Annotated in this window: 218 protein-coding genes, 2 pseudogenes and 1 riboswitch (2 of these 221 running past the window's edge); of the genes and pseudogenes, 67 read left to right on the top strand and 153 right to left on the bottom strand. The window is 61.2% G+C overall.

Annotated features, from left to right (window positions below; genetic code table 11):
* From AC1RMF_RS05330 to nirK, 12 genes are all read right to left on the bottom strand, one after another.
* Window positions 1-414 carry the 5' portion of a cytochrome c oxidase subunit 3 gene (locus tag AC1RMF_RS05330; RefSeq protein WP_493140196.1) on the bottom strand. 195 nt of this gene lie to the left of the window's left edge, so only the first 414 of its 609 coding nucleotides appear in the window; its start codon is at window positions 412-414; the stop codon falls past the left edge of the window.
* A 32-nt stretch (window positions 415-446) separates the two neighbouring features.
* Entirely contained in the window at window positions 447-1,844 is a 1,398-nt protein-coding gene (locus tag AC1RMF_RS05335) for a cbb3-type cytochrome c oxidase subunit I (protein WP_342616253.1), read from the bottom strand.
* Between the two features lie 55 nt (window positions 1,845-1,899).
* Window positions 1,900-2,325, bottom strand: a complete 426-nt coding sequence (locus AC1RMF_RS05340; RefSeq protein WP_342616252.1) for a c-type cytochrome — start codon at window positions 2,323-2,325, stop codon at window positions 1,900-1,902.
* Between the two features lie 237 nt (window positions 2,326-2,562).
* A complete protein-coding gene (gene ubiD, locus AC1RMF_RS05345) occupies window positions 2,563-4,047 on the bottom strand; it encodes a 4-hydroxy-3-polyprenylbenzoate decarboxylase (protein WP_493140199.1) in 1,485 nt (494 codons plus the stop codon).
* A 6-nt stretch (window positions 4,048-4,053) separates the two neighbouring features.
* Entirely contained in the window at window positions 4,054-4,641 is a 588-nt protein-coding gene (locus AC1RMF_RS05350; protein WP_342616250.1) for a UbiX family flavin prenyltransferase, read from the bottom strand.
* Window positions 4,642-4,669: 28 nt separating this feature from the next.
* On the bottom strand, window positions 4,670-5,152 hold the full coding sequence (gene ubiT / locus AC1RMF_RS05355; RefSeq protein WP_493140201.1) for a ubiquinone anaerobic biosynthesis accessory factor UbiT: 483 nt from the start codon (window positions 5,150-5,152) through the stop codon (window positions 4,670-4,672).
* A gap of 15 nt (window positions 5,153-5,167) precedes the next feature.
* Window positions 5,168-6,088, bottom strand: a complete 921-nt coding sequence (locus AC1RMF_RS05360) for a U32 family peptidase (protein ID WP_493140203.1) — start codon at window positions 6,086-6,088, stop codon at window positions 5,168-5,170.
* Window positions 6,089-6,116: 28 nt separating this feature from the next.
* Entirely contained in the window at window positions 6,117-7,157 is a 1,041-nt protein-coding gene (ubiU, locus tag AC1RMF_RS05365) for a ubiquinone anaerobic biosynthesis protein UbiU (protein WP_493140205.1), read from the bottom strand.
* Window positions 7,154-7,429 (bottom strand): copper-binding protein, encoded by a 276-nt coding sequence (locus AC1RMF_RS05370; protein WP_342616246.1) that lies wholly within the window; start codon window positions 7,427-7,429, stop codon window positions 7,154-7,156. Before AC1RMF_RS05370 ends, ubiU begins: the two co-directional genes overlap by 4 nt.
* Window positions 7,426-8,061 carry an SCO family protein gene (locus AC1RMF_RS05375; RefSeq protein ID WP_493140207.1) on the bottom strand — a complete coding sequence of 212 codons (636 nt, stop codon included), beginning with the start codon at window positions 8,059-8,061 and terminating at the stop codon, window positions 7,426-7,428. The genes AC1RMF_RS05370 and AC1RMF_RS05375 overlap by 4 nt, the downstream gene beginning before the upstream one ends.
* Before the next feature lie 5 nt (window positions 8,062-8,066).
* Window positions 8,067-8,858, bottom strand: coding sequence for a formylglycine-generating enzyme family protein (locus AC1RMF_RS05380; protein WP_493140209.1), 792 nt, complete (start codon window positions 8,856-8,858; stop codon window positions 8,067-8,069).
* A gap of 20 nt (window positions 8,859-8,878) precedes the next feature.
* Complete coding sequence (nirK, locus tag AC1RMF_RS05385) at window positions 8,879-10,369, bottom strand: copper-containing nitrite reductase (protein ID WP_342616242.1); 1,491 nt, start codon at window positions 10,367-10,369, stop codon at window positions 8,879-8,881.
* Between the two features lie 205 nt (window positions 10,370-10,574).
* On the opposite strand from nirK, the gene norR reads away from it, so the two are divergent.
* Complete coding sequence (norR, locus tag AC1RMF_RS05390) at window positions 10,575-12,104, top strand: nitric oxide reductase transcriptional regulator NorR (RefSeq protein WP_493140212.1); 1,530 nt, start codon at window positions 10,575-10,577, stop codon at window positions 12,102-12,104.
* Between the two features lie 58 nt (window positions 12,105-12,162).
* Here the strand turns inward: norR and hemN are convergent, their stop codons facing one another.
* The 12 genes from hemN to AC1RMF_RS05450 all read right to left on the bottom strand — a co-directional run bounded on the left by hemN (window position 12,163) and on the right by AC1RMF_RS05450 (window position 23,265).
* Window positions 12,163-13,614, bottom strand: a complete 1,452-nt coding sequence (gene hemN / locus AC1RMF_RS05395; protein ID WP_493140214.1) for an oxygen-independent coproporphyrinogen III oxidase — start codon at window positions 13,612-13,614, stop codon at window positions 12,163-12,165.
* 19 nt (window positions 13,615-13,633) lie between these two features.
* Complete coding sequence (locus tag AC1RMF_RS05400; protein ID WP_493140217.1) at window positions 13,634-14,044, bottom strand: hemerythrin domain-containing protein; 411 nt, start codon at window positions 14,042-14,044, stop codon at window positions 13,634-13,636.
* 150 nt (window positions 14,045-14,194) lie between these two features.
* Entirely contained in the window at window positions 14,195-15,109 is a 915-nt protein-coding gene (locus AC1RMF_RS05405; RefSeq protein WP_493140219.1) for an acyltransferase domain-containing protein, read from the bottom strand.
* Window positions 15,106-16,020 carry a triphosphoribosyl-dephospho-CoA synthase MdcB gene (gene mdcB, locus AC1RMF_RS05410; RefSeq protein ID WP_493140221.1) on the bottom strand — a complete coding sequence of 305 codons (915 nt, stop codon included), beginning with the start codon at window positions 16,018-16,020 and terminating at the stop codon, window positions 15,106-15,108. Before mdcB ends, AC1RMF_RS05405 begins: the two co-directional genes overlap by 4 nt.
* Entirely contained in the window at window positions 16,017-16,679 is a 663-nt protein-coding gene (mdcG, locus tag AC1RMF_RS05415; protein WP_493140223.1) for a malonate decarboxylase holo-[acyl-carrier-protein] synthase, read from the bottom strand. Before mdcG ends, mdcB begins: the two co-directional genes overlap by 4 nt.
* Before the next feature lie 25 nt (window positions 16,680-16,704).
* Window positions 16,705-17,415 carry a biotin-independent malonate decarboxylase subunit gamma gene (gene mdcE, locus AC1RMF_RS05420; RefSeq protein ID WP_493140225.1) on the bottom strand — a complete coding sequence of 237 codons (711 nt, stop codon included), beginning with the start codon at window positions 17,413-17,415 and terminating at the stop codon, window positions 16,705-16,707.
* Window positions 17,412-18,317: a biotin-independent malonate decarboxylase subunit beta gene (locus tag AC1RMF_RS05425; protein WP_493140227.1), complete on the bottom strand. Its 906-nt coding sequence runs from the start codon at window positions 18,315-18,317 to the stop codon at window positions 17,412-17,414. The genes mdcE and AC1RMF_RS05425 overlap by 4 nt, the downstream gene beginning before the upstream one ends.
* Window positions 18,314-18,637, bottom strand: coding sequence for a malonate decarboxylase acyl carrier protein (mdcC, locus tag AC1RMF_RS05430; protein ID WP_342616233.1), 324 nt, complete (start codon window positions 18,635-18,637; stop codon window positions 18,314-18,316). The genes AC1RMF_RS05425 and mdcC overlap by 4 nt, the downstream gene beginning before the upstream one ends.
* A 12-nt stretch (window positions 18,638-18,649) precedes the next feature.
* Window positions 18,650-20,326: a malonate decarboxylase subunit alpha gene (gene mdcA / locus AC1RMF_RS05435; protein WP_493140229.1), complete on the bottom strand. Its 1,677-nt coding sequence runs from the start codon at window positions 20,324-20,326 to the stop codon at window positions 18,650-18,652.
* 1 nt (window position 20,327) lies between these two features.
* Window positions 20,328-21,677 (bottom strand): TRAP transporter large permease, encoded by a 1,350-nt coding sequence (locus tag AC1RMF_RS05440; protein ID WP_493140231.1) that lies wholly within the window; start codon window positions 21,675-21,677, stop codon window positions 20,328-20,330.
* On the bottom strand, window positions 21,674-22,243 hold the full coding sequence (locus AC1RMF_RS05445; RefSeq protein WP_493140232.1) for a TRAP transporter small permease: 570 nt from the start codon (window positions 22,241-22,243) through the stop codon (window positions 21,674-21,676). The genes AC1RMF_RS05440 and AC1RMF_RS05445 overlap by 4 nt, the downstream gene beginning before the upstream one ends.
* Entirely contained in the window at window positions 22,240-23,265 is a 1,026-nt protein-coding gene (locus tag AC1RMF_RS05450) for a TRAP transporter substrate-binding protein (RefSeq protein ID WP_493140234.1), read from the bottom strand. The genes AC1RMF_RS05445 and AC1RMF_RS05450 overlap by 4 nt, the downstream gene beginning before the upstream one ends.
* A gap of 137 nt (window positions 23,266-23,402) precedes the next feature.
* Here AC1RMF_RS05450 and AC1RMF_RS05455 point away from each other — a divergent pair, with 137 nt between their 5' ends.
* Window positions 23,403-24,068: a GntR family transcriptional regulator gene (locus tag AC1RMF_RS05455; protein WP_493140236.1), complete on the top strand. Its 666-nt coding sequence runs from the start codon at window positions 23,403-23,405 to the stop codon at window positions 24,066-24,068.
* 25 nt (window positions 24,069-24,093) lie between these two features.
* Here AC1RMF_RS05455 and AC1RMF_RS05460 read toward each other — a convergent pair whose 3' ends face one another.
* Together AC1RMF_RS05460 and AC1RMF_RS05465 are read right to left on the bottom strand one after the other, a co-directional pair.
* Complete coding sequence (locus AC1RMF_RS05460) at window positions 24,094-25,284, bottom strand: DUF5666 domain-containing protein (protein ID WP_493140237.1); 1,191 nt, start codon at window positions 25,282-25,284, stop codon at window positions 24,094-24,096.
* Complete coding sequence (locus AC1RMF_RS05465) at window positions 25,281-26,099, bottom strand: DUF6502 family protein (protein WP_493140239.1); 819 nt, start codon at window positions 26,097-26,099, stop codon at window positions 25,281-25,283. Before AC1RMF_RS05465 ends, AC1RMF_RS05460 begins: the two co-directional genes overlap by 4 nt.
* Window positions 26,100-26,422: 323 nt before the next feature.
* Here AC1RMF_RS05465 and AC1RMF_RS05470 point away from each other — a divergent pair, with 323 nt between their 5' ends.
* From AC1RMF_RS05470 to AC1RMF_RS05480, 3 genes are all read left to right on the top strand, one after another.
* On the top strand, window positions 26,423-27,037 hold the full coding sequence (locus AC1RMF_RS05470) for a hypothetical protein (RefSeq protein ID WP_342616225.1): 615 nt from the start codon (window positions 26,423-26,425) through the stop codon (window positions 27,035-27,037).
* A gap of 328 nt (window positions 27,038-27,365) precedes the next feature.
* Window positions 27,366-28,241 carry an HprK-related kinase A gene (locus tag AC1RMF_RS05475; RefSeq protein ID WP_342621090.1) on the top strand — a complete coding sequence of 292 codons (876 nt, stop codon included), beginning with the start codon at window positions 27,366-27,368 and terminating at the stop codon, window positions 28,239-28,241.
* Window positions 28,238-29,314, top strand: a complete 1,077-nt coding sequence (locus AC1RMF_RS05480) for a nucleotidyltransferase family protein (protein ID WP_493140241.1) — start codon at window positions 28,238-28,240, stop codon at window positions 29,312-29,314. The genes AC1RMF_RS05475 and AC1RMF_RS05480 overlap by 4 nt, the downstream gene beginning before the upstream one ends.
* 40 nt (window positions 29,315-29,354) lie before the next feature.
* On the opposite strand, the gene AC1RMF_RS05485 is transcribed toward AC1RMF_RS05480, so the two are convergent.
* The 6 genes from AC1RMF_RS05485 to AC1RMF_RS05510 are packed head-to-tail and all read right to left on the bottom strand — an operon-like array spanning window position 29,355 to window position 35,976.
* On the bottom strand, window positions 29,355-32,768 hold the full coding sequence (locus tag AC1RMF_RS05485; RefSeq protein WP_493140243.1) for a pilus assembly protein: 3,414 nt from the start codon (window positions 32,766-32,768) through the stop codon (window positions 29,355-29,357).
* Window positions 32,769-32,789: 21 nt separating this feature from the next.
* Window positions 32,790-33,398, bottom strand: coding sequence for a hypothetical protein (locus AC1RMF_RS05490; RefSeq protein WP_493140245.1), 609 nt, complete (start codon window positions 33,396-33,398; stop codon window positions 32,790-32,792).
* Complete coding sequence (locus AC1RMF_RS05495) at window positions 33,395-34,447, bottom strand: PilW family protein (RefSeq protein ID WP_493140247.1); 1,053 nt, start codon at window positions 34,445-34,447, stop codon at window positions 33,395-33,397. The genes AC1RMF_RS05490 and AC1RMF_RS05495 overlap by 4 nt, the downstream gene beginning before the upstream one ends.
* Window positions 34,448-34,458: 11 nt before the next feature.
* Window positions 34,459-35,022 carry a type IV pilus modification protein PilV gene (gene pilV, locus AC1RMF_RS05500; RefSeq protein ID WP_493140249.1) on the bottom strand — a complete coding sequence of 188 codons (564 nt, stop codon included), beginning with the start codon at window positions 35,020-35,022 and terminating at the stop codon, window positions 34,459-34,461.
* Window positions 35,006-35,488 carry a GspH/FimT family pseudopilin gene (locus AC1RMF_RS05505; RefSeq protein ID WP_493140251.1) on the bottom strand — a complete coding sequence of 161 codons (483 nt, stop codon included), beginning with the start codon at window positions 35,486-35,488 and terminating at the stop codon, window positions 35,006-35,008. Before AC1RMF_RS05505 ends, pilV begins: the two co-directional genes overlap by 17 nt.
* Window positions 35,479-35,976 carry a type IV pilin protein gene (locus AC1RMF_RS05510; protein ID WP_493140253.1) on the bottom strand — a complete coding sequence of 166 codons (498 nt, stop codon included), beginning with the start codon at window positions 35,974-35,976 and terminating at the stop codon, window positions 35,479-35,481. The genes AC1RMF_RS05505 and AC1RMF_RS05510 overlap by 10 nt, the downstream gene beginning before the upstream one ends.
* 362 nt (window positions 35,977-36,338) lie before the next feature.
* Here AC1RMF_RS05510 and AC1RMF_RS05515 point away from each other — a divergent pair, with 362 nt between their 5' ends.
* The 7 genes from AC1RMF_RS05515 (at window position 36,339) to AC1RMF_RS05545 (ending at window position 44,010) form a co-directional block, all read left to right on the top strand.
* Window positions 36,339-37,490 carry a PEP-CTERM sorting domain-containing protein gene (locus AC1RMF_RS05515; protein ID WP_493140255.1) on the top strand — a complete coding sequence of 384 codons (1,152 nt, stop codon included), beginning with the start codon at window positions 36,339-36,341 and terminating at the stop codon, window positions 37,488-37,490.
* Between the two features lie 84 nt (window positions 37,491-37,574).
* Window positions 37,575-37,835, top strand: a complete 261-nt coding sequence (locus tag AC1RMF_RS05520; protein WP_342616216.1) for an SWIB/MDM2 domain-containing protein — start codon at window positions 37,575-37,577, stop codon at window positions 37,833-37,835.
* A 175-nt stretch (window positions 37,836-38,010) separates the two neighbouring features.
* Window positions 38,011-39,087 (top strand): YncE family protein, encoded by a 1,077-nt coding sequence (locus AC1RMF_RS05525; RefSeq protein ID WP_493140258.1) that lies wholly within the window; start codon window positions 38,011-38,013, stop codon window positions 39,085-39,087.
* 32 nt (window positions 39,088-39,119) lie between these two features.
* Window positions 39,120-40,721 carry a methyl-accepting chemotaxis protein gene (locus tag AC1RMF_RS05530; protein ID WP_493140261.1) on the top strand — a complete coding sequence of 534 codons (1,602 nt, stop codon included), beginning with the start codon at window positions 39,120-39,122 and terminating at the stop codon, window positions 40,719-40,721.
* A gap of 146 nt (window positions 40,722-40,867) precedes the next feature.
* Window positions 40,868-41,896 carry a transglutaminase domain-containing protein gene (locus AC1RMF_RS05535; protein WP_493140263.1) on the top strand — a complete coding sequence of 343 codons (1,029 nt, stop codon included), beginning with the start codon at window positions 40,868-40,870 and terminating at the stop codon, window positions 41,894-41,896.
* 66 nt (window positions 41,897-41,962) lie between these two features.
* Window positions 41,963-42,724 (top strand): MgtC/SapB family protein, encoded by a 762-nt coding sequence (locus AC1RMF_RS05540; protein WP_342616212.1) that lies wholly within the window; start codon window positions 41,963-41,965, stop codon window positions 42,722-42,724.
* 164 nt (window positions 42,725-42,888) lie between these two features.
* A complete protein-coding gene (locus AC1RMF_RS05545) occupies window positions 42,889-44,010 on the top strand; it encodes an MFS transporter (protein ID WP_493140266.1) in 1,122 nt (373 codons plus the stop codon).
* A 10-nt stretch (window positions 44,011-44,020) separates the two neighbouring features.
* Here the strand turns inward: AC1RMF_RS05545 and AC1RMF_RS05550 are convergent, their stop codons facing one another.
* The 4 genes from AC1RMF_RS05550 to pal form a co-directional block, all read right to left on the bottom strand.
* The gene (locus tag AC1RMF_RS05550; RefSeq protein WP_493140268.1) at window positions 44,021-45,265 is read right to left on the bottom strand and encodes an MgtC/SapB family protein; all 1,245 of its coding nucleotides are present in this window, start codon (window positions 45,263-45,265) and stop codon (window positions 44,021-44,023) included.
* A gap of 34 nt (window positions 45,266-45,299) precedes the next feature.
* The gene (gene arsA / locus AC1RMF_RS05555; RefSeq protein ID WP_493140270.1) at window positions 45,300-47,063 is read right to left on the bottom strand and encodes an arsenical pump-driving ATPase; all 1,764 of its coding nucleotides are present in this window, start codon (window positions 47,061-47,063) and stop codon (window positions 45,300-45,302) included.
* Between the two features lie 170 nt (window positions 47,064-47,233).
* Window positions 47,234-49,093 carry a dihydroxy-acid dehydratase gene (gene ilvD / locus AC1RMF_RS05560; protein WP_493140272.1) on the bottom strand — a complete coding sequence of 620 codons (1,860 nt, stop codon included), beginning with the start codon at window positions 49,091-49,093 and terminating at the stop codon, window positions 47,234-47,236.
* 159 nt (window positions 49,094-49,252) lie between these two features.
* Window positions 49,253-49,804 carry a peptidoglycan-associated lipoprotein Pal gene (pal, locus tag AC1RMF_RS05565; protein WP_342616207.1) on the bottom strand — a complete coding sequence of 184 codons (552 nt, stop codon included), beginning with the start codon at window positions 49,802-49,804 and terminating at the stop codon, window positions 49,253-49,255.
* Between the two features lie 238 nt (window positions 49,805-50,042).
* Here pal and AC1RMF_RS05570 point away from each other — a divergent pair, with 238 nt between their 5' ends.
* Genes AC1RMF_RS05570 through AC1RMF_RS05585 form a run of 4 tightly spaced genes read left to right on the top strand, consistent with a single transcriptional unit; the run spans window position 50,043 to window position 53,525 of the window.
* Entirely contained in the window at window positions 50,043-50,873 is an 831-nt protein-coding gene (locus AC1RMF_RS05570) for a serine hydrolase (protein ID WP_342616206.1), read from the top strand.
* Window positions 50,874-50,924: 51 nt separating this feature from the next.
* Window positions 50,925-51,443 carry an OmpH/Skp family outer membrane protein gene (locus tag AC1RMF_RS05575; protein WP_493140275.1) on the top strand — a complete coding sequence of 173 codons (519 nt, stop codon included), beginning with the start codon at window positions 50,925-50,927 and terminating at the stop codon, window positions 51,441-51,443.
* Window positions 51,444-51,459: 16 nt separating this feature from the next.
* Window positions 51,460-52,125 carry a response regulator gene (locus tag AC1RMF_RS05580; RefSeq protein WP_493140277.1) on the top strand — a complete coding sequence of 222 codons (666 nt, stop codon included), beginning with the start codon at window positions 51,460-51,462 and terminating at the stop codon, window positions 52,123-52,125.
* A complete protein-coding gene (locus tag AC1RMF_RS05585; protein ID WP_342616203.1) occupies window positions 52,122-53,525 on the top strand; it encodes an ATP-binding protein in 1,404 nt (467 codons plus the stop codon). Before AC1RMF_RS05580 ends, AC1RMF_RS05585 begins: the two co-directional genes overlap by 4 nt.
* On the opposite strand, the gene AC1RMF_RS05590 is transcribed toward AC1RMF_RS05585, so the two are convergent.
* From AC1RMF_RS05590 to ytfE, 3 genes are read right to left on the bottom strand one after another with little or no spacing between them, the layout of a single operon-like run.
* Window positions 53,512-54,681: an NnrS family protein gene (locus AC1RMF_RS05590; RefSeq protein ID WP_493140279.1), complete on the bottom strand. Its 1,170-nt coding sequence runs from the start codon at window positions 54,679-54,681 to the stop codon at window positions 53,512-53,514. The genes AC1RMF_RS05585 and AC1RMF_RS05590 overlap by 14 nt on opposite strands.
* Window positions 54,682-54,714: 33 nt before the next feature.
* Window positions 54,715-56,172, bottom strand: a complete 1,458-nt coding sequence (gene ccoG, locus AC1RMF_RS05595) for a cytochrome c oxidase accessory protein CcoG (RefSeq protein WP_493140281.1) — start codon at window positions 56,170-56,172, stop codon at window positions 54,715-54,717.
* A gap of 28 nt (window positions 56,173-56,200) precedes the next feature.
* Complete coding sequence (gene ytfE / locus AC1RMF_RS05600) at window positions 56,201-56,935, bottom strand: iron-sulfur cluster repair protein YtfE (protein WP_493140283.1); 735 nt, start codon at window positions 56,933-56,935, stop codon at window positions 56,201-56,203.
* Window positions 56,936-57,028: 93 nt separating this feature from the next.
* Between ytfE and AC1RMF_RS05605 the strand changes: the two genes are divergently transcribed.
* The gene (locus AC1RMF_RS05605) at window positions 57,029-57,499 is read left to right on the top strand and encodes an RrF2 family transcriptional regulator (RefSeq protein WP_493140285.1); all 471 of its coding nucleotides are present in this window, start codon (window positions 57,029-57,031) and stop codon (window positions 57,497-57,499) included.
* Between the two features lie 13 nt (window positions 57,500-57,512).
* On the opposite strand, the gene AC1RMF_RS05610 is transcribed toward AC1RMF_RS05605, so the two are convergent.
* Entirely contained in the window at window positions 57,513-58,664 is a 1,152-nt protein-coding gene (locus tag AC1RMF_RS05610; RefSeq protein ID WP_342616198.1) for an HPP family protein, read from the bottom strand.
* A gap of 53 nt (window positions 58,665-58,717) precedes the next feature.
* Between AC1RMF_RS05610 and AC1RMF_RS05615 the strand changes: the two genes are divergently transcribed.
* Complete coding sequence (locus tag AC1RMF_RS05615; RefSeq protein ID WP_493140287.1) at window positions 58,718-59,122, top strand: SirB2 family protein; 405 nt, start codon at window positions 58,718-58,720, stop codon at window positions 59,120-59,122.
* A gap of 6 nt (window positions 59,123-59,128) precedes the next feature.
* Here AC1RMF_RS05615 and AC1RMF_RS05620 read toward each other — a convergent pair whose 3' ends face one another.
* The 12 genes from AC1RMF_RS05620 to AC1RMF_RS05675 form a co-directional block, all read right to left on the bottom strand.
* The gene (locus tag AC1RMF_RS05620) at window positions 59,129-59,533 is read right to left on the bottom strand and encodes a ribonucleotide reductase subunit alpha (protein WP_342616196.1); all 405 of its coding nucleotides are present in this window, start codon (window positions 59,531-59,533) and stop codon (window positions 59,129-59,131) included.
* Complete coding sequence (locus AC1RMF_RS05625; RefSeq protein WP_342616195.1) at window positions 59,530-60,123, bottom strand: nitroreductase family protein; 594 nt, start codon at window positions 60,121-60,123, stop codon at window positions 59,530-59,532. The genes AC1RMF_RS05620 and AC1RMF_RS05625 overlap by 4 nt, the downstream gene beginning before the upstream one ends.
* A 36-nt stretch (window positions 60,124-60,159) precedes the next feature.
* Window positions 60,160-61,026, bottom strand: a complete 867-nt coding sequence (locus tag AC1RMF_RS05630; RefSeq protein ID WP_493140290.1) for a peptidylprolyl isomerase — start codon at window positions 61,024-61,026, stop codon at window positions 60,160-60,162.
* 356 nt (window positions 61,027-61,382) lie between these two features.
* A complete protein-coding gene (gene narI / locus AC1RMF_RS05635; RefSeq protein WP_342616193.1) occupies window positions 61,383-62,108 on the bottom strand; it encodes a respiratory nitrate reductase subunit gamma in 726 nt (241 codons plus the stop codon).
* On the bottom strand, window positions 62,105-62,788 hold the full coding sequence (gene narJ / locus AC1RMF_RS05640; RefSeq protein WP_493140292.1) for a nitrate reductase molybdenum cofactor assembly chaperone: 684 nt from the start codon (window positions 62,786-62,788) through the stop codon (window positions 62,105-62,107). Before narJ ends, narI begins: the two co-directional genes overlap by 4 nt.
* A gap of 10 nt (window positions 62,789-62,798) precedes the next feature.
* Entirely contained in the window at window positions 62,799-64,331 is a 1,533-nt protein-coding gene (gene narH, locus AC1RMF_RS05645) for a nitrate reductase subunit beta (protein WP_493140294.1), read from the bottom strand.
* Window positions 64,332-64,343: 12 nt separating this feature from the next.
* Window positions 64,344-68,138, bottom strand: coding sequence for a nitrate reductase subunit alpha (locus tag AC1RMF_RS05650; RefSeq protein ID WP_493140296.1), 3,795 nt, complete (start codon window positions 68,136-68,138; stop codon window positions 64,344-64,346).
* A gap of 397 nt (window positions 68,139-68,535) precedes the next feature.
* Entirely contained in the window at window positions 68,536-70,164 is a 1,629-nt protein-coding gene (locus AC1RMF_RS05655) for an MFS transporter (RefSeq protein WP_493140298.1), read from the bottom strand.
* A 22-nt stretch (window positions 70,165-70,186) separates the two neighbouring features.
* Window positions 70,187-71,455 carry an MFS transporter gene (locus AC1RMF_RS05660; protein WP_493140300.1) on the bottom strand — a complete coding sequence of 423 codons (1,269 nt, stop codon included), beginning with the start codon at window positions 71,453-71,455 and terminating at the stop codon, window positions 70,187-70,189.
* 158 nt (window positions 71,456-71,613) lie between these two features.
* Window positions 71,614-72,300: a LuxR C-terminal-related transcriptional regulator gene (locus tag AC1RMF_RS05665; protein WP_493140302.1), complete on the bottom strand. Its 687-nt coding sequence runs from the start codon at window positions 72,298-72,300 to the stop codon at window positions 71,614-71,616.
* Window positions 72,269-72,499, bottom strand: a complete 231-nt coding sequence (locus AC1RMF_RS05670; RefSeq protein WP_493140785.1) for a DUF3079 domain-containing protein — start codon at window positions 72,497-72,499, stop codon at window positions 72,269-72,271. Before AC1RMF_RS05670 ends, AC1RMF_RS05665 begins: the two co-directional genes overlap by 32 nt.
* A gap of 42 nt (window positions 72,500-72,541) precedes the next feature.
* Window positions 72,542-74,485 carry an ATP-binding protein gene (locus AC1RMF_RS05675; RefSeq protein ID WP_493140304.1) on the bottom strand — a complete coding sequence of 648 codons (1,944 nt, stop codon included), beginning with the start codon at window positions 74,483-74,485 and terminating at the stop codon, window positions 72,542-72,544.
* A gap of 179 nt (window positions 74,486-74,664) precedes the next feature.
* Between AC1RMF_RS05675 and AC1RMF_RS05680 the strand changes: the two genes are divergently transcribed.
* On the top strand, window positions 74,665-76,248 hold the full coding sequence (locus tag AC1RMF_RS05680) for a methyl-accepting chemotaxis protein (RefSeq protein ID WP_493140306.1): 1,584 nt from the start codon (window positions 74,665-74,667) through the stop codon (window positions 76,246-76,248).
* A gap of 14 nt (window positions 76,249-76,262) precedes the next feature.
* On the opposite strand, the gene AC1RMF_RS05685 is transcribed toward AC1RMF_RS05680, so the two are convergent.
* From AC1RMF_RS05685 to adh, 3 genes are all read right to left on the bottom strand, one after another.
* The gene (locus AC1RMF_RS05685; RefSeq protein WP_493140308.1) at window positions 76,263-77,282 is read right to left on the bottom strand and encodes a substrate-binding domain-containing protein; all 1,020 of its coding nucleotides are present in this window, start codon (window positions 77,280-77,282) and stop codon (window positions 76,263-76,265) included.
* 244 nt (window positions 77,283-77,526) lie between these two features.
* A complete protein-coding gene (locus AC1RMF_RS05690) occupies window positions 77,527-77,928 on the bottom strand; it encodes a DUF779 domain-containing protein (protein ID WP_493140310.1) in 402 nt (133 codons plus the stop codon).
* A 243-nt stretch (window positions 77,929-78,171) separates the two neighbouring features.
* Entirely contained in the window at window positions 78,172-79,692 is a 1,521-nt protein-coding gene (gene adh / locus AC1RMF_RS05695; RefSeq protein ID WP_493140312.1) for an aldehyde dehydrogenase, read from the bottom strand.
* Window positions 79,693-79,991: 299 nt separating this feature from the next.
* On the opposite strand from adh, the gene AC1RMF_RS05700 reads away from it, so the two are divergent.
* The 7 genes from AC1RMF_RS05700 to AC1RMF_RS05730 all read left to right on the top strand — a co-directional run bounded on the left by AC1RMF_RS05700 (window position 79,992) and on the right by AC1RMF_RS05730 (window position 89,069).
* Complete coding sequence (locus AC1RMF_RS05700) at window positions 79,992-81,911, top strand: sigma-54-dependent Fis family transcriptional regulator (RefSeq protein WP_493140314.1); 1,920 nt, start codon at window positions 79,992-79,994, stop codon at window positions 81,909-81,911.
* Between the two features lie 30 nt (window positions 81,912-81,941).
* Window positions 81,942-82,883: a LysR family transcriptional regulator gene (locus AC1RMF_RS05705; RefSeq protein ID WP_493140316.1), complete on the top strand. Its 942-nt coding sequence runs from the start codon at window positions 81,942-81,944 to the stop codon at window positions 82,881-82,883.
* Between the two features lie 140 nt (window positions 82,884-83,023).
* Window positions 83,024-83,536, top strand: coding sequence for a formate dehydrogenase subunit gamma (locus tag AC1RMF_RS05710; RefSeq protein WP_493140318.1), 513 nt, complete (start codon window positions 83,024-83,026; stop codon window positions 83,534-83,536).
* On the top strand, window positions 83,533-85,089 hold the full coding sequence (locus tag AC1RMF_RS05715; protein ID WP_493140320.1) for a formate dehydrogenase beta subunit: 1,557 nt from the start codon (window positions 83,533-83,535) through the stop codon (window positions 85,087-85,089). Before AC1RMF_RS05710 ends, AC1RMF_RS05715 begins: the two co-directional genes overlap by 4 nt.
* Before the next feature lie 23 nt (window positions 85,090-85,112).
* Window positions 85,113-88,004 (top strand): formate dehydrogenase subunit alpha, encoded by a 2,892-nt coding sequence (gene fdhF, locus AC1RMF_RS05720; protein ID WP_493140322.1) that lies wholly within the window; start codon window positions 85,113-85,115, stop codon window positions 88,002-88,004.
* A 7-nt stretch (window positions 88,005-88,011) separates the two neighbouring features.
* The gene (fdhD, locus tag AC1RMF_RS05725; RefSeq protein WP_493140324.1) at window positions 88,012-88,842 is read left to right on the top strand and encodes a formate dehydrogenase accessory sulfurtransferase FdhD; all 831 of its coding nucleotides are present in this window, start codon (window positions 88,012-88,014) and stop codon (window positions 88,840-88,842) included.
* A gap of 2 nt (window positions 88,843-88,844) precedes the next feature.
* Window positions 88,845-89,069 (top strand): formate dehydrogenase subunit delta, encoded by a 225-nt coding sequence (locus AC1RMF_RS05730; protein ID WP_493140326.1) that lies wholly within the window; start codon window positions 88,845-88,847, stop codon window positions 89,067-89,069.
* An 11-nt stretch (window positions 89,070-89,080) separates the two neighbouring features.
* On the opposite strand, the gene AC1RMF_RS05735 is transcribed toward AC1RMF_RS05730, so the two are convergent.
* The gene (locus AC1RMF_RS05735) at window positions 89,081-90,115 is read right to left on the bottom strand and encodes a TraB/GumN family protein (protein ID WP_493140328.1); all 1,035 of its coding nucleotides are present in this window, start codon (window positions 90,113-90,115) and stop codon (window positions 89,081-89,083) included.
* An 8-nt stretch (window positions 90,116-90,123) separates the two neighbouring features.
* Here AC1RMF_RS05735 and AC1RMF_RS05740 point away from each other — a divergent pair, with 8 nt between their 5' ends.
* Window positions 90,124-91,134 (top strand): hypothetical protein, encoded by a 1,011-nt coding sequence (locus AC1RMF_RS05740; RefSeq protein ID WP_493140330.1) that lies wholly within the window; start codon window positions 90,124-90,126, stop codon window positions 91,132-91,134.
* A 35-nt stretch (window positions 91,135-91,169) separates the two neighbouring features.
* On the opposite strand, the gene AC1RMF_RS05745 is transcribed toward AC1RMF_RS05740, so the two are convergent.
* The 7 genes and pseudogenes from AC1RMF_RS05745 to AC1RMF_RS05775 form a co-directional block, all read right to left on the bottom strand.
* Complete coding sequence (locus AC1RMF_RS05745; protein WP_493140332.1) at window positions 91,170-91,925, bottom strand: substrate-binding periplasmic protein; 756 nt, start codon at window positions 91,923-91,925, stop codon at window positions 91,170-91,172.
* Window positions 91,926-91,932: 7 nt separating this feature from the next.
* Complete coding sequence (locus AC1RMF_RS05750; RefSeq protein WP_493140334.1) at window positions 91,933-95,094, bottom strand: EAL domain-containing protein; 3,162 nt, start codon at window positions 95,092-95,094, stop codon at window positions 91,933-91,935.
* Between the two features lie 28 nt (window positions 95,095-95,122).
* A complete protein-coding gene (locus AC1RMF_RS05755) occupies window positions 95,123-95,938 on the bottom strand; it encodes a substrate-binding periplasmic protein (RefSeq protein WP_493140336.1) in 816 nt (271 codons plus the stop codon).
* Window positions 95,923-97,683, bottom strand: a complete 1,761-nt coding sequence (locus AC1RMF_RS05760; protein WP_493140338.1) for a methyl-accepting chemotaxis protein — start codon at window positions 97,681-97,683, stop codon at window positions 95,923-95,925. The genes AC1RMF_RS05755 and AC1RMF_RS05760 overlap by 16 nt, the downstream gene beginning before the upstream one ends.
* Window positions 97,684-97,904: 221 nt before the next feature.
* Window positions 97,905-99,221 carry a c-type cytochrome gene (locus AC1RMF_RS05765; protein WP_493140340.1) on the bottom strand — a complete coding sequence of 439 codons (1,317 nt, stop codon included), beginning with the start codon at window positions 99,219-99,221 and terminating at the stop codon, window positions 97,905-97,907.
* Window positions 99,218-100,998, bottom strand: a pseudogene (locus AC1RMF_RS05770) (GMC family oxidoreductase). Before AC1RMF_RS05770 ends, AC1RMF_RS05765 begins: the two are co-directional and overlap by 4 nt.
* Window positions 100,999-101,003: 5 nt before the next feature.
* Window positions 101,004-101,738 carry a gluconate 2-dehydrogenase subunit 3 family protein gene (locus tag AC1RMF_RS05775; protein ID WP_493140342.1) on the bottom strand — a complete coding sequence of 245 codons (735 nt, stop codon included), beginning with the start codon at window positions 101,736-101,738 and terminating at the stop codon, window positions 101,004-101,006.
* A gap of 106 nt (window positions 101,739-101,844) precedes the next feature.
* On the opposite strand from AC1RMF_RS05775, the gene AC1RMF_RS05780 reads away from it, so the two are divergent.
* On the top strand, window positions 101,845-102,288 hold the full coding sequence (locus AC1RMF_RS05780; RefSeq protein ID WP_493140344.1) for an OsmC family protein: 444 nt from the start codon (window positions 101,845-101,847) through the stop codon (window positions 102,286-102,288).
* A 21-nt stretch (window positions 102,289-102,309) separates the two neighbouring features.
* Here the strand turns inward: AC1RMF_RS05780 and AC1RMF_RS05785 are convergent, their stop codons facing one another.
* The 10 genes from AC1RMF_RS05785 to AC1RMF_RS05830 all read right to left on the bottom strand — a co-directional run bounded on the left by AC1RMF_RS05785 (window position 102,310) and on the right by AC1RMF_RS05830 (window position 117,664).
* Window positions 102,310-103,305 carry an HD domain-containing phosphohydrolase gene (locus AC1RMF_RS05785; RefSeq protein ID WP_493140346.1) on the bottom strand — a complete coding sequence of 332 codons (996 nt, stop codon included), beginning with the start codon at window positions 103,303-103,305 and terminating at the stop codon, window positions 102,310-102,312.
* Window positions 103,306-103,309: 4 nt separating this feature from the next.
* The gene (locus AC1RMF_RS05790; protein WP_493140348.1) at window positions 103,310-107,488 is read right to left on the bottom strand and encodes a response regulator; all 4,179 of its coding nucleotides are present in this window, start codon (window positions 107,486-107,488) and stop codon (window positions 103,310-103,312) included.
* A 125-nt stretch (window positions 107,489-107,613) separates the two neighbouring features.
* A complete protein-coding gene (locus tag AC1RMF_RS05795) occupies window positions 107,614-109,056 on the bottom strand; it encodes an FGGY-family carbohydrate kinase (protein ID WP_493140350.1) in 1,443 nt (480 codons plus the stop codon).
* A gap of 6 nt (window positions 109,057-109,062) precedes the next feature.
* Window positions 109,063-109,383, bottom strand: coding sequence for an L-rhamnose mutarotase (locus tag AC1RMF_RS05800; RefSeq protein ID WP_493140352.1), 321 nt, complete (start codon window positions 109,381-109,383; stop codon window positions 109,063-109,065).
* Window positions 109,380-110,351 (bottom strand): ABC transporter permease, encoded by a 972-nt coding sequence (locus tag AC1RMF_RS05805; protein WP_493140354.1) that lies wholly within the window; start codon window positions 110,349-110,351, stop codon window positions 109,380-109,382. The genes AC1RMF_RS05800 and AC1RMF_RS05805 overlap by 4 nt, the downstream gene beginning before the upstream one ends.
* Window positions 110,348-111,331: an ABC transporter permease gene (locus tag AC1RMF_RS05810; RefSeq protein ID WP_493140356.1), complete on the bottom strand. Its 984-nt coding sequence runs from the start codon at window positions 111,329-111,331 to the stop codon at window positions 110,348-110,350. Before AC1RMF_RS05810 ends, AC1RMF_RS05805 begins: the two co-directional genes overlap by 4 nt.
* A complete protein-coding gene (locus AC1RMF_RS05815; protein ID WP_493140358.1) occupies window positions 111,328-112,863 on the bottom strand; it encodes a sugar ABC transporter ATP-binding protein in 1,536 nt (511 codons plus the stop codon). Before AC1RMF_RS05815 ends, AC1RMF_RS05810 begins: the two co-directional genes overlap by 4 nt.
* A 264-nt stretch (window positions 112,864-113,127) precedes the next feature.
* Window positions 113,128-114,120, bottom strand: a complete 993-nt coding sequence (gene rhaS / locus AC1RMF_RS05820; protein ID WP_493140360.1) for a rhamnose ABC transporter substrate-binding protein — start codon at window positions 114,118-114,120, stop codon at window positions 113,128-113,130.
* A 120-nt stretch (window positions 114,121-114,240) separates the two neighbouring features.
* Window positions 114,241-115,530 carry an L-rhamnose catabolism isomerase gene (rhaI, locus tag AC1RMF_RS05825; RefSeq protein WP_493140362.1) on the bottom strand — a complete coding sequence of 430 codons (1,290 nt, stop codon included), beginning with the start codon at window positions 115,528-115,530 and terminating at the stop codon, window positions 114,241-114,243.
* 25 nt (window positions 115,531-115,555) lie between these two features.
* Entirely contained in the window at window positions 115,556-117,664 is a 2,109-nt protein-coding gene (locus AC1RMF_RS05830) for a bifunctional rhamnulose-1-phosphate aldolase/short-chain dehydrogenase (RefSeq protein ID WP_493140364.1), read from the bottom strand.
* Between the two features lie 188 nt (window positions 117,665-117,852).
* Here AC1RMF_RS05830 and AC1RMF_RS05835 point away from each other — a divergent pair, with 188 nt between their 5' ends.
* Both AC1RMF_RS05835 and AC1RMF_RS05840 read left to right on the top strand, forming a co-directional pair.
* On the top strand, window positions 117,853-118,881 hold the full coding sequence (locus AC1RMF_RS05835) for a LysR family transcriptional regulator (protein WP_342616153.1): 1,029 nt from the start codon (window positions 117,853-117,855) through the stop codon (window positions 118,879-118,881).
* Between the two features lie 59 nt (window positions 118,882-118,940).
* Entirely contained in the window at window positions 118,941-119,525 is a 585-nt protein-coding gene (locus tag AC1RMF_RS05840) for a cyclic nucleotide-binding domain-containing protein (protein ID WP_342616152.1), read from the top strand.
* Here the strand turns inward: AC1RMF_RS05840 and AC1RMF_RS05845 are convergent.
* The 6 genes from AC1RMF_RS05845 to AC1RMF_RS05870 form a co-directional block, all read right to left on the bottom strand.
* Window positions 119,510-120,223 carry an ABC transporter ATP-binding protein gene (locus tag AC1RMF_RS05845; RefSeq protein ID WP_493140366.1) on the bottom strand — a complete coding sequence of 238 codons (714 nt, stop codon included), beginning with the start codon at window positions 120,221-120,223 and terminating at the stop codon, window positions 119,510-119,512. The genes AC1RMF_RS05840 and AC1RMF_RS05845 overlap by 16 nt on opposite strands.
* Window positions 120,220-120,993, bottom strand: a complete 774-nt coding sequence (locus AC1RMF_RS05850; protein ID WP_493140368.1) for an ABC transporter ATP-binding protein — start codon at window positions 120,991-120,993, stop codon at window positions 120,220-120,222. The genes AC1RMF_RS05845 and AC1RMF_RS05850 overlap by 4 nt, the downstream gene beginning before the upstream one ends.
* Entirely contained in the window at window positions 120,990-121,868 is an 879-nt protein-coding gene (locus AC1RMF_RS05855) for a branched-chain amino acid ABC transporter permease (protein WP_342621087.1), read from the bottom strand. Before AC1RMF_RS05855 ends, AC1RMF_RS05850 begins: the two co-directional genes overlap by 4 nt.
* Entirely contained in the window at window positions 121,868-122,749 is an 882-nt protein-coding gene (locus AC1RMF_RS05860; RefSeq protein ID WP_342616150.1) for a branched-chain amino acid ABC transporter permease, read from the bottom strand. The genes AC1RMF_RS05855 and AC1RMF_RS05860 overlap by 1 nt, the downstream gene beginning before the upstream one ends.
* 85 nt (window positions 122,750-122,834) lie before the next feature.
* Window positions 122,835-123,989, bottom strand: coding sequence for an ABC transporter substrate-binding protein (locus tag AC1RMF_RS05865; protein ID WP_493140370.1), 1,155 nt, complete (start codon window positions 123,987-123,989; stop codon window positions 122,835-122,837).
* Window positions 123,990-124,182: 193 nt separating this feature from the next.
* Window positions 124,183-125,097 (bottom strand): LysR family transcriptional regulator, encoded by a 915-nt coding sequence (locus AC1RMF_RS05870; RefSeq protein ID WP_493140372.1) that lies wholly within the window; start codon window positions 125,095-125,097, stop codon window positions 124,183-124,185.
* A 10-nt stretch (window positions 125,098-125,107) separates the two neighbouring features.
* On the opposite strand from AC1RMF_RS05870, the gene AC1RMF_RS05875 reads away from it, so the two are divergent.
* From AC1RMF_RS05875 to AC1RMF_RS05905, 7 genes are all read left to right on the top strand, one after another.
* On the top strand, window positions 125,108-125,599 hold the full coding sequence (locus AC1RMF_RS05875) for a DoxX family protein (protein ID WP_493140374.1): 492 nt from the start codon (window positions 125,108-125,110) through the stop codon (window positions 125,597-125,599).
* Window positions 125,600-125,628: 29 nt separating this feature from the next.
* Window positions 125,629-126,579 (top strand): glutathione S-transferase family protein, encoded by a 951-nt coding sequence (locus tag AC1RMF_RS05880; protein WP_493140376.1) that lies wholly within the window; start codon window positions 125,629-125,631, stop codon window positions 126,577-126,579.
* Window positions 126,580-126,609: 30 nt separating this feature from the next.
* Window positions 126,610-127,494, top strand: a complete 885-nt coding sequence (locus AC1RMF_RS05885) for a pirin family protein (protein ID WP_493140378.1) — start codon at window positions 126,610-126,612, stop codon at window positions 127,492-127,494.
* A 30-nt stretch (window positions 127,495-127,524) separates the two neighbouring features.
* On the top strand, window positions 127,525-127,926 hold the full coding sequence (locus AC1RMF_RS05890; RefSeq protein ID WP_493140380.1) for an OsmC family protein: 402 nt from the start codon (window positions 127,525-127,527) through the stop codon (window positions 127,924-127,926).
* Between the two features lie 117 nt (window positions 127,927-128,043).
* Complete coding sequence (locus AC1RMF_RS05895; RefSeq protein WP_342616143.1) at window positions 128,044-128,427, top strand: methylglyoxal synthase; 384 nt, start codon at window positions 128,044-128,046, stop codon at window positions 128,425-128,427.
* 77 nt (window positions 128,428-128,504) lie between these two features.
* On the top strand, window positions 128,505-129,086 hold the full coding sequence (locus AC1RMF_RS05900) for a TetR/AcrR family transcriptional regulator (protein ID WP_493140383.1): 582 nt from the start codon (window positions 128,505-128,507) through the stop codon (window positions 129,084-129,086).
* Window positions 129,087-129,172: 86 nt separating this feature from the next.
* Complete coding sequence (locus tag AC1RMF_RS05905) at window positions 129,173-129,880, top strand: SDR family oxidoreductase (protein WP_342616141.1); 708 nt, start codon at window positions 129,173-129,175, stop codon at window positions 129,878-129,880.
* A gap of 27 nt (window positions 129,881-129,907) precedes the next feature.
* Here the strand turns inward: AC1RMF_RS05905 and AC1RMF_RS05910 are convergent, their stop codons facing one another.
* From AC1RMF_RS05910 to chvE, 7 genes are all read right to left on the bottom strand, one after another.
* Window positions 129,908-130,537, bottom strand: a complete 630-nt coding sequence (locus AC1RMF_RS05910; RefSeq protein WP_493140385.1) for a 2-dehydro-3-deoxy-6-phosphogalactonate aldolase — start codon at window positions 130,535-130,537, stop codon at window positions 129,908-129,910.
* On the bottom strand, window positions 130,534-131,469 hold the full coding sequence (locus AC1RMF_RS05915) for a 2-dehydro-3-deoxygalactonokinase (RefSeq protein WP_493140387.1): 936 nt from the start codon (window positions 131,467-131,469) through the stop codon (window positions 130,534-130,536). The genes AC1RMF_RS05910 and AC1RMF_RS05915 overlap by 4 nt, the downstream gene beginning before the upstream one ends.
* 2 nt (window positions 131,470-131,471) lie before the next feature.
* Complete coding sequence (locus AC1RMF_RS05920) at window positions 131,472-132,908, bottom strand: aldehyde dehydrogenase family protein (protein WP_493140389.1); 1,437 nt, start codon at window positions 132,906-132,908, stop codon at window positions 131,472-131,474.
* An 8-nt stretch (window positions 132,909-132,916) separates the two neighbouring features.
* Entirely contained in the window at window positions 132,917-133,846 is a 930-nt protein-coding gene (locus AC1RMF_RS05925; protein WP_493140391.1) for a dihydrodipicolinate synthase family protein, read from the bottom strand.
* A 10-nt stretch (window positions 133,847-133,856) separates the two neighbouring features.
* Window positions 133,857-135,050 (bottom strand): multiple monosaccharide ABC transporter permease, encoded by a 1,194-nt coding sequence (mmsB, locus tag AC1RMF_RS05930; protein WP_493140393.1) that lies wholly within the window; start codon window positions 135,048-135,050, stop codon window positions 133,857-133,859.
* 2 nt (window positions 135,051-135,052) lie between these two features.
* On the bottom strand, window positions 135,053-136,564 hold the full coding sequence (gene mmsA / locus AC1RMF_RS05935) for a multiple monosaccharide ABC transporter ATP-binding protein (protein WP_493140395.1): 1,512 nt from the start codon (window positions 136,562-136,564) through the stop codon (window positions 135,053-135,055).
* Between the two features lie 105 nt (window positions 136,565-136,669).
* A complete protein-coding gene (gene chvE / locus AC1RMF_RS05940) occupies window positions 136,670-137,716 on the bottom strand; it encodes a multiple monosaccharide ABC transporter substrate-binding protein (protein WP_446738041.1) in 1,047 nt (348 codons plus the stop codon).
* A 177-nt stretch (window positions 137,717-137,893) separates the two neighbouring features.
* Here chvE and AC1RMF_RS05945 point away from each other — a divergent pair, with 177 nt between their 5' ends.
* Complete coding sequence (locus AC1RMF_RS05945; protein ID WP_342621012.1) at window positions 137,894-138,862, top strand: LysR family transcriptional regulator; 969 nt, start codon at window positions 137,894-137,896, stop codon at window positions 138,860-138,862.
* A gap of 18 nt (window positions 138,863-138,880) precedes the next feature.
* On the opposite strand, the gene AC1RMF_RS05950 is transcribed toward AC1RMF_RS05945, so the two are convergent.
* Window positions 138,881-139,654, bottom strand: a complete 774-nt coding sequence (locus AC1RMF_RS05950) for an SDR family NAD(P)-dependent oxidoreductase (protein WP_342621011.1) — start codon at window positions 139,652-139,654, stop codon at window positions 138,881-138,883.
* Window positions 139,655-139,794: 140 nt separating this feature from the next.
* On the opposite strand from AC1RMF_RS05950, the gene AC1RMF_RS05955 reads away from it, so the two are divergent.
* From AC1RMF_RS05955 to AC1RMF_RS05970, 4 genes are all read left to right on the top strand, one after another.
* Window positions 139,795-141,519, top strand: a complete 1,725-nt coding sequence (locus AC1RMF_RS05955) for an IlvD/Edd family dehydratase (protein WP_342621010.1) — start codon at window positions 139,795-139,797, stop codon at window positions 141,517-141,519.
* A gap of 5 nt (window positions 141,520-141,524) precedes the next feature.
* A complete protein-coding gene (locus AC1RMF_RS05960) occupies window positions 141,525-142,430 on the top strand; it encodes an SMP-30/gluconolactonase/LRE family protein (protein ID WP_493140398.1) in 906 nt (301 codons plus the stop codon).
* Between the two features lie 137 nt (window positions 142,431-142,567).
* A complete protein-coding gene (locus tag AC1RMF_RS05965) occupies window positions 142,568-143,149 on the top strand; it encodes a DJ-1/PfpI family protein (RefSeq protein ID WP_342621008.1) in 582 nt (193 codons plus the stop codon).
* A gap of 62 nt (window positions 143,150-143,211) precedes the next feature.
* The gene (locus AC1RMF_RS05970; RefSeq protein WP_342621007.1) at window positions 143,212-143,580 is read left to right on the top strand and encodes a ribbon-helix-helix domain-containing protein; all 369 of its coding nucleotides are present in this window, start codon (window positions 143,212-143,214) and stop codon (window positions 143,578-143,580) included.
* A gap of 7 nt (window positions 143,581-143,587) precedes the next feature.
* On the opposite strand, the gene AC1RMF_RS05975 is transcribed toward AC1RMF_RS05970, so the two are convergent.
* The 9 genes from AC1RMF_RS05975 to AC1RMF_RS06015 all read right to left on the bottom strand — a co-directional run bounded on the left by AC1RMF_RS05975 (window position 143,588) and on the right by AC1RMF_RS06015 (window position 151,981).
* Window positions 143,588-143,944: a hypothetical protein gene (locus AC1RMF_RS05975; RefSeq protein ID WP_342621006.1), complete on the bottom strand. Its 357-nt coding sequence runs from the start codon at window positions 143,942-143,944 to the stop codon at window positions 143,588-143,590.
* Window positions 143,945-144,106: 162 nt separating this feature from the next.
* Complete coding sequence (locus AC1RMF_RS05980) at window positions 144,107-145,000, bottom strand: 2-hydroxy-3-oxopropionate reductase (protein ID WP_342621005.1); 894 nt, start codon at window positions 144,998-145,000, stop codon at window positions 144,107-144,109.
* A gap of 29 nt (window positions 145,001-145,029) precedes the next feature.
* On the bottom strand, window positions 145,030-145,812 hold the full coding sequence (gene garL, locus AC1RMF_RS05985) for a 2-dehydro-3-deoxyglucarate aldolase (RefSeq protein ID WP_493140401.1): 783 nt from the start codon (window positions 145,810-145,812) through the stop codon (window positions 145,030-145,032).
* A gap of 11 nt (window positions 145,813-145,823) precedes the next feature.
* Window positions 145,824-147,374: a galactarate dehydratase gene (gene garD, locus AC1RMF_RS05990; protein WP_493140403.1), complete on the bottom strand. Its 1,551-nt coding sequence runs from the start codon at window positions 147,372-147,374 to the stop codon at window positions 145,824-145,826.
* Window positions 147,371-148,723 (bottom strand): TRAP transporter large permease, encoded by a 1,353-nt coding sequence (locus tag AC1RMF_RS05995; protein ID WP_342621002.1) that lies wholly within the window; start codon window positions 148,721-148,723, stop codon window positions 147,371-147,373. Before AC1RMF_RS05995 ends, garD begins: the two co-directional genes overlap by 4 nt.
* Window positions 148,714-149,208, bottom strand: coding sequence for a TRAP transporter small permease (locus AC1RMF_RS06000; RefSeq protein WP_493140405.1), 495 nt, complete (start codon window positions 149,206-149,208; stop codon window positions 148,714-148,716). The genes AC1RMF_RS05995 and AC1RMF_RS06000 overlap by 10 nt, the downstream gene beginning before the upstream one ends.
* A 2-nt stretch (window positions 149,209-149,210) precedes the next feature.
* Complete coding sequence (locus tag AC1RMF_RS06005) at window positions 149,211-150,197, bottom strand: TRAP transporter substrate-binding protein (RefSeq protein WP_493140407.1); 987 nt, start codon at window positions 150,195-150,197, stop codon at window positions 149,211-149,213.
* 46 nt (window positions 150,198-150,243) lie between these two features.
* Window positions 150,244-151,149, bottom strand: coding sequence for an SMP-30/gluconolactonase/LRE family protein (locus AC1RMF_RS06010; RefSeq protein WP_493140409.1), 906 nt, complete (start codon window positions 151,147-151,149; stop codon window positions 150,244-150,246).
* Between the two features lie 4 nt (window positions 151,150-151,153).
* Window positions 151,154-151,981 carry an NAD-dependent epimerase/dehydratase family protein gene (locus AC1RMF_RS06015; RefSeq protein ID WP_493140411.1) on the bottom strand — a complete coding sequence of 276 codons (828 nt, stop codon included), beginning with the start codon at window positions 151,979-151,981 and terminating at the stop codon, window positions 151,154-151,156.
* A gap of 83 nt (window positions 151,982-152,064) precedes the next feature.
* Between AC1RMF_RS06015 and AC1RMF_RS06020 the strand changes: the two genes are divergently transcribed.
* From AC1RMF_RS06020 to ahpF, 4 genes are all read left to right on the top strand, one after another.
* On the top strand, window positions 152,065-152,838 hold the full coding sequence (locus AC1RMF_RS06020) for a FadR/GntR family transcriptional regulator (RefSeq protein ID WP_493140413.1): 774 nt from the start codon (window positions 152,065-152,067) through the stop codon (window positions 152,836-152,838).
* 9 nt (window positions 152,839-152,847) lie between these two features.
* Entirely contained in the window at window positions 152,848-154,179 is a 1,332-nt protein-coding gene (locus tag AC1RMF_RS06025; RefSeq protein WP_493140415.1) for a glycerate kinase type-2 family protein, read from the top strand.
* Window positions 154,180-154,471: 292 nt separating this feature from the next.
* Complete coding sequence (gene ahpC / locus AC1RMF_RS06030; RefSeq protein WP_493140417.1) at window positions 154,472-155,035, top strand: alkyl hydroperoxide reductase subunit C; 564 nt, start codon at window positions 154,472-154,474, stop codon at window positions 155,033-155,035.
* A 117-nt stretch (window positions 155,036-155,152) separates the two neighbouring features.
* A complete protein-coding gene (gene ahpF / locus AC1RMF_RS06035; RefSeq protein WP_493140419.1) occupies window positions 155,153-156,751 on the top strand; it encodes an alkyl hydroperoxide reductase subunit F in 1,599 nt (532 codons plus the stop codon).
* A 4-nt stretch (window positions 156,752-156,755) separates the two neighbouring features.
* Here the strand turns inward: ahpF and AC1RMF_RS06040 are convergent, their stop codons facing one another.
* From AC1RMF_RS06040 to AC1RMF_RS06100, 13 genes are all read right to left on the bottom strand, one after another.
* Window positions 156,756-158,288 (bottom strand): diguanylate cyclase, encoded by a 1,533-nt coding sequence (locus tag AC1RMF_RS06040; RefSeq protein ID WP_493140421.1) that lies wholly within the window; start codon window positions 158,286-158,288, stop codon window positions 156,756-156,758.
* Window positions 158,289-158,470: 182 nt separating this feature from the next.
* Window positions 158,471-159,196 (bottom strand): GntR family transcriptional regulator, encoded by a 726-nt coding sequence (locus tag AC1RMF_RS06045; RefSeq protein WP_493140423.1) that lies wholly within the window; start codon window positions 159,194-159,196, stop codon window positions 158,471-158,473.
* A gap of 34 nt (window positions 159,197-159,230) precedes the next feature.
* Window positions 159,231-159,905 carry a cysteine hydrolase family protein gene (locus tag AC1RMF_RS06050; protein WP_493140425.1) on the bottom strand — a complete coding sequence of 225 codons (675 nt, stop codon included), beginning with the start codon at window positions 159,903-159,905 and terminating at the stop codon, window positions 159,231-159,233.
* A 48-nt stretch (window positions 159,906-159,953) separates the two neighbouring features.
* Entirely contained in the window at window positions 159,954-161,546 is a 1,593-nt protein-coding gene (locus AC1RMF_RS06055; RefSeq protein ID WP_493140427.1) for an ABC transporter ATP-binding protein, read from the bottom strand.
* Complete coding sequence (biuH, locus tag AC1RMF_RS06060) at window positions 161,543-162,232, bottom strand: biuret amidohydrolase (protein WP_493140429.1); 690 nt, start codon at window positions 162,230-162,232, stop codon at window positions 161,543-161,545. Before biuH ends, AC1RMF_RS06055 begins: the two co-directional genes overlap by 4 nt.
* Window positions 162,233-162,243: 11 nt before the next feature.
* Complete coding sequence (locus tag AC1RMF_RS06065; RefSeq protein WP_493140431.1) at window positions 162,244-163,164, bottom strand: ABC transporter permease; 921 nt, start codon at window positions 163,162-163,164, stop codon at window positions 162,244-162,246.
* Window positions 163,161-164,264: an ABC transporter permease gene (locus tag AC1RMF_RS06070; RefSeq protein WP_493140433.1), complete on the bottom strand. Its 1,104-nt coding sequence runs from the start codon at window positions 164,262-164,264 to the stop codon at window positions 163,161-163,163. Before AC1RMF_RS06070 ends, AC1RMF_RS06065 begins: the two co-directional genes overlap by 4 nt.
* 31 nt (window positions 164,265-164,295) lie before the next feature.
* Window positions 164,296-165,414 carry a BMP family ABC transporter substrate-binding protein gene (locus tag AC1RMF_RS06075; protein ID WP_493140435.1) on the bottom strand — a complete coding sequence of 373 codons (1,119 nt, stop codon included), beginning with the start codon at window positions 165,412-165,414 and terminating at the stop codon, window positions 164,296-164,298.
* 104 nt (window positions 165,415-165,518) lie between these two features.
* Complete coding sequence (gene hpxZ, locus AC1RMF_RS06080) at window positions 165,519-165,896, bottom strand: oxalurate catabolism protein HpxZ (protein WP_493140437.1); 378 nt, start codon at window positions 165,894-165,896, stop codon at window positions 165,519-165,521.
* 1 nt (window position 165,897) lies between these two features.
* Window positions 165,898-167,295, bottom strand: coding sequence for an AtzE family amidohydrolase (locus tag AC1RMF_RS06085; RefSeq protein WP_493140439.1), 1,398 nt, complete (start codon window positions 167,293-167,295; stop codon window positions 165,898-165,900).
* Window positions 167,292-167,519 carry a DUF4089 domain-containing protein gene (locus tag AC1RMF_RS06090; protein WP_493140441.1) on the bottom strand — a complete coding sequence of 76 codons (228 nt, stop codon included), beginning with the start codon at window positions 167,517-167,519 and terminating at the stop codon, window positions 167,292-167,294. Before AC1RMF_RS06090 ends, AC1RMF_RS06085 begins: the two co-directional genes overlap by 4 nt.
* A 12-nt stretch (window positions 167,520-167,531) precedes the next feature.
* On the bottom strand, window positions 167,532-169,211 hold the full coding sequence (gene atzF, locus AC1RMF_RS06095) for an allophanate hydrolase (RefSeq protein WP_493140442.1): 1,680 nt from the start codon (window positions 169,209-169,211) through the stop codon (window positions 167,532-167,534).
* Window positions 169,212-169,304: 93 nt separating this feature from the next.
* A complete protein-coding gene (locus tag AC1RMF_RS06100; RefSeq protein WP_342620981.1) occupies window positions 169,305-169,946 on the bottom strand; it encodes an NAD(P)-dependent oxidoreductase in 642 nt (213 codons plus the stop codon).
* 112 nt (window positions 169,947-170,058) lie between these two features.
* Between AC1RMF_RS06100 and AC1RMF_RS06105 the strand changes: the two genes are divergently transcribed.
* Complete coding sequence (locus tag AC1RMF_RS06105) at window positions 170,059-170,964, top strand: LysR family transcriptional regulator (RefSeq protein ID WP_493140444.1); 906 nt, start codon at window positions 170,059-170,061, stop codon at window positions 170,962-170,964.
* A gap of 14 nt (window positions 170,965-170,978) precedes the next feature.
* On the opposite strand, the gene AC1RMF_RS06110 is transcribed toward AC1RMF_RS06105, so the two are convergent.
* The gene (locus AC1RMF_RS06110) at window positions 170,979-171,206 is read right to left on the bottom strand and encodes a DUF2789 domain-containing protein (RefSeq protein WP_493140446.1); all 228 of its coding nucleotides are present in this window, start codon (window positions 171,204-171,206) and stop codon (window positions 170,979-170,981) included.
* Between the two features lie 104 nt (window positions 171,207-171,310).
* On the opposite strand from AC1RMF_RS06110, the gene AC1RMF_RS06115 reads away from it, so the two are divergent.
* The 5 genes from AC1RMF_RS06115 to AC1RMF_RS06135 are packed head-to-tail and all read left to right on the top strand — an operon-like array spanning window position 171,311 to window position 175,861.
* Entirely contained in the window at window positions 171,311-172,075 is a 765-nt protein-coding gene (locus AC1RMF_RS06115; RefSeq protein ID WP_493140448.1) for an energy-coupling factor ABC transporter ATP-binding protein, read from the top strand.
* An 11-nt stretch (window positions 172,076-172,086) separates the two neighbouring features.
* Window positions 172,087-172,680, top strand: coding sequence for a CbiQ family ECF transporter T component (locus AC1RMF_RS06120; protein ID WP_493140450.1), 594 nt, complete (start codon window positions 172,087-172,089; stop codon window positions 172,678-172,680).
* A 36-nt stretch (window positions 172,681-172,716) separates the two neighbouring features.
* Complete coding sequence (locus AC1RMF_RS06125) at window positions 172,717-173,286, top strand: biotin transporter BioY (protein ID WP_493140452.1); 570 nt, start codon at window positions 172,717-172,719, stop codon at window positions 173,284-173,286.
* A complete protein-coding gene (locus AC1RMF_RS06130) occupies window positions 173,283-174,728 on the top strand; it encodes an AMP-binding protein (protein ID WP_493140454.1) in 1,446 nt (481 codons plus the stop codon). Before AC1RMF_RS06125 ends, AC1RMF_RS06130 begins: the two co-directional genes overlap by 4 nt.
* Entirely contained in the window at window positions 174,707-175,861 is a 1,155-nt protein-coding gene (locus AC1RMF_RS06135; RefSeq protein ID WP_493140456.1) for a thiolase family protein, read from the top strand. The genes AC1RMF_RS06130 and AC1RMF_RS06135 overlap by 22 nt, the downstream gene beginning before the upstream one ends.
* Window positions 175,862-175,937: 76 nt before the next feature.
* Here AC1RMF_RS06135 and AC1RMF_RS06140 read toward each other — a convergent pair whose 3' ends face one another.
* The 10 genes and pseudogenes from AC1RMF_RS06140 to AC1RMF_RS06185 all read right to left on the bottom strand — a co-directional run bounded on the left by AC1RMF_RS06140 (window position 175,938) and on the right by AC1RMF_RS06185 (window position 186,320).
* Complete coding sequence (locus tag AC1RMF_RS06140) at window positions 175,938-177,341, bottom strand: PepSY-associated TM helix domain-containing protein (protein WP_493140458.1); 1,404 nt, start codon at window positions 177,339-177,341, stop codon at window positions 175,938-175,940.
* A gap of 12 nt (window positions 177,342-177,353) precedes the next feature.
* Window positions 177,354-178,163: a Crp/Fnr family transcriptional regulator gene (locus tag AC1RMF_RS06145; RefSeq protein ID WP_493140460.1), complete on the bottom strand. Its 810-nt coding sequence runs from the start codon at window positions 178,161-178,163 to the stop codon at window positions 177,354-177,356.
* A 2-nt stretch (window positions 178,164-178,165) separates the two neighbouring features.
* Entirely contained in the window at window positions 178,166-178,798 is a 633-nt protein-coding gene (locus tag AC1RMF_RS06150) for a helix-turn-helix domain-containing protein (protein WP_493140462.1), read from the bottom strand.
* 124 nt (window positions 178,799-178,922) lie between these two features.
* The gene (locus AC1RMF_RS06155) at window positions 178,923-179,342 is read right to left on the bottom strand and encodes a DUF2946 domain-containing protein (protein ID WP_493140464.1); all 420 of its coding nucleotides are present in this window, start codon (window positions 179,340-179,342) and stop codon (window positions 178,923-178,925) included.
* 116 nt (window positions 179,343-179,458) lie between these two features.
* Window positions 179,459-180,136 carry a nitroreductase gene (locus tag AC1RMF_RS06160; RefSeq protein ID WP_493140466.1) on the bottom strand — a complete coding sequence of 226 codons (678 nt, stop codon included), beginning with the start codon at window positions 180,134-180,136 and terminating at the stop codon, window positions 179,459-179,461.
* Between the two features lie 54 nt (window positions 180,137-180,190).
* Window positions 180,191-181,330 (bottom strand): type VI secretion system protein TssA, encoded by a 1,140-nt coding sequence (locus tag AC1RMF_RS06165; RefSeq protein WP_493140469.1) that lies wholly within the window; start codon window positions 181,328-181,330, stop codon window positions 180,191-180,193.
* Window positions 181,327-182,379 carry a type VI secretion system baseplate subunit TssG gene (gene tssG / locus AC1RMF_RS06170; RefSeq protein ID WP_493140471.1) on the bottom strand — a complete coding sequence of 351 codons (1,053 nt, stop codon included), beginning with the start codon at window positions 182,377-182,379 and terminating at the stop codon, window positions 181,327-181,329. Before tssG ends, AC1RMF_RS06165 begins: the two co-directional genes overlap by 4 nt.
* Window positions 182,379-184,682, bottom strand: a complete 2,304-nt coding sequence (gene tssF / locus AC1RMF_RS06175) for a type VI secretion system baseplate subunit TssF (RefSeq protein ID WP_493140788.1) — start codon at window positions 184,680-184,682, stop codon at window positions 182,379-182,381. The genes tssG and tssF overlap by 1 nt, the downstream gene beginning before the upstream one ends.
* Window positions 184,683-184,979: 297 nt before the next feature.
* A pseudogene (locus AC1RMF_RS06180) lies at window positions 184,980-185,339 on the bottom strand (Clp protease N-terminal domain-containing protein); the annotation flags it as partial.
* Between the two features lie 519 nt (window positions 185,340-185,858).
* Window positions 185,859-186,320, bottom strand: a complete 462-nt coding sequence (locus tag AC1RMF_RS06185) for a MarR family winged helix-turn-helix transcriptional regulator (protein ID WP_493140473.1) — start codon at window positions 186,318-186,320, stop codon at window positions 185,859-185,861.
* Between the two features lie 72 nt (window positions 186,321-186,392).
* Here AC1RMF_RS06185 and AC1RMF_RS06190 point away from each other — a divergent pair, with 72 nt between their 5' ends.
* Entirely contained in the window at window positions 186,393-186,944 is a 552-nt protein-coding gene (locus tag AC1RMF_RS06190; protein WP_493140474.1) for a PaaI family thioesterase, read from the top strand.
* Between the two features lie 13 nt (window positions 186,945-186,957).
* Here the strand turns inward: AC1RMF_RS06190 and AC1RMF_RS06195 are convergent, their stop codons facing one another.
* On the bottom strand, window positions 186,958-188,106 hold the full coding sequence (locus AC1RMF_RS06195) for an HD-GYP domain-containing protein (protein WP_493140476.1): 1,149 nt from the start codon (window positions 188,104-188,106) through the stop codon (window positions 186,958-186,960).
* A 135-nt stretch (window positions 188,107-188,241) separates the two neighbouring features.
* Entirely contained in the window at window positions 188,242-188,589 is a 348-nt protein-coding gene (locus tag AC1RMF_RS06200; protein WP_493140479.1) for a collagen-like protein, read from the bottom strand.
* 196 nt (window positions 188,590-188,785) lie between these two features.
* Here AC1RMF_RS06200 and AC1RMF_RS06205 point away from each other — a divergent pair, with 196 nt between their 5' ends.
* On the top strand, window positions 188,786-189,427 hold the full coding sequence (locus AC1RMF_RS06205) for an MBL fold metallo-hydrolase (protein ID WP_493140481.1): 642 nt from the start codon (window positions 188,786-188,788) through the stop codon (window positions 189,425-189,427).
* Here AC1RMF_RS06205 and AC1RMF_RS06210 read toward each other — a convergent pair.
* Together AC1RMF_RS06210 and ruvB are read right to left on the bottom strand one after the other, a co-directional pair.
* Window positions 189,406-189,996 (bottom strand): 5-formyltetrahydrofolate cyclo-ligase, encoded by a 591-nt coding sequence (locus tag AC1RMF_RS06210; RefSeq protein ID WP_493140483.1) that lies wholly within the window; start codon window positions 189,994-189,996, stop codon window positions 189,406-189,408. The two genes, AC1RMF_RS06205 and AC1RMF_RS06210, sit on opposite strands and share 22 nt — an antisense overlap.
* 2 nt (window positions 189,997-189,998) lie before the next feature.
* A complete protein-coding gene (gene ruvB, locus AC1RMF_RS06215; protein ID WP_342618842.1) occupies window positions 189,999-191,057 on the bottom strand; it encodes a Holliday junction branch migration DNA helicase RuvB in 1,059 nt (352 codons plus the stop codon).
* Between the two features lie 168 nt (window positions 191,058-191,225).
* Here ruvB and AC1RMF_RS06220 point away from each other — a divergent pair, with 168 nt between their 5' ends.
* Window positions 191,226-192,446 carry a carbonic anhydrase gene (locus tag AC1RMF_RS06220; protein WP_342618843.1) on the top strand — a complete coding sequence of 407 codons (1,221 nt, stop codon included), beginning with the start codon at window positions 191,226-191,228 and terminating at the stop codon, window positions 192,444-192,446.
* 1 nt (window position 192,447) lies between these two features.
* Here the strand turns inward: AC1RMF_RS06220 and ruvA are convergent, their stop codons facing one another.
* Window positions 192,448-193,020: a Holliday junction branch migration protein RuvA gene (ruvA, locus tag AC1RMF_RS06225; protein WP_493140486.1), complete on the bottom strand. Its 573-nt coding sequence runs from the start codon at window positions 193,018-193,020 to the stop codon at window positions 192,448-192,450.
* 52 nt (window positions 193,021-193,072) lie between these two features.
* Here ruvA and AC1RMF_RS06230 point away from each other — a divergent pair, with 52 nt between their 5' ends.
* From AC1RMF_RS06230 to AC1RMF_RS06240, 3 genes are read left to right on the top strand one after another with little or no spacing between them, the layout of a single operon-like run.
* A complete protein-coding gene (locus AC1RMF_RS06230) occupies window positions 193,073-194,086 on the top strand; it encodes a PhoH family protein (protein WP_493140488.1) in 1,014 nt (337 codons plus the stop codon).
* On the top strand, window positions 194,083-194,535 hold the full coding sequence (gene ybeY, locus AC1RMF_RS06235) for an rRNA maturation RNase YbeY (RefSeq protein WP_342618846.1): 453 nt from the start codon (window positions 194,083-194,085) through the stop codon (window positions 194,533-194,535). Before AC1RMF_RS06230 ends, ybeY begins: the two co-directional genes overlap by 4 nt.
* 4 nt (window positions 194,536-194,539) lie before the next feature.
* The gene (locus AC1RMF_RS06240) at window positions 194,540-195,463 is read left to right on the top strand and encodes a transglycosylase SLT domain-containing protein (RefSeq protein WP_493140491.1); all 924 of its coding nucleotides are present in this window, start codon (window positions 194,540-194,542) and stop codon (window positions 195,461-195,463) included.
* Here the strand turns inward: AC1RMF_RS06240 and dtd are convergent.
* Both dtd and tyrS read right to left on the bottom strand, forming a co-directional pair.
* Window positions 195,457-195,930 (bottom strand): D-aminoacyl-tRNA deacylase, encoded by a 474-nt coding sequence (gene dtd / locus AC1RMF_RS06245; RefSeq protein WP_493140493.1) that lies wholly within the window; start codon window positions 195,928-195,930, stop codon window positions 195,457-195,459. The two genes, AC1RMF_RS06240 and dtd, sit on opposite strands and share 7 nt — an antisense overlap.
* 8 nt (window positions 195,931-195,938) lie before the next feature.
* Window positions 195,939-197,183 carry a tyrosine--tRNA ligase gene (tyrS, locus tag AC1RMF_RS06250; protein ID WP_493140495.1) on the bottom strand — a complete coding sequence of 415 codons (1,245 nt, stop codon included), beginning with the start codon at window positions 197,181-197,183 and terminating at the stop codon, window positions 195,939-195,941.
* Window positions 197,184-197,305: 122 nt separating this feature from the next.
* On the opposite strand from tyrS, the gene AC1RMF_RS06255 reads away from it, so the two are divergent.
* Window positions 197,306-198,676, top strand: coding sequence for a M23 family metallopeptidase (locus AC1RMF_RS06255; RefSeq protein WP_493140497.1), 1,371 nt, complete (start codon window positions 197,306-197,308; stop codon window positions 198,674-198,676).
* Window positions 198,677-198,699: 23 nt separating this feature from the next.
* Window positions 198,700-199,815, top strand: coding sequence for an anhydro-N-acetylmuramic acid kinase (locus tag AC1RMF_RS06260; protein ID WP_493140499.1), 1,116 nt, complete (start codon window positions 198,700-198,702; stop codon window positions 199,813-199,815).
* 17 nt (window positions 199,816-199,832) lie between these two features.
* Here the strand turns inward: AC1RMF_RS06260 and erpA are convergent, their stop codons facing one another.
* The 5 genes from erpA to rplM form a co-directional block, all read right to left on the bottom strand.
* Window positions 199,833-200,198 carry an iron-sulfur cluster insertion protein ErpA gene (erpA, locus tag AC1RMF_RS06265; protein ID WP_342618852.1) on the bottom strand — a complete coding sequence of 122 codons (366 nt, stop codon included), beginning with the start codon at window positions 200,196-200,198 and terminating at the stop codon, window positions 199,833-199,835.
* 60 nt (window positions 200,199-200,258) lie between these two features.
* On the bottom strand, window positions 200,259-200,654 hold the full coding sequence (locus tag AC1RMF_RS06270) for a bactofilin family protein (RefSeq protein WP_493140501.1): 396 nt from the start codon (window positions 200,652-200,654) through the stop codon (window positions 200,259-200,261).
* A 19-nt stretch (window positions 200,655-200,673) separates the two neighbouring features.
* Entirely contained in the window at window positions 200,674-201,402 is a 729-nt protein-coding gene (locus AC1RMF_RS06275) for a DUF6776 family protein (RefSeq protein ID WP_493140503.1), read from the bottom strand.
* Between the two features lie 88 nt (window positions 201,403-201,490).
* Window positions 201,491-201,883, bottom strand: a complete 393-nt coding sequence (gene rpsI, locus AC1RMF_RS06280) for a 30S ribosomal protein S9 (protein WP_094477218.1) — start codon at window positions 201,881-201,883, stop codon at window positions 201,491-201,493.
* On the bottom strand, window positions 201,880-202,350 hold the full coding sequence (gene rplM, locus AC1RMF_RS06285) for a 50S ribosomal protein L13 (RefSeq protein WP_342618855.1): 471 nt from the start codon (window positions 202,348-202,350) through the stop codon (window positions 201,880-201,882). The genes rpsI and rplM overlap by 4 nt, the downstream gene beginning before the upstream one ends.
* A 241-nt stretch (window positions 202,351-202,591) precedes the next feature.
* On the opposite strand from rplM, the gene AC1RMF_RS06290 reads away from it, so the two are divergent.
* Window positions 202,592-203,482, top strand: a complete 891-nt coding sequence (locus AC1RMF_RS06290; RefSeq protein WP_493140506.1) for a 23S rRNA (adenine(2030)-N(6))-methyltransferase RlmJ — start codon at window positions 202,592-202,594, stop codon at window positions 203,480-203,482.
* Between the two features lie 9 nt (window positions 203,483-203,491).
* Here AC1RMF_RS06290 and AC1RMF_RS06295 read toward each other — a convergent pair whose 3' ends face one another.
* The 5 genes from AC1RMF_RS06295 to AC1RMF_RS06315 form a co-directional block, all read right to left on the bottom strand.
* Complete coding sequence (locus AC1RMF_RS06295) at window positions 203,492-204,367, bottom strand: methylenetetrahydrofolate reductase (RefSeq protein ID WP_493140508.1); 876 nt, start codon at window positions 204,365-204,367, stop codon at window positions 203,492-203,494.
* A gap of 46 nt (window positions 204,368-204,413) precedes the next feature.
* Window positions 204,414-205,247, bottom strand: coding sequence for a TlyA family RNA methyltransferase (locus AC1RMF_RS06300; protein ID WP_493140510.1), 834 nt, complete (start codon window positions 205,245-205,247; stop codon window positions 204,414-204,416).
* Between the two features lie 24 nt (window positions 205,248-205,271).
* Entirely contained in the window at window positions 205,272-206,726 is a 1,455-nt protein-coding gene (gene ahcY, locus AC1RMF_RS06305; protein ID WP_493140512.1) for an adenosylhomocysteinase, read from the bottom strand.
* A gap of 75 nt (window positions 206,727-206,801) precedes the next feature.
* A riboswitch (S-adenosyl-L-homocysteine riboswitch) is annotated at window positions 206,802-206,891 on the bottom strand.
* Window positions 206,892-206,937: 46 nt separating this feature from the next.
* Window positions 206,938-207,951: a substrate-binding domain-containing protein gene (locus AC1RMF_RS06310; protein ID WP_493140514.1), complete on the bottom strand. Its 1,014-nt coding sequence runs from the start codon at window positions 207,949-207,951 to the stop codon at window positions 206,938-206,940.
* Window positions 207,952-207,975: 24 nt separating this feature from the next.
* Window positions 207,976-209,631, bottom strand: a complete 1,656-nt coding sequence (locus AC1RMF_RS06315; RefSeq protein WP_493140516.1) for an alpha-glucosidase family protein — start codon at window positions 209,629-209,631, stop codon at window positions 207,976-207,978.
* Window positions 209,632-209,714: 83 nt separating this feature from the next.
* Between AC1RMF_RS06315 and AC1RMF_RS06320 the strand changes: the two genes are divergently transcribed.
* Entirely contained in the window at window positions 209,715-211,046 is a 1,332-nt protein-coding gene (locus AC1RMF_RS06320; RefSeq protein WP_493140518.1) for a GH1 family beta-glucosidase, read from the top strand.
* Between the two features lie 22 nt (window positions 211,047-211,068).
* On the opposite strand, the gene AC1RMF_RS06325 is transcribed toward AC1RMF_RS06320, so the two are convergent.
* The 5 genes from AC1RMF_RS06325 to malQ all read right to left on the bottom strand — a co-directional run bounded on the left by AC1RMF_RS06325 (window position 211,069) and on the right by malQ (window position 217,282).
* Window positions 211,069-212,247, bottom strand: coding sequence for a carbohydrate ABC transporter permease (locus AC1RMF_RS06325; RefSeq protein ID WP_493140520.1), 1,179 nt, complete (start codon window positions 212,245-212,247; stop codon window positions 211,069-211,071).
* Window positions 212,244-213,248 (bottom strand): carbohydrate ABC transporter permease, encoded by a 1,005-nt coding sequence (locus tag AC1RMF_RS06330; RefSeq protein ID WP_493140522.1) that lies wholly within the window; start codon window positions 213,246-213,248, stop codon window positions 212,244-212,246. The genes AC1RMF_RS06325 and AC1RMF_RS06330 overlap by 4 nt, the downstream gene beginning before the upstream one ends.
* 27 nt (window positions 213,249-213,275) lie before the next feature.
* Window positions 213,276-214,580, bottom strand: a complete 1,305-nt coding sequence (locus AC1RMF_RS06335; protein ID WP_342618865.1) for an ABC transporter substrate-binding protein — start codon at window positions 214,578-214,580, stop codon at window positions 213,276-213,278.
* Window positions 214,581-214,630: 50 nt separating this feature from the next.
* Window positions 214,631-215,632, bottom strand: a complete 1,002-nt coding sequence (locus AC1RMF_RS06340; protein ID WP_493140524.1) for an ABC transporter ATP-binding protein — start codon at window positions 215,630-215,632, stop codon at window positions 214,631-214,633.
* A 129-nt stretch (window positions 215,633-215,761) separates the two neighbouring features.
* Window positions 215,762-217,282, bottom strand: a complete 1,521-nt coding sequence (gene malQ, locus AC1RMF_RS06345; protein WP_493140527.1) for a 4-alpha-glucanotransferase — start codon at window positions 217,280-217,282, stop codon at window positions 215,762-215,764.
* A gap of 106 nt (window positions 217,283-217,388) precedes the next feature.
* Between malQ and AC1RMF_RS06350 the strand changes: the two genes are divergently transcribed.
* Genes AC1RMF_RS06350 through AC1RMF_RS06360 form a run of 3 tightly spaced genes read left to right on the top strand, consistent with a single transcriptional unit; the run spans window position 217,389 to window position 221,016 of the window.
* On the top strand, window positions 217,389-219,020 hold the full coding sequence (locus AC1RMF_RS06350; RefSeq protein WP_493140529.1) for a peptide chain release factor 3: 1,632 nt from the start codon (window positions 217,389-217,391) through the stop codon (window positions 219,018-219,020).
* A gap of 8 nt (window positions 219,021-219,028) precedes the next feature.
* Window positions 219,029-219,844, top strand: coding sequence for an HAD family hydrolase (locus AC1RMF_RS06355; RefSeq protein ID WP_493140532.1), 816 nt, complete (start codon window positions 219,029-219,031; stop codon window positions 219,842-219,844).
* A complete protein-coding gene (locus tag AC1RMF_RS06360) occupies window positions 219,841-221,016 on the top strand; it encodes an MFS transporter (protein WP_493140534.1) in 1,176 nt (391 codons plus the stop codon). The genes AC1RMF_RS06355 and AC1RMF_RS06360 overlap by 4 nt, the downstream gene beginning before the upstream one ends.
* A gap of 29 nt (window positions 221,017-221,045) precedes the next feature.
* Here AC1RMF_RS06360 and AC1RMF_RS06365 read toward each other — a convergent pair whose 3' ends face one another.
* Genes AC1RMF_RS06365 through AC1RMF_RS06380 form a run of 4 tightly spaced genes read right to left on the bottom strand, consistent with a single transcriptional unit; the run spans window position 221,046 to window position 222,528 of the window.
* Window positions 221,046-221,258 (bottom strand): hypothetical protein, encoded by a 213-nt coding sequence (locus AC1RMF_RS06365; RefSeq protein WP_493140537.1) that lies wholly within the window; start codon window positions 221,256-221,258, stop codon window positions 221,046-221,048.
* Between the two features lie 3 nt (window positions 221,259-221,261).
* A complete protein-coding gene (gloA2, locus tag AC1RMF_RS06370; protein WP_342618872.1) occupies window positions 221,262-221,645 on the bottom strand; it encodes an SMU1112c/YaeR family gloxylase I-like metalloprotein in 384 nt (127 codons plus the stop codon).
* 35 nt (window positions 221,646-221,680) lie between these two features.
* On the bottom strand, window positions 221,681-222,175 hold the full coding sequence (locus AC1RMF_RS06375; protein WP_493140540.1) for a GNAT family N-acetyltransferase: 495 nt from the start codon (window positions 222,173-222,175) through the stop codon (window positions 221,681-221,683).
* Window positions 222,175-222,528 (bottom strand): DUF1304 domain-containing protein, encoded by a 354-nt coding sequence (locus tag AC1RMF_RS06380; RefSeq protein WP_342618874.1) that lies wholly within the window; start codon window positions 222,526-222,528, stop codon window positions 222,175-222,177. The genes AC1RMF_RS06375 and AC1RMF_RS06380 overlap by 1 nt, the downstream gene beginning before the upstream one ends.
* Window positions 222,529-222,658: 130 nt before the next feature.
* Between AC1RMF_RS06380 and AC1RMF_RS06385 the strand changes: the two genes are divergently transcribed.
* Window positions 222,659-223,030, top strand: a complete 372-nt coding sequence (locus tag AC1RMF_RS06385; RefSeq protein WP_342618875.1) for an ArsR/SmtB family transcription factor — start codon at window positions 222,659-222,661, stop codon at window positions 223,028-223,030.
* The gene (locus AC1RMF_RS06390; protein WP_493140543.1) at window positions 223,027-223,560 is read left to right on the top strand and encodes an SRPBCC family protein; all 534 of its coding nucleotides are present in this window, start codon (window positions 223,027-223,029) and stop codon (window positions 223,558-223,560) included. The genes AC1RMF_RS06385 and AC1RMF_RS06390 overlap by 4 nt, the downstream gene beginning before the upstream one ends.
* Window positions 223,561-223,593: 33 nt before the next feature.
* On the opposite strand, the gene AC1RMF_RS06395 is transcribed toward AC1RMF_RS06390, so the two are convergent.
* The 7 genes from AC1RMF_RS06395 to AC1RMF_RS06425 form a co-directional block, all read right to left on the bottom strand.
* On the bottom strand, window positions 223,594-224,214 hold the full coding sequence (locus tag AC1RMF_RS06395; RefSeq protein ID WP_493140545.1) for a LysE family translocator: 621 nt from the start codon (window positions 224,212-224,214) through the stop codon (window positions 223,594-223,596).
* Between the two features lie 11 nt (window positions 224,215-224,225).
* Window positions 224,226-224,633, bottom strand: coding sequence for an SRPBCC family protein (locus AC1RMF_RS06400; RefSeq protein ID WP_493140547.1), 408 nt, complete (start codon window positions 224,631-224,633; stop codon window positions 224,226-224,228).
* Between the two features lie 40 nt (window positions 224,634-224,673).
* On the bottom strand, window positions 224,674-224,949 hold the full coding sequence (locus AC1RMF_RS06405) for a cupin domain-containing protein (RefSeq protein WP_342618879.1): 276 nt from the start codon (window positions 224,947-224,949) through the stop codon (window positions 224,674-224,676).
* A gap of 77 nt (window positions 224,950-225,026) precedes the next feature.
* Window positions 225,027-225,467 carry a YiiD C-terminal domain-containing protein gene (locus tag AC1RMF_RS06410; protein WP_493140549.1) on the bottom strand — a complete coding sequence of 147 codons (441 nt, stop codon included), beginning with the start codon at window positions 225,465-225,467 and terminating at the stop codon, window positions 225,027-225,029.
* 123 nt (window positions 225,468-225,590) lie between these two features.
* Window positions 225,591-225,932 carry a zinc ribbon domain-containing protein YjdM gene (locus AC1RMF_RS06415; RefSeq protein ID WP_342618881.1) on the bottom strand — a complete coding sequence of 114 codons (342 nt, stop codon included), beginning with the start codon at window positions 225,930-225,932 and terminating at the stop codon, window positions 225,591-225,593.
* 319 nt (window positions 225,933-226,251) lie between these two features.
* Window positions 226,252-226,662, bottom strand: a complete 411-nt coding sequence (locus tag AC1RMF_RS06420) for a hypothetical protein (protein ID WP_493140552.1) — start codon at window positions 226,660-226,662, stop codon at window positions 226,252-226,254.
* Window positions 226,622-226,999 carry the 3' portion of a DUF1993 domain-containing protein gene (locus AC1RMF_RS06425; RefSeq protein WP_493140554.1) on the bottom strand. The gene runs 156 nt beyond the window's last position, so the window shows 378 of its 534 coding nt (coding positions 157-534); its start codon lies beyond the right edge, outside the window; it ends in the stop codon at window positions 226,622-226,624. Before AC1RMF_RS06425 ends, AC1RMF_RS06420 begins: the two co-directional genes overlap by 41 nt.

Here is a 226,999-nt window from a genome sequence, read left to right on the forward strand (position 1 = left end):
AAACATGTCGAAGAGGTTGCGCGAGAGCTGCATGCCAATCGCTGCGTCGTGACTGAACTCCATGGCTTTGAGGGTCAGGAATACCGCACCCAGCGCCCAGGCGCCACATAGCCAGAGCATGCAGGCGCGCACCCGGTTGACCCGAATGGCGGCGCCGGCACAAGCCACCGCATAGCTGCTGCTGATCAGCACCAGGGTGTTGATCAAGCCGCCCTGGCGGTCCAGCAGTGCCTGCTCGCTGTTGAACAGGTCTATGTGCGACCGCCGTGCCAGCGCATAGGCCAGGAACAGCACGGCAAATACCAGCAGCTCGGCAAAGATGAAGATCCAGACTGCCAGATCACCGGGAAGGGCTGTGCGCGCTCCCCGGCTGCTGCTGCCCGCAGTGCGGGCACTCAATGTGATGCTGTTCATGGCGTCTGGTGGCAGCGGGTGAATGGATGCCTTCAGGCAACCGCACGCTTCACTTCGGCGGCATAGGCGTACTCACCTGGAATGAAGAAGCTGGTCAGGTAGGACAGCAGGCCCAGCAGGAATCCGACGCCAGCGATTTCGCGAATCCAGAAGAATGCCTTGGATGAATCCGCCACTTCCATGAAGCTGGAGGGATTGGCACCCATGCGCTGGGTAAACATGGTCACCAGGCCGGCACCGGTCAGGGCCAGGGTGATGCCCATCATGCTGATCACCATGGTCCAGAAGCCCGTCATTTCCCAGCGCTGCGAGCGCACGCTGTTGGCGGTGCGCCCGCGCAGCAGTGGCATGGCGTACGAGATGATGGCCATGGACACCATGGCATAGGCGCCAAAGAACGCCAGATGGCCGTGGGCTGCGGTGAGGTTCGTGCCGTGGGCGTAGAACTGTACCGGTGCCAGCGTGATCATGAAGCCCCACAGGCCAGCGCCCAGAAAGGCGACGATGGGTGTCCCCATGGCCCACAACATGGCGGCCTTGTTGGGGTGCTCACGACGGCGTTGAAACAGGGTCTTGAAGGCAAACGCGATCAGCATGATGAAGGGAATCGGTTCAATGGCGCTGAAGATGGAGCCCAGCCAGATCCAGTACTCGGGCGCACCGGTGTAGTAGTAGTGGTGGCCGATGCCGATGATGCCGGAGACCAGGGTCATGGCAATGATCACGTACAGCCACTTTTCGATGATTTCACGGTCCACGCCGGTCATCTTGATCAGGATGAAGCCCAGCAGTGAGCTCAGGATCAACTCCCAGTCGCCTTCCACCCATCCGTGCACCACCCACCACCAGCCGTAGCTGGCCTTGACTGTGTCGTCAGGGAAGTAGAACGCAGGCAGGAACAGCAAGGCCAGGCCCCACAGCGCCACCACCAGAATGACATTGAGCGAAGTCTTGCGACCCTTGATCAGCGTCATGGTGATGTTGAACAGCAACGACAGGGCCACCAGCACGATGCCTATCTTGGTGGGCAGCGGTTGCTCCAGGTAGCCGCGACCCATGGTGGGCACCACCGCGTTGCCGGTTGCGGCCGCCAGCTGGTCATACGGCACGAACAGGTAACCCAGAATGGTTGCCGCCCCTGCAATCAGGAAGATCCAGAAAGTAGCCAGGGCCAGTTTGGGACTGAAGAGCGGCGTCTGCGCTTCTTCGGGCACGATGAAATAGGCTGCCCCCATGTAGGCCATCAGCAGCCAGACAATCAGAAGATTGGTGTGCACCATGCGGCTGGTGCTGAAGGGAATGGCAGGAAACAGGAAGCTGCCATCCAGGTATTGCATGCCGGCCACCAGGCCGAAAAGGATCTGCCCCAAAAACAGTGCCAACGCGGCAATGAAATAGGGTTTCGCCACACTTTGAGACGAGTTGTTCATGGTGATTAGGTGTTTCTCATTGGTTGGGTTGTGTGAAGTCCGCGGGGCACTGTGATCAGCCCTGGGTGTTCGGTGGCCAATGGTTGGTGTCTATGTTGGACAGCCACTTGAAGTAGGCGATCAGATCTTCATACTGGGCATCTGTGAACTGGAAGTGCGGCATCTGGCGGCGACCGGCTATGCCGGTGGGCTGCGTTTGAATCCAGGCCTTGATGAACTCGGGGCCACGGCGCGTGTACACATTGCCCAGCTCGGGTGCAAAGTAGGCGCCCTCCCCGTTGACCGTGTGGCAGCCGATGCAGTTGTTGCTGTCCATCAGGTACTTGCCGCGCTTGACGGCATCGGTCAGCTGATCCGCGTGGTCGCGCACAGGAATCTGTCGCCAGGTATCCACGCTGAGCGCGATGTAGATCACCAGAAAGATGGCGGCGCTGCCCAAAAAGATATTGCGCGCCATTGCCTTGGTGAAGATTTGCTGCATATGTATTCCTCTTCAAGTTGTGTCACATCGACTGACCGGGTTGGTCATCGACAGGCGAATAGATTCAATCCACTACGCATATCGCAAGCGATGTGCCAGCTAATTTATTCATATAAATCAACAAGTTGCAGAATTAATGGTAATTAAAACCCCAATCAGATAGGGTACTTAATACCATTTAATGGGTATTAACAACCCATTTGCAGAAGAAGATCAGCGGTGCCCGCGACCAGGGGCTCAGGAATGGAGGGACTGCCAGACCGCTTCCATGCGGCGGCTGACTGCGGCGTCCATGGTCATGGGGCGACCCCATTCGCGGCTGGTCTCGCCGGGCCATTTGTTGGTGGCATCCAGACCCATCTTGCTGCCCAGCCCCACCACCGGTGACGCAAAGTCCAGATAGTCGATGGGCGTGTTGTCGGCCAGGAACGTGTCGCGCGTCGGGTCCACACGCGTTGTGATGGCCCAGATCACTTCAGCCCAGTCGCGGATGTTGATGTCTTCGTCGACCACCACAATGAACTTGGTGTACATGAACTGGCGCAGAAAACTCCATATGCCAAACATCACCCGACGTGCATGGCCGGGATAGGACTTGCGTATCTGCACAACTGCCATCCGGTAACTGCAGCCCTCCGGCGGCAGATAGAAGTCAGTGATTTCAGGGTACTGGCGCTGCAACAGCGGCACGAACAGTTCGTTCATGGCCAGGGCAAGCATGGCTGGTTCGTCCGGCGGCCTGCCGGTGTATGTGGAGTGGTAGATGGGCTGGTGTTTGCGCGTGATGCGGTCCACCGTGAACACCGGAAAACTGGCTTGCTCGTTGTAGTAACCCGTGTGATCGCCATACGGGCCTTCCAGCGCATGTTGATAGCCGCTGCCATGGGTTGGGTCCGGATAGATGTGCCCCTCGAGCACGATCTCGCTCGAAGCCGGTACCCGCAGATCGCTGCCCAGGGCCTTGACCAACTCGGTACGGCAGCCGCGCAGCAGTCCGGCAAACTGGTACTCGGACAGGCTGTCAGGCACAGGCGTGACGGCACCCAGAATGGTGGCGGGGTCAGCCCCCAGGGCGACGCAGACCGGATACGGCTCGCCGGGGCGGGCCAGTCCATGCTCGCGAAAGTCCAGTGCGCCACCACGCTGGGGCAACCAGCGCATGATGAGCTGGTTGCGCGCGAGCACTTGCTGGCGGTAGATGCCCAGGTTTTGCCGCGGCTTGTTGGGCCCCTTGGTAATCACCAGCCCCCAGGTGATGAGCGGTGCAACGTCGCCGGGCCAACAGTGCTGTATCGGCAGGCTGCCCAGATCCACGTCACTGGCTTCCAGCACTACGTCCTGGCAGGGAGCGCTGCGCTGCTCCTTGGGCGTCATGCTCCACAGCGTCTTGACCAGGGCACCCAGGCCCATGAACTCCTTCAGGCCGCGCGGCGCCTGCGGCTCCTTCAGGCTGGCCAGCACCTGGCCGAACTTGCGCAATTCGCCCATGTCGTTCACGCCCATGCCCAGTGCCACGCGGCGCGTGCTGCCAAACAGATTGCCCAACACCGGGATGCTGTGGCCCGTGGGATTTTCGAACAGCAGGGCCGGACCATCCGCACGCAAGCTGCGGTCGCACAGCGCCGTCATTTCCAGATGCGGCGATACCGGCTGCTTCACGCGCTTGAGCTCGCCGATCTGTTCCAGCTGGGCAATGAACTCCCGCAGATCACGGTACGCCATGGCAACTCAGTCCACTGCGGTGGCGACTTGCGGCAACCCGGCCCAGCGTGGCGTATGAACCAGCGGCAGACCCAACAAGTCCAGCACGCGACCCACGCTTTGATTGACCATGTCGTCCACGGATGCAGGCCGGTGATAGAAGCTGGGCACGGGCGGGAAGATGATGCCGCCCATCTCGGTGACCAGCGTCATGTTGCGCAGATGCGCCAGGTTCAGCGGAGTTTCGCGCGCCATCAGTACCAGGCGGCGGCGCTCCTTTAGCATCACATCGGCCGCGCGGGTCACCAGGTTGTCGGACAGACCCTGTGCCACGGCGCCCAGGGTGCGCATGGAGCACGGCGCAATCACCATGGCGTCACACTGAAAAGAGCCGCTGGCAATCTGCGCCCCCACGTCATGCGATGCGTGCACCACATCGGCCAACGCATCCAGTTGGGAGCGGTTCATGTCCAACTCATGGCGCAGGGTCAATAGCCCGGAGGGCGACACGGTGAGGTGGGTCTGCACGCCCGGGGTGGCCTTGAGCAACTGCAGAAGGCGCACGCCGTAGATGGCGCCACTGGCACCGGTGATGGCAACAATGATTTTTTTCATGCGTGGGGGTTGACGTGGAATGCGGACTTCAGCGCGCTGCAAACCTGGCCGCGAGACCGGACAGAACGCGCCTTGGATGGAAGGACTCCAGAGTGAACGGCGGCATGTCCATCGCGTCCAGCGTGTTCTTCACCAGCAGCCCGAGCTCGGTGTCGCCCTCCATGGCCAGCCGCCGGCAGAAGAACAGGGTGTCCGGATCTTCCTGACGGCGCGCCAGCAGCAGGAAGTCATAGGCGCTGGCGCTGATGGTGAGGTCGGCATCCACCCACTGCGCACCAGGTTGCCTGGCAACAAAGCGCCCCTGGCACCATTCGAAGTCAAAGACCCAATGGGTGTCGGTCACGCGCAGACGCAGCTTCCTGCCTGCCAGCAGGGGTGCTACATCACCGCCAAGATGCCGGGCCAGCGCCAGATTCAGAGCCGCAACAAACAGCAGGGAACCAGGGTACACCGGCAGGCGCGACAGCACATCTCCCAATGGCTTGGGTATGAGATAGGTGGGAGAGGTCATGGTGGTCCTTGTGAATCAATCCAGCGCAACGGATGCAGCAGGCGCTGCGGCTTCCATCCGATCGAGTCCGGGCTTGCCATACCAGTAGCCGTTGCAGGCCTCGCCCGGCAGGTACGCAGCAATGGCCTGCTTCGCCTGGGCCGCCGATTGCCGCCCCCGTAGCACCGCGTCAAAGGCCTGCAGGATGTCTGGCGTATGCCGTGCTTGCGGGCTGACGCGTACCACGTCAACGCCCAGGGCGCGCATGTCCTCCAACTCATCCAGCAGCAGTTGCACGCGGGCCGACTGCGTCTGCACGCCATTGAGTATCAGGAAGCTCGCGTCCTCACGCGTACGCATCAGGAGGCCGTCGGGATAGTCCATGCAGCTGAAGCGGCAGTCATCCTTTGGCACGTTGTGGTGGCGCGCGGTGAAGCAGCGCGCCGAAAAGGCCAGCGGCATGCGACCATAGACAAACACTTCCGTCTGCAGATCGGCCGGACGCCCCCGCAACATGAGGGCAAGGTCTTCACGCCCCATCTCCAGCGGAACCACCCAGCGCTGGGCGCCCAGAGTGGCCAGCCATTGCAGTGTGGGCAGGTTGTAGATGTTGAGGTGGGGACCGGCCACAAAAGGCGATTGGGGCGTCAGGCAATGCACGGCGCCCATGTCATTGGCCTCCACCTGGTAGTCGGTGTTGCGTGCGATCTTGTGCAGCACCGTGACGTCGGCACCAGACTCGATCAGCACCTGCGTGGACAGTACGACCTGCTTGCCGACAGACCGCAGGCGCGCGGCAATCTCCAGCCAGTCATTCAGACGCAGCTCATGGCGGCGCGAACACACGGTTTCGCCCAGGTAGACGATGTCCACCGGCGCGCTTTCAACCATGTCATAGAAGGCCAGTGTGGTTGCACGCGGCCAGTAGTAGAGCAAGGGACCAAGGGCGAGCTTCATGCCTGCGTTCCTCAAACAAGGGATAGGGCTATTTCCAGGGCCGGTGATAAGCGCCCAGGGTGTGCTGCTGGCCTTCGGCCACCTTGTCCAGAGCGCTCATCCAGACTGGCTTGGCACAGTACCGGTGCGGGTTGTCGCGGCAGCTGTCTATGGCCTCGCGCCACACCTTGGTGACCTGCGCCACATACGCTGGACTGCGCTGGCGCCCTTCTATCTTGATGGCGCGCACACCCATGGCCAACAGCTGCGGCAACAGCTCCAGGGTGTTGAGGCTGGTGGGCTCCTCGACGGCGTAGTAGTTCCTGTCCTCGCCCACGTCAAAGCGCCCCTTGCACAGCGTGGGGTAGCCGGCGTTCTCACCGGGTGCGTAGCGGTCTATCAGCACGCCGTTCAGGCGCGACTCGCGTCCCTGCGGCGTTTCCTGCCAACGCACCGCCTTGGGTGGCGAGCACACGCCATGGGTGTTGGGTGCCTCGCCGGTGACGTAGGAGGACAACGCACAGCGCCCTTCCACCATCACGCACAGGCTGCCAAAACCGAATACCTCGATCTCCACCGGCGTCTTCTGCAGCACCTGCTCGACCTGTGCCATGGACAGCACGCGCGGCAGCACGGCGCGGGAAATGCCGAAGTGCTGATGGTAGAAATTGATGGCCTCGTAGTTGGTGGCCGAGCCCTGCACCGACAAATGCAGCCGCAAGCCGGGGTGGTGCTTTTGCGCAAAGCCCATCAGTCCAGGATCGGCCAATATGACGGCGTCCACGCCATTGGCGGCTGCGCGGTCTATGGCACTGTGCCAGGTCTGTACGCTACCGACCTGCGGATAGGTGTTGAGTGCCACCAGCACCTTGGTACCGTGCGCATGGGCATAGGCAATGCCGGTTTGTATGGCCGCTTCATCAAAATTGAGACCGGCGAAATTGCGTGCGTTGGTTGCATCCCTGAAACCCAGGTAGACGCAATCTGCGCCGGCATCCACCGCCGCCTTGAGCGCGGGCAGGCTACCGGCCGGACACACCAGTTCCATGGTACCGGCAGGTGCACCAGTCTTCGGGGTATGGCTGCTCATGGGGTGTGCACCAAGGCGTCAATGCGGAGAAAGTCCCCGTCCGCATGCACGCGGAATCGGACCTTGTCTCCTACCTTGAAGCCCTTCAGCGACACGCGTTCATCAACCTGGAAAGGCATGGTCATCGCCCCCATGCCCAGGCTTTTGATGGCCTCGTGCTTGAGGGTGATCTGGTGCAATTCCGGCCCGTCGACGATTTGGGCGCGCACCCATTCGGCAGCGTTGCACGATATGGCGGAGCCAATCAGCGCCAGAGTCAGCAAAATCTTCATGGCCGCTCCTGCTGATGAATGGTTTTCTGCACCAACTGAATGAAGTCAGGATCGGGAACGCCCATCTTTTTGCTGCGGCCAACGATGCGACCCTGGCTATCGAGCAGCACCATCACAGTGGTGTGGTTGAATTCGCCGTCTGGCAGTTGCCGGTACTGAATGCCAAATGTTGCGGCGAGTTTTCGTGAGCCCATGCTGTCTGCGCGCGCCAAGGTCCACGGGCCACCGTCCACTTGCCGCGCTACCGCAACGGACTTCAATTTCTTGACATCGTCACGCTCCGGATCAAAGGTGATGAGCAACAGATCCAGCCGGGACCGTTCGGGTAATGAGAGGCCCTGCTGGGTCAGCACCATGCTGTCGATCAGCATGGGACAGACAAATTTGCACGAGGTGTAGAACATGCTGACCAGCACTGGTTTACCCAGATGTTCTTTCAACAGGAATGAACGGCCATTCTGGTCACTCAGGGGAACGCCCAGCTGGTAAACCGAGTCGGCTGGCAAGACGTGTTCCTGCACCGCGTTTGGAGCGACCGTCTGGGCTGTGGCCAGGTGCGCCAGCGATAGCCCGACCATCAGACAAAGACTCGGGACGAGACGGACTAAACAGGTATGCAAGATGGATGGCATGGTGTTCATTTCAAAGGGCTGCGGGCACACCGGAAACCCAGGTCATTGGTGGAATCGGAACCACCCAGTGAGGAGAGCAGAGCCACGCGCATCAGGATGGCGAAGTTCTCGCGGTCTTGCAGGCTGATGGCACCGGCGCCGCAATATTGCAGCTGATCGGGGTCACCCTGGTTGCGGCTGTCGGCGCTCACCAGCAGGGCGTTGAAGTCTTCCACCCATTCCCAGATCAGGCCGTGCATGTTCTGCACACCGTAATAGTTCGGTGTGCTGCCAACCTGCAGTTGACGGTGGCTGGCCGGTTGGGAGTACCAGCCCAGAATCCGGGCCCGCCAGGCCGGGTCCTTTCTGGCATCCGCGTGGCTTTCGTCGGCGGCGGCAACGTACTCCCACTCGTACCAGGTCGGCAGGCGGGCCTGCTCACTCTCGCAAAAGGCCTGGGCGGCAAACCAGCTGACATTGGTGATCGCCTGTTGCGGCAGCTGACCGGCAGCGGCGTCGTGCGGATGCAGGTAGTTGCCGTCGGCAAACACTGCAGGCACCTGGGCTCGGCTCCATTCCGGATGGGTTTCCAGGAAATGCTGGAACTGCGCCACCGTAACCGGCTGAGCACGCATGGCAAACGCGGCAACGGGCGTAGGCCCGTTGTCGCTGCTGCCGCCCGAAAGCACGCTGACAATCGATCCCGCCGGCACGTCCAGGTAGGGCACGTCCACCGGTTCGGCCAGGCCGTATTGCGTAGACATGCACACCAGGCTGACCACACAGGTCAGGTGCCGGGCAAAGGTCAGTGCCAACATGACGGACTCTGCTCGGTTGCTCAGTGTTCTGCCACGCTCTTGGCGGCTGCCTTGGCACGCTCGGCCTTGACGTCGCTGGTCTTGACCTGACCGCCCATGTTGTCAAAGGCATTGAGCACATAGGTCAGGATGTTGGCAACCTCGTCATCGTTGAGCTGGTTCATGGGAGGCATCACCGAGTCGTACTCCTTGCCATTGACCGTGACCTTGCCGCTCAGACCGCGCACCACAATGCCCACCGCGCGCTTGGGATCGCTATTGAGAAAGTCCGACTTGGCCAGCGGCGGGAACACGCCGGGCAGGCCGGCGCCATTGACCTGGTGGCAGACCGAGCAGGTGCCGTTGAACAGCGACTTGCCGGCGGCAATCTGGTCCTGCACCGTGAGTGTGCCGCTGGCGGCATTGGCGGTGGCCGTGGTGACCGAGGTCATGTTGGGTGCGGCGCGATCGCCTAAGTAGACAGAGTCCACTTCCTTGCCGGAATAGATGCTCTTGTCTTCAGGGCCATCGACCTTCATGATGGCCAGTGCGCCCTTGTTGAAGGCACGAAAGATGGAGTGATCCACCATCACGTAACTGCCGGGCACCTTGGTCTTGTACTCCACCACGGCGGCACCACCGGAGGGAATCAGCGTGGTCTGCACATTGGTCTGCACGTTGGAGCCCCCCTCAAAGCGTACTTTGTCGAAGATTGCGCCGATCACGTGAAAACTGGAGACCAGATTGGGTCCGCCATTGCCTACAAACAGACGGATTTTTTCATTGGTCTTGGCCTTGAGAGCCTTGTCGCCGGTGAGCGCACCTTCGGCACCGTTGAACAGCACGTAAGTGGGCTTTTCGTCAATGGCCTTTTCCATGTCAAATGGTTGGCTGCCTTTTTCGCGGTACTTGCCGGTGGTGTAGAAATCGCCCTGCATCACGTAGTACTCGTGGTCCACCGGAGTCAGGCCTTCGGGCGGCTCGACCAGTATCAGGCCGTACATGCCATTGGCCACGTGCATGCCCACGGGCGCGGTAGCGCAGTGATAGACGTACAGACCCTCGTTGAGCGCCTTGAATGTGAACTGCGACTCATGGCCGGGGGCGGTGAAGCTGGAGGCGGCACCGCCTCCTGGACCGGTTACGCCGTGCAGGTCAATGTTGTGCGGCATCTTGTTGCCGGGATGGTTCTTCAGGTGGAACTCCACCGTGTCGCCTTGGCGCACGCGGATGAAGCTGCCAGGCACCGAGCCGCCGAAGGTCCAGAACGTGTAGGAAACACCTTCTGAAATCTGCATCTCCTTCTCCACCACTTCCAGCTCCACGATCACCTTGGCAGGAACCTTGCGGTTCGTGGGTGGCGGAACATTGGGCGGGCTGGTCAGGACGGCGTGGATGGGAGCGCCTTGGGGCGGCCCGAAGTCACCGCTGGACTTGGCAACTGCACGTGTGGCCGCCGCAGCGCCAATGGCACCCAGCGCCGCCATTGCAAAGGCTGCACTGCACAAAATCGATTTCACCTGTCTGTTCATTTTGGACTCCTTGGTTTCGACAACGCCAAGTCCGCACAAACGTCTTCTGCTGTAGAAGCCCGCGGACTGCATATGCCTCGGGCCTGCTCACCGCAAGCTGTGTGCCACAAGATTTCTTCATTTAAATCAACAACTTGAGAAATAAGTTGTCATAAGTACCCTGCTTATTTAGGTTATTAGTACCCTATTAAAGGTACTATTAACCATGCTTGATTCCACACTTCTCAGAAATCTTTCCGTTTCCCACGCCGGCCCGGAGCGTATGCAGCGTCTGGTCAGCGCACTGCGAAAGCACTTCCACAGCGATGCCGTGGCAGTCCTTCGGCTGCACGAAGACGCGCTGATCCCGGAGGCGGTGGATGGCCTTGTTCACGAGGCGCTGGGGCGGCGCTTTCAGGTAGCGGCACATCCACGGTTGGCGGCCATTCTGGAAAGCAGCCAGCCAGTCCGCTTCCAGGCCGACTGTGCGCTGCCTGACCCGTATGACGGTTTGCTACAGGTGCATGCCGGTGAGCCACTCCCGGTTCACGACTGCATGGGAATGAGCCTGACGGTGGACGGTGCGTTGTGGGGCGTGCTGACGGTGGACGCCTTGGGCGTTGACACGTTTGGCGAGCAGCGCGTTGCCGAATTGCGCAGCCACGCCTTGCTGATCGAGGTGGCCGTGCGCATGAACCGGCTGGAAGATGAAACTGCCAGCCTGCGTCAGGGGCGCAACGGAACCAGTTCGGCGCCACTGGTGGATACGCCGGTGGACGAGGAAATCGTGGGGCAAAGCCCGGGCATGTTGAGCCTGCTGCATGAAATTGACGTGGTGGCCAACTCCGATCTGCCCGTTCTGCTACTGGGTGAAACCGGTGTGGGCAAGGAGCTGTTTGCCAGACGCATCCACCGGCACTCTTCTCGTTCCAAGCCGCTGGTGCAGGTGAACTGCGCGGCCTTGCCCGAAACCCTGGCTGAGAGCGAGCTGTTCGGCCATGTGCGCGGCGCCTTCTCCGGCGCCAGCACCGACCGTGCCGGCCGTTTCGAAGTGGCCGACGGCGGCACCATCTTTCTCGATGAAATCGGCGAACTGCCGCTCATCATCCAGGCCAAGCTCCTGCGCACCCTGCAAAACGGTGAGATCCAGCGACTGGGCGAAGACCGGCCGCGCCGTGTCAATGTGCGGGTCATCGTCGCCACCAACCGCGACTTGAAGGTGGGCGTCAAGGACGGCGTGTTCAGGGCCGACCTGTACCACCGGCTCTCGGTCTATCCGGTCCACATCCCGCCGCTGCGCGAGCGCGGCAACGACGCGCTGCTGCTGGCGGGCCGCTTCCTGGAACTCAACCGGGTGCGCCTGGGCATACGCAGTCTGCGCCTGTCTTCGGCCGCCGAGGCGGAGATCCTGCGCTACCAATGGCCTGGCAATGTCCGTGAGCTGGAGCATGTGATCAGCCGTGCTGCCATCAAGGCGCTCAGCCGGGGCGCGCGCGCATCGGACATTGTGACCCTGGCACCCGATCTTCTGGATCTGGATACCAGTCTGCCCAAGTCGCCGACACCGCAATCGGATCCCTTGCCCGCGGTGGACACGATTCCGGTAAGCCTGAATGAAGCCGTGGCTCAACGCCAGCGCGAAATGATCCAGCAGGCGCTGGCATTGACCGGGTCCAACTGGGCACTCGCAGCACGCCGCCTGGGTCTGGACGCCAGCAATCTGCACAAACTGGCGCGGCGACTCGGGCTCAAATAGCTCCGCAGGCAACGCTGTCCACGCGTTGCCGCGATGCCTGGGTCACCGGCTTGGTGCCTCAGATCAGCTTGGAAAACTTGGCGGTCGATTGGGCAAGATGCTTGTCAAACACCATGCCCACGGCGCGCACGAACATGCGCCCCTTGGGTGTGATTGAAATGCCATGCGCATCCACCTCGATCAGGCCTGCTTCTTCGTAGGGCGCCAGCTGCTTCAGTTCCTCGGCAAAGTAGCTCGTGAAGTCGATGCCATGCGCCTGGTTGATGGCAGCAAAACTGACGGGGCCGCTGCACATCAACTCCATGATGACCTGGCGACGCAGCACGTCATCCGCCGTAAGCGCAAAGCCCTTCTCCACCGGCAGTCGGCCGACGTCCAGGTGCTCGTAATAGGCCTTGAGGGTGCGCACCGACTGGCTGTAGGAATGCCCCACCTTGCCTATGGCCGACACGCCAAAACCTATGAGATCGCAGTCAGCCCGCGTGGTGTAACCCTGGAAGTTGCGATGCAGGCTCTTGTCCAGACGGGCCTTGTTCAGTTCATCCTCGGGCTTGGAGAAATGGTCCAGGCCGATGTAGATGTAGCCAGCGTCCAGCAGGCGGCGCACGGACATCAGAAAGATCTGCAGGCGCTCCTCGGCGCTTGGCAGTTCGGCCTCCACGATCAGGCGTTGGGCCTTGAAGCGACTGGGCAGATGGGCATAGTTGTAGAGCGCGATGCGCTCCGGGGTGAGCGCAATCACGCGGTCCAGCGTGCGATCAAAGCTCTGCAGCGACTGCTTGGGCAAACCATAGATCAGATCGGCATTGATGGACTCAAAGCCAGCGCTGCGACTGGCTGTGACGGCCTTCTCGACCATCTCGTACGGCTGGATGCGGTTCACCGCTTGCTGCACCGCCGGGTCGAAGTCCTGCACACCGAAGCTGGTGCGATTGAAGCCGAGTTCCGCCAGCAACGCCATGGTGTCCTCGTTGACGGTGCGTGGATCGATCTCGATACCGAGCTCTGCATCCGGTAGGAAGTTGAAGTGACTGCGCAGCATGGCCATCAGTTCGCGCAGCTCCTGCGGCGTCAGGAAGGTGGGCGTGCCACCGCCAAAATGCAGCTGCGCCGTGCGCCGGTCCGGCCCTATGTGCGCAGCCACCAACGCCATTTCGGTGGCGAGGTAGCGCAGGTATTCGGTGGTGCGGCCACGGTCCTTGGTGATGATCTTGTTGCAGGCACAGAAGTAGCACAGCGACTCGCAAAATGGCAGGTGCACATAGATCGACAGGGGCGGATTGACGCGGCTGGCACCGTCACGCTGCGACAGGTAGTCGATGTAACTTGCCTCGGTGAAATCGGCTCCGAAACGGTCAGCCGTCGGATAGGAGGTGTAACGCGGCCCCAATTTGTCAAAGCGGCGGATCAACTCCTCGGAAAATTCGATGTCGGGCAGAGTGTTCATGAAATGAGGCGGTAGAGAAGTGGGGCGACGGTTTTCAACGACGTCACAGGAAGCGCGTTGCATTCCAGCATACGCGAGAACGTCAAAGTGCCTCGATTGCCGGATAGAAGACCGTGTTTTCCTTTTGCATTCTTGCGTGCACTGTCTTCAGTACCGTGTTTGCATCCGCACGAAAACCTTCCGGATCGGCCGAGACCCTGCTCGCCTGGTTCCATCGCTCGGCAAAACCCATGTAGGCCGAAGCGATGGCGCCCATTTCATCCTGAAACTTCTTGCCCATTTGCGCCAGCGCGCCGTTGTTGCCATTGCGCAGTGCCGGATAAAGCACCTGGTCTTCCACGGCCAGGTGCAGCTTGATGGTTGAGCTCATGGAAATGATGAGCCGGGCAATTTCTGCCGCGTTCTCGCGAACCCCGGCCTGACTGGCTTTGCGCAGCGCAGCGATGTTGCCGATGATGTCCTGGTGCTGGTGTTTGAATTTGTCGATGTTCATGGCGTTTCCTTCTCAAGTAGACTGCCTTTTAAAGATTCATAATACATGAATCTATTTGAACATCTGGCACCGGTAAACGCAAGAAAACTGCGCAATCTCCGTTTTGGGTGAATGGGTAAATTTGCGGCTTGCAGCCTGTAGGGAAATGCGTCAGTCCAGACTACGCGCGACCCAAAGTGCTGCGCCACGTGGATTCTGGAAATCTTCCAGTGCCCTCGCAGGCAGTGCGGGATGTCGTCGGTTCCACATGGCAGACAGGGCATGGCCCGGGCCGATTTCCAGAACGCAGCGGACGCCGGTTTCGGCCAATGCATCCATGCAGGACGCCCAGTCCACCGTGTTGCTGATCTGCGTACTCAATGCACCGCGCAAATCATCCACGCGTCGGCACACCCTGGCATGTGCGTTCACCACGATGGGAAAGCCCGGTGGCTGCAGGGCTACGCTGTCCAGTCGCCGTGAAAAGCCCTGTGATGCAGCTGCCATCAAAGGGGTATGCGAAGCAACGGAAATATCCAGGCGCTTGCAGCTCGCCCCCGCATCTTCCAGCACGCCCTGGGCCTTGTCCAGATGCTCGGTCAATGCGCCAAAAATGGCATGGTCCCAGTCGATCGCAATGGCGCAGTGCAAGTCTGGGTGGTTGCGCAGAACCTTCTCCATGGCAATGCCCGAGACAGACATCAACCCCGAAGGTTTTCCAGCTGCTGCCAGATCCATGAGGTCGGCGCGCAACACGGATAGTTGTACGGCCTCTGAAGTCGTCAGCACACCCGCGCAGGCGTAGGCGGCCATCTCGCCCACGCTGTAGCCGGCCACGGCCGCAGGCAAGGCAGACAGATGGGGCTTGAGCATATCCCACGATGCCAGCGACGTGGCTGTGATCAGGGGTTGCGCAATGTGATTTGCATTGCGCAAGGATGCATTGGCCACCACAGAGCGCCAGGGCGCCTGCAGCACCTGCTCCAACGCGCGCAATGCCTCTGACCCGGACGCATCCGTGGGAAGCCACGGCAGCATGTCCGCATGCTGGTTGCCCTGCCCACCGAAAAGCAAGGCGTAGCTCACCCGTAAACCCGCTCTCTGCCCGTGGCAACCAGGACACTGTTCCCCTGTTCCACGGCCTGTATGGCATCGACCCAACACGCACAGGCGATGAGGTCAGCGGCCCCGCCAGGCGACAGCCGTCGTGCGACAAGCTCTTCATGGATGCGCCGGGCCTGCGCCAACCAGTCTGCCTGTGCCACGCTGCCGCGCGCAAGAAACTGCGTGGCGCGTGTCTTCACCAACTGCATTCCCTCCAACCCACCGCGATGGACCACATTGGTGTCGTCGAGATGCGCCATCGTGCAAAACAGGCTATGCACTTTTGCCGATCGCATCGGGTGGCCCTGCGCAATGGCCAATTGAAGCGCAGGCAGTGTGACTTCAAACAGTGTGGGAAATCCCTCGGCGGCCTCGTCGTTGGCGCTGCGCAGTGCAAAGCTCTGGGCAGCACGCTGTCCATTTGACGTGGGCGTCTTCTGCCGGGCCGCCAGCGCGCGCTGGCGCAATGCATCACCCCATTGCAGCAGCAAAGCCGCGCGCAGGTTGACGGCAGAAACTGGCATGGCCCGCGCCTGCAACTGTCCGGCGGCGGCACACAGAAGCCCGAGAGAAAAGATGGCGCCCCGGTGGGTGTTCACGCCACTGGTCGCACGCAGCATGCGCGCTTCCGCGTCCAGCCCCAAGCTCTGCAGCGTCTCAAACGGCGCGCCCTGCTGGCCGGCAATGGCAATCGCGCCAAAGTAGTGGCGCAGCGCAAACAGGCTTTTGAAGAACGTGTGGGCCGACATGTCGGTGTGGCTTCCGTTGTCTCTGAAGGACACCAGGCCGGGCTTGGGCTCCAGCGCCACTTCCGCATACAGCGCACGCACTGCACGGCGCGCAGTCTTGTACGCCAGTGGCCGTAGACCCCGAGTGGTGCTGGCGACCTTCATACCATGCAACCTGGATCCAGCGCGGCCAGCATGTCCGCATCCATCAATTGCACACCGCTGCGGCGCTTGACCAGTACACGGTCCACGGCACCGCGCATCCATTGCCCGTATTCGCGCCATGCAATGGCACTGCCATCGGGGAACACCAACTCGCCATCCAGGCGCAGTGGCAGGTGCAGGTCCGCCAGAGCCTGGGTAAGTGTTGCTGCGGCTGCATGGTCCGGCACCGGCACACTGATGTCCAGATCCGAAGTCGGTCGCACATAGTCCAGCCCTGTCAGGAATTGCCAGCCAAAGGAACCGTAGACCGCAGCGGTCCGATGCAAGTCCTCCAGCAAGTCGATCAGCGGTTGCCACCCTGGCTGCACGCATTGCCGTGCGACCTGCGCCACGGTTGGGAACACGCCGGCACGCAGCAGTGCATGGTATGGCACTTCAAGCGCCAGCTTGCGCCGATTCCATGGGTTCGGTGCGGGCAGCCCCAGGCTCACCGTGGCGGCAGTGTTTTGCACGCGCTGCGTACAAACCACCAGCGGCAATTGCCCGGCGTGCCAGTGCCGCAGAATCGACTGTGCCTGCGCATCCCAATGGCGTGCGAGCACCCGTTGCCAGGCGTCGTCTGTCAGCCACACCAACTGGTTGCGTTGCAGTGTCTGCACGGTTGGCTCTTGGAAGGCCGCGGATTCAGGCTGTTTCCACCTGTTGCGCCACACGCGCAGCCAGGGCACGCCCACCGCGCTCGGCGCCCAACGTGGCGCGCTGGTCCACGGTGTTGGTGTCATTCAGCGCCGCGATCAGGCTTTGCCGCAAGTCGGCACTCCACAGCGACTGGATACCGCCCATGGCCACATAGTTGGCCACGCCGGGCGCAAACACCGGATTGGTCTGCGACAGGGCTTGCAGCACTTCTTCACTGATCTTGGTGACGCGGCTCATAGCCGGCAGGCGCATTACGCGAATCTCGGCTTCCGGCAAGGCGTAACAGGCGTCTGCCATCAGCCCGGAGGTGATGAACCCACCCGACAGGGCCTGGTCGTACACCAGGCCGATGACGCGGTGACCTCTGCGCCGGGCCAGGTCCACGCAGCAACCCAGATGCGCCATGTAGCGGTTGATGCACAGCAGCTCGTCGCGATGGCGCAGCCGTTGGCCTTGGGTGTCCACCAGCAGCAGGATGGCGCGGCCCGGATGGTTCTGCATGGTTTCCAGCACGACCTTGGCCTGGGCCAGAGCGGTATCCACGCCAATGGCGGCATGGTCGGTGGTCCCGACAACCACGATGCTCTGGTGCTCCGGTCCGACAGCAAGCTGCGCCGTGCCCGTGATCACATCGCCGGTGCGGGTGATGTGGTGATCATCTCCAAACAGGGCGTTCACCAGGTCTTGCCAATTCATAGGGCCTCCGTTGTGTGGGCATGGGCTCCAGACGCAGCCAATGCCCTGAGCTGTTCCGCCTCCATGTCGGCCACCTGTTCCGGATGGGCCACGCCTAGCCGCTGCCAGATGTCGACAGCGTCTGCGCAATCGCCCACGGTGTTGAGGCGCTGGGTCAACACGCGGTGCTCTTCCAGAAGGCCTTCCAGCGTGAGTGCGCGGCTCTGCCCCAGCAGGGTAATGGCCGCAGCGCGGAACTCTTGCACGTCGTCTTCCACCAGCTGGTCGCAGTCGCCCATCAGGAAGCGGTGCTTGCCGCCCGTGGTGCGCCACACCAGCGCCCGGTCGCGAGAGTCGAACTCTTCCACGCCGTGCGACGACTCGATGACCTCGGGGCCAGACATGGACATGCGGGCTTGGTCACTCATCACCACATGGTCGGCACAGCGTGCGATCAGGCCCATGCCACCAAAGCAGCCGTTGGCGCCACCGATCAGCATGACCACCGGTATGCCAGCGGCGCGCACATCCAGCAAGGCACGCATGACTTCCGACACCGCGATCAGTCCGGCATTGGCCTCATGCAGCCGGACGCCGCCGGACTCGGCCAGCACCAGCACCGCAGCCGGACGCGTCTGCAGCGCGCGCCGAAACAGGCCCACCAGCTTGGCGCCATGCACCTCACCTACGCCGCCGCCCATGAATTCGCCCTCTTGTGCCGCGATCAGCACCGGCTGGCCTTGCAGCATGCCGCTGCCAATCACTACGCCGTCGTCAAACGCATAGGGCACACCCAGCAGCGCCAGGTGCGGACTCACCACCCGCTGGGCCGGGCCCAGGATTTCGGCAAAGGAGCCGGCATCCAGCAGATGGGCAACGCGCTGGCGCGCGCTCAGCTCGGCAAAACTCAGGGACGTGCTCATGGTGTGTTGCCTTGTGCAATGGGCAGCGATGCCGCCGCCTGATCGAGCCGCAGGCTGACCACCGCGGGCGTGGCGCCCATGTCGTTGATGGAGACTGCCACACCGCGGAGGTGGTGGCGCGCCTGGAAACTCTGCACCACCGCTTCCCAGATGGGCGCAAACCCATGCGCCGAGGTGTTGATGCAAAACGTGCAATGACCTGGTGCTTTGCCCGGCTCCATCAGCACTTCCAGATTGCCCGACCCGACGACGCCCACCAATATGGCGTCGAACGTCGAAGGACTGCGGTCGCCCTGCAATGCGTATTCCAGCTTTTCCATGATGTGTTCTGCCTACCAGTTGCGAAAGCGCTTGGGCGGGCTGTACAAGCCGCCGGATGCGCGCACCAGATCTCGCATGCTGCGCGCGGCCAGCAGGCTGCGGCTGGCATCGCGCTTGTCAATGCCAAGGTCCTCGGCACGGCGAATCACGCCACGGTCGCGCAGGTTCTCCACCATGCGCACGTCGCGCCCCAGCCCCACCGGCGTGAAGCCGGCCACGCCACGTATGGCTTGCTCGCGCTCTTCGTCGCTGCGGCACAGCAGCAGGTTGGCAATGCCTTCTTCGGTCAGGATGTGGGTGACGTCGTCGCCATAGATCATGACCGGTGGTATCTCCATGTGGGCCTGTTCGGCCAGCTTCCAGGCGTCCAGCGTTTCCACAAATGCGGGCTGCATGTGTTCGCGGAAGGTCTCCACCATCTGCACCACCAGTTTCTGTCCCCGTGGCATGGCATGCACGCCACCGCGCCCCTGCCGGGCCTCGGCACCAGCCTTGAGCCAGGCTGGGGATGCGTGGCGGCGTCCGCGTGCGTCGGCCCCCATGTTGGGCGCGCCGCCAAAACCGGCAATGCGTCCGGCCGTGGCGGTGGAGCTATGGCCGTTCAAGTCGATCTGCAGGGTGGAGCCAATGAACATGTCACAGGCGTAGTGGCCGGCGGCCTGGCACATGGCGCGGTTGCTGCGCAGGCTGCCATCGGCGCCGGTAAAGAAGACGTCGGGGCGCGCGCGCACATAGGCTTCCATGCCCAGCTCGGAGCCAAAGGAGTGGATGGACTCGACCCAGCCCGCCTCGATCGCGGGTATCAGCGCGGGGTGCGGATTGAGTGCCCAGTGCTTGCAGATCTTGCCCTTGAGGCCCAGCGATTCGGCATAGGTGGGCAGCAGCAGCTCAATGGCGGCGGTGTCGAAGCCGATGCCGTGGTTCAGGCGCTGCACACCGTATTCGGCATACAGGCCCTTGATGGCCATCATGGCCATCAGCACCTGGATCTCGGAGATCTGCGCCGGATCACGGGTGAAAAGCGGCTCGATCACATTCGGGTTGGGTGCCAGGATGACAAAGTCCACCCAGTCGCCCGGAATGTCCACACGCGGCAGCGTGTCCAGCATCTCGTTGACCTGGGCGATGACGATGCCGCCCTTGAAAGCGGTGGCCTCGACGATGGCCGGCGTGTCTTCGGTATTCGGACCGGTAAACAGATTGCCATGGGCATCTGCCGCCTGCGCACACACCAGCGAGACGCGCGGGGTCAGGTCCACGAAGTAGCGGCTGAAGAGCTCCAGGTAGGTGTGGATGGCACCGATCTGTATCAGCCCGGCCGACACCATCTTGGCCAGGCGCCCGGCCTGCGGCCCAGAGAAGGAAAAGTCCAGCCGGGATGCGATGCCGTTGTCGAACACATCCAGATGTTCGGGCAAGGCTAGCACCGACTGCACCATGTGCAGGTCGTGCACGGCACGCGGGTCCAGCTGGGTCAGCGTGCGCGCCAGAAAGTCCGCCTGCTTCTGGTTGTTGCCTTCCAGGCAGACACGGTCACCCGACTCGATGACGGCACCCAGCAACTGAACCGCCAGGGCCGTATCCACCTGCTTGCCGCGCAGTCCTGTACCCAGCGCTGTGGCCGCACGCGCCAGCCTGGCGGCGCGCCCCTGCGCCTGCCGGTTCCAGATTGCATCGGGTGCGTTCATTTCACTTGGCTCCCATCACCAGGGTCGGCAAGCCGGTGGCGATGCCGGGAAACGCGCACAGCAGGAACACTGCAACAAACATCAGCGCGACAAACGGCATCACACCCCATATGACATCCTTCAAAGGGATGTCCGGCGCCACGTTCTTGATGACAAAGATGTTCAGCCCCACAGGGGGATGGATCAGCCCCATTTCCATCACGATGGTCATCACCACGCCAAACCAGATCAGATCAAACCCAGCTGCCTTGAGCGGCGGCAGGATGATGGGCGCTGTCATCAGGATGATGGACACCGGCGGCAGGAAGAAGCCCAGCACGATGACCATCAGCAACACTACCGCCAGCAACACCCATTTGGAGAGCTGCATGCCCACGATCCACTGCGCGGCACTCTGGCTGATGTGCAGATGGCTCATCACGTAGCTGTAGAGCAGCGACATGCCGATGATGAGCATGAGCATGGTGGACTCCTTGAGCGTGGCGCCCAGGATGGGTGCGAGGTCTTTGGGACGCCACAGCCCGTAGACCACGGCCACCAGACCCAGCGCCAGCAGACCGCCCAGACCGGCGGTTTCCGACGGCGTGGCCAGGCCACCGTAGAGTGCAACCATCACACCCAGCAGCAGGACCAGAAAGGGAAGCACCCGCGGCAGCATCTCTACCTTCTGCGCCATGGTGAAGTGCTCTTCCTCCAGGTAAGCAGACTTGGGGCCGCCTTGCTGGTAGATCACCAAGGCCTGCTTGTACTCCTTGCGGGCACGCACCACAGCATAGCCGGCAAACAGGGCCACCATCAAGAGGCCCGGGCCAATGCCCGCCAGGAACAGGCGGCCCAGCGATTGCTCTGCCGCCACGGCGTACAGAATCATCACGATGGACGGCGGCAGCAGAATGCCCAAGGTGCCACCGGCCGCGATGATGCCAGCGGCAAAGCCGGGTGAATAGCCGCGCCTGCGCATCTCGGGGATGCCAGCCGAGCCAATGGCCGAGCAGGTGGCAGGGCTGGAGCCTGCCATGGCGGCAAACAGCGCACAGGCAAATACATTGGCAATGCCCAGACCGCCGGGCACCTTGTGCAGCCAGGCATGGATGGCCGAGTACAGGTCCTTGCCGGCACGGGAGCGGCCAATGGCTGCACCCTTCAGGATGAATAGCGGAATGGACAGCAGGGTGATGGACGCCATCTCCTCATACACGTTCTGCGTCACTGTATCCAGCGAGGAGGCGGGCATGAAGAAGTACATGAACCCCACCGCCACGGTGCCCAAGGCAAACGCAATGGGCATGCCGGAGAACATGACAACCAGGGTTGCCACGCCGTAGGACAGGCCAATACCTAACTCACTCATTTCTTGCCTTTCGCGACTTCACCACCAGTCAGATGCACCAGGGTCTGCAGAATCAGCTGCAGCGTGAGCAGGCTCATGCCCACGGACATGAAGGAATAGGGAATCCACAAGGGCGGCGCAAAGCTGCTGGAAGTAGTCTGCCCTTCGGTCCAGGCTTCATGGAACAGCGTCCACGACTTCCACGAGAAAAACATGCAGAACGCAGCAGACACAAAATCCACCAGCACGGCGCGTATACGGTTGACCTGCGCTGGCAGCATGCTGATGACCGCCTCGATGCCCACATGGCCGCGCAGGGACTGCACGTGGGCGGTCGTCATGAAGGTAGCCCCCACCAGCATGAAGACAGCCACTTCGTCCTGCCAGTCTGTGGCGCTCTTGAGCAAGTAGCGCGTCACCACCGAATAGGTCAGCACACCGGAAGTCAATACCAATGCCAACATGGAGACACGCAACACCAAGGCGTTGACCCCATTGACCAGACGCTGCAACAAGGCAACCGCCGCGTTCCTGGGTTGCAGGGTGCCTGGAGCCAGGGACGGCTCCAACTCGAACCCGTGGCTCACAGGGTCTGCTCCGCCAGGGCCAGCAATTTGGCGCAGCCTTCATTCTTCGCTGCGTAGTCCTTCCACGCGGTCTGGCGCGCAATGGCCTGCCACTTCTTGATGGAAGCGGCCGACAGGTCCACCACCTTGGCACCGGCCTTCTGGTAGACATTGGCAACTTCCACGTCATCCTTCTTGGCCGCCTCCATGGCGAACTTTTCCATGTCGGCTCCAATGGCCAGGATGGCGTCGCGCTGATCCTTGGGCAGGCCGTCGAAGATCTGCTTGGACATCATCAGGGGTTCGAACATGAACCAGTAGGCGCCGGTGCGCCCGGTGGTGAGGGCCTTGGCGACCTCTTCCAGGCGGAAGGAGATGAACGAGGTGCTGGAAGTCATGGCCGCATCCATCGCGCCGGTCTGCATCGCAGCGTAGATTTCATTGGACGGCAGGCTGACCACGGCCGCGCCGGCTTCCTTCAGGATCATGTCCACCTCGCGCGAGCCGCCACGGACCTTCATGCCCTTGGCGTCTTCCGGATCAACAATGGGCTTGCTGCGCGAAGCTACGCCGCCGGCCTGCCAAATCCAGCTCACCAGCTGGATGCCCTTGGCCTGCAGCAGCCGATCCAGCTCCTGTCCCACGGGCTTGGTCTTCCAGCCGTAGGCCTGCTCGTAGGACACCACCAGGCCAGGCATCAAGCCGATGTTGACTTCGGGAATTTCTCCGCCGGCATAGGACAAGGGAATCAATGCCATGTCGAGCGCGCCCTTGCGCATGGAGGAGAACTGCGCGTTGGTCTTCATCAGGGAAGAGCCGGGGTAGATCTCGAACTTCAATGCGCCCTTGGTGCGCTTTTCCACTTCGGCGGCAAAGGTGCGCACCAGACGGTCGCGGAAGTCACCCTCCTTGAGGGTGCCGCCGGGAAACTGGTGGGAAATCTTGAGCGTGGCGCTCTGGGCCCACGCGCTACTGGCATATGCAAAGGGAAGCGATCCCAGTGTCAGGCCGCCAATGGATTGAAGTAGGTGTCTGCGCTGCATGCTAGCTGTCTCCTCGGGTGTGGGTGATTCGGGCTATGTATACATTAATGTAGTTGTTTGTATTTTTATGAGTTACTAGGAAATACCCTTAGGCATCTTCTGAATCCATAAAACTCAAAAAATGGCAGAATGACACTATGAAAATTTCCGACCAACTGCGTGAAAAGATCGAGGAACAGATCGCCACCGGAGAGCTTCAACCCGGCAGCTCCCTGGACGAGGCGACGCTGGTGGAACAACATGGCGTATCCCGCACCCCCGTGCGGGAGGCACTGATTCAGCTGGCTGCCGAAGGCCTGATCGAGATCCGGCCGCGCCGGGGCGCTGTGGTCACCAGCATAGGCCCGACCCGCCTGATGGAAATGTTTGAAGTCATGGCCGAGCTGGAGGCCATGTGCGGGCGCCTGGCGGCGCGGCGCATGTCTGATGCCCAGCGCAAAGCGCTGCTGGAAGCACACCACGCCTGCGAAGAGGCTCGCGACCGGGATGATTCCGATGCCTATTTCTATTGCAACGAGCAGTTCCACTCTGCCATTTATGCGGGGAGTCAGAACCAGTTCCTGATCGAGCAGACTTCGCAGCTACAGCGGCGCCTTCGGCCCTACCGTCGTCTGCAATTGCGTGTGCGCAACCGCCTGGGTGCGTCCTTCAAGGAGCATTTGAGTGTCGTGGAAGCCATCACTGCCGGAGATGCCGAAGCCTCGGAGAAAGCGCTGCGCAGTCACGTGGTGGTCCAAGGCGAACGCTTTGCCGATCTGTTGGCTTCCCTGAACGCCCTGTCTCAGACCGCCCAAGCCGCCTGACTCGCGGCGGGAAATGCCTCGGCGATTACGGATTGAAGGTCACAGTGTCGGCGATCAGGACACCGTTCACCACATGGGACCCTACCACCGTGACTTTCACCTGGTTGGCCAACTGGGCCTGGGTTCCACCGCTATACGTCACACTGCCGCTGGCATCAATGGCCTGTCCCTGTACCTTGAAGCTGGCAGCGGAAACAAACTGCACGATGGGGCCGGTGGCGGTATAGCGCGCAGGCCCCGGCACATTAGGAACCTGACGGATCACCACACTGCTGGCCACCAGAATGCCGTTGTGGACCAGACCCGTCACTTCCACCTTCACACCGTTGGCAAGCGTGCTGACGGTTCCCCCGGAAACTGTCGCACTCGACGCGTCCACAGAATACCCCAGCACTTTGAATGAATTGGGAGCGGCATAAGCGCCGATCACCCCATCCACGCTGAGTGGTGCGTTATCTACGAGTGTCAACGGGTACCAGAGCTTGATGCTGCTGGCAGTCAGTACACCGGCAACGGGGGCCGTGCTTGAACGTACGCGCACCACCATGCCATTGCTGATGGAATTCGCATCGATGGCGCCAGTGAATGCGGCCGAGGCGTAATTGATGGTGAGACTTCCCAGAGTGAACTGCTGATGGGTCTTGTCAAGTTGGCTGATCGCACCGCTCACGACCAAGCCACTGGGCGCGCTGGACAGCTTTTCAATGCGGCTCGCACGCAACGGGTCGCTGCCGGAGACCTGCCCGTACACCTTCACCCAGTCGCCGTTGACCAGGCTCCCCAGTCCAGCAACGCCGTCGTACACGGTTTCCGAATCGGTGGCGATATTCAGCCCCTGCACCTGCATGCTTCCTACGGAAGTGCTGAGATTGCTTACCTGGCCACGTGCGTCTACCTCCGACTCCACGCTGCTGGCAACGCCGGTTGAAAAATCTGCTGAAACAGTGCCGGTCACCTTGACCGACATGCCCAGCCGAAGTTCAGTGTCGTCTGCCAAGGCAGGAGTGACGCCACTGATGTCGTAGCGGGTGCCGTTGACGTAGATACTGCCAAAGCCCGCCACATAGCCAACACTTCCTCCGGATATTCCGGTTCCGCCCGAGCCCACACCTCCGTCGCCACCGGACGCCAGATTGCCAAGCCCGCCGGCGCCACCTCCGCAGGCAACAAGTACCAGGCCTGCCAGGACGAAAATCGTAGCCAGCCATTTTTTCATTGGGTATCCCTCTGCGGTGCTTGAGCTTCTGACTTAGGGCCCTCATACCAGGTGTAAATGCCGACCTTGATGCGCTGATCTCCATCGGGGGAACGCGCCACGGCCAGCTTCATCTCCTTGACCATCTCCTGATGCAGGCCGGCCCAGCGCTTACGCGCCAATTGATGGATGCGTTCGCATTCTTTCTGCGAAATGCCATCGGCATACACCGCCTGTTCCAACAGCTTCGGGGGATCTGCCAGCACGTTGTGGACAGCCGCTTGCAGATGGTCTCCCGTATGGTCTGCCAGGAAATTGAGCATGTACTGCAGATCATTGGCGGGAATGAACTGATCGGACTTCAGCTCAACGTACCCACGATCTTCGGTCGCCATGCCCAGGCGCAACAAATCGTCCAGCATGGCGCGGTGATGCACGTTGCCACGACTGCCCTGCGCTGCCAGTTTGTCAAAGGACGGCGTTTCGTCGGAACTGGTCAACGCCAGGCGTCTCATGGAGGGATCCTGCGACACCAGATCCATCCAGGCAGTGAGCACCATGGCGGAGGGGGGCAAAGGCGGTGCCGGAGGCTCGGAGGCCATGGCCTCCAGGCGCGCGGTCACATCCTTGCGGTTGATACCGGTGGCAATCGACAACTGACTTACGTTGGAGCGGCCAATGCCGGAGGTCAGCATCAGTTGCGCTTCCTCCAACAAAACTGTACGTACAGCCAGGTCAATCTGCTTGTATTTCATGCCCATGCGCAGTCCCAGCCGCACGAGCGGCTTCAGCACCTTGATGAAGGCGTGTGTGGTCCAACTGATCTGGTCATGCATGAAGTGGGGGATCCGCGAATTGCCTCAGATTATCAACAATTTGAAAATGCGAGCCCTCGCAACCCCGTTGCACAGGCAATCTGAAGCATCAAAGGGAGCCATCTCCTACAGCTTTTCCATCCATTCATCGGCCGAATCGGGCGAACCGCCAACGGGTCTTGAAGAACTATGTTCACCGTCTATAAAATGTAACATATTCCCATGCAATCGGAGGCCGGGGCAAACAACCGGGAAGCCTCACAAAATAAATGTGCAAAAATCACACGCATCAACTATATTAGGTACCAAATCAAATAGTCGCAGGTAATGCGTGGAGTCCCGATATGAACGATCTCGAAGAAAACGATACAACCGTCACATCGTCAGAAGCGTCTGTCGCCAAGGTCAATCAAGGCCGTCGGCGATTGGGCACTGCTGGAACTGCCGTACTGTTGACGTTGCCAGGCCGCTCTGCGGTGGCGGGCTGGGGTACCTGTACCGGTTCTGAGCTGGCCTCCGGCAATCTTTCCCGTACCGGTACGGTCAACCCTTGTGGTTGCAGCCCAGGCTTCTGGTGGAACAACAATGGGGTCGGCCTATGGACTTCCTCACCTACGCTGTATATCAACTATCCCAGGACCGCCAAATTCAACGACGTGTTCGGCGTGAATTTCTATAACGATCCTAATGTGAAGCTGCAGGATGTCGGCCCCGCGTCCAAGAATCCCAACAAGTTTGGCGCCGCTGACAACACCGGGATGCAAGCGGTTGCCGCGCTGCTCAATGCACAGTTTTACGGTGCGCGCTACCCTGTGCTGGGCATGCAGACGGCCTCGGCGGTCATTTCCGCATTCCAGGCAGCCTGTGTGGACAAGAACTCACTGGCAGCGTTTGTAAACAGGGTCGACATCTACGGAAGAACCGCAGACCTCTGGTGCAATGGCAGCCCTGAGAACTAGATTTGATTGATTCGCTCTCGACGCCCGTCTGTGCATTGAAGCTATGTCCCGGAGTGCTTTGGAGAGGCTACTCCGACGGCGTAGCCGTCTTCGTGCCACAAACCAGTGAAAGCCATATTCTTCCCCCCGTGTTTCAGGGGTTGCTGTACGCGCCCCAACGCGTTCAAATCGTTGAACAGGACGACATCATCGAGAATCTGCCAGACCATTTCGATGGCCAGCCGGGGACTCGAGTCTCGCGCTCATTTGTCGAGGAATTGGTAGAGCTCAAAATCTTTGACAGGTTGAATTGAGAGTTTCGGATTTCACACCTGACGGATTGCAACGGGTGCTTTCCGAGACGGGCCTGCTGATTCCCTGCGGCCCGTTCTGCGTCCGTATCCGCTCCAGACTGCCTGGATTGGCCAAGGAGCTGCGGTTGCTCTACCGGGACTTCCCCGTCCTTGGCGAAGACACGTTCGTTGACTTTGAAGTGCAGCTTCGAAGCCCCAATCTGTTGCGAAAGTTCTTCAGACCGCAGATCAGTCTGGATTGCGACGGTAGGATCCCCTTCAAGCCTCTGCCGCTGACGCAAGCCTTCCCGATGCTCGAGTGGGGATTGAACTGGGTGATCTCCTCACACGCGCACGATCATCTGGCCATTCACGGCGCAGTGGTAGAACGCAATGGTCAATGCCTCATCCTCGCCGCCGATCCGGGATCGGGCAAAAGTACCTTGTGTGCCGCACTGGTTCACGACGGCTGGAGACTTCTATCCGACGAACTGACACTGGTACGCCTGGAGGATGGTCTGGTTCAACCCATTGTGCGCCCCATCAGCCTCAAGAACCAGTCAATTGGTGTCGTCCGGGCGCTGGGGAACGAGATTGTGCTGGGCAAGGTTTGCCACGATACGGCAAAGGGCTCCATCGCCCACGTGCGGCCGCCTCTGCAGAGCGTTCTATCCATGGAGCAACGGGCTCTTCCGACATTGTTGGTATTCCCCCGCTATCGCAATGGTGCTTCATTGCATAGCGTGCCAGAAGGCAAGGCCCAGGCGCTGCTCGAGATGACGCGACACACCTTCAATTTCCCGGTGCTGGCGGGTGCAGGATTCGAAGCCCTTGGTCGCCTGATTGACCAGGTGAGGGCCTATCGCATCGAATATTCGTCTTTCGATCAGGTAATTCCTGAAATTGACCGCCTCTGGCTGAATTCACCATGAAGCCACGGGCCACAACGCATCTGCTGGTCGACACTTTGCGAGTCCCCGAAATCGCCTTTTCGTATGGCGTCCGGGAATGGGAGGCGCTCGTCTGGCAAAGTCGATCTGCTGAGCTCATGGCGCAGCTCTATGTGGCGCTGGACAAAGCGGATGTACTGGCTGCGGCGCCTGCAGCGGCGCGACGCCATCTGACCATTGCTAAAACCATTGCAGACAAACACACCGCTGCGATTGAAAGCGAGTTGATTGCACTGCGGGAGGCACTGGAGCCTCTGGGAATGCCCGTTGTCTTGCTCAAGGGTGCTGCCTACTGTGGACTGCAGCACCATGCCTCATTGGGGCGACTCTTCAATGACATCGACATCATGGTTCCCAAGCACGCGTTGGCGGCGGCCGAAGAGCGGCTCCTGTGGGCGGGCTGGCTGCCCTCGCACACCAGCGCTTACGACCAGCGTTATTACAGGAACTGGATGCACGAAATCCCGCCCCTGGAACACAAGCATCGCGCGACAGTGCTGGACGTGCACCACACCATATTGCCCCCCACTTCCGGAATCAAGCCCGACCCCAAAGATCTGTTTGAAGCATCCATACCTCTGTCGGGAAATTTGTCATTCTTCAGGGTATTGGGTCGGGCGGACATGGTCATTCACTCGGCATGCCACTTGTTCTTTGGCGAGTTCCACAAAGGCTTGCGCGATCTTCACGATCTGCACCTGTTGCTTTCTGATTTCGGAGCTGAAGAGCAGTTCTGGCGCGATCTCGTGGCTCGCGCGAACGCATTGAATCTGGCTTTGCCCTTGCTGGATGCGCTCACACAATGCAACCGGCTCTACCACACCCAGGTACCCGCGCGGGTGTTTGCAGATCTGGGGCGCCTGGGTACCAGCCCCTATCCGACCTTCCTGCGCAACTGGCTGTTCGAGCATGCCCTCAGGCCCGTGCACACCAGCGCGTTCGGGTGGACAACCTGGCTTGCACACCGCGCCGTGTTTGTACGCAGCCACTGGTTGCGCATGCCGCTACCTCTTTTGCTGTATCACCTGACGTACAAGTCAATAGCATCAAAGTAAAGGTTCGGCACGCGCACTGTTGCGAGCAACAAGTCAAAATTCAGCGATTGGAATCGTCGATTCTCCAGTACAGACGTGACCGCCGCGCACTGATGGAAGGATCCGGTTGCTTGGGTGAAAAGTTGGAGTTGTTTGTCCCGGCGCCGATCAGGAAGTTAACCTTCTGGGTCGAATTATCAGCATTTGTAATCAAAACCACTCCTCCAACTGGGTTCGGTGCAAGTCCGCCTCCCGTAATATTTGTTGGCGTACCTGGCGCCACGCAAAACAAAGGGAGCTGATAAGTCAGCGCTTGCCCTAAGTCAGCAGTGCATTGGTTCGTATTCTTGGGTGTAGGGCGATTGGTACTGAAGTAGGTTACTCCACTGGCAGTGAGGGGCGCATTAATGACTTTTTCCCCGACAGTGGTTAGCGTCAAATAGCAACCGTTGGTGTAAGACTGGCCCGCAGTAGCTACTGGCGTAGGAATTCCAGTGGAGGAATCCACAGGATCTGTCATTTTTGCAATTTCACCCAGATCACCAATAGACAAAGCACTGGAACGTGGTGCGCCAACATTGTCTTTGATTAGGAAGAAATGATCAGCGGTGGTATTTTGCAAAGGTTTTTCGCGATCACCTGTTCCCAACAATACGGCAACGAAATTGCTTGTTACTACCACGTCAGGCGGAAAGAAAACCTTGCCACCCAGGCTCGCAATCTTTGTTATGGATGCACTGTCCCACGTAGCACTTAATGACAGATCAGCATTGGTATCTGAAGGAAGGTCAATCCGATACAGATTGCCACGCACGTCGGCAAAGTATGCCCGATCAATGATTCCGTCGCGATTGGTATCAACTAGGGTTAGATCGGATGGCACGGAGTAATCCGTGTCAAATCGCTTGATGAGTGCGCCCGTTCGACCATTTATTACAAATACCGCATTTCCAGAACTGGGAGTGGAATTTACTGGAGACGTTGGACAGGAAATGGAGGAACTTCCATAGCAAGTATCTTCATTATCATCATATCCTCCGCCCATAAGAAGAACCACGGTCGGCTTGGTGGAACCACTGCTTCGCACCAACGGTTTGGGCAAAGACCAGGTTTGAGCAAGCTTTGAATACCCGGACGTGCCACTGCTTCCGCCAGTAATCTTCCACAAATATTTGGGATTGGTCTTAGACGTCACATCCAAAGCGTAAACTGTTCGCCCTCCCCGACGCATAGTCGGGTAAATAATCGCCTCGCCAAGCGTCGTACCTGCAGAGTCGTAAGAAGCGTATACCCCGATTCCCCCATCCATTCCGTAGGGCTTCGGCTCGGTGGAACCAGTTCCACTGGCAACGTACTTACCTGTTGAATCATTTTCAGGCAGATTCATCAATGGGGAAGCATCGTGCAATCTGTCCGGCAATATCTTGTCAGTGGTGGAATTTTGCGGTGAATTGTAAAGATTCAGACTTGGTGCGATCCTGATACTGGAGTCATAGAACTCTGGCGGAATAAAGGACCATAGCTCTGATCCACCAGTAGTTGCCGTCTGGCTTCCATCAATTGCGTGCAAATATCCATCGTTAGTTCCGTAATACACCACTACTCCACCACTCGAGCTGGATGCACCATAATTCAGCGCAAAGGGCCGTGAGTGGAGTACATCCGCATGCATGCTCGGGCGAGCACCACCGGAGGGCAGAGTCGTCGTCGTTCCATTGACGGAATATGAACCCGCATAATCCTCAGCGCCTGTCGCAGTGTTGGCCTGATTATTTTCACCTCGTACCCAATTTACCCAATTCGAATCAATGGTAGTGCCGGTAATTCGGGATGAAACATTGGCGTAGCTGAAAGGGACAGAGCTAAGTGAAGTATTAGTTGCCGGAGATGATACCGTCGTGTAGACCTTGCGGCTTGCACTGTTAAGCAAGTTGGAATTTCGCAAAACCTCAGCAGCGCCGCCTTTCTCGACAACTTTCCCGTCTGGACTATCACTAGGGGTACCCAATTGCGCGTTGGCAAAAAATACACTATCCGTGGTCCAATAACTTATTGCCGTTGTACTGAAAAATCCATTTGATATGGCAGATTTATTTTGATCATCCAACAAATCAAGTGTATTGTTGGTGAAACCAAGCTTGTACTGTTTTAGATTTCCGTACCAGCGCGGATTCCCAGCACTGGAGGGTTTGAACATTCCGACAAATATCTGGTTGAGGTATGTGCCTTGAGTCGTTGTGGAAACTGGCAACGTAGTCGCCGTAAATACACTGTCAACAGAAGCGATCTTGATGAAAGTAGAACGGAGATTGCTGACCAGAGCATACAAATCTCCACCCACAGCCAGATAGGCAGAAGGCCCGAGACCTCCTTGATTCGCCATAGATAACAGTAATTTGGATTGACTCGAATCCTCTTTGTCCTTGAAAACATTGACCGCAAATGTCTTTACCACCTGCTGTCCCGACAATGAACTTACATCGCCATTGGCAAGAAAATACGCCCATTCATCCGCGTACCGACTAGTATCTGAAGTGGCAGCCGGCAAGGTGGGAGGAGTGTAGCCAAGGTTGGAGAATGATGCAGGACTTCCGCTGGGTTCTGCATTTGGGTAGGTATTGCCAATCAGAATTAAATAGTTGTTTGCGCAGCTGTTGCTAGCTACTATCGGACTGTTGTAAACAGCTTTGGTGCTATCTGTAAATGCATTGGCGTCATCCAGTGAATTTACCTTGGAAAAGCGTGTCGGACCGTAGCCCTGTGCACCGGTTGGTGAGCTTCCCTTGCCTTTAGCGGCATCAGTGGGATTGGCATAGCCACCAAAATACTTGAATGCCTCGTACAGAGCCGCTCCATAATTCGCGTTTGAAGGTGCTTTATAAGTGGGACTAGTGATATTGCTATCGATGGCGTTTAGCGTTGTAAATAAATTGGCGCAGCTGGAGGGGTTTGAATTCGGGCTCGTGGCACTGAGATTTTGAACTGCAAAATTGATTACTCCGACCGAGTCTCCATTGCTGTTTACTGATTGCGAGGCCAGCAGCTCCAGACCTACATTTATTGAAAGTGGGGTTGTAGCCTGACATACGAGGCTATTCAGAACCAGCTTTAGCGAACGCAGTTCAACCTGACCTTGTGTTAGCGATATATTGTCCTTGTTTGCACTGAATCCGGTTTCCCAAGGCTTTTTGTTGTTGCTTCCCACATAGAAAATTTGTGTTATCAACATCTGACAGTCGGCAACTGAAGAACTCCCCCCATTGACGCACAGCTGATAAGTACTACTTGCATCCCACGCCTGATTGGAAGCCGACCAGTTTGACGTATTGTCGAGCAGCACGAGTACGTTTGGGGCGACACCGCTACCCGCCCCTCCGCTGAATATATCTATATCTGCAGCCGACGCATATCCCTGATAGGTCAAACCTAGCAGGACCATCAAAGCGACGAGTATCCGTTTATAAAGACAGATCATGATTGGACCTCTTAATTTCTCTTAATTGCAGGTTGGCACTGCGGTGGTTGCCACCCGTACCCCTACTCCCTGCACAACGTCGACAACGGTTCCTGTTACGTTGTCCGTAGCCTCAAGATTCAGCGAATACTCCACTTGAGAGCAGATTGACGCGGCTTGCGCGATTCCGGTAGTTGCCCCACTAGCGCTGGTAGTCACTAAGCCAGAATTGACATTTGAATCTGTGCCCATGCAGGAAATATCAGCCTGCTTTGTGGCATCCAGTTGCGACGCCGGGATGGGTACCGCACGCACACACTTCGGACCTTTATTTCCTGAAGCATCTGGCTTGAATTGCACAACAATGTTCGCACCATTGCTCTCACCAGTCACACTGAAATTGAATTTGCTGTTGGCAACTGTTTGTGGCTGGCTGAATGTGTGGCTATCACTTATCAACAAGTCGATGGCATCATTTGCCGCGTTAACACCTTCATTACGCCATTGCATATTTCCCAAAGCCTGCACGCTCGACAATGAACCTCTAAACACCATAGTTGCCATGAGTGCAAAGAGAGCAATGAAGACCAACGCGACTATCAGGACGGAGCCATTTTGTCGCCGCTGAGCTGCATAAGTTTTGTAATTCACTCCAGCCTCCCGGCTACGTTATTAAGTCGAACTGTCGTTGCAATCAAAGTGCGCTTGTAACCGTCTGACGGCGTTGTTAATGTTACCGGCCCCAGTTTGTAGGTTCTGGAATCTGCGTATCCGCTTGTGCTGGTTAAATCTCTGCCGAGCAGATTGACTTTGATTGCAGTGATTTGCGACCAGGCTGCAGGCAGGGCACTTGATATGGTTGAAGTGTCGGAAAAGTATGCGTCTGGAACGCCATCACCGTTAGTATCTTGGCCGTATTCAAATTGCATATTTTCGATTCCTTCTGCTATGGAAAGAATCTGTGCTGTTCCGTTTATGTATTCCAGGCGTTTAAGGGTCGGAATGCCATCTCCACTACCTGTGCAGTCGTCGCAACCTGCTATGTAATAGACTCTTTGCATCAGCCTACGGACTGTGCTTACGTTGGAAGTACACGAGCTATCACGAATAGTATTATTTGTGAAGTTGCTGCTTGGACCCGGACTTACCAGGATTCTGTTCGTATCCTGAGAGCATTGCGAAATCTGTATATATAAATCGCCTGCCGTTGTGGGATCACTTGAGGCTGTTATTGTTAGGCCCGCGTCAGTCTGGGCGTGTCTGACGACGATTGCCGCTGTTCCCGATTTACGATTTGCGAGGCAACTGGTTGTAGTATCGTCCTTTGACACGCCGAGTATCGCTGCAGGAAAGTTTGCAGGGTTGATTCCGTTGCCGCTGTTCCAGCCCATGCTCATGGACGCGGGCGTTGGTGTGTAGGTTGAGTCATACTTGGCGCAAGGGGCTACAGAGGTATATGTAACCCCTTGGCTCAGCGACGTTGTACTCACATCGGAGTAATAACCCGCGTGCAACAGGTCTTCTGTCAATATGTCGGAGGCATATCGAACATTTTCCATCCTTTGCAGGACTTGTTCATTTGCACGCTGCCCTGTTGTATTGACTGAATATAGAATTGTGAGCCCCAACAGTACGACAATTCCAATCGTGATTGAAATCATCAGCTCAATTAAGGAAAATCCTTGCTGAAAGCGGGTCATTTGGACAGTCTCTAGCAGGTCAAACAGGCCACACGAACTTGCATACGCAATGTTCGGCGATATGAATCACCAAAAACAGATTGCCCACACGTATTGGCAGGCGGATAGCCGGACGATGCTGTTCCCCAAGCCACGATGACCTCATAACTTGCGGGATTGTTGCCCGGCACCTGAGAAATGCATCCGCGGTAACCCAGAGCCGTGGCTCCGCTGCCGCCGTCATTTGTGCCATACAACAGATTGTTCCATTCGCAAACATCCGTTTTGGCTCGCGTCGGTGTTGCTATTGTTGAGCAGTCAACACTGGCGCCACCTGCAATAGTTCCGGTGTAGGTAGATATTGCAGTTACGTAGTCCGCTGCGTTGGCGCGATTTGCCGTAATCCTGCTGGTCATATCGTTTACGAGTGAAACCGCACGGGCACGCTGGCTGGTATCCGTGGTGATCGCAGTTGACTTGGTAATAAAACCGGCCAGACCCAGAAGCCCAAATGCGACTATGACCAACGTCACGAGCACTTCAATCAATGAGGTCCCCAACTGCAAGCGGAGGGTGCGACTAACAGATCGTGGCATGCGCAGCCCCCGTACTGGTAACTGTGATACATCGCGAAGTAACCCCGGAAATGGAAGACGATATCTTCCAGCTTGCGTTTCCCGGATTGGTATCTGACGTCAAACGGCCAGCTGCAGAAAACTGTATTCCGCTTGAGCTGATATTCGATATGGAAATGGAACTTTTCAATGAACCATGGGAACTGAGTGTCGTTGTACCGACCGATACTTGCCAGCCGTTCGCCCAGGAGTTATTGATTGGCGTGATAGATACACTGGCATTGCGTTTTAGCGCCTCTGACCGTGCCAATGTCAGGTCGCTTATTAATTCAGAGGCAGTTGTTTTTGCATTCATTGTGCCAACAACGGTTGTAAATGACGGCGCAGCTATTGAAGCCAAAATGGCCACAATAGCAATGACAACCATCATCTCAATCAGAGTGAATCCGCTGTTAAGTGCGATATGTCGCCACTTCATTACCAGCATGTCCCAGTACCTGCAGCGGTTTTATTCCCACTCTGATCTATGCTAAGGTTTCCGCAACTATCCTTGGTTTGATCATTAAGCGGCTGGGCGGTCACTGTAAAAGTTGGCGGCGCAGTGGTGTTATTTACTGAAAGCGTTGTATCGTCCAACTTGTAATAATTACTGACATTTGTTGGTATGACTAAAGCCAGCCCTCCGGACGAGGCCGCCCCGGTAATGCTGCTGGAATATGCACGTCGATCAACCAAATATTGTTGCTGTCTATTTGCAATATTCAGCAACTGGGCCTCTGCATCTGCTCTGCGTCCTCTTCTGACGTAGGAGTTATACGATGGCAAAGCAATTGACGCCAAGATTCCAATAACTGCCACCGTAATCATTAACTCAATGAGCGTGAATCCACGTGGTTTTTTATATGCAACCATGCGTCTTGGCCCCGACTGAATTTGAGATCTTTGGCTTTGATTTGAAGCAGTCAAACGAGACATATGCTGAACTTTATATTTGGAGTAACGAGCTTTGCGTCAATCGAACAATGTGAATAAATCACATTTATAGACAGTCTATCGACTTCTGTCTTGCTTGGAAAGAGTGCGGATGAACGGTAGCTCTTTCATGACCAGCGGCAAATGTGGACAAAGTCTCCCGGTGGGTTTCGCGCAGGTGGGGGGGGTGAGCGATGCCTTGAAACGAAGTGCTATGGACTTCAGATCATGAGTGTCGGAGCTTCTTACACTTTTCTTCTTGAAGATGTGCCTAATCCCGTAACGCATTGAATTAAAAGAACAAAATTTCCTGGCACCTTTCTTGCAAATGTGAAAATATTACATTTAATAAAGGGGAAAGCACCATGAAAACCACGTTCAAAAACCTTGCCATGTCAGCCGCCATGCTGCTGACGGCCGTATCCAGTCACGCTGATCTGGTTAGCCTTCCCGCTTACTCCGCTACCTATCCGACCCCGAACTCGGCTTGCGCCACGTTTGGCAATGTGGTTTCCTGCTCCACTGCGGTCATGGACTACCTTGCTTCCCAGAACACGCCTGGATTCACGGGCTCTTACGGGTTTGCCGCCTCTCAAGGCGCGCTCCAGGGAACGCTTGTCGTGGCATCCAACGGCGGCAACATCCTAAACAACGGCGACTTCGCCGGCCCCACCGAGAACGGCTTTACGACAAACAATGGTGGCACGGTCAAGTACTTTCGCACTGGCGACAACAACGATCCGACCAATAACGGCGCCTTGGCCAACGACACGGCCCACAGCTGGGATATCGGCATTGGCGATCTGATCAACAAACTGACATTCGACAATCTGTACCACCAGTTGATGTTTGCGTTTGACTTCAACAACCCGCAAAACAGCACGGCTTCCCTGCCTATCTGGACCATGGTCACCTTGCGCGACACACAAGGCGTGAAGGCCGATATCAGCTTTGAAACCCAGGCACTGGATACATCCGGCGGCGCCGCAACGATCTTCAAGGACCCGACGGCGTATCACACAACCAAGACATTCAGCGCCACCACGATGAACACACCAGGTGCTGGTGACTTCGCGGTTACCGTCGGCAGCATCTGCGTAGTCAGCAGTACCATTTCCTACCCATCTCCGGATGGATCGACCTGCCCACAAGGGGGACAACTGGTCAATACCAACCGGGCAAGCAACGCAGTCGAGTTCATCAACTATTTCCCAGGCATGGACCTGCAGAGTGCGCTGAGCAATGGCTATGACACGATGTCCATCCAAGTGTGGATGGGTTGCTTCAACAACGGCGTGAGGGGCTCCGGTCCCGCGTTGGCCAATGGCGGTTCGATCGGCCCTTGTGACAGCGGCGGTTTTGGCGACATCTTCATGCTGGCCGGCGCTGCACAACCCGTAACCGATGTACCGGAACCCGGTACGGTCATGCTCCTGGGATTGGCCATGGGTGCATTGGCCTGGAGCGTACGGCGCCGTACGGTATTGCAGGCCAAGGCCGTCAATACCAGCAACTGAGCATTGCGGGCTGGATGGGGGTCGCAGGGCCGCCTGTGCATCAGGCGATACACTTCGCCCTCCCCATCCAAAGGAACCAATCCAATGACAACAGCCCCCAAGAAAGAATCTGCTTTCATGAAAGCCCTCAAGCCCAGCGCCGAGCTGGCAGCGATTGTGGGCCCCGCTCCGCTACCCCGCACCGAAGTGATCAAGAAGCTGTGGGAATACATCAAGGCACATAACCTGCAGAACCCCGCCAACAAGCGCAACATCCTGTGTGATGCAAAGCTCAAGGCCGTACTTGGCAAACCCGAAGTAACGATGTTCGAACTGACAGGTCTCGCCGGCAAGCACCTCTCGTAAAGATTTGCCGGAAGTGGCGCAGCAATTGCGCCACTCTCGATTGATTTCACCTCCTGATCCCGGCATCAGGACAGGCCACCCCGCATGCAAGTATGTGGAAAGTACTACTGTGAAGCGTCGCCCCCGTGTGATTTGATTGCGCTCCCCGCAACAACATTCCAACGAGGGAGACAATATGCAACTGCGTAGGCTCGCTGCCCACATTCTTCTTGCCAGCGCCACCGCATTGTCCGCAAGCGCATTTGCCTTTGACGGATGGAGGCTGGAAAGCGCGACCGCCATTCCAGGCAAGAACTCCGCCTGGGACTATGTATCCCTGGATGCAGCAAACAACCATCTGTTCATTGGCCGACGGGGCAATGGACTGCAGGTGTTTGACATCGCTTCGGGCAAGGTCATCAAGGTCATTGGCAATACCGCCAGCGACAGCGCCAATGGGGCGCTGCTGATCCCGGCCTTTGATCTGGGTTTGTCGTACAACGAAAACGGCACACTGACCCCATTCAAGCTCTCCACACTGGAAGCACAGGCAGACTTGAAACTGGGCGAGGAACTCGACTCTGCACACTACGACCCCGCCACCCAACGGGTTGTGGTGAATATGGCCGCCGGCGCGGACGGAACGGAACTGATCGTCCTTCAGATCCCTTCCCTGCAAAAGGTCGGCACCATCAAGGTAAGCGCCAAGAAGCCGGAACATGCGGAAGCGGATGGCAAAGGCAATTTCTACCTCGCCTCACGAGACGAGAACGCGGTATATCGCTTGGATACCAAGGAACTGAAGGTGACGGCCAAGTGGCCAACGCCCGGTTGCGCCCAGACCAATGGCTTGGCCATTGATTCCGCCAGGGATCGCATTTTTGTTGGCTGCCGCGGCAGCGCCACGGTCAAACCCAGCTTCCAGGTTCTCAATGGCCAGACAGGAGCTGTGATCTACACCGCAGAGATAGGCGGTGGCAACGATGACGTGGTCTACGATCCGGATCTCAAGCGGATATTCCTGGCCAACGGCGTGAATGCCGTTCTCAACGTGTTCGAGCAGGTGGATGCCGACACCTACAAACCGGTCGAGGCGCTGGGCACCCAAGCCGGCGTGCGTACCATGGCCATGCACCCCAAGACAAAGAAGATCTATGCCGTCACGGCAGAGGGCAGCGCGGACTACGCCAAGAAGATAACGACCAGCGTTTCACCGTACTACGCCAATACATTCTTTGCGGACAAGTTCTTTGTTCTGACCTACTCGAAGTAGTCGCCTGCAACGGAACAGCCTGGGAGACAGCCATGCAACTCAACCGATTCAGAATTGGTTCTCGCCTGATCTTCGGGTTCGGGCTGGTTCTCCTGCTGTCCCTTTCCATGGGGTTGCTGGCACTGTTTGAACTCATGCAGGTCAATCAAGCCACCAAGCTCATTGCGGCCAGCAACCTGCCCAGCGTTGCACTGGCCGGGCGATTGCAGGAATCCATCAGCGAAATCCGGTTGCTGGAAAACCGCCACGTTCTGACCTTCGACGCAGATGAGAAAGATGATCTGGACAAGGTCATTGGTGCTGCCCAACAGCGTTTCTCCGGTTACTTCAACAGCTATGACAAGCGCGAGCTGCCTGCCGACGAGCGGGCTGCATTTGAAGACTTCAGACGCGCACTCAAGGCTTACGAAGAGACGCAACCGAAACTGATTGAACTGTCCAAGAGAGGGATGACCGAGCTGCCCCTGTCCCGAACATTTCTGATTGGTGATTCGCAGAAGGCCTATGCAGCAGCCAGCGCCGCACTGACCAAATTGGTCGCACTCAATGAAGCGGCCTCGGCCACCAGCTTCGAGGCTTCGCAATCCACCTTCCGGCATTCGACCCAGCTGGTAGTGGGTATCTTGGTTGCGTTGCTGGCCTTTGGCGCGCTGTTAGCCATCGGCATCACCCGCTCCATCGTGCGACCCGTGCAAAAGGTACAGCAGGCCGCAGAAGGAATCGCCCACGGCGACTTGTCCGCCAACCTGGTTCTGGAAGGTTCGGACGAAATGGCAGACTTGATGCAAGCGGTCAGCAAGATGCAGACTGCACTGCACCACTCCATTGCCCAGGTGGCCAACGTGGCCCAGAGCGTGCAAAGTGCCAGCTCCGAAATCGCCTCCGGCAACCAGGACCTGAGCCACCGCACCGAACATGCGGCCGCCAATCTGGAAAAGGTCGCGTCCCACATGGGCACGCTGACGCAAACCGTTCAGCACAGTGCCAGGTCCGCTGTCGAAGCGAACCAGCTGGCAGTGTCCGCGGCACAGGTTGCTGGCCGTGGTGGTGAAGTGATGGACCAAGTGATTGAAACCATGCAGCTCATCGATGCATCATCCCGACGCATTGCCGACATCATCGGCGTCATCGACGGCATTGCCTTCCAGACCAACATCCTGGCGCTCAATGCCGCAGTGGAAGCAGCCCGTGCGGGTGAGCAAGGCCGCGGCTTTGCCGTCGTGGCCAGCGAGGTGCGCAGCCTCGCCGGCCGTTCGGCCGATGCAGCCAAGGAGATACGGTCGCTGATTCTGGCGAGCGAAGCCCATGTGAAAAAGGGTTCGGGGCTGGTATCCCATGCCGGACAGACCATGCTGGAAATCAATGCGTCGGTGCAGCAAGTGTCCACCATCATCGGCCAGATCAGCACAGCCGACTCTGCACAGAGCGAAGGCATCGCCCAGGTGGGCACCGCCATATCCGAACTGGACCACCTTACCCACCAGAACTCTGCTTTGGTGGAGGAAAGCGCCGCGGCAGCCCAAGGCCTGAGCGACGAAGCGCAGCGCCTCAGCCGGACCATCGCCGTGTTCAACCTGGGTGACGCGGGCGCAGGCCTTGCACGACTGCCCCTGGCGGAAGTTGATCGCACGTGAGCCAATTCCCCTAGCGCTATACGCCGGGGCTAACCCCGGGCCACCTTTGTCTCTTCAAAAAAAGCTCGGCAACGGCTGCGTTCCGTCGGATACTGGTGGAACAGGGTAGGAAAATTGCCCAAGGCAGGCACTGTGGGGAGAGCCACATGAAGTCGACAATATCAATTTCTGAGGGTGCAAGGTGGGTGCTGGCAGCATGCGTGTGCGCCTGCTCCGGCCTTGCGACTGCGCAATCGGCGCTACCCATCCCCGCGGAGGTGGATGCGCATGCACTGCAGGCAACGCCGGATGTGGAGAAGTCTCCTGAAGCGCTCGCCGCCTACCTGACCAGCGGGCTCAGCAGTGATCGCCAAAAGGCGCGTGCCATCTTCCGCTGGATCACGGACCGCATTGAATACGACGTCGCCAGCTATTTCAGCGGTGACCTCAAGCCCATGGACGCGGCCGAGATTCTTGCCAAGCGCAAGGCTGTTTGCGACGGGTATTCCATGCTCTTCAGCCAACTGGCCAGGTTGGCCAACCTGCAAGTCAAGAACATCACCGGATATGCAAAGGGCGCGCCCAGCGGACGTGTGGAGAGTGCACAGATCCCCAACCATGTCTGGAACGCTGTTCTTGTAGAAGGACGTTGGTACGCGCTGGATGCAACCTGGGGTGCAGGCTATGTTGATACAGCGGGCTTTCATCATGTCCAGGACGACTTTTACTTTCTCGTCCCACCCGAGCGGCTGCTGGTTTCGCACTACGCTGTCAATGATGAGCTGGGTGTGGAACGCGCGGCCAACCTGGACAGCGCAGAGTTCAGGCGTCTCCCCAAACCGCCAGCGCGCCTGATGCAGGCCGGTTTTGATGGAAGGACTGCGCTTGAACACGCCCGGCAAAATGGCTTCAAACGCTTTGTGGAAACCTTTGACCTGCCATACGGGAGCTTTGAAGTTCTGGATGCGCCGGTCGAGTACCATCTGCCACGCACCAGCCAGCGCCTGCTGATTCACTCCAATACCTTTGATCAACTGGCTGCCGTCCAGGGCTCCAATTTCAGCTACTTCACCTCACCGCACGACGGAAATTTCGAGCTGACTTTCCAGCCTGAATCCGGTCCCCTGTACATCATGGCGCGCAGGCCCGATTCTCCGGAGTTCCGCGCGCTTCTGGGATACCTGGTGGGTGAGTAACGAAGCCGGTCGCAAGACCGTTTGCGCAAGCGGCTGGCGGTAGACTGCGCGTGTAAGGAAAACAATATGAAAGAGCTGCTCGGCGAGTTGATGGCTGGTTACTGGTCACCCCAGGAGTTGACGGTCAACCTGATCATCTTTGCCAATCTGTTTGGCGCCCTGCTGCTGGGGCTTTTCGTGGGGTACGAACGCTCCTACCACGGCCGCGCCGCAGGAATGCGAACCTACGGCCTGGTCTGCATGGCCTCTTGTGGCCTGACCGTCATCGTCGGCTATCCGGCGTTCTGGTACGGAGGCAGTTCACTGGGATCACTGGCCGGACATCTCCCACCCGACCCGACGCGTGTCATCCAGGGCATTGTTACCGGGGTGGGCTTTCTGGGTGCGGGCGTGATCATGAAGGAAGGCATGAACATCAGTGGACTGACCACGGCTGCCTCGATCTGGTCGTCCTCCGCCATCGGCATTCTGGTGGGCATCGGCTTTTATTCCGCCGCCATTCTGCTCACCCTGCTGTCTGCCGCATTGATGATGTGGGCTTCCATTCTGGAAAAGTCGCTGCCTTCACGCCCTGCTGTCTCCATCCGTATGACCTTCCGCCCCGGCTTTGTACCCAGCCAGGCGGTGCTGCAAAAGGTGGCGTTGGAGCGTGGCTACGAAATTGCCAATGGCACCCTGAGCATTCAATGCGTAGGCGAGCGCGAAGAATGGCGCTTTGTCGCCATTTCCCTCGACCGCAGGAAAGGCGTACCAATCTCCGAGCTGTCCCAGGAACTCCGGCATTTTGAAGGCGTGGACGAGTACGGTCTTTCTCACGCCCGGAACTAGCAGATGAATGCCTTCTGGTTGCATCGGCAATTCTTCTGATGCCAATGACAGGCAGCATTGCGCCCTCCGTTGACAACGCGCTAGCCGAACCAATGCGGCCTGGGCAGGCACGCCGAAAGCGTGCATTGCTGGCCGCCAGTACCGCCCATGCGGCACATGACGGCATGAGTGACCTCGTCTACGTGTTGCTACCCATCTGGCAATCGCAATTTGCCCTTTCCTACGCCGCAGCGGGCTTGATGCGCGCCATGTACTCGGGTGTGATGGCCACATTCCAGATGCTCGCCAGCAGGATTGCGGCGCGCATCGGTCGCAAGGGGTTGCTCGTGGCAGGCATGGCCATGTCGGGCCTGGCCTACCTGATCGCGGGCCAGGCTGGCACGCTGGCCGCCCTGCTGCTGGCATTGATGCTGGGAGGTCTGGGTGCAAGCACACAGCATCCCCTGGCATCGTCGTTGGTGGCACAGGCGCATGAGGATGACAAGGACGCCTCCCGCATGGCACTGGCGACCTACAACTTTGCGGGGGACATTGGAAAGATGCTGGTCCCCGCAGCTGTCGGGTTGGCACTGGGCTGGTTCAGTTGGCAGCACTGTGCAAGCGCCACTGGACTGCTGGGTCTGGGCATGGCGGGTCTGCTGGCCTGGCTGATCCCGACCCTGACGACCACGACCGCCCAGCGCCCCGGCACCGCAGGGGTTGCCGCTACACCATCGGTTGCAGCACCCGCGCAGAGCTACAGCGTCGGGTTCAAGGCATTGCTCTGCACGGCAGTGATCGACAGCGCCACCCGCATGGGCTTCCTCACCTTCCTGCCTTTTGTGCTCCAGACCAAAGGGGCGAACACGGCCACGACCGGCATCGCCCTGACCTTGTTGTTTGTGGGAGGCGCAGTGGGCAAGCTGGTCTGCGGTTATCTGGGGCGGCGCTTGGGCATGGTCAAGACCGTCTGGCTGACGGAAGCTGCTACGGCCGTCATCATCCTGGCGGTGCTGGTGCTGCCGTTGCAGTTGGCATTGGCCACCTTGCCGCTGTTGGGCGTGGCGCTCAACGGCACGTCATCCGTGCTGTACGGCAGCGTTCCGGAACTGGTGCCCGCTTCCGTGCGCGAACGGGCATTTGCGCTGTTCTACACCGGAACCATAGGCGCTGGCTCCATCGCACCGGTGGCATTTGGCTGGCTGGGAGACCAGATCACCATCCCCCATGCCATGCAATGTGTCGCAGCTTTTGTCTGCCTGACCTTGCCCTTGGTGTGGATTGCCAACAAGTCGCCAACACATTGATCCGCAGACCTCACGCTGCAACCACCCAGTACCCCGCCCAGACCGCCAGAATCATGGTGGCCAGCCCCGGAACGATCTTGCGGGCATAGGCCATTCCCGCGGCATGGTAGGCAACCACCGCCTTGGTCAGCGTATTGGCGGTCAAGCCCAGCAAGATGGGAAGCACGGCTTGCGTGGCCTGGATTTTTCCGGATGCAACCAGGGAGGCGGCCGACGCCGCCGTGGCATGCGCATCGGCCAGGCCCGCAACCACTGCACCCAAGACCAGCCCCTGGTCGCCCAGCCAAGCATTGAGGCCTGCAGACACGATCATGACGACCCCCAGCAACAATGCAAAAGTCACCGAGGTCCGAAGATTGAATGCCCGGCCACTGGCCTGCTCCATGGGCTCGTGGGAATCATCGCGTCTGGCACGCCACAAGAAATACAGTCCGTAAAGCAAAGCGACCGCACCACCGGCAAGAAGGGGAAGCGCCAACAACCTGAGCAGACCCGGTTGCACCAGGCCAATGAGAACAGACATTTGAACGAAGGTGGCGATCGACGAGAGAACCGCACCCGCCACAGCCGGTGCGGCCACGGAACTGTCTGCCACGGAACGCTGCCCCATGGAATGGATGGTGGCCGTGCTGGACACAAAGCCTGCAGCGAATCCAGCGAGCGGCAGTCCGTGGCGCGGCCCCAGCCAGCGCGTGCCCACGTACCCAGCCGCGCTGATCGCCATCACCACCACCACCAGCATCACCAGATTGCGCGGATTGAGTGCATGAAACGGGCCCATGAACTGGTCCGGCACCAGGGGCATGACGATCAAGGCCGTTGCCGAGAAGATCAGCGTGTCTTCCAGGTCCTGCGCAGTCAGCAGGGTTTTCACAAAGTGATGAATGGCGTTGCGCGCCACCAGAAGGAGTGCGAGCAATACGCCTACGCCCGCTGCCAACAGCGCATTCTTCACGGCCATACCGCCCAGCATGCTGGTCAGCACCAGGGCGAACTCGGTGGTGAGGCCGGGGTCTTCCTTGTGGTTGGCGCGATAGGCAATCATGGCCGCGCAACCCGTCATGAACACCACCAGGGCCAGCAGTTCCACATCCCCTATCAGCATGCCGACAGCACCCATGATGGAGGCAATGGCAAAGGTGCGTATGCCTGCGGCACTGCGGTCCGGACTGCTGCCCTTTCTGCGCTCGCGCTCGGCGCCTACCAGCAAACCAATGCCCAGAGCAACACAGAGTGCAACAAATGTGGAAGACATGCCTTTATTAAACCCTGAACGGATGCAAGCCCGATCAGGCGGAATTGGGAGTCACCAGGTCAGACAGCGCAGCCACTCCCACCGGGGCACGCACCCTCCATGGAACCAGATACGTTCGTCGGGAAAATCCTTCGCGGACGCGGTCCACCTGCACTTGCTCGCCCTTGAGCCGTGCCGCCAGCAAAGGATCACGGGTACCGGCCGCAAGCACACTCTTGTTGATCACCCAGGCGAAGGGCTCTATCTTGGCCCTTCGCAGATCATCCTGCAGAGCCTGGGCCTGCGACACCGGAGTGGTCTCAGGCAATGTCACCAGGATGATGCGGGTGTAGTCGGGATCCTGCAGTCGCATCAGCGGAGTCACCAGACGGGCGCTGGGTTGCCCTTCAAATTCCCGCATCATTTGCCGGTGGTACGCACCCGTCGCGTCCATCAGCAGCAGCGAGTGACCAGTGGGCGCGGTATCGAGCACCACGAATGCGCTACGGCCTTCTCCCACCACACGGGAAAACGCATGGAATACTGCAACCTCTTCGGTACAGGGAGAACGCAGGTCTTCCAGCATCAGCGCCTTCTCCTGCGCATCCAGTTTGGCGCCTTTGGTGGCCATGATCTTGTCGACGTAACGCTGGGTTTCCACCTGCGGGTCAATGCGATCCACCTGCAGGCCTGGCACTTCTCCAGCCAAAGTGACCGAGAGGTGTGCGACCGGATCCGTGGTGCTCAGGTGTACCGACTTGCCGCGCTGCACCAGCCCAATCGACAAGGCTGCGGCAATGGTGGTCTTGCCCACGCCGCCTTTGCCCATCACCATGATCAGTCCATGTTCCGACTTGGCCAATTCATCAGCCAAGGCTTCCAGCCCGGCTCCATGAACCTCCCTGTGCAGCGAGGGAACCGGGTCTGTACCGGCTGGTATGTCGGTTTGCCCCAATAGGGCCCGAAGTGCCGGCAAACCAACCATGTCAAATGCGCGCAAGAGCACACGCTCTTGCGGCAAGGCGCGCAAATTCTGCGGCATGGAATCCAGCACCTGGGCACCCAACTGCTCCATGGCGCAGGCAACCGCATCGTCACGCACTCTGGCGTGAAAGACACCATTCACAACCAGGCGCTGGTTGTGCAGTCCGAGCGCGTGGAGCTCATCGGATGTGCGTGCAGCTTCGGCTATGGCGCCTGCTTCCGGCCGGGTCACCAGCACCACTGCCGTAAGCATGGGATCACTCAACGCATCCAGGGCCGCCTTGAATCGGGTCTCCTGCATCTTCAGACCAGAGTGCGGTCCCAGGCACGATGCGCCTCGGTCATTCCCTGCCAGAAAGCCGCTCCACGCCTTGGGCAGGCTGAGCAGACGCAATGTGTGTCCAGTCGGGGCCGTATCGAAAACGACGTGGTCATATGGCTGCTCCCTGTCCGACAGCAGCGCTGCAAACTCGTCGAAAGATGCAATCTCGGTGGTGCACGCGCCTGACAGCTGCTCGCGCACGGTGGCCAACTCGGCTTCCGTGGACTCCGCAGCCATCTGAGCCACCACCCTCTGGCGGTAGGACTCCGCCGCGTGGCCGGGATCAATGTTCAGGACCCAGAATCCGGGTGCACCAGGGACTGGCGTCGGTGTATTCCTCAGTACTACACCCAGCATTTCATCCAGGTTGGAAGCAGCATCAGTACTCACCAACAGTACACGCTTGCCCCTGTCAGCCAGGGACAGCGCTGTGGCGGTAGAAAGCGACGTCTTGCCAACCCCGCCTTTGCCGGTGAAAAAGAGATATCGCGTGGGAGCAACAGGAACGTGCATGGATTCACCTCGGACTGACACGGATGGATCTTTCATGTTCTCACAGTAAAGTGCTTGTGCCCATGTGTCAGACCAGCCAATTGCGCGCTTTTTTGCGCACCGTCAATACCGCACACTGTCCATAAAAAAGCCCGCATGTGCGGGCTCTTCGTGGATCGGTGTGACGGGGGTCAGTCGTCCAGCAGAGACAGGTCGCGCACGGCGCCCTTGTCGGCCGACATCACCAGCTTGGCATAGGCCTTGAGCGCGGCAGATACCTTGCGTGGGCGTGGCAGTGCGGGCTTCCAGCCCTTGGCATCCTGCTCGACGCGGCGGCGCGCCAACTCTTCATCGCTCACCAGCACATTGATGGAACGGCTCGTGATGTCGATGCGGATGCGGTCGCCCGTGCGCACCAGGCCGATGGCGCCACCCGCTGCCGCTTCGGGCGAGCAGTGGCCAATGGACAGGCCGGAGGTGCCACCGGAGAAGCGGCCGTCGGTCAGCAAGGCGCAGAGCTTGCCCAGACCCTTGGACTTGATGTAGCTGGTGGGGTAGAGCATTTCCTGCATGCCGGGGCCACCCTTGGGGCCTTCGTAACGCACGATCACCACGTCGCCGGCCTTGACCTGGTCGTTCAGAATGTGTTCCACCGCCTCGTCCTGGCTTTCCACCACATGGGCCGGGCCTTCGAACACCATCAGGCTGTCATCCACACCAGCGGTCTTGACCACGCAGCCATTGAGCGCAATGTTGCCGGTCAGCACGGCCAAGCCGCCTTCCTGAGAGAAAGCATGGTCGCCCGAACGGATGCAGCCCTCGGCGCGGTCCACATCCAGGCTGGGCCAACGCGCGTTCTGGCTGAAGGCCACCTGCGTCGGAACGCCGCCGGGACCGGCCATGTAGAAGGTCTTGACCGCATCCGACGGATTGCGGGCAATGTCCCAGGTGTCCAGCGCGTCCTTGAGCGTCTTGCTGTGCACGGTGGGGGTGTCGGTGTGCAGTTTGCCGGCACGGTCGAGTTCACCCAGGATGGCCATGATGCCGCCTGCGCGGTGCACGTCTTCGATGTGGTACTTGTTGGTGTTGGGCGCCACCTTGCACAGCTGTGGCACCGCGCGCGAGAGGCGGTCAATGTCAGCCATGGTGAAGTCGATTTGCGCTTCCTGCGCAATCGCCAGGATGTGCAGGATGGTGTTGGTCGAGCCGCCCATGGCAATGTCCAGCGTCATGGCATTCTCGAAGGCCTTGAAGCCCATGGAACGCGGCAGGACGCTGCTGTCTTCCTGCTCGTAGTAGCGCTTGCACAGTTCCACCACCAGGTGGCCGGCGCGCTTGAACAGCTGCTCGCGGTCTGCATGGGTGGCCACCACGGTGCCATTGCCGGGCAAGGACAGGCCCAGCGCTTCGGTCAGGCAGTTCATGGAGTTGGCAGTGAACATGCCGGAGCAGGAGCCGCAGGTGGGGCAGGCAGAGCGTTCCACCTCGGCCACGTCGGCGTCGCTGACCTTGTTGTCGGCGGCCATCACCATGGCGTCGATCAGGTCGAGCTTCTTGAATTCCATCTTGTGCGTGGTCGTGTTCTCCAGCTTGACCTTGCCGGCCTCCATGGGACCACCGGAGACGAATACCACCGGGATGTTCAGCCGCATGGCTGCCATCAGCATGCCGGGGGTGATCTTGTCGCAGTTGGAGATGCACACCATGGCATCGGCGCAGTGGGCGTTGACCATGTACTCCACGCTGTCGGCAATGATGTCGCGGCTGGGCAGCGAATACAGCATGCCGTCGTGGCCCATGGCGATGCCGTCGTCCACGGCAATGGTGTTGAACTCCTTGGCCACACCGCCCGCAGCCTCGATCTCGCGGGCGACCAGCTGGCCCAGGTCCTTCAGGTGCACATGGCCTGGCACGAACTGGGTGAAGGAGTTGACCACCGCGACGATGGGCTTGCTGAAGTCAGCGTCCTTCATGCCGGTGGCGCGCCACAGCGAGCGGGCACCCGCCATATTGCGACCGGCGGTGGAAGTTTTGGAGCGGTATTGGGGCATTTGAGATAGCTTTCGGGCTGATGGGGCGGGAATCACAGGCCTATTTACCTGTAGAACCCCCGATTTTATGCCGCCAGCTAGAGATACTGCTGCCCCAGGTGTTACTCCGGCTGGGCAGGCCGGGTGCGATCCATGTGCGATGCACCCGCCCGGTACGGCTTACTTGGCCGGATAGTCCAGGTCCACGCGGCGGTTCTGGGCATGCGACTGTTCGTCATGGCCCAAAGCCTTTGGCTTTTCCTTGCCAAAGCTCACTGCTTCCATTTGCGCGTCCTTCACGCCATAGACCTTGAGCGCGCGCACGACAGCGTCGGCACGGCGTTGGCCCAGTGCTAGGTTGTATTCGGCTCCGCCTTGTTCATCGGTATTGCCTTCCACCTTGATCTTGACGTCGGCGTGTGACGCCAGGTATTTGCCGTGCATCTCCAGCACGCGCTGACCTTCGGGCTTGACGGCGTACTGGTCAAAGTCAAAGTACACGCTCTTTTCCTTGCTCAAGGGGTTGGCCGGATCCAGGTAGGCAGCCAGCTCGGCCTTGGTGACGGGGGCGGGAGTGGCAGCCTGGGGTGCTGGCGCGGGAGCAGGTGCCGATTTGACTGCAGGTGCCGCAGGGGCAGGTGCAACAGGTGCTACCGGTGTGCTGCTGCAAGCGCCCAGAAGAATGGCCGTTGCCATCGAACCCACAAGTGCCAGGCGGTTTACGTATCTCATTCAAACTCCATGTGTTAGTGATGCGGTCAGGTACCCGTGCACGCCATGCGCATGCAGGAGCCTTGCGCCATTCTTGCCCACTTTTTCGGCATATTGAACGCGCACGCCCTTGTAGCGCGGCGGTTTAAGTCTCACTTAAGTCGCAACCGGCAGGCTGAAGAGGCAAAATACTGCACCGCCACATTCCAGCGCGCCCTGTTGCAGGGCCATGCTTTTTCACTCCGCCCCTATCGGTTCCATGACATCCAAGCTCATCACAACACTCTGTGCCTCCATCCTGTTGGCCTTCGGCACATGCCAGGCAGCCACGCTGCAGTCCGAACATGCCATCGTGGTCAGTGATGACACCGGCCAGGTGCTGATGTCCAAAGGTGCGGACGCGGTCGTTCCCATCGCCTCACTGACCAAGCTGATGACGGCCATGGTGGTGCTCGACAGCAAGCCTGACATGAACGAGAGCATCTCGATACAGGCCGCTGATGTGGATGTGCTCAAGCACAGCAAATCCCGCGTGCCGGTGGGCACCACGCTCAAACGCAAGGAAATTTTCGAGCTGGCACTGATGTCCTCTGACAACCGTGCCGCTGCGTCCCTGGCGCGCACCTACCCGGGCAGCACCGCTGCATTCCTGCAGGCGGTGCAGGCCAAGATCAAGGCGCTGGGCCTGCACAACACCACCATCAAGGAACCCACCGGGCTCTCGCCGGAGAACACCTCCACCGCCGCCGATCTGGCCAAGATGGCCCAGGCGGCTGCGCAGTATCCGCAGATTGCCAACATCACCAGCGACAAATCCGAAGTGATACGCATGAATGGCCGGGCCTTTACAGTGCACAACACCAACCACCTGGTAGGTGCCGCAGGCTGGAACGTGCTGCTGTCCAAGACCGGCTTCACCAACGAGGCGGGACACTGCCTGATCATGCGCATCAAACAGGCAGGCGCACACGCCACGCTGGTATTGCTCAACGCCGGCGCCAGCACCATCCGCATGCGTGATGCCGCCCAGATCCGCAAGTACCTCAGCCAGCACCAGACGGCATTGGCCCGCACTGGCAAGACGGTCTAGCGCCCGCAGCTCCAGACAACGCTACCTATGAACGGTCACCAGCCCAACGCCATGAAGCACCTGATCCGAGTGGCCCTTTGCCTTGCCGCCTGGCTGCTCGCCGGCTCCATGGCATGGGCGGACGCCAGCACCCTTCCGGTTGCAACCCTCAATGCCCACAAGATACTGAGCGACTCCAGGATTGCCAAGGAAGCCCAGGCCCGCTTTCGGGCCGACTTCGAACCGCGCGACAAGGAGATTCAGGACCTGGCCGCTTCCCTCAGGGACAAGTCGGCAGATCTCGAAAAGAACGGCCCCAGCCTCACGCCATCCCAGATCCTGGAAAAGCAGAGCGCCATTGCCGAACTCTCGCGCGAACTCAAACGCAAGCAGCAGCAGTTCGTCGAAGACCGCGACGCCCGCAAGCGTGACGATATCCAGCACGTGTTCGATATCGCCAACCAGGCGGTGAAGAAGTTCGCGGCAACTGCCCATGTGGACATCGTGTTCCAGGACGTTGTCTACGCCAATCCCCAAACCGACATCACGCCCCAAGTCATAGCCATCATGGACTCCGACACCTTCAAGTAGGTTTGCAGGCACCGACATGCGCTTACTTCTGGTGGAAGACGACACGATGATCGGCGAATCGGTGCTCGATCTTCTGCGGGACGAAGGTTATGCCGTGGACTGGGTGAAGGATGGCGAAATAGCGCTCACCGCCGTGGAGACCCAGCACTACGACCTCATCCTGCTGGATCTGGGTCTGCCCAAGTGCGACGGACTCACCGTACTCAAGACGCTGCGCCAGCGCAAGAACCGTACACCGGTTCTGGTGGCCACGGCGCGCGATGCCGTGGCCCAGCGCATTGAAGGTCTGGACTCCGGCGCCGACGACTACATCGTGAAGCCCTATGACCTGGGTGAAATGCTGGCCCGCATCCGCTCGCTGGTACGCAGATCGGTGGGGCGCGCCGAGCCGTTCTACGAGAGCGCGGGCGTCACCATAGACCCCGCCACCCGCGAGGTCACGGTAGAAGGCCGGCCTGTGGTGGTGTCGGCAAGGGAGTGGGCCATTCTGGAACTGCTGCTGGCGCGCCCGGGCATGGCGCTATCGCGCAAGCAACTGGAGGAACGGCTCTACAGCTGGAAGGACGGCGTCAGCAGCAATGCGGTCGAGGTCCACATCCACAGCTTGCGCAAGAAGATCGGCGCCGATTTGATCCAAAACGTTCGGGGAGTGGGTTATCTGATTGCCAAAGGCAGCCCGTGAAGCGCAAGTTCACCAACTCCTTGCGCGCCCGGCTGCTGCTGCTGCTTTTTGCTGCGGTGGTGATCACCGCTGGCATCCAGTCGTTCATTGCCTATCAGACCACGCTGGACGAAACCAACGAGATCTTTGACTACCAGATGGAACAGATGGCGCTGTCCCTGCGCCCGGGCCTGAACGCGGATGTGTACGGCAGCAGCGGGTTCCGCCAGGACGAGACCGACAGCTTCGAATTCATCGTCCAGGTCTCCACGCTGGACCACCGCATCCTGTTCCGCTCATCTTCTGCCGTGTTGCTGCCCGACCGCGACAGCACGGGCCACACGCTGTTCGACACCCGTGGCAGCACCTACAAGCTCTATACCCTGCGCCACGGCAGCCAACTGATCCAGGTGGCACAAGACCGGGCTGCACGGCGCAGCCTGGCCAGGAACCTGGCGTTTCGCACCACCATGCCCATCGTGGTCATGGTCCTGCTGCTGTTGCTCATGGTGTGGTGGGTGGTGACCTCTTCGCTTGCGCCGCTCAACCGGGTACAGCGGCAGATTGCGTCGCGCGAGGCGGAATCCCTCGCCGAGGTGGATACCGGCGGCCTGCCCAACGAAATACGCCCCCTGGTGGAAGAGCTCAATCTGCTGTTGCGCCGCATGCGCCACGCATTTGATGCGCAGAAGAATTTCGTAGCCGATGCGGCGCATGAGTTGCGCTCACCGTTGTCGGCGCTGAAGCTGCAGGTGGAGCAGCTGCGGCGCTCCGGCACGGAGAAGGACCGGGAAGTTGCCATACGCCGGGTCGGCACAGGGATTGACCGGGCCACCCGGCTGGTGGAGCAGCTGATGGTGCTGGCGCGCCAGCAGGCCGGCTCTGGCAACGGCAGCGACATCAAGCCCGTGGAGATCAACCGCATCTGCCTGGTCGCCTTCAACGACATCTACCCGCTGGCCCAGCAGAAGGAAATCGACATGGGTTTGCAGCAGGCGGATGAATGCTATGTGATGGGGCAGGAGGAAGCGCTTCGCATCATGCTGCGCAACATCCTGGACAACTCCGTCAAATATTCACCTGCGCACAGCAAGATCGACATCACGGTGCAGCTGAGCGGGCGCTCGGTGTGCCTGCTGATCGAGGACAGCGGCCCCGGGATACCGGAGAGTGACATCGAACGGGTGATGGACCGCTTCTACCGCATTCCCGGCAACGCGGTATCCGGCAGCGGCCTGGGCCTGTCCATCGTCAAGACCATTGCCGACATGCACGCGGCACGAATCGAGATCCGCAAGTCCCAGCAACTGGGTGGACTGGCTGTAGCGGTGACCTTTGATGCCCATCGTCTGCTGACGGCGGCGCCGGAGCGCCCGCATCAGCATGCGGACGCGCCAGCACGGAACGTCAGTCGCGGCTGAGAATGGGCCAGTAGCGCCAGGTGTAGACGGCAAAGCCGGCGGACCACAACATGGCCGAGAGCACGACCGCCTGGATGATGAGAGAAGGCGCGAGCAAGGGCACGAACACGCGCACCAGCGCGGCGGCTGCCACCAGGGCGTAGCAGCTCACCTCTGCTTTGCCGGCCACCAACTTCCTGCCGGTATGGCCCAAGGCGGTACGCGTCATCATGCCGATCACCATGCCGCCTATGGCGCCCGCCGTCAGCGCATGGGTAGCTACCGAAGGCGAAATCCAGCCCAGCGCGGCCAGGGCACGAAAAGCCAGGTGCAGGGGAATCCAGGCATAGGCCGCGTGCAGCACCCAGACCAGCGGCGTATGCAGTGTCTTCCAGGGCTGCCACAGCCACAGGCGCGTGCCGTGCGCCAGCATGGTCAGCAGCGCCAGCGTTGCAAACCAGAAGCCTGACACATGCAGCGCATCGGCCACGATGAGCGCCAGGATCAGCCCCAATGCCACTTTCTCGACGCGGGGGTCGCGCACGGCCTTGGCGCCGGGGATGGCGTTGTTGGTGAACATGGGGATCACCCGTCCGCCCATGACGCACAGCACGAACAGCATCACGTCCAGGCCCAGCGCAATGCCAGCCCAGCCCGGCACACGCAAGGCGCCCAGGGCATTCAGGTGCACCACGAGCTGGGCCAGCGAGAGCAGCACCAGCAGAGCCACAAAGAAATAGTTGCGCTTGTTGCGCGCCCGGTAGAGCGGCACACCCAGCGCCACCGCAGCCGCCAGCGGGAACGCGGCATTCACCACCGCCGCCAGCCAGCCCCAGGGCGAGAGCACCAGCACCCGGCCCGCCACCCACAGCGCCGCCAACGCCATCAGATAGCCGCCCTTGGGCGTAGGCTGGCCCGACCAATTCTGTCCGGCCGTGAGCAGAAAACCGGTCAATACGGCCAGGGTGAAGCCAAACAGCATTTCATGCGCGTGCCACATCGGCCCTTGCAGATAGGCGTACGGCAGCAGACCGCTGAACTGCAGCCCCCAGACCAGGATGGACAGCGCCGCAAAGCTGCTCGCCAGCAGATAGAAAGGGCGAAAGCCAAGGTCCCACAAGGCAAAGCGGGCCTGGCCGCGACGCGGGGGATTCTGAATCTGTAACAGTGTGGCCATGATGGAGACCGGTTGTGTTGAGGAAAGTTGCGCCTAGGGCAGCACGTAGAAGGTCGATTTTTCGTGCGTGCTTTCGTCCCGCTCGCCCACGGCGGTATGCACCACAAAATCAATCGGTAAGGTCTTGCCGTGGTACTGCGCGGCCACCTCGGCGGGCAGGGTCAGGCGAATGGGCAGTGAAGCAATGCCGGTGGCATCCACCGTCAATTGCGCATCGGACGACACGCGCAGGCTGGGCACACCGCTCGCGCTGACGCTGTAGCGCTGTGCCTGCTCCAGACCGTTCATGACCTGCAGGCGGTACACGTTCTCGATGTCGCCGCGCCCCACTTCGCGTGCCAGCGAACCGCGGTCCTTGATGACATCCACCGAGAAGCTCGTGCGCGTGGACAGGCTGAACACCAGGGCCGAGCACACCACCAACAGCAGGCTGCAGTAAATCCACACACGCGGTCTGCTGATGCGCTTGACGATCTGGCCGGCGGTGAGTTGCTGCGCGACACCGTGACCGGAGGTGTAGCGTATCAGCCCCTTGGGATAGTCCATCTTCAGCATGACCTGATCGCAGACGTCGATGCAGGCGGCACAGGCAATGCACTCGTTCTGCAGCCCTTTGCGAATATCGATGCCGGTCGGGCAGACCTGCACGCACAGGGTGCAGTCGATGCAGTCGCCCAGGCCCAGCGCAGCCGGGTCGGCGCCCCGTGCACGCGAACCGCGGTTTTCCCCGCGCCGCTCGTCATAGGCGATCACCATGGAATCCATGTCGATGAGCGCGCTCTGGAAGCGGGCATAGGGGCACATGTGTTTGCAGATCTGCTCACGCATGAAGCCGGCATTGCCGTAGGTGGCCAGCGCGTAGAACAGGATCCAGAACCATTCCCAGGACGACAGGGTAAAGCCCGCCAGCTCGCCCAACAAACCGCGGATCGACGAGAAGTAGCCCACGAAGGTCAGACCGGTAACCAGCGCGATGGCCATCCAGGCCAGTTGCTTGCCGCCTTTGCGCAGCACCTTGTTGAGGCTCCAGGGTGCGGCGTCCAGACGCATGCGCGCCTGGCGGTCGCCTTCGGTGCGACGCTCCACCCACAGGAAGATTTCGGTGTAGACCGTCTGGGGACAGGCGTAGCCGCACCACAACCGCCCGGCCACCGCAGTGAAGAAGAACAGCGCCAATGCGGCAATGATCAGCAGCACCGCCAGGTAGATGAAATCCTGCGGGTGCAGCACCAGGCCCAGCACATAGAAGCGCCGCTCGGCCAGATCGAACAGCACGGCCTGCCTTCCGTTCCACTGCACCCAAGGCAGACCGTAGAAGACGATCTGCGTCACCCACACCATCAGCCAGCGCAAGCGGGCAAACTGGCCGGTCACGGAGCGCGGATACACCTTGGCTTGCTTCTCGTACAGCGAAAAGCTGGCGTCCTCGTTGCTACCCGCGTTGACCTGCAGGATGGGAATGACCTTGCGGCCTGCCAGTTCAGTTGCCATCGTCAGAACCCTTGCGATGCCCCGAAGTTCAACCGCAAGAGCCGCAACAAGCGGACTTGACCGGCGCCGGTGCGGGCGCTTCAAACTGGTTGAACAGGATGTTGTTTTCCAGATGGATGTGGTTGATCAGGTCTTCGTGCAACTGGGCAACGCCACTGTAGAGCGCGCGCCAGGTGTTACAGGCGCCCTGCGGTGCCTCGGCGTTGTTGGTCAGCCTCATCAGCTGTTCCAGCATGGCGCCATGCTGCGTGTGCTCTGCGCGCATCACACCTATGGGCTGTGTCACAAAGGGATTGCCGCCGGCCTTGAGCATGGGGAACAGCATGTTCTCCTCCTTCATCATGTGCGACAGCAGGTCCTGCTCTGCTTCTTCCAGCAAGGCAGCCAGTCCGGCGGGAACGCGCGGATGGTCGCGGTGCACCGCCTCCACACGCCGCGCCATACGGATCAGCTCGGGCAACTGCTCACGGTGCACTGCGTGGTAACGCTCCAGGATATGGTCGATCAGGCTGGACGCATCGGCCGATACCACGATGCCATCCGGGCGCTGCAGCGCTGCCAACTCATCCATCACCGTGTCGCGGTTCAGCCCCTTGTCGGCAAGTGCCTGGGCCAGACTGACCTGGCCGCCACAACAGAAGTCCAGCTTGTATCGCCGAAAAATGGCAGTGGCGCCGGGAAGTTGGACCGCGATGTGACCAATGGCGTGCTGGTCGTCGAGGACAAACACCTCGGTCTGGGTGCTGGGCAAACGTGCATTCATGGGGAGGCTCCTTATAAACATTCATTTAACATGCATGTATTCTATACGATATGATTCATTCAAGATGCATCTTTACTTTTCAATGGCGACACCATGCGACTGACCCAGTGGACCGACTACTCCTTGCGCGTACTCATGTACTGCGCAGCCTGTGAGCACCGCGAGCTGCCGGTGACCATCACCGAGATTGCCGACAGCCATGGCATTTCGCGCAGCCACCTGACCAAGGTGGTTCACCAGCTGGGCGCCCATGGCCTGTTGGACACCACCCGCGGTCGCGGTGGCGGCATGCGTCTGTGCAAGCCGGCAGCGCAGATCAACGTCGGCGAAGTGGTGCGCCAGACCGAGACCGATTTCGCCATGGTCGAATGCTTTGATGCGCAGACCAATCAATGTACCCTGAGCCCCCAGTGCCGCCTCAAGGGCGTGCTGCAACAGGCCACCGACAGCTACCTGGCCGTACTCGACGGCGTCACCCTGGCAGACCTGATTGCGCCAGCACCATCCCGTGCCAAGGCCACGCCGGTGGCCATGCCCGTTTCCCGCCAGGCACGCAAGGTGTAAGCAGACTGAACACTCACGTACGCGGAATCGCCTCGGACATGGCCAGTCGCTTGTAGAGTGCTGCCAGCATGTCGGACTGGGTCACGATGCCCACCACCTTGCGGTTGTCATCCACCACCGGAATATGGGCCATGCCTTTTTCCGACACATGTGCCACCAATTGCGCCACCGGCGTAGAAGGTGTTGCCGAAAACACCTGCGACGTCATGATCTGCCCCACGACTTCGGCCTTTTCCGAGGTCAGACCCGGCGTGCGCCGCAGCAGACCCTGCAGACGCATGGCCAGCCCCGCCGCCGAGGTGTCATCCATCTGGCGAAAGAAGTCCGCGACCGTGGCGATGCCGATCAGGTTGCCATAGGTATCCACCACCGGCAAGGACTTGATCTTGTGCAGCCGCAACATGTTCCAGGCCTGCTCCAGATCGGTATCGAAGTGCACCGTCATCACATCGCGCGACATGATGTCGGCGCAGGTGAGTCCCACGTGGCGGCCAAACGCATGGTCGACCGCCAGGTTGTAGATCGCCACCAGCTCGTCTTCCTGCACGTCCACAAAGGTATCCAACGTGGCCAGCGCACTGGCCAGGTCTTCATGGTCCAGCCCGGTGCGGCGCAGGGGGGCCTCGTCCTGCGTGCGGTGCAGGCTGGGCGCGGGAACCTGTGCGTGGTAGGGATAGGGTCGGCGCAAAATGAAGTTGCTCACCAGCATGGTCGTGCCCAGGGCGATGCCGATGTTGAGGACGACCTGTACCGCCAGATGGGCCATGCCGTCACCCGAATGCGGCCCATCCAGCACGATCAGCAGGGCCATGGCCGCGCCGGGCGGATGAATGCAATGCAGGCGCACCATCAGCCAGACGCTGGCAGCAATCGCCACCGCCACGGCGAGCTGCACCGGCGTGAGCCAGAGCGAGCAGACGAAGCCAACCAGGCAGGAGATCAGGTAGCTGCCCAGAATGGGCCAGGGCTGGGCCACCGGACTGTGCGGCTGCACGTACAGGATCACGATGGTGCCAGCCAGAGGCACCAGCACCCAGTGGCCACCGGCGCCTGCATTGACCGCATGCAGGAACACGGCGCACAACCCCATGCCCATGAACGCACCCAGTGCGTCACGCCAACGTTCGGAGTTCAACAGAATATGTATGCGGTTCAGGGCTTGCATGGGTATTGTTGGAGTTCGGACTCGGACACGCAGTGCATCGCTACACTGCGCGCATGGATTACATCGTTATCAAACTGCTGCACCAGTCTGCAGTGATTCTCTCCGGTCTGGGGTTCGCCGTGCGTGGCATGGCTTCTTTGCGGGGTGCGCAATGGACCCAGGGTCGGCTGGCCAAGACGCTGCCGCACATCGTGGACACCATCTTGCTGCTCTCCGCCCTGACCCTGGCAGGCATGCTGCGCCTCAACCCCGCACACACACCGTGGCTGCTGGCCAAGATACTGGGCCTGCTGCTCTACATCGGTCTGGGCGTGGTGGCATTGCGCGTAAGGCTGGCATGGAAGATCCGCGCCACGGCCTGGGTACTGGCGCTGGCGGTGCTGTTCTGGATTGCCTCCGTGGCCATCCTGAAGAACCCCTGGGGCTTTCTGGTCCTCGTGCTGCCAAGCTACACCTGACACGCGTCACTCCAGAGCCACGGGAATGCCCTGCGGGTCGAATGCCAGATAACGGTGCACATCGCCGCGCTTGATGGCTTCCACCATGGCCTGCAAGGAGGTCTCCACCTGCTGGGGGTCCGGCGCGCTGTGGGCAGTACCGGACATGGCACCGGCAAATACCAGATGCCATGTTTGCCCGAACTGCGCGGCCTCCTGCACCAGGGAGTCAAACGATGGCACTTCGTCCGGGCTTTTGTCCACGCACATGGACGGCACCAGCGCACCGCCCTGCCCTGCCTCGAAACCGGCACGCTGCTCCGCGCTGGCGTCGTCCGGCAGCTCTGCGCCAGCAAAGACAAACAGCAGCCGCTGCTGCAGGGGTTGTGCACGCGCGGCCTGCAGCAGGTCGGTGAAATGTTCGATATTCATCGGGACTCCGTTGATAAGTAGCTCACGTACTGGTCCGGCGTCGGCCTGACACGCGCCGCCTTGGCGCGCTGGGCCGTGCCCACACTCAGAAAACAAATGGCATGGTCGCGGGCACCCAATCCAAACAGGCTGCGCAGGCTGGATGACTTCAGGGCCTTGCCGCTGGTCAGGGCGGAGGCAAAGCCCAGCGCGGTGGCCATCAGCAGCATGTTCTGCACGGCGCACCCGGCGGAGACCACGCGCTCGAGCAGATCGATCTCTGCATCACCACGCGCGTCTTCCACCACCAGCATCAGCAGCAAGGGCGCACGCATCGCCTTGTCGCGCGCTTGCTGCAACTGCTCCGGCAGTGCTGCAGGATCGCGCTCGGCCAGCGCATCGGCAAATGCGGTACCCAAAGCGGCCCGCTCTGACTCAGCAATGACGACCAGACGCCAGGGCAGCAACTGCCCATGGTCCGGCGCATGCGCTGCGGCTTCCAGTATGCGCACGAGTTGATCCGCATCGGGTCCAGGCGCCATCAGCCGCTTGGGCAATATGGTCTGGCGCGACTGCAATAGTTGGGAAAGCAAACCGGCAATGTCAGGCATCCGCACTCCTTCAAAACGCATGGTGCAGCCCGATTGTCACTGCACCAGAGGCGAATCCGCAGAGTTCAGTTCAACACCTTCCACCAGGGCCTGCCCCACCAGCAGGCTCATGTACTGGTGCAGCGCCTTGGCACGCGATTGCATGGCCAGCTGCGCCGCCACGCGCTCGCGCACTTCGTCGTAATCCAGCGTGCGTCCATCGCGCCGCTCCAGCACGTCGATGATGTGAAAGCCATAGCGGCTGTGGATGAGGCGTGGCTGCACGCCCAGGCCCACGGGTGTCTCGGTCTGGAAGAACAGCACCTGCGCCAGCTCCGGCGCGCAGTCGTCCGGCCCCACCCAGCCCAGGTCACCGCCCTGGGTGCTGGTCGGGCAGTTGGACAGTTCGGCGGCCAGCTTGCCAAACAGGTCCACCGGCACGTTCTTGCCCAGCAGGCTGATCAGCGCCTTTTCCGCATGCACCGTGAGCGCCTGCACATTCACACCGGCGGTCACCGCAAACAGGATGTGGCGCATGTGCACCGCCTGCCCCACCACGAACTGCGACTGGCGCGCCTCGAAGTAGCGTCGGCATTCCTGTGCGGTGGGTTGTGGCACCTGCACTGCAGCGTCCACCATGGACTCCAGCACCGCACGCTCGGTGTCATCCAGCTCCGGCGCAGTGAGCACGGCCTTGCGTGGCAGCAGACCGGCCTGCACGGCGTGCTGGCGCAACAGCTCGGTATAGGCGCGCTCGCGCAGGGTGTCTTCGTCGGGGCGGTTGCCGGGCGTGTGCAGTGTGATGCCGTTGATGGCGGCCACCGGCTGTGCGCTGGCAGCTTCTGCCGCTTGACTGGCCTTGGCGCCGCAACCGCAGGTGCCTGTGCCGCCGCTGCCGTGGGTATTGGTTTGGGAGGTGTTCATGTTGCTGTCCTACTCATTGGGTTGATGGGTTGCTGGTGTTTGCATGCTTGCTTGGGGGGTGGCCGGTGTCAGCGGGGTGGACGTTTCCGTCCGTGTCCCCCGGCCTACGGCCTCCTCCTTTACCTACCGGAAACGCCCACCCCGCTGCCATCGGCAGCCGGCGGCGTTGGCACGCGATGACTCCAATACCTCGTGTGCCAACCACCTCGCTGGACATAGGTCGGCATGGCACTCCGTTCCTGTAGGTAAAGGAGGAGGCCGAAGGCCGGGGGACACGGAAGGAACGGAGTGCCATGCCGGCCTGTGTCTGGACGCAATGCAAGCAAACAAACAAGGACTTCATGTCACTTCAACGCTCAGCGAGCACTACGGCTCAAAGGCTCACGCTCCACTAGCCCCACGCGTCGGCTGCGCACCAGCTGGTAAGGACGCACCAGATACGCCGCAGCACCGAAACCACTCCACACGTGCACCAGACGGGTAAACGGAAAGACCAGGAAGATGGTCATGCCCAGGAACATGTGCAGCTTGAACACGATGCTGGCCTCTGCCAACAGTTCCGGTGCACCGGCGCGGAAGGTCACGATGTGTTGTGCCCAGCCGGCCAGCTTCATCATCATGCTGCCATCCAGATGCTCTGCCGACAGCGGGATGGTGGCCAAGCCCAGTGCCAGTTGCAGCCACAGCAACACCAGCAACACGATGTCACTAGTCTTGGAGTTGATGCGGATGCGCTCGTCGCTCAGGCGGCGGTGCAGCAGCAGGCTCACGCCGATGAAACCCAACACGCCAAACGCACCACCCGACACCATGGCCATGATCTGCTTGTTACCAGCACTGATGAAGGGCTCATAGATAAAGTGGGGCGTGAGCATGCCCACGGTGTGGCCCATCAGCAGGAACAGCACGCCGACGTGGAACAGGTTGCTGCCCCAGCGCAGCTGGCCTGCACGCAGCAGCTGCGAAGAGTCGCTCTTCCAGGTGTACTGGTCCCGATCGAAGCGGACCAGGCTGCCCAGCAGAAAGATGGTCAGACAGATGTACGGGTAGTAGCCGAACAGCAGGTTGTCGAGGTAGGTCATACGGGTGCTCCTTGGGTTTGCGAGGCGGCTGCCTTGCGCACGAAATGCAGAGGCTGGGCTTCTCCGGGTTTGGACTGTCCTTTGGTGCTGCAGCCATCAAAGGCCTCCGGCTCCTGCCAGACGTCGTCCATGGCTTCGTCGGCCACAATGGGAACGGCCTGCACGCGCTGGCCGCACAGCTCCAGCACCGCGGCCACCGGAGCGGCGTACGGGCTGCCACGTTGCAGCAGCGCGCTGAAGATGGCGGTGAGGATGTGTGCCATCTCGCCCAGAAAATCCGCCGCCAGCTTGGCCGGTTGGGTGGAAGCAAATTCCAGCACCACACACAAGTGGTCGGGAAGCTCTTCGGGCGCCATGAACAGCCCGGACTTCTCATAGGTCTGCATCAGGTCGATCATGGCCGGCCCGCGCTCGCGCGAGTCGCCATGGATATGCTCGAACATGTGCAGCGAGGTGGCACGACCCCGGTCAAAGGTTTCCACATAGCGTGCTTCCACGTCCATGGGGTCCATGCGATTGAGCTCTGCAGCCAAGGCGTGCAGCTCCTCGCGCCGCGCGGCAGGAATGGCGGCCTCTTCGTCAATGGCCTGCATCAGCTCGCCCAAATGGCTGCGCAGGGTGGCGTCCGGGTAGCCCAGCAGAAGAGCCAGGGCACGCAGGGAATAGCGGTTGTCTTTCATGACAGTCTCCTTAGACCATGGATTTGATGGGGATGGTTCTTGGCTTGGTTCCGCCAAATAGACTGGTCTCGGAGGCTCCATCGGAGCAGCCGTTGCCGAACGAGAAGCCACAGCCACCGCGCAGATCAAAAGCGTTCTCTGCATATTCGCGGTGCGAGGTCGGAATCACGAAGCGGTCTTCGTAGTTGGCGATGGCCATGATCTGGTACATCTCCTCCACCTGCGCCACGGTCAGACCGGTCTGCTCCAGTACGGCCAGGTTCTGTTCCTGGTCCACATGCTTGCTGCGCTGGTAGGCGCGCATGGCCAGCATGCGCTCCAGGGCGCGCACCACGGGCTGGGTGTCGCCAGCGGTGAGCAAATTGGCCAGGTACTGCACCGGGATGCGCATCTGGGCGATGTCCGGAATCTCGCCGTTGACGCCAATGTGGCCCGCATTGGCTGCGGAGGTAATGGGCGAGAGCGGCGGCACATACCAGACCATGGGCAGCGTGCGGTACTCAGGGTGCAAAGGCAGCGCCACCTTCCAGTCCACGGCCATCTTGTAGACCGGGCTGTTGCGCGCGCCGGCCAGCCAGGTTTCCGGAATGCCGTCCTTGCGCGCCTGCTCGATCACTTTGGGATCATGGGGGTTGAGGAAGATGTCCAGTTGCGCCTGGTACAGGTCCTTCTCGTCCTTGACGCTGGCAGCTTCGGCAATGCGGTCGGCGTCATACAACACCACGCCCAGGTAGCGGATGCGGCCCACGCAGGTTTCCGAACACACCGTGGGCTGACCGGCTTCAATGCGCGGATAGCAGAAGATGCACTTCTCGGCCTTGCCGCTCTTCCAGTTGTAGTAGATCTTCTTGTAGGGGCAGCCCGAGACGCACATGCGCCAGCCGCGGCACTTGTCCTGGTCGATCAGCACGATGCCGTCGTCTTCGCGTTTGTAGATGGAGCCGCTGGGGCAGGACGCCACGCAGGCCGGGTTCAGGCAGTGTTCGCACAGGCGCGGCAGGTACATCATGAAGGTGTTCTCGAACTGTCCCACCATGTCCTTTTGCACCTGGTCGAAGTTGGCCAGGTTGGCGTCCTTGCTGCGCTTGCTGAATTCGCCGCCCAGGATTTCCTCCCAATTGGGGCCCCACTCGATTTTCTCCATGCGCTTGCCGGTGATCAGGCTGCGCGGGCGGGCGGTGGGCGCGTGCTTGACCTCGGGTGCCGACTGCAGGTGGTCGTAGTCGAAGGTGTAGGGTTCGTAGTAGTCGTCAATCTGCGGCATGTTGGGGTTGGAGAAGATGCGCATGAGCAGCTTCCACTTGCCGCCCTGGCGCGGCTCGATGGAGCCGTCGGCCTTGCGGACCCAGCCTCCGTTCCATTTGTCCTGGTTTTCCCACTCCTTGGGGTAGCCAATGCCGGGCTTGGTCTCCACGTTGTTGAACCAGGCGTACTCCATGCCGGGGCGGCTGGTCCAGACGTTCTTGCAGGTGACCGAACAGGTGTGGCAACCAATGCACTTGTCCAGGTTCAGCACCATGGCGATTTGGGCGCGTATTTTCATGTTGTGTACTCCTCAGGCCTGGATAGTTGCGAGGGCTTCGCCGTCGAGCCAGTCGATCTTGCGCATCTTGCGCACCACCACGAACTCGTCGCGGTTGGTGCCTATGGTTCCGTAGTAGTTGAAGCCATAGCTGAACTGGGCGTAGCCGCCAATCATGTGGGTGGGCTTGGTCACGATGCGGGTCACCGAGTTGTGGATGCCGCCGCGTGTGCCGGTGATTTCGGCGCCCGGGGTGTTGATGATTTTTTCCTGCGCGTGGTACATCAGCACCATGCCCGGATTCACCCGCTGGCTCACCACCGCACGGGCCGCAATGGCGCCATTGGTGTTGAAGAGTTCCACCCAGTCGTTGTCGACGATGCCTGCCACCTTGGCGTCATCCTCGCTCAGCCAGATCACCGGACCGCCCCGGTTGAGCGTGAGCATCATCAGGTTGTCGGTGTAGGTGCTGTGGATGCCCCACTTCTGGTGCGGCGTGATGAAGTTCAAGGAGATTTCCTTGTTGCCATTGGGCTTGCGGTCCATGATGCCGCCCACGGTCTTCAGGTCCACTGGCGGACGGTAGCTGCTGAAGCCCTCTCCAAAGGCAATCATCCACGGATGGTCCAGGTAGAAGTGCTGGCGACCGGTCAGGGTGCGCCATGGGATCAGCTCATGCACATTGGTGTAGCCGGCGTTGTAGGAGACGGTCTCACTCTCGATGCCGCTCCAGGTCGGGCTGGAGATGATCTTGCGCGGCTGCGCCTGGATGTCGCGGAAGCGGATCTTCTCGTCCTCGCGGTGGATGGCCAGGTGCGTATGGTCGCGCCCGGTGATCTTGCTCAGGGCCTCCCAGGCTTTCACTGCCACGTGACCGTTGGTCTCGGGGGCGAGCTGCAGCACCACTTCGCAGGCGTCAATGTCGCTCTCGATCTTGGCCATGCCCTTGGTGACACCTTCGGCATGCACGCGGCCGTTGAGATCACCCAGCTGTTTGACCTCGGTCTTGGTGTCCCAGCCAATGCCCTTGCCACCATTGCCCACCTTGTCCATCAACGGCCCTAAGGCGGTGAAGCGTTTGAAAGTGTTGGGATAGTCGCGCTCGATCACCGCAATTTGCGGCGCCGTCTTGCCGGGTATGAGGTCGCACTCGCCGCGCTTCCAGTCTTTCACGCCAAAGGGCTGGGCCAGTTCGGAGGGCGTGTCATGCATCAACGGGGTGAGCACCACTTCCTTCTCCACACCCAGGTGACCCACGCAGACCTTGCTGTAGGCCTCGGCAAAGCCCTTGTAGATTTCCCAGTCGCTCTTGCTCTGCCAGGCCGGGTCCACCGCGGTGGAGAGTGGGTGGATGAAGGGATGCATGTCGCTGGTGTTGAGGTCGTTCTTCTCGTACCAGGTGGCCGTGGGCAGCACGATGTCGGAATACAGGCAGGTGGTGCTCATGCGGAAGTCCAGCGTGACCAGCAGGTCCAGCTTGCCTTCGGGCGCATCCTTGTGCCATTGCACTTCGGCGGGCTTCGCATCGTCCTTGCCGAGGTCCTTGCCCTGCACACCGTGGGTGGTACCCAGCAGGTGCCTCATGAAGTATTCATGGCCCTTGCCGCTGGAGCCCAGCAGGTTGGAGCGCCAGACAAACATGTTGCGCGGCCAGTTGGCGGGGTGGTCCGGGTCTTCACAGCTCATCTTGAGCGTGCCGTCCTTCAGGGACTGGACCACATAGTCCTTGGGGTCCATGCCTGCGGCGGTAGCGTCCTTGACCACCTGGAAGGAGTTGGTCTGCAGCTGCGGCGCGCTGGGCAGCCAGCCCATGCGTTCGGCGCGCACGTTGTAGTCAATCAGGCTGCCACCGTATTTGCTCTTGTCGGCCAGCGGCGAGAGGATTTCCTCCACACCCAGTTTCTCGTAGCGCCACTGGTCGGTGTGGGCATAGAAGAAGCTGGTGCTGTTCATCTGCCGGGGTGGGCGCACCCAGTCCAGGGCAAAGGCCAGCGCAGTCCAGCCGGTCTGCGGCCGCAGCTTTTCCTGTCCCACATAGTGTGCCCAGCCGCCGCCGCTCTGGCCTATGCAACCGCACATCATCAGCATGTTGATGATGCCGCGGTAGTTCATGTCGCTGTGGTACCAGTGGTTCATGGCCGCGCCGATGATGACCATGGACTTGCCCTGGGTCTTGTCGGCGTTGTCGGCAAACTGGCGCGCCACGGCAATGATCTGGTCGCGCTTGACGCCGGTGATCTTCTCCTGCCAAGCCGGTGTATAGGGCGTATCGTCGTCGTAGTTCAGGGCGGCGTTCTCGCCGGGGATGCCGCGGGCGACACCGTAGTTGGCCACAGTCAGATCAAACACGGTGGCGATCAGCGCATAGCGTTCTTCGCCAGCCTTGCCCAGCTTGATGCGGCGCACCGGCACCTTGCGCACCAGGATGTCGTCCACCGCCTGGCCCTGCTTGTTGGCGCTGAAGTTGGGTGTATCGATGCCACCAAAGTACGGGAAGCCCACGTCGCCCACTTCGTAGTCGGGCTGCGCGTCCTCCATCAGGCTGAGCTTGAGACGCACATCGGTGCCATTGCGTGCCTCCTTGTCTTCCAGGTTCCATTTGCCCACGTCGGCGCGGCCTTCGGCGCCCCAGCGGAAACCAATCGAGCCGTTGGGCACTACGACCTTATCGTTCTCGTCCAGCGCCAGCGTCTTCCACTCAGGGTTGTTAGCCTGACCCAGCTTGCCGTTGAAGTCGCTGGCACGCAGATAGGCACCCGGCACCAGCACGGTACGGCCATCGGGCAGCTTGCGCTCTTCGAGCTGCACCAGGTTGGGCATGTCGGTATAGCGGCGCACGTAGTTGTCAAAGTAGGCACTGCGCTTGTCAAAGTAAAACTCCTTCAAGATCACATGGCCCATGGCCATGGCCACGGCGGCGTCGGTGCCCTGCTTGGGGTGCATCCACAGGTCGGCCAGCTTGCTGATCTCGGCATAGTCGGGCGTGATGGCCACCGTCTTGGCACCCTTGTAGCGCACCTCGGTGAAGAAGTGGGCATCGGGCGTGCGGGTCTGGGGCACGTTGGAACCCCAGGCAATGATGAAGGTGGAGTTGTACCAGTCGGCCGACTCCGGCACGTCGGTCTGTTCGCCCCAGACCTGCGGGCTGGCCGGTGGCAGGTCGCAATACCAGTCATAGAAGCTCATGCACACGCCACCGATCAGGCTCAGGTAGCGGCTACCGGCGGCATAGCTCACCATGCTCATGGCAGGGATGGGCGAGAAGCCGATCACGCGGTCCGGGCCGTATTTCTTGGCGGTGTAGACGTTGGCGCTGGCGATGAGCTGGTTCACTTCATCCCAGGTGCTGCGCACAAAGCCACCCAGGCCGCGCTGCTTGACCCACTGGCTGCGCGCATCGTTGTTCTCCACGATGCTGGCCCAGGCATTGACCGGGTCTTTGGCGACAGCCAATGCGGCACGCCATTGCGTGAGCAAGCGGGCACGCACCATGGGGTATTTGACGCGGTTGGCGCTGTACAGGTACCAGGAGTACGAAGCGCCACGGGCGCAGCCGCGCGGCTCGTGGTTGGGAAGGTCGGCGCGGGTGCGGGGGTAGTCGGTCTGCTGGGTTTCCCAGGTGACGATGCCGCCCTTGACGTAGATCTTCCACGAGCAGGAACCGGTGCAGTTCACGCCATGGGTGCTGCGCACGATCTTGTCGTGGGCCCAGCGGTCGCGGTAGGCGTCTTCCCAGGTGCGGTCTTCACCGGTGGTGACGCCGTGGCCGTCGGAAAAGCTTTCTTTGGGGGCCGAGAAGTGGCTCAGGCGGTCAAGGAAGTGGCTCATTCGGTTCTCCAGTTGAAATACGTTGCTCGGGTCATTTGTGTTAATGCAGGTTGTTTTCTTGTCTTGGCATGCTTGCTTGGGGGGTGGCCGGTGTCAGCGGGGTGGACGTTTCCGTCCGTGTCCCCCGGCCTTCGGCCTCCTCCTTTACCTACCGGAAACGCCCACCCCGCTGCCATCGGCTGCGAACAGTGTTGGCGTGCGATGACTTCAATCCCTTGTGTGCCTACCACCTTGGCGGACACAGGACGGTGTGGCGCTCCGCTTCGGTAGGTAAAGGAGGAGCCCACGCAGTGGGCGGGGGACACGGACGAAGCGGAGTGCCACGCCGGCCTGTGTCCTGAGGTGATGCAGCCCTGAAGTGACCGGTCTTCAAAAGTGCGTGATGACATAGAAGACCTCATGGGTTCTTGAACTCCGAATCCGCCCTCAGATAGAACCACCAGTTCAGCACCAGACACAGCGCATAGAACACGGCAAATCCATACATCGCGATCTGCGGCGTACCGGCCTTGATCTGCGCACCGATCACCACCGGCGCAATGAAGGCACCGTATGCGGCGATGGCCGAGGTCCAGCCCAGCACCGGGCCCGCCTGGGTGCGGTCAAAGATCACACCGATGGTGCGGAAGGTCGAACCGTTGCCGATGCCGCTGGCCGTGAACAACACGATGAACAGCGCCATGAACGGCATGAAGTACTGCTCCGGTGCAGCAGAGCCGTAGGCCAGCAACATCACATAGCCCACCGCCACAGATGCCAACACCATCACCGCAGATATCGCCTGCGTCACGATGGAGCCGCCCACCTTGTCGGAAATCCAGCCGCCCACGGGACGCACCAGCGCGCCCACGAACGGGCCGATCCAGGCATAGGTCAGTGCAGACGGTGCATGCGGGTTCTTCAGGGTGTGCTGCATCACGCCGGCGGCATCGGGCACGTGGCTGATGCCGAAGATCACGGTGATGGACAGCGGCAGCGCCATGGAGAAGCCGATGAAGGAGCCGAAGGTCACGATGTAGAGCAGCGTGAGCGACCAGGTGTGCTTGTTCTTGAAGATGGCAAACTGCTTGGCGATGTTGTCCTTCATGGCGCCGAAGGCGGCCAGCCTCATCACCATCAGCGTGCTGACCACGATCAGCGGCATGGCGATCCACATGTTGAGCACGCCAAGGCCCGTGGGTGCGGGCAGGTACAGATACAGGCCCAGGCCGGCTGGCACAAACGACAGGGTGTAGAGCCAGATGATCTTGATGAAGGCGGCAATCGTCCCGCCCGCATCAGGCGTGACAGTCTTCAGGTTGTTCATGCCGAAGAAGCACAGCACCGACAGCGGCACCAACGACAGCAACCAGGCGAAGCCGGCGTTCTGGATCCAGGTGGGTGTGCCCGCAGCAATCTTGCCGAAGATCCAGCCACTGTCCTTCACCAGCACCATGGACTCACCACCCATGCTGCCAAAGATGCTCAGCGTCATCACCAGCGGAATGACGATCTGCATGGTGGTCACACCGAAGTTGCCCAGGCCAGCATTCAGCCCCAGCGCCGTGCCCTGCAGGCGCTTGGGGAAGAAGGTGCTGATGTTGGACATGGAGCTGGCAAAGTTGCCGCCACCCACGCCCGACCACAGCGCCATCAGCTGGAAGGCCCAGAGCGGCCATTCCTTGTGCTGCAACACCAGGCCGGTGCCCAGCGCAGGCGCGAGCAACATGGCGGTGGTGAGGAAGATGGTGTTGCGGCCACCGGCCACGCGGATCAGGAAGGACGCCGGGATGCGCATGGTGGCACCGGCCAGCCCCGCGATGGCCGTGAGCGAGAACAGCTCAGGCTGGGTGAACGGAAAGCCCAGGTTGAGCATCTGCACGGTGATGATGCCCCACATGCCCCAGATGGCGAAGCCGCACAGCAGGGCCGGCACCGAGAGCCAAAGGTTGCGGTAGGCGATCTTCTTGCCCGTGGATTCCCAGAATGTTTCGTCTTCGGGGCGCCAGTCGGCGATGTCTGCGCCGGTATGTGCTTGGGTTGTCATAACTGCTTTCGTGGAGATAAATTCAGGTGTGGGCTGGCAGGGAACGGTCGTTGCTGCCCATGACTTCGCTGCCGCGCACTTCGGTGCGGTACATCCAGATCAGCGAGACCCAGACCACGCCATACATCAGCATGAAGGCGCTGGAGCGGATGCCGGTGAGGTCCATCAGCGCGCCGAACAGAATGGGCAACACAAAGCCACCCAGTCCGCCGGCCAGGCCGACGATGCCGCTGATGGTGCCGATGTTGTGGGAGTAGTCGTCGCTGATGTACTTGAAGACGCTGGCCTTGCCGAAGGCAAAGGCGATGCCCAGGATGAACATCAGTGCGGTGAACAGGTAGACGTTGAGGCCGATGTGGAAGGTCTTCAGGCCGTTGACGGTGGCGATACTGAAATCGGTCTGCGGATAGCTCAGCAGGAACAGGCAGATCCAGCTCACCCACAGCACCCACCAGGTCACGCTGTGGGCTCCGTACTTGTCGGACAGAATGCCGCCGAATGCGCGCAGCACGCCACCGGGCAGCGAGAAGCAGGCAGCCAGCAAGGCGGCCACGCGAATGTCCAGACCGAACTCGCCCACGTAGTACTGCACCATCCACAGGGCCAGCGCCACGTAGCCACCGAACACGATGCTGTAGTACTGGCAGTACTTGACCACCTTGGGGTCCTTCAGCGCCTTGAGCTGGTCGCTGAACGTCAGCGTGTGGGGCACCAGGTGGCTGGGGTCGCTGTAGCTGAACAGCCAGAACAAAATCAATGTGCCCAGCATGATGGCCGCATAGACCTGCGGCACCATGGTCCAGCCAAAGGCCACCAGCAGCACCGGTGCAATGAACTTGTTGACCGCCGAGCCGGAATTGCCTGCACCGTAAATGCCCATGGCCGTGCCCTGGCGGTTCTTGGGGAACCAGCGCGCCACATAAGGTGTACCCACCGAGAAGGAGCCCCCCGCCAAGCCTACGAATAGACCGATAGTCAGGAAGTGCCAGTAGGCCGTGGCATAGCCCATCATCCAGATCGCAGGCACGGTGATGGCCATCAACGTGGCCATGACGACGCGTCCGCCAAAACGGTCGGTCCAGATGCCCAGCGGCACGCGGATCAGCGAGCCAGTGAGCACCGGCGTGGCCATCAACAAGCCGAACTGGGTGGAGTTGAGGTCCAGCATCTTCTTGATCGGAATGCCGATGACGCCGAACATCATCCAGACCATGAAGCAGACCGTGAACGACAGCGTGCTGACGATCAGCACCGACCATGCACGTTTTGCGTTTCTGATTTCCGTAGCCATGATTGCTCCTTGAGATGGTCATGACTTTCGTTGTTCAGCCCGCTTTTGAACATCCTCCCTTGGCACAGCGCACTGGCGCAAAACGAACTAGGGCGCCACATGGCGCCCTAGTTCCGAAGTAGTAGTGCCCGGTCAAAAGCGGCACTGTCTGATCTGTATCAACCCCAACCGCGGGCCGCTGCGTATATCGCCACCTGGACCCGTGAGCTCAGGTTGAGCTTGCGAAAGATGTGCTGCACATGCACCTTGACCGTGGTCTCGGCAATGTCGAGTGCACGGGCAATACCCTTGTTGCTGTCGCCGCGTGCGATCAGCACCAGGATCTCGCGCTCGCGTGCCGACAGCGACTCCAGGGTGACGTCCTCTGCCAAGGGCTGCGGCTGCAAGGCCGGCGTGCTGGCCGCGCCCTCGGGAGCAGGGGCCTTGGAGCGAAAGGCCGTAACGAACTTGGTCATCATGTCCGGGCTGATGACGCATTCACCGGCCAGCACCTTCCCGATGGAGTCGCAGAGCTGTTCGGTCTCCACGGTCTTGAGCAGATAGCCGTCGGCACCGGCCAGCATGGCAGCGGCCAGGTCTTCCTCGTTCTCGCTCACGGTGAGCATCAAGATGCGCACGCCCGGATAAGCGTCCTTGAGTGCAGGGATGCCGTCAATGCCGCGCACACCCGGCAGATGGTTATCCAGCAGGATGACATCGGGCACGTCGGTGCAGCAACGCAACGCCTCGCCCATATCACCGGCCTGACCTGCCAGGCGGAAGCGCCCGTCCTGCGACAGCAGCGCTACCAGCCCGCGCCGGAAAAGCGTGTGGTCATCGATGACCAGCAGTTTGATGGGGTTCATGGTCGGTATTGTCGGTGCTCGGTTCTTCATCCTGATAATCATGGCCCCATTCCCGCCAACCGGGCCCGAACAGTTCCACCGGATGCTGCGTCCGATCCGAGCCGTTGCCGCACAGCATGTTGTCCGCTGCACAGTAGCGGTCACAGCCCCAGCACAGGCGATCGGGATTGGCGGGGTTGTCAGGGAAACGTTTTTTGATCGGCATAGGTTGTCCGAAAAAGTGAGGGGAAAAAAGGTTGGACTATTCGGTGGCCATCTGGATGGATGCAAGCTCCTCTGCATCCAGCGACAGGCCGCCCGCGTTGGCGCCAGATACGGGATGGGCCGGCAAGGTCAGCTGCACCGTCGTGCCTTGCCCCAGTTCGGACCGCACCTGCACGGTGGCCCCGATGCGGCTGGCACGCTCCTGCATGATCTTCATGCCCACGTGGGTGCTCTGACGGTCGCGGATCTCCGGACCGAAGCCGCGGCCATCGTCGCGCACCACAAACCGCCACTCTTCTCCCTTGGTGACATCCAGATACACCTGTGTGGCCTGGGCATGCTTGCGCACATTCGACAAGGCCTCCTGCACCACGTGCAGCACCTGGACCTGCACGTCCGCCGGCAGCGGTATGCCCTGGCCGCTGACCTGGAAGTGGGTGGTCATTCCGGTCTGGTGCTTGAACTTTTGCAGGGTCTCCTGCAGTGCCGCTTCCACGTCGCCGGTATTGGTACGGGTGCGGAAATGCACCAGCAGCTCACGCACGTCGTTGATGCTCTCGCGCAGACCGGTGTCCAGTTCATCCAGTGCTGTCTGCACCTTCTCCTGCTGCGCATTGCGCGAGGCATTGCGCAGCAGCTGCACCTGGATCTTGAGAAACGACAGTGACTGGGCAATGGAATCGTGCAGCTCGCGGGCCAACAGGGCGCGCTCTTCACCGACTGCGGCTTCACGTTCCAGCGCCGCTGCCCGCAGACTCTCCAGACCGCTGGCCAGATGGCTGGCCAGGGCGTCCAGCAGGTCCTTCTCTTCCGAACTCAGCTCCACGCTGCTGCGAAAGAACAGGTCGATTTCGCCCAGCAAGCGCTGCTGCAGCCGCACCGGGACGCTGACGATGTTCACGTACCCCGCACGCGCGCAGGCACGCATGGGGGAGGCCTCGTGCTCGACAATGGGGATGACGCGGGTACGCGCATCCGGCTTCAGGTTGCCACAGGCGCAGGCGCCTGCCAGCAGGCTGCGTTCGGCCTCCAGCATCTCATGCGGAAAGCAGTCCGATGCCAGCATCAGGTAGCGCTGGTTGGCCTCATCCGACCAGCGCACCGCCACTGCGTCCGCGCCCACCACCGCACGTACGCGCTTGGCAAAGCCGCGCGACAGCTCTTCGATGCTGGCAGCACTGGCCGAGAACGCACTGATCTCATAGAGCGATTCCAGGCGTGCACGCTGGGCCTCGATGTGCTGCGTCTTGACCTTGACCTGGGTCTCCAGCCCCTCGTACAAGCCTTGCAGTTCGGCGGCCATGCCATTGAAGCCGCTGGCCACCTGGCCAAACTCATCATCGGTATCCACCTCCACACGTGCGGCAAAGTTACCGGACTGGATGCTGCGCAAGGCCTGCTGCAGACTCTCCAGCGGATTGATGACGTAAAGGTACCCGGTGTAGAGCATGATGACCGCGCCAGCAATCGCCAGCGCCATCATGACGAACTGGAACAAATTGAGAATGGCCGTCAACCGCGAGAGCTGCTGCTCGATGGCGGTCACCAGCTTGTCGACTGCCGCCACCGTCTCGGAAGTTGCCGCCAAGGACTGCTCTACATCGGGCGGGTTCTCCCCCATCCAGATGCTGCGGTTGGTCGCCCAGTGCGCTTGGACATCGCGAAAGCGCGTGCCTACCTCGTCGTTGAGGGGCATGAACAGCGGCCGAGCTGGATCACCGGCCTTGAGCAGGGCCAGGCTGCGACTGAATTCATTGACCAGGTCCGCCACCGCCTTTTCGGAATGCTTGGACTGTGCCGTGCTGTTGAGGCACCAGATCTGCATGCGCATGCGGCCTGCCTCGTTGACCGCCGCAGCACCCCCTTCCAGCTGCCAGGTGACCCACAGCGTCAGCCCGATGGACAACAGCGCAATGATCAGCAGCACCGACCCGATGGTGACCAGTTTGGTGGAGAGCGAATGCCGTCTTTGCATGGCCATAGACTAACCGCCGTTCTTCTCGGATTCAAGGAAATCGTGTGCTTACTTCCGATAGCTGCTCCGGGTAGTGCCAAAGAGGTATGTCCATGGCGGGCCTTTGCGACTAGATTCCAAAGCATATAAAAATGCCTGGCTGGTCAGACCACACTGTGGATAGGGGAACTGAAGTGAACATGTTTATGAATCTGAAGATTGGAGCGCGCCTGTCCATCGGCTTTGGCGCCTTGATCGTGATGATGCTTGTGATGGTGGCGGTGGGACTCATGCGCTTTTCTGAGGTCAACACGGTCAACAGCCGCATCATCGAAAAGGACTGGGTCAAGGCCGAAGCGGCCAACGTGATCAATGCAACTACGCGTGCCAATGCGCGCTACACCATGGAGCTGCTGATTTCCGACCTGGTGCATGTCGCCCGGATCAAGCAATCCATCGAGGCCAACAAGCAGGTGATCAACGCAGCACTGGACACACTCACGCAACTGGTCCAGCTCCCCGAAGGCAAGGCTTTGCTGGAAACGCTGGTGCAGCGCCGCAAGGCCTACGTGGCCTCCTTTTCCAAGGTTGCCGCCCAGGTGGACGCCGGTGACAAGGATGCGGCCATCGTCACCATGACCAGCGAAACCCTGCCGGCCCTGGATGCGTTGCAGGAGCCCATCGTGGCCCTGACGGAGCTGCAGAAGAAGATCGTGACCAACAGCAGCACCGAGGTGCGTGAGCGCATCCAGTCAGCCACCGTGCTATTGCTGGCGTTGGGTGCATCGGGCCTGCTGGCCGGTAGCTTGTTTGCATGGTTCACAACGCGGTCCATCACACGCCCCATTTACGAGGCGGTACATATTGCGCGCACGGTGGCAGCTGGCGACCTGACCTGCGAGGAACAGGCCTACTCCAAGGATGAGTGCGGGCAGTTGCTGCAGTCCCTGCAGGACATGAACAACAGCCTGATTCACATCGTCAACCAGGTGCGCAACGGCACCGAGTCCATGGCCATCGCCACCCATGAGATTGCCGATGGCAATACCGATCTGTCATCACGCACGGAAGAGCAGGCCAGCGCACTGGAGCAGACGGCCGCATCCATGGAAGAGCTGGCCTCCACGGTCAAACAGAACTTCGAATCCGGCAGGCACGCCAATCAGCTGGCCGAGTCGGCGGCGCAGGTGGCCGCCAAGGGTGGTACCGTGGTGGGCCAGGTGGTGCAGACCATGGAGGCCATCAATACCTCCTCCCGCAAGATATCCGACATCATCGGTGTGATTGATGGCATTGCCTTTCAGACCAACATCCTGGCCCTCAATGCTGCGGTGGAAGCGGCACGCGCCGGTGATCAGGGCCGTGGCTTTGCGGTCGTGGCTTCGGAAGTGCGCTCGCTTGCCGGTCGCAGCGCCACCGCTGCCAAGGAGATCAAGAGCCTGATCACCAGTTCGGTTGGCAATGTCAGCGAGGGATGCAAGCTGGTCGAGCAGGCTGGCAGCACCATGGACGAGATCGTGGTGCATGTGCGGCGCGTGGCGGACCTGATGGGCGAGATCACGGCCGCCAGCCGCGATCAGACTTCCGGTATCGAACAGGTCAATCAGGCCATAGGCCAGATGGACACCGTCACGCAGCAGAACGCTGCGCTGGTGGAAGAGGCCGCCGCAGCGGCACAGTCATTGGAGCACCAGGCCCGCACGCTGGTGCAATCGGTGAGCGTATTCAAGCTCGGTGCACGCGCAGCCACTGCGTTGCCGCTGCACCTGCCGCGCCTGCTGCGGGCCTGAGCCTGGTAGCGGATCTATTTGCAGGCAGTTACCTTGGGATCGGTCACGCCCTTGCACAGTTCTTCCTTCTTGATGTGGCCAGCCTTGACCACCACATCCAGATTGGCTTGTGTCACAGGGATGGGCTTCAAGAAGATGGACTTGAGCGTCACCTTCTTCTCACCACCGGCCCAATCCACGGCACCGGTCACCGGCTTGCCCGCACCCAGCTCTACTGCGGCGCGCGCTGCGGCCACGCCAAGGTCAGCAGAGTTCTTCCACACCGACACGGTCTGTGTACCCAGCGCTACGCGGTTCAGCGCAGCCAGGTCGCCATCTTGTCCTGAGACCGGAATGCCTTGCAGACCCTTGGCGGCCAAGGCGGCAACCACACCACCGGCCATGCCGTCGTTCTGCGCAATCACGGCGTCCACCTTGTTGCCGTTCTTGGTCAGAATCTGTTCCATGTTCTTCTGGGAATTCTGCGGATTCCAGTCCGCTGTGTACTCCTCACCCACAATCTTCACGTCGCCGCGCTTGAGGTAGGGCTCCAGCACCTCCTGTGTGCCCTCGCGCAAAAAGGCGGAGTTGGCATTGCCCACATCGCCCTTGATGATGGCGTAGTTGCCCTTGGGCTTCACGGCCAGCACCGCTCGCGCAAGCATGCGGCCCACTTCCTTGTTGTCGAAGGTGATGTAGGTGACACCGGGCGCCTCGAACAGGCGGTCATAGGCGATCACCGGAATCTTCAGCTGGTTGGCCTTGTTGATGGCAGGAAGAATCGCATCCTTGTCGCGGCCCAAGATGATCAGCACCTTGGCGCCCTTGGCGATCAGGCCGTCAATGTCCACCAGTTGCTTCTCGGTGGAAGCACCGGCATCGGCCATGATGTACTTGGCGCCATGCTTGGCCAGCTCGGCCTTGATGGCAGCCTCATCGGTCTTCCAGCGCTCTTCCTGGTAGGCATCGAAGCTGACGCCCACGGTGAGTTGCGCAAAGGCGCTTGCAGAGCCTATGGCGAGCAGCAGTGCGGCCAGGTTGCTTTTGAGTTTCATGCTTTTCTCCTGAATAGCCTCGTGGAGGCTTGTTGTTGAAATGAATGGCACATGCCACCGACAGGTGGTCTCTGAACTTTCTTGTATGGATAGCGCTATCCAATCCGGGTTTAAAAAGAGTGCCCTCTCTTTAACCTGTTCAAGAACAGGGGCAGATAGGCACTTTTGGATAGCGCAATCCTACTGTGCTACCCACTCTGGAGAATCAGTGAAAACCCTCGCCACGGTGACTTTCCAGATCACTTCAGCGTGAATGGACCGGCACATCCAGCCCGGTCCTGACCTGCTGGCCTTCGAGCTCGGCGAGTTCTTCCGCAGTGAACACGCGCGAGCGGGTATGAAAGGCCTTGCCTTCGGGCCCTTCCAGCGAAAAGGTTCCGCCAGTGCCCTCGATCACATCGATGATGAGCTGCGTGTGCTTCCAATATTCGTACTGGGCCAGTCCGATGTAGAACGGACAACCACCCACATCACCCAGGTACACGTCCCCCGCGCCCATGCTGATCTCGCCAGGCAGGTAGCAGTTGGCAGCGCTGTTGTCGCAACAACCGCCGGACTGGTGAAACATCAGATCGGGGCCGTGCTTGGTCTTCAGGAACGCCACCAGTTCCAGGGCGGCGGGAGTGGCTACGACTTTTTCAACCATGTTTGTCTCCGGTTTGCATGTAGCGTTGTTGGCGCGCGCAGCTTCATGGACTGTGTGGGCGGCCACCTCATGCTGGAGTACCAGAAATCGGCGGCCGCCCTGCCCGGCTGCTGCGCCGAGTCTTTGGCAAACCGGCACCGCCCTGCGTGTCCACATCCAGAACGCGACGGAACCGGCTTTGCCGGGCCGCAGCGTTGTCCCCCTCAGGGGGAAGACGCGCCGCAGGCGCGGCTCAGGGGGAGCTTAGAAGAACCCGAGCTTCTGTTCGCTATAAGAAACCAACAGGTTCTTGGTCTGCTGGTAGTGGTCGAGCATGACCTTGTGGGTCTCGCGGCCAATGCCGGATTCCTTGTAGCCGCCAAACGCTGCGTGCGCAGGATAGGCGTGGTAGCAATTGGTCCATACACGGCCCGCCTTGATGGCGCGGCCCATGCGGTAGGCCACATTGCCGTTGCGGCTCCACACACCGGCACCCAGACCGTACAGCGTGTCGTTGGCAATGGCCAGGGCTTCGGCTTCGTCCTTGAAGGTGGTCACAGCCAGCACCGGTCCGAAGATTTCCTCCTGGAAGATGCGCATCTTGTTGTGGCCCTTGAACAGCGTGGGCTGCACGTAGTAACCGCCTTCCAGCTCACCACCCAGATGGGCTTGCGAACCACCGGCCAGCACTTCGGCGCCTTCCTGCTTGCCCAGATCCAGATAGGACAGGATCTTGGTGAGCTGTTCCTTGGAAGCCTGCGCACCCATCATGCTGTCGGAGTCCAGCGGGTTGATGTGCTTGATGGCGGCCACGCGCTTGAGCACGCGCTCCATGAACTTGTCGTAGATGCTTTCCTGGATGATGGCGCGCGACGGGCAGGTGCAGACTTCGCCCTGATTGAAGGCAAACAGCACCAGACCTTCCACGGCCTTGTCCAGGAAGCCATCGTCCTTGTCCATGATGTCGGCAAAGAAGATGTTGGGCGACTTGCCACCCAGTTCCAGCGTGGCCGGGATCAGGTTGTTGGCGGCAGCCTGTGCAATCACGCGGCCTGTGGTGGTGGAGCCGGTAAAGGCGATCTTGGCAATGCGCTTGCTGGTGGCCAGGGGCAGACCGGCTTCACGGCCATAGCCGTTGACGATGTTCAACACACCGGGAGGCAACAGGTCGGCAATCAGTTCGACCAATACCAGGATGGAGATGGGTGTGGACTCTGCCGGCTTGAGCACCACGCAGTTGCCGGCGCCCAGTGCAGGGGCCAGCTTCCAGGCCGCCATCAGGATGGGGAAGTTCCATGGAATGATCTGGCCCACCACGCCCAGCGGTTCCTGGATGTGATACGCCACGGTGTTCTCGTCGATATTGGAGAGTGCGCCCTCTTGTGCGCGCACGCAGCCGGCGAAGTAGCGGAAGTGGTCTACCGTGAGGGGAATGTCGGCATTCAGGGTTTCGCGGATGGCCTTGCCGTTGTCCACGGTCTCGGCGTAGGCCAGCAGCTCCAGATTGGCTTCGATGCGGTCCGCAATCTTGAGCAGGATGTTGGCGCGCGTGGCGGCGTCGGTCTTGCCCCATTGGTCGGCCGCGGCGTGGGCGGCATCCAGCGCCAGCTCGATGTCTTCCGCTGTGGAGCGCGCAGCCTTGGTATAGGGTTTGCCGGTAATCGGTGTGATGACGTCAAAGTACTGACCCTTGACCGGTGCGACGAACTTGCCGCCAATGAAGTTGTCGTAGTGGTCCTTGTAGGCAACCTTGGCACCGGCAGCTCCGGGCAATGCGTAAATCATGTTGTCTCCTGAATGGATGGTTTGGTTGGAATATTTCCCTTGCGGGCGCTTCTACTTATCAAGACCTGTGCCATCTGCGCCGCAAAACCTACAACGTTGATTTCATTGGGCTTATTGCCACCTATGCGCGCACATGCATAGGCACAAATGCAACATGCAGCTGTCCGCCTTCGGACAACTGTCCAGAAACGTGACAGTTGAACGGACAATGCGAAGCAAGCGGCGAGGGATGCACCCCGGCTCTCCTACACTGGCCGCACGCAAGAGCCGGGACATCGCAGCCCGGCCGAGGAGACAGCATGAAACATTCAACACCGACACCGGTGCTGCGTCAGGCGCGGCAACACCTCATTGAACATGGCACGCCCTTGCCCGGCACGGTGAATGAACGCCTGTGGCACTCCTGGCAACGCAGCCTGGCTGCGGGCCTGTTGCCCATGGGGCGGCTCACCGCCACCGACCACGCCGCTGACAGCGAACTGCGCCAGTCGCTGGCACGCAACCACGAATTGCTGGCCCACTCCCGACCGGTGATGGAGTACCTGTTCGAGCAAGTGCGCCATATCCAGAATGTGGTGATACTGGCCGACAGCCGTGGCACCCTGATGCACACCCTGGGCGATCCCTTCTTCCTGTCCAAGGCTGAGCGTGTATCGCTCACGGCCGGCGCTTCCTGGCGCGAAGAGCACCGCGGAACCAACGCGATAGGAACCGCCATTGCCGAAGAGAGCCCGGTGGAAATCCACGGCGCCGAACACTTTCTGGAACGCAACGGCTTTCTGACCTGCGCGGCGGCACCCATCATGTCTTCCTGTGGCAATGTCATTGGCATCCTGGACATCTCGGGCGAACAACACAGCGGCCACCCCATGACACTGGGCCTGGTGAGCACCGCCGCACGCATGATCGAGAACCGGCTCATGATTGCCACTTCCAAGCGGCATCTGCGCATCCACATGCATGCGCGCGCCGAAGGCATAGGCACCGTGGCCGAAGGCATTGCCACCTTGTCCGACGACGGCTGGATCATCGGCGCCAACCGGCAGGCGCTGTCGCTGTTGCGCATGAACGCCAAAGCCATAGGTGCCACGCAACTCGGCAGTGTGTTGGACGTGCGCCTGTCGGACCTGCTGACGCGGCACCGCCAAAGGCCAGCTCAGGCCTTGCAAGTGCATCTGCATGACGGCACTACGCTCTTTGTCCAGATGCAGGCCGATGCCGCCGCCCTGCCACCGCAGATTCTGGTACCCGCAAGCGCTGCCACGGCAGTGGCCAAAGACGCCCTGACTGCACTGGACACCGGCGACCTGCAATGGCGCGGCGCTGCCGACAAGGCGCGGCGCGTGCTGGACAAGCCCATCCCGGTGCTGATCCAGGGCGAGTCTGGCGTAGGCAAGGAATACTTTGCGCGCGCCATGCACGACTCCAGCAAGCGCGCCAGCGGCCCGTTTGTGGCCATCAACTGCGCCGCCATCCCCGAGAACCTGATCGAAGCCGAACTGTTTGGCTATGCGCCGGGCGCCTTCACCGGCGCGCGCAAGGAAGGCAGTCTGGGCAAGCTGCGCGAGGCCAACGGCGGCACCCTGTTCCTCGATGAAATCGGCGATATGCCCCTGTCCATGCAGACCCGTCTGCTGCGGGTGCTGCAGGAGAGATCCGTGGTGCCACTGGGTGGCAGCAAATCAATTGCGGTGGACTTTGCGCTGGTGTGCGCCACCCACTGCAACCTGCGCGAAGCCGCCAGCCGCGGCGCCTTTCGCAGCGACCTGTACTACCGCATCAACGGCCTGACAGTGCAGTTGCCCGCGCTGCGCGAGCGCACCGACTTTCAGGCGCTGGCCGAGCGCCTGCTGGCCGGGCTGCATCCACAGCGCGCGGTCCATCTGCAGCCTCAGGTGCTGGACAAGATGAGCCAGTACGCCTGGCCGGGCAATCTGCGCCAGTGTGCCAGCGTGCTGCGCACGGCCTGCGCCATGCTCGATGACGACGAGTCCAGCATCGAGTTCAAGCACCTGCCCGATGACATCGTGGAAGACCTGCTGGCGCCGCAGACGCGCGCCAGCCAGGTCAGCGAAGTGCGCGAACCTCACAACCTGCAGGAGCTGTCGCGCTATGCGGTAAAGCAGGCCCTGGAAGCCAGCCGCGGCAACATCTCCCTGGCTGCGCGAACGCTGGGCATCAGCCGCCAGACCCTGTACCGCAAGATGCAGGCGCAGTAACACTGCGGCGATCTTGCGCACCAATACCTTATGAGTCTTTTCACATCCCTGCGCTATCTGGTCGCCCTGCACCACCACAAGCACTTTGGCCGCGCCGCCGAGGCCTGCCACGTCACTCAGCCCGCTCTCTCCAATGCCATACGCGCGCTGGAGAAAGAGTTCGGCACCGCCATCGTGAAGCGCGGCCGCGCCTTCGAGAGCTTCACGCCCGAAGGCGAACAGATCTTTCTCACCGCACAGCGCATGCTGCACGAGCAGGAGCTGCTGCAGCAGTCCCTCAAGAGCGCAGAGAGTGCGCCCGCTGGCGCCTTGACCTTGGGTGCCGTGCCGTCGGTCATGCCGATTGCCGCGCGGTTTTCCGGCATGCTGCAAAAGAAACATCCGGGCATACGGGTGACCTTGCGTTCGCTGAGTTCGCAGGACATCGAAACCGGTCTGGAAAACCTGTCGCTCGATCTGGCACTGGGCTACACCGACCGTATCAGGCCCGGGCCACTGACCACGCTTTGGCAGTACGACGAACGCTACTTTCTGCTCCGGCGCGCAAGCCAGGCATCTGCCAGCGGACTGCAGATCACCACGCAGGCGTGCCGCTGGGCGGACGCCGCTTCCAACGCTTTGTGCCTGCTCACTCCGGAGATGCACAACCGCACTATCGTCGACGATGCCTTCCGACAGGCCGGTGCACGCGTCGAACCCGTCATCGAAACCAACTCCATTCTTGCGCTGGGCTTGGCAGTGCTGGATGGCAACGTGTGCAGCGTGCTGCCTGGCGCATTGGTCGGTGTGCTCAACGGCCATGGCGCGCTGGAGGCCGTACCCCTGAACGCACCGGATGTGGTCACGCCGATTGGATTGATTTACGTCGACTCGCACCAACCCAGCCACACCCTGAGCGCCGCACTACGCCTGGCCACGGACCCGGCATGGGCCAGCCATGTGAAAAGCAACTCGGGTTTGCTGCGCGCCTAGGCCTGTTTTTGCTATGCACTGCGGTGCATACATCACGCGCGGTAATCAGGGCATGTGCAGAATAAATTAGCCAGCCAGGTCATGTCTGTTGGACACTGCGCTGCCCGCCTTCGGTGGACAGCCAAACTGCAGGAGACAAAATGACCGAAAGAGCGATCAAAGACACTGTTGGCGCCTCGCATACCGAGACGATCCAGCGCCTGATCGAAGCCAGAAAAGATACGCCGGGCGCCCTACTGCCCCTGCTGCACGATATCCAGGACACGGTAGGCTACATTCCCGCAGACTGCGTGGCCTCGATTGCACAGGCGCTCAAGCTCTCGCGCGCCGAGGTGCATGGCGTGCTCACCTACTACCACCACTTCCAGACGGAGCCCGGTGGTCGCCACGTGGTCCAGGTCTGCCGCGCCGAAGCTTGCCAATCGATGGGGGCCGACGCCTTATGGTCCCACGCCTGCCAGCGCCTGTCGCTGACAGCGGACGATGCGCTGCACGGAGCCACCACGCCGGATGCGGCCTTCACACTCAAGCCCGTGTACTGCCTGGGCCTGTGCTCCACCTCTCCGGCCATCGTGGTGAATGACCGCCTGCATGCGCGCGTCAGCTGCGACGACTTCGACCGCCTGCTGGACACCGCAAGGAGTGCAGCATGAGCATCACCCTCTGTGTTCCCTGCGACTCCGCTGCTCTGGCATTGGGCGCCGATGAAGTGGCGCAAGCCATACAGACCCAGGCCGCAGCGCGAGGCATTGCGATTGAGATAGCGAGAACCAGTTCGCGCGGCCTGTTCTGGCTGGAGCCGCTGGTGGAAGTGCAAACCGCACAGGGTCGCATCGGTTACGGCCCGGTCCAGGTGAAAGACGTACCCAGCCTGTTGGACGCCGCGCTCCACCAGGGTGGCACCCACCCCTTGGGCCTGGGGCCGGTGGAGGAAATCCCCTACCTCAAGCACCAGGAACGCCTGACCTTTGCGCGCATGGGTGTGACCCGCCCCTTGTCACTGACCGACTACCAGAGCCTGGGTGGCTATGAGGGCCTGCGCCACGCACTGCAACGCCCTGACGCGGAAGTGATACAGGTGGTGCTGGATTCCGGCTTGCGCGGCAGAGGTGGTGCCGCCTTTCCTGCGGGCATCAAATGGAAGACTGTGGCCGCTGCCGCAGGCAAACAGAAATACGTGGTGTGCAATGCCGACGAAGGCGACTCCGGTACCTACTCCGACCGCATGACCATGGAGGGCGACCCCTTCATGCTGATCGAGGGCATGACCATTGCCGCCATCGCCGTAGGAGCAACCGAGGGCTATGTCTACATCCGCTCGGAATACCCGCACGCCGTGGCCACCATGCGCGAGGCGGTGGCGCTTGCCACACAGGCCGGCTTCCTGGGCGACAACATCCTGGGCACCGGCCACCGCTTCCATCTGGAAGTGCGCAAGGCCGCCGGTGCCTATGTATGCGGCGAAGAAACCGCCATGCTGGAGAGCATTGAAGGCAAGCGCGGCGTGGTGCGGGCCAAGCCGCCCATTCCCGCGCTCCACGGACTCTTTGGCCAACCCACGGTGATCAACAACGTCATCACTTTTGCCACCGTTCCCCTCATCCTGGCCAAAGGTGCTAAGTTCTACAAAGACTATGGCGTGGGCCGCTCCCACGGCACGCTGCCCATGCAACTCACCGGCAATGTGAAACACGGCGGGCTGATCGAGAAGGCCTTCGGCGTCACGCTGCGGGAACTGATTTTTGACTACGGCGGTGGCACTGCTTCAGGCCGCCCGGTCAAGGCCGTGCAGGTGGGCGGGCCGCTAGGCTCCTACGTGCCGCCCGAGCACTGGGATGTACCGATGGACTACGAAGCCTTTGCCGCCGTTGGCGCCACGGTGGGCCACGGTGGCATCGTGGTCCATGACGACAGCGCCGACATGGCACAGCTGGCGCGCTACGCCATGGAATTCTGTGCAGTGGAATCCTGCGGCAAGTGCACGCCGTGCCGCATCGGCTCCACCCGCGGCGTGGAAGTCATAGACCGGCTGGTGGGTGACCAGAACCGGCCGCAGCAGGTCAAGCTGCTGCGCGATCTGTGCGACACCATGCAGAACGGCTCGCTCTGCGCCATGGGCTCGATGACGCCCAACCCGGTCCTGTCCGCACTCAACCACTACCCGCAGGATTTTGGTCTGGCCGCGCCCCAGACCAAGGCTGCCTGAAACGTATCCACAAGGAATCGACCATGCTTGAACACCAAACCGTTGTCGACTTCGGCACGCCGCGCCGCGAGTCCACCCAGCACGTGACGCTGGAAATTGACGGCGAACGCGTCACCGTGCCTGCGGGCACTTCGCTGATGCGTGCCGCTGTGGACGCCGGCATCCAGGTGCCCAAACTGTGCGCCACCGACACGCTGGAACCCTTTGGCTCCTGCCGCCTGTGCTTGGTGGAGATCGAAGGCCGCAGGGGTTTTCCTGCGTCCTGCACGACACCGGCCGAAGCCGGCATGAAGGTGCGCACCCAGACACCCAAACTGCAGGAGCTGCGCAAGGGTGTGATGGAGCTCTACATCTCCGACCACCCGCTGGACTGCCTGACCTGCTCGGCCAACGGCGACTGCGAACTGCAGACCATGGCTGGCGTAACCGGCCTGCGCGAAGTGCGCTATGGCGTGGGTGCCCAGAACGGTGGCGCCCACCACCTGGACAGTGCCAAGGACGAGTCCAACCCCTACTTCACCTATGACGCCTCCAAGTGCATCGTGTGCAACCGCTGCGTGCGTGCCTGCGAAGAAGTGCAAGGCACGTTCGCGCTGACCATCAGCGGCCGCGGATTCGAATCGCGCGTGTCGCCGGGACAGGACCAACCCTTCATGGAAAGCGAATGCGTGAGCTGCGGCGCCTGCGTGCAGGCCTGCCCCACCGCCACGCTGCAGGAGAAGTCCATCATCCAGCTGGGCCAGCCCGAGCACAGCAAGATCACCACCTGCGCCTACTGCGGCGTGGGTTGCGGCTTCAAGGCCGAGATGAAGGGCAACGAAGTGGTGCGCATGGTGCCGTGGAAAGACGGCAAGGCCAACGAAGGCCACGCCTGCATCAAGGGCCGCTTTGCCTGGGGCTATGCCACCCACAAGGACCGCATGACCAAGCCCATGATCCGCAAGGCCATCACCGACCCGTGGAAAGAGGTCAGCTGGGAAGAAGCCATTGGCTACGCCGCCAGCGAGTTCCGCCGCATCCAGGCCAAGCATGGCAAGGACTCGGTGGGCGGCATTACCTCCTCGCGCTGCACCAACGAAGAAACCTACCTGGTGCAAAAACTGGTGCGCGCCGCCTTTGGCAACAACAACGTGGACACTTGCGCACGTGTGTGCCACTCGCCCACCGGTTACGGGCTGGGCCAGACCTATGGCACCTCGGCCGGCACGCAGACCTTCAAGTCGGTGGAACAAGCCGACGTGATCCTGGTGATGGGTGCCAACCCGTCGGCCGCACACCCGGTGTTTGCCTCGCGCATGAAGAAGCGCCTGCGCGCCGGTGCCAAACTGATCGTGATCGACCCGCGCCAGATCGATCTGGTGGACGCGCCCCACATCCGCGCCGATTACCACCTGCAACTGCGCCCCGGAACCAACGTGGCCGTCATCACCGCGCTGGCCCATGTGGTGGTCACCGAAGGTCTGCTGGCCAAGGACTACATCGACGCGCGCTGCGACACCAAGTCGTTCCAGCAGTGGCGCGACTTTGTGGCCCTGCCCGAGAACTCGCCCGAGGCCATGGCCGAGGTCACCGGTGTGCCCGCGGAGCTGATGCGCGGTGCGGCGCGCCTGTATGCCACCGGTGGCAATGCGGCCATCTACTACGGCCTGGGCGTGACCGAGCATGCCCAGGGCTCCACCGCCGTGATGGGCATTGCCAACCTGGCCATGGCCACCGGCAACGTGGGCCGTCCCGGCGTGGGCGTGAACCCGCTGCGCGGCCAGAACAATGTGCAGGGCGCCTGCGACATGGGCTCCTTCCCGCATGAGCTGCCGGGCTACCGGCACATCTCCGACAGCACGGTGCGCAGCCAATTCGAGGCGGCCTGGGGCGTGCACCTGGAGCCCGAACCCGGCCTGCGCATTCCCAACATGCTGGACGCGGCGCAGGCAGGCAGCTTCATGGGTCTGTACTGCGAAGGCGAAGACATCGTGCAGAGCGACCCCAACACGCAGCACGTGACCGCAGCACTGGCGGCCATGGAATGCATCGTGGTACAGGACCTGTTCCTCAACGAGACGGCCAAGTACGCCCATGTGTTCCTGCCCGGTTCGTCCTTCCTGGAAAAGGACGGCACCTTCACCAATGCCGAGCGCCGCATTTCGCGCGTGCGCAAGGTGATGCCACCCAAGGCGGGTTACTCTGACTGGGAAATCACCATGCTGCTGTCCAACGCCCTGGGTTACCCCATGCACTACAACCACCCCGGCGAAATCATGGCCGAGATCTCCGCACTCACCCCCAGCTTCCGCGGTGTGAGCTACGAGAAGATCGAGCAGCACGGCAGCGTGCAATGGCCATGCAACGAAGACACGGCGGAGTTGGGCACTGAGACCATGCACGTGGACGGCTTTGTGCGCGGCAAGGGCCGCTTCATCGTCACACAGTACGTGGCCACCGACGAGAAAGTCACGCGCAAGTTCCCGCTGATCCTGACCACCGGGCGCATCCTGTCGCAGTACAACGTAGGCGCACAGACCCGCAGGACCGAGAACGTGCAGTGGCACGGGGAAGACCGACTGGAAATCCACCCGCACGACGCAGAAGAACGCGGCATCCGCGAAGATGACTGGGTGGGCGTCGAGAGCCGTGCCGGCCAGACCGTGCTGCGTGTCGTGGTGACCGAGCGGGTGCAGCCCGGTGTGGTCTACACCACCTTCCACTTCCCCGAGTCGGGCGCCAACGTCATCACCACCGACAACTCCGACTGGGCCACCAACTGCCCCGAGTACAAGGTGACCGCGGTGCAGGTAATGCCGGTGGCGCAGCCCTCGGACTGGCAGAAGTCCTACAACCGCTTCAACCGCGAGCAGCTGACGCTGGCGGGCCTGCAGCCAGAGGCAGCACCCGACTTTGCAACCACCACGGGCCGCTGAGCACGCCATGGACATGTGCAACCTGGCATTGCCTGCCCCCGGCACCTACCGCACGCTGGAGGTGACCGGGCGGCGCGACGGCCACCTCTTCCACGACCAGGACTGCGTGGCCGAAGAGGTGCCCGTGGCGTTCGAGTACAACGGCATTTCGCATGCGGTGATGATGGCCACGCCCGATGACCTGGAAGACTTTGCGCTGGGCTTTTCCCTGTCGGAAGGCATCGTGGAAAGCGCACAGCAAGTGCACGATCTGGAGGTCAGCAGCACAACGCAGGGCAGCACACTGCACATCCGGATTGCCGCCTCACAGTTCGCACGCCTGAAGGAAATGCGGCGCAACCTCACAGGTCGCACCGGATGCGGGTTGTGTGGCACCGAAAGCCTGGCGCAGGCCGTGCGCATACCCCGGTCGCAGGCGCAACATGTCCGCTTTGGCGCGAGCGCGGTCGCCAGCGCCGTGCAGAACCTGCGCGCGCGCCAGATGCTGCTATCGGTTACCGGCGCCACCCACGCCGCGGCCTGGTGCGACCCCAGCGGCAACATCGTGACACTGCGCGAGGATGTGGGCCGCCACAATGCGCTGGACAAGCTCGTTGGCGCGCTGGCGCACGCACGCGCGGACGCGGCCAGCGGCTTTGTTGCCGTCACCAGCCGGGCCAGCTACGAGATGGTGCAAAAGACCGCCTGTGCCGGCATAGGCACGCTGGCCGCCATATCGGGCGTCACCGGCCTGGCCGTGGAAGTGGCACAGCAAGCAGGCCTCACGCTGCTGGGCTTCGCCCGGGGCGACAACCTGACGGTCTACACACACCCCGAACAGTTTGAGTGGAAAACATAGCCATGGCAGAAGACAACCTCACCCGCATGGGCAACCAGATTGCCACCTTCTTTGACAGCATGCCCGACCGGCAGGAGGCCTTGCTCGACTTGGCCACCCACCTGAAGAAATTCTGGGAGCCACGTATGCGCCGCGACTTTCTGGCGCGCGTCGATGCGGGCAACGTGGTGAACCTGCACCCGCTGCTGCTGGCGGCTGTTCAGCAGCACCGACAGGTCGTGGAATAGCGCCTCACGTCTCAGAAAATCCGCTTCACGGCAAAGCCCTTTTGCGCCAGCAGTGCGGGCAAGCCTTTCTCACCGATCAGGTGCAGGGAGCCGACGGCAACAAACAGCTTGTGGCCGACGCCATGGAGCTCCTCTATGCGTGCGGCCATCTTGGGGTTGCGGTCATCCACCATGCGCTGCATCTCCTGTCGTTCCATGGCGCTGTTCAGGCATTGACACCACTGGGGGTAGGTATCCAGCGCAGTCTGGTCGCTGGCAGCCCAGGCGTCGGCCAGCTTCACCAGAATGTGCAGCCCGCGCTCGAATTCCTCCGCTGTGAAGTCGCCCCGCGCCAGTGCCTCTTCAATGTCCGCGTTGCTGGCACGCAGGGCCCGCAACTGGTCCTCTGCCGTCTCCAGTGCCTCTATCGCCTTGCCCATCTTGTGGCCTGCCTGGATCAGCATGGCGTCGATGCCGAACGCGGGCTCCAGCCCGTAGCCCCGTGCCATCGCCAGGGTGATGGCCATCACCTGGTATTCGGGCCTGACCTTTTCCAGGTCTGAGGCATTGAGGCACAGCTCGTGCGCCTTGGCCTTGGACCACTGGCTGAATGCTTCGGGCGGAGGCACCTCATCTAGCCGGGTCCGCTCCTGGGCAATAGATTGCATGGTGGCGTCATCCAGCAGGTTGAGCTCCAGCGCCATGGTGTCGCTTGCCTGCACGGCCCGCACCAACTGCGGCCCCGGAAACACCCACTCCAGCTTGGCAACGTGGATGGTGCCGTAGAGGTAGGAAACCCTGCCAGCCTTGGAGACTTCCCAGAGAAAGCCGCGGTCTTTGGCCACGCGTTGCGCTGCCTGGATCTGTTCGACGGAAGGCTCTTGTAGAGGGGGCGGGCAAGCCGCCTGCACAGGTTGACACGTCAGGTACAGCACGGCTGCGGCCAGGGCCAGCAAGCGTTTGATGAGGATAGGAAAAGGTTTTGAACCGTGGTGGGAGAGTTTGCGCAGGATGTCCATCTGCACATTCTCCCTTACCGGGTTTGCAGGTGTTGCAATGGCAGACAAGCTGCCACATGATCACCATTCGTAAGCCGATGGAGATCAATCGATCGGCGCTGCCAGGAGCCCGAAGAATGTGGAAGCGCTTTGTGGTTCGTTGCTGCTTGCGTAAAAACGCTTGGTCCATGCTGCGGGCCTTGCTAGGCCCGGCGTTGACTTTGGCGCTATCCCAGGTGCTTGCCCCCGTGGCGCACGCAGCGGATGGGGCACAGGCTTGGCACTTTGTCGTCAATGGCCCGGAGACACCTGGTGACCAACGCTACCGATACCACTGGAGCGTCCTCAAGGCGGCGCTGGAAGCCACGCGACCGACCTTTGGCAACTATTCGGTGACCATGGCCGAACACATGACGGAGGCCCGGCAGATTGCGGAGATGAAAGAGACCCGAGGCCAGATCAACACCATGGTGCTGGACAGCACAACCGAGCTGGAACGCGATCTGATTGCCGTCAAGATACCGGTGGACAAGGGCTTGGTGGGATACCGGGTGTTTCTGATCCGCGCGGAAGACCAGCCCCGCTACTCCGTAGTCAGAACGCTGGACGATCTGCGTCAATTCAGCATGGGTCAGGGCAAGGACTGGTCCGATGTTGCCATCTACAAGACTGCAGGATTCAAGGTTGAGCGGGGTGTGAGCTACGAGGGGCTCTTTGAGATGCTGATGAACAAGCGGTTTGATGCATTCGGCCGTGGCGCCACGGAGGTGATGGATGAGTTCCAGGCGCGGCAGAAAAGGTATCCGGGCATGGCCATCGAGAAAGACCTGCTGCTGTACTACCCCATGCCGGTGTATTTCTGGTTTCCAAGGACCGAGACTGGCCGGCTCCATGCCAATCGGGTCGAAACCGGCATGAATGCCATCGTCAGGAATGGAACGCTGGACCGACTATTCAAGCAGAACTTTGCGCCCCTGATCAGGGCGCTGAACCTGCAAAACAGGCGCCTGTTCCGGCTCACCAACCCGGACCTTCCGCCCGATCAGCCTTTCAGCAATGCGCAGCTGTGGTTTGATCCCCTGCCCTGATCAAACCGGCACAGGACTGGTCCGGGTACGCCTACTCACTTTTTGCCCACACTCGCTTTGCAGCGGCCAATGCTCTCGTTCAGCGGCTTCAGCAACCCCTTGGGGTCTTGCTTGCTCAGATAGATACCGGTCATCCTGGATCTTCCGTCGGTCACTATGGAACCCGGCGGCCACAGGTTCTTTTGCTCGCCATAGATCGAGCGGGGAACCACCACCACGTCCACCTGGGCGCGCGCCAGCAGCCGCGGCAGCTCCTCATAGGAATAGGCGCCACTGACGCTGGCATAGCCTTCGGCGAGATAGTCGGCGTGTTGTGGCGAGCCCAGTCGCGCCACGATGCGCAGGCTCTTGTCGTGCATGTCCACCGGGCGCAGGGATACCAGCACATCCGGGTTCTGCCACATCGGGCTGCTCTGCAACATGCTGCCGGCACGCTCGGGCGTGAACCCCATGGGAAAGATCATGTCCAGCTCCTGCGCCTGCAGCATCTGGATGACCCTGCGCGTCGGGTAACTCAACCACGTGATTTGGGCGTTGAGTTTGCCGGATATGCAATCCATCAGGCGTTTCTTGGCGGGGTCATTGATCTTCAGGTGGTTGTCGTCCAGCACTTCGTATCCCGGCAATGCGGCGGGCACGCCCACCGTCAGCTGACGGGCCGGACTGGCAGCTTGCGCCTCAGGGATCAACACCCCGATTGCGAGCACACAGGCCGTGCAGCCCAAGCTGGCAATCTTCCGCAACGCGCCTGCGTGGCGACTTCTGTCGGGATGCGCGCCGGGCTCGGTCATCACACGCTCAAGACAGCAGATCGGATGCCAATGATCGCGTGGTCCAGGCCGCGTCGGGCCGCCAGTTCGCGACCCAAGCGGGGAAATCCGCACCCGGCATGGGTCTGGCAATGCCGAACCCTTGGCCCAGTTCGCAGCCCAGCTTGAGCAGGGCAGCACCGTGTTCCACCGTTTCAACACCCTCGGCAATGACCTGGCGCTTGAAGGCCAGCGCCAGCCCGATGACGCCTTCTAGTATGGCCAGATCGTCTGGGTCATCCAGCATGTCGCGCACAAAGCTACGGTCGATCTTGAGATAGGCAACCGACAGCCGCTTCAAATAGGTGAGTGAGGAGTAGCCAGTACCAAAATCATCCAGGGCGAACATCACGCCGATGTCGCGGCAGGCATCGATGACGCGCGATATCCGTGTCAGGTCTTCCAGCGCACTGGTCTCCAGCACTTCCATTTCCAGACTTCCGGCCGGTATGTCCGGGTGGCGGGCAAGGCTCTCCCGCAAGCGGGCGACGAAATCCGTCTGCTGCAACTGGCGCGCGCCCACGTTGACACTGACCGGAATGAACAGGCCCTGCGCACGCCAGATCTCCACCTGGATCAGGGCGGATTCAATGACCCATTCCCCCACATCAACCGCCAGCGGATGGTCCTCGATGAGTGGCAGGAACACCGCAGGCGGCAGCAGACCGCGCTGCGGGTGTTGCCAGCGAATCAGTGCCTCGGCTCCCACCACCTCGCCGGTGCGCATGTTCACCTTGGGCTGGTAGTGCAGCACAAACTCACCCAGCGCCAGCGAATGGCGTATATGTTCCAGACTCTCGTGATAGCCGCGCAGACTGCGGTCCTGGTCTGCGTCGAAGATGTGGTAACGGTTCTTGCCGGCCTGCTTGGCCTTGTACATGGCCTGATCGCCCTGGCGCAGCAACTGGTCTGCATCCACCTCTTCCGCTTGCGGAAAGAAGGTGACGCCTATGCTGGCCGAAACCTGCAGCACTTTCTCACCCACGTGCAAGGGCGCATCGGCTGCCGCCAGCAGGCGGCTCAACAGCGGGGCGCCGGCGGAAACGTCGGGCAAGTCCAGCAGCACGGCAACGAATTCATCGCCCCCCAGGCGCGCCAGCGTATCGCCTTCACGCAAGGCCTGTTGCATGCGTGCGGCAAGAATGATCAGTACCTGGTCACCAATCTCATGGCCATGGCTGTCGTTGATGGCCTTGAATCCGTCCAGGTCCAGATACGCCACCGCCAGCAGTTGCTCGCGCCGCTGGGTCTGCACCATGGCCTGGTGCAGACGGTCCGCCAGCAGCACCCGGTTGGGCAAGCCCGTCAGCACATCAAAGTGCGCCATGTGTTCGAGCTGCTTCTCGTGCGCCTTGATGGCCGAGATGTCGGTGAACAGCGCGACATAGTGCAGGGTGACATTGCGCACGTCGTCCCGTACGGCACTGATGGTGAGCATCTCCGGATAGACCTCGCCGTTCTTGCGCCGGTTCCACAGCTCGCCATACCAATGGCCTTTGTCGTTCAGATCCTTCCATAGGGCGGCGTAGAAGCTCTGCTCATGCAGACCCGACTTGAGCATGTTGGGCCTGCGTCCCAAGGTTTCACTGCGGTCATAGCCGGTGATGCGGGAGAAGGTGTCGTTGACATCCATGATGGTGCCATCCGCCGCAGTGATCATGATGCCCTCGCGGGCGTGCGAAAAGACGCTGGCAGCAAGCAGCAGCTTTTCCTCCGACTGCTTGCGCCCGGTGATGTCGCGGAACGACCAGAAGCGTCCGACGATGGTGTCACCTATTCTTTGCGGCTGCGAATAGCGCTCAAATACGCGTCCATCCAGAAGCAGCAACGTGTCCTCGCTCGACGCGTCCGGATGGTCATACAACTCCTTCACTTTTTCCAGAAAGACCTCGGGCTGTGCCACCTGTGACTTGACATGGTCGAGGACCGGATCCTTCACCTCGGTGTTCAACAGCACCTGGGGAACTCGCCAGAGATCCACGAACTTCTGGTTCCACCGCGATATTTTTCCCTCACGGTCCACCACCAGGATTCCATCCACGGTGGACTCCAGCACCGCGTTGGTCAATGAGTTGGAATACGACAAGGCCTCTTCCGCCCGCCTCTTCTCGGTAATGTCCTCAAACACCCAGATACTGCCCTCCAGGGGCTGCGCGGGATGCAGCGCACAACCGCGCATGCGTGCCAGAAACACCGTGCCGTCCTGCCGCTTGAGCGGCTGCTCCCCTTCATAGCGGCCGGTCGAGGACGCAATCGCCTCATAGATTTTCCGGGCAGTATCGGCGTGGTGCTCTTCAGACAGGTAGACCTCCCGTATGTGCATTCCACCCATCGCGCCGGATGCATAGCCAAACATTTGCTCCGCATAGCGATTGGCAAGCAGGACGATGCGATTGCGCACAAACAGGACGCCGACCTCCACGTTGTTCAGGATGGTGCGCTGTTCCGCAAACGATGTTTGCAGACCCCGGCGCATCTGGTCCATCTGTTGCGCCAGCCGGCCGATTTCGTCCGTCTGCCTCCAGTCCAATGGCAAGTCCAGATTGCCGCCTGCGAGCTGATCGGAAAACGCCGTCAGGCGCGACAGCGGCTTGAGGACGCGCACACGTATCGCAATCAGGATCAGTACCAGTGCCAAAAAGAATTGCCCCAGCAAGACCGTCAGATTGGCATTGCGGTCAGACGCGATCTCGCGCTGTTGCAGACCGTTGTCGATCTCCAGCTCAACCGACCCCAGAACCGTTCCGCGGCGTATCAGTTCGCTGCTGCGCACACGGGCTTCACCCAGCCGCCGCTCGGGCCGTTCGATGTTCAGAATGGGCTTCACACCCTGGTCGCGAATGGTGATGCGGACCACTTGCGGGTCCAGCAGTGCGGCGGCCGCAATGGTCTCGATCATCTTGCTGTCCACATTCCATACGGGATCCACCAGGCTGCTGGTCAGCAGACCCATTTTGTCCACGATATGGCTTTCGGCTTCACGGGCCATCTTTTGCTGGCGCAAACCGGCAAACAACATGCCGCCGATGATGGCCGGCACCAGCAGCCCTATGCACATTGCGACGACGATTCCCACGCTCAGGCTGCGCGCCCTGAGTCCTGCCAGCAACGCGGCCAGTGACCCGGCAGAGGATCGTTCGTGGGTCTTCATGAACAAGCCAGTCTGCTGGGTCGTTGCATCACGGGTCTTCGGACAAGACTGGACGCTGTTTCCACGCATGGATGCTTTGCCGTATCAAACCATCTATTGCGCCACTCTTGCGCAGTGCTGCCAGCCGCTCGTCTATGGCGGCGAGCTTGTCGGCACAACGCCCATTGCGCGTCAATGCAATGAAGTTCAGGGTCTCCGCCGCGTAAGGCTTCAGGGCCACGATCTTGTCCTCGTCGCCCCTCTTGAGCAGGAACGCCATGCCGGCGTAGTACCCGGTGATGAAGTAGTCGATCCGGCCCAGCTTGAGCTTGTCGAAATTGTTCTCCGGCGAATTGGCCTCTTCAAACGTCAGGTGTTCCCGCAGGTATTCGTCCAGGCCGTTGCCGAAGAGGTTTCCACTGGTGATGCCGCCACGAAGACCCACCAGATCGCTGCGATCATGGAACACGAACGCATGCTTGCGGGCTACAAATACCGCCACCGGGTTGGCGAACGCCGGCGTATTGGGGAACAACAGAAACTGTTCTCGCTCCGGTGACTTCTTGAGCGTCACCACCATGTCCACCTCGCCGCGCTGGGCCAGCAGCATCACGCGAGGAAACGGCCCCACGTAGCGGACCTCATAAGGTATTTTCAGGTCATCCAGTACGCGCCTGGCAATGGCGATGCTGGCGCCCTGCAGTGTCTTGCCGTCATACCAGTGCAAGGGCGGATAGGCCGGATCAGCCGTCAGCACCAGGCGTGAGCACTCCGCAAGCGCCAGCCCCATCCACGCACACGCGAGGGTGCCCAGGAATACGCGCAGGCTGTATCTTGTGCCGCGACAATTTAGAAGGTTTCCCATTCCTCATCCGCTCCTGCTGCAACCGCCCGCGCTACGGGAGCCGGCTTCGCAATCAAAACGGGCTGGGGCTTGGCCTTGGCAGCAGGCGCCTGTATCTTGGGTTTTGCAGTGGCGGGGGCGGCAACCGCCTTGCGCACCCCCATGGGCAAGGGGCTTGCAGAGGGTGCAGCGATGGGAGTACTTGCTGCGGCCACGGTGTATTGGGGGTCCAGCTTGAATACGGCAACCGTCTCCACCAGGTCATGCGCCTGGGTCCGCAGGCTGCTGGCAGCCGCAGCCATCTGTTCCACCAGAGCAGCGTTTTGCTGTGTCACCTGATCCATCTGATTCACCGCGTCACCGATCTGGGCCACCCCGGCGGCCTGCTCCACGCTGGCGGAGCTGATTTCGCCCATGATGTCGGTCACGCGGCGTATGCTGGACACGACCTCGGTCATGGTGGTGCCGGCCTTGTCCACCAGCACGCTGCCCTGCTCCACGCGTTCCACGCTGGTATTGATCAGCGACTTGATCTCCTTGGCTGCATCGGCACTGCGGCCGGCCAGGGAGCGCACTTCGGACGCCACCACCGCAAAGCCGCGCCCCTGCTCGCCGGCACGGGCCGCTTCGACCGCTGCATTCAATGCAAGGATATTGGTCTGAAAGGCAATGCCGTCGATGACGCCAATGATTTCACTGATCTTGCGGCTGGAATCATTGATGCCTTTCATGGTCTCCACCACCTGGCCCACGACTTCACCACCCTGGATCGCGACACTGGACGCGGTGTGGGCCAGCTTGTTGGCCTGCGTGGCAGCGTCGGAATTCTGCTTCACCGTGGTGCTGAGTTCCTCCATGCTGGCTGCCGTCTCTTCCAGTGCGCTGGCCTGATTCTCGGTGCGTGCACTCAGGTCGTTGTTGCCATGGGCGATTTCCGCACTGGCTGTGGCCACTCCGTCAGATCCCCGCCGCACCGCGGCCACGGTTCTGGACAGGCTGTGCTGCATGGTCTGAATGCTCTTGAGCAACTCGGCGATTTCGTCGTGCCCCTTCGCATCAATCGCCTGCGACAGGTCACCCGAGGCCACCACCGCTGCCGCGTCGCTGGCCTTTCTGACCGGTCCCACAATCATCCGGGTGACGACCCAACCCAGCGTAACCGCCAGCAGGACCACGACGGCAATGGCAATCTCGGTGGCGGTTCGGGCAACGCTGGCGTTGGCCTTGCCCGCAGCACCGGCATCGTTGGCCAGCTTGACGTTGAACTTGACATGTTCATCCAGTGCGGCGCTGGCTGCCGTGTAGTTCTTGCGGGAGTCGGCGAACAGCAATGCGATTGCATCCTTCAGGCCTTGCTCACCTTGCATGGCCATGGGGATCAGCTTCGCCGTGGTATCCATATAGGCCTGTGTCTTGGCCATGTCGTCCTTGAACAAGTCACCGTCTTCCGGTGTGGAGATCAGTGGTTCGTAGGATTTGAGAAGTGCCTTGGCCTCGGTCATCGACTTCTCTATACGTCCCTTGAGTGCCTCCTGCTCCTTGGCGTCAGCGACCAGAAACTGGGTTTCCAGTCGGCGCACGTCACTGACTTTTCCCTTGATGTTGTAGATGACTATGACACTGGGCAAGGAGTTGTCGCCGAGATCGACCAACGCAGACTGGATCAGAGAAAGCCGCGTGATCGCGAAGACTCCCAACGCGATCGTCAGCAGCGCCATCGCTGCAAATGCAAGACCCAACTTGGCACCCAACTTGAGTTTGGTCATATGCGAGTCTCCAATTATTTTTTTGCAATACTACTCCTGCTTAACCCGCATAGCCAGTGAATGTTTACCCCTATCAGCCGCCTGTCTGGCTGGCCTTTTTCGAGGCTAGACCGCGGTTTTTCCGTCAGGTCCTGGATCAGGAAACGGCCGTAATGTTGGGCTGAAACAGGCTGCAAGGCATGCAGGTGCCTACATCTGAAGCCACTATGTGGGGATGGCACTTACCTGTCCGTTGCTTGGATCACTTTGCTGGCACTTCTGACCTGCGCGACCGATTGCGCGGTGACTGCGTCCGCGTTGTTGCCCCAGCTGCTGCGTACAAAGCTCAGGACGTCGGCAATATCCGTGTTGCTCAGGCGCCAGCCAAAGGGCGGCATGCCCAGTTCGGACGGTGCCGTCACGGTGTAAGGCATGGCAGAACCCTGCAGCACGATGCGCACCAGCGACGTGGTGTCACCAGCCGCGACGGCGCTGCTGTGCGACAGCGTCGGGAAGGTGCGCCCCGCGCCCTGCCCGTCCGAGCGGTGGCAGGCACTGCAGTTATTGAGGTAGATCAAGGCACCCCGTCGACTCGCCAACTTGGTCATGTCCCCTTGACGCAAGGCCAGCGTGGTGGGGTCCTGCGGATCGGGTGCGACGGGCTTGCTGCCGCCAGCTTCGCTCGCACCCAATGACTTGAGGTACACGGCGATGGCATTGGCGTCCGGCAGTGTGAGGTATTGCGTGCTCTGTGAGACGACGCCTGCCATCGCCCCGAAGGCTGCGGTCTGCGCATTGCGACCGGTGTGCAGGTACTGCACCAGCGCGGCCTGCGACCAGGAAGCAAGTCCAGCCTGGGTGGTCTCATCCAGCTCACGCAAGGGCAGCGCATACCAACCATCAATCGACGCCCCCGCCAGAAAGTGCGCGCCGTCCTTTTCACTGGACGCCTTCTCGGCACCAGTGAAATTGCGTGGGGTGTGGCAGGCACTGCAATGCGACAGACCCTGCACCAGATAGGCCCCCCGGTTCCATTCCGCGCTGGCCGACGACACAGGCGCAAATCGCCTGTCCTGCAGATTAAGCATATTCCACAGCGCCATCAGTCCGCGCATGCTAAAGGGCCAAGCCAGTCGGGTGACCACGTTGTCCTGCTGCTCGGGCTTTACTGCCTTCATGAAGTAGGCATAGAGATCGAGCATGTCGGCATCGGTCATCCGGGTGAACTGCACATAGGGCATGGCCGGGTAGAGGTAGTGGCCATCCTTGGCCCGCCCCTGTCGCAGCGCTCTGGAAAACTCTTCGGCGCTGTAGTTGCCTATGCCAAAGCTGCGGTCGGGCGTGATGTTGGTGGAGACAATGGTGCCGAAGGGAGTCGCCATTGCCAGCCCGCCCGCAAACGGCAAACCGCCTGCACGGGTGTGGCAGCTGATGCAGTCTGCAGCACGCGCCAGGTACTCGCCCCGCTGCACGTCGGTATCCGATGGAGCGGTGGCTGCGAAGGCAGATGTTGCCCCAATCAGGAGCAGGGCAAGGCAGCAGCGCTGGAGCCGGTTCATGCCAGCGCTCCGGGATTCTTGAGGTAGCGGTCCTTGATCATCGCTGCCGACCAATAGGCCAGTGCCGCCACCATGCCGGTGGGGTTGTAGCCGAAGTTCTGCGGAAACGCACTGGCTCCCATCACAAACACATTGGGCACGTCCCAGCTCTGCAGGTAGCGGTTCACGGCGCTGGTGGTCGGGTCTGTGCCCATGGGCGCACCGCCGGTGTTGTGGGTGGACTGGTAGGCACGCAAATCGTAGTGGTCGCCCGGCTTCTTGACGCTGACCGTGACTTCGCGCGGTCCCATGGCCTTTGCAATGCCCTGGATCTTGCCTACGATGAACTGGGTCATCGCAATGTCATTGGGCTTCCAGTCGAAGGTCATACGCAGCAGCGGCTGCCCGTATACGTCCTTGTAGGTGGGATCCAGGTCCAGGTAGTTGTCGCGGTAGGCCATGACCGAGCCCTGACTGCCCACGCTGGTGGTGTAGAGGTAGTTGTCCTTGATAGCGCGCTTCCAGCCTGTGCCCCAAGCCGGCGTGCCGGCGTGCCGGCGGGAACGCTCATCTGCTGCAGCGGCCGCCCTCCGGTGTTGATGCAGTTGATGGATGCGCCTCCCACAAAGCCCAGCGGGCCATGGTCGAAGTTGTCGCCGTCAAAGTCGTCAATCACGCTGCCGCTGGCGCCCGCGCCCACGAAAGGATTCATGGGCTGGTCCTTGTTGAAGAACAAATTGACGCCGCCGCCCAGCTGGTAGGCGTAGTTGCGCCCGACCACACCGCTGCCGCTGGCCGGGTCGTAGGGCTTGCCAATGCCAGAGAGCAGCATCAGCCGCACGTTGTGGAACTGGTAGGCACACAGCACCACCAGGTCGGCCGGCTGCTCGACTTCCGCTCCCTGTGCATCGATGTAGGTCACGCCGGTGGCGTGCTTGCCATCGGCCGTCATGTTCACGCGCAGCACATGCGCACGGGTGCGCAACTCGAAGTTGGAGCGGTGCAGCAGCGTGGGCAACAGCGTGGTTTGCGGCGACGCCTTGGCATAGTTGTAGCAGCCATAGCGCTCACAGAAGCCGCAGAAATTGCACGGCCCCAACTGGGCACCGTGCGGGTTGGTATAGGGGCGTGAAGCGTTGGCCGCCGCTTGTGCAAACGGGTGGTAGCCCAGCTCACGCGTGGCCCTGTCAAAGAGCAAGGCGCTGTTGAGCGAGGCCAGTGGTGGCAGGGGATACTCGTTGCTTCTGGTCCCTTCGAAGGGATTGCCGCCAGCCTGGATGACGCCCCCCAGATTGCCGGCCTTGCCCGATGTTCCGCAGACTTTTTCGAACTGGTCGAAGTACGGCTCCAGCTCTTCATAGCTCACGCCCCAGTCCTGAATCTGCAAGTCCTTGGGTATGAAATTTTTTCCGTAGCGCTCGACATAGCGGCTGCGTATGCGCAAGTCGTCCGGCAAGGGCCGCCAGTGGTGACCGTTCCAGTGCACACCGGCGCCGCCCACACCTTCGCCAGGCAGGAACGAGCCTAGTTGCCGGTACGGTACTGCGGTGTCTCCAAGGCCGTGGCGCACCGTCACCGTCTCTTTGGCCAGGTTCTGGAACAGTTTGCCGCGTATGCCGTAGGTCAGTTCATCGGTGATGCGCGGATAGGCGAAGTCCGGGTTGGTGTCGCGCATTTCGCCGCGCTCCAGCGCCAGCACATGCAGGCCCGCCTGGGTGAGCTCCATGCCCATGATGGCGCCGGTCCAGCCAAACCCCACCAGAACGGCATCGACCTTGGGCATCTTTTTGCTAGCCATGGCATTCACCCCTGCGGACCATTGATGCTGACGGGCGGCAGCGGATAGCGTTCTCCAGGGCGCCCCACCCAATCGGCATAGTCGGCACGCGCACCTGGAAAGCCGATCATTTTCCAAGCCGCTGCATTCTTGTTGCCGCCGTGCATGGGGTCGCTCAGATAGCCTTCCCGTGTGTTCTGCAGCAGAAAGCCGAAGAAGGCTTTTCCATTGACCCCTTCCAGCGCGATGGCACCGGACTCCAGCCCCTGCAACAGCTTGTCCTGTGCGGCCGGCTGCAGCAGCGCGAAGGTCTTGCTGCCCAGCTGGGTTTCGCAATAGCGGTCGGTTGCTGCAATGCCGGCACGGTACACATCGCGTGGTGGCAACCGGTCTTGGTAGCCGAACTCCGGCGGGGACTCCACATACGGCCCCTGCATGTACCAGAGCGCAGCGTTGCCAAAGATGGCGTCCATCTGGCGGTCGATGAATTCCGGCACGCCTGCTTCCAGCGCACCCGGTCCGCTGTCGTCGGCCGGAATCAGCCGCGCCACTGCGGCCTGCACAAAGACCCATTCCGCCGGATGGAAGTAGGCCGGTTGGTAGGTTGCCGTGGACGACGTGGCGCCTGTCTTGTCCGTGGCATCGGCACTCCCCTTTTCCTGTGCAGCGCTAGTCAGCACCAATGTAGCCGTGGGCAGTATGACCACGGACTTGCGCAGAAAAATGCGGCGACTGAGCGCCTGGTTGGGTGGAGTGTTCATGGGCTCAGGTTACTGCCCGGCACTGGCACGGCTCCGTGCGTTGGCGCACCGAAATCGCTCAACCCAACCGATAGGCTGAATGCCACTCAACCACGAAGGAATCGACATGTCCGAAAAATCCGCCAGCGTCCATTGGCTAGGTTCCGGCAAAGAAGGCAAGGGAGAAATCAGCACTGAAACCGGCGCGCTGGCCAACTACCCTTATGGCTTTGCCAGTCGCTTCGGAGAAGAACGCAAGGGCACCAATCCGGAAGAGATATTGGCCGCAGCACACGCGGCATGTTTCACCATGGCGTTTTCGTTTGCCTGCGAGAAGGCCGGTTTCGCCACGCAGATGGTGGATACCCGGGCCCGCGTCCGGCTAGTGGCCGCAGGCGAAGGTTTTGCCATCGACCAGATTGCCTTGCATATGAAGGCGAGCGTAATCGGCATGGAGGACGCACGCTTTCAGGAATTGGCCGATCTGGCCAAGCACAACTGCCCGCTCTCCAAGGCTCTGACGGGCGTTCCATCCATCACCCTGGTGGCCGAGCTGCTGCCGCCGCAATGATTGGTGCCTGAACTTCTATCGCTACTTGCTCGCGCCCTCCGGCGTCTCCCAGCGGGCGCGTATGGCTTCAATGGTGGGGATGATGGAGAAGAACACGTCGATCAGGCGGGGATCGAAGTGCTTGCCAGCGCCTTCGCGCAGTATCTGCAGGGCGCGCTCCGCCGACCAGGCCTCCTTGTAGGGCCTGCGCATGGTCAGCGCATCAAAAACGTCGGCAATGGCAACCATGCGCGCCTCGATGGGAATGGCCTCGCCAGCAAGGCCTTCCGGGTACCCCGAGCCATCCCATTTTTCGTGGTGGTACATGGCGATCGAGGCGGCCATCTTGAACGTGTCCGAGGTGCCTTTGGCCAGGATGTCGCGTCCCAATTGGCAGTGCGTGCGCATCACCGTCCACTCTGCCGCGTTCAGTGGACCGGGCTTTTGCAGGATTTCCTTGGGTATGCCGATCTTGCCGGTATCGTGCATGGCCGCCGCGCGCTCGATATCGCGGCAGTAGTCTTCGGATTTTCCGGCGGCGCGGGCCAGCGCTTCGCTATAGGCGGCCATGCGCCAGATGTGCACGCCGGTATCTTCGTCATTGAAGTGCGCGGCCTCGCCCAGCATGGAAATGGCCTCGCGGTAGCTCTGCTCCAGCCGTTCGACACGCACCATGGAGAGATGCGCACGTACCCGCGCCGCCACGATGGGCGGGCTGATGGGTTTGACAATGTAGTCCACCGCACCCAGCGCAAACCCTTTTTCTTCCATCTTGCGGTCTGACATGCTGGTGACAAAGAGGACGATCGTCTCGTTGGTCAGTGGGTCGGCCATGAGCTGGCGACACACTTCATAGCCATCGATGTCGGGCAACTGGATGTCCAGCAATACCATCGCCGGTTGATGCTTCCTGGCGGCCAGCAGCGCATCGGCTCCAGTGGCGGCAAACACCAAGTCGTATTCGCCGGAGAGGATCTCGCCCATCAGGGCGAGATTCGCGGGTTCATCATCGACGATCAATATGGGTCGCTTCGACATCTGTCTATTGGCCTTTCAACACGATATGGAATTGGTCTGCCAGTGCAAGCACCGCTTTCTCCGCCAGCCTGAACTGGAAACCGGCAACGGCCTCACGCACGGCCTTGAGTGGCACTTCGCCCACCAGGGCGGTCAGTTCCTTGAACAAGGGTTCTGCACCGAAGGGGTTGTCACTCGCCAGAATGGCAATGAGCTGCTCCAGCAAGGTCGCAACATGGCCGAGGTCCGGCGCGGCGTGACTATGCGGCGTTGCAGCTGACTGCGCAAGTTCGCCCAGATACTGCTGTATCGACGCCATCACCACTGCAAGAGCTTCCTTGAGCGCAGCACGGGCCAGCACCGTGTCGTCACCGGACCGCAGTTGGAACTGAAGCACCTTGGCCGCCTTGCCGACTTCATGCATGCCCAGATTGCCAGCCACTCCGCAGAGCTTGTGCACAAAGCCGGCCAGACTCTCATCGGCAGGCTGGTCCAGCAGCGCAATGCGCGGGCTGTAGTCCGCAACAAACTTGCCCAGATACAGCTTGTACTGGTCGGCACTGCGCCAGAGCCTGATCGCGTCGGCCACATCCAGCCCGGGAAATACCGGGCTGGAGCGGGAATCTGTCACCCTGCGTTGCGGGTCGGAAGAGTCATCCACAGTGCGCTGCATCTGTGAAAGTATGACGGAGATGGCCTTCTCCACGTCCATGGGTTTGGAGAGGTGGTCGTTCATGCCGGCGTTGATCGCATTCTCACGGTCCTGCGCAAAGGCACCGGCACTCAAGGCAACTATGGGCAGTTTTGTAAAACGTGCATCCTGACGTATGCGCTGCGTTGCCTGCCCACCATTCATGTTGGGCATCTGCACGTCCATGAGCACCACGTCGATGTCGTTGGGGTGGGCAAAAAGCCAGTCGATGGCTGCCTGCCCGTCTTCGGCCGTGACCACTGTGGCCCCCTCGCCTTCAAAGATCAGCTTGGCCACCTCCAGATTGACGTCACTGTCGTCCACCACCAGAAGACGCACTCCCTGCAGGCGCTGCGGTGCCGCACTGCCGCTGGATGGCTCAAACACGGTGCGCTTGCGCAATGCCGACATCACCGCATCGAACAGCGCAGACGCACTCACCGGCTTGTTGAGCACGGCATCGGCAAGCTCCGCGTCCGGATGGGCCAACACGTCATCCCGCGAATAGGCCGTGGCCAGGATGATGATGGGGCCCTGGCCACCTTCCAGGTATTCGTGCACGCCCCGAGCGACGGAGAGACCGTCCAGATCCGGCATCTTCCAGTCCAGCACCAGAACCTCCGGGGGTTGGCCGGACTGCTTGCGGTTGACCACATGCTGCAGCGCTTCCTGACCACCGCAGACCACAGCCGGGTTCCAGCCCAGCGCCAGTGCGGTGGTACGAATGGCATCGCGCGAGATCTGGCTGTCATCGGCAATGAGCAAATCCAGGTCCCGCAGTCTGCGGCCCATCTCGGTGACCTCGCGCGCCCAGGGGAACTCCACGGTGAAGAAGAATTCGCTGCCCACGCCGGGCGTGCTGTGCGCCTCCAGCATGCCGCCCATCATGTCCACCAACCTGCGGCTGATGGAAAGACCCAGCCCGCTGCCACCGTATTTGCGGGTGGTGGATGCGTCGGCCTGGCTGAAGGGCTTGAATATGTCCGCCATAGCAGCTTCCGAAATGCCAATGCCGGTATCGCGCACCGCGAACCGGAGGGTGACGGACACATCGTCCCTGCGCACCTTGCCCACTTCCAGCCGGACATAGCCGTTGTGGGTGAACTTGATGGCATTGCCCACCAGATTGCTCAGCACCTGTCCGAGCCGGGTGGGGTCCCCCACAATCGGATGGATGTGGTCTGGCGGCGGCGCGATGGCCACCTCCACATCCGGGCGATTCGGGTCACCAATCATGATGGTGGCCACGCTGTCGAGCACATCCCCCAGCGTGAACGCGGTGTGCTCCACACTCATCTGGTTGGCTTCTATCTTGGAGAAGTCGAGGATGTCGTTCAATATGCTCTGCAGGGTCTTGCCGGTCTGCGAGATACGCCGCACCAGTCTCCTTGCCTCCTCGTTCAAGGGCATGCGCTCCAGCACGTAGGCCAAGCCCAGAATGCCGTTCATCGGCGTGCGGATTTCATGGCTCATGTTTGCCAGGAACTGGCTCTTGGAAAGGGTGGTGGCCTCAGCCAGTTCCTTGGCCGCCAGCACCAGTTTCTCGGATTCCTTCTTGTGCGTCACATCGGTGTAGGTGACGATCATGTGGTTGGAGGCCAGTGGCTCCCCGATGACTTCAAAGGTCTTTCCGTTGGCATAGCGACGTTCAAAATGCAGGGGCTTGCGACTGTCCAGGCTGTCCACATACGACTGCACGACTTCGGCCAGCGGCTTGTCACCGAAGTCTCCGCGCTGGTGCTTGAAGCGCAGGAAATCCGTATGGAATACCGCCTCGCCCAGGAACAGTTCCGGTGGCAAGTCCAACATGGCCTCCAGCAGCTTGTTGTGCAGGACGATGCGGTGATCGGCGTCGAAGACCAGCACACCAAAGGGCAGCTTGTCCATGACCTCGTGCAGGAACTGGTAAAGCTCCATCAACCGCCGGGTCTGCTCCATGCGCTCACGGTCGTCGGTCAGCGTGCTGCGGCTGTAGAGCGGCAAGCCGTTGGCGTCACGTACCAGATTGGCATCCACCCGGAATGGTCGGATGGAGCCATCCTTGCAGACGAACTCCAGCTCGAAATTGCGCAAGGTACCTTCCTGTTTGAACTTCACAAACCGCTCACGCACTTGCTGTGCGCTGGACGGACTGAGAAAGTCAAAAATGGGGCGGCCGACAAACTCCGCTCTGTCATAGCCCAGATAGTCCAGTTCGGTTGCGTTGACGTTCACCAACACGCCATCGGCATTGAGGGTGTGGTAGCCGCAGGGTGCCTGGTCGTACAGGTCCTGCACTTCGCGCGTGCGCTGTGCCACTTTGGCTTCCAGGTCTTCGTTCAGGCTGTGCAGCTCGTCCCTGGCCTTTTGCAACTCCCCCCGTTCCTGCTGCAGGGTCTGTTGTTGCGTCTGGATGCTGGAGGTCAGCCGGTTGAAGCTGGCAATCAGACCGCGTATCTCCGTGTCGCCCACCTGCGCTATCGGCTCCAGCACGCGTTGCCCGCTGGACATGGCATCCATGCTCTGCCCAACCTTTTTCAGGGGTTGCAGCAGCTTTCTTGATAACAGCAGTGCGACGGTCACACCCAACAGGGTGGTGATCAACGAAATCCAGCTCAGTGCGCGCAGCATCTCATCGGCAGATGCAAAGGCAATGCCAGTAGGAAGCGCCACCACCAGCTTCCAGTCGGTGCGCTCTATCGGTGCCACCGAATACAGCTTTTCAATTCCCTTGCGGCTTTTCCCGATGAAACTGGTCTCGCCCTTCCTAATGTTGCGTCCGACTTCGTTATCGATCAATGGCAGTTTGACGCTGGCCGGATCGGAGCTGGCAATGACGGCCTCGTCGGACAGGGACACAACGTAGATCTCGTTGTTGCCCATGACCTTGGCATTCGTCAACAGCCCCAGGAAATCGGCAGACGCCATGTCGACCCCACCGACCAGCGCACCGACAAATTCCGATCGGGCATCAAAGAGGGGGACCGTGAAAGTGACGACAGTCTGCTTCAAGACGCGTGCCAATACCGGGGAGCTGACGTAGGTTTTTCCGCTTTCCTTGACTTGCTTGAAGTACTCCCTGTCGGCATAGCTCTTGCCCTTGCGTCCGGGAATTTCGGGGAAGTCCCCAACCACCACCCCATTGGCATCCAGCACGAATGCGCCCGCAGAGAACTGGATGGGAAGCGTGTACCGCTGCGACAGATACTGCGACGCATAGACCGGATCGCGCAACCGCGCGGAATCGAATCGGCTTGCCAGCACTTCCAGAAGCTGAATCTCGTTGCTGACCTTCTGACTCACGCCCTGCGCGTAGACACGGGCTGCCGAGTTCTGCTGGTCCACCAGGAATTCGCGCTGGCGCTCATACAGGTATTTGCCGGCAAGGTTGCTTCCGCCCCATATAAAGACGACAACCAGCAAAACCGGCAATACCGAAAGTTTGAGCTGTAAAGACTGGAGCCAACTCTTGGGTCGGCTCATCTGGTCCAGATTCATCTGCCCCCCTAAACAATCCTGTTCAGTGGCTTCCATTCTGCGCCACAACAAGGCCTGCGCCTAATGTCAGGGCAAAGGAATAGACGCCATAGGGTTACTTAAGTCTCGCTTAAGCACCCTTGAAAGAGCAGATGCAAGTGCGAATGCACTTGAGCGCCGGTCTACAGCCGGGCCAACCAGTTACCGTGGTAGGTGCCCAGCCCGCGCACATGTGCAACGGACACAGGCTCCAGCAAGCCGGACTGTGCCGCGCGTGCGTCCTGCGCCAGACACCAGGCGCCTCTGGCCGTACCTTCCACAGTGTCCACGCTGGCGAAGCAGTTGGCGCCGGGCAACAGCGCCTGCAACGCTCCCAGGTAGACGTAGTTATGCGCCAGCGGGCCTTCCACAACCACCCGGTGCGCACTCAGGTTGGTGCCCCACAGGGCATGGATCAACCAACACGTCATCTGGGCGCAATACAGTGCCGCCAGTGCAGCACGTTGCACTTCTGTCAGCACAGTCCCCGTTGGCAGAGGCACGGCCTGTGCACCACGTACCACCGAACCTGCGCGCCCTGCAAAGGGGCCGCCCTGCGCTGCAAATGCCGGCAGTGCCATCACCTGCGCATCGATCAGGGACTGCACGGCCTCCCAGGAGGCGGCATCCGGACTGGCGCCATCGAGCAACACAGCAAACTCGCGCCCGCCCATGAAGCGGGCTGTCGGTGTCATGCGCCCCGTGACATCCACATTGGCCAGCATATCCTTTTCAGCCGTCAGATCGTGGGCGGATGCGCCGGGCGCCATCAACACGGTCCAGGTGCCGGACGACACCAGGGTCAAGGATTGCGGCCCAGCGTCTGCTGCGGCAGTACGTGGCAGATAGCGCGCCAGACAGGCATTGCTGTCGTGCACACCCACATGGACCTGTACCGTGGCAGGCAAGCCCCATTGTTTCGCCACCTCGGGGCGTACCGGGCCCAGTACCTCCCAGGCACTGCGCAGCGGCGCAAACAACGCAGCCCAGCCCCGCTCCTGTGCCAGCCGGGAATAGCTGGCGGTGTTCGGATTCCACAGATGGGTGTGGCAACCCAGCGAAGACACTTCGCTGCAGGCCACGCCGCTGAGCAGCCAGGCCCAGTACTGGGCATAGGGCATCAGGCAGCGGGTGCGTTGCCAGGCTTCGGGATGGTTGTTCTGCATCCAGCCAAGCTGGCGTGCGGCATTGAGCCCGGCGGGAAGTTCGGGCGAGAGCGTCTCGGCAAAGGTGCTGCCATCGGCAAACGCCTGTTGCAATGCGCTGTCCTGCGCCACCGCTTCGTATTCATAGTCCAGCGGCTCCCAGGCCAGGCCCTTGTCGTCGAGCGCCACCAAGGCGGCGCCATGGGTGGAGGTGATCACATGGCCGCAGCGCTGCGCATGGGGGGACGCCGCCATGGTCTGCTGCATCCATTGCGCCAGACCGTGCACATCCAGCGCCGGATAGCCCAGCGCGCTTTGCACGCTGGCATTGGCGCGGCTGTGGCGCTCCACCACCGTGCCCTGCTTGTCCAGCAACAGCAGCTTGGCGTTGCTCTTGCCGATGTCGATGACCAGCGTCAGATCCGCTGCAGTTGCACCCATGGTTGTTCAGTCCATGTGGAACATGCAGGGCAGCGGCTCCACCACGGGTGATCCGTCGGGGTTGGCGCGCATGATGTCACCCATATAGGCCCACCAACGTTGCATCACCGGGTGTGCGGGCAGCGCATCCATGCCATGGTTGGCAGTGCGCCTCAGGGTGGCAAACAGCACGTGGTGCTCTTCGTCCAGGTAGATGCTGTAGTCGCTCACGCCGCTGGTCGTGAGCAAGGCGCTGAGCTCGGGCCAGATGGCATCGTGACGGCGTTTGTATTCCTCGGCTTGACCGGGATGCAGGAACATGCGAAAGCCAATCTTTTCGGTACTCATGCGTGGGCTCCCTTTCTTCCATTGCGTTTGAGCAGGCGGGGCAGCACCATGGACACGATCAGCAGCACGCCGATCACCATGGACATGACGATGCCGGTCACATTGGCCATGCCCATGCCAAAGGTGAACAGACCCAGCAACAGCACCGCAAGCATGGTGCCCACGATGCTGCCGCGCCCGCCTTCGATAGCCACGCCGCCCAGGATCACCATGGTGATGGCATCCAGCTCCCAGCCCATGGCAATGTTGGGGCGCGTGCTGCCAATGCGCCCGGTGAGCAGAATGGCCGCAATGGCAGCCATCAGGCCAGCAAACACAAACAGCAGGAAGCGGTAGCGATCCGCCTCAATGCCCGAGAAGCGCGCAGCCACCGGATTGGCGCCAATCGCGTAGATACGCCGGCCCATGATGGTCCGGTGCAGCACCAGCCCGACAGCAAGTGCAGCCACGCACAGCAGCACGAACTCGATGGGTACCACCAGCCAGCGCACGCCGATGACCTCGCCCAGATAGGCATTGCCCAGCGTGGAGAACACTTCCGGATAGCCCGAGATGGACTGGTCGCCCAAGGCCACCAATGCAAGACCGCGGTAGAGCGACAGCGTGCCGATGGTGACCACGATGGAGGGCAGCTTGTAGCGCGTCACCAGCAGACCATTGAAGGCGCCCGCCACCACACCGGTGAGCAAGGCCGCAGCCGCAATACCCCAGGGGCCCAGACCAGCGCGCATGCTGTAACCCATGGCAAGCGAAGACAGGGCCAGGATGGCGGCAATCGACAGGTCGATCTCACCGCAGACGATCAGCAGCGCAATGGCCAAGGCGAGCAGGCCTTTCTCGCTGAAGTTGAAGGTACTGTCGGCCAGGGTGTCCACACTCATGAAACCGGTCTGCGTGGCACCAAACACCGCCAGCAGAACCACCAGCAATGCCAGCAGCACGCGCTCCCATGTATTCCAGGCCTTCATGCCGCTGCTCCCTGACGTTCCAGAATCTGCCGGCCGGCGCGGCGCTCCGAGCGCGCATTCACGGCCACCGAAATCAAAATCACCGCACCCGAGATGGCCTGCTGCCAGAAGGGTGACACCTGGATCACCGGCAAGGCACCGTTGACCACCCCGATGAACAGCACACCCAGCGCAGCCCCCAGCACCGTGCCCACGCCGCCGCCTATGCTCACACCGCCAATCACGCAGGCAGCCACCACCGTCAGCTCATAGCCAGCGGCCAGCTCGGTATAGGCAATCGAATAGCGCCCCACCCACAGCAGTCCGGCCAGACCGGCCAGCATGCCCGAGAGCGTGTAGACCATGCGCAGGCGGCGCGGCACCGAGATGCCGATGTAGGTGGCCGCGTGCGGGTTGCCGCCCAGCGCATAGATCTCGCGTCCTTCCTTGCGCAGCTTGAGAAAGACCGCCGAGAGCGCCAGCACAATGAGCGCAAACCACACCAGCGCAGGCAGCCCCAGCCAGACTTCGCGCGGCAGACCTTTGATGCCCTCGTGGATGTCCTGGTCCGAAATCCAGGCGCCCTTGGCCGCGACAAAGATGGCACCGCGATAGGCCGACAGCGTGCCCAGGGTCACCACGATGGGCGGCAGGTTGAAGCCGGTGATCAACCAGCCGTTGACCGCACCCAGCAGCGCGCCCACGCCCAGCGCCACCAGCATCAGCAGCACGATGGACACCTGCGGAAAGCTGCGGCCCAGCAGCGCGCACACCATGCCGGTCAGCGCAAGGTTGGAGGCCACCGAGAGGTCGATGCCACGGGTCAGCAGCACCATCATCTGGCCCATGACCAGAATAGCCAGGATGGCCGAATCGTTGGCAATGTCCATGCCATTGCGCAGCGTCAGGAAGACCGGCGCACGCGCGCCCACCACCAGCGTGATGACGGCAATGATGGCCACTAGCAGCCACTCACGACGGATGTTGAACAGGTTCTTCATGCCACGGCCTCCAGGGCATGGTGCGCAGCCTGCGCACTGCTGCCGTCCAGCCCGGACGCCGCTGCCACGATGGCCTCGGCATGCATGTCCCCGCGGGCAAACTCGGCCACTTGCAGCCCGTGGCGCATGACGATCACGCGGTGCGCCAGGTTCATCACCTCGGGCAATTCGGAAGACACCAGAATCACGGACAACCCCTCTTTCACCATCTCTGCGATCAGGTGGTACACCGCCTGCTTCGCGCCCACATCAATGCCCTTGGTGGGCTCGTCCAGGATCACGATCTTGGGGTCCAGCCCCAGCCACTTGGCAATCACCACCTTCTGCTGGTTGCCACCGGACAGGCCGGAAAGCAGGGTGTGCGGCGAAGCAGTCTTGATGCGCAGACGCTCGGTCATGCGCTGGCACAGGGCCGACTCCTTGAGGGCCGACAACCAGGGCCCGGTAGCAAAGCGCGCCAGACCCGCCAGGCTGATGTTGTCCTGCACCGAAAAGCTCAATATGCCACCCTGGCGCTGGCGCTCCTCCGGCACATAGGCAATGCCAGCGGCAATGGCGTCACCGGGGCGGCGCGCATCCAGCTTGCGGCCCAACACTTCAAAGTCGCCACGGGCGGCCGGGTTCAGTCCCATGAGCGCCAGCATGGCTTCGCTGCGCCCGGCACCCACCAGTCCGTAGAAGCCCAGGATCTCCCCGCGGCGCAGGTTGAAGTGAATGTCGCGGAACTCGGTGGGGTGCGACAGGTTTTTCACCGACAGCACCTCGCCTCCCGGCACCGAGTCGATGTGTGGGTAGATCTGGTCGATGGCACGTCCGGCCATGAGGCGCACCAGCTCCTGTTCGGTGGCATCGGCAATGCGACCGCTGCCTACGGCAGCGCCATCGCGCAGCACCAGGTAGCGGTCAGCCACGGCAAAGATTTCATCGAACTTGTGGGTAATGAAGATGATGCCAACGCCCTGGTCGCGCAGCTTGCGCACAATGCCGTAGAAGTCACGTATCTCGGCCTGCGACAGGGCCGCTGTGGGCTCATCCAGAATCACCACCAGCGCCTTTTGCGACAGCGCCCGCGCAATTTCCACCAGATGCCGTTCGGCCAGGCTCAGGTCCTTGACCAGGGTGGTGGCGGTGAAGCGCGCACCGATGTCATCCAGCACGGCCTGGGCCTGCACGTTCATGGCAGCCCAGTCGATAAAGGGGCCACGCATGAGGTGGCGGCCCACAAAAATATTTTCGGCCACACTGAGTTCTTCGAACATCACCGTTTCCTGGTGCACAGCCAGGATGCCAGCGGCCTGCGTGGCCTGTGCGTTGGCAAAGCGCTGCGGCACGCCCTGGAGGGTGATGGCACCCTCGTCCATGGGGATCACGCCGGTGAGCATCTTCACCAGCGTGGATTTGCCTGCGCCGTTTTCCCCGACCAGGGCCAGTACCTCGCCGGCATGCAGCGTGAGGTCCACGCCACGCAAGGCACGGGTTGCACCGTAGCTTTTGTGGACGCCGCTTAGGGCTAGCAACACTTCATCGGACATCAAAGGATTCTCGGTTTCCAAAAAATTGCCGTCATGCTCGCATGGATTGGGGTACGCCGCTGCCAGCGTTGGTGCTCGCCACGTTGGGTGCGCAACGATCAAATGACCTTAGCGCTCCAACCGCACTGGCTGACACAGGACGGCGTAGCGCTCAGCGCCGGTAGGTAAAGGAGGAGGACTGGGCCCCGCCCAGTCCGGGGGACACGGACGGCGCTGAGTGCCACGCCGGCCTGTGTCCACCACCAACAAAGCAAACCAGACGTGTCAGAAGAACTTGGCAAACTTCTCCACGTTGGAGGCGTCATAGGTAAAGGGCTCAGCCATCGCAGCCTCGCCATTGGCATCCAGCGTCACGGTACCGACGCGACCCAGCGACACCTTGTCGCCTGCCTTGCCAGTGACCTTGCCGGAGATGAACTGGCTGGCCGCCATGATGGAAGAGTAACCCAGGTCGATGGGATTCCAGATCGCAAAGGACTTCACCGCGCCGCTCTTCACATGGCCCGCCATTTCAGAGGGCAGACCCAGGCCGGTCACATAGATGCTGCCAACCTTCTTCTCGTCCTGCACAGCCTTGGCCGCTGCAGCCACACCCACGGTGGTGGGGGCAATGATGGCCTTCAGGTTGGGATAGCTCTTGAACAGGCCCTGGGCTTCGCGGTAGCTCTTGTCGGTCTGGTCGTCACCGTAGACCACGCTGACCAGCTTCAGGCCCTTGTAGGCGGGCTGGGCCAGCACCTTCTTGGCTTCCTCGATCCAGATGTTCTGGTTGGTGGCTTGTGCAGTGGCCGACAAGATGGCGATCTCGCCGTTGTCACCAATGGCCTGCTGCGTCATCTTCACCAGCTTTTCGCCGATCAGCGGATTGCTGGAGGGGTTGAGGTGCATCATGCGGCCGTCCTTTCGCACGCCGGAGTCAAAGGAGATGACCTTGATGCCGCGGTCCATGGCGCGCTTGAGCGAAGGCGCCAGCGCATCCGGGTCGTTGGCGGAGATGACGATGGCCGAGACCTTCTGGGCAATCAGCGAGTTGACGATTTCGATCTGGCCTTCGGCGGTGGCCTTGGCCGGGCCGGTGTAGATCACTTCCACGTTCTTGAGTTCCTTGGCGGCTTCCTGCGCACCCTGGTTGGCCGCGTCGAAGAAGCCATTACCCAGGCTCTTGACGACGAGCGCAATCTTGTCGGCTGCCATGACAGGGCTGACCAACACTGCGCTCAAGGCAACGGCCAGCAAGGTCTTCAATTGTTTCTTCATTTATGTCTCCTGGATGTAGTTACTGAAAAAAGACCCGAAGGCCGGTCTCGATGCCCGCAGGTGCTTGACGCACCAACGCAGGACTCGATGGGGAGCGGTGCATGCCCTTTGCATGCACCTTCAAACAATGCCGCCACTGCCACCTGCCACCGCCGGACGGTCCTTGGCAACCTGCTGGCGATAGCCGCTGGCGCGGTAAGCGCCTACCGGGTCAATCGCACCGCCGGCTTCCAGGCGCACGCGCTGCAGGATGGGGGTGACGTCGGTCTCGAAGCCGCGCTTGAGCGCCTGCGTGGCCAGCAGCGCATCGTTGGCTTGCTGCGCGGCGTCCAGAGCGGCGCGGTCCACGACCAGGGCCTGCGCATAGCTGCGCTGAACCTGGGCGGCGCTGGTCATCAGGCTCTCGATGGGGTCGGTGACGTTGTGGCTCTGGTCCAGCATGTAGGCGGGGTTGAAGCCGGCCACTTTCTCGTGCGCAGCAGACACCAGTTCGTTGAACACCAGGAACAGACGATACGGCGCCACGCTGCCGGCATCCAGATCGTCGTCGCCGTACTTGCTGTCGTTGAAGTGAAAGCCCGCCAGCTTGCGCGCGGCAATCAGCCTGGCCACGATCATCTCGATGTTGACGTTGGGCGCATGGTGGCCCAGGTCCACCAGGCACTGGGCCTTGTCACCCAGAGCGCTGGCCGCCATGAAGCTGCTGCCCCAGTCCTGGATCACGGTGCTGTAAAAGGCCGGCTCGCAAATCTTGTGTTCCAGGAACATGCGCCAGTCGCCGGGCAACTCCGCATAGATCTGGCGAGCGCTTTCCAGATACCGATCAAAGGCGCGGCGGAAGTGCTGCTGGCCGGGGAAGTTGCTGCCGTCTCCAATCCACACGGTCAACGCCTTGCTGCCCAGCGCCTTACCGATCTCGATGCACTCGATGTTGTGCTCCACCGCCTGTGCGCGGGTGGCAGCGTCCGCATGGGTGAGGCTGCCGAACTTGTAGCTGTGCGCCTGGCCTTTTTGGTCGGAGAAGGTGTTGGAGTTCATCGCATCAAACGCTAGGCCGTAGCCGCTGGCCGTCTGGCGCAGCTCGTTCCAGTCACTGCACTTGTCCCATGGGATATGCAGTGACACGGTGGGTGTGGCGCGCGCGAGCTGCTGGATCACGCCGCAGTCCTGCAGCTTGTCAAACACATGGCGCGGTTCACCCTGTCCGGGAAAGCGCGCAAAGCGGGTACCGCCGGTGCCCACGCCCCAGCTGGGAATAGCCACACCGAATTGGGCCACCTGTTGCTTGATGGTGTCGATGTCGATGTTGCGGCGCGCCAGTTGCTCGCCCAGGTACTCGTAATCGGTATCCGCATGGCGCTTCACCGTGGCGTTGTGCTCCTGGATCTGGCTGGTGGAAAGTATGGGCATGGCAGTCCTTGAAAGCGGTGAAAAGTTAGCGCGTGAAAGCCGCGAGGTTACCGGCATCCACGTTGAGGATGTTGCCGGTGCTCTTGGCACTCAGATGTTCGGCGCAGAAGAAATAGGTGGCCTCGGCAATGTCTTCGGGAAACACGCTGCGCTTGAGCATGGAGCGGTCACGGTAGAAGGCTTCCAGGTCCTGCTCATCAACCTTGTTGGCAGCGGCGCGCTCTTGGCTCCAGCTGCCGGTCCAGATCTTGCTGCCGCGGATGACGGCATCGGGGTTGACCACGTTGCAGCGTATGCCCAGTGGTGCGCCTTCGAGCGCAAAGCTGCGCGAGAGCTGGATTTCGGCGGCCTTGGCAGCGCAGTAGGCCACGGCCTGGTTGCTGGCCACCATGCCGTTCTTGCTGGCGATGAACACCATGGAGCCGCCCACGCCCTGCGCCTTCATCAGACGGAAAGCTTCGCGCCCCACCAGGAAGTAGCCGGTGGCCAGGATGCTCTGGTTGCGGTTCCACAAAGCCAGCGTGGTGTCCTCCAGCGGCGAGGCTGAGGCGATACCGGCGTTGGACACCAGGATGTCCACACCGCCAAATTCCAGCGTGGCGCGGGCATAAGCTGCCATGACCGACTCTTCGCTGGTGACATCGCACACCACGCCACGCACCACGTCCTTGCCGAACTTCTTGGACAGCTCGGCTACGGTGGTTTCCAGCGCTGCGGCATCGATGTCCAGCAGCACGGCGCAAGCGCCTTCCTGCAGCTGGCGCTCTACGATGGCGCGGCCAATGCCGCCGGCTCCACCGGTCACCAGCGAGACCTTGCCCACCAGCGGCTTGGCCTTGGGCATGCGTTGCAGCTTGGCTTCTTCGAGCAGCCAGTATTCGATGTCAAACGCTTCCTGCTCCGGCAGGCCCACATAGGTGTCCACCGCGTTGGCGTCGCGCATCACGTTGATGGCATTCACATAGAACTCGCCGGCAATGCGGGCGGTGGCCTTGTCCTTGGCAATGGAGACCATGCCGATGCCGGGCAACAGGATGATGACCGGGTTGGCATCGCGGATGGCCGGGCTGTCGGCGCGCTTGCAACGCTCGTAGTAGGCCGCGTAATCGGCGCGGTAAGCCACCAGCTTGGCTTCCAGCGCTTCGGCCAACGCCTTGCCTTCCAGGGTGTAGACCGACTCTTCCACGATCATGGGTCGGATCTTGGTACGCAGGAAATGGTCCGGGCAGGACGTACCCAGCGCGGCCAGCGGCACCAGGTCACGGCTGTTGACGAATTCCATCACGGTGTTCTGGCGGTCTACATGCAGCAGCTTGTGGCCGGACTTGGACGTCAGACCGCGCAACACCGGCAGGAGGCGGGCCAAAGTGGCGTCCTGCTCTGCGGTGCCCAGCGACTTGCGCGCCTCACCGCCAAAGCTCACCGCCTTGCGCGCCACGCGTTCCTCGGCCAGCCAGTTCTGTGCATGCTCGATCACACCGACCGTGTTTTCATAGCAGGATTTGGAATCTGCACCCCAGGTGAACAGGCCATGACCGGCCAGCACCAGTCCGCGTTGGTCGGGGTGCGCGGCCTGGTAGCGCTGCAGCATCAGACCCAGCTCGAAGCCGGGTTTGCGCCAGGGCAACCAGCCCACGGTGCCGTTGAATATCTTCTGCGTCAGCGCTTCGCTGTTGGCCATGGCGGCAATCGCGATCACCGAGTCCGGGTGCATGTGGTCCACGTGCGCAAACGGCAGGTAGGCATGCAACGGTGTGTCGATGCTGGCGGCGCGCGGGTTCAGGTTGAAGGTGCAATGCGGCAGATAGGCCACCATTTCATCTTCGTGTGCGGGGCCGCGGTAGATGCCTTGCAGCGCCTGCAGCTTGTCCAGATAGAGTGTGGAGAAGCCATCCAGCTTCATGGAGCCCACGTCGCCCCCCGAACCCTTGACCCACAACACCTGCACGGGCTGGCCGGTCAGGGGGTCGGTCTGGGTGATCTTGGCAGAGGTGTTGCCGCCGCCATAGTTGGTGATGCGCAGGTCGGAGCCCAGCAGGTTGGAGCGGTACAGCAGCAGGCCGGGCGCGTCGAGAGAGGCAGCATGTTCCGGATTCCATTTCGGGAAAGGCTTGGGGGCAGGGGTTTGGGTCATGTCTATGCAGTGGCTACGAATTGAGGGTGAATGTAGGTGGCCTCATCCATAGCCGCAATGCATATATTTTTATGAAATGCATAAGCAACACTGATACATTCAGCATGCCCGCAAACGTCCACAGGAAGCCCGGTCCGCACTGTCACGAAGGCGTCTGGCGAAGGCATTGAAACCAAGGGAAAACACCAATGAAACAGCACGCCAGCAAAGCCCCTAAAAAGTCAGCAGCCTCAGGGATTTCCCGCAAGGAAAAAACGCCCGTCGCAGATACGCCCTTCACCGGGCGTGACAGCTACCTCAAGAACCTCACGCTACGGCAGTTGCGCCTGTTCGAAGCGGTGGCTACCCACCTGAGCTATTCACGCGCTGCCGAGCAGATGAACGTGACGCAACCGGCAGTCTCCATGCAGGTGCAGCAGCTCGAATCCGACCTCGGTCTGCAACTGCTGGTCAAGGTGGGCAAGAAGGTGACCCTGAGTCAGGCCGGTGAAGAGATGCTGCGCCAGTCGCGGCGCATCCTGAGCCAGGTGCAGATTGCGGAAGAGGCGGTGGCGGCCTTTCACACCACCGAAGGCTCCAAGGGCGGTTTTCTTCATCTGGGCGTGGTGCCCACCGCGCATTACTTTGCACCCAAGCTGCTGATGGCCTTTGCCCAGGAGTGGCCGGGCGTCAAGTTCAAGCTCACGGTGGACCGGCGCGACGCGATCCTGGGGATGTTGCAGGACCATCAGCTGGATGTGGCCATTGCCGGCTATCCCCCCTCCGAGGCGGACCTGGAAGCAGAGGCCTTTGCCCAGCACCCGCATTGCATCGTGGCCGCAGCCAACCACCCGTTGGCAAAGAAGCGCCGAATCACCTGGGAGGCGCTGAAGGACGAGCCCTTCATCTTCCGCGAACCCAACTCGGCCACACGCCAGTTCTTCGAGCACCTGGTGCAGGCGCAGTCGCTGCAGGTGAAGGTGTCCATGGAGCTGTCGGGCAACGAGACCATCAAGCAGGCCGTGATGGCCGGCATGGGCATCAGCTTCCTTTCGGCGCACACCTTCCAGATCGAGCTGGAGGCCGGACGCCTGTGCGTGCTGCATCTGGAAGACATGCCCAAGATGCTGGACTGGTGCCTGCTGCACCGGCGCGACTCTTTTCTCTCGGGGGTGAACGATGCATTTCGCACCTTCGTCATGCAGCACGGCGCCGGATTGGCACAGTGCCGCATCTGAGCACCGATTCGCGCTAGACTGGCTTCTCCTTTCCGTCTGGAGGCCTTCACGGTTCCGCCATGGCTACAAGAGTCGACCCTGAAATTGCAAACCTGCTCTCCGAGAACGTGGGCGCGCGCAAGGTTTACGTAGAGCCGATTCCGCCCAAAGCCGTCACGCCCACCATTCGCCTGGACCAGCAGATCATCAAGAAGATCGCCGACCGGGTGGCTATCTTTGCCCATCTGCCGCAGGATGGCCTGCTGGCGGCCCTGGCGCTGGGCGAGGTTCAGCACTACCGGGCGGGCGATGTGCTGTTCCGCGAGAAGGACCTGGGCCGTTCGTTCTACGTGGTGATCGTGGGTGCCGTGGATGTGGTGAAGGAACGCGAGGGGCGTGCCGTGCGCGTGGCCTCACTGGGTGTGGGCGAATGCTTTGGTGAAATGGCGCTGGTGCGGGACGACCTGCGCACCGCCACCGTGTTGGCGCAGGTGGACTGCGTGACGCTGTGCTTCCAGCGTGCACGCATCGATGCCTACGCCAGCATCGCCTCGGTCATCTACAAGAACATTGCCGGAGTGCTGGCACGCCGTCTGGACGAGCGCAACAGCTCGATGGCGGACCGCATGGTGCAGGACAGCCCTGGCGATCAGCCGCCCAGGTAGGCCTCTTCCACCTTGGGGTCAGCCAGCAGATTGGCACCGGTATCGGACAGCACGATCTTGCCGGTCTCGATGACAAAGCCGTGGCGCGCGATCTTGAGTGCCTGGCGCACGTTCTGCTCCACCAGCAACAGGCTCAGACCCGCCTGGTTGATTTTGACCAGGGTGTGGAATATCTCCTGCACCAGAATGGGGGCCAGCCCCATGGAAGGCTCATCCAGCAACAGCAGTTTGGGCTTGGCCATCAGGGCGCGGCCAATGGCCAGCATCTGCTGCTCGCCACCGGATAGATTGCCGGCATACTGGGCCGAGCGGTCCTTGAGACGCGGCAGCAGGTGGAAAACTTCCTCGAGTGTGCTGGCAATGCCGGCCTTGTCTTTGCGGGTGTAGGCGCCCAGCTGCAGGTTCTCCAGAACCGTCATGGTGGTGAGGATGGCGCGGCCTTCGGGCACCTGCACCACACCCCGCTGCACGATCTGGTCCGGTGAGAGGCGGGTAATGTCCTCACCCTCGAATTCCACGGTGCCACGCTTGGGGCGCAGCAGGCCGGAGATGGCCAGCATGGTGGTGCTCTTACCCGCACCATTGGCACCGACCAGGGCCGTGATCTCGCCCTGCTGCAGCTCCATCGAAATGCCTTTGACCGCTTCGATATGGCCGTAGGCAACCGCCATATCCGTCACGCGCAGGCACACGCTCATGCTGCATCCTCCTTGCCCAGATAGGCTTCAATCACTTCGGGGTTGTTGCGGATCTGGTCGGGCGTACCTTCAGCGATGATGCGACCGAAGTTGAGCACCGCAATGCGGTCGCACAAGCCCATCACGAAGCGCATGTCATGCTCGATCATGAAGACACCGTAGCCGCGCTGGCGGATGTTGCGGATCTCTTCCATCAGAATGGTCTTTTCCGAAGGGTTCATACCGGCCACCGGTTCGTCGAGCAGCAGCAGCTTGGGTTCGGTGGCCAGGGCACGGGCAAACTCCAGCTTGCGCTGGTCGCCGTACGACAGGTTGTCGGCCAGGGTGTCGGCCTTGTGGTCCAGACCAACCCAGGTGAGGAGTTCCAGCGCGCGCTCGCGGGCGCGCTTTTCCGCAGCCCGGTAACCCGGCGTATTGAACAGCATGCCGAAGGTGCCGTACTCCAGATGGTCGTGCAGACCCACCATCACGTTCTCCAGCAGATCCATCTCCTTGAAGATGCGGATGTTCTGGAAGGTGCGCGCAATGCCGCGTTGGGTGATGCGATGCGACGGCAGGCCGACCAGGTCTTCCCCCTGGAAGGTGATGCTGCCGCTGTTGGGCTGCAACAGCCCAGTCACCAGGTTGAACACCGTGGTCTTGCCGGCACCATTGGGTCCGATGAGACCGTAGATGGTGCCTGCGGGCACCTCGAAATTCACATCATGCAAGACATGCAAGCCACCGAAGTGCTTGCCGACATTGCGGATGGACAGCAACCCGGCACTCATGCCCGGCCTCCTTCATTGCGACTGGACTTGTTGCGGTTCAGCCAGGCGCGTACGCGGCGTGGCTCCCAGATGCCCTTGGGCAGGAACAGCACCACCAGCACCAGAACGGCGCCGTTGACCAGCGAACGGAAGTCGTGCAGGAAGCGCAGCAGCTCGGGCAACAGGGTCAGAATGGTGCCGCCCAGAATGGGCCCCACCAAGCCGGACGTGCCGCCCAGCACCGTCATGGTGAGGAAGTCCACAGCGGTCTCGAAACCGTATTCGCGCGGGCTGATGAAGAAGGTGAAGTGGGCATTGAGTGCACCGCCCACACCGGCAATGAAAGCGCCCAGCACGAAGGCCAGCAGCTTGTAGCGCGCCACATTGATGCCCATCAGGCGGGCGGCCACTTCGTCTTCCTTGATCGCTTCAAAGGCGCGGCCGACCTTGGAGCGGCGCAGGCGTGCCAGGCCGTAAATGGTCAGGCCCAGCAGCACCACGATGTGCCAGCCTTCGGTGGATTGGGGAATGCCGTTGAGGCCTTCCGGCCCACCGGTGATCTCCAGGTTGAGCACGGTGATGCGCACCACTTCACCAAAGGCCAGTGTGGCCATGGCCAGGTACACGCCTGAGAGGCGCAGCACCGGCACACCGATGATCAGTGCCACCAGCGCGGGCGCCAGGCCACCAGCCAGCAGCACGGCAGGAAAATCCCAACCTGCCTGCAAGGTCAGCAGCGAGGCCGTATAGGCACCGATGCCCATGAAGGCCGCATTGGCCAGCGAAAGCAGACCGCAGGAAAGTGTCAGCCACAAGGACAGGGCCAGCATGGCGTGCACACCCACGGTGAACACCAGCGTGCTGTAGGTGGACCAGAAATCGTTGAGCCAGGTCATCATGCCTTCCTCTCCAGCTGACGCCCGAACAGCCCCGAGGGCCGTACCAGCAGGATCAGGAACAGCAGGCCGAAGGCCACCGCGTCACCCATCTGGCTTGACAGGTAGGCCTTGCTGATCACCTCGGCAAAACCAAGGAACAGGCCGCCTATGAGCGCGCCACGGATATCGCCCATGCCGCCCAGGATGATGACCGCAATGCCCTTGTGCAGCATGGGCTGGCCCATCTGCGGCGTGATGGCATTGAAGTCCAGACCAATCAGCACACCGGCAATACCGCCCAGCGCAGCCGCCACAAACGAAGTCGTGTGAAACAGCGTCTCCACCGGAATGCCCAGCAGCCAGGCCGCCTTGGGTGACTCGGAAATAGCCCGCAGCGCACGGCCCAGCTGGGTACGCTTGAGGATGGAGAACATCACCGCCATGAGCACGAAGGCGATCAGCACAATGCCGACTTCCAGCGCACGCACATGCACATTGCCGACGACGAACTCGCCAGCGGGCAGCGTCTCTTCCGGAAAGCGCAGGGCCTCTGCACCAAACAGCCCCTGCGCCGTCGTGGTGAGCATGATGCTCACACCGATGGTGGCAATCATGGGGATCAAGTGGGGCGCATTGCGCATGCGCAAGGGCTTGAGGATGAGCACGTCCACCAGCATGCCGATGATGCCGCTGACCAGCATGGCCCCCAGCATGGCCAGCCAGAGCGGCAACTGAAACCGGGTGACCAGGCCCAGCGCCACATAGCTGCCCACCATGAACAGTGCGCCGTGCGACAGGTTGATGACAGCCAGCACACCAAAAACCAGCGTGAAGCCCAGGGCGAACAGGGCGTACACGCTGCCTAGCGTGAGTGCGTTCAGAAGTTGTTGTTCAAGCATGGGGATTTGAAAGTCAATGGGGCCCGGTAAGGGCCCCCTGGAGCAGCAAGGCCAAATGCCTCACCTTTGGACAGACAAGCCCGTCTTATTTGCCTTCAAACAAGGTGAACTTGCCGCTGCGCACCACATAGATGAAGGGCTTCTGGTCGGCATCCCAGCCGCCCGGCTTGCCATCCTTGGTCTTGGCAGGACGGAACTTGAACGGGCCGGTGGCGCCGTTGATGGTGGTCTTGGGCAAGGCGTTCTTGAGCGCTTCGCGGTCCGCTGCCAGGTCACCCGTCAGCTTGACGTCCTTGAGCGCAGCTGCGGCAATGTTCAGCGCATCGTAGGCCTGGGCAGCGAACTGGTTGGGCTCGGCGTTGTACTTCTTGTTGTAGGCGGCCACAAAGGCCTTGTTCACCGGAGCCGGGTTGGTGTTGGACCAGGGGCTTCCAACAAAGGTGCCTTCGCCAGCCAGGCGGGAGATTTCAAACAGCTTGGGCGAGTTGAATCCGTTGCCGCCGATGAAAGGCGCCTTGATGCCCAGACCGCGGGCCTGGATCATGATGTTGGCAGCTTCTTCGGCCAAGCAGGAGCAGACCACGGCGTCGGGCGCGGAAGCTGCGATCTTGGTGAGCTGGGCCTTGAAGTCCACGTCGCCCTTGACATAGGTCTCGGTGGTGGTGACAGGCAGGTTGCGCTCGGCCAGCACACCCTTGAACACGTCGTAGCCGCTCTTGGTGAAGGCATCGTCATTGCCGTAAATCACGGCGACCTTCTTGAGGTTGTAGAACTTCTGTGCGGTTGCCACGGTGACGGGCAGCACGTCGGACTCCATCACGGAATTGCGGAACACGTAGGGGCCAATGTCGGTGATGCCGTTGGCAGTCACCGAGGTGCCGAAGATGGGGGTCTTGGCAGCGTTGGCCACCGGGCCGCCCGCGAACATGGAGTTGGACAGTGTGGGGCCGAAGACCATCAGCACCTTGTCCTGGAACACCAGCTTCTTGACCACGTTGATGGCTTCTTCCTTCTTGCCCTGTTCGTCTTCGATGACGAGCTGGATCTTGTCGCCATTGACGCCACCCTTGGCATTGATTTCATCCGCTGCGAGCTGGAAGCCGTTGCGGATGGCAACACCGTATTGCGCTGCGCCACCGGAGAGGGCTTCGGCCACACCGAACTTGATGTCTGCAGCCTGAACCAGTCCGGCAGCTGCAAGGGAACCAACGAGAGCGAGGGATTGGGGTAGATAACGCATGTATGTTCCAGCTAAGTCAGTGGCGAAAACTGCCCGGCATCTCGCACAAGAGCCGGCCAGGCAATCGGAAAATAGAAGAACCCAGAACAGCCACCATCTGCAATGGGTCGCAAGAGGCGAGCCCGCATTCTAGCGTGCCTTGGTTTGCCAAAGGGTAGGTGCTTGTCCCGTACAAGACCTGCACGCGCGCGGCTCAATTGCTTTCGCCAGTGCCATCGCCCAAGGCCGCCTGCAGCATCTCAATGAAGGCGCGGGTCTTGGCCGGCATGAGGCGACGCCCCACAAAAACCGCCCAGGCTGCGTCGGATGGCAGACACCACGCAGACAGAACGCGGCGCAGCTTCCCACGCTTGACCAAGGCCTGGGCAAACCGGTCCGGCACCGCGACGATGCCAGAGCCCCGGGTGGCCATGCGCACCAGCATGTCGGGCGAGTTGGCGGCAAAGGAGCTGGGCGGCGCGCCCTCCCAGCGCTGGTCATCCTTCTGCAGCGTCCAGATCAGGGGCTCGTTGTTGCGCTTGAGGAGCAGCAGGCCCCTGTGCTTTTCCAGATCCTGCGGAGTGCGGGGTGTGCCATGTTCGGTCAGGTACGCAGGCGATGCATACAGGCCATTGGTCATCGTGGCCAGTTTGCGCGCCACCAGCGTGGCGTCATCCTGCAGCACACCGAAGCGCAAGGCAATGTCAAACCCTTCGGCCAGCAAGTCCACGCGCCGCGGCGACAAATCCATTTCCAGCGAAACGCCCGGATGCATGGCCGAGAAGGCGGCCAGCATATCTTCCAGCAGGTACACCGCCACCTCGCTGGGCATGGACACGCGCAGGCGTCCGGTGGGCTGCACCTGGCGATGCTCGCGCAAGGCGGCCACGGCATCCACTTCTGCGGCCACCTGGCGGGCGTGCTCGAGCAACTGCAGACCGAACTCGGTGAACGACGAGCGCCGGGTGGACCGCACCATCAGCCGCTCGCCCAGTTGCTCTTCCAGAAAGGACACGCGGCGCGAGACCGTGGACTTGGGCAAGCCCAGCCGCTCGGCGGCCTTGCTGAAGCTCCCGGCATCGGCCACGCGGGCGTAGATCAACAGATCGTTAGGGTTCAATTGTTCCATGTATGGAACGATGTTACCCATTTATCCGACTTCTGCAAATGAATCAACAACAATACAGTACACCCATCAACCACTCTTTCTAAAGGAAATCACCATGTCCAAGTCCCTGCAAAACAGCCTCAACCTAGGTGCCCGCGTTCTGCTGGCCGTCCTGTTCCTGCCCGCCGGCATCGGCAAGCTCACCGGCTTTGGCGGCACCGTCGGCTACATCGCCTCCGTTGGCTTGCCCTTGCCTACCCTGGGTGCCGCTTTGGCCCTGACGGTGGAAATCCTCGGCAGCCTGGCATTGCTGGCCGGATTCGGCACGCGTGCAGCCGCCCTGGTGCTGGCTGTATTCACCCTGGTCGCCAGCTTCTTCTTCCACGCCTTCTGGGCCGTACCCGCCGACCAGGCCTTTGTGACACAACTGCTGTTCTTCAAGAACATTGCAGTCGTGGGCGGTTTGCTAGCCGTGGCCGCCAATGGCGCTGGCGACTGGAGCCTGGACGCCCGCAAGCAATAAGGCAGCAATCCAATCAAGGAGCACACACCATGGAATCCACCGCAACCACCGGCAACACCTGGACCCGACAGATCGCAGATGACGGCTCCTTTGTGCGCCGTCCCACGGGATTCCATGGCGCCGTCACCGCCCAGGCGGGACGGCACCAGGCCGAAGGCGGCCGCTACCACCTGTATGTGTCCCTGGCCTGCCCCTGGGCCCACCGCACGTTGATCGTGCGGGCCCTCAAGGGCCTGGAGGACGCCATCAGTGTGGACGTGGTCCACCCGTTTCTGTCGGACAGTGGCTGGTCCTTCGGTACCGACTTTGCCGGCGCTACCGGTGACCGTGTGGGAGGCAGGAGCTACCTGCAAGAGGTGTACCGCCAGGCTGAGCCCGGTTATGACGGCATCGTCACCGTGCCGGTGTTGTGGGACAAGAGGCTGGGCACCATCGTCAACAACGAGTCGTCCGAAATCATCCGCATGCTCAATACCGAGTTCGGGGAGTTTGCGACGCACGCCGGGCTCGATTTGTACCCGGAGGCCCTGCGCAGCGAGATCGATGCCGTCAACGCCTGGACCTACCCGAGCATCAACAACGGCGTCTATCGCAGCGGTTTTGCACGCAGCCAGTCGGCGCATGAACGTGCGGTGAACGAACTGTTCGCCGCGTTGGACCGCGCCGAGAACATCCTGTCGCGCCAGGACTATCTGGTGGGCAATGTGTTGACCGAGGCCGATGTGCGCCTGTTTCCGACGCTGATCCGCTTTGATGCGGTGTACCACACGCACTTCAAATGCAACCGCAAGCTGATTGCGCAATACCCGGCGCTGCACCGCTACATGGCGCGCATCTACCGGCTGCCCGGTGTGGCAGGCACGGTGAATCTGGATCACATCCGCTACCACTACTACGCCTCGCACAAGCACATCAATCCCAGCGGCATTGTTCCGCAAGGCCCTGACGTGTTGCAGCAACTGACAGCAGCCCTCATCTAAACCGCTCATCTATTGAAGAAAGGCCATCGTATGAACACCGCAGCATCCACCTCAACAACCCCAGTTACCCAATCGCGCACGGTCGAGCGACTGGTCGCCGGCCAGGCCACATCGGACGGCGCAGGCGTCAAGCTGACCCGCGTGCTCACGCAAAACCTGCAGCACCGTCTGGACCCGTTTCTGATGCTGGACGCCTTTGGCAGCGACAAGGCCGACGACTACATTGCAGGCTTCCCTGACCACCCGCACCGCGGCTTCGAGACGGTGACCTACATGATTGCCGGGCGCATGCTGCACCGTGACAGCGCCGGACACGAAGGCTTGCTGCAGAACGGCGGCGTGCAGTGGATGACAGCCGGCAAGGGCGTGATCCACTCGGAGATTCCGCAGCAGGAAGAAGGCGTGATGGAGGGCTTTCAGCTCTGGCTCAATCTGCACAGCAGCGAGAAGATGAACACACCTTGGTACCGCGACTTCCAGGATGCCAACCTGCCCAAGCTGGTGACCGATGACGGCGTGGCTGCCACCGTGATCGCCGGCCACAGCCATGGCGTACAGGGCGCGGTCACACGCGACATCACCCAGCCGCTGTACCTGGACCTGCATATGCCCCAGGGCAGCCAGTTTGAGCAGCCATTGCCGGCCGATCACAATGCCTTCATCTATGTGTACCGCGGGGAGGTCAGCATCGGTGACACCACCGTGCCCATGCAACGCATGGCCATATTGGCCAACACGGCACAGGCGGATGGCGTGGTGATCAAGGCCAGTGCAGATGCCAAACTGATCCTGATTGCCGGCAAGCCATTGAAGGAGTCCATCGTGCAATACGGTCCGTTTGTGATGAACTCGCAGCAGGAGATCTACCAGGCGCTGAGCGACTTCCGTGACGGAAAGCTTGGAGAGACTGCCTGAAGCGGAACCACTTTTGAAAGAGGAACGGACATGACCATTGAAGCCCGACTGCACCGTGCCAACGGCGCACTCACCGCCCTGAGCAACGGCCGCCACGTGTGGAATGCGGACGTCGACAAGGCCACCGGCTCCGATGATCGTGCGCCGGACCCGCACGATCTTTTGGATTCGGCACTGGCGGCCTGCACCACCCTGACGCTGGAGGTCTACGTCCGCCGCCGCCAGATGGCGGTGACCGATCTGCGCGTCACGGTGGACCGTGTGGAAGGCAAGGACGAACAAGGGCGGCCCTTCTACCAGATGCAGCGCCGTATCCACATCGATGGCGATATCACTGAGGCAGAGCGGCAGCGGCTACTGGAGATCGCCAACAAGTGCCCCATCCACAAGCTGCTCAGCGGCGATATCCGCATCCAGTCAGAATTGTCTTGAATGGACGCGGTTGGCCTGCAGCATGTGCGAACGCTGTGGATCTGAGCTACGAAAGTTCTTTGCATGTAACCCGCTGCGAACTATATTGGGTGCAGTTCCTTCACTGCCCCACCCCCTATGCCACTTCGTATCGCCCTGATCGCCCACGACAACAAGAAAAACACCATGGTTGAACTGGCCAGAGAATTCGCTCCGTTCCTCAGCCGTTGCGAACTGTGCGCCACGGGAACCACGGGCGGCAGGTTGGCCAACGAAGTTGGACTCCGTGTGGAGCGCATGCTCAGCGGCCCCATGGGAGGCGACTTGCAGATCGGCGCGCGCCTGGCGATAGGCGGGCTTGACGGCATCATCTTTCTGCGCGACCCCATGACGCCACAGCCGCACGAACCCGATATCAATGCACTGGTACGCGCAAGTGACGTACACGATGTGCCCTGCGCCACCAACCTGTCCACTGCACGGCTCATGCTGGCGCAATGGTGCGCACAGGAATCGGCTTAAGGCGTATTTCCCCACACCGTCCGTGGTTTATCCGGGCGCAAAATATGACGATCATCATATTTTGATACATTACAGCCATGCAAAGCAAACCCAGTCGCCGCGAAGCCACCCATGAACGCATTCTTGAAGTTGCGTCGTTGGCACTGCGCCGCAATGGGTACAACGGCGTGGGCGTGGCTGACGTAATGAAGCAGGCTGGTCTGACCCACGGCGGCTTCTACGCACACTTCCCTTCGCGTGACGCCTTGCTGGCGGAAGCGATTGCGCGTGCCGGACGAGACAACACTGAAGGCACGATGCAGCGCATCGCGCGCAAACAGGCAGGCGGCAAAAGCGCCCTACGTGTGCTAATTGAAGACTATCTCTCGGAAGCCCATTTGCGGGATGTCGAAGGCGGTTGTGTCGTGGCGGCGTTGAGTTCCGAAATGCCCCGGCAGTCGCCAGAGCTGCAGCAAGCCGCATCCGAGCGCGTACGCAGCCTGGTCAATCTGGTGTCACACGCCCTTCCCCCGGGTGGCACTGCCGATCAGGCCATGGCCATCGCCGGCAGCCTGGTGGGTAGCCTGCAATTGGCACGCACCCTGGGCTCCAACGCGCAGGGCAAGGCCATGCTGGCCGCTGCGCGCAATGCGCTGCTGGCGCAGTACGCCTCCGACTGAACAAATCCTCTCCATTTGTTTGCCGTTTCTTTGTCCAAAAAATATGATGATCATCATATATTCAACCCACCATCCAAGGAGTTTCCATGAAAGTAGCTGACGCAACCATTCTGATTACCGGTGCCAACCGCGGCCTGGGCCTGGCATTTGCACGGGAGGCGCTGGCGCGCGGTGCGCGCAAGGTGTATGCCGCTGCGCGTGATCCGTCCACGGTGACGCTGCCCGGCGTGATTCCGGTGAAGCTGGACGTGACCAATCCGGAAGACGTGGCTGCTGCCGCGAAAAATTTCCCGGATGTCACGCTGCTGATCAACAACGCCGGCATTGCCGCCACCGGCAGCGTGTTGGCACCGGACAGCATTGCCTCCGCACAGCGCCACTTTGATACCAATGTGTTCGGCCCTATCCGGCTGACGCAGGCTTTTGCGCCCATTCTGGGGGCCAATGGGGGCGGAGGTATTCTCAATGTGCTGTCCATTGCCAGCTGGATCAACGGGCCTTTGCTGGGCGTCTATGCCATGAGCAAGTCGGCAGCCTGGGCCATGACCAACGGCACGCGCATTGAGCTCAGTGCGCAGAAAACCCAGGTGCTGGGCCTGCACGTCGGCTTTATCGATACCGATCTGACGCATGGCTTCGATGTACCCAAAGTGTCACCCGAAGCAGTGGTGCGCACCGCGCTGGATGCGCTCGAGGCAGGTGCCAGCGAGGTACTGGCCGATGACGTGACGCGGCATGTCCATGCCGGCCTATCGGCCAACCCGGCGGTCTACCTGCACGCGCTGGAACGCTGAAGACGGGGCCCAACGGCCCGCGGCACTTCAGCCTTGCCAGGCCTGGATGAAATGCGCGGCCGTCTCCGCAACAGCCTGTGCGGTTTTGCCGGGTGTATAGAGCTGACTGCCAATGCCGAACCCGGTGGCCCCGGCCCGTTTCCAGGCCGCCATGTTGACCGGGTCAATGCCACCCACCGGCCACACCTCCGTGCCCGCGGGAAGCACGGACTTGAGCGCCTTGAGACCCGCAAGACCCAGGGTGTCGGCGGGAAATATCTTCAGCGCATGTGCGCCAGCCTGCAACGCGGTGAAGGCTTCGGTGGGCGTGACCACGCCGGGCGCACTCAGCATGCCCAGCGCAACCGCGCGGGCGATGACGCGGGCATCGCAGTTGGGCGCCACCATGAGGCGGCCACCGGCCGAATGCACGGCGTCAACGTCTGCCACCGTGAGCATGGTGCCGCCACCCACCAGGGCGTCGGCAGGCAGGGTGCGCACCAGCAGGTCGATGCACTCCAGTGCTTCGGGGCGGTTCAACGGCACTTCCAGCGCACGAAAGCCGCTGGCATACAAGGCCGCACCCACGGCCTCTGCGTCTTGCACGGTCAGCCCGCGCAGGATGGCAACCAGGGGGAGCTTGCGGGTTTGGACCAATAACTGGTGGGGAGTCGTCACGTGTTTTTCCAATGGGTTTGCAAATGGGACAGTGCCCCGATAAAGGCCTGCTCCGCATCAATCAGGTGGCAGTGCAGGCCGAGTTGTTCTGCACTGGCGCGGTACAAGGTGGCCAGTGCGGGCGAGCCGATCAGGTAAAAGTCCTGCACCGACGATGTGGCACCGGGGCGGCCCAGTACGTCATGCATTTCGTGCCCGATCAGCAGGCCGCTCAGATAGGCGCGCGCACTGCTGGATGCCATGTCGCCACACACCACCCGTGCACGGCAGCCAAACAGCAAGTGGCTGAGCGAACCTTGCGCGGACGCTTGCACACCGTCCGCAAAAGCGGCCTGGTCCCAGGATGCTTCATCCGCACCGATGGCCGCCGCAATGGTCCCCTGCTTGCTCAGCAGGTCAAACAATTCACCGGTCATGTAGGTGCGCAGCTGCTGAATACGCCCGGCCCGCAGCTCCACCCACTTGCTGTGGGTGCCGGGCAGCACAAACCAGCCGCTGTGGTGACCCAGCGTGACTGCGCCCAGCAGCTGCGTTTCTTCGCCGCGCATCACGTCCGGCTGACCGTGGCTGTCGCGCACACAGTAGCCCGGCACGACCACGGCTTGCAAGTCCAGACGCCCAGCGGACACGGGATACAGATGCTGCGCCAGGTCGGTCAGCAGCACGGATTCATCCACATAAGGGACCTGCACCCAGCCCAGCGCACTGCCCACCATGCCGGACATCACCACCTGGGTGGTGTCGGCATCCAGCGCCTGCAGTGCCTGGACCAGCGCCTGTTCAAAGCGACCCTTGCTGGCCAGCGCACCTTCGCCGTCTGCATGGGTGCGCACACATTGGCCCTGGTCATTGAGGGCATAGGCGCGACGATGGGTGGTGCCCCAGTCAACGCCTACCATGGCAAGCTGCTGCGGCATTTCGGAAACCGACACGCTCAAGCCAGCGTATAGGCCGTCTTGACCACGGTAAAGAACTCCTTGGCATAGGTGCCCTGCTCGCGCGAGCCATAGCTGGAGCCCTTGCGGCCACCGAACGGCACGTGGTAGTCCACCCCGGCCGTTGGCAGGTTGACCATCACCATGCCCGCTTGCGAGTGGCGCTTGAAATGCGTGGCGTATTTGAGCGAGGTAGTGGCAATGCCGGCTGACAGGCCAAACGGCGTGTCGTTGGCCACCGCCAATGCTTCGTCATAGTCCTTCACGCGGATGACGCTGGCCACCGGGCCAAAGATTTCTTCGCGGTTGATGCGCATCTGCGGCGTGCTGTCCACCAACAAGGCGGGAGCCATGTAGAAGCCCTCGGTGTCGCGTTGCAAGCGATCTCCGCCTGCGAGCAGCGTGGCGCCTTCGCTCTGGCCGATATCCACATAGGACATGTCCTGCTCGAGCTGGGCCAGCGAGGCAACCGGTCCGATGTCGGTCCCTGCGGCGCAGGCGTCGCCCACCTTGATGCTGGCCATGCGCTTTTGCATGGCGTCAATGAAGGCGGGGTAGATCTTGTCGGTCACGATCAGGCGGCTGGACGCTGTGCAGCGCTGGCCGGTGGAGTAGAACGCGCTCTGCACGCACAGCTCCACAGCCACACCCAGATCGGCGTCGTCCAGAACCACCTGCGGGTTCTTGCCGCCCATCTCGAGCTGCACCTTCTTCATGTTGGCAGCACAGGCGGCGGCAATGCGTTGCCCCACGCCAACCGAGCCGGTAAAGCTCACGGCAGCAATGCCGGGGTGGTTGACCAGCGCATCGCCAATGACACTGCCGCGCCCCATCACCAGGTTGAACACGCCTGCCGGAATGCCGCTGCGGTGGATGATGTCGGCCAGCGCCCAGGCGCAGCCCGGTACCAGGTCGGCCGGCTTGAGCACAACGCAATTGCCATAAGCCAGGGCAGGTGCAACCTTCCATGCGGGGATCGCCATCGGAAAATTCCAGGGCGTGATCAGGCCGATCACACCCAAAGGCTCGCGGGTGATTTCCACGCCAATGCCGGGGCGAACTGAAGGCAAAACCTCGCCGCCCAAGCGCAGGCATTCACCGGCGAAGAATTTGAAGATGTTGCCAGCACGCGCCACTTCGCCAATACCCTCGGCGCGGGTCTTGCCCTCTTCACGTGACAACAGGGTACCGAGTTCCTCGCGTCGGGCCAGAATTTCCGTTCCGATCTTGTCCAGCGCATCCGCACGCGCCTGCACGCCGGAGGTGGACCACGCAGGAAAAGCCTTTTGCGCGGCAGCCACGGCCATATCGAGCTGCGCCACATCGGCCTGGGCATAGTCGCCCAGGCTGTCCTGCAGGTTGGAGGGGTTGATGTTGGGCGCGTAGTTGGGCGCTGCCAGCCATTCGCCGGCAATGAGGTTGTGGTGTTGTGTCATGGTTTCTTTCAGTGTCCCCAGCGCAATACCAGGGGGTCCAGACGCCGTGCAACTTCCAGCAACCCCTTGCGGACTTCCGGATGCATGGCGGGAAAAGGATGGCGCGGCGCTTCGCAGGCGATCACGCCGCCCTCGTGCATCAGTGCCTTGGCGGTCAGTATGCCGCCCTGGCGGTTCTCATAGTTGATCAGTGGCAGCCATTGTTGGTAGAAGGCAGCCGCCGTATCGCGGTCACCGGCAGCATGCGCATCCACGATGCGGCGTATGCCATCCGGATAGGCACCGCCGGTCATCGCGCCGGTAGCGCCAGCATCCAGGTCCGGCATGAGCGTGATGGCTTCTTCGCCATCCCAGGGGCCTTCAATGGCAGCGCCGCCCAGACGAATCAACTCGCGCAGCTTGGAGGCCGCACCTGCCGTCTCGATCTTGAAGTAGCTGACATGCTCAATCTCCTGCGCCATGCGTGCCAGGAAGGGTGCAGACAAGGGCGTGCCGCTTACAGGCGCATCTTGGATCATGATGGGGATGTCGATGGCGTCCGACAGCCGTGCATAGAACTCGTAGATCTGCGCTTCCGACACGCGGATGGTGGCGCCGTGGTAGGGCGGCATCACCATGACCATGGAGGCGCCCTGCTGCTGCGCGCGCACGCTGCGATCCACACAGACCTGGGTGCTGAAGTGGGTGGTGGTGACGATTACCGGCACGCGCCCCTTCACATGGGCCAGGATGGTGGAAGTGAGCACTTCGCGCTCCGCATCCGACAGCACAAACTGCTCCGAAAAATTGGCCAAGATGCACAAGCCCGTGGAGCCGGCATCAATCATGAAATCCACGCAGCGCAGCTGGCTCTCCAGGTCGAGCGCGCCGTCTTCGGTAAACGTAGTGGGAACGACCGGAAATACGCCCTTGTAGCGGGCCGCCGTTGTTGTAGTCATGGAGGCCGCCTTATTTCTTCTTGTTGTACACGTCCACGCACACGGCTGCCAGCAACACCAGCCCCTTGATGACCTGCTGGTAGTCAATGCCAATGCCCATGATGGACATGCCGTTGTTCATCACACCCATGATGAAGGCGCCAATCACAGCGCCCAGCACCTTGCCCACACCGCCGGAAGCCGATGCACCTCCGATGAAGCAGGCCGCAATCACGTCCAGCTCAAAGCCCAGACCGGCCTTGGGTGTAGCGGTATTGAGTCGCGCTGCAAAGATCAGTCCGGCCAGGGCCGACAGCACGCCCATGTTGATGAAGGTGTAGAAGGTCAGCCGCTCGGTCTTGATGCCCGAGAGGCGCGCGGCCTTCTCGTTGCCGCCCAACGCATAGATGCGGCGGCCCAACGTGGTGCGGGAAGTGACAAAGTCGTACACCAGCATCAGCAGCAGCATGACGATGAGCACATTGGGCAGACCCTTGTAGGAAGCCAACAGGTAGCTGAAGGCAGCAATCATCCCGGCGAACACCAGGTTCTTGATCATGAAGAACACCACCGGCTCGCTTTCCATGCCATGGCGTACGCGTGCGGCGCGGCCGCGGATCTTGGTGACCAGCAGAATCAGCGCCATCAGCAAACCCGCAATCAGCGAGGTGATGCGCAGCCCTTCACCATGCAGGGGATCGGGAATGAAGCCGGTACTCAGGAGCTGGAATTGCTCCGGGAACGGGCCCACGGATGAGCCCTGCAACACCGCCAGCGCCAGCCCCTTGAACACCAGCATGCCAGCCAGCGTGACGATGAAGGACGGTATCTTGTAGAACGCCACCCAATACCCTTGCGCCGCACCGATGACGGCGCCCAGCACCAGGCAGATAAACCCTGCCAGCGCAAAGTTGACGTTGTGGTTAACCATCAGCACCGCAGCGCAGGCACCGACAAAGCCGCTGACCGAGCCCACCGAAAGGTCGATATGGCCGGCCACAATCACCAGCAGCATGCCCAGCGCCATCACGATGATGTAACTGTTCTGCAGGATCAGGTTGGTCAGGTTGAGTGGCTGGAACAGGGTGCCGTCGGTTTCGATCTGGAAGAACACCATGATGACCACCAGGGACATCAACAGCCCGTACTCGCGCACGTTGTTTTTCAGGAAGCTCAGACCGCTGATCTGCCCCTGCTCTTTGTTTTGTAGGGTTTGGGTTGCCATGTTCAGTTCACTCCGGATGTCACAATCGATCGCATGATTTTTTCCTGTGTCGCTTCGGCAGCCGAGAATTCGGCCACGAAAGCTCCCTCGTTGAGAACACAGATTCGGTCGCACATACCCAACAGTTCGGGCATCTCGCTGGAAATCATCAGCACGCATTTGCCCTCTGCGGCCAGCTGCGCGATGATGGTGTAGATCTCGTATTTGGCGCCCACGTCGATGCCGCGCGTGGGCTCATCGAGTATCAGCACCTCGGGGTTGGAGAACAGCCATTTGCTCAGCACCACCTTCTGCTGGTTTCCGCCCGACAGGTTGACGGTACGTGCGTACACATCGGGGCTGCGGATATTGAGCTTGCGCCGGTACTCTTCTGCCACCTTAAATTCCTGGCCTTCGTGGATCACGCTGTTGCTGGACACCGCCTCCAGATTGGCCAGCGTGGTGTTCCAGGCGATGGTTTCTTCCAGCACCAGGCCGTAGCCCTTGCGGTCTTCCGTCACATAGGCAATGCCGTTGTCGATGGCCTTCTGCACGGTGCTGGTATCCACGGGCTTGCCGTGCACGAACACCTGGCCACTGATGTCGCGCCCATAGGTGCGACCAAAAATGCTCATGGCCAGCTCGGTGCGGCCAGCGCCCATCAGTCCGGCGATGCCTACGATCTCGCCCTTGTTGACATGCAGGTCCACGCCCTTGATGACCACGCGATCCGGGTGCACATCGTGGTGGACCTTCCAGTTCTTCACCTCGAACACCTTGTCGCCGATCTGGGGCGTGCGCTTGGGATAGCGGTCGGCCATCTCACGCCCCACCATGTGGCGGATGACGACGTCTTCGCTGATCTTGCCGGCGCTGCAATCCAGCGAGGCTACGGTAGCACCATCGCGCAACACCGTGATGCTGTCGGCCACCTTGGAAATTTCGTTGAGCTTGTGCGAAATCAGAATGCAGGAAATGCCGTGACCCTTGAGGTCCAGCAACAGCTCCAGCAGCGCGTCGCTGTCGGTCTCGTTCAAACTGGCCGTGGGTTCGTCCAGGATCAGCAGTTTGACTTCCTTGGACAACGCCTTGGCGATTTCAATCAGTTGCTGCTTGCCCACACCCAGATTGGTGATGAGCGCATTGGGAGACTCGTTGAGCCCGACCTTTTTCAGCAGGGCCTGGGTCTTGACATAGGAAGCGCTCCAGTCAATCACGCCACCATGGGACTGCTCGTTGCCCAGAAAGATGTTTTCGGTAATCGAGAGCAGCGGTACCAGCGCCAGCTCCTGGTGGATGATGATGATGCCCTTGTGCTCGCTGTCGGCGATGCCACGGAACTGGCAATCCTCGCCCATGAACCGAATCTGGCCTTCAAAATCACCGTGCGGATAGACACCGCTGAGCACCTTCATCAACGTCGATTTGCCGGCGCCATTTTCTCCAACGATGGCATGGATTTCACCGGACCTGACGGTCAGGTTGACATCACTCAAAGCACGCAAGCCGTGGAACGACTTCTTGATTCCACGCATTTCAAGAATTGGGTCTGCCATTGCCTTGTCTGTCTCTCTTCTTGTACGAAATAAAAAGGCCCTGTGCGTTGCTGCACAGGGCCTTTGACTGTAGCCCTGAAACGCTTACTTGAGTTGTTCTTCCTTGATATAGCCGCTGCCGATCAGCACCTGCTTGTAGTTGGAAAGATCCACAGGGATGGGTTTGAGCAGGTAGGAAGGAACCACCTTGACCTTGTTGTTGTAGGTCTTGGTGTCGTTGATTTCCGGCTGCTTGCCGCTCAGCACCGCATCCACCAGGTTGGCCGTGACTTTGGCCAGCTCACGCGTGTCCTTGAAGATGGTGGAGTACTGCTCCTTGCGGATGATGGATTTCACCGAAGGCACTTCCGCATCCTGGCCGGTCACGTAGGGGTAGGGCTGCGATGCCGAGCCGTAGCCCACGCCTTTGAGGGAAGACAGGATACCGATGCTCAGACCGTCATAGGGGGACAGCACAGCGTCCACGCGCTTGTTGCCGTAGTAGGCGCTCAGCAGATTGTCCATACGGGCCTGGGCCACGGCACCGTCCCAGCGCAGGGTGGACACCTTGTTCATGCCCAGCTGCTTGCTCTGCACGACCAGCTTGCCTTTGTCGATGTACGGTTGCAGCACAGACATCGCGCCGTCATAGAAGAAGAAGGCGTTGTTGTCATCCGCAGAACCGCCGAACAGTTCGATGTTGAACGGGCCCTTGCCTTCTTTCAGGCCCAGCGCCTTTTCCAGGGACTGTGCCTGCAGCACGCCAACCTGGAAGTTGTCGAAGGTGGTGTAGTAGTCCACATTCTTGCTGCCCACGATCAGACGGTCATAGGCAACAACCTTGATGCCCTTGTCAGCAGCCTTTTGCAGGGCGTTGGACAGGGTGGTGCCGTCAATGGAAGCAATGACCAGCGCCTTCACACCCTTGGTGATCATGTTTTCGATCTGGGCCAGCTGGTTGGGGATGTCATCGTCGGCGTACTGCAGATCCGTCTTGTAGCCCTTGGCTGCCAGCGCTGCCACCATGCTGTTGCCGTCACTCACCCAACGGGTGGAAGTCTTGGTGGGCATTGCCACGCCGACTGTGCCTTTGTCCTGAGCCTGTGCAACGGGCGTTCCGATTGCAAAACCCAGCACCAAAGCGGCGGCCAAAGTCTTGAGAGTTGTTCTACGAGCAGTCACTGTGCGTCTCCTGTAATTGATTGGTGTCATTTCTAGCGTCTTTGCCTTCTGGCTCAGATGGCGAAATCATATGGACAAGTTCGATGCTTATCCAATATAGTTTGACCAATATCTAATACACAAATTGAGATTGGTGATAACCCTAATATGACAAATTACACCCATTGGTTCCTGAGGGCCCGCCTGAAGACGCGCCAGCTGCTGCTGCTGGTGGCTTTGTCGGAGGAAGGCAACATCCACCGCGCGGCCCAGGTGCTCAACATGACGCAGCCCGCCGCGTCCAAGCTGCTCAAGGATCTGGAGGATGTGCTGGAGGTGTCTCTGTTCGAGCGCCTGCCGCGGGGCATGCGCCCCACTTGGTATGGCGAAACCATGATCCGGCACGCCCGCGCCGCGCTGGCCACGCTCAACCAGGCCCATGACGAGCTGCAGGCGGCCAAGAACGGTCAGTTCGGGCAGGTCAACATCGGCTCCATCACCGCCCCGGGGCTGGCCCTGCTGCCGCCCACGGTCGCCTCGGTCAAGCAGGCACATCCCAATCTGCACATCACCATCCAGATCGAGCCCAGCAATCTGCTCATCGAGCGCCTGAACCGGGGCACGCTGGACATTCTGGTGGGGCGGCTTTCAGCTGAGCACGACCAAGGCGCACTGCGTTACGAAGTGGTTACCGACGAGCCGGTTTGCGCCGTGGCGCGTCCGGGCCATCCCTTGTTTTCGGTGAGCAAACTGACGGTGGAAGACATGTTGGGCTACGGCTGGATCGTGGCTCCCGCCGGCAGTGCGCTGCGGCATCGGTTTGACCTGATGTTCCAGGAGCTCAACCTGCCGCACCCCACCAACAGCGTGGAGACCAGCTCGCTGCTGTTCATCGCCAAGATGATGCAGCAAAGTGACATGGTCAGCGTGATGGCTACCGACGTGGCGCGCTATTACGCGGACCACGGGCTTTTTTCCATCCTGCCCATCACCCTGCCCTGCGACATGGAGCCCTTCGGCTTCATCACCCGGCGTGACCGCCTGCTTTCGCCGGCCGCTCAGGTGGTGCTGCGCAGCCTGAAGGCGTCGGCCATGGTGGTGTACGGCAAGCAGTTCGATCTGGAACTGCCTGCCTGAAGGCAGCGTATGCGCAGGCTAGTTCCAGCCAGCGTCGACCTTGAACTCCTGCGCGGTGCACATGGCTGCGTCGGCGGATGCCAGGAACAGCACCATGCGCGCCACGTCCGAAGGCTTGAGCTTGTCCGGCAGGCACTGATTGCGCTTGATTTCCGCCTCGCCCTCGGCATTGAGCCACAGGGCAATCTGGCGCTCGGTCATGACCCAGCCCGGCGACACGGTGTTGACCCGGATGCGGTCTGCGCCCAGACTGCCCGCCAGCCCGCGGGTGAGGCCATTGACCGACGACTTGGCAATGGCGTAGCAGGGATAGGCACTGCCTTTGGTCTGCCAGCCGGTGGAGCCCAGGTTGATGATGGAACCGCCGCCCAGACGGCGCATGCCCGGCACCACGGCCTGGATGGCAAAGAAGGCGGGGCGCTGGTTGACGGCCATGCGTTCGTCCCAGTACTCGGGCGTCACCGATTCCAGCGTATGGCGGTCGTCACGGGCCACGTTGTTCACCAGGGTGGAAAAGTCACCCAGTTCCTGCTGGGCTGCGGCAATGGCGGCCTGCAGCGCGGCCACGTCGCGCACGTCGCAGGCGCGCCACCACACCGGGGTATGACCACGTTGCGCCACGCGCTCGGCCAATGCTTGGCTTTCGGTGGCCGCCATGTCGACAAAAGCCACCTGTGCCCCCTGTTCGGCAAAGGCTTCCACCATGGAAGCACCGATGCCGGTCCCCCCTCCGGTGATGAACACCCGTTGGCCACGCAGGCTGGGAAATGTGGCCAAGGTTGATGCGGTCATAAAAGAGCTCCTATTGATGTATTGCAATTTAAATATGGATATCGACTATTAATTCATTTTCTATTATCACTATGCATGGTTAGCATCCAACTTGTCAAGAACCAAGGGGGTACTACCTCCGCCACAAAAGAGGCATACACATGGACACACCAAAACCCCCGTTCCGCCGCAGCCACGCCTGGTTTGGCAAGCAGGACCGGGATGGATTCGTTCACCGCAGCTGGCTCAAGAACCAGGGCTATCCGCACGACCTGCTGGATGGCCGCCCCATCATCGGCATCTGCAACACCTGGAGTGAACTCACTCCCTGCAACGGCCACTTCCGCGAGCTGGCCGAATTCGTCAAACGGGGCGTCTACGAGGCCGGCGGCTTTCCGCTGGAGTTCCCCGTCATGTCGCTGGGCGAAACCCAGTTGCGCCCCACCGCCATGCTGTTCCGCAACCTGGCCAGCATGGACGTGGAAGAAAGCATACGCGGCAACCCCATAGACGGCGTGGTGCTGCTGATGGGTTGCGACAAGACCACCCCTTCCCTGCTGATGGGCGCTGCAAGCTGCGATCTGCCCACCATCGGCCTGTCCGGCGGCCCTATGCTCAACGGCAAGTTCCGTGGCAAGGACGTAGGCTCCGGCACCGGCGTGTGGAAGATGTCCGAGATGGTTCGTGCCGGCGAAATGACCATGCAGGAATTCACCTCCTGCGAAAGTGACATGCACCGCTCCAAGGGCAGTTGCATGACCATGGGCACCGCCTCCACCATGGCCAGCATGGTTGAAGCACTGGGCATGTCCCTGCCCGAAAACGCCGCCCTGCCCGCCGCCGATACCCGCCGCAATCGCCTGGCACAGCTGACAGGCCGACGCATTGTGGAAATGGTCAAGCAGGACATCCGCATGTCGCAGATCCTGACCCGCGAAGCCTTTGAAAACGCCATCCGTACCAACGCTGCTATTGGCGGCTCCACCAATGCGGTGATCCACCTGCTGGCCGTGGCCGGACGCATGGGCATTCCCCTGACCCTGGACGACTGGGACAAGCTGGGTTCGGAGGTCAACTGTCTGCTGAACCTGCAGCCTTCTGGCCAGTACCTGATGGAAGACTTCTGCTACGCCGGTGGCCTGCCTGCCGTGTTGCGCGAAATTCTGCCCCTGCTGCACGGTGACGCGCTCACCGCCAACGGCAAGACCTTGCGTGAAAACGTGGAAGCAGCCCCCTGCTACAACCGCGAAGTCATCAAGACCATGGACGAGCCCTTCATCCCCGCTGCAGGCATTGCGGTGGTGCGCGGCAATCTGGCGCCGGACGGTGCCGTGATCAAGCCGTCCGCAGCTTCTCCGCACCTGCTGACACACCGTGGCCGTGCCGTGGTGTTCTCGTCCATTGAAGACTTCCATGCGCGCATCGACGACCCCGATCTGGACATCGACGAGAACTGCGTCATGGTGCTGCAGAATTGCGGCCCGCGCGGCTACCCCGGCATGGCCGAAGTCGGCAATATGCCACTGCCACCCAAGGTGCTGCAAAAGGGCATTACCGACATGGTGCGGATCTCGGACGCCCGCATGAGCGGTACCGCCTACGGCACCGTGGTGCTGCACACCAGCCCCGAAGCAGCAGCCGGTGGCCCGCTGGCCCTGGTGCGCAATGGCGACATGATTGAACTCAATGTGCCCGAGCGCAAGCTGCACCTGGACGTGTCCGATGAAGAGCTGGCCATTCGCCGTGCCGCCTGGGCTGCGCCCGAAAAACCGGCACGCGGCTATTACAAGCTGTATGTGGACCATGTGCAGCAGGCCCACCTGGGTGCCGACCTGGACTTCCTGGTGGGCAAGAGCGGTGCCGGCGTGCCACGCGACTCGCACTGAGCACCGTGGCTACTGCTGCATCCCGCGCACCCGTGCTCGGTCAGGCCCACGTGGTCTGGCCTGCCCAGGCCGAACTGGGCGAAGGCACGCTGTGGTCGGTACGTGAGCAGGCGCTGTACTGGGTGGATATCCTGGGTCGGCGCCTGTATCGCTACAAGGCAGCGCAACAAACGCGCGACAGCTGGTCCTTTGAAGAAGAAATCTCCGCCCTGGCCGAGCGACGCAATGGTCCGGGTCTGCTGGTCACCCTGCGCCACGACTTTGCCTATTTCGATCCGCAAACAGGCAACCTGCAGCGACTGCACCGCGCCGAAACGGACAAGCCGGGCAACCGCTTCAATGACGGCAAATGCGATGCACAGGGCCGCTTCTGGGGCGGCACCATCGACTTTGCCTGCGAGCAGGCCACGGGCGCCATCTACCGCTTCACGGTGTCCGGCGAATGCCAGACCATGCACCCCGGCTATGTGGTGAACAACGGCCCCACCTGGTCGCTGGACGGGCGCACCATGTATCTCAACGATACGGTGCAAGGACGTGTGCAAGCATTCGATTTCGACCCGGAAAACGGCACCCTGCACAACGAGCGCAACTGGCTGCAGTTGGCGCCTGTTGACGGCTATCCGGACGGCATGACCACGGACGCGCAAGGCCGTCTATGGATCGCGCACTGGGGTGGCGCCTGTGTCACCTGCCACGACCCGGTCACTGCGCAGGAACTGGCACGCGTTGCCTTGCCCACCAGCCACGTCACCAATTGCGTGTTTGGTGGCCCGGACCTGCGCACGCTCTATATTTCGAGTGCCCGTGTCGGACTCAGCCCCGAGCAACTCGCCGCCGAGCCGGACGCCGGCGCCCTGTTCAGCGTGGATACCGATTGCGTGGGCCTGCCCAGCCCCCTGTTCGGCTAAATCCACCAGGTATCACGCTGCGGTTGGGGTACCGTGCCACCCCCTAGGGAAAACACCGAGGCAGGTAGTAATGCATTACTACCCGTTCCTTGGGTGCACTCCTACACTGAAATCTCCCAACCAACCAGGAGACATTCATGTCCAAGAAGATTTTGATGCTGTGCGGCGATTACGGCGAAGACTACGAAACCATGGTCCCGTTCCAGACCATGCTGTCCATTGGTTACACGGTGCATGCGGTATGCCCGGACAAAAAAGCCGGCGACTACGTCATGACCGCTATCCACGACTTTGAAGGCGCCCAGACCTACAGTGAAAAACCCGGCCACCGCTTCACGCTCAACGCCAACTTTGCCGAGGTCAACACCGCCCACTACGACGGCCTGCTCATCCCCGGCGGCCGGGGTCCCGAATACATTCGCCTCAACCCGCGCGTGATTGCCATCACCAAGGAATTTGCCGATGCGGGCAAACCCATTGCCGCGGTCTGCCACGGCGCCCAGATACTGGCTGCCGTGCCCGGCATCATCCGTGGCAAGCGCATCAGTGCCTATCCGGCCTGCCGTCCGGAGGTGGAGCTGGCAGGTGCGACCTATGCGGAAATCGCCATTGACGCCGCGGTCACAGACGGCCAATATGTAACGGCGCCGGCTTGGCCCGCGCACCCGGCCTGGCTGTCACAGTTCTTCGCCCTGCTGGGCACCAAGATCAGCCATTAGCAACGCAAGGCGGCCCCGGCAGCTGTGCCCGGGGTTCGCTGCAGAAACACAGGATGCTCCGCATGTGCCAGATATTTGTGCAAGCCAACCCGATGAGCTACGAGGCTACGACCCGCAGCATCCGACTGCATGGCGTGGTCACCAGTGTGCGACTGGAAAACCTGTTCTGGGACACGCTGGAAGAAATTGCCACGCGCGACGGCATGAACGTGCCGCAGCTGCTCTCCAAGCTCTACGACGAGCTGCTGGCGCACCGCGGTGACATCCCCAACTATTCCAGTTTTTTGCGGGTCTGCTGCCAGCGCTATCTGGCACTGCAGGTGGACAACCGCATTCCCCGGGATTTGAGCATCCCCATCCGTTCGTTGAACCCGCACGCAGTGCTGCACGGCGCGCGTCCCAACTTGGTGGAAGTCAAGGCCAACGCCTGAACGGGGCCTAGCGGGAGAACCAGCGGGTGGACGCGGACATAAAGAGCCGCGAAGTCACAAACACATCAATGGGCGCGGTCAGGCAAAAGCTGATCACGTCCAGACGGGTCAGGCCGGAGTCATCCAACGCCATCAGCGAATACGACAACACCAGTAACAACAGGTACGCGGTTCTGGCCCAAACCCGCGCAGCGGCCACCTGAAGATAGACGATTACGGCAGACGAGATGATGAAGCTGGAGAACAGCAATGCGTGCCAGTCCATACCGTCCTCGCATACCAGGGCCTGATACACATTGAAAGACTGTCCGATGACCACGCTAAGCCACATGCCCACGATGGCGTAGCGCACGGCCTCGGGCATGCCGCTCCTCGTTGTCGGGGATGGGGAATGGGTTGGATCGGCGCTACGCATGGGTGCTTCAGGATGGAAGTCCAGTTTAACAAACACCGCTATTCGTCAAGTGGTGGCCTTGCTGCTGCGCCAGCACGCAGCAGGCCCCACGATCGCCAAGCCTGCGGGCAATCAGGCGGCGTCTGGAGCCACTTGGTGATTGCCCATGATCTCCAGTGCACGCACCAGACCGGAGTGATCCAGATTCTGCAAGCCATTGGCGCTGCACACCTGCATCAATTGGGCGGCACCTGCCGTTTGCGGCAAGGCCAGCCCCAGCTCGCGCGCGCCCTGCAACGCCAGCCCCAGGTCCTTCTGGTGCAAGCCGATGCGAAAGCCCGGGTTGAAGGTGCGTTTGATCATGCGCTCGCCGTGCACCTCCAGAATGCGGGAGGCCGCAAAGCCACCCATCAACGCCTGCCGCACCTTGGCTGGATCAGCGCCGGCTTTGCTGGCAAACAGCAAGGCTTCACCCACCGCAGCGATATTGAGTGCCACGATGATCTGGTTGGCCACCTTGCAGGTCTGGCCGTCGCCATTGCCACCCACCAGCGTGATGTTTTTGCCCATGTGCTGCAACAACGGCAGCAGACTGGCAAAGGTGGCTTCGGAGGCGCCCACCATGATGGTCAGGCTGGCCGCCTTGGCGCCCACTTCACCACCGGACACCGGGGCGTCCATGTACTCGCAGCCCAGCGCATTAATGCGTGCAGCGAAAGCCTTGGTCAGCACCGGCGAGATGGAACTCATGTCCACCACGGTCTTGCCCGGCGTGAGACCGGAAGCGACGCCGTTCTCGCCGAATAGAACGGTTTCAACGTCGGGCGTGTCGGGCAGCATCAGAAATACGATGTCCGCCTTCTGCGCCACTTCCTGCGCACTGCTGCAGGGCAGACCACCGGCTTTGAGCAGGTCTTCGGGAATCTGGTTGCGGGTGTGCAGGTGCACGGTGTGCCCGGCGGCGATCAGGTGCCCAGCCATGGGGGCTCCCATGATGCCCAGGCCGATGAATCCAAGAGTAGTCATTGCGTAAGTTCTATGCGGTGTTGAAAAAATCAGACGGTGTAGCGGTCACGCAGCGCCTGCGTTCCCTGCCGGAACACACCCAGGTCGCTGCCCACAGCTACAAAGGTCGCACCCATCTCCATGTAGCGCCGTGCATCGGCCTCTACCGGAGCCAGGATGCCGCAGGCCTTGCCCGCGTTGCGTGTGACCTCGAAGATCCGTGTAATGGCTGCCTGCACATCCGGGTGCCCTGCATTGCCAAGGTGCCCATACGTGGCGGCCAGATCGGATGGCCCCACGAATACACAGTCCACGCCTTCGGTGGCAGCGATATCGCCTACCGCGGCAACGCCCTGCGGACTTTCAATCTGCACGGCCACCATGATGTGGCGATTGATTTCCTGAAAGTAGTTGGGAACCGAGCCGTAGCGGTTGCTGCGCTGGGACACCGACACACCACGCACGCCTTCGGGTGGATAGCGCGTGGCCGCCACGGCACGCGCCGCATCGGCTGCACTGTGCACCATGGGAATGAGGAAATTGTAGAACCCTGCATCCAGCAGTCGCTTGATCTCCACCTCATTGTTGCTGGTGGGCCGGACAATCGGAGCGCTGCGGCTGTCTTTGAGCGCCATCAGTTGCGGCACAAAGGTAAGAACGTCATTGGGCGAGTGCTCACCGTCCAGAAGAATCCAGTCAAAGCCTGCAACGCCCAGCACCTCAGTGGTGATCGGACTGGCCAGCGAACACCAGCAGCCGATCAGGCGCTGGCCATTGTTCAAAGCCTGCTTGAAGGAGTTGGGAAATGATTGATAGGGTGTATGTTGTGTCATGGCAATGTGCTTCAAGTAATCGGTGCGGGATTGAACAGCACCAGCGCGTTATGCAGCTTCCAGTGCTCGGCCCAGGTCTTCTTGCGGCCGCTGGCGACCTCCAGCATCAGACGGAACAGCTCCCAGCCCACGTCGGCGATGGAGGCTTCGCCATCGGCAATGCGTCCGGCGTTGAGGTCCATGAGGTCGTGCCAGCGCGTGGCCAGCTCGGTGCGGGTGGCCACCTTGATGACCGGCACTTCGGCCAGTCCGTAAGGCGTCCCGCGTCCGGTAGTGAACACGTGCAGGTTCATGCCGGCTGCCAGTTGCAGGGTTCCGCAGATGAAGTCGCTGGCTGGTGTGGCAGCGTAGATCAGCCCCTTGGTGCTGGCCTTTTCGCCGGGCGAGAGCACGCCGCTGATGGGTGCCGTGCCGGACTTGATGATGGAGCCCATGGCCTTTTCCACGATGTTGGACAGACCACCGGCCTTGTTGCCCGGCGTGGTGTTGGCACTGCGGTCGGCGCTGCCTCGGCCCAGGTAGGCGTCATACCAAGCCATCTCGCGAGCCATGGCCTGCGCCACCTCGGGCGTGGTGGCGCGCGCCGTCATCTGCTCCACGGCGTCGCGCACTTCGGTGGTTTCCGAGAACATCACCGTGGCACCTGCGCGCACCAGCAAATCCGTGGCGAATCCGACGGCAGGGTTGGCGGTTACGCCCGAGAAGGCATCGCTGCCTCCGCACTGCACGCCCACCACCAGTTCGCTGGCGGGCACGGTTTCGCGGCGACGGGCATTGAGCCGCTCCAGATGCGTCGTGGCGGAATCCATGATGGAGTCCACCATGGACATGAAGCCCACATGCTTGTCGGCCTGCAGACAAACCACATCAAGAGCCTCGTCACTGCGCAAGGGAATGCTGCCAGCCGGCAGCAGGCGCTCGGGCTGCAGTTTTTCGCAGCCCAGGCTCACCACCATCACCTCGCCACCGAAGTTGGGGTTGCGACTGATATTGCGCAAGGTACGGATGGGGATGATGGCGTCCGGCGCGTCAATGGCGACGCCGCAGCCATAGCTATGCTCCAGCCCCACCACGTCGTCCACGTTGGGATAGCGCGGCAACAGTTCCTTCTTGATACGTTGCACCGCAAAAGCCAGCACACCTGCCACACATTGCACGGTTGTGGTGATGGCTAGGATGTTGCGCGTGCCCACCGATCCGTCGGCATTGCGGTAGCCTTCAAAGGTGTAACCCGACAGCGGCTCCTGCGCCACGGCCTTTGCCGTGGCCATGGGCAGGTCACTGAGACTGCGCGCTGCAGGCATGTGCAACAGGCGCTCGTGCACCCAGCTGCCGGCTGCAATGTCCTGCAGAGCGTAACCAATGGGCACGTTGTAGCGCAACACCGGCGCATCCTTGGCGATAGCGCGCAGCGCAACCTTGTGCCCCTGCGGCACGCGGTCACGCAACACCAGACCATCGGCCAGCACCGTACCTGCGGCCAGGCCGCCATCGTTGGCGACGATGGCGACGTTGTCATCCGCATGCATGCGGATGGTCAGCGGGGGTTTCTGCACGGTCATAGCACCAGATGCCCTGTGATTAGCGTGGGCAGCCAGGTCGAGAACGACGGCACGTAGGTCACCAGCGTGATGGCCACAAAGATGGCGAAGTAATAGGGCCAGGCTGTCTTGGTCGCTTCACCGATGGATATGTTGCCGATGGCACAGCCCACAAACTGCACCGTCCCCACCGGCGGATGCACCAGCCCCAGCGCGCAATTGAGCAGCAGCATCATGCCGAACTGCACCGGACCCACACCCATCTGGATGGCCAGCGGCAAGAACAGCGGCGTGGTGATCAGGATGTGCGCTGCCATGTCCAGAAAGATGCCCAGCACGATCTGGATGATGTTGATGTACAGCAGCATCAGCCAGGGCGATTGCGTGGCCGACAGCAGCGCGGCTTCAATGGCGTCCGGGATTTCCAGATAGGCCATCTGGTAGCGCAGCATGTTGGACACACCGATGAGCAGCAGGATCACGCCCGTGGTCTTGGACGCCTTGGCCAGCGACTTGAGCAGCTTTTCCTTGGACATGGTGCGGTAGATGAACACCGTGAGCAGCAGCGAATAACTCACCGCGATGGCCGCCGCTTCGGTGGCTGTGGCCACCCCTTTCATGATGCAGGCCAGAATGATCACCACCACCATCAGCCCCGGCATGGACGCGATGAAGGAGCGCAGCACGGCCGACCAGCCCGGAAACTTTTCCAGCAGCGTGGAGCCGTCAGGCCGCTTGGGGTAGCCATACTTGACCGCCTGCCAATAGGCTGTGATCAGCATGCAGACCATGATCCAGAACACCGGGACCAGGCCGGCAAACATCAAGTCGCCAATGGACACGCCCTTGATGACATGGCCGTCGATCATGCCGGTGGCCGCCTGCGCAGCAAAGGCATAGATGATCATGTTGTGCGAGGTGGGCATCAGCGCGCCCGACAACGATGCGTGCGTGGTCACATTGACCGCGTAGGCAGCGCTGTAGCCCTCGCGCTTCATGATGGGAATCATCACACCGCCCATGGCCGAGGTGTCGGCCACCGGCGAGCCGGACACACCACCAAAGAGCGTGGATGCCACCACATTGGCCAGCCCCAGTCCACCGCGCCAGTGCCCCACCAGACTGCGGGCAAAGTCCACGATCTTGTCGGCAATGCCCCCATGCAGCATGAGCTCGCCAGAGAAGATGAAGAAGGGAATGGCCAGGAACGAGAACACGTTCATGCCCGAAACCATCATCTGGATGGCGGTCTCGAACGGCAGGCCTTCCACCGCGAAGGTGGCCAGGCAACTCAGACCAATGGCAAAAGCCACCGGCACGCCCAGTAACAGGAAGGCAACAAAGGCCAGACAGAGTACGGTCAGTGCCATGAGGGAGCTACTTTCTTTCCGGTAAACAAAGCCACCAGATGCTCGATGGAAAACAGGGTGATCAACACACCGGACATCAGCACCGGCAGATAACGGTAGGCCTCGGACAGGCCCAGTGTGGGAATGGTGCTGGCGTGGGTGGACACGGCCATCAGGGTGCCCCCTGCCAGCAGCGCCATGGCAAACACGATGATGAAACCGTGCACCACCACCTTGCACCAGAACTGCGCGATATCAGGCAATGCCTTGACCAGCGAGTCCAGGCCGATGTGGCCGGCGTCACGCACACCGGCCGATGCGCCAAACATGGCAACCGAAATCACCAGCAACAAGGCGAGCTGCTCCACGTAGGCCGGTGCGTCATTGAAGACATAACGCATCACCACACCGTAGATCACCACACCCAGCAAACCCACCAGGCAGGCGCACGCCAGCGATAGCGTCCAGCGTGACAGCCTGGAGTTCAGAAAAGTCAGGACGCCCACGATTATTTGGCGTTGACGATTTCTTGCACCAGTGCCTTGAGCTCAGGCGTGTTGGCGAACTTGTCCCACACGGGGCGTTCCACGTCCACAAAGCTCTTGCGATCGATTTCCGAGGCGGGAACGATCTTGGCTCCACCCTTGATAACCGCTGCGCGGGCGTCCTTCTCCTTGGCTTCCCACAGGCCAACGTAGTACGGCACTGAGGCCTTGGCGGCCTTGCGAATGGCCGTCTGCTCTTCCGGTGTCAGCGTTTCCCAAATTTTCTTGGAGAACACCAACACTTCAGGCCCCATGGAGTGCATGGTTTCCGAATACACGGGTGCTGACTCGTAGTGCTTGGCCTCTTCATAAGAAGGGTAGTTGTTCTCGGCAGCGTCCAGCAGGCCAGTCTTCAAACCGGTGTAGACCTCGGCAAATGGCATAGGGGTTGCGGACGCACCCATGGCGCCAATGGTGCTGACCCACAGGTCCGAGGGTTGCACGCGGATCTTCATACCCTTGGTATCGGCAACGGATTTGATGGGCTTGTGGGCATAGATGGAGCGAGCTCCGCTTTCGTACAGTGCCAGACCGACAAAGCCAGCCTTGTCAAAGGCGGCCAGAATCTTGTCGCCTTGCGGACCGTAAATGGTCTTGCGGAAGTGTTCGATATCGCGGAACAGGAAGGGCAGCGAGGGAATCATGGACTCCGGCACGATGCCGTGGAAGGCAGCCGTGTTCACGCGCACCATGTCCAGCGCACCGATCTTGACTTGCTCCACCGTGTCTTTTTCGGAGCCCAGCGAGCTGTCGCCGAACACCTTGACGTTGTCCTTGCCGCCAGTGGCCTTGGACAGCTCGTCACCCATGAACTTCACCGCCATGTTGGTGGGGAATTCCTTGTTGTGAACGTCGGCCGAACGGAAGGTGCGGGCCATACCGGTCGTGGCGGACAGCGCCAGCACCGCAATGGCGATCTGGGTGGTCAAGGTTTTGAATGGGAAGCGCATGATTTCTCCTCTTTGGTTGAAATGGGAACGTGAACGGAACGCGAACTCAGAAGACCGTGCAGGCCGGCTCGGGCTGGCCTTGCACGTCACTCAGGTGAATGGCAAACAGCCCGCCGTCCAGGGCGTCAGGCTCGGTGGTGTTGGCTGGGCGGATGGAAGCCACATACAGGGTGCGTAGGTCGGCACCGCCGAAGGCGCACATGGTGGGTTTCTTCACCGGCACGGCAATCGAACGGTCCAGCCGACCTTGCGGCGTGTAACGGTGCACCAATCCGGCGTCGATACCGCAAATCCAGTAGCAACCATCCGTGTCCATGGCGGCGCCATCAGGTCGGCCCTCGAACGTCGCCATGTCGATGAAAGGGCGCGGGTTGCTGGGTAGCCCACGCTCCGTGTCGTAGTCGTAGGCCCAGACCTTGCGCACGGCGCTGTTGGAGTCGGACAGATACATGGTGCGACCATCCGGGCTGAACGCCATGCCATTCGGGGTGACAAAGCCGCCGAGCACCGGTGTCAGCGCACCTCCATGCCCCAGGCGGTAGATCTGGCCCAGTGGCTTGGCTGCCGCCATGTCCATCACCATGGTGCCCGCCAGAAAGCGCCCTTGCCGGTCGCAGCGACCATCGTTGAAGCGCATGCCGTCGTGCGCGTGCGGCACGCTTGCCACGCGCCGGAACCCGAGCGCATCTTCACTGCGGGTGTCTAGCTCAAACATGCCGGTTTGCGCACCGGCAAACCACTGGTGGCTGGAGGCACCACGGGTGATGCAGGCCAGCATCTCGGGCGCTGCCCATTGGTGCTGCCGGCCCGTTGCAGGGCTGTAGCGGTACAACGTCTTCTGCGGAATGTCGACCCAGTAGAGCGCCTGCTCCTGGGCATGCCAGACCGGGCACTCACCGGTCGCATTCCTTACGTCGAGCACCAGCTCGGCGCTCGCAAGAGTGGTAGGCATGGTGTTATTTGCCGCGCAGATGGGCCGTCATGGGAATGCCGGCCATCAGAAAGGTGCCGCCCTGGTACTGCACCGTGGGGTCGGTCAGATCCGGCTCCGGAGTGCGGGCGTAAATTTCCTCGCGGAAGCCATCCGAGCTGTCCTGCGGCACATAGCCTACATGGCGCACGCTGGCGTTGTCGTACCAAGATACGGCGTTGTTCGACATGCCGAAAATAATCGTGTGGCCCAGCACCGGGGTGGTCAGGCAGGCGGTGATCAGGCGATGCAAATCGTCAAAGCTCAACCAGCTCGCCAGCATGCGACGGTCCCTTGGCGCGGCAAAGGCCGAGCCGATGCGCGCGCAGGCGGTCTCTATGCCATAGCGGTCAAAGTACATGCGCGACAGGTCTTCGCCAAAGGCCTTGCTCACGCCATACAGGCTGTCGGGCCGGGGCGGATGCGCCGGGGTGATGGTTTCGCCCTGGCGATAAAAACCCGTCACATGGTTGGAGCTGGCAAACACCACGCGCTTGACGCCGTGTTGGCGCGCCGCTTCGTAGAGGTTGTAAACACCAATGATGTTGCCTTGCAGGATGGGATCAAACGGCCCTTCCAGCGATACGCCGCCCATATGCACGATGGCCTGGCACCCCTGCACCGCCGCATGGACGGCCGCCGCATCGGCCAGGTCGGCTTGTACGATTTCCTCGCCGTCCTGCGCCGGGCCCAGGTCCACCCGGTCCGACAGGCGCAACACGCTGCAATTGGCCTTGAGCCGCTGGCGCAGTGCGGTTCCGACGCCGCCTGCGGCACCGGTCAGCAGCAAAGTGTGGTGTACTTTAATCGTCATAAGATTTAAAATTCTTGTCTGTCATATGTTGTCTGATGTGTTAAATTGTCGAGACGCCCGATAGCCAAGTCAAGGACTTTTCCATGGACCTAGTACAAACCCCTAGCCCCGCCCCGTCCGGCCCCCCGGTGGACCAGACACCTCTCGCAGCTCGCCCGCGGCGTGTGAAAGGGTTGGTCAATGAAGTGATGGAAAGCCTGGCAGGCAGCATCCGCTCCGGCGCCATCAAGCCGGGCGAAAAGCTGCCCACCGAGTCCGAAATCGTGACCCGCTTTGACGTCAGCCGCACCGTGGTGCGCGAGGCGATATCCCGCCTGCAGGCCAACCGGCTAGTGGAGACGCGCCACGGCGTGGGCACATTTGCACTGCCGCCCGAAGACACCAAGAACTTCAAGATTGCCGACGTCGATTTCGCCACCGTTGCCGACGTCATCGCCCTGCTGGAGTTGCGTATCAGCCTGGAGACAGAGGCCGCCGGCCTGGCCGCGCAGCGCCGCACCGAACAGAATCTGCAGTCCATGCAGGCCATGCTGGATGCCTTTGTCATTGCCATCGAAGAAGATTCCGACGCGGTGCCGTCCGACTTCAATTTCCACATGGAAGTGGCGCGCGCCACCGGCAACCGCCATTTCGCCGATCTCATGACCTACCTGGGCACCATGATCATTCCGCGCACCCGGGTCAACACACCCAACAGCGCGCCGGAAGGGCGTCTGGCCTATTTGCGCCGTGTGCATAGCGAGCACGAAAGCATCTTCAGCGCCATCCGAAACCAGGATACCGACGCCGCCCGCGCCGCCATGCGAACCCACCTGGCCAACAGCAAAGACCGACTCAAGAATCGCAAGCCCAACTAATCAAGTTGTATGATGACTGATGAGAATACGCCATTTTCAAACCCTAGACATGCTCCGCTCGATTTCCTGAGCCATCTCTATGCTGTCGCCGTGCGGCGCGCCATGCCGCTGCACACCATTGGCGCATTTCTGCCTCCCCCATCGGGACGAACAGTGGTGGTAGGCGCGGGCAAGGCGGCTGGCGCCTTGGCCCATGCGGTGGAAGCCCTGTGGCCGCAGGATGCGCCGCTGTCGGGCCTGGTGGTGACGCGCTATGGGCACACGCCGCAGCGGCCTGCCGGGATACCGGCGCGTATCGAAATCGTGGAAGCGGCACATCCTGTGCCCGACGCCGCTGGACTGGCTGCCGCCGAACGCATGATGGAACTGCCGCCCAACCTCACCGCGGACGATCTGGTGCTGTGCCTGATTTCAGGCGGTGGGTCGTCCCTGCTCACCTTACCCGCCGACGGTCTGACCCTGGCCGACAAACAACGCATCAACCAGGCACTGCTGGACAGCGGCGCCAGCATTGGCGAAATGAATTGCGTGCGCAAGCACCTCTCGCGCATCAAGGGCGGGCGCCTGGCGGCCGCCTGTGCTCCGGCGCGCGTGTTGACCCTGCTCATCAGCGATGTGCCGGGCGATGACGCCAGCGTGATTGCCAGCGGCCCTACCGTGCCGGATGCCAGCACCTGCGCCGATGCCCTGGCCATCCTGAAGCGCTACAACATTGCGGTGCCGGAACAGGTCCTGGAGCATCTGCGCACGGGAGAACTGGAAACCCGCAAACCCGCCGATCCGGTCTTTGCCAACAGCCAGGTGCACCTGATCGCCACGCCCCAGCAATCGCTGGAGGCCGCTGCACAGGCTGCGCGGGATGCAGGCATCGCCGCCTACATATTGAGTGACGAAATCGAGGGCGAATCGCGCGAGGTCGGCAAGGTCCACGCCGCGCTGGCGCGCGCCGTGGCACAGAAGGGCCAGCCCTTCCAGAAGCCGTGTGTCATCCTGAGCGGCGGCGAGACCACAGTCACCATCCGTCCGCGTGCGCCGGGTGCCCCACGCGGACGCGGCGGGCGCGCCGGCGAATTCTGCATGGGACTGGCGCAGGCGCTGCAAGGTCAAGCGGGTGTGTATGCACTGGCTGCTGACACCGACGGCATTGATGGCGTGGAAGACAACGCCGGCGCCTTTGTCACACCCGACACACTGGCCCTGTCCACCCACAGGGGCATCAAGCTCAGCGATCACCTGGACCGCAACGACGCCTATGGTTTCTTTGAGACCCTGGACGCGCTGTTTGTCACCGGCCCCACCCACACCAACGTCAACGATTTCCGGGCGATTCTGGTCCTCTGAAAAACGCTTGGCGGCGGTTTTTCCTACCACAACCGCCGAAACGATCTGCATCCTTTTTAGGCATCGCAAGCCAGCCCAATAGGCATGCGGGTTTGGCATATCTGTCCCGGAGTTATCAACAGACCCATTCACACGAACTGGGGATGAATCCGGGGCCTAAAACCCAGTCCATGTTATCAATCGGCCCCATTGAGACAACCAATTGGGTTTCAAGCTTTTCTATGGATATGATTCACGCCAATGAGTCCCACTCATTCGATAGTTTTTACTAACCAGGCAGAAAAGGAACCCTATGTCTTTGATCAACACCCAAGTTCAACCCTTCAAGGCCCAAGCCTTCCACAACGGCAAGTTCATTGAAGTGACCGAAGCTTCCCTGAAGGGCAAGTGGTCCGTGCTGATTTTCATGCCCGCCGCTTTCACCTTCAACTGCCCCACTGAAATCGAAGACGCTGCCGACAACTACGCCGAGTTCCAGAAGGCTGGTGCAGAGGTCTACATCGTGACCACCGACACCCACTTCTCCCACAAGGTCTGGCACGAAACCTCTCCCGCCGTGGGCAAGGCCAAGTTCCCCCTGGTTGGCGACCCCACCCACACCCTGACCAACGCATTCGGCGTGCACATTCCTGAAGAAGGCCTGGCACTGCGCGGCACCTTCGTGATCAACCCCGAAGGCGTGATCAAGACGCTGGAAATCCACTCCAACGAAATCGCCCGCGACGTGTCGGAAACCCTGCGCAAGCTCAAGGCTGCCCAGTTCACCGCTTCCCACCCTGGCCAGGTCTGCCCTGCCAAGTGGAAGGAAGGCGCTGCCACCATCACTCCGTCCCTGGATCTAGTCGGCAAGATCTAAGCAGTATTTCTGCTGGAGGGGGTGCGCTTCGAGGGGCGCCCCTTCTGGCAGAGGTATTGCTTCCTCCACTCCCCCACCCCATTTGCAAGATATTCGTAACCAGACGAAGGAACCGCCATGCTCGACGCACAACTCAGCTCTCAACTCCAAGGCTATCTGCAGAACCTGCGCCAGCCTATCCGCCTGATCGCCTCGCTGGATGACAGCGCCAAGGCGCAGGAGCTGCGCGAGTTGCTGGTGGAGATAGCCGCCCTGTCCGACAAGGTCACGCTGGACGAATCCGGTACCGACGCGCGCCGCCCCTCGTTTGTCATCGCCAAGGAAGGCGAAACCCGCGGCGTACGCTTTGCCGCCATTCCCATGGGCCACGAGTTCACCTCCCTGGTTCTGGCCCTGCTGTGGACCGGCGGCCACCCGCCCAAGGTGAGTGCCGAGGTACTGGACCAGATCAAGAGCCTGGACGCCACGATGAACTTCGAGGTGTACATGTCCCTGACCTGCCACAACTGCCCGGACGTGGTGCAGGCCGCCACCCTGATGACCATCTTCAACCCCAAGATCAATACCACGGTGATTGATGGCGGCATGTACCAGAGCGAAGTGGATGCGCGCCAGGTGATGGCCGTGCCCATGGTGTTCATGAACGACGCCCTGTTCGGCTCCGGTCGCATGACGCTGGAAGAAATCGTGGGCAAGCTCGACAACCACTCGGCCAGCCGCGAAGCCGCCAAGCTCAGCGAGAAGGCACCCTACGACGTGCTGATCGTGGGCGGTGGCCCGGCCGGTGCCGCCGCTGCGGTGTATGCCGCACGCAAGGGCATCCGCGTGGGCGTGGCAGCCGAGCGCTTCGGCGGCCAGGTGAATGACACCATGGCCATCGAGAACTACATCTCGGTGCTGGAAACCGACGGCCCCAAGTTTGCCGCAGCCTTGGAAGCCCAGGTGCGCCACTACGACGTGGACATCATGAACTTGCAGACCGCCAGCCGCATTGTTCCCGCTGCCACGGCAGGTGGGTTGACCGAAGTCCACATGACCAACGGCGGCGTACTTAAGGCGCGCAGCCTGATCCTGTCCACCGGCGCACGCTGGCGCAATGTGAACGTGCCCGGTGAAGCCGAGTACAAGAACAAGGGCGTGGCCTACTGCCCGCACTGCGACGGTCCGCTGTTCAAAGGCAAGCGTGTGGCGGTGATTGGCGGGGGCAACTCCGGCGTGGAAGCGGCCATCGACCTGGCCGGTGTGGTGCAACACGTCACCCTGGTGGAATTTGCCGACGCGCTCAAGGCCGATGCGGTGCTGGTCAACAAGCTCAAGAGCCTGCCCAATGTGGACATCCACGTGAACGCACAGACCACCGAGATCACCGGCGACGGCTCCAAGGTCAACGGCCTGCACTACAAGGACCGCGCCACCGGTGAGCTGCACAAAGTTGCGCTCGAAGGCGTGTTCGTGCAGATCGGCCTGGTGCCCAACTCCGAGTTCCTCAAGGGCACGCTGGAGTTGAGCAAGTTTGGCGAAATCATCGTGGATGCCAAGGGCCACACCAGCCTGCCCGGCGTGTTCGCTGCGGGCGACGTGACCACCGTACCCTACAAGCAGATCGTGATTGCGGCCGGCGAAGGTGCCAAGGCAGCGCTCAGCGCCTTCGACTACCTGATCCGTCAGCCGGTGGTTGCACCTGCAACACCACAGGCGGAAGCCGTCGCCGCCTAGGACTTCATGGGGTGTAATGCCCTATGTAACCGGCCTCCAGCTGGGCCTTGCGGTCGGCACCCAGGACATGCTTGGCGATCAGGTCATGGGCCAGATAGTTCAGGAGTTCGCCGATAGGCAGATTGGTATTGCGGTAGCGTCCGATCAGATCGACCGCCTTGTCCATCAGATGCTGGTGCAGCTTGGCATGTTCCTGCAATCCGGGAAAGCCGATGGCGGCCAGTACCCGTTCCTCGCATTCGAAATGTTCGGCGACATGGCGCATCAGGTTGTCCACCAACGTGGCGACCTCGCTGCGGGGATGTTGCTCCCGGATGGCGGCGCAAACCTGGTTGACCTGCGCAAACAACTGCGCATGCTGTGTGTCGATTTCCGAATGGCCGGACTCATACGCTCGCTGCCACACCAGCTCCTCCATGTCTTCGGGAACAGAACCGACCGGGCTTGCATCTGCTGCCACCTCGGGCGCAGCCTGGACACGGTTTCGGCCACCCCATTTGGCGTAGTACAGCGCTTCGTCCGCGGCACGGATCAGGTGCTCTGCACTGGCCCGCTCCAGATGGGTGCTCACCGCCAATCCGATACTGACTGTCACCACCCCGTTGGAAGATCCATCATGGGCAATGCCCAGACGCTGGATGGCTGAGCGCAGCTCTTCTGCCATGCGCCGGGCCTGCACCGCGTCGGTATCCGGCAGTACCAGAGAAAACTCTTCTCCTCCGTAGCGCGCTGCCAGATCACTTGCACGCTTGGCACTGGACTGCAATGCCCGCGATACCGACTTGAGACACTCGTCCCCGGCCAGATGGCCGTAATGGTCGTTGAACTTCTTGAAGTGATCGATATCCACCATGATCAGCGCCAGGGGCTTGCCCTCGCGCACACAGCGGGCAATCTCCCGCTCCAGGGTGCTGTCCAGGTAGCGGCGGTTGAACAGATCGGTCAGCGGGTCCCGGATGGCCTGTTCGGCAAGGCCATTGCGCAGGCTTTCAATTTCCACCAGTGTTTCCTGCAGTTTCTGGTTTGCCTGCAGCAATTCAACCTCGCGTGTTTTCAGTTCCTCCCGCGCCAGCCTGAGCTGGGCATTGCGGGTATAGGCAAAGTTGCCCACGGCCAGGATGTATCCGGCCAGCCCCACGGTACAGACCAGGGTGGCGGACCAGACGGTTGCGGGAGAAAAATGGAATCCACCCATCGCCACCCCGGTGAGTGCGCCCACGGCCAATGCCAGCAAGGTACTGCCTATGCTTTTCCATCCCCGGTTGGCAGCGTTGTTGCTCAAGGTACCCAGGATCACGGAAAAACACAGCCAGTCGGAAAATTCGATGCAGGCGCAAAAGACGCCCAGCAGGACCGAGTCCAGAACCAAGCTGCGCATGGCAAACAGAATGGGCGTCTGGGACCTGCGCGCAAGCTGGTACTGGACATGGGGATAGACCAGCAGCAGCGCTATCAGGAAGGTCCAGGAGATCGGGCCATACCCCTTGCCGTTGATCTGAAAACAACTGGCTATGAATACCAGGGCGAGAGACACCATTCGCATGCGGTAGTGCGTGCGTATCAGCCACAACCCCTTTTTATGCGAATCTCCCATTCGTTCCTTTGTAGGTCTGATTCATTCTACGACCGGAAAATGACGGTCGGGGCCAAATCAGGAGGGAACTTCAAGGCAAGTGGGCGCTTCTCCAAGGCTGGAGAAAAGCCGGGCAAGGGCTGGTGTTACTTGGCCTGCCGGGCCATGAAAACCTGGTGCAAAGTGATCTTGCGCACCTCGGACTGGCTGGTCTCGATATGCGCCCGCAACAGCATGGCGGCTTGGTCCCCGCGCTTGCGCTGTATCAGCTTGAGAATCTTGGCGTGCTCGTCGTAGGTGGCATCGATGCGCGCCTGTTTGGTGAAGTCCAGCCGCCGGATGATCCGTATGCGGTCTGTCACCTCCCTGTGCACCCGGGCGATCTCCTGGTTGCCCGCGGCCTCCACCAGGGCGCAGTGGAACTCCTCGTCCCATTGGCTGACTTGTGCCGTGTCATGGCTGCGCTCGCTGGCGGGCACCAACCAAATCGCTGCCAACCCGTCTATCAGTTCCTGCCCTTTGCGGCTTCGCGCAACGCCCTCGTCGCACAGCCGCTTGACCGCATCGAACTCCAGCAGCATGCGCAAGTCGTAGAGCTGCTCGAACTTGTCGAAGTCAAAGGGCAGCACGCGCCAGCCACTGCGAAACAGCACCTCCACATAGCCTTCCTGCTGCAGCCGGTACAGGGCCTGGCGCACTGGAGTGCGTGACACCTTCAGGCGCAGGCACAACTCGTTTTCGGTAAACCGGTCGCCGGGAATCAGCCTGAATTCGGCAACATCCTTTTTGATCTTGTCGTAGACATCGTCGGCTACCGAGTAGCGTGCCGCTGGCACTGGTGCGGGTGAGGTTGGGCCGGTTTCTGTAGTCATCACCGCAAACTCTACCACTCGCAATGCATGGCAATTACTCCAACACGGCCAGCAACTGTGCACTGGCTGCCGTCCAACCCACAATGGCACTCTGCGCGTGGATCATGGCGACGGTGGAGGCCTTGAACTCCGGGAAGTAGCTCTCGGTGCAATCCGTCAGCAGCAGGCTGTCATACCCCCGGTCGTTGGCCTCACGCATGGAGGTCTGCACGCACACCTCGGTGGTCACGCCCATGAAGATCAGGTGGGTGATGTCCAGCTCCTGCAGCATCTCGTGCAAGCCCGTTCCGTAGAACATGCCCTTGCCGGGCTTGTCGATGACGATCTCGGAGTCCAGGGGCATGAGTTCATCGATGATCTGGTTACCCGGCTCGCCCGCCACCAGGATGCGGCCCATGGGCCCTTCGTCGCCGATGCGCAGCGTGGGGTTGCCCCGGTTGCGCTTGGCCGGTGGGCAGTCCGACAGATCTGGTAGATGGGCTTCGCGCGTGTGGATGACCTGCCCGCCGGCCGCACGCCAGGAGGTCAGCACTTCCTTGCAAGTGGGCACGATGGCGGTGAGCAAAGACACATCGTTGCCCAGCGTCTCACCAAAGCCGCCGGGTTCCACAAAGTCGCGCTGCATGTCGATGATGACCAGCGCTGTCTTCTGCAGGTCGAAGGGATACGCAAACGGCGTCGCGTTCACGCTGAGGAGTGTGTTTTCCATGGCTTGTTCCATATCGTTGTGACAGCTTGGGATGCGCAAGTGCACCCCCTAGTGGTGACCGCCGCCCATGTGCGCGCCCAACTGCTGGCGGTCGGCCTGTGCGGCGGTGGTCTCGAAGACCACACGCCCTTCGCTCATGACCACGATGCGGTCCGACAGTTCCAGCAGCTCGTCCAGGTCTTCGCTGATCAGCAGCACACCGGCGCCACGGTTCTTGACCTGCACGATGCGTTCATGGATGTCGCGCACGGCAGCAAAGTCCAGCCCGAACACCGGGTTGGCGGCAATGAGCACATTGATCTGCCCGGCCAGCTCACGCGCCAGCACGGCACGCTGCACATTGCCGCCCGAAAGGCTTCGGATGGGCGCGTTCTCGCCTTGGGTCTTCACGCCGTATTCGGCAATCCACTCGCGCGCGCGGCTGCGCCAGGTGGCGTAACTCAGGATGCCACCCAGAAAGCGTGAGCGGCTCAGGGACGGTTGGTCGAAGTCGCGCAGGGCCATGTTCTCGGCCACCGACAGATCGCCCACGCAGGCATTGCGCAAGGGCTCCTCGGGCAGGCTGCGCACCATGAAGCGGCGATTCTCTTCGCGCGTGGCGTTGTAGGCGTTGCCCGCGACCTGCACCATGCCTGCGCTGCGCGGGCGCTGGCCCACCAGCGCCTCCACCAGTTCGCGCTGTCCGTTGCCGGACACACCGGCCACGCCCAGTATCTCGCCCGGCTGCACCTGCAGGTCCACACCGTGCAAGGCCAGGGTGCCACGATCACCCAGAGCGGTCAGCCCTTGCACCGACAGCGCAGGCTGCGCACCAGCCGCAACAGGCGTGTCCGTGGGCGTGGCAACCGGCTTCTCGTTAGCCGCTTCGGGCTCGGTGGCACTCTCGCCCATCATGGCCTTGGCCAGCAGCGCGGGGTTGGAGTCAGCCACCAGGCAGTGGTGCACCGCGCGGCCTTTGCGCAAAACGGTCACCGCGTCGGCGTAGGCCATGACCTCGCGGAATTTGTGGGTGATGATGATCACCGAGCACTGACCGCTGCGGGCGAACGCGCGCACATGGCCCAGCACCTCGTCGGCTTCCTGCGGTGTGAGCACCGAGGTGGGTTCATCCAGGATCAGCAGACGCGGCTTGAGGTAGAGCTGCTTGAGCAGCTCCAGCTTCTGCTTTTCACCCGCCGCCAATTCCGACGGCCTGGCATCCAGATCCAGACTGAAGGGCGTGGTGGCCAGAAACGCCTTGAGTTCTTCGCGTTTGGTCTTCCAGTCGATCAGCGCAGGGACCTGGTCACCTGCCAGTAGCAGGTTTTCTGCCACGCTCATGCCAGGCGCCAGCGTGAAGTGCTGGTAGACCATGCCGATGCCCAGTTCGCGCGCCACCACCGGGTTGGCGATGTCCTGCTCGCGCCCGTCGATGAGGATGCTGCCCTCCTCGGCCCGCTGGAAGCCCGCCACGCATTTCACCAGCGTGCTCTTGCCCGCGCCGTTCTCGCCCAACAGGGCGTGCACGGTGCCGGGCTCCACCCGCATGGTGACGTGGTCCATGGCGGTGAAGCTACCAAAGCGTTTGGTCAGCTCGTAGGTCTCCAGCGCCAGCGCGCCACTGGGCGGCTTTTGCGGCGGAATCAGGTCACGCGTGCTCATGCCAGTGCCATCAGCAATTGCGCGGAGCTGGCGTGCGCGCCAAACACGCCGCCTTGCATGGTGATCATCTTCAGCGCTGCCAGATGGTTGCCGTGGTCGGTAGCCGCGGTGCAGTCCGACAGCAGCAGGCACTCAAAGCCACGGTCATTGGCATCACGCATGGTGGTGTGCACACACACATCGGTGGTAATGCCGGCCAGGATGATGTTGTGGATGCCGCGGTTGTGCAGCACCAATTCAAGATCGGTGGCGTAGAAGGAGCCCTTGCCGGGCTTGTCGATCACCACCTCGCCGGGCAGCGGTGCCAACTCGGGAATGATTTCCCAGCCCGGTTCGCCACGCACCAATATGCGTCCGCAGGGGCCAGGGTCACCAATGCCCACGCCGTTGGTGCCGATCTGGCGCGAGCGCCAACGCTTGTTGGCTGGCAGGTCCGACAGGTCGGGTCTATGGCCTTCGCGGGTATGCATCACCGTGTAGCCCAGCGCGCGCATGCGGGCCATGATCTGCTTGAGTGGCTCTATGGGCGCACGTGTCAGCGAGATGTCGTAGCCCATCTTGTCGACATAGCCGCCAGGGCCGCAAAAGTCGGTCTGCATGTCGATGACGATGAGCGCCGTGTTCTGCGGGCGCAGGTCGCCATTCCAGGGCCAGGCGTAGGGGTTGGCGTGGACAGTGGTGGTCACGTTGAAAACCTTTAGCGTGTGGAGGAGAGTTCGCCCGGGCTGCCCACGGCCACACTGCCGGGCTTGCAGGTGATGACCAGAATCAGCAGCGTGAGCACATAGGGCACGGTATTGAAGAGGTGGTAGCCCCAGCTGATGCCCACCGACTGGAATGCCGGGCCAATGGCGCCCGCACCGCCGAACAGGGCTGCCGCGCCCAGGCAGCGCAGCGGGCTCCAGCGCGCAAAGATCACCAGCGCCACCGCAATCAGGCCCTGGCCGCTGGAAATGCCTTCGTTCCAGCTGCCGGGGTAGAACAGGGTGAGCGACGCGCCGCCCAGCCCCGCGATCATGCCGCCCAGCGTGGTGGCCACCAGGCGGATGGTGTTGACCGAATAGCCCAGCGCACGCGCTGCATTGGCGGAGTCCCCCGCCAGGCGGATCAGCAGGCCGTAGCGTGTGCGGCTAAAGCCCCACCACAGCAGCACGGCAATGGCAATGCCCACGGGCAGCAGGGCGTTGATCTGCAGTGCGGCGCGCACCGAGGAAGAGTCGCTCCAGTTGCCCAGCTCGATGGCGGGAATCTGCGGCGCCTGCGGCTGGATCAGCGGCTTGCCCAGATAGAACGCCAAGCCTGTGCCGAGCAGCATCAGTGCAATGCCGGTAGCCACGTCATTGACCCGCGGCAGCGAACACAGGGCGCCGTGCAACGAGGCCAGCAGCCCGCCTGCCACCGCGCCAGCCAGCACGCCCACCCAGGCATTGCCACTCAGGTAGGCTCCACCAAAGGCGGCCATGGCCGCCAGCACCAGCACGCCTTCCAGCCCCAGGTTGATGCGGCCCGACTTTTCGGTCAGGCACTCCCCTAGGCTCACGAAGAGAAACGGCACGCCCACGCGCAGGGCGCCACCGCCAATGCCCGCCAGCAAGGAAATCCACATATCGGTGGTCATACGGTCTTGCCCTCGTTGCTGGTGCCCGTGGCCACTGCGGCGGCGGACCCGCTAAAGCGCGACAGGGGCGAGCTGATGATGGTTTTCCAGTCCATGTCGCGCAGCGCTTCGCTGGCTAAGATCAGCACAAAGGCAATGCCCTGCAGCACCTGCACCGACGCGTCCGGCAGACTCAGGCGACGCTGCAACAAGCTGCCAGCAGCACCAAAGCCACCAAACAGAATGGCCACCGGAATGACCGCGAACGGACTCTGCCGCGAGATGAAGGCGACCAGAATGCCCGCATAGCCATAACCGGCAATCAGCGAGGCATTGGCATTGGTATGCACTGCGGCTACTTCCACTGCGCCGGCAAGGCCTGCCGATGCGCCACCGACCGCGCATGCCACCAGCACCAGCTTGCTGGCAGGCAGGCCCACCAGTTGCGCGGTACGTGGATTGCCCCCGACTACGCGCACCGCAAAGCCTGATGCCGTCTGGCGCAACCACAGCCCGCAGGCCAGGCAGGCGATGACGCCCAGCACCAGGCCCCAGTGCACGTCCGAGCCGCCAATGCCGCCAATGCGTATGCCTTCGCTTAGAGCGTAGGTTGAGGGCTTGTTCAGGCTGGCGGGGTCACGCAGCACGCCTTCCACCAAGTGCTTGAACAGACCGATGGCGATATAGGCCAGCAGCAGGCTGCTGATGGTCTCGTTGATGCCGCGGTACTGGCGCAGCCACCCCACCAGCATGATCCACAGCGCACCGGCTACCGCACCCGCCATAAACACCATGCAGGTCCCGACAATGTTGTCGGGCACGGGCAGCGCGTAAGGCAATGCTGCACAGGCCAAACCACCCAACACCAACGCCCCCTCCCCGCCAATCACCACCAGCCCGGCCCGTGCCGGTATCACCACGCACAGCGCGGTGAGCATCAAGGGAGCCGCGCGCTGCAAGGTGTTCTGCCAGGAGAACCAGTCGCCAAACGCGCCCTTGAACAGGATCACCCACACATCGACCGGATTCACGCCCGACAGCGCGACAAAGCCACCAAACACCAGCAGTGCCGCGGCGATGGCCAGGATCGGCAACAGAATGTCCTTGAGGGTTTCGCGCACGGCGGCTCCAGTCGATGCAGGGTTGGTTGAACTAGATGGAGCCCACCACGCCTTCCACGAGGTAGTTCATCTTTTCCAGTTCCAGATCGGTCTGGACAAAGGTCTTGCCGGCAGGCACCACCACATTGCCCTTGTTGTCCTTGATGGGGCCCTTGAAGATGTCGAACTTGCCGGCAACCATCTTGGCCTTGACGTCGTCAGCCTGCTTCTTGGCCGCGTCGGTCACCATGGAGCCGTAGGGCGACATCTTCACGTAGCCTTCCTTGAGGCCGCCACGGATGAAGTTGGGATGCGGCTTGCCGGTCTGCGCGGCTTCCACCACGGCCTTGTAGGCGGTAAGCCAGTTCCACTCGGCACCGGTGAGGTAGGCATTGGGCGCCAGCTTGGCCTGCGAAGCGTGGTAGCCGCAAACGAACTTGCCGCGCTTGGCCGCCGTTTCCACGATGACCTTGGGGCCGTCCACGTGCATGGTGATGACGTCGGCGCCCTGGTCGCACAGGCTGTTGGTGGCTTCGGCTTCCTTCACGGCCATGGACCAGTCGCCGGTGAAGATCACGCTGCAGGTGATGCCGGGCTTGACCGAGCGCGCGCCCATCAGGAAGGAGTTGATGTTGCGCAGCACCTGCGGAATCGGCTTGGCCGCCACGAAGCCGATCTTGCCGCTCTTACTCATGTGGCCGGCAATCACGCCGTTGAGGTACTGGCACTCGTCGATGTAGCCGAAGTAGCTGCCCACGTTCTTGGGGTGCTTGCCCTCGGTCCACATGCCGCCGCAATGGGCAAAGCGCACATCGGGGTACTTGGCAGCCAATGCCAGGATGTGGGGATCAAAGTAGCCGAACGAGGTGGGGAACAACACCGAGGCGCCGTCCTGCGCAATCATGCCGGTCATGGTCTTTTGCACGGCGGCGGTTTCAGGCACGTTCTCTTCTTCCACCACTTTCACGCCGGGCAGCTTCTTGATTTCAGCGGCGGCCTGGGCCTGGGCCTGGTTGTAGCCGTAGTCATCCTTGGCACCCACGTAGATCACGCCGATGGTGATGGGCTTCTGGGCCAGTGCGCCGGTGCTCCACGATCCCAAAGTGCTTGCAGCGCCCAGGGCGGCAAGGGTCTTGAGTGATTCGCGGCGATTGGTGTTTTTCAGATCCATGTTCGTACATCCTTTGAAGAGTTGAAAGTTGTCCAAAAAGGTGCGTTGATGAGAAATGACTTCTTGGATACAAGATGGTGTGCAAATTCCATGCCGGGAACGCGCTACGCCTCCAGCAGGCTCACATGAGCGCTGACCACCTTCCAGCCTGCGCCTGTGCGCATCCAGGTCTGGCTCTGGCGTCCGCTACGGCTGGCACCGCTGCGCTGGAATTCGATATTCACCGTGGCAAAGTCGTGCCCGTAGGTGGTGATGACGGTGCGCAGATTGGCGCGCGCAAGACCCGCTGCCGGACGTGCCGCGCGAAAGGCCTGTATTGCCTGATAGCCATAGAGGTTCTCACCCACGCCGTAACGCAGGGTGTGCGGGCTGTCCCAGAACAGTTCGTCCAGCACCGCCACATCATTGCTGACCAGGGCTTGCTCGTAACGCGCGCTGACCTGTTCGACCTCACGCAGCACTTCGGGAATGTTGATGTCCATGTCAGAGCTTCACTTGTTTGAGATGGGCCACGCCAGCGTCCTGCAGCACCTGCGCGACGCGCAGGGCCAGGTCTTCACGCCAGGGCGCGGTGATGATCTGCACACCAATGGGCATGCCGCCGGTGCCGCCCGGCCACATCGGCGCCGTGACCACCGGGCAACCTGAAAACGAAATCGGCTGGGACAGCAGACCAATGGAGGGTCGGCAGGGGTACTGCTGTCCGTTGATCTCTATCCACTCGGCGCCCAGCAAGGGCGCGCTCAAGGGCGTGGCCGGTGCCAGCAGCACGTCCCAGTCGGCAAACAAGGCATTCACCCGGTCTCGGTAAACCCGGCGGAACTGCTGGGCGCGCAGGTACCAGGCAGCAGGCTGCAGGGCGCCAGCGATGAAGCGGTCCACCGACAGCGGCTCGAAGTCCGCCATCTGCTTTCTCAGATCCGCCAGATGCAGGCGTCCACCTTCGCTGGCGGTGGTGATGAAGGCCGCAGCGCGCGCCAGCGCCGGCTCCGGCCAGACCACGCCCGGCGTGGCACGCAGCACACTGGCGGCCAGGGCGGCAACCTGGCGCGCCGGCGCTGTCGCCAAGTCTTCAAAGTAACCGCCCAGGCTGCCAATGCGCAGCCCCTGCACACCTTGCCCCAGCGATGAGAACGTGGGCTGCACGCGCTCGGCCCGGCTGGCCGGGTCGCGCGGGTCGGGTCCCTGCAGGGCGTCATAGGACAGCGCCAGGCTTTCCACCGAATCGGCCAGCGGCCCCAGGTGGTCAATGCTTTGCACAAATGGATAGGTGCCATGGCGCGAGAGGCGCCCGAAGGTGGGCTTGAGCCCCCACACGCCGCAAAAGGACGAGGGCACGCGGATGGACCCGTTGGTGTCGGAAGCCAGCGCAATCGGCACCTGCCCTGCCGCCACGGCGGCACCCGAACCACCGGAGGAACCGCCGGCGGTGCGCTGCAGATCGTGCGGGTTGTGGGTTGCGCCGTAGTGGCTGTTCTCGGTGGTGAAGCCGTAGGCGTACTCGTCCATATTGAGCGCGCCCACCAGAATCGCACCGGCCTTGTGCATTTGCTGCACCAGAAATGCATCCTGCCGCGCAGGCGCGTGGCTACGGTTGACCTTGGAGCCAGCCAGTGTGACTTCACCCTGCACGTCGAACAGGTTTTTGACGGCATAGGGCACACCGGCCAGGGCCGGCAGAATCTCGCCAGCTGCACGCCGCGCGTCCACCGCGTCGGCTTCCTTTCTGGCGCGCTCCAGCGTGCGCAGCGTGAAGGCGTTGATACGGGCGTCCGTTGCCTCTATGCGCTGAACGCAGGTCTCCAGCAGTTCGCGTGCGCTGACATACCCCTGCGCAACGCTGCGCGCCATGCGGGCGGCATCCGGCCTTTGCAGCGTCATGGCGTCCCCTGGTCGGAGCCGTCCACGGCCATGGGAAACGGTGCGGGCGAGAAGATTTCGCAAATCTCGTCTTCCAAGGCCAGAGGAAAGTCCTCCAGTTGCCGGGTGAGCTGCGCCGTGCGGCTCAGGTGCTTGGCCACGGCGTAGGCGCGCGCATCATCCAGCGGCAGGGCCAGGAATTTGGCCGAGGCCTGCACATAGGCCACTACATCCCCGTCATTCATGGACATCTCCTTTCAGGGCTTCAAGGACGCAAGGTAGTTGCGCCAACCACCGAAAGCAGAAATATCTAACGCGCCTTCCAGCGCATACGGTTCGCAGATAAAGCCTTGTACCGTGCTGCCGTCTTCCAGACGCAGCGTTCCTATTCCCAGTGGCTCCGGTATCAAAGCAACAAAAGAGCCAAGGTTGGCCAGCGGCATTTCCCACACCTCCACGGCGATGCGGCTTCCCGCTCCGGCAGCAACCCGCAACAGGCCCGGCTTGGGCGGGACGGTGCCGGGCAAGGCGTACAGCTTGTAGTCGGCAGCGGTGCGTGTGGCTGCCAGCAGCCGGGCATTGCGCTGGGTCAGCTGGCCGTTGAGCGGCATGCCCGAGAGATGCGCACCGACAACGGCCACGCGCACCGAATCGGCCCCGCTGATACCGGCAATCTTCAGGGGCGGTGGCAGCGGGGTTTGCAAGGCTCCTTGCAGGAGGCCGGTGGCATGGTGGTAACGCTGCCCCAGTTCGGCCAGTTGCCAGTCGCTGGCGCACGGGCCCACCAGGGTGATGCCAAAGGGCAAACCATCCGGGCGCATTTCGCTGGGCACGGCCAGTGCCGCGTAGTCCAGCAAATTGACGAAGTTGGTATAGGCGCCCAGGTTGCGGTTCAGCACCACCGGATCGGCCAGCATCTGCGCAATGGTGTAGTGCGTGGGTGCGGTGGGCACCAGCAGCACATCGATGCGGTCCCACATGGCATCGGCCTGCTGGCCCAGCGCGCGCAGACGGGTTTGTGCAGCATAAACATCGGCCGCGTCATAACTGCGACCCTTGCCAATGATGCTGCGCACCGGCTCCACCACATGCTCCTCGTTCGCATCGAAAAAGCGGCGTATGGCGGCATAGCGCTCGGCCACCAGGGCACTCTCATAGAGCAAGGAAGCCGCCTGCGCCAACGGCGCAAAGGGGATGGTGACCGGCGTTCCGCCCAACTCCGTCATGCGTTGCACGGCACGGTCAAAGGCCTGCTCGGCCAGCGCGTCGCCGCAGAACTCCAGCACGTCCGGCACGCCAAACCGGAACGCCGCCGGCAGCGCGGTACTTTTGAGTTGGAGCTTGCGGGAATACGGGTCTTTTGCGTCGTAACCCATGGCGGCCTCCAGCACGCGCGCCGCCATTCCAACTGTTGTGGCAAAGATGGATATGCAGTCCACACTCTGCGCTGCAGGCACCAGACCAAAGGTGCTGATCAGGCCCTTGGTGGGTTTGAGGCCCACGATGTTGTTCAACCCGGCCGGAACCCGTCCCGACCCCGCCGTGTCGGTACCCAAAGAAAAGTCCACTTGGCCTGTGGCCACCACATAGGCCGAACCTGAGCTGGAACCGCCTGAAACATAGGCCGGGTCAAACGCATTGGGCACAGCACCGTAAGGCGAGCGGGTTCCGTTCAGGCCGCAGGCGAACTGGTCCAGATTGGTCTTGCCCGTAACTGTCGCCCCCGACCACAACAGCTTGGACACCACGGTGGCGTGTTCGGTTGGCAGATACGAGAACTCGGCGCAGGCCGCAGTGGTCGCAAGCCCCGCTACATCAATGTTGTCCTTGGCGGCAAAGCGCAGGCCCTGCAGGGGGCCCGATCCGCCAATTGCTATTTCGGGCGCCGCCCTGCGTATCCAGGCATTGCCCGCATCGTTTCGATTTTGTTGCACCATTTTGAAGCATCCAATCTTGTATCCAAAGATGCATCGCAAAACCTGTGCCACAAAAAAAGAGCGCCCTGAGGCGCTCCTTTGGTTCAGGTTCGCCTAGTTGGCAACGGTGAACCGCTTCTGGATATGTTGCGGCTTTTCCATCTCGTCCACGATGGCCACGGCAAGGTCCTGCACCGAAATGCCAGACGGTGCATCGCCAACTCCGGGCAGCGGGCTGTCGGCACCGACGCGGTACTTGCCGGTACGCTCGCCGGGCGTCAGCAGGATCGGGGGCGAAAGAAAGGTCCAGTCCAGGCTGGTTTCCTTTTGAATCAGGTTCAGCGCTTCGCGCGCTGCCAGTGCACCTTGCTTGTATTCCGCAGGGAACGGAGGCGTGTCCACCAGCTGCACACCGGGTGCAACAAACAGACTGCCCGCACCGCCCACGACCAGTAGCCGCTTGACGCCCGCCTGTTTGACGCCCGCAAAGATGGCCTGTGTGCCCTGCAGGAAGAGGTCATGGATGCGGGGCTCTGTCCAGCCCGGGTTGTAGGCGCTGATGACCGCGTCATGGCCTGCAACGGCTTGGGTGACTTGCGCTGGGTCCAGCACGTCCGCCTTCACCACGGTCACGCCGGGCTGCGCGGCGACCTTGGAGGGGGTGCGTGCCAGCACCGTGACCTGGTGGCCGCGGCTGCTGAGTTCCGCCAACAACGGGGTACCAACGTAGCCCGTACCAATCAATGCAATCTTCATGTGAATACTCCTGGTTGAATCAAGTCCATAGTGTGCGACCTTCATAAACTGCCGACTAGATCCCATAATCCGTTAACACAATGAAGTACAACTAAACAATTCAAGGCGTCTCATGGAGCAATACAAACGCATGGCCCTGTTTGCCGAAGTGGTGACGGCCGGGTCGCTGACCGCCGCCGCGCGCAAACTGGGCATGACACCTTCGGCGGTGAGCCAGCATTTGCGTGCACTGGAAGGGGCCCTGGGCCTGGCACTGCTGCACCGGACTACGCGCAAGCTCACCCTTACCGAGGCCGGCGCGCGCTATTTCGAAGGCTGTGCTGCCATGGTGAACGCAGCGCGCTCGGCCGAACAGGCCCTGGCACACCACCGTGATGAACCCGAAAGCGATTTGCGCATCACCGCCCCCATCGGGTTTGGCGGCCTGCTGGCGCGGGCCCTGTACCCCTTGCGCGACTACCCCAAGCTGAGCCTGAGCCTGCTGCTGGATGACACCGTGATGGATTTGGTCGAGGAGCGCATCGACATCGCATTGCGGGTGGGTAACCTTGCCGACTCCAGCCTGGTCGCGCGGCGGCTGGGCGCCATACCTGTACAGCTTTGCGCGGCGCCGTCCTACCTCGCGACCTATGGCTGGCCGCAACATCCGAAAGACCTGGAGCACCATGCCTGGCTTGGCGTGCGCCCCATGGGCGTTGCAAACACCACCCTGTTATGGACCGGCCCCCGCAACGAACATGTGAGCGTTAAGGTGAGCGGAAGGGTTCAGGCTTCACAAGTCACCACCCTGCATGCACTCTGCGTTGCCGGTTGGGGCATCAGCCTGATGGTCAGTGAAGATGAGCGTCGCGCCATTGCCGACGGCCGGCTGGTGCCCCTGTTGCCCGACTGGAAACTGCCGGACTTTGAGGTCCATGCCATCACGCCGCGACGTGGCGAACAGCCCGCCAAGGTGCGCCATGCCATGGGCCTGTTGGCCCACTACATCGGCAACCTGACACCGTTGCCTGCGGTTTGAAGCCGGTGGGCGCCTCAGCTCAGGCGCACGGCCAGCGCATCGGCGGCCTCGGCCCAGTCCGAATCGTCGGCCAGGGCCTGCGCCAGAAACTGGGCCTGTGCCGGACTCCAGAACGACGCCTTGCACAGGGAAACGCCTTTGGGCAGGCGATTGTGGGCGACAAAGGCATCAATTTCCGCGGGTGATGAGGGCAGGCCCAGTTGCTCGAACAGTTGGGCGATATGGTGTGTGCTGGTGTCCATGGGGATTCCTCCGGTTGGGTTTTCAAGTAACCCCAATGATCCCGCAAACCGCATGTGCACGCTCGCCACCAGGGCTTGGAGCAAAGTTGCATCAAAATCGCCGGGTGCCTTCTTCTACCTTCCCCCCCACCCCTTCCGACGCCTCAGCACCGGGAACGCCGCGTTTGCAGATCACCAACGTCAGCCTGACACGCGGCAACACGCAGGTGTTTTCCGGGCTGAACCTGCAACTCGACACTGAGCGCATAGGCCTGATCGGCGACAACGGTTCGGGCAAGAGCAGCCTGTTTCGCATGCTGTGCGGGCTGGACGTGCCGCAGTCGGGCAACGTGCTGGTGCGTGGGCTGGAGGCCAGCCAGGTAAGCAGCAAGCGCCCTGGCCTGGTGGGCATGATGTTCCAGAACCCGGACGAACAGATCATCTTCCCCACCGTGGAAGAAGAACTGGCGCTGGGCTTGAGCCCACGCGGCATTGCGCGGCGTGATGCCATTGCCCAGGCCCGGGTCTTTCTGCAGTCCCGCGGACTGGAGTCCTGGGCGGGCCGCACCATCGGCAGTCTGAGTCAGGGCCAGCGCCAGCATGTGTGCTGGCTGTCGCTGATGATTGCCTCGCCCGAACTGCTGCTGCTCGATGAGCCTTTTGCTAGCCTGGATCTGCCGGGCCAGGCGCTGTTGGAAGCGGACATTGCCCGCACACCCCAGCAGGTGATCGTCTCCACCCATCTGCTGGACCATGTGCGCGGCTTTGAGCGCGTGATCTGGCTGGACAAGGGCCAGGTCCGCGATGACGGGCCAGGCCAACAGGTGTGCGCCGCCTACGAAGCGGACGTGAAGCAACGCGTTGCGTCCCAAGCCGTCTCCATCCAGTAACCGAGCACGCCATGGGAAGCCTGTACAGCGAACACCGCACCTGGCTGCACAGCGTCCCCGCTGGCTGGAAGCTGTTTCTCTTCGCACTGCTGAGCACGCTGCAATACGGCGTGGACAGCCTTACCGTCCTGGGGTTGGGCACAGCATTGTGTGCCGTGATGTTCGCGTCATTGGGCCGTGCCGTGGCACCGGCGCGCAAGCTGCTGCTGTCCTTGTTGTTGGCCTGTGCACTGATCCTGGTGTTCCACAGCGTCATGCACCAGGTGCAGGTGGGTGTGGTGAGCACGCTGCGTCTGCTCAGCGCGTCCCTGCTGGGCATTGCGCTCACGCTCACCACCCGCAGTGGTGATTTGCTCCATGTGCTGGAACTGCTGCTGTCGCCACTGCAACGCCTGGGCGTCAAGACCGAACGGCTGGCCTTGCTGCTGGCCATGATGCTGCGCTTCACCGAACACTTCTTTGTGGTGTGGAAGCGCCTGGACGATGCGCACCGTGTGCGCACCGGCAAGGCCGGTGGTCTGCGGCTGCTGGCGCCTCTAACCATCCACATGCTGGTTTCAGCCCGACGCCTCGCGGATACACTCGAATTACGCTTGGGCGAGTGACGCCCTGTTCCTGAAACCACTACAACAAAGTCGTTTATGAAGTCATCCCGTTCCCTGGCCCTGGTGGCCCTGTTTGCCGCCCTGCTGGCCGTCTTTGGCCTGATTCCCAAGATCGATCTGCCGCTGGGCGTTCCCATCACCTTGCAGACGCTGGGTGTGATGCTGGCGGGCTGCATGCTCGGCCCCAAGCGCGCACTGCAGTCCATGCTGCTGTTCCTGCTTGCCGTCGCGCTGGGCCTGCCCCTGCTGTCGGGCGGGCGCGGTGGCCTGGGCGTGTTCATGGCGCCCTCTGCCGGTTTCCTGATCAGCTGGCCCATTGGTGCACTGGTCACCGGCTGGCTCATGTCCAACCTGCCACGCGGCACGCCCAACCGCACCGCTGGCAGCGCCTTCATTGCGTCGGCCCTGGGCGGGCTGCTGGTGGTGCATGCCTTTGGCGTGACGGGTCTGGTGATCATCGCCAAGCTGAGCTGGACGCAAGCGCTGCTGGGCACGCTGGTGTTCGTGCCCGGTGACCTGATCAAGTGCGCGGTGTGTGCCATCGTGGTCCATACCGTCGCACGCGGCGTGCCCGATTGGCAATTCGGGGGTCGTGCGCTGAAATGAATGCGGCGCAGGCCTCGGGACTGGTGCATGCGCCGCTGGAAGAATGGGCGCGCTCCCGTGGCGATGCGGTTGCCATTGCCAGCGGCACACAAGCCCTGAGCTTTGCCGCACTGCACGCCGCCGTCTCGCAGCGTGCACAGCATCTGATAGACACCCACGCACCGGCCACCGTCCTGGTGGACCCGGCGCAGGACTTGCCACAGCGGCTGGTGGACTTTTTGGGCATTGTGGCCAGCGGCCGCTGTGCCGCAGTGGCCGACCCGGACTGGACTGCCACCGTCCTGCACAACGTGCAGGCTGCCATCCCGCAACAAGGCTGCGACATGCCAAGCGCGCAGCCCGACTCCGCGTTCTACGTGGGTTTTACCTCCGGCAGCACTGGCGTCCCCAAGGGCTTCAGGCGCAACCACCGCTCCTGGGTGGAGAGCTTCCAGGTGTGTCTGCAGGACTTCGGGCCCGATGCGGGCACGCGCATCCTGGCACCGGGGCGCGACTCGCATTCGCTGTTTCTGTTTGGCATGTTGCTGGGCTTGTGGACGGGCGCTGGCGTGGTGGTGCAGGAGAAGTTTTCGGCAGCGGCTGCGCTGGACATCCTGCGCCAGGGCGACACACCCAGCATGATCACCGCGCCCAGCCAGCTCATCCTGATGCTGGACGTGGCGCGGCACCGCAAGCTCGCACCCATTGAAGCGGTGCGCCTCATCATGATCAGCGGCGCGCGCTGGATGCGCAGCCGCACGGACGAGTTGCGCGCGCTGTTTCCCCAGGCCCGCATCATCGAGTTCTATGGCGCGTCCGAGACCAGCTTCATCGCCTGGATGGACAGCGACGACAACGCACCGCCTTCCGTGGTGGGCCGCCCTTTCAGCAACGTGCAGCTGCAGATCCGTGAGGCGGACGACGACGGCGTGGGCATGATCTATGTGCAGAGCCCCATGGTGTTCATGGACTACTTCGGCACCGCCGACGACACCGCCGCGTTGCGCGATGGCGCATGGCTCTCGGTGCGCGACCTGGGCCGACTGGATGCGCAAGGTTTTCTCAGCCTGGCCGGTCGGCAGAACCGCATGATCGTCACGCAGGGCAAGAACCTGTTTGCCGAAGAGCTGGAAGCGGTGCTGGAATCGCACGCGGCCATTGCCGCGGCTTCGGTGCATGGCGTGGACGATGCGCGGCGCGGTGCGCTGGTGGTGGCCATCATCCGCTGGGCACCTGATGCGCCAAGCGTGTTGCCCACCGCACTGGACATCAGCGCCTGGTGCAAGCGCACGCTGGAGGCCTACAAGGCACCGCGCAAAGTCTTCGTCTGCACCGACTGGCCGTTGACCGCCGGCGGCAAGACGGACCACCGCAAGCTAGGCCACAGCCTGCAAGCGCATCTGCACAGCAACGCATCCACCACCCCACCACAAGGTCTGCCATGCCTACACACACTGCCCTGATTGCGGCCTGGGCCCGCAGCGCGGTGGCGCCGCATGGCGGAGCCTTTCGCACGCTGCAGCCGCATGAGATCGCAACCCCGGTATTGCGGGCACTGCTGCAGCGCGCAGGCGTAGGCCCGCAGGCCGTAGATGCTGTGGTGTTGGGCAATGCGCTGGGCGCGGGTGGCAACCCGGCACGCATGGTGGCATTGGCCGCCAGCCTGCCCGACCGTTGCGCGGCCTTGTCGGTAGACACGCAATGCTGCGCGGGTCTGGATGCAGTCGCCATGGCCGTGGGCCTGCTGGCCTCGGGTCAGGCACGCGTGGTCATCGCCGGGGGTGTGGAGGCCTGGAGCCGCGCACCGATACGGCAGACGCGCCCCCTACATGTGGGCGCGCCCGCCGTGCCCTATGAGCGCCCCGCCTTTGCGCCCGACCCGGCGCGCGACCCGGACCTGTTGGAGTCCGCCGCTGCCTATGCGCGACAGCATGGCTTCACCCGCGTGCAGCAAGACGCTTATGCAGTGCACAGCCACCAGCGCGCGCTGCATCACCAAGCATCCATGGCCGCAGAAATCGTGCCGGTGCTGGGCCTGGACCACGACGCCTACGTGCGCGCCATCACACCCGAGCGTGCCGCACGCATGCCGCTGGCCATCAAGGGCGATGCACCCGACGACTGGGCCATGAGCACGCTGGCGGTATCGGCCAAGGCCGATGGCGCGGCACTGGTGCTGCTGGCCACCGAAGATGCGTGCAAAGAGCTGGGCATCACGCCACACGCCACTTGGCTGGCATCGGCCTCCGTAGGGGGCGACCCCGCAACGCCGCTGCTGGCCGCGCAGGCTGCAGCAGAGATCGCCATGCAACGCGCAGGCGTGCACGCGGCCAGCGCGCTGCGCGTGGTGGAGTTGCACGATGCGTTTGCGGTACAGGGCTTGCGCTTTTGCCAAGGCCTGGGCCTGGACCCGCAGCTGATCAACCGGCGCGGCGGCGGCATTGCGCGCGGCCACCCCATTGGCGCGTCGGGCGCGATTGCGCTGGTGCGCCTGCTGGCCGACCTGCAGCAGGACGAAGCTGCGGGTGCGCTCGGGCTGGCTGCGGTGGCCGGTGCCGGTGGCATAGGTGCGGCCACCGTGGTGCAACGGCTGTAGGCCTTCGCAAACCTGCCCCTACCAAGGTTGCGCAGCGCTCTGCGCAATGGGCCGTTGAGAGCCGCCTCGTCCAGTGCTAGTTGAGTTTTGCGCGCCAGGACGGCGCCAGGCGGGAACAGGCTGTTTCAAGCACAAGCGCAACCAGCATTGCCATGCCCGCAAGCGGGAAAGCCATGCCCGTCAGGACCATGACGAGTACGCCACCTTTCCACAACCTAGGCTCCGGCAGTCGTGCGGGAGCACCCAAGCGTCCGGCACCCACGGGACGGCGCTTCCACCACAGCACTACTCCGCTGATACACAGAAACGCAATGGATGTTGTTGCCACGATGTTTACCCAAGCATTCCAGACCCCGATATCACCTTGGTGCAAGGCAATGCCCACAGCCATGGCCTTTGCCATCAGGGAGTAATCCGCGTACCCAATGTCTGCCAAAATTTTCCCGGTGTAGCGGTCCAGGTGCACGGTGCGGTCCTGCGTGGGGGCCTTCAAATCACCGCTCATGGTGTCTGCCGAAATCGTGTACACGCCTTTGTCGTCCTGAGGCAGAGCCACATGGAACTGCCCAGTAAAGCCAAGCGTTTTTGCCAGTTCGTACACGCTACCGAGGTCGACATTCTTGCCAGCGGAAATGCCCGGCGTTCCGGTCGGGCCGCCGGATTGCGGCAATGGCGTCTGTTCCAGGCCCCATGGGACTTCGCGCAGACCGGCGGTGTTCAGACTGGCATGGTCCCGATGGGACTTGGGCGCATCGTACTTTTCCGCCGGAAAACTGCCCCAAGGCTGAACAATCCTGGCCCCCCAGATTCCGGTCCACGCGTGGCCGGACAGCAGGAAAAATATCAGGACAATGCTGATGTAGAAGCCAACGGATGTGTGCAGTGCCTTCCACAATTTGCGGCCTCTGACAGATAGATCGGGGGCCAGGATTTCGCGCCAACGGGCGCCGTTGCGCGGCCAAAAGAGGTAGAACCCGGTGACGAGTTGAACAACAGCGAGCCCGGAGGCGATTTCCACGATTCTGTCACCCAAGGTTCCCAGCAGGAGCTTGCGGTGAATCCTGGCTGCCCACGCATAGACGGCGTTCTCCTTGTCGATTGCCTCTACCACCTGCGCCGTATACGGATTGACGGCCACGGCAAGTGTGGTGCCTTCATTCGCGATGACGAACCAGGCCGACAGATCATCGGCCTTGGGGTTGACATATTCGGTGATCGTCGCTTTGGGATAGTGGTGGAGTACGGCCTGGGCTTGCACACCTACCGGCATGGAGGGACCTTGGACCGCCACGTGCACGTTGTGCCCAAGCCTGTCCTGAAAGCCCGTGAAGTAGACCATGACGGTTCCCGTAATCGCCAGGATGAGCAGAAAGGGAACAACAAAGAGCCCGCTATAAAAGTGCCATCGCCAAGCCCGAAAGTACATGGCCGACAGCTTCGTGTTGTTGGGTAAGTTGGTGAGATGGTTCATTGTGTTCATGATTGGTTCACCTTATGCAAGCTGTACTTCGCCATACGACAATACGTGCGCGTCTGCGCTCGCAATGGGATGCAACATCGCGCGTACCTGTTGCGCGGTATGCCCCAAGGAGGTCCAGGAAATCTGGACTTGCGCGATCTCCTGCAACGCAGCAGGATTCAGGATGCGAACGCGTTGCCTGTCGATGGCCAGAATGGCAGCCAGAGCAAGCTTCGACAGCGTGCGGCTCAGCGTCTCGTGCTTAATACCCAAGTAGCTGGCCAGGTCCTGGCGCGACATCCGCAGCACCAGCTCCGTCGCCGACAGGCCTCTGAGCCTCAACCTGTCCGCCAAGTCCAACAGGAAGAAGGCAATGCGTTCCTCGGCACTTGCGCCGCCCAGCAAAAGTAAGGTGTCGCGTTGACGCAGCATTTCATGGCTCATGAGCCTATGCAGATGCTTTTGCAGAAGAGGGGACTGGTTCGCCAGTTGTTCCAGTCGCTGAAGCGGCAACGCACACACCTGTGCGTCCTCCAACGCTTCGCAGGCGACCAGATGTTGCGTGAGCCCCAGTCCCTCCAGACCTATCCATTCGCCCGCCATGTGGAAACCCGTCACCTGCTCTCGACCGTTGCTGGCAATAGCCACGGTCTTGAAAAAGCCGGTACGTACCACATACACATGTGCAAAGGACTGCCCCTGATGAGCCAGGGTATCGCCTCGTTTGACTTTGACGACGGCACCGATGGCGTCCTTGCCGAGCAAGCCTTCTGCGGAGCCCGGATGCTGCCGCCAGCACTGGGAATGGGATTGGCACCGTAAACAGAGGGTGGACTGCGGCATCTTCACGCCCCCGCAGCACGCTGTTTCACCAGCAGCGAACTCGATGTCATACCGGGCAGAAAGTTGAATTGCCGCAGATGGGGAATATTCAACTTGCCAGCATGCGCCCTGCGTTCGTGCAGCACGTCGAACTGCTTCAGACTTCCCAGCACCCGCGAGACCGTCTCCGCAGTGGAGCCAACCAGCGTTGCCATATCCCGCAAGCTGGGCAACGCATCACCCGGTGAGGAATGCATGGCGTGTTGGTGCTCTGCCAACAGCAGCAGCAAAAACCGGACGCGATTGGGGATCGATCCACTACGCAAGGTCATCATGTCGGCGCAGCGTTGGCGTACACCCAGATAGGCACGTTTCAAAATCTGAGGGACTTCTCCGTCAGCGATTTCGACCACGGACAAAGCAGAGGGGGTAATGGCATAACCGCCAATCGACTGCGACAGTCCGGCAAGACGCTCCACGCCAATCAAGTCACCTGGCAGTGCCAGACACAAAAGGGACGATGCAGCCCCGCGCTCGCTACTGTGCAGACGCAATGCGCCGCTGTCCAGGCGCCAGACGCATCCGGGCGCCGGGTCAGGCAAGCCTGCGCCACTTGCCAATAAAAGAGTTTCAACTTCTTGGATTTCGGTATTCATGGTCACTCCAGAAGGACCGCGCTTGTGCAGCTGATGTCCTATCGAATCGGGAATGGGCAAAGCGCAGTACCCCGTCACGGAGCACAGGCACTTTGGGAATAGCGCACGAAGCGCTAAGAAACCATCAGGCCAAGAAGGGAGGAGCGCGCAGGGCGGGTGTCGCCCAGAGGTGACGCAACGGCAGGAAGAAAACCGCCGTCGTTTGAATAGGCCCCAGCGAGCTGCTGTCGCGCACCGCCCCACCTTCGGCGGGCGGCACGAGTGCAAAAGAACCTGCGTGGGTCAAGCAATACTGGCACTTGGCGAAGTGCGTCAAGTCCTGGGGAGCATCTGCCGGACTGGCCGTGGACCGCTCCAGCAGGTGACCGCTTGCGTCCACCTTGACCCAAGTGCTGCCCTGCACGGAGCACACTTCCGTCCAGGTGGCTGAATTCTGCTGCTGGTCAACGGCTATGGCATGCGCAACCACCGGCATCAACGCATTCAACAGGATTGCCATGATGGCAATCCATGTGGTCCAGATGCGTCGGGTGTGGTGGTTCATGACGGAAGAAAGTATACGTGTGCCCGTATCGAAAGAGACAGCCTTCACTCGCCTTTGTTTCCTCTGGCAAATGGCTTGATCGCGATCAAACGCGTCAACGCGCTGGAAACTGCCCCCTAACCAATCACGCGGAAGTATTCGTCCAGCTCGCAGCGTGTGGTGACGGTGCGGTTCACCGGCGCATCTTCATCCGCATAGCCCAAGGCCATGCCACACACCACCACGCTCTTGTCGTCCAAGCCCAGGTGGCGGCGAATCAGGCCAGGGTAGGACGCCAGGGCACCCACCGCACACGTTGCCAGCCCACGCGCATGCGCCGCCAGCATCAGGCCGTACAGCATCATGCCCAGGTCCATGTAACCACCGCTGCCAAAGTCGCGGTCAATGGTCACCACCAGTGCCACCGGCGCATCGAAGAAACGGAAGTTGCGCTCAAACTGCTGGTCGCGCCCGGCCCTGTCATCCCGCTCGATCTGCAACGCCCCATACAGTGCACGCGCCGCCGCCACCTGTCGGCGCCTGAGCACCGAAGGCATGGGCCGGGGAAAGTACGCATAGTCCTCCACCTCCTGCTGCCCCGCACGGAAGGCCTGCACTAGGTCATCACACAGCGCGGCACGCACCGCGCCCTGCACCGCGTAGAACATGCCGGGCTGCAGGTTCGCGCCACTGGGCGCTTGACGCGCGCTCTGCAACACGTCGCGCAGTACGTCATCTGCCACGGCGGTGGGCCGGAAGGCGCGGATGGAGCAGCGGGTGTTGATGAGGGTGTGGAATGGGGCAGGCAGCGTCACAAAGTGTCGAAAAGGAAGATGGGGCAACCCCCATTATCTGCCCCACCGACACGCCTAATCGTCTCTGTCCCATGCCTGCATCAGATCGGGAGGAATCATGGTTGCAACCTCTGAGAAGCGTTTGCCCCACATACGGTCCGCTTGTTTGATGAGAATGGCGACGGGGCTGCTCGGTTCGTGGTGTTCAATCCACGCGCGCACTTGCCGCAGGAGCACACGAATTTGCTCCCGCTCTTGGGCAACACAGCCCTGTGTCTGCATGGGCAGGGTCATGGCGACGGATCGCGTGTCACGTTCTGATGCACCATGTTCGCTGAGCAGCAAGGCTGCATCTTGAGCACCGGACATTCCCGACCCCGCAAGCGTATGTGCGTCCTCTTGTCGGACTTCGTCTGCGTATGTCTTGACACTGCGCTTTGGCACTTCGGCAAAGGAAGCCAACGAAGATAGCAGTCGTAGCAACGGCCCTAGATCAGGTGCATCTTCATGCAAAGAAGCTTTGCTCCATCGATCAATGCCCTGCACACATTGGCCACAATGCAGTAAGGCATGCAGGCTGGCGTCACCGCGCTCGAACAAGTCCGCTAGTTGACGTTTGACGCCCTCCGGGTCCAGCGCATAGGGTGGACGCGGAAAGGCAAAGGCACGCTCCACATCACGCACACTCAGGCGAAAGGCCGTACTGCTGCTGACAACCACATCACGTACGTCACCCAGCAAACCGTCCGGGTCGCACAAGGCGGCCAGGGCGTTGGCTCGCACTGCGGGGTCGTGCTGACCATCCAGAATAAGTTGAGGATGCACCTGTTCCGGATAGGCGTGCAGAACAGCCAGAAGTGCATTCAGCCCTGCCAGCAAACCACTGGCACCGGCCATGCGGCAGCGCGCACGGGTAAACCACACCAGAATGGAAATATCCTTGCTACGAAGGTACAGCCGTCGTGCGTCGCGCTCTATTTCCAGCCATTCGGGTGCCTCAGATTTGGCCTGAAACTTGCCATATTGCACATCCGCCTTGGGTTCCAGTCGGGCTCGCAATACGGCGTATTCAGCGTCGTACTCCAGGTTTTCTCCGCAGGGTTGCGCTTCACTGACAGGAGCAGTCCATTCCGGCGCGACCATGGGCAGTTCAGGAACCGCGGTAGCTTGCGCGCCGCCGGTAAACACGGAGAACAGTTGTTTCAGAGGGTTCATGCGTTATAACTTTCCGGTTCGAACAGCATGCCGCTAACGGGTTTTGCTTTGGCCTCTGTGGCGTTGGAGCCCATCCATGTTGACCAGCCCAATTGGGTCTCATCGCCCAAGCGGCTCTGTGGGGCTGATGCACTGTCAATAAGCAGTTCAACTTCCCAAACATATTCAAAGCCAATGAAAGAACGCACGAGCTCAATCAGCGCAGGTAGATCTTTGCCAGTGGCTGAACCCTGTGGCGTCAAGCGCAGGTACCCGTCCATGCTCAGCGGTCCAATGACTAGCCGGAAACGGGACTGCCGATCAGGAACAACCTCCCCCGCCATGGCACCTTCCCCCAGAATGCTGGAACGCCGCGGTTGCCCCAGAACACACCGGTCCTGGGATTCGATAGGCATCCACTGCAACATGTACTCACACAATTGAACGGGAACACCGAAGAAGCGGGATAGCGTACTGACCAGCCCGTCTGGGTTACGCGCCGCACGCACGCGGTGGGCGCTGCTGGCCCAGCGGGCATGGGAGGCCAGCGCACTGTCCCGCACTTCGGTTGGTTCGTCACCGGCCAAGCGGGCAACGTAGGGCGTGAAAGTCTCCTGATCCGCCCTATCCAGCCCCACGGCACTTTGGCTTTGTGACCAGGCGCGGTAAATGTGGGTGAAGGCACGATGGTGAAACAGATCAATAAAGTCGGCCAGCGTGTTGTCGCGCTTGGCTTCTACACGCTCACGCACCAGCTCGGTGAAGTGGATGGGCAATGCGCCGTTGGGCCCCAGGGAACCCAAACCAAACAGTTTGATGTGGGCACGTGAGCGACCGTCGCTACCCGGCTTGACTTCGATCTTGGCCAGCTCCCGCGGCGCAAAGGCCAAGCTGGCTTGCTGCCCGAGTCGAAAAGACTCCTGTTGTGGACGTTGCGCTTTTCCGATGGCGGGCATTGACGGATCCGTTGCAGCCAGCTTGCGCAAGAGAGGCAAAAATCCGTGTGCCCAAGGTCGCACTTGCGCGTCGTTCAAAGTGGCATTGGCCTGGGGGGAGATGGCGCCCCGCATCACACAATACCTCGCGTGCCCATGCGAACTGGCCAGCTTGCAATTTGGCCACGTTGCATGGACTCCAGCCGCGTTTGGGTGAACACGTTGATACTCACGTGGCGGGCAAGGTAGTGCTCAAGCACCAGGCCCATCAAATAGGGGCTGACGCCGCTGAAGGCATCTTCATCGACCGTGATGTCACACTGCACGCCTCGGCCATATACCAATGGACCGCTACCCGGCAATCGCCGGGTGACCGGTGTTACACGGCTGCCAATCAACCCTTCCACCTGTTTGGATGCTATGAGATCGTCTGTCCACACAAACAATCGCAGCATGTCCCGCAGCGCCTGCGCGCCCTGGCGGGTATCCATGTCCACCAAAGGCAGGTAGTTGAAGTTGAGTTGCCGAATCAGCCGCCATGCCATTTCGCTCTGCGCAAACGGTGAACGCGGCTGACTGGGTGGCCGCACCAGCCCCACCGCGCTCACAGGTACAGAGTCCTTCACGCTCAAGTCGGAGTAGCCGTTGCGGGGAACCAGACGGGGAAGGTCACGGTTGGTCAACAAGGCCTGTACGCTCAGGTACCGCAAAGGCTCGGCGTAAGGTGCCTCATGCTGATCCACCAGGCTGACGAATACTTCGGTCCCCACGTATGGGGTGCGTGTTCCGTACTTGCGCGCATTGTCCGACGCCAAACGACCTTCACGCCGCAAACTGAAGTAGCGGCCATGGTTGCCCTCATCCTGGTTCAGCGTTTGGTACATAGGGCGAAAAACCTGCTCCTGTGTGGTTTCCGACTTCTGCGCACTCATCTCATGGACGCTAAATACCTCAAAATCCATGGGGCGTGAACGGTCTGGCACCATGTGGAACTCGGTCTGACCGGGATTCAACTCCAGACGATCCATGCGCTTGTCAAACAAGTTCACAACGGGCGTGCAGAACAACGCAAACTGGTCTTTATCCACCAAACCACTCAGCTTGGCCGTGTCTTGAGTTAGCAGCACAACCACTTCAGCCACTTTGCCCTGGATACGTGAAAGACCAGGGGCCAACCCCTGCAGTGCAAAGAAATAGAACCGACTCGGGCAGGAAAAATATTCGTGCAACAGGTTGTGGCCGTGCCAGACATTCCACGCAAGCGGTAGCAGACTTTGCCCAGGCTCCAGCCCCTCATGGACCAAGGCGTCCTGAGTCACTACATGCGGTTGGTCCGCCATGCTGCCCGGAACGCCAACCAGCAAGGCCACCCCACTGGCGTGCAACAACTCGAACAGATGGGACGCTATGCCTGTCCAATCAGCGACGATGGATGCCACGACACCTTCATTGACTTCCACGTGAATCGAAGGTTTGTCACCTTGCAGACATTCCAGCTCAAGCTCCAGGCGCTGTACCTCCTGCGTCTGCTCCAGCTTGTTGTCCATACCCTCAGGCGATTGCAATAGCCCACGTATTGACAGGATGGCAGTAGTCAGGGAACGAATGCGTTCACTCTGGGCAAGATGCCAATCGCGTTGCCCCTCCAGCGCTGCTACGCGCGTTTGCAATTCATCCAACGCTCGCTCGCGCGACTTGCCTATAGAAGCCTCTTGCAGCAACAAACATTGCTCACCCTTGAGTGCATCCAACTCGGCATCTACCTGCTGCAGCGCCTGCGAAGGCGTATGGAGGGACATGGCAACGCGAGCACAGGCTGTATCCAACAGACTGATGGCCTTGTCTGGTAGCTGCCGCGCGGGTATGTATCGATGCGATAACGTAACCGCAGCCCTTACTGCCTCTTCCAGAATCGTTACACCGTGGTGTCTGGAAAAGACTGGAACCAGACCACGCACCATGTTGATGGCAGCCACCTCTTGCGGCTCCGGGACTTGCAACACTTGAAAGCGGCGCGTAAGTGCAGGGTCCTTTTCGACGTGCTTTTTGTATTCGGACCAAGTAGTTGCACCGATGACGCGTAAAACGCCTCGAGCCAGTGCTGGCTTGAGCAGGTTGGCAGCATCACCCGTCCCGGACTGCCCCCCAGCACCTACAAGAGTGTGCACTTCGTCGACAAAAAGAATGATCGGAGCTGGAGCGCCGCAAGCCTCATTGATCACCGACTTCAGGCGGGACTCGAACTCCCCCCGCATGCTGGCGCCTGCCAGCAAGGCGCCCACATCCAAACTAAGGATTCGTACCGACTGAAGGCTGGGAGGAACCTTCTTGGAGGCAATGGCCAAAGCCAGCCCCTCCACAACCGCCGTCTTGCCTACACCCGCCTCGCCAGTGAGCAAGGGGTTGTTCTGTCTGCGACGTAGGAGAATGTCGGCCATCGTGCGAATCTCTTGTTCGCGCCCTACAACCGGGTCAATGGCGCCTTCCCTGGCCAGCGCAGTGAGGTCAGTGCAATAAAGGGAGAGTGGTGATTTGCTGTCCACCGCATGCCCCCAAGCGTTGCTTGCATCTCCCGGAACGGCGCTCTTCAGGTTTGTAGCGTCGTATGCCTCTTGCTGGTCTTCACGGGAACCCGAAATAATGCTCGGGAAGTCCTCGGTAATTTGCGCAGTCGGAATTTGCTGGAAAGTAGGCGATATTCCTATCATCAACCGCCGCAGTTCAGGCGTTTGAAGCATGGCAGCGATCAGCCATCCCGACCGTATGCGCTTATCACCAATGGTCAGACTTGCGAATACCCATGCACGTTCAATTGCCAATTCAATCGTATGGCTAAAGTCGTTGAGGCCAGACGCCCCATTTGGAAGCTGCGCCAACGCAACTGTGAGATCTTTCTCCAACTGAGCGGCGTCGATTCCATAATGGATAGTCAGTCGCTGGAAATCTCCACCAGGTGTCTGCCATATCTGGTGCAGCCAGTGCACCACTTCCACATACGGGTTGCCCCGCAATTTCGCAAAAGCAGTAGCGGATTCAATAGCGCGGAACAACTCTACGCTCAACTTTCCAAATAACGCACGGCGAGGAATGTTCATGCGTGCGCTCTCAGATACTTCGCTACATGCGAGCACTCACTTTGAAAGTAAAACCTGAGCTTCTTTCGCTTCTCTTGAACGATCCCCAGCCAACGGGAAATAACTCCAATACTTGCACTCATACCTGCAAACTTCCCTATTGCTAGACATTTTTAAACTGACCGGCAGGCACTTGCCTGTGCGCGGAGCAAATGTGAGCAACGAGAAATTTCGGCTTCAGGAAAGCACCCTAGCACTTGATCGAGATCCAACGATCTCGTCTTCAGAAACCGAATACATGCGACGATCGGATCACCCTGGTACTCTTGACGCTATCGCGAGTTTTATTTACGTAACATCATTCGACACGCAGTCTTGCGGGAGCAAACAATCGAGCCTTTTATGCGCTGAAATTTCTTGTTGCGCAGCGACTATTGCTTGTTTTGAGGAAATGCTCGACCAACTTTGTCTTTTGGCGAACAAATTTTGAAAATTGATTTTGGAAGTGACGCAGCCGACTGTCCGCGCGTCCGACCGCTGCTACGGATTGTGTGTTGTGTCCGCCAATAACTCCAACGAGTCATCAATCAACTGATGTAACGCATTGACCCGCTGCGCACCCAACACCTGATTGATCCCCTCCTGCGCCACCTTCCATCTGCGCTGTGCCTCCGTGCGCTTGGCTTGGCCTTCGGGCGTGGCGGATAGCAGCAGGCTGCGGGCATCGGCGCCCGGGCCTGTGGTGAGCCAGCCGGCGTCCACCAGCGGCTTGAGGTTGCGTGAGAGTGTGGAGGTGCTGACCTTCATCTCGGCGGCCAGGTCCACTGCGCGTATGGGGCCGAGCTTGACCACGTACGACAGCAGGGAATATTGCGTGCCCTTGAGGCCTACCTTGCCCATTTCGTCGTCGTAGTGCTGCGCGATGCGGCGCATGAGTTGGCGCAGCTTGAGGTTGGTGCAACCCTGGGGTTTTGGTTCTGCCGGTTTGACAGTGGTTCGCATAGCATTTATTGTATATACATCTGTTGCATATGCAACATATTAGTCAACAAACACCAAGAGGAAACACACAGCATGGCGCATTCATCCACCATCGACGCATGGCTCGCGCAGGAGCAGGAAGTCTTGGCCCGCATGCACGCGGGCGCCGGGCCTGGCGCGCTGCAGGCGCAGCATGTGAGCGGCAAGAACGGTCTGGAGATGATGCAGGCCATGTTGCTTGGCGAAGTGCCCTACCCGCCCATCGCGCAGACGCTGGACTTCACCCTGTTGGAGGTGGAAGAAGGCCGCGCCGTCTTTCAGGGCACGCCGGGCGAAAAGCACCTCAACCCCATGGGCACCATCCACGGCGGCTGGTATGCCACGCTGCTGGACTCGGCCCTGGGCTGCGCGGTGCACACCATGATGCCGGTGGGGCGTGGCTACACCACGGCGGAGCTGAGCGTCAACCTAGTGCGCGCCATTGGGCCGAACGTGCAGCGCGTACGCGCTGAGGGGCGCATCATCCACTGCGGCCGCCAGTTGGCCACTGCCGATGCACGCATCGTCGGGCCCGACGGCACGCTGTATGCGCATGGCACCACAACCTGCCTGGTGTTTGAGATGCGCCCGCAGAAAGCCGCTTGAGCGCCGGCGCTATCTATTTCGGCGCCACGGTGGCGTAGCCGTAGATTCTTTCAGGTGGGATGCGTGCAATATTCGGCGGCAGAGGTGCCTTGCCAGCAATAGCGTGCTCGGGCAGCGCGGTGTCGTAATGCAGGGTGTGGGTAATGGACGCGCCCTTGGCGTCAATGATGCAAGCCACTTTGGGGCAACGGGGGTTCTCAGCCCTGCGCATGACCAACGCGGTTTCGCCGGACACCAGCTTGACAACCTCGCCCGGCGGATAGATTCCAAACTCCTTGATGACGGCGTTGGATAGGGGGCCGCCTTTGTCTTCTTCATACAGCTGTTTGGCAGCTTCCCGTATGGACAGGGCCGAGCGAAGAATGCGGGGGCTGATCTTTGCCATGAAGACGTCCGCCACACGCAGCGCCACAGCTATCTCGGCCACCTCTTTCAGGCCCTGGGGATAGCCACTGCCGTCGGTGCGCTCGTGGTGTTGCAACACGGCGGTCAGCCACTCGGGGTCAGTGACTCCGGCCTTTTGCAGCCACTCATGCGCCTCGCCTGGATGGCGGCGGATCTGGTTCTTCTGGCTCTCACGCATGGGCACGTCCTGCTTGGCCATTTGGCCTTGCAGTGTCAGCACCGGGATGTTCATGGAAATGGCTGCGCACATCAGGCTGTTCACGCGCGGTTGCGGCCAGTTCATGCGACGGGCGATGAGCAGGCACAACACAGCCGTCTGAATGGAGTGGCTGAAACCGTAGAAATAGAGGTCCGCGTTTTCTTGCCGAACAGCGTGATACAGCGCGATATCTACGTCCTTGTCGACCAGGTCAACCAACGACCGGACAAAGCCCTGAATGCGCTCGGCGGCATCGATTGGCTCTCTCAATGCCTCAACCAGAAGGCGCATCTCGTTGGGCAGATCGTCCCAAATGGAAAACAGATTGACCGGGCGCTTGGGACTGCTTATTGCTGATTGCGAGACAAGCAGACTCTCTGCGGCCTTTGCCTCTTCAAAGTCAACGAAGGCGCCGCGCTCCAGCAGGGCGTCGAGCTGCACTTGGCTATCAACTACCTGCCCCTTGGATAGAAGAAGGCGTTCATCGGCATCCCGGACATTCCAAGGCAACGGGACGCCCAACTTGACTTTTGCAGCAGGCAGTCTCAATAGCTTCATTTGGTGTCACATGTCGGGGTGGCCAATGATGCCACCCTTTAATGTGAACTATTACCACCTTTCTCCCAAATGCCACTAGGGTTTTCACGTAAGCCGTGCGCTTCAGACTGGAGCGTCGTTGCCCAGGGCAAGAAGCTATTTTTCTGGCGGAACAATGATGACGGTACTGCCACTGGCTCCTGTATTTCCCGTATTCCCTTTGGCTCCGGTATTGCCTGTATCGCCCATGGCGCCAGTGTCTCCAGTGGACCCCGTTGCACCTTGAACGCCGGCATTGCCCGTATTGCCTTTGTCCCCTGTGCTCCCGGTACTGCCAACACTGCCGGTATTGCCCGTGTTACCCGTTGCTCCCTGCCCGCCAGCATTGCCCGTGTTGCCTGTATTCCCGGTATTGCCGGTCGCACCTTGAGGTCCCGGGGGGCCATTACATGCTCCTAAGCCCAGCAGCAAAATGAGAGCTGCCGATGGAATTGCGTATTTCATAAAAAAGGTCCTTCAGTTACAAGCGGTCACATTGATTCGCTGCTTGAACTTTGGACCGAAGGACACAAGGAGTCTGTTTGCCAGCGCACTGCGTGCGCAGACGCACGTGCCTTGAATACCCTGCCACGCTCTTGTCTTAAGATACCTTTGATTCCACCCACTTCCTTGCGTTGCTATTGGTTTCGCAGGTTTCTCCATGCTGCAATACCAAACGATTCCCGTCACGCCCTTTCAACAGAACTGCTCGCTGGTCTGGTGCGACCAGACCCGCTCTGCAGCGGTCATAGACCCCGGTGGCGATTTGCCGCGCATCCTGGCCGAGGTAAAGCGCCTGGACCTTAAGCTGGAGCAGATCTGGCTCACGCACGCCCACATCGACCATGCCGGTGGCACGGCAGAGCTGGCGCGTCAGTTGTCCCTGCCCATCATCGGGCCGCACCAGGGCGACCAGTTCTGGATAGACGGGCTGGCGCAGCAGGGAAAGATGTTCGGCTTTCCGCATGCCGAGGTATTCACGCCCACGCGCTGGCTGGTGGATGGCGACACGGTCACCATTGGCAACAGCACGCTGCAGGTGCGGCACTGTCCGGGCCACACGCCGGGGCATGTGGTGTTCTACTCAGCCGAGGCCAAGCGCGCGTTTGTGGGTGACGTGCTGTTTGCGGGCTCCATAGGCCGTACCGACTTTCCGCAAGGCGATCACGATGCGCTGATTGCCAGCATCCGCGAGCGCCTCTGGCCCATGGGCAGCGACACGGTGTTCATCCCCGGCCACGGACCGGAGAGCACCTTTGGCCGCGAGCGCCGCAGCAACCCTTATGTTGCTGACGGGGTTTGAATCGGGAAGATGCCGCGCTCGGTCACCACGTAGTCCATGGGCAGGTCAAAGTCCTGCGGGTGGATGGTGTCCAGGCGTGAGAGCTCGTAGGCCACGCCGATGGTGAGCGGCCTGGGTTGGATGCTGGCCAGCGTGCGGTCATAAAAACCACCGCCGTAACCCAGGCGGTAGCCCGCCGCATCAAAGCCCACCGGCGGCATGATGAGCGCCTGCGGGGTCACCACGTCGGTGCCATCGGGCACGGGAATGTCGTACACACCAGTAGTCATGGCCACACCGGGCCACCAGGCGCGAAAGCGCAGCGGCTCGGCCTTGCGCACCACCTCGGGCAGCGCGGCAGTGGCGCCCAGGTCGCGGAAGTGGTGTACCGCAAACCGCGGGTCAAACTCCCCCTGGTAGGGCCAATACAGGCCTATGGTCATGCCGGTGAGCTGGGGGAAGCCGTCGATCAGATGCTGGGTGATGGCGGCGTTCCAGGCCTTGCGATCCGCGTCCGACACGGCCATGCGCCTGGCAATCAGCTCCTTGCGCGTGGCGGCCTTCCAAGCCTTGATGTCTTCGGGCGCCATGGTCACAGCAGAGGCAGTTCGCCATCGCGCTGAGGTGCGGCCACGCCCAGATGGCGGTAGGCTGCCAGCGTGGCAATGCGTCCACGCGGCGTGCGCTGCAAAAAGCCTTGCTGGATCAGGTAAGGCTCGATCACGTCTTCAATGGTTTCGCGCTCTTCACCGATGCTGGCGGCAATGTTGTCCAGCCCCACCGGGCCGCCGTCAAAGCGGTGGATCACCGCCTCCAGCAGCTTGCGGTCCATCAGGTCAAAGCCCTGCGGGTCCACGTCCAACATGGCCAGCGCGCGGTTGGCAATGTCCAGCGTGATAGTGCCCTTGCCCTTGACGTCGGCATAGTCACGCACGCGGCGCAGCAGGCGGTTGGCAATACGGGGCGTGCCGCGCGAGCGGCGAGCGATCTCGAAGCCGCCCTCTTCGTCCATGGGCACGTTCAGCAAACCGGCGCTGCGCGTCACGATGCGCTGCAGCTCCTGCGAGGTGTAGAACTCCAGCCGCGCCACGATGCCGAAGCGGTCACGCAGCGGGTTGGTCAGCATGCCGGCACGGGTGGTGGCGCCCACCAGGGTGAAGGGCTGCAGATCGAGCTTGATGGAGCGGGCAGCAGGGCCTTCGCCGATCATGATGTCGATCTTGTAGTCTTCCAGCGCGGGGTAGAGGATTTCCTCCACCACGGGCGAGAGGCGGTGGATTTCATCGATGAACAGTACGTCGTTCTTTTCCAGGTTGGTCAGCAGCGCGGCCAGGTCTTTGGGCTTTTCCAGCACGGGGCCGCTGGTCTGGCGCAGGTTGACGCCCAGCTCGTGGGCAATGATGTGCGACAGCGTGGTCTTGCCCAGGCCCGGTGGGCCGAACAGCAGCACATGGTCCAGCGCTTCGGAGCGCATCTTGGCCGCGCCTATGAAGATTTCCAACTGTTCGCGCACCTTGGCTTGCCCCACGTACTCGTCCAGCAGCTTGGGGCGCAGGGCGCGTTCAATCGCCTCTTCCTGGGGCGAAGTCGGGGCGGCCGACACCATGCGCAAAGGCGGTGCGGCAGAAAAATCGTCGGTCTGGATACTCACAGGATCATTCGCAAAAAAGGGGGGACGGGCGTCGGGACCCACTATAGCGCGTGGCGCCCTACCCGGTAGGCAAACTCAAGTTGGACAGGATTTGCGCCGATACTGTGGACAAACGCCTCCAGAAGTTGGACCTGTACGGTACATGTCCATGCGGCTCCAAAGACCACAATGAATACAAAGACCCGTCCTGCCATTGCCCAACGCCTTGCGCTGAACCTGCTGTTCGCTAGCGGTTTGTTGCTGGGCCTGTGGTCTGCCGGCCTTGTCCACGCCGAGGAGAAGGTTGAGAAGATAGAAAAGATTGAGCTGATCGAGCTGCCGCTCAACAAGAACCGGAAGGTCGAAAAGCCGGTAGCCAAGGAAGCGGCAGCAGCATCCTCTGCCCCAGCAGTCAGCGGCAAACTCACGCCGGCCGCACCGACCACAGAGCATGCGGCCCCAGCCGAACCCGAAGCGCCCGCCGGAAGCGAGTCGGTCCGCCAGCTCAAGCAGGCGCTCTCAGCCATTGGCACGCCCAGCAAGAAGCCCGAGGATGCCAACAAGCGCATCACCCTGACCAACACCGGCACCAAGCGAAGCTCCTCCACAAAATCAGCGGCAGAACCCAGCGGCGACAGCCGCCAGTACATCCGGGCGCGGGCCATGGCGCTGGCCAATGGCGAACAGCCAGTTGCCCACGGCGCAGCGGCAGAAGGCCATGGCGGCGAGGTGCACTGGTCCTACGAAGGTGAAAACGGCCCGCAGAACTGGGGCAAGCTCAAGCCCGAGTTCAACCTGTGTGCCATCGGCAAGCGCCAATCCCCCATCGCCATTCGCGATGACGCCACCCTGCTCGGCCCGGCCGAGCCCATCCGCTTCATCTACACACCCAGCCGCGGTACCGTGGTCAACAACGGGCACACCATCCAGGTGGATGTGGAGGGCGAAAACTCCATCACCGTGCGCGGCTCCACCTACAAGCTGCTGCAGTTCCACTTCCACACGCCGTCGGAAGAGATGATCAACGCCAAGCGCTATGCCATGGTGGCGCACCTGGTGCATAAGAATGACGCCGGGCAATTGGCCGTGGTTGCCGTACTGCTGGAGCAAGGCGAACCCAACCCGCTGATCGACACCGTCTGGACCTATTTGCCGCTGGACACCAATGACCGGGTGGGCGTTCCGGAGGGTCTGATCGATATGAACAAGCTGCTGCCCACCGACCAGCGCTACTACCAGTTCATCGGCTCACTGACTACGCCACCCTGCACCGAGGGCGTGCTGTGGATGGTTTTGAAGCAGCCGCTGCGCCTGAGCCCGGCGCAGTTCCGGGTGTTCAGCCAGCTGTTCCCGCTCAATGCCCGGCCGGTGCAACCGCTCAACGGTCGCCCGGTGCGCGAAGCCAAATAGTCTATTTGGCCAGCGCGCGAAGCGCCAGCTTGATGCCGTCGCTCACGCCCACATCGGCCGGCAGTGCCTTGAGGGCCGCTGCTGCTTCCTTGTCGCTGTAGCCCAGTGCCAGCAATGCCTGCAGGATGTCGCCCTGCGCGCCGCTGGAGCCGCCCGCCGGTGCACCGATGTCGGCGCCCAGCTTGCCCTTGAGCTCCAGCAACAGGCGCTCTGCGGTCTTCTTGCCGATGCCGGGCACCTTGATCAGGCGCCCTACTTCCTGCAGGGTCACGGCCTGTGCCAGATCGGCCACGCCCATGCCCGAGAGGACCGACAGCGCCGTGCGCGGGCCGACACCGGAAATCTTGATGAGTTCACGAAATGCCTCGCGCTCGGTGCTGGAGCCAAAGCCATAGAGGATTTGCGCATCCTCGCGCACCACGAAGTGGGTCAGCAAGCTGACTTTTTCGCCAGCTGCGGGCAGGTTGTAGAACGTGCTCATGGGTACTTGCACCTCGTAGCCCACGCCGCCGCAGTCCACGATGACCTGGGGCGGATTCTTGTCGCTGAGGATGCCGGTGAGCTTGCCAATCATTTTGTGCCTATCATGGGGTTACTTGGTTCTATTGCCTTCAGGAATTATCAGCTTGATTCTCAGACACCTGTTCACCCCGCTGAACAACACCCGCCTGTCGCACTTGTGCGGCCCCACCGACGAACACCTGCGCACCATTGAGATTGCCCTGGACGTGCGCATTGCGCACCGCCATGAGCAATTCAAGGTGGAGGGCGCCAAGGCCAAAGCCCAGCGCGCCATGGACATGCTGCAGGCGCTGTACGAAATCGCCTCGCGTCCGATTGCCCCGGCCACGGTGCAGCTCATGCTGGCGGGCGACGGTTCGGCGGAAGCGGCGGCAGGCCCTACCCTGTCCACGCGCCGTGCCGACCTCAAGCCGCGTACGCAAAACCAGGCCTTGTACCTGGACAACATTGCCGAGTTCGACATCACCTTCGGCATTGGCCCGGCAGGTACCGGCAAGACCTATCTCGCCGTGGCCGCGGCTGTGGATGCACTGCAGCGCAGTGCGGTGCAGCGCATTGTGCTGACGCGCCCGGCTGTTGAGGCGGGTGAGAGGCTGGGCTTTCTGCCCGGAGACTTGAACCAGAAGGTAGACCCCTACCTGCGCCCGCTCTATGACGCGCTCTATGACTTGATGGGCTATGACCAGGTGCACAAGGCCTTTGAACGCCAGGCGCTGGAAATTGCACCCTTGGCCTTCATGCGCGGGCGCACCCTCAACAACGCCTTTGTGATCCTGGACGAGGCGCAGAACACCACGCCCGAGCAGATGAAGATGTTTCTGACGCGGGTAGGCTTTGGCACCAAGACCGTCATCACCGGTGATCTGACCCAGATCGATCTGCCCAAGGCGCAGCTGAGTGGGTTGGTGGAAGCGGAGCGCATCTTGCGCCGTGTGCCTGGCATTGCCATTACCCGTCTCACCAGTGCTGACATCGTGCGCCACCCGCTGGTTGCGCGCATCGTGGACGCCTACGACGCTGCGCGGCTGAGCGACCTGCCGCCCATCGCCGTGCCGGAGCCCGTGCCTGAGGCGCCTCGCGTCGGCCTGCCCAAAACCCGTTCGCCCAAGGTGCGTTGATGTTGCATTCGCTTTCACTCTCGCTGCAGTTCGGCGATATCGCCTACGCCGCACGCCACCGCGCCGCACTGCCGCGCCACAAGGTCATACGCTGGATCCGCCATGCGCTGGATGCTGACGCCGAGATCACGGTGCGCATCGTCGATGCTGAAGAAGGCCAGGCCTTGAACCGCGATTTCCGCAAGAAAGACTACGCCACCAACGTGCTGACCTTTGACTACACCCAGGCGCCCCTGGTCACTGCCGATCTGGTGCTGTGTGCGCCGGTGGTCGCCAAGGAGGCCAAGGAGCAAGGCAAGACATTGCAGGCCCACTATGCCCACCTGATCGTGCACGGCACCTTGCACGCCCAGGGCTGGGACCACGAGACCTCCAAGGCCGATGCGGAAGCGATGGAAGCCCGCGAAATCGACATACTGAGCGGACTGGGGTTCAAGAACCCGTATTGACACCATGCGCATGCATACCCGCATCTGGGTGTGGCTCCTTGTTCTGGGCTGGGGCAGCGCCGTGTGTGCAGCGTCACCAGACAGCGACGCCACGCAATTGCCGCCTGCAGTCGCCCTGCTCCTTCAAAAGGCGCAGGAGGACGAGCAAAACCCGGCTACCTATGAAGGCATGTGGCAGGCAGCCAATCGCTATTGCACGGCGTCCCGGATGGGGAGCACCGAGGCCCAGTTCCGCCTGGGCATGCTGTTCGCCTTCGGTCGCGGCGTACCCGAGAGCCAGGAATTGGCTGCGTCACTGTTCTCGCTAGCCGCCAATCAGGGGCATGCACAGGCCCTCGCCATGCTCGACACCATCCGCATGACCAGCAACACCCTGCCCGACTGCGTGATGCAGGCTTCTGCACCGCCCAGGGGCTCCAGACCTGGCGCCACGGATGCACTCGTCGCTGGCATTGACAAGCACCTGGACGATCTGCCCAGGAACCGACGCTGGATCATCGATCTGGTGGGCACCCAGGCGCGCTGGAACGCGGTGGACCCGCGCCTGATCCTGAGCATCATCGCCGCCGAGTCCAACTTCGAGACGACGGCCACCTCACCCAAATCGGCCATGGGTCTGATGCAGCTGATTCCGGCCACGGCCGAGCGCTTCAATGTGCAGAGCGCCTACAACGCGACGCAGAACATCCGGGCCGGCCTGAGCTATGTGCGCTGGCTGCTGTCGTACTACCAGGGGGACCTGAAGCTGGCACTGGCGGCCTACAACTCCGGCGAAGGTGTGGTGGACCGGTACAAGGGCATTCCGCCCTTCAAGGAAACCAGGGCCTATGTGCAGAAGGTGATCGCCCTGTATGGCAAGGCCACACATCCATTCGACGACAAGGCTGGCAAGGTCTCGCCCATTCTGGGCAAGCTCATCCGTTACTGAGGAGTGGCTGCGGGCTCTATCCGCATGGGGATGGTGATAGGGCCGTCATTCACCAGCTCGACAGCCATCTCGGTTGCAAAGCGGCCGGTCTGCACGATGGGATGCGCCGACCGTGCCTGAGCCACAAAGTGGTCAAACAGCTGGCGCCCCAGTTCAGGTGCCGCCGCGTTGGTAAAGCTCGGGCGGTTGCCGCCGCGCAGGTCGGCCGCCAGGGTGAACTGGCTCACGATCAGCAAGCCGCCCTGGGTGCCCTGGCCGTCGATGTTCTGGATGCTCAGGTTCATCTTGCCCTGGGCGTCGCTGAACACGCGCAACTTCAGCAGCTTGGCCAGCAGCTTGTCCGCCTCCGTGGGCGTGTCACCTTGCTCGGCGCACACCAGCACCAGAAAGCCGCGGCCGATCTCGCCGACGATTTCGCCTTCCACGGTGACCTTGGCGCGACTGACGCGCTGTACCAGAGCCAGCATGCAGTGTGTTAGGACAGCGTGACGCGGGCGAACTTGCGCTTGCCCACCTGCAGCACATAGGTGCCGGCAGAGAGCTTGAGGCCCTTGTCGCTCACCACATTGCTGTCAATACGCACACCGCCTCCGTCTATTAGGCGATTGCCTTCACCGCTGGAGGCCGCAAGCCCCGCGGACTTGAGCAGCGCACCGATGCCCACGGCAGCACCGCCCTCGCCCAATGGCAGGCTGATTTCCTGAATCTCGTCCGGAATGCCGCCCTTGCTGCGGTTGATGAAGTCCTGCTCGGCGGCTTCGGCCGCGGATGCCGAGTGAAAGCGCGCGGTGATTTCCTTGGCCAGCGCCACCTTGGCGTCCTTGGGGTTGCGGCCCGCTTCCACCTCGGCCTTGAGCGCGGAAATGGCCGCTTCGGACTGGAAGCTCAACAGCGTGTACCACTTCCACATCAGCACGTCGGAAATACTCAGCACCTTGGCAAACATGGTGTTGGGCTCTTCGGAAATGCCGATGTAGTTGTTCTTGCTCTTGGACATTTTGTCCACGCCGTCCGTTCCCTCCAGCAGCGGCATGGTCAGAATGCACTGCGGCTCCTGACCGTACTCGGCCTGCAGATGGCGGCCCATCAGCAGGTTGAATTTCTGGTCGGTGCCACCCAGCTCCAGGTCGCTCTTGAGCGCCACGCTGTCGTAACCTTGCATCAACGGGTACAGGAACTCATGCACGGCGATGGGCGTACCGGCGGTGTAGCGCTGGTGGAAGTCATTGCGCTCCATCATGCGCGCCACGGTGTAGCGCGATGCCAGCTGGATCATGCCGCGGGCACCCAGCGGATCGCTCCACTCACTGTTGTAGCGGATCTCGGTCTTGCTGGGGTCCAGCACCAGGCTGGCCTGCTTGTAGTAGGTCTCGGCGTTGACCTTGATCTGTTCGACTGTGAGTGGCGGGCGCGTGCTGTTGCGGCCTGAAGGATCGCCAATCATGCTGGTGAAGTCACCAATCAGGAAAATGACCGTGTGGCCCAGATCCTGCAACTGACGCATCTTGTTGAGCACCACCGTGTGTCCGATATGGATGTCCGGCGCAGTGGGGTCCAGCCCCAGCTTGATGCGCAGCGGCCTGCCCGTCGACTCGGATCTGATCAGCTTCTTGACCCAATCATCCTGGGGAATGAGCTCTTCGCAACCACGCAGCGTCACCGCCAGGGCCGCTCGAACACGGTCAGATATCACAATATGGGAGTTTGAGGCTTGATTCATAAGGGTTTTCAGGCGGGCCGGTCGGCCGGTGGCCGCTATACTGCGGAGTAAGTCCTGCAACGTGCAAGGGACTTGCGGCTGGATTTTAGTCGCCCTTGCCATGCCCCCCTGGAGCACCTAACTTGATACGCGCCACCGAACGCACTGTGAAAGAGCTGTGGGCCGACGCTGCTGCACTGCTGTCACGCCACCCCAAACGAATCGCTGCCGTCTTCACCGCCTTTCTGCTGACTGGAACCGGATTGACATATGCCGTAGCCAATCTGGCTCCAGACGCATCGGATCTCCCCGTTCACAACATCACCGAATCGCTGGTTACGCCGCTGCTGGACCAGCAGATTGACGCCATTCAGAACCAGGCGCTAAAGCTGTACCGCTCGGACTTCACCCGCTCCACCGACACGGCCGAAACGCTGCTCAAGCGTGTGGGGATTTTTGACCCCCAGGCGGCCGCCTTTTTGCGCACCAATCCGTTGGTGCAGAAGAATCTGTTGGGCCGCGTAGGCCGTGCGGTGACGGCAGAGGCGAGCGGAAGCAACGGCCTGCTCAAGCTGCAAGCCCGCTGGAGTCCGGATGAGGATGGCACTTTCAAACGCCTTACGGTGGAAAAGACAGACACTGGCTTCACCTCCCGCCTGGAAACCCTGCCCCTGGTCGCCTCTTCGCGCATGGCCAGCGGCGTCATCTCTACCAACCTGTTTGCAGCCACGGACGAAGCCCGGATCCCCGATTCCGTGGCCAACCAGCTGGCCGACATCTTCTCCGGCGACATCGACTTCCACCGCGCCCTGCGCAAGGGCGACCGGTTTTCCGTCGTGTACGAGACGCTTGAAGGCGATGGCGAACCGCTGCGCGCCGGACGGGTGCTCAGTACCGAGTTCGTCAACGGAGGCAAGTCCTACCAAGCCATGTGGTTTGAAGACCCCGAATCCGCCGTTCGTGGCGTGCACAAAGGCGGCTACTACACCTTGGCCGGCGAAAGCCTGAAGCGCGCGTTCCTGGCTTCGCCCATGGAGTTCTCACGCATTACCAGCGGCTTCAAGATGCGTTTTCATCCCATTCTGCAGGTCTGGAAGGCCCATCTGGGCGTGGACTACGCCGCTGCCGTTGGTACGCCCGTGCGCAGCGTCGGCGACGGCGTCGTGGAGTTTGCCGGCGTGCAGAACGGTTACGGCAATGTGGTGAAGATCAAGCACCAGGGCCAGATCAGCACGGTCTACGCCCATTTGAGTCGCATCAATGTGCGAGTGGGTCAGTCCGTTGCGCAGAGTCAGACCATTGGTCTGGTGGGCATGACGGGCTGGGCAACTGGACCTCATTTGCACTTCGAGTACCGGGTGAACGGCGCGTACCAAGACCCGCAAACCATCGCTCGACGCAACGACACCCAGCCATTGGCCACTGCCTTGAGGCCCCTGTTCGACAAGGCGGCCGCCCAAGCGCGTGACGCCCTGGCCGCAGCCCGTCAGACGCAGCTGACCAGCATCGAATAGGTCTGCGCAAGCGCAAGATGGTCATGTCCGACCTCTACATCGGCCTGATGTCGGGCACTTCGCTGGATGGCGTGGACGGTGTTTTGGTGGATTTTTCTTCGGTGCAGCCGCGCGTCCTGAGCCACGCCACCCAAGGTTTTGATGACCGGTTCCGGGCAGAACTGTTGCAGCTCAACACCTCCGGGAGGGATGAGTTGCACCGCGCCGCATTGGCCGCCAACGAATTGGCTCGGGTCTATGCCTTGGTTGTGAAACGGCTTCTGGAAACCACCGGAACCCAACCTGCGCAGGTGCGCGCCGTAGGTGCGCATGGGCAGACCGTGCGCCACCGACCACAGCAGTTCGATGGCACCGGCTATACCTTGCAACTGAACCAGCCCGGTCTTTTGGCCGAACTGTGCGGCATGGATGTGGTCGCCGATTTCCGCAGCCGGGACGTGGCCGCCGGTGGCCAGGGGGCGCCGCTGGTTCCGCCGTTTCATCAAGCGCTATTTGGCCAGCTTCCAGGCGTAACGGCGGTACTCAACATTGGTGGCATCTCCAACCTCTCGTTGCTCAATGCCAGCGGCGCCGGAAGTCTCATCGGTTTTGATTGCGGCCCCGGAAATGCGCTGATGGACGCCTGGAGCCAAACCCACACCGGACAGGCTTTTGACGCAGAGGGCCGCTGGGCGGCAGCCGGTACGGTGCATGCCGGATTGCTGCAGAGTCTGTTGAGCGAGCCCTTTCTTGCATTGCCGGCGCCCAAGAGCACGGGGCGCGATTTGTTCAACGGCCCTTGGCTGCAAGCGCATTTGCAGTCATTTGCCCACGTGTCTGCCCAGGATGTACAAGCAACCCTGACGGAACTGACCGCGCAGGCGTGTGCCGACAGCCTGCTGAAGCAGGCACCAGACTGCAAGCGGCTGATTGTTTGCGGTGGCGGCGCCCTCAATACCCACCTCATGTCCAGGCTGCGGGCTCTGCTTCCCGGTTGTGACGTAGCCAGTTCTGCCGTGCACGGGCTGCCACCGTCGCAGGTTGAGGCAACCGCCTTTGCCTGGTTGGCCCACCAGTGCTTGGAGCGCCAGACTGGGAGCGTCCAAAGTGTTACGGGCGCCAGAGGCGCCCGCATCCTGGGTGCAATCTACCCCGCCTGACAGGCGAGGTGTAACTTTCAGGTCGAGAAGGAAGAGCCGCAACCACACGTTGTGGTGGCATTGGGGTTCTTGATGACGAACTGGGCACCCTGCAAGTCTTCCTTGTAGTCGATCTCGGCACCCACCAGGTACTGGTAGCTCATGGCGTCAATCAGCAAGGACACACCATTCTTTGTCATGGTGGTGTCGTCTTCGTTGGTGATTTCGTCAAAGGTGAAGCCGTACTGGAAGCCGGAACAGCCACCACCCTGCACGAATACGCGCAATTTCAGTTCGGGGTTGCCCTCCTCGGCAATCAGGTCAGCAACCTTGGCCGCCGCGCTATCCGTAAAGAGAATGGGGGCGGGCATTTCGGTCTGTACATTTTCGGCAACGGCGCTCATGGGGGACTCCTGTCAGTTCTGCAATACCGCAATACTACACAAAAAAGCTCGGGAATTCTTTCAAGGGTTATTTGCCGCTAGTTTCAGTGCGGGCTTTTCCTCGCCTTCGAGCAGCGGACACAGCTGACCCGCGATCAGGGCGCCCAGATGCATTTCCAGCGCAGCATAGTGCACGTCACCTTCGATACGGGATTTGGGCTGCAGTTCAAGCAATTGGCGGGCATGGACCGGTCCGCAGACCGTGCCGTTCAGGATGATGTGGTCGGCGGTGACGGCCCCTTCAATCCTGGCCATCTCCGATATCACCAGCAGGCTGGGCTGGCCGGTGTCGGCCTGGACGTCTCCGCTGACCTCGCCGTCAATGCGAAGCCCTTCGCTGAAGAAAATATTGCCCGCAATGCGGCTTCCCTCGGCGATCAGGCTTTTGATAGGGGGCTGCTTCTTCTTGTTGAACATGGTTCACCTTGTGGGGCATCTACATCTTCAGAGTCTGCGTGGCACGCAGCGCATTGCCTTCCAGCACCCGCGCCATCACACTCTTGACAACGACTTGTGCAGGCACTTCCAGAGCGCCCTGCAGGCGCCCGTATTGTCGGACGGTAAAGCTTTGCGAACCACCGGGCAGATTGGTTACCCAAGGCTTGCCACCCAGGGTGCCACTAAAGGTCAGCTCCAGACGGCCACTGAACTCCGCAACATTCTTGCCGGACTGAATGACCAGCGCCTGCCATTTCAGGTCCTTGCCATTTTGGATTTCCGCCTGAAGCCCCCGGATGGCCACGCCTTCCGCGCCAGTGGAAGGAATGAGTTTCTCGAAAAAACCCAGGTCGTCGCGCAAGGACTGGTTTTCAGTCTGCATCTGCTTGACCTGCTCCAGCAGCTTCTCCTCGGAAGCTTTGCCCACGGTTACCAGCGTGCCCGCGGTGTTGGCAATCAGTTGGGCTTTGTCTCGCTCCTCCTGCAGCCTGGCCAGCTCTTCGCGCAACCTCGCCATTTGAGAGCGCAGGACGACCAGTTCCGCTTTGGCGCCATGGTCCAGTCCCGCAATGTCCTTGCCAAACTCGAACGCCCAAAGCCCGATCGCAGCACAGAACCCCAGAACAATCGCTGCCACCGCCCAGCGGAAAGGCCAAGGCAAGGCGCTTCGCACTGCCATGCGAGGCGCGCTGATGGTGAGTCGGCGAAGAAACAGGCGCAGTTTCATGGAGGCCGCAGTCTAGCAGGCACCATGAAAAAAGCCGCTGAAACTTGCATTCCAGCGGCTTTGGCAATTGCCAGCAATAAGCGAGTGCTTAGCGCTTGGAGAACTGCTTGCGACGGCGAGCGCCGTGGAAACCGACCTTCTTACGTTCGACTTCACGTGCATCGCGGGTCACGAAGCCAGCCTGGCTCAGGACGGGCTTGAGGGTAGCGTCGTAATCGATCAGAGCACGGGTAATGCCATGGCGAGTTGCACCAGCCTGACCGGACTCACCACCACCAGCCACATTGACCATGATGTCAAAGGTTTCAGCGTGGTTGGTCAACAGCAGGGGCTGCTTGCAGATCATGATGGAAGTAGCGCGACCGAAGAATTTTTCGATGGCCTTGCCGTTCACCACGATTTGGCCGGAGCCTTTTTTCAGAAACACGCGGGCGACGCTGGACTTGCGACGGCCGGTGCCATTGTTCCATTCACCGATCATTTGGCGGCCTCTCTCTTCACTGCGTTGGCAGAAATACCGGGGATTTCCAGAACCTTGGGTTGCTGGGCGGTATGGGGATGCTCTGCACCACCGTAGACCTTGAGCTTCTTGATCATGGCGTAGCCCAGGGGTCCCTTGGGCAGCATGCCCTTGACGGCTTTTTCCAAAGCGCGGCCGGGGTGCTTGGCTTGCATGTCGCGGAAGTTGGTGGCAGTGATGCCGCCGGGGTAACCAGAGTGACGGTAGTACACCTTGTCGATCGGCTTGGCGCCGGTGACACGCAACTGGGATGCGTTGATGATGACGATGAAGTCACCGGTATCTACGTGAGGCGTGTAAATGGCCTTGTGTTTGCCGCGCAAACGGAGAGCAACTTCGCTGGCTACTCGTCCGAGGACCTTGTCGGTCGCGTCAATCACAAACCACTCGTGCACGACCTCAGCGGGTTTTGCGCTGAAAGTTGACATGAGAATCTCTTTAGAAAAGTTGGTTTGGCGGGCTCTTTTCCACGGTCGGTGTTCCTTCTTGTACCGTCCGCCTTGCGGCATCCAGCGGGGAATCTCTTAGGTGGGTTTTGCCAGGATCAGCCTTGCAGCAGGGCCATGACACCTTCGCCGCGGAACCACAAATTCGCTGCGAAGCCCGCCATTATATGAAAGTTGATCAGCTTTTGGGGAACTTTTATGCGGGAAGCGTTACCATCAGGCCATGTTCAGCTACCGCCACGCCTTCCACGCAGGAAACCACGCCGATGTGCTCAAACACATTGTTTTGCTGGCCGTCATGCGTTACATGACCCAGAAAGACACGGCACTCAATGTGTTCGACACCCATGCCGGGGCGGGTTTGTATCGCTTGGACGGGGATTTCGCCAAGACCAGCGCCGAGGCAGCCGAGGGTTTCCTGAAGCTAGTGGCCAGCAAGCCGGAGCAACCCTTTGCCCCTGCCATCCAGGATTACATCGAGATGGTTGCCGGCTTCAACGCTGGCGGCACCTGGAGCGTGTATCCGGGCTCACCGTTCATCATCCAAAGCCTGTTGCATGGGCGCGACAAGCTCAAACTGTTTGAGCTGCACCCCACCGATACCAAGACGTTGACGGCAAATATTGCCCAGTTGGAGGCCGGACGCCAGGTCACCATCCTGCGCGAAGATGGCTTTGAAGGCCTGAAGAAGTTCCTGCCACCCCCATCGCGCCGGGCGCTGGTTCTGTGTGACCCTAGCTACGAGCTCAAGAACGACTACGCCCGGGTGCAGGCCATGGTGGTGGATGCCATGCAACGCTTCCCCACGGGCACCTATGCGGTCTGGTATCCCATCATTCCGCGCCCGGAAGCGCATGACGTTCCCAAGAAGCTCAAGACCCTGGCCAACAAATATGGCAAGAGCTGGCTGGGCGCCACCCTGACGGTCAAGAACAGCAAACTGACGCAGGATGCCGAAGGCGAAGTGGTACGCCCAGGCCTGCCGGCCAGTGGCATGTTCCTGATCAACCCGCCGCACACCCTCAAAGCTTTGCTCAAGGACGCCTTGCCCCAACTGGTCAAGGCACTGGGGCAGGACCAGCACGCCGCCTTCACGCTGGAAAGCGGCGGCTAAGCGCCCTTCTCAGGCTGCAGCGCGGACGGAAGCAGCCTGGGCTGGCGCCAACCCCAGACAAGAGCACAAGGCCAGCACCGGCGCACTCTGGTTCATGGTGTAGAAGTGCAGTGCGGACACGCCACCGTCCAGCAGGCGACTGCACAGGTCGGCCACCACATCCAGCCCGAAGGCGCGTATGGATGCCAGATCCTCCCCGTAGCTTTGCAGCCGCATGCGGATCCAGCGAGGTATCTCCGCTCCACAGCCGTCCGAGAAACGCATGAGCTGCGTGGCATTGGTGATCGGCATGATGCCCGGGATCAGTGGAATTTCCACGCCTCTGGCGCTGACCTCGTCGCGGAAACGAAAGTACGCATCGGCATTGAAGAAGTACTGCGTGATGGCCGAATTGGCACCGGCCTGGGCCTTGATCACGAACGCTTCCAGGTCGGCGGCGGGTGATTTTGCCTGGGGATGCACCTCCGGATAGGCTGCCACCTCCACCGAGAAGAAGTCGCCCGTTTCCTCGCGGATAAAGCGCACCAGGTCGCTGCCATGGCGAAAGTCTCCGGCAATGCCGTAACCACTGGGCAGGTCGCCACGCAAGGCCACGATGCGCTTCACGCCCATGGCCTTGAGCTGGGCCAGCTGTTCGCGAACGGACGCCTTGCTGGCACCAATGCAGGACAGATGCGACGCAGCGGCCATGCCTTCGGACACCATTTCGCGCAGCGTGCTGAACGTGCCTTCCTGCGTGGTGCCACCGGCACCAAAGGTCACAGAGCAGAACTCGGGATTCAAAACATACAAGTCCTTGCGGATGCCGGCCATCTTGGCCGCCACTTCGGGACTCTTGGCCGGGAAGAACTCCAGGCTCAGGGGAACGCGCTTGTTCGCGGTCATAACCATCTCCTACCTCACCGGGCACAGCATGCTGCCGTGCCGGGTTTCATTCAGCCACGTGGGTGGCGCAAATAAAAAACTCGCGGTTGCCGTCGCCGCCTTCAATGGGCGAGTCGAACCACGCGGTAACAGTCAAACCCAGAGCGGCGCACGCTTCACGCAAACGCTGCTCCACGATGACGTACATGGCTGGATCTTTGACAATGCCGCCCTTGCCGACTTGGCCGGGCTGCAACTCAAACTGGGGTTTCACCAGGGTCAACAAAGTACCACCGGGCTTGAGCAGAGGCACGATGGCTGGCAGGACCAGGGTTTGGGAAATAAAGGACAGATCGGCCACGATCAGGTCGAACTCCGGCGCAAATTCCGACGCGGTTTCACCCGCGTCCTCGGCGTCTTCGTCCTCTTCAAACTGGCCGTCTTCGCCCGTGCTGTCCTCGTAGGCCTGGATCAAATCCTCGGCCGTGAGCGCACGCGCATTCACCTTTTCCACACACAGCACACGGGGGTCGGTACGCAGCGCGGGATGCAACTGGGCACTGCCCACATCCACACCAACCACCGACTTGGCACCCTGCTGCAGCAGACAATCCGTAAATCCCCCGGTCGATTGACCGACATCCAGGCAGGCAAACCCTTGAACCGATAGACCGACCTTTTTCAGCGCGGCTTCCAGCTTGAGCCCGCCACGCGACACGTAGCGCGCCTCGGAGTCGTCTAGCAGACGCACTTCGGCGCCCTCAGGCAACTCGTCACCGTTCTTGACGACGCGCTTCCAGCTCTCACCCTGACGCCATTCGACGCCATTGGCAATCAGCCGTTGTGCCTGTGAGCGGGTGCTGGCCAGCCCCCGCTGCACCAGCAGTTGGTCTATTCGCATAAGGTTTGCTAAGAAGACCTGCGCTTAATAGCGGTAGGTTTCTTTCTTGTACGGACCGGACTTGCTCACGCCAATATAGGCGGCTTGCGCGTCGGTCAGCTCGGTCAGCATGGCGCCCACCTTCTTCAGATGCAAACGGGCGACCTTCTCGTCCAGATGCTTGGGCAACACATAGACCTTGCCAACCTTGTATTCCTTGGGCTTGGTGAAGAGTTCGATCTGCGCAATGGTCTGGTTGGCGAAGCTGGACGACATCACGAAGCTGGGGTGACCGGTGCCGCAGCCCAGGTTCACCAAGCGGCCCTTGGCCAACAGGATGATGCGCTTTTCAGGCTTGCCGTTCTTGCCCTTGGTAGCAGGGAAAATCACATGATCCACCTGGGGCTTGATCTCTTCCCACTTGAGCTTTTCCAGGGAGGCGACGTCGATTTCGTTGTCGAAGTGACCGATGTTGCAGACGATGGCCTGGTCCTTCATGGCCGCCATGTGCTTGTAGGTGATGACGTCCTTGTTGCCGGTGCAGGTCACAAAGATGTCGGCCTTGTCGGCAGCGTATTCCATGGTCACGACCTTGTAGCCTTCCATGGCGGCTTGCAGGGCGTTGATGGGGTCGATTTCGGTCACCCACACCTGGGCAGACAAGGCGCGCAGGGCCTGGGCGGAGCCCTTGCCCACGTCACCGTATCCCACGACGCAGGCTACCTTGCCGGCAATCATCACGTCGGTCGCGCGCTTGATGGCATCCACCAGCGATTCACGGCAGCCGTACAGGTTGTCGAACTTGCTCTTGGTCACCGAGTCGTTCACGTTGATGGCGCGGAATGCCAGGGAGCCCTTGGCGGCCATTTCTTCCAAGCGCATCACGCCGGTGGTGGTTTCTTCGGTGACACCGATGATGTTCTTCAGGCGACGGCTGTACCAGGTGGGGTCCACCTTCAGCTTGGCCTTGATGGCGTTGAACAGGCAGATCTCTTCTTCGCTGCCGGGCTTGGCCAGGACCTTGATGTCCTTCTCGGCCTTGGCGCCCAGGTGCATCAGCAGGGTTGCATCGCCACCGTCGTCCAGAATCATGTTCGGGCCTTCGGTCTTGGAACCCTTGGGGCCGAATTCAAAAATGCGGTGGGTGTAATCCCAGTAGTCGGCCAGGGTTTCACCCTTGTAGGCGAACACCGGGGTGCCCTTGGCAACCAGTGCGGCAGCTGCGTGGTCTTGGGTAGAGAAGATATTGCAGGAAGCCCAGCGCACTTCGGCGCCCAGGGCTTGCAGTGTTTCCACCAGCACGCCGGTCTGGATGGTCATGTGCAGGGAGCCGGTGATGCGCGCGCCCTTGAGCGGTTGCGACTTGGAGAACTCCTCACGGATGGCCATCAGGCCTGGCATTTCGGTCTCGGCAATGGTCAGCTCTTTGCGACCCCACTGAGCCAGGCTCAGGTCGGCAATCTTGAAATCTTCGGTCTTGGCAGGCTTGGTAACGCTCATGGTTCACTCCAAAAGTTAATTTGAAAGCCACTGAACGCAGGGAAAACTCTGGGAGGGAGCTCACCCGGCAAATGCAGTGGGTGAGCGCCGTTGAGACAGCAGCCAGAAGGGCCGCCGGGTCCGAGCCTCATTCACTGTGCGTGAACTGCAACGCTCCTCGGAAGCCGCAATTATAGGCGCATGCGGCGCGGCGCGGCCCAACCAGCAGTTTTCAGTCTCTGGGGCCGGTTGTCTGACCCACCACCAGCTCGGGCTGGCGCAGAACCTGATAAGGCCCGGAGAGAGGGTCACGCAACACCTGCAGCACCATTTCGGCCATGGTCGTTCCGGTGTTGTGCGCGGTAGGCTGGGTCACCATGGTGGCGTCCAGCCCAGCCAGTAGCGAATCGGCAGGAATCACGCCGTGCACCACCACAGACACTTCCTTGCCCAGGGTGACCCCCATGTCCATCAGGCCCCGCATCACGCCGATGCCGCCCAGGTTGTTGTCCACCACGATGGCTGTAGGCGGATGGGCCAGCCCCATCAGCGCCTGCACAGCAGCCCGTCCACCGCGGCGATCCACGGCAGGCCCTGAGAGCCAGGCGGGGTCGAAAGACAAGCCAGCTTGTGCCATGCCCCGCATGAAGCCGGTATGGCGCTGCATCGCAAAATTCAATTCCAAGGGCGAATGCACATAGGCGATGTCGGTATGCCCCAGGCCGTTCAGATGCTGCACTGCCTGCCTGCTGCCTTCTTCATTGTCGAAGTCGAACCAGGAAAAGTCGCCGCAATCCCCCGTACGGCCATAGGCCAGAAAAGGATAGCCCTGCTTGCGCAGGTAGGTCACCCGCGGGTCCTGCACGCGGGTGTTGGGCAACACCACCGCATCTACGCGCCCGCCGCGAAACAGGCGATCGTAAATATCCAGATCCTGCTCATCTCCGGCCACCGCCAGTATCAGGTCATAGTGGTCGGTATGCAGCCGCTCGGCCAAACCACCGGCCATGTCCAGAAACTGCGGATTGCCCAGGTACTCCACGCCGGCGGAATACACAATGCCCACAGCCTCGGTGCTACCGCGCACCAGCCTGCGTGCGCCCGCATTGGCGCGGTAGCCCATGGCCTTGGCGGCCTCTTCCACGCGTTGCCGGGTCTGGGCGTTGACGTCCTGGTAGCCGTTCAGGGCACGGCTAACGGTGGACGTGGAAAGCCCCAGTTCCTTGGCAAGGCTTTTGATGTTCATGCGGGTATGTAGGTTATCCAATGCTCATTCCAGTTGCGCAAACAGGCCACCCCACGGTGCCAACTCCAGCTTGGGCGCATTCCATGTTGCGCCGCCCAGTTTGCTGTCTTGCAGTATCCGGGCAATTTTGCAGCCTTCGGGCAATGCATAGCTTGCGGGCTTGTCGCTGAAGTTGAACACGCACAGCAGACGCTGCGTGTCGGTGGAGCGCACAAAGGCGAACACCTGCGGATGCACGTCCAGCAACTGCATGTCGCCATCCAACAGTGCAGGCTGGGTCTTGCGCCAGCGCAGCAGGTGGCGATAGAAATGCAGCAATGAACCCGAGGCCGCATCCTGCTTGTCCACGGCCAGATTGCGATGGGTCTCTGCCACCGGCAGCCATGGCTTCGCTGTAGCCTTGCCGGCAGGCGAAAAGCCCAGGTCGGCTGCCGCACTGTTCCAGGGCATGGGTGTGCGACAACCGTCACGCCCCTTGAACTCGGGCCACATGGTGATGCCATAGGGGTCCTGCAGATCTTCGAAGGCAATCTGCGCCTCGGGCAATCCCAGCTCGTCTCCCTGGTAGATGCAGGATGATCCGCGCAAGCTGGTCTGCATGGCCACTGCGAGTTTCAGCAGGGCCACGTCCGGCGTGGCTCCACCCCAGCGCGTGGCGTAACGCGGCACATCGTGGTTGGACAGCGCCCAGCAGGGCCAGCCCCCTTCCGAGATGCGTCCGAAGCGGCTGAGAAAGGTATGGAGAAAGCTGGAGGAGTGCTCCGTTCCCAAGAGATCAAAGCAATACGCCATATGCAACTTGTCGCCACCACGCGTGTACTCGGCCAGACGGGCTAGGCCATCGTCGTCGCCGATTTCACCCACCATGGTGGTGTTGGGGTATTGGTCCAGCAGAGTGCGCAACTTGCGCAGGAACTCCAGGTTCTCGGGCTGGCTCTTGTCATACTTGTGCCACTGCCAGCCGTAGGGATTGACAGCACTCACCGCAGCGTCTTCACTCACCGGGCGACCGCGTGGCGGGTTGTTGCGCAACTGGGCGTCGTGCACATAGAAGTTCACGGTATCCAGCCGGTAACCATCAACACCCAGATCCAGCCAGAACTTCACGGTTTCCAACAGCGCGCTCTGCACCTCGGGGTTGTGGAAGTTCAGGTCCGGCTGGCTGGTCAGGAAGTTGTGCATGTAGTACTGGCAGCGGCGCGTGTCCCATTGCCATGCACTGCCGCCGAAAATGGACAGCCAGTTGTTGGGCGGGTTGCCATCGTCCTTGGCATCGGCCCAGATGTACCAGTCGGCCTTGGAGTTGGTCTTGCTGGAGCGGCTTTCCACAAACCAGGGGTGCTGGTCCGAGCTGTGCGAGAGCACCTGGTCGATCATGACCTTCAGGCCCAGAGCATGGGCACGGTCCACCAGCGCCTTGAAGTCGGCCAGGCTACCAAACATGGGATCTACCGCGCAGTAGTCGCTGATGTCATAGCCAAAGTCCTTCATGGGGCTTTTGAAGAATGGCGACAGCCAGATGCCATCCACACCCAGACTGGCCACATAGTCCAGATGCGCGGTGATGCCCGGCAGGTCACCGATTCCGTCGCCATTGCTGTCCGCGAAGCTGCGTGGGTATATCTGGTAAATCACGCCACCGCGCCACCAGTTGTCGTTGGGAGCTTTTTGTAACTGCATTGTTACTACACCTTTGAAAAATGAAATTTGATTGAGGAGAATTCACAGGACAATGAAGCCCGCAAACCTTGAGGACGAATCGAATGACTTTGGACCCGCTGCTGTCGCCTGCACGTTTTGAATGGGGCTGCGCCACCTCGGCCTTCCAGATCGAGGGGGCGAGCACGGTTGATGGCAAAGTGCCCAGCATCTGGGATACCTTCTGCGCGCAGCCCGGCCGCATCCTGGACGCGAGTGACGGCAGTGTCGCCTGCGACCACTACCACCGCTTGGCCGAAGACGTGCAGTTGATCGCCGACCTGGGTTTCAAGCACTACCGCTTTTCGATTGCATGGACGCGCATCACGCGCCAGGACAACAGCCTGAACCCGGCCGGCCTGAACTTCTACAAACGTCTGCTCGATGCGCTGGAGAAGCACCAGATCACGCCCAACGCCACGCTGTTCCATTGGGACTTGCCGGCCCATTTGGAAGGTGGCTGGCTGAACCGCGACACGGCATACCGCTTTGCCGAATATGCCGACCTGGTGGCACGCCACCTGGGTGACCGCCTGCCCCGCGTGGCCACGCTCAACGAGCCCTGGTGCAGCGCCTTTCTGGGACACGACCTGGGCGTGTTTGCACCGGGCGTACAAGACCGGGCGCAGTCGCTGGTGGCAGCCCACCATCTGATGCTGGCCCATGGTCTGGGCCTGCAGGCCTGGCGCGCGGTACGCACCGACACCTCGCTGGGCATCGTGCTCAACCCGGAGTTGAGCGACCCTGCCAGCAGCCGCCCCGAAGACGTACAGGCCGCGCGCCTGGCCGAGCTGGAACGCAACGACTGCTTTCTGAATCCGCTCTTTGGCCGTGAATGGCCGCAAGAACTCTTGCAGCAGATTGGCGCGCTGAATGCCACGCGCAAGGAAGGCGATCTGGCCATCTGCGCGCAACCCATGGACTTCATGGGCCTGAACTACTACACCCGCACCATTGCCCAGGCGCCAGCGGGTGGTCGCGATGTCGAGCGCGGCTACGCGTTTGTTACGCCGACCGCACCCAAGCCACTGACCGACATCGGCTGGGAAATCTATCCGGAGGGTTTGACCCGCGTCGTGCAGAACCTGCTGCGCCAATGGCCGCTGCCCGCGCTGTGGATCACCGAGAACGGTGCTGCAGACAACACCGGTGTGACCGATGGTGCTGTGAACGACACCATGCGCTGCGACTATCTGCAGACCCATCTGGAGCATGTGGCCGGGCTGATCCGCAACGGCGCCGATATCCGCGGCTACTACGTGTGGAGCCTGATGGACAACTTCGAATGGGCGCATGGTTACAGCCAGCGCTTTGGCATCGTGCATGTTGACTTCCAAACCCAAAAACGTACACCGAAGCGCAGTGCGCTGATGTTGCAGCGCCTGCTTCAGGCCTGACTCTCCCTGCTTGCCCAAATCCCTAGCCGCCCTTCACCGAGCCGGACAACAAGCCCCGCACAAAGAAGCGTTGCAACGAGAAGAACACCGCCACCGGCACAGCGATGGACACGAAGGCACTGGCGGTCAGGATTTCCCAACTCTCACCACGAGAACCCAGCAAATCGTTGAGCTTGATGGTCAGCACCACATGATCGGGTGACTTGCCCAGAAACACCAGCGCCACCAGAAAGTCGTTCCACACCCACAGGAACTGGAAGATGGCAAAACTGGCCAGCGCGGGCAGCGAGAGGGGCAGCACGATGCTGGTAAATATTTGGTAGTGCGAGGCACCATCCATGCGCGCGCTCTCGATGATGTCGCGCGGCAGCGCTGCGATGTAGTTGCGCAGCAGGTAGATGGCCAGCGGCAAGCCAAAGGCAGAGTGCGCCAACCACACACCCAGGAAGGACTTGGACTCAATGCCCAGCGCCGCACCCAGCTCGTTGTACAGGCGCAGCAGGGGAATGAGCGACATCTGCAGCGGCACCACCAGCAGACCGACCACCACGATGAACAGCCATTTGCGCCCGGGAAATTCCATCCAGCTGAAGGCGTAAGCAGCAAAGGCTGCGATCAGGATGGGAATGAACGTGGCCGGAATGGTCACCTCAAACGTGTTCAGGAACGCCTGGCCCACGCCCTCGGATGCCACCACGCGGGAGTAGTTCTGGGTGCTGAAAGTGGGCGGCGTCTCGGCCACATAGAAGATGCGAACGCCCTTGTCCTTGTCGTAAGGGGCGGTGAGCTCCAGCCGGTAGCTGCTGTCTGCGGCCACCGTCAATGTGCCGTCGGGTTTGCCGTCCTCCTCGTCAAATATCTGGCCGTCTGCCACTTCGACCGTGCTGCCTGCATCGTAGCGGTCGGGTTTGGAGGATTGCAGGGAGAACTTGCGGATGTGCACATGGGCACCCTCGGCAAACAGGCGGCCGGTGATGATGAACTTGTCGCCATCCTGCACCACGCTCTGTGCGCCCCCGGTGCGGCGCATGTCGGCGCGCTTCTGTGTGGACATTGCAGTCCACCAGCCGCTGGAAATCAGTTGATCCTTCTCACGGAAACTCGACACCAACAGACCGAAGGTGGGCATGACCCAGAGCGCAACAATCACCAGCAACAACAGCTGCGCCAGGATAGATGGCAGGGAGAAGTACTTTTTCATCGCTGCGCCTCCTCGGTGCGGAAGCGCCGGATGTTGAAGGCCATCACCGGGATCACAGCAAACATCAACACCATGGCCAAGGTAGAACTGCGACCATAGTCACCGCCCCCACGGAACATCCAGTCGTACATGAGGTTGGCCAGCACACTGGTATCCCACTGGCCGCCGGTCATGGCCATCACCACATCAAACACCTTGAGCACGGTGATGGTGATGGTGGTCCACACCACCACAATGGTGGACATCACCTGCGGCACCATGATTTCAAAAAATATCTGCAACCCGCTGGCGCCGTCGATGCGGGCGGCCTCTATGGTGTCGGTAGGCACGCCACGCAAGGCCGCCGACAGAATTACCATGGCAAACCCAGTCTGTATCCAGATCAGGATGGCCATGAGGAAGAAGTTGTTCCAGAACGGCAACGTGACCCAGGCTTGCGGCTTCATGCCCAACCCCATGACGATGGCGTTGAGTATCCCGATCTGGTCGGCGTCCGGGCCTTTGAAGTCGAACACGAACTTCCAGATCACACTGGCGCCCACAAAGCTGATCGCCATGGGCATGAACACCATGGACTTGGCAAAGTTACCCCACCACACGCGGTCCGCCAGAACCGCCACGATCAGACCCAGCGCGGTGGCGGTAGCCGGCACCACCAGCAGCCACATGAAGTTGTTGCGGATGGTGATCAGGAAGTTCTGGTCGACAAACACCCACTGGTAGTTGGACAGACCCACAAAGGTCTCGCCCGTGGCATCAAAGAAGCTCAGGCGAAAGGTCTCAAACAACGGATAGAAAAGATAGACACCCAGGAGCAGCAAGGCAGGCGCTAGAAACAGCCAGGGCCGTATGCCGGACTTGAGCCCTTCCTTGCGATTCCTGCTGGCAGACGTTGCGTCCACCAGCTTGTCAAGCAACAGGTTGCTACCTGCAAAGTACAGCAGGCAGAACGCGATGCTGACCACCACGGCGGTAAGCGTTTGAACTAGGGATTCATTCATGGCAGTCAGCTCGCGTTGACGGACTCGTTACTTGATGGCGTCCCAGCTCTTCTGGATTTCGTCGGCCACTTCCTTGGCGGAGGCACCTCCGGAGTAATTGACCATGCCCTTCCAGAAGCTCCCTGCGCCCACGGCGCCGGGCATCAGGTCGGAGCCATCAAAGCGGAACGTCGTGGCACCCAGCAGGATCTCGCCCTGCTTCTTGAGCGCCTTGGTCTTGTACTTGTTCATGTCCACACCCTTGAACGGCGTGAGGAAGCCGCCTTCGGCCATCCAGATTTCATGGGCCTGCGGATGTTGCAGGTATTCCATGAAGGCACGCGCACCCTTGCTGTCCTTGGTGATGGTCATGATGGTGCCGCCACCTTCCACCGGGTTGCCCAACTTCTTGCTAGCAAACGAGGGGAAGTAGAAGAAGTCCGCCTCATCGGCCTTGCCATCGGGGAAGAAGGCCGGAATGAAGCTGGCCTGGCGGTGCATATAGCACTTGGGTGGCGAACCAAACAGACCCTTGGGGCTGTCCTTGAAGCTCACCGTGGCCACGGCCTTGGCGCCGCCATCCACGTAGGCATCGTTCTTGGCGAACCAGCCATAGGCCTCGATGGCCTCAATCACGCGCGGGTCGTTGAACTTCATCTTGTTGCTGACCCAGTCGTCATAGACCTCTGGCGGGTGCAGGCGCAGCATCATGTCCTCCACCCAGTCGGTGGCAGGCCAGCCGGTAGCGGCGTCGCTGCCCAGGCCGATACACCAGGGCTTGGCACCGCCGTCAGCAGCCATCTTCTTGGTCAGGGCCTGCAACTCCTCCATGGTCTTGGGCACTTTGTAGCCCCTTTCCTTGAAGTTTTCCGGGATGTACCAGACCAGGCTCTTGACGTTCACGTTGTAGAAAAAGCCATAGAACTCCGGCTTGCCGGCCTTGTTCTTGTAGGTACCCAGATCGGCCCAGGACTGACCCGCGGCGTAGTTCTTCTTGACCCACTCCTGCACCTTGGGACCCAGCGGCGTCAGTCCACCGATGGCAGCCATGTTGGCGGCCAGCCCGGGTTGTGGGAACACCGAGATATTGGTAGGTGAGCCCGCCTTGATGTCGATGACGATCTGCTGCTCCGAGCTTTGCGAACAGGAGTGCTTTACCGTGGCGCCGGTGGCCTTTTCGAAATTGGCAACAACTTTCTTGAACATGCCTTCTTCGGCTCCGGTCCAAGGACAGGTAATGGTGATCACTTCCCCCTTGAGGTCCGGCCCCTTGTAGTCCGCCGCCACAGAGGGCGTGACCACGGAGCACAGTGCCAACAGCGAGCCTGCGGCGATTGCGGTTTTCTTGAACATACCTGTCGTCTCCTGAAAGTGCTTGGCGGCCAATCCGCAAAGCAAAAAAATTACATGCTTTTTCCGTCCGCACCAAAGCGGTAGAGATGTTCCGGTGCAAAGGCCAGCGCAATGGACTGCCCTGGCTCGTGCGCCAGCGTTCCATCCATGCGTGCGGTGATTTCGCCCAGTGCACCGGCCTGCACATAGGCAAAGGTTTCATTACCCAGTTTTTCCGAATGCAGCAGCGTGCCCTGGATCGGTCCGCCCTCCTGCACCTTGAGGTGTTCGGGGCGTAGGCCCACGGTGGTGGCGCCCAGGCGGGCAGCGAAGTCACCGCTGATGAAGTTCATCTGGGGTGAACCGATGAAGCCTGCTACGAACTGGCTCGCGGGTTTGTTGTAGAGCTCCAGTGGGCGGCCCACCTGCTCCACCCGGCCCTTGTTGAGCACCACAATCTTGTCGGCCAGGGTCATGGCCTCGACCTGGTCATGTGTCACATAGATCATGGTGGCGCCCAGGCTGCGGTGCAGCGTGGCCAGCTCCACGCGCATCTTGGTACGCAAGGCCGCATCCAGGTTGGACAGCGGCTCGTCAAACAGGAACACCTTGGGATTTCTTACGATGGCGCGCCCAATGGCCACGCGCTGGCGCTGGCCGCCAGAGAGTGCCTTGGGCAGGCGCTGCAGGTACTCGCGCAACTGCAGGATGTCAGCCGCGGCGTTCACCCGCTTCGCAATCTCTTCCTTGGGCACCTTGGCAATCTTGAGTGCAAAGGCCATGTTGTCGAACACCGTCTTGTGCGGATACAGCGCGTAGCTCTGGAACACCATGGCCACGCCGCGGTCGCTGGGTGGCAGGTCGTTGACCGATTCGCCACCTATGGTCAGGGTGCCGCTGGAGATTTCTTCCAGCCCGGCAATCATGCGCAGCAAGGTGGTCTTGCCGCAGCCCGACGGGCCGACGAATACAGCGAATTCGCCCGGCTCAATGTCCAGATCCACACCGTGGATGACGTGTACTTTGCCGTAGCTCTTCTGGATTCCGCGCAGGCGGACGTCTGACTGACTCATGTAGGGCGCTCCTGTAGTGGACGCCAGAGAGTGGCCTCCAAAAACGTTTTTGATTTTGCCAAAAACGTTTTTGGAAGGTACTAGTGCTTTCCCTAGTGGCCTTTGTAAAGATCGGTCGGTGGGCGGCGTTTACGCCGGAAGTTGCAGTCGCGCGAAGCGGGTGCGGCCGCTGACGGCCGTGATGCGGGCGAGCCGCTCAGCGTGCTCGGGACGCACCCAATCCCAACGGAAGCGCCAGGTCCAGCAGCCCATGGTGCCGGGTGTGTTCATCCGGTGGTAGCCGTCCAGCCCCAGCACATCCTGGAACTGGCACAGCGCGTGGTTGGCCACCGACAAGGCGCAGGCGCGGATCATGGCCCAGTGCACGTCGTGACCGTCGGTACCCAGGTATTCGGCGGCAAAGGCCCGCTCACGCGGGCTGCAACATACCCACCAGCCCAGTGCCATGTCGTTGTCGTGGGTGCCGCAGTACACCACCGTGTTGGCCACATAGTTGTGCGGCAAGTGGCTGCTGGTGGCATCCTCTGAAAAACCAAACTGCAGCACCCGCATGCCCGGGAACCCGGTGCTCAGCCGCAAGGCATCCACCTCGGGCGTGATCAGCCCCAAATCCTCTGCAATGATGGGCGGCTTGCCCAGGGCGCGCTCCACCGCCTCAAACAGGGCAATGCCCGGCCCCTTGACCCAGCGGCCATGGATGGCGGTTGGTTCGGTGACTGGTATTTCCCAGCAGGCTTCAAAGCCCCGGAAGTGGTCGATGCGGATCAGGTTGGCCAGCTGCAGCTGACGCCGGATGCGCTCCACCCACCATTGGTAGCCATCGGCCGCCATGGCCTCCCAGTCGTACAGCGGGTTGCCCCAGCGCTGGCCTTCCACCGCAAAGTAGTCGGGCGGCACACCGGCCACCACGCTGGGCTGGCCTTCGTCATCCAGCAGGTAGAGGTCCGGGCGTGCCCAGCAGTCGCAGGAGTGGTGGGCAATGAAGATGGGCAGATCACCCACCAGGTAGACCCCCTTGGCATTGGCATAGGCCTTGAGGGCTTGCAGTTGCACGTCGAACTGCCATTGCACAAAGGCCCAGAAAGCAATTTCCTGCGCATGGACGTTGCGCGCTTGAGCCAGCGCAGCGGCGTTTCGCCGGGCCAACGGCGCAGGCCAGTCGGTCCAGAGGTCGGTGGCGTAGTGCGCATCCAGCGCCATGAACAGGACGTAGTCGTCCAGCCAGGCGGCGTTGTCCTGCTGCCATTGCGCAAACTGTGCTTGCGTGGGTGCGTCAGCCTTCTCGCAGAAGCCTGCAAAGGCCAGGCGCAAGCGCTCCATGCGCCAGGGCAGCACTTCCTCGAACCGCACGTGTTCCGCGATGAAGCTGTTGTGTAGCGCGGCGCCATCCAGCCAGCCCTGCTGCACCAGGGGCTCCAAGGCCACCAGATACGGGTTGCCCGCCATGGCCGAACGGCCCATATACGGCGAATTGGCCAGGCCGATGGGGCCTAGCGGCAGGGTCTGCCACAGGGTTTGACCGGCGGTGTGCAGCCAATCCACAAAGTAATAGGCGTTGGGTCCCAGGTCCCCGCTCCCATGGGGCCCCGGCAAACTGGTCGGATGCAAGACAATGCCCGCACTGCGTTGGTTCAAGAGATCGTGGTGCAAAAAGTTAGCTCCTTCCGGTTGGGGGCTGCAGCAAGAATAGCGCCAATCCGACCTGTCTCACCCAGCCGGTAAAATTCCGCCTCCCACCCCTCGATCTGGAACCCCCTTGTCTTTTGCCAACGAAACCCGGCGTCGCCGCACCTTTGCCATCATTTCCCACCCGGACGCGGGTAAAACCACGCTGACCGAAAAGCTGCTGCTGTTCTCCGGCGCAATCCAGATCGCCGGCTCGGTGAAGGCGCGCAAGGCCAGCCGCCATGCCACCTCCGACTGGATGGAAATCGAAAAGCAGCGCGGAATCTCGGTGGCATCGAGCGTGATGCAGATGATGTACCGCGACCACGTCATCAACCTGCTGGACACCCCTGGACACAAGGACTTCAGCGAAGACACCTACCGTGTGCTGACCGCGGTGGACTCGGCGCTGATGGTGATTGACGCGGCCAACGGCGTGGAGTCGCAAACCCGTCGCCTGATCGAGGTCTGCCGCCAACGCGACACACCCATCATCACCTTCGTCAACAAGATGGACCGCGAAGTGCGTGAGCCGTTGGACATCCTGGACGAAATCGAACGCGAGCTGGGCATGCCCTGCGTGCCCATGACCTGGCCGGTGGGCCAGGGCAAGGCCTTTGGCGGCATCATCAACCTGCGCACCAAGGCCATGACCGTGTTCGAGAGCGGCAGTGAACGCCGCCCGCAGGACTTTGACACGGTGCCGCTGGACAACGCCGACTCGCTGGCCCAGCGTTTTGGCCATGAGTGGACCTCGGCCATCGAAAGCATGGAACTGGCCACGGGCGCATCGCCCGCATGGGACCATGAAGCCTTTCTGGCCGGCAAGCAGACGCCGGTGTTCTTTGGCTCCGGTGTGAACAACTTCGGTGTGATGGAGGTGCTGGACGCGCTGGTGGACCTGGCACCTGCACCCGGCCCGCGTACCAGCTCCTTCGTTGTCAACAAGCAGCCGGTCATCAAGCAAGTGCAGCCCGAAGACGAGGCTTTCAGCGGCGTTGTGTTCAAGGTGCAGGCCAATATGGATGCCAACCACCGCGACCGCATTGCCTTTGTGCGCATGGCCTCCGGCAAGTACACCCCGGGCATGAAGCTCAAGGTGATGCGCACCGCCAAGGAACTGCGCCCCACCAGCGTGGTGACCTTCATGAGCCAGCGCCGCGAGGCGGTGGAAGAGGCCTACGCCGGTGACATCGTTGGCTTCACCACCCATGGCGGCGTGCAGCTGGGCGACACCATCACCGACGGCAGTGTGAACCTGATGTACACCGGCCTGCCCTTCTTCGCCCCCGAAATGTTCATGACCGTGGTGCTGCGCAATCCGCTGCGCACCAAGCAGCTCCAGCAAGGTCTGGCGCAACTGGGTGAAGAAGGCGCGATCCAGGTGTTCCGCCCGGAAATGGGCGGCAACATGCTGCTGGGCGCCGTGGGGCAGTTGCAGTTTGAAGTGGTGCAGCACCGCCTCAAGGGCGAATACGACGCCGACATCCGCCTGGAAGGTAGCCAGTACACCGGCGCGCGCTGGATCACTGCCGACACACCCAAGGAGCTGCAGGAGTTCATCAACGCCTACCCGCAGCGCATGGCGCGTGATGCGGCCGACACGTTGGCCTATCTGTGCACCAGCCCGTACGACGTGCGGCTGGCGCAGGAGCGCTTCCCCAAGATCCACTTCCATCCGCTGCGCGAACACGCGGGTCTGGCATTGCAGTCCGCCGGCTGATGCAGCGCATGCGGCCCCTGCACGACTGGCCCGTATCCGAGCGCCAGGCCATCGTCGGTGTGTTCACCGACATTGACGACACGCTCACCACGCACGGCCACATCACCCCGGACGCCTTGCAGGCACTGGAGCGGCTCAAGGCTGCCGGGCTGCATGTAATTGCCATCACCGGCCGCCCCATTGGTTGGTGCGAGCGACTCGCCCGCGGCGATGCAGACACGGGACACGCGCCCTGGCCGCTGGATGCGGTGGTCGCCGAGAACGGTGCCGTGGCCTGGGTCGGACCTGCGTCCAACCGCAGCAAGATCTACCAGCAGGAAGCCGCAGTGCGGGCGCGCAACCGGGCGCGCATGCGCTCCGTGGCAAGCCGCATCACCAGCCAGGTACCGGCGGCGCAGATCACGCGCGACAGCGATGGCCGGGAGACCGACCTGGCCATAGACGCAGCCGAATTCGCCCAGCTGACCCCGCAGGAAATTGCCCAGGTCGTTGCGATCATGGAGGCTGAGGGCCTGCACACCACCGTCAGCAGCATCCACATCCACGGCTGCTACGGTGTCTTCAACAAGTGGCGTGGTGCCTGCTGGATCGCTCAGCAACTGCTGGGCCGTCGTCTGGAAGATGAAATCGGGCAGTGGGTCTTCGTCGGAGATTCCGGCAACGACGTGGCCATGTTCGAGCACTTCGTCCATAGCGCCGGGGTTGCCAATATCCGCACGGTGGCCGATCGCCTGTCGCACCTGCCGCGCTACGTGGCACCGTCCGAGCGTGGCGCCGGCTTTGCCGAGGTGGCCGCAGCCGTCCTGCAGGCGCGCCAGCCATGAACAACACCGAAGCCCCCGCCGGCAGCCGCCTCGGGCTGGCAGCCATTTTCGGCTCTACCTTTTTTGCGCTGGTGGGTTACTTCATCCTCACACCTCTTTTGTTGCTGCGGCTCAAAGGGGCAGACGTCAGCAGCACCGTGGCAGGGCTGTTCGTTGCCACCGGGTGGCTGGGTATCTTCGTGATGACACCGTTTGCATCCACCGTGGCCAATCGCATGGGCCGGCGGCAATGCATGTGGCTGGCCTCTGCGGTGCTGATGCTGTGCGCCCTGCTGTTCACCCTGACACAGCAACTGGTGCTATGGTTTGCGCTCAACCTGCTGTCGGGCATCGCCATGTCCTTGCGCTGGGTGCTGGCAGAGGCTCTGATTGCCGAGTTCTGCCCGCCGCAAAAGCGGGGACGCTATGTCGGGCTGTTCCAGACGCTGGTCAGCGCGACCTTCATCATCGGCCCCACGCTCATGGTCTGGCTGGGCCCGCAGAGCAGCATCACACTGTGGGTGGTCAACGGGCTCAACCTGCTGGGCCTGCTGTGGACCGCGCTGATTCCCCCTGTCCCCTCGGCAGCCGATGCCGGCATCGCCCACGTGGGCGTGCGCGGCTTGTGGCACGCCCTGATGGAGCACCCCATCATCATGTTGGCCGGCTTCGTGGGCGGCTTCTTTGAGACGGGGGTGACCTCCATACTGCCCCTGTACGGTCTGGCCCTGGGTCTGAGCGGTGCTGCCGCTGCCGTCATGGTGTCCATCAGCGGCCTAGGTGGTGTGGCGCTGACCATTCCCGCAGGCTACATTTCCGACCGTTTTATCAATCAGGCACGGGGCCGTCGCACACTGATGGTGTGGTCAGCCTCCATCATGCTGCTGGCCACGCTGGCGCTACCTTGGGTGGCACACACACCCGCGCTGGCCTGGCCGATCGTGTTCGTCTGGGGCGGCGCCGGTGGCGTGCTGTATTCCATGTCCATGACCGACATCGGCGCGCGTGAGAAAGGCATCACCCTGGTCAATAGCACGGCGGTGCTGGTGCTCACCTATACGCTGGGTGGTCTGGTGGCCTCGGGCGTGTCGGGCGCGCTCATCGACTGGTCACCCACCCTGGGCTTTCCGGCGTTGCTGGTACTGGTAGCGGCCACCGGGCTGGTGGCACTGATCCGCTCACACAGAAACTGACTGCCAGCAATCGCGTACACGAGCCAGGCCTACTGCTGGCCTGCGCGTTCCTTTTCGTATTCCTCGTAGCTCTGCTTGTTCACACCTTTGAGGCACTGGTCCACATCGCCCGGCGGCAGGTGATTGCAGTAATTCACGGCACTCATCTTGTTGCCTTCGTACCAGCTACGTGCCGTGCATCCGGTGATGGCACCCATGCCCAGCAACAGCGCCATGCAAGCCATGGTTTGTATCGACTTCATAAGCTACTCCTCATACAGTTCCAAGGGCAGACCATCCGGGTCGGCAAAGAATACAAAACGCCTGCCCGTGTACGCATCCACCCGGATGTCTTCCACGACCAATCCCTTGGACTCCAGCTCCACCTTGCACTGCGCCACATCCGCAACGGCAAAAGCCAGATGCCGCAGACCACACGCCTCCGGGTACGACGGGCGCGGTGGTGCGGCAGGAAATGAGAACAGCTCGATCTGCGAACCGTCGGGCAAGACCAGATCCAGCTTGTAGGACTGACGCTCCGCACGGTAGTGCTCGGCCAGCACGCGCAAGCCCAGCGTCTCGGTGTAGAAGCGCTTGGACGTGGCGTAGTCAGAGCAGATGATGGCGGCGTGGTGTATGCGCAGCAACATGTGTGTATGAAGATGGTGTGCTGGCGGCAACCCAGCTAGTGAGGGTTGCAGCGCACGAACTGCTGCTCCGTCACCACGGAACCCCATTGGTTACCCGGACTCTGGTGCACCAGTTCAAACCCATACGACTCGTACAGGTGACGCGCCGCGTCCAACCCGGCAAAGGTCCATAGCTGCGTGCTGCGATAGCCGCAGGCGTCCACGAAGTCTATGGCCTGCTGCAACAGGCGTCGGCCCATGCCCTGGCCCTTGATGGCGTCCGACGTGATGAACCAGCGCAAGTGGGCGTGATCCGTGTCTGCGTGCGAACCGTCGATGATGACGGAGCCCTCCACGTTGCCGCCCTGCTCCACCAGCCACAGGCCATCGCGCCCCGGCTGGTAATAGGTGCAGAAATCCGCCAGCTCGCGCGCCACCTTGGCCTCGAAGGCCACACCAAAACCGTGGGTGGCTGCGTAGTACGTGGCGTGCAATTGCGCAATGCGGCCTATGCAGCCAGGGCGGTAGCCTTCATGCAACTCGGCTTGCATCAGGCAGACAGACCCACAAGGGCCAGCCCCACGGCAGCAGGCAAGGCCTGCACAAACAGGATCTTGCGGCTGACCGTAACGGCACCAAACACACCCGCCACCAGCACGCAGGCCAGGAAGAAGACCTTGATGGAACTGTCCGCAGAGACGATGCCCCAGAACAGGCCCGCCGCCAGAAAGCCGTTGTACAGCCCCTGGTTGGCTGCCAATACCTTGGTGGACTGCGCCCGTTCCGCCGTGAGGCCGAAGGCTCTGCGGCCAGCGGGCTTGTCCCACAGGAACATCTCGAGCACGAGGAAATAGGCGTGGAGCAGGCCGACCAGACCTGTGACGATGTTTGCTGCAATGGCCATAGGGGTAAGGGTTCGAAAACAACAAGCGTTGCATGGTAACCGCTGGGGCCAGAACCGAGGTGCTTTGCCTCCTCAAAAATATTCAACCAAATGGTTGACAATTGTTTGGGCGGCACATATATTCAACTTCATGGTTGAATATGAAACACCTCAACTCGATGCCGTCTTCCATGCACTGGGAGACGCCACCCGCCGCAGCATGCTGCGCAGCCTGGCCCAGGGCGAGCGCACCGTGAGCCAACTGGCGGAGCCCTTCTCCATATCGCTGGCCGCGGCCTCCAAGCACATCAAGGCGCTGGAAAACGCTGGGCTCATCCAGCGCGAAGTGCATGGCCGCACGCACTTCTGCCGTCTGGACCCCGGCCCCCTGGCCAGTGCCAACCAATGGCTTCTCTACTACCAGGACTTCTGGAACAGCCGCCTCAATGTGCTGGAGCGGCTGCTCACTGAAGAGGCAAACACTTCACCCAAACCCGCACCCAAGAAAGGAAAAGCCAAATGACTGCCACCCTCGTACCCGACGCCTATGGCGTATTGACCGATCCCGTGACGCTGAAGATGCAAAGGCTGTTGCCCGGCCCCATCGAACGCGTCTGGGCCTACCTGACCGACAGCGACCTGCGCCGCCAGTGGCTGGCATCGGGTCTGATGGAGTTGAAAGTACAGGCGCCTTTCGAGCTGGTCTGGCGCAACGACGAAGTGACCGACCCGCCCGGCGAGCGCCCCGAAGGATTTGGTGAAGAGCACCGCATGCAGTGCCGCATCCTGGAGCTGGACCCCTTGCGCAAGCTGGTGTTCACCTGGGGCGTGAACTCCGAAGTGCGCTTCGAGCTGGAACCGCAGGGAGAAAAAGTGCGCCTCACCGTCACCCACCTGCGCGCACCGGACCGCGGCGTTCTGCTCAACGTCAGCGCGGGCTGGCACACCCACCTCAATATCCTGCAGGCGCGTCTGGCTGGCGAGAAGCCGCAGCCGCTATGGGACATGTGGCGCAGCCTGCGCGCAGAGTACGACCAGCGCCTGCCGCAGTAAGGGAGACAAGGCACGCACACCGCGTGCCTTGCACTAGCGGTTGTTCGCCGCCAGCTTGATGCCAAAGCCGATAAGTGCCAGACCCGCCAGACGGGTGGCCAACCGGCGCGCGGACGGGATGTTGCGCAAGGCACTGGCCACTTTGTTACCCACCAGCACCAGCGCCCACTGATACAGCAGGCTGATGACGGTGACGTGCACCATCATCACGGTCAGCGTCACCGTGGACGCTTGGGGCTTGAGGAACAACGGGAAGAAAGACACAAAAAACAGGATCACCTTGGGGTTGGTCAGGCTCACGGTAAACGCCTGGCGGAAATGCGACCAGGGCGAACGTGTCGGTTCCGGAGCTCCTTCTGCTGTATTGATCTTGGTACGGATGAGCCCCACTCCCATCCAGATCAGATAGGCCGCGCCAAAACATTGCAACGCCTGAAACAGCACAGGGTTGGCGCGCATGATGGCCGCTAGTCCGGCTGCAGCGGCCACCATGAACACAAAGTCGCCACACAAGGTGCCAACCACCGCCGCCATGCCGGCACGCGCACCATTGCGCGCAGTAGCGTTCAGGATCGCGATGGTGCCAGCGCCGGGAATGAGCTGGAAGACCAGGATGGCGAGTACGAAACTGGTGTAGTTCTGGATATCAAACATGGCTGTTCACTTCACGAACGGGATTCAACGTATCTGGCAAAGTTGTCCAGGATGGCTTGCCAGCCCTGGCGTTGCTGATCCGGCGAATGCTCGGTCTCTGCATCGAATGTGACACGCACGGTGACACCATCGGTGCCCGGCACAAACTCAACGAGGCCAGCGCGTTCTCCAAACGCATAGGCAATCAGCGCATGCGGCACGACCTTGGTATAGGTTCCGGCAAAGTCGAAACCAAAACTGCCGTCCTTGGCCTCCATGCGTGATGAGAATGCACCGCCTGCGCGCAGGTCGACCGTGGCCCGAACCGTGTGCCAATCGGGAGAGGCCGTGTTCCACTGCACGATGTCATCTGGCGTGGTGTACGCACTCCAGACCTTGGCGATCGGGGCTTTGACAAAAGCTTCAACCGTGATTTGCATGGCATGTCTCCTTTTCTGATCGACCGATGGTCGCACTACGTTACTTGAGTTCGATCTCCACAAACGAGAACTCATAGTCATTGATGTTGATGACATTGTGGGCAACGCCCGTGAGCTTGGCGTAAGAGCCACCCGCCACCAACTCAACATCACGAACACCGTCAGGCTCGACCAATCGGAGTTTGCCCGTCGTCAACGGCACCACCACGTAATCGTGCCCATGCACGTGGTCACCGGTATCCGCGCCTGGGGGAAAAGTCCACTTGGTCACGATGACGCGTTCGTTTTCAACCTGAAGTGTGGGAATTGCGTGCATGGTTTTCTGTGTTGCGGTGATACAAGTTCACCTGGGTGGAAGGTGCAAATATTATGCCGCCGCGCTCTTGCCCATCGCTACCCCAGGGCAACAAACTCGCCCTTGAAACGACCAGCTATTTGGCCCTCGTACACAAGATCCGAACGCACGGAGACACGGCCTTTGCCCTTGCGACGCAGCATGATCTTGAACCTCTCCCAGCCTTGCGGATCGTCAAGCTGCGAGACGGCGAGGAACTCACCTGCTATGGGTTTGTCATAGCTCATGGTGTTCTCCTGAATCACCAACCGCGCGGCAATACCCTCAGCGCTCAAACGGGTCTGTATCAGACACCACGCAGCCAATATCGCCAGCGCCGAAGCACTGCCACCGAAGACCGTCTCCCTATGATTGATATTGGGTTGGAGTGGTGCGCTCAAGGTTACGGACTCCGGCTCCACTGAGACGACGGAAACCGACATGGCCTTGGATAGCGGGATATGTGCGTGCAGGTATTGCTGTAGTGCGGGTGGCGTCATATGTGTCAATTGGTACTACCGTAGAGCAGCATATGAGACTTCACCGATTAGTTCTCCAACGACACGCAAAACCGTAGCGGAGCGGAGGCTTTGCGTGGTGTCGGGTGCAACGCCCAGTTAGCGCTATGCTTTTTTAACAAATTCTGATTTCAATTGCATGGCTCCAACGCCATCTATTTTGCAATCGATATCATGATCACCTTCAATGATTCGTATATTCTTTGCTTTTGTGCCAACCTTGATTACAAGCGATGAGCCTTTTACTTTAAGGTCTTTGATTAAAGTTACGGTATCACCGTCAGCGAGAATATTTCCGTTCGCATCGCGGACGATTTTCTCTTTTTCGGAATTCTCCTCTACAGATTCAGTTGTCCATTCGTGAGCGCATTCTGGACAAATAAAAATACCGCCATCTTCATATCCGTATTCGGAGCCACATTGGGGGCATTTTGGAATATTGCTCATTGCGTATACCAGTCAAAGCAAAAATATAATATCCAGCCACAAAGCGCGGAGCGTTGGTTCGTGACCGGGTTTGTCAGTATACAAAATTTTGAAAACTCCAACCTGCCAAGCGACTGTTCAATTTCTTATTTTTCCGACTCGGGCAAGTTTTTTGCAGCTCCTAGAGTGCAAAAATTCAAAGAGAGTAATGCAATAAATATTTTTGCATTAGTCAGCGTGTGATTATCGGGGTATAGACGCCAACATTGAGCTGAGCGGCGACTTGAAATAGGCAGGAGACACCCTAGCTGCGGACGCTACAAGGTGCAAACGGCCTCTTTCAGTGCGAGTCTGCCAGATCCAGCGCGTGGCCTCTGGCCCCGCAGTGGTAGGTTCCGTGGTTGATCAGGTTCCCGCGAAGGCAGCTCCTGCGTGTTCGTGAAATCATGCGTCTCGGCCCCACCGCTGAGCAGCGAGCGAAATTGAACTGGACTGCGTGTGCATCAGGGTTGATCTGCGCCACCGCCGAGCCTTCAATGCTCCACGTGTCCCAGGGGTCCCATTCGCACTTGAGTTTGACGCCGTTTCGCTTCAGGCGGACGCAGTCGTAGTCGATACCCGCATCGACACCACCATAGCGGGCATAGACCTTCCACCCCATGGATTCCAGGCGAGACAGGACAACTGAAAACTCTTCGTTCCCGAGGTTGTCAATCTTGGACAGGCTGCACGGTGTAGCGATGGAACCCATCGAAATCCTGCTTACCTAACGGGACGCCTTGGTGGCGAAGCACAGCGTAAGCCGCTGTGAAGTGAAAGAAAAAATTGGGAAGTGCGTACTGAAACAAAAACTCTGGGGCAGACAACCGGACCAACGCTTCGCCAGCCCGACTCTCAGTGACGCGAGTCCCAGCGGTAACGAACTGACTGGGCTCCAACGCTCCCAGAAGTAGCGCAGCCCGATCAATCCGGGCATGAAGACCTTCAAAGGTTTCGGGAAATGTCCCTTCAGTTGGTACCGCTTCACCTGCAAGCGGAAACGCGGCGCGCAAAGTAAAGTTGGCAGCAATCGCCACCTGACGCTCGAA

The sequence above is a fragment of the Rhodoferax sp. GW822-FHT04A08 genome, from assembly GCF_058801025.1.

Bases quoted from the DNA above. Each gene is read 5' to 3' on its own strand.
- AC1RMF_RS05335 (WP_342616253.1), bottom strand. From the start codon at position 1,844: ATGAACAACTCGTCTCAAAGTGTGGCGAAACCCTATTTCATTGCCGCG.
- AC1RMF_RS05340 (WP_342616252.1), bottom strand. From the start codon at position 2,325: ATGCAGCAAATCTTCACCAAGGCAATGGCGCGCAATATCTTTTTGGGC.
- ubiD (WP_493140199.1), bottom strand. From the start codon at position 4,047: ATGGCGTACCGTGATCTGCGGGAGTTCATTGCCCAGCTGGAACAGATC.
- AC1RMF_RS05350 (WP_342616250.1), bottom strand. From the start codon at position 4,641: ATGAAAAAAATCATTGTTGCCATCACCGGTGCCAGTGGCGCCATCTAC.
- ubiT (WP_493140201.1), bottom strand. From the start codon at position 5,152: ATGACCTCTCCCACCTATCTCATACCCAAGCCATTGGGAGATGTGCTG.
- AC1RMF_RS05360 (WP_493140203.1), bottom strand. From the start codon at position 6,088: ATGAAGCTCGCCCTTGGTCCCTTGCTCTACTACTGGCCGCGTGCAACC.
- ubiU (WP_493140205.1), bottom strand. From the start codon at position 7,157: ATGAGCAGCCATACCCCGAAGACTGGTGCACCTGCCGGTACCATGGAA.
- AC1RMF_RS05370 (WP_342616246.1), bottom strand. From the start codon at position 7,429: ATGAAGATTTTGCTGACTCTGGCGCTGATTGGCTCCGCCATATCGTGC.
- AC1RMF_RS05375 (WP_493140207.1), bottom strand. From the start codon at position 8,061: ATGCCATCCATCTTGCATACCTGTTTAGTCCGTCTCGTCCCGAGTCTT.
- AC1RMF_RS05380 (WP_493140209.1), bottom strand. From the start codon at position 8,858: ATGTTGGCACTGACCTTTGCCCGGCACCTGACCTGTGTGGTCAGCCTG.
- nirK (WP_342616242.1), bottom strand. From the start codon at position 10,369: ATGAACAGACAGGTGAAATCGATTTTGTGCAGTGCAGCCTTTGCAATG.
- norR (WP_493140212.1), top strand. From the start codon at position 10,575: ATGCTTGATTCCACACTTCTCAGAAATCTTTCCGTTTCCCACGCCGGC.
- hemN (WP_493140214.1), bottom strand. From the start codon at position 13,614: ATGCAACGCGCTTCCTGTGACGTCGTTGAAAACCGTCGCCCCACTTCT.
- AC1RMF_RS05400 (WP_493140217.1), bottom strand. From the start codon at position 14,044: ATGAACATCGACAAATTCAAACACCAGCACCAGGACATCATCGGCAAC.
- mdcB (WP_493140221.1), bottom strand. From the start codon at position 16,020: ATGAAGGTCGCCAGCACCACTCGGGGTCTACGGCCACTGGCGTACAAG.
- mdcE (WP_493140225.1), bottom strand. From the start codon at position 17,415: ATGAATTGGCAAGACCTGGTGAACGCCCTGTTTGGAGATGATCACCAC.
- AC1RMF_RS05425 (WP_493140227.1), bottom strand. From the start codon at position 18,317: ATGAGCACGTCCCTGAGTTTTGCCGAGCTGAGCGCGCGCCAGCGCGTT.
- mdcC (WP_342616233.1), bottom strand. From the start codon at position 18,637: ATGGAAAAGCTGGAATACGCATTGCAGGGCGACCGCAGTCCTTCGACG.
- mdcA (WP_493140229.1), bottom strand. From the start codon at position 20,326: ATGAACGCACCCGATGCAATCTGGAACCGGCAGGCGCAGGGGCGCGCC.
- AC1RMF_RS05440 (WP_493140231.1), bottom strand. From the start codon at position 21,677: ATGAGTGAGTTAGGTATTGGCCTGTCCTACGGCGTGGCAACCCTGGTT.
- AC1RMF_RS05450 (WP_493140234.1), bottom strand. From the start codon at position 23,265: ATGCAGCGCAGACACCTACTTCAATCCATTGGCGGCCTGACACTGGGA.
- AC1RMF_RS05455 (WP_493140236.1), top strand. From the start codon at position 23,403: ATGAAAATTTCCGACCAACTGCGTGAAAAGATCGAGGAACAGATCGCC.
- AC1RMF_RS05460 (WP_493140237.1), bottom strand. From the start codon at position 25,284: ATGAAAAAATGGCTGGCTACGATTTTCGTCCTGGCAGGCCTGGTACTT.
- AC1RMF_RS05465 (WP_493140239.1), bottom strand. From the start codon at position 26,099: ATGCATGACCAGATCAGTTGGACCACACACGCCTTCATCAAGGTGCTG.
- AC1RMF_RS05470 (WP_342616225.1), top strand. From the start codon at position 26,423: ATGAACGATCTCGAAGAAAACGATACAACCGTCACATCGTCAGAAGCG.
- AC1RMF_RS05480 (WP_493140241.1), top strand. From the start codon at position 28,238: ATGAAGCCACGGGCCACAACGCATCTGCTGGTCGACACTTTGCGAGTC.
- AC1RMF_RS05485 (WP_493140243.1), bottom strand. From the start codon at position 32,768: ATGATCTGTCTTTATAAACGGATACTCGTCGCTTTGATGGTCCTGCTA.
- AC1RMF_RS05495 (WP_493140247.1), bottom strand. From the start codon at position 34,447: ATGACCCGCTTTCAGCAAGGATTTTCCTTAATTGAGCTGATGATTTCA.
- pilV (WP_493140249.1), bottom strand. From the start codon at position 35,022: ATGCCACGATCTGTTAGTCGCACCCTCCGCTTGCAGTTGGGGACCTCA.
- AC1RMF_RS05505 (WP_493140251.1), bottom strand. From the start codon at position 35,488: ATGCTGGTAATGAAGTGGCGACATATCGCACTTAACAGCGGATTCACT.
- AC1RMF_RS05510 (WP_493140253.1), bottom strand. From the start codon at position 35,976: ATGTCTCGTTTGACTGCTTCAAATCAAAGCCAAAGATCTCAAATTCAG.
- AC1RMF_RS05515 (WP_493140255.1), top strand. From the start codon at position 36,339: ATGAAAACCACGTTCAAAAACCTTGCCATGTCAGCCGCCATGCTGCTG.
- AC1RMF_RS05520 (WP_342616216.1), top strand. From the start codon at position 37,575: ATGACAACAGCCCCCAAGAAAGAATCTGCTTTCATGAAAGCCCTCAAG.
- AC1RMF_RS05525 (WP_493140258.1), top strand. From the start codon at position 38,011: ATGCAACTGCGTAGGCTCGCTGCCCACATTCTTCTTGCCAGCGCCACC.
- AC1RMF_RS05530 (WP_493140261.1), top strand. From the start codon at position 39,120: ATGCAACTCAACCGATTCAGAATTGGTTCTCGCCTGATCTTCGGGTTC.
- AC1RMF_RS05535 (WP_493140263.1), top strand. From the start codon at position 40,868: ATGAAGTCGACAATATCAATTTCTGAGGGTGCAAGGTGGGTGCTGGCA.
- AC1RMF_RS05540 (WP_342616212.1), top strand. From the start codon at position 41,963: ATGAAAGAGCTGCTCGGCGAGTTGATGGCTGGTTACTGGTCACCCCAG.
- AC1RMF_RS05545 (WP_493140266.1), top strand. From the start codon at position 42,889: ATGAGTGACCTCGTCTACGTGTTGCTACCCATCTGGCAATCGCAATTT.
- AC1RMF_RS05550 (WP_493140268.1), bottom strand. From the start codon at position 45,265: ATGTCTTCCACATTTGTTGCACTCTGTGTTGCTCTGGGCATTGGTTTG.
- arsA (WP_493140270.1), bottom strand. From the start codon at position 47,063: ATGCACGTTCCTGTTGCTCCCACGCGATATCTCTTTTTCACCGGCAAA.
- ilvD (WP_493140272.1), bottom strand. From the start codon at position 49,093: ATGCCCCAATACCGCTCCAAAACTTCCACCGCCGGTCGCAATATGGCG.
- pal (WP_342616207.1), bottom strand. From the start codon at position 49,804: ATGAGATACGTAAACCGCCTGGCACTTGTGGGTTCGATGGCAACGGCC.
- AC1RMF_RS05570 (WP_342616206.1), top strand. From the start codon at position 50,043: ATGACATCCAAGCTCATCACAACACTCTGTGCCTCCATCCTGTTGGCC.
- AC1RMF_RS05575 (WP_493140275.1), top strand. From the start codon at position 50,925: ATGAAGCACCTGATCCGAGTGGCCCTTTGCCTTGCCGCCTGGCTGCTC.
- AC1RMF_RS05580 (WP_493140277.1), top strand. From the start codon at position 51,460: ATGCGCTTACTTCTGGTGGAAGACGACACGATGATCGGCGAATCGGTG.
- AC1RMF_RS05590 (WP_493140279.1), bottom strand. From the start codon at position 54,681: ATGGCCACACTGTTACAGATTCAGAATCCCCCGCGTCGCGGCCAGGCC.
- ccoG (WP_493140281.1), bottom strand. From the start codon at position 56,172: ATGGCAACTGAACTGGCAGGCCGCAAGGTCATTCCCATCCTGCAGGTC.
- ytfE (WP_493140283.1), bottom strand. From the start codon at position 56,935: ATGAATGCACGTTTGCCCAGCACCCAGACCGAGGTGTTTGTCCTCGAC.
- AC1RMF_RS05605 (WP_493140285.1), top strand. From the start codon at position 57,029: ATGCGACTGACCCAGTGGACCGACTACTCCTTGCGCGTACTCATGTAC.
- AC1RMF_RS05610 (WP_342616198.1), bottom strand. From the start codon at position 58,664: ATGCAAGCCCTGAACCGCATACATATTCTGTTGAACTCCGAACGTTGG.
- AC1RMF_RS05615 (WP_493140287.1), top strand. From the start codon at position 58,718: ATGGATTACATCGTTATCAAACTGCTGCACCAGTCTGCAGTGATTCTC.
- AC1RMF_RS05620 (WP_342616196.1), bottom strand. From the start codon at position 59,533: ATGAATATCGAACATTTCACCGACCTGCTGCAGGCCGCGCGTGCACAA.
- AC1RMF_RS05625 (WP_342616195.1), bottom strand. From the start codon at position 60,123: ATGCCTGACATTGCCGGTTTGCTTTCCCAACTATTGCAGTCGCGCCAG.
- AC1RMF_RS05630 (WP_493140290.1), bottom strand. From the start codon at position 61,026: ATGAACACCTCCCAAACCAATACCCACGGCAGCGGCGGCACAGGCACC.
- narI (WP_342616193.1), bottom strand. From the start codon at position 62,108: ATGACCTACCTCGACAACCTGCTGTTCGGCTACTACCCGTACATCTGT.
- narJ (WP_493140292.1), bottom strand. From the start codon at position 62,788: ATGAAAGACAACCGCTATTCCCTGCGTGCCCTGGCTCTTCTGCTGGGC.
- narH (WP_493140294.1), bottom strand. From the start codon at position 64,331: ATGAAAATACGCGCCCAAATCGCCATGGTGCTGAACCTGGACAAGTGC.
- AC1RMF_RS05650 (WP_493140296.1), bottom strand. From the start codon at position 68,138: ATGAGCCACTTCCTTGACCGCCTGAGCCACTTCTCGGCCCCCAAAGAA.
- AC1RMF_RS05655 (WP_493140298.1), bottom strand. From the start codon at position 70,164: ATGACAACCCAAGCACATACCGGCGCAGACATCGCCGACTGGCGCCCC.
- AC1RMF_RS05660 (WP_493140300.1), bottom strand. From the start codon at position 71,455: ATGGCTACGGAAATCAGAAACGCAAAACGTGCATGGTCGGTGCTGATC.
- AC1RMF_RS05665 (WP_493140302.1), bottom strand. From the start codon at position 72,300: ATGAACCCCATCAAACTGCTGGTCATCGATGACCACACGCTTTTCCGG.
- AC1RMF_RS05675 (WP_493140304.1), bottom strand. From the start codon at position 74,485: ATGGCCATGCAAAGACGGCATTCGCTCTCCACCAAACTGGTCACCATC.
- AC1RMF_RS05680 (WP_493140306.1), top strand. From the start codon at position 74,665: ATGAATCTGAAGATTGGAGCGCGCCTGTCCATCGGCTTTGGCGCCTTG.
- AC1RMF_RS05685 (WP_493140308.1), bottom strand. From the start codon at position 77,282: ATGAAACTCAAAAGCAACCTGGCCGCACTGCTGCTCGCCATAGGCTCT.
- AC1RMF_RS05690 (WP_493140310.1), bottom strand. From the start codon at position 77,928: ATGGTTGAAAAAGTCGTAGCCACTCCCGCCGCCCTGGAACTGGTGGCG.
- adh (WP_493140312.1), bottom strand. From the start codon at position 79,692: ATGATTTACGCATTGCCCGGAGCTGCCGGTGCCAAGGTTGCCTACAAG.
- AC1RMF_RS05700 (WP_493140314.1), top strand. From the start codon at position 79,992: ATGAAACATTCAACACCGACACCGGTGCTGCGTCAGGCGCGGCAACAC.
- AC1RMF_RS05705 (WP_493140316.1), top strand. From the start codon at position 81,942: ATGAGTCTTTTCACATCCCTGCGCTATCTGGTCGCCCTGCACCACCAC.
- AC1RMF_RS05710 (WP_493140318.1), top strand. From the start codon at position 83,024: ATGACCGAAAGAGCGATCAAAGACACTGTTGGCGCCTCGCATACCGAG.
- AC1RMF_RS05715 (WP_493140320.1), top strand. From the start codon at position 83,533: ATGAGCATCACCCTCTGTGTTCCCTGCGACTCCGCTGCTCTGGCATTG.
- fdhF (WP_493140322.1), top strand. From the start codon at position 85,113: ATGCTTGAACACCAAACCGTTGTCGACTTCGGCACGCCGCGCCGCGAG.
- fdhD (WP_493140324.1), top strand. From the start codon at position 88,012: ATGGACATGTGCAACCTGGCATTGCCTGCCCCCGGCACCTACCGCACG.
- AC1RMF_RS05730 (WP_493140326.1), top strand. From the start codon at position 88,845: ATGGCAGAAGACAACCTCACCCGCATGGGCAACCAGATTGCCACCTTC.
- AC1RMF_RS05740 (WP_493140330.1), top strand. From the start codon at position 90,124: ATGATCACCATTCGTAAGCCGATGGAGATCAATCGATCGGCGCTGCCA.
- AC1RMF_RS05745 (WP_493140332.1), bottom strand. From the start codon at position 91,925: ATGACCGAGCCCGGCGCGCATCCCGACAGAAGTCGCCACGCAGGCGCG.
- AC1RMF_RS05750 (WP_493140334.1), bottom strand. From the start codon at position 95,094: ATGAAGACCCACGAACGATCCTCTGCCGGGTCACTGGCCGCGTTGCTG.
- AC1RMF_RS05755 (WP_493140336.1), bottom strand. From the start codon at position 95,938: ATGGGAAACCTTCTAAATTGTCGCGGCACAAGATACAGCCTGCGCGTA.
- AC1RMF_RS05760 (WP_493140338.1), bottom strand. From the start codon at position 97,683: ATGACCAAACTCAAGTTGGGTGCCAAGTTGGGTCTTGCATTTGCAGCG.
- AC1RMF_RS05765 (WP_493140340.1), bottom strand. From the start codon at position 99,221: ATGAACCGGCTCCAGCGCTGCTGCCTTGCCCTGCTCCTGATTGGGGCA.
- AC1RMF_RS05775 (WP_493140342.1), bottom strand. From the start codon at position 101,738: ATGAACACTCCACCCAACCAGGCGCTCAGTCGCCGCATTTTTCTGCGC.
- AC1RMF_RS05780 (WP_493140344.1), top strand. From the start codon at position 101,845: ATGTCCGAAAAATCCGCCAGCGTCCATTGGCTAGGTTCCGGCAAAGAA.
- AC1RMF_RS05785 (WP_493140346.1), bottom strand. From the start codon at position 103,305: ATGTCGAAGCGACCCATATTGATCGTCGATGATGAACCCGCGAATCTC.
- AC1RMF_RS05790 (WP_493140348.1), bottom strand. From the start codon at position 107,488: ATGGAAGCCACTGAACAGGATTGTTTAGGGGGGCAGATGAATCTGGAC.
- AC1RMF_RS05795 (WP_493140350.1), bottom strand. From the start codon at position 109,056: ATGGGTGCAACTGCAGCGGATCTGACGCTGGTCATCGACATCGGCAAG.
- AC1RMF_RS05800 (WP_493140352.1), bottom strand. From the start codon at position 109,383: ATGAGTACCGAAAAGATTGGCTTTCGCATGTTCCTGCATCCCGGTCAA.
- AC1RMF_RS05805 (WP_493140354.1), bottom strand. From the start codon at position 110,351: ATGAAGGCCTGGAATACATGGGAGCGCGTGCTGCTGGCATTGCTGGTG.
- AC1RMF_RS05810 (WP_493140356.1), bottom strand. From the start codon at position 111,331: ATGAAGAACCTGTTCAACATCCGTCGTGAGTGGCTGCTAGTGGCCATC.
- AC1RMF_RS05815 (WP_493140358.1), bottom strand. From the start codon at position 112,863: ATGTCCGATGAAGTGTTGCTAGCCCTAAGCGGCGTCCACAAAAGCTAC.
- rhaS (WP_493140360.1), bottom strand. From the start codon at position 114,120: ATGAAGAAACAATTGAAGACCTTGCTGGCCGTTGCCTTGAGCGCAGTG.
- rhaI (WP_493140362.1), bottom strand. From the start codon at position 115,530: ATGCCCATACTTTCCACCAGCCAGATCCAGGAGCACAACGCCACGGTG.
- AC1RMF_RS05830 (WP_493140364.1), bottom strand. From the start codon at position 117,664: ATGACCCAAACCCCTGCCCCCAAGCCTTTCCCGAAATGGAATCCGGAA.
- AC1RMF_RS05835 (WP_342616153.1), top strand. From the start codon at position 117,853: ATGAAACAGCACGCCAGCAAAGCCCCTAAAAAGTCAGCAGCCTCAGGG.
- AC1RMF_RS05840 (WP_342616152.1), top strand. From the start codon at position 118,941: ATGGCTACAAGAGTCGACCCTGAAATTGCAAACCTGCTCTCCGAGAAC.
- AC1RMF_RS05845 (WP_493140366.1), bottom strand. From the start codon at position 120,223: ATGAGCGTGTGCCTGCGCGTGACGGATATGGCGGTTGCCTACGGCCAT.
- AC1RMF_RS05850 (WP_493140368.1), bottom strand. From the start codon at position 120,993: ATGAGTGCCGGGTTGCTGTCCATCCGCAATGTCGGCAAGCACTTCGGT.
- AC1RMF_RS05855 (WP_342621087.1), bottom strand. From the start codon at position 121,868: ATGACCTGGCTCAACGATTTCTGGTCCACCTACAGCACGCTGGTGTTC.
- AC1RMF_RS05860 (WP_342616150.1), bottom strand. From the start codon at position 122,749: ATGCTTGAACAACAACTTCTGAACGCACTCACGCTAGGCAGCGTGTAC.
- AC1RMF_RS05865 (WP_493140370.1), bottom strand. From the start codon at position 123,989: ATGCGTTATCTACCCCAATCCCTCGCTCTCGTTGGTTCCCTTGCAGCT.
- AC1RMF_RS05870 (WP_493140372.1), bottom strand. From the start codon at position 125,097: ATGGAACAATTGAACCCTAACGATCTGTTGATCTACGCCCGCGTGGCC.
- AC1RMF_RS05875 (WP_493140374.1), top strand. From the start codon at position 125,108: ATGTTACCCATTTATCCGACTTCTGCAAATGAATCAACAACAATACAG.
- AC1RMF_RS05880 (WP_493140376.1), top strand. From the start codon at position 125,629: ATGGAATCCACCGCAACCACCGGCAACACCTGGACCCGACAGATCGCA.
- AC1RMF_RS05885 (WP_493140378.1), top strand. From the start codon at position 126,610: ATGAACACCGCAGCATCCACCTCAACAACCCCAGTTACCCAATCGCGC.
- AC1RMF_RS05890 (WP_493140380.1), top strand. From the start codon at position 127,525: ATGACCATTGAAGCCCGACTGCACCGTGCCAACGGCGCACTCACCGCC.
- AC1RMF_RS05895 (WP_342616143.1), top strand. From the start codon at position 128,044: ATGCCACTTCGTATCGCCCTGATCGCCCACGACAACAAGAAAAACACC.
- AC1RMF_RS05900 (WP_493140383.1), top strand. From the start codon at position 128,505: ATGCAAAGCAAACCCAGTCGCCGCGAAGCCACCCATGAACGCATTCTT.
- AC1RMF_RS05905 (WP_342616141.1), top strand. From the start codon at position 129,173: ATGAAAGTAGCTGACGCAACCATTCTGATTACCGGTGCCAACCGCGGC.
- AC1RMF_RS05920 (WP_493140389.1), bottom strand. From the start codon at position 132,908: ATGACACAACACCACAACCTCATTGCCGGCGAATGGCTGGCAGCGCCC.
- AC1RMF_RS05925 (WP_493140391.1), bottom strand. From the start codon at position 133,846: ATGACTACAACAACGGCGGCCCGCTACAAGGGCGTATTTCCGGTCGTT.
- mmsB (WP_493140393.1), bottom strand. From the start codon at position 135,050: ATGGCAACCCAAACCCTACAAAACAAAGAGCAGGGGCAGATCAGCGGT.
- mmsA (WP_493140395.1), bottom strand. From the start codon at position 136,564: ATGCGTGGAATCAAGAAGTCGTTCCACGGCTTGCGTGCTTTGAGTGAT.
- AC1RMF_RS05945 (WP_342621012.1), top strand. From the start codon at position 137,894: ATGACAAATTACACCCATTGGTTCCTGAGGGCCCGCCTGAAGACGCGC.
- AC1RMF_RS05950 (WP_342621011.1), bottom strand. From the start codon at position 139,654: ATGACCGCATCAACCTTGGCCACATTTCCCAGCCTGCGTGGCCAACGG.
- AC1RMF_RS05955 (WP_342621010.1), top strand. From the start codon at position 139,795: ATGGACACACCAAAACCCCCGTTCCGCCGCAGCCACGCCTGGTTTGGC.
- AC1RMF_RS05965 (WP_342621008.1), top strand. From the start codon at position 142,568: ATGTCCAAGAAGATTTTGATGCTGTGCGGCGATTACGGCGAAGACTAC.
- AC1RMF_RS05970 (WP_342621007.1), top strand. From the start codon at position 143,212: ATGTGCCAGATATTTGTGCAAGCCAACCCGATGAGCTACGAGGCTACG.
- AC1RMF_RS05975 (WP_342621006.1), bottom strand. From the start codon at position 143,944: ATGCCCGAGGCCGTGCGCTACGCCATCGTGGGCATGTGGCTTAGCGTG.
- AC1RMF_RS05980 (WP_342621005.1), bottom strand. From the start codon at position 145,000: ATGACTACTCTTGGATTCATCGGCCTGGGCATCATGGGAGCCCCCATG.
- garL (WP_493140401.1), bottom strand. From the start codon at position 145,812: ATGACACAACATACACCCTATCAATCATTTCCCAACTCCTTCAAGCAG.
- garD (WP_493140403.1), bottom strand. From the start codon at position 147,374: ATGACCGTGCAGAAACCCCCGCTGACCATCCGCATGCATGCGGATGAC.
- AC1RMF_RS05995 (WP_342621002.1), bottom strand. From the start codon at position 148,723: ATGGCACTGACCGTACTCTGTCTGGCCTTTGTTGCCTTCCTGTTACTG.
- AC1RMF_RS06005 (WP_493140407.1), bottom strand. From the start codon at position 150,197: ATGCGCTTCCCATTCAAAACCTTGACCACCCAGATCGCCATTGCGGTG.
- AC1RMF_RS06010 (WP_493140409.1), bottom strand. From the start codon at position 151,149: ATGCCTACCACTCTTGCGAGCGCCGAGCTGGTGCTCGACGTAAGGAAT.
- AC1RMF_RS06015 (WP_493140411.1), bottom strand. From the start codon at position 151,981: ATGACGATTAAAGTACACCACACTTTGCTGCTGACCGGTGCCGCAGGC.
- AC1RMF_RS06020 (WP_493140413.1), top strand. From the start codon at position 152,065: ATGGACCTAGTACAAACCCCTAGCCCCGCCCCGTCCGGCCCCCCGGTG.
- AC1RMF_RS06025 (WP_493140415.1), top strand. From the start codon at position 152,848: ATGATGACTGATGAGAATACGCCATTTTCAAACCCTAGACATGCTCCG.
- ahpC (WP_493140417.1), top strand. From the start codon at position 154,472: ATGTCTTTGATCAACACCCAAGTTCAACCCTTCAAGGCCCAAGCCTTC.
- ahpF (WP_493140419.1), top strand. From the start codon at position 155,153: ATGCTCGACGCACAACTCAGCTCTCAACTCCAAGGCTATCTGCAGAAC.
- AC1RMF_RS06040 (WP_493140421.1), bottom strand. From the start codon at position 158,288: ATGGTGTCTCTCGCCCTGGTATTCATAGCCAGTTGTTTTCAGATCAAC.
- AC1RMF_RS06045 (WP_493140423.1), bottom strand. From the start codon at position 159,196: ATGACTACAGAAACCGGCCCAACCTCACCCGCACCAGTGCCAGCGGCA.
- AC1RMF_RS06050 (WP_493140425.1), bottom strand. From the start codon at position 159,905: ATGGAAAACACACTCCTCAGCGTGAACGCGACGCCGTTTGCGTATCCC.
- AC1RMF_RS06055 (WP_493140427.1), bottom strand. From the start codon at position 161,546: ATGAGCACGCGTGACCTGATTCCGCCGCAAAAGCCGCCCAGTGGCGCG.
- AC1RMF_RS06065 (WP_493140431.1), bottom strand. From the start codon at position 163,164: ATGACCACCGATATGTGGATTTCCTTGCTGGCGGGCATTGGCGGTGGC.
- AC1RMF_RS06075 (WP_493140435.1), bottom strand. From the start codon at position 165,414: ATGGATCTGAAAAACACCAATCGCCGCGAATCACTCAAGACCCTTGCC.
- hpxZ (WP_493140437.1), bottom strand. From the start codon at position 165,896: ATGGACATCAACATTCCCGAAGTGCTGCGTGAGGTCGAACAGGTCAGC.
- AC1RMF_RS06085 (WP_493140439.1), bottom strand. From the start codon at position 167,295: ATGACGCTGCAAAGGCCGGATGCCGCCCGCATGGCGCGCAGCGTTGCG.
- AC1RMF_RS06090 (WP_493140441.1), bottom strand. From the start codon at position 167,519: ATGAATGACGGGGATGTAGTGGCCTATGTGCAGGCCTCGGCCAAATTC.
- atzF (WP_493140442.1), bottom strand. From the start codon at position 169,211: ATGGTGCAACAAAATCGAAACGATGCGGGCAATGCCTGGATACGCAGG.
- AC1RMF_RS06100 (WP_342620981.1), bottom strand. From the start codon at position 169,946: ATGAAGATTGCATTGATTGGTACGGGCTACGTTGGTACCCCGTTGTTG.
- AC1RMF_RS06105 (WP_493140444.1), top strand. From the start codon at position 170,059: ATGGAGCAATACAAACGCATGGCCCTGTTTGCCGAAGTGGTGACGGCC.
- AC1RMF_RS06110 (WP_493140446.1), bottom strand. From the start codon at position 171,206: ATGGACACCAGCACACACCATATCGCCCAACTGTTCGAGCAACTGGGC.
- AC1RMF_RS06120 (WP_493140450.1), top strand. From the start codon at position 172,087: ATGGGAAGCCTGTACAGCGAACACCGCACCTGGCTGCACAGCGTCCCC.
- AC1RMF_RS06125 (WP_493140452.1), top strand. From the start codon at position 172,717: ATGAAGTCATCCCGTTCCCTGGCCCTGGTGGCCCTGTTTGCCGCCCTG.
- AC1RMF_RS06130 (WP_493140454.1), top strand. From the start codon at position 173,283: ATGAATGCGGCGCAGGCCTCGGGACTGGTGCATGCGCCGCTGGAAGAA.
- AC1RMF_RS06135 (WP_493140456.1), top strand. From the start codon at position 174,707: ATGCCTACACACACTGCCCTGATTGCGGCCTGGGCCCGCAGCGCGGTG.
- AC1RMF_RS06140 (WP_493140458.1), bottom strand. From the start codon at position 177,341: ATGAACACAATGAACCATCTCACCAACTTACCCAACAACACGAAGCTG.
- AC1RMF_RS06145 (WP_493140460.1), bottom strand. From the start codon at position 178,163: ATGCCGCAGTCCACCCTCTGTTTACGGTGCCAATCCCATTCCCAGTGC.
- AC1RMF_RS06150 (WP_493140462.1), bottom strand. From the start codon at position 178,798: ATGAATACCGAAATCCAAGAAGTTGAAACTCTTTTATTGGCAAGTGGC.
- AC1RMF_RS06155 (WP_493140464.1), bottom strand. From the start codon at position 179,342: ATGAACCACCACACCCGACGCATCTGGACCACATGGATTGCCATCATG.
- AC1RMF_RS06165 (WP_493140469.1), bottom strand. From the start codon at position 181,330: ATGAACCCTCTGAAACAACTGTTCTCCGTGTTTACCGGCGGCGCGCAA.
- tssG (WP_493140471.1), bottom strand. From the start codon at position 182,379: ATGCGGGGCGCCATCTCCCCCCAGGCCAATGCCACTTTGAACGACGCG.
- tssF (WP_493140788.1), bottom strand. From the start codon at position 184,682: ATGGCCGACATTCTCCTACGTCGCAGACAGAACAACCCCTTGCTCACT.
- AC1RMF_RS06185 (WP_493140473.1), bottom strand. From the start codon at position 186,320: ATGCGAACCACTGTCAAACCGGCAGAACCAAAACCCCAGGGTTGCACC.
- AC1RMF_RS06190 (WP_493140474.1), top strand. From the start codon at position 186,393: ATGGCGCATTCATCCACCATCGACGCATGGCTCGCGCAGGAGCAGGAA.
- AC1RMF_RS06195 (WP_493140476.1), bottom strand. From the start codon at position 188,106: ATGAAGCTATTGAGACTGCCTGCTGCAAAAGTCAAGTTGGGCGTCCCG.
- AC1RMF_RS06200 (WP_493140479.1), bottom strand. From the start codon at position 188,589: ATGAAATACGCAATTCCATCGGCAGCTCTCATTTTGCTGCTGGGCTTA.
- AC1RMF_RS06205 (WP_493140481.1), top strand. From the start codon at position 188,786: ATGCTGCAATACCAAACGATTCCCGTCACGCCCTTTCAACAGAACTGC.
- AC1RMF_RS06210 (WP_493140483.1), bottom strand. From the start codon at position 189,996: ATGGCGCCCGAAGACATCAAGGCTTGGAAGGCCGCCACGCGCAAGGAG.
- AC1RMF_RS06220 (WP_342618843.1), top strand. From the start codon at position 191,226: ATGAATACAAAGACCCGTCCTGCCATTGCCCAACGCCTTGCGCTGAAC.
- ruvA (WP_493140486.1), bottom strand. From the start codon at position 193,020: ATGATTGGCAAGCTCACCGGCATCCTCAGCGACAAGAATCCGCCCCAG.
- AC1RMF_RS06240 (WP_493140491.1), top strand. From the start codon at position 194,540: ATGCGCATGCATACCCGCATCTGGGTGTGGCTCCTTGTTCTGGGCTGG.
- dtd (WP_493140493.1), bottom strand. From the start codon at position 195,930: ATGCTGGCTCTGGTACAGCGCGTCAGTCGCGCCAAGGTCACCGTGGAA.
- tyrS (WP_493140495.1), bottom strand. From the start codon at position 197,183: ATGAATCAAGCCTCAAACTCCCATATTGTGATATCTGACCGTGTTCGA.
- AC1RMF_RS06260 (WP_493140499.1), top strand. From the start codon at position 198,700: ATGTCCGACCTCTACATCGGCCTGATGTCGGGCACTTCGCTGGATGGC.
- erpA (WP_342618852.1), bottom strand. From the start codon at position 200,198: ATGAGCGCCGTTGCCGAAAATGTACAGACCGAAATGCCCGCCCCCATT.
- AC1RMF_RS06270 (WP_493140501.1), bottom strand. From the start codon at position 200,654: ATGTTCAACAAGAAGAAGCAGCCCCCTATCAAAAGCCTGATCGCCGAG.
- AC1RMF_RS06275 (WP_493140503.1), bottom strand. From the start codon at position 201,402: ATGAAACTGCGCCTGTTTCTTCGCCGACTCACCATCAGCGCGCCTCGC.
- rpsI (WP_094477218.1), bottom strand. From the start codon at position 201,883: ATGATCGGTGAATGGAACAATGGCACCGGCCGTCGCAAGTCCAGCGTC.
- rplM (WP_342618855.1), bottom strand. From the start codon at position 202,350: ATGTCAACTTTCAGCGCAAAACCCGCTGAGGTCGTGCACGAGTGGTTT.
- AC1RMF_RS06290 (WP_493140506.1), top strand. From the start codon at position 202,592: ATGTTCAGCTACCGCCACGCCTTCCACGCAGGAAACCACGCCGATGTG.
- AC1RMF_RS06295 (WP_493140508.1), bottom strand. From the start codon at position 204,367: ATGACCGCGAACAAGCGCGTTCCCCTGAGCCTGGAGTTCTTCCCGGCC.
- AC1RMF_RS06300 (WP_493140510.1), bottom strand. From the start codon at position 205,247: ATGCGAATAGACCAACTGCTGGTGCAGCGGGGGCTGGCCAGCACCCGC.
- ahcY (WP_493140512.1), bottom strand. From the start codon at position 206,726: ATGAGCGTTACCAAGCCTGCCAAGACCGAAGATTTCAAGATTGCCGAC.
- AC1RMF_RS06310 (WP_493140514.1), bottom strand. From the start codon at position 207,951: ATGAACATCAAAAGCCTTGCCAAGGAACTGGGGCTTTCCACGTCCACC.
- AC1RMF_RS06315 (WP_493140516.1), bottom strand. From the start codon at position 209,631: ATGCAGTTACAAAAAGCTCCCAACGACAACTGGTGGCGCGGTGGCGTG.
- AC1RMF_RS06320 (WP_493140518.1), top strand. From the start codon at position 209,715: ATGACTTTGGACCCGCTGCTGTCGCCTGCACGTTTTGAATGGGGCTGC.
- AC1RMF_RS06325 (WP_493140520.1), bottom strand. From the start codon at position 212,247: ATGAAAAAGTACTTCTCCCTGCCATCTATCCTGGCGCAGCTGTTGTTG.
- AC1RMF_RS06330 (WP_493140522.1), bottom strand. From the start codon at position 213,248: ATGAATGAATCCCTAGTTCAAACGCTTACCGCCGTGGTGGTCAGCATC.
- AC1RMF_RS06335 (WP_342618865.1), bottom strand. From the start codon at position 214,580: ATGTTCAAGAAAACCGCAATCGCCGCAGGCTCGCTGTTGGCACTGTGC.
- AC1RMF_RS06340 (WP_493140524.1), bottom strand. From the start codon at position 215,632: ATGAGTCAGTCAGACGTCCGCCTGCGCGGAATCCAGAAGAGCTACGGC.
- AC1RMF_RS06355 (WP_493140532.1), top strand. From the start codon at position 219,029: ATGCGGCCCCTGCACGACTGGCCCGTATCCGAGCGCCAGGCCATCGTC.
- AC1RMF_RS06360 (WP_493140534.1), top strand. From the start codon at position 219,841: ATGAACAACACCGAAGCCCCCGCCGGCAGCCGCCTCGGGCTGGCAGCC.
- AC1RMF_RS06365 (WP_493140537.1), bottom strand. From the start codon at position 221,258: ATGAAGTCGATACAAACCATGGCTTGCATGGCGCTGTTGCTGGGCATG.
- gloA2 (WP_342618872.1), bottom strand. From the start codon at position 221,645: ATGTTGCTGCGCATACACCACGCCGCCATCATCTGCTCTGACTACGCC.
- AC1RMF_RS06375 (WP_493140540.1), bottom strand. From the start codon at position 222,175: ATGCAAGCCGAGTTGCATGAAGGCTACCGCCCTGGCTGCATAGGCCGC.
- AC1RMF_RS06380 (WP_342618874.1), bottom strand. From the start codon at position 222,528: ATGGCCATTGCAGCAAACATCGTCACAGGTCTGGTCGGCCTGCTCCAC.
- AC1RMF_RS06385 (WP_342618875.1), top strand. From the start codon at position 222,659: ATGGTTGAATATGAAACACCTCAACTCGATGCCGTCTTCCATGCACTG.
- AC1RMF_RS06390 (WP_493140543.1), top strand. From the start codon at position 223,027: ATGACTGCCACCCTCGTACCCGACGCCTATGGCGTATTGACCGATCCC.
- AC1RMF_RS06395 (WP_493140545.1), bottom strand. From the start codon at position 224,214: ATGTTTGATATCCAGAACTACACCAGTTTCGTACTCGCCATCCTGGTC.
- AC1RMF_RS06400 (WP_493140547.1), bottom strand. From the start codon at position 224,633: ATGCAAATCACGGTTGAAGCTTTTGTCAAAGCCCCGATCGCCAAGGTC.
- AC1RMF_RS06405 (WP_342618879.1), bottom strand. From the start codon at position 224,949: ATGCACGCAATTCCCACACTTCAGGTTGAAAACGAACGCGTCATCGTG.
- AC1RMF_RS06410 (WP_493140549.1), bottom strand. From the start codon at position 225,467: ATGACGCCACCCGCACTACAGCAATACCTGCACGCACATATCCCGCTA.
- AC1RMF_RS06415 (WP_342618881.1), bottom strand. From the start codon at position 225,932: ATGAGCAATATTCCAAAATGCCCCCAATGTGGCTCCGAATACGGATAT.
- AC1RMF_RS06420 (WP_493140552.1), bottom strand. From the start codon at position 226,662: ATGGGTTCCATCGCTACACCGTGCAGCCTGTCCAAGATTGACAACCTC.